This is a genomic window from Mycobacterium sp. NGS56 (assembly GCF_059812425.1).
In genome coordinates, this window is the sequence record NZ_JCALCQ010000008.1 from 1 (window position 1) to 187,211 (window position 187,211).

The 187,211-nt window shown below is 66.1% G+C and carries 173 protein-coding genes, 3 tRNA genes and 3 pseudogenes; 94 read left to right on the plus strand and 85 right to left on the minus strand.

Features of this window, described 5'->3' with window-relative positions:
• Positions 1–47 precede the first annotated feature (47 nt).
• A tRNA-Arg gene (locus AC5Y4F_RS18355) sits at positions 48–120 on the minus strand.
• A gap of 29 nt (positions 121–149) precedes the next feature.
• Positions 150–241 (minus strand) — tRNA-Ser (locus tag AC5Y4F_RS18360).
• Between the two features lie 82 nt (positions 242–323).
• Between AC5Y4F_RS18360 and hisC the strand changes: the two genes are divergently transcribed.
• Entirely contained in the window at positions 324–1,391 is a 1,068-nt protein-coding gene (gene hisC, locus AC5Y4F_RS18365; protein ID WP_499997792.1) for a histidinol-phosphate transaminase, read from the plus strand.
• A gap of 9 nt (positions 1,392–1,400) precedes the next feature.
• Positions 1,401–1,865 (plus strand): DUF4334 domain-containing protein, encoded by a 465-nt coding sequence (locus AC5Y4F_RS18370; RefSeq protein WP_499997793.1) that lies wholly within the window; start codon positions 1,401–1,403, stop codon positions 1,863–1,865.
• Between the two features lie 91 nt (positions 1,866–1,956).
• On the opposite strand, the gene AC5Y4F_RS18375 is transcribed toward AC5Y4F_RS18370, so the two are convergent.
• Positions 1,957–2,541, minus strand: coding sequence for a TIGR03086 family metal-binding protein (locus AC5Y4F_RS18375; protein ID WP_067940288.1), 585 nt, complete (start codon positions 2,539–2,541; stop codon positions 1,957–1,959).
• A gap of 23 nt (positions 2,542–2,564) precedes the next feature.
• Here AC5Y4F_RS18375 and AC5Y4F_RS18380 point away from each other — a divergent pair, with 23 nt between their 5' ends.
• Genes AC5Y4F_RS18380 through AC5Y4F_RS18395 form a run of 4 tightly spaced genes read left to right on the plus strand, consistent with a single transcriptional unit; the run spans position 2,565 to position 6,042 of the window.
• On the plus strand, positions 2,565–3,389 hold the full coding sequence (locus AC5Y4F_RS18380) for a crotonase/enoyl-CoA hydratase family protein (protein ID WP_067940291.1): 825 nt from the start codon (positions 2,565–2,567) through the stop codon (positions 3,387–3,389).
• A gap of 25 nt (positions 3,390–3,414) precedes the next feature.
• Positions 3,415–4,668, plus strand: a complete 1,254-nt coding sequence (gene lipE / locus AC5Y4F_RS18385) for a lipase LipE (protein WP_499997794.1) — start codon at positions 3,415–3,417, stop codon at positions 4,666–4,668.
• A 29-nt stretch (positions 4,669–4,697) separates the two neighbouring features.
• Positions 4,698–4,886 (plus strand): hypothetical protein, encoded by a 189-nt coding sequence (locus AC5Y4F_RS18390; protein ID WP_499997795.1) that lies wholly within the window; start codon positions 4,698–4,700, stop codon positions 4,884–4,886.
• Between the two features lie 37 nt (positions 4,887–4,923).
• Positions 4,924–6,042 (plus strand): Rv2629 family ribosome hibernation factor, encoded by a 1,119-nt coding sequence (locus AC5Y4F_RS18395; protein WP_499997796.1) that lies wholly within the window; start codon positions 4,924–4,926, stop codon positions 6,040–6,042.
• A 6-nt stretch (positions 6,043–6,048) separates the two neighbouring features.
• Here the strand turns inward: AC5Y4F_RS18395 and AC5Y4F_RS18400 are convergent.
• Positions 6,049–6,135 (minus strand) — tRNA-Ser (locus AC5Y4F_RS18400).
• A gap of 37 nt (positions 6,136–6,172) precedes the next feature.
• Between AC5Y4F_RS18400 and AC5Y4F_RS18405 the strand changes: the two genes are divergently transcribed.
• Entirely contained in the window at positions 6,173–7,144 is a 972-nt protein-coding gene (locus tag AC5Y4F_RS18405) for an NAD(P)H-quinone oxidoreductase (RefSeq protein WP_499997797.1), read from the plus strand.
• A 48-nt stretch (positions 7,145–7,192) separates the two neighbouring features.
• Here AC5Y4F_RS18405 and AC5Y4F_RS18410 read toward each other — a convergent pair whose 3' ends face one another.
• Positions 7,193–8,389, minus strand: a complete 1,197-nt coding sequence (locus AC5Y4F_RS18410) for a cysteine desulfurase-like protein (RefSeq protein ID WP_499997798.1) — start codon at positions 8,387–8,389, stop codon at positions 7,193–7,195.
• Positions 8,390–8,506: 117 nt separating this feature from the next.
• On the opposite strand from AC5Y4F_RS18410, the gene AC5Y4F_RS18415 reads away from it, so the two are divergent.
• The 12 genes from AC5Y4F_RS18415 (at position 8,507) to AC5Y4F_RS18470 (ending at position 23,201) form a co-directional block, all read left to right on the plus strand.
• A complete protein-coding gene (locus AC5Y4F_RS18415; RefSeq protein ID WP_499997799.1) occupies positions 8,507–10,480 on the plus strand; it encodes a DUF6541 family protein in 1,974 nt (657 codons plus the stop codon).
• 78 nt (positions 10,481–10,558) lie between these two features.
• Positions 10,559–11,011 carry a bacterial proteasome activator family protein gene (locus AC5Y4F_RS18420; RefSeq protein WP_231986485.1) on the plus strand — a complete coding sequence of 151 codons (453 nt, stop codon included), beginning with the start codon at positions 10,559–10,561 and terminating at the stop codon, positions 11,009–11,011.
• Positions 11,012–11,026: 15 nt separating this feature from the next.
• Positions 11,027–11,875 (plus strand): galactan export ABC transporter ATP-binding subunit Wzt/RfbE, encoded by an 849-nt coding sequence (gene wzt, locus AC5Y4F_RS18425; RefSeq protein WP_499997800.1) that lies wholly within the window; start codon positions 11,027–11,029, stop codon positions 11,873–11,875.
• Positions 11,868–12,842, plus strand: coding sequence for a galactofuranosyltransferase GlfT1 (glfT1, locus tag AC5Y4F_RS18430; protein ID WP_499997801.1), 975 nt, complete (start codon positions 11,868–11,870; stop codon positions 12,840–12,842). Before wzt ends, glfT1 begins: the two co-directional genes overlap by 8 nt.
• Complete coding sequence (gene wzm / locus AC5Y4F_RS18435) at positions 12,839–13,669, plus strand: galactan export ABC transporter permease subunit Wzm/RfbD (protein ID WP_499997802.1); 831 nt, start codon at positions 12,839–12,841, stop codon at positions 13,667–13,669. Before glfT1 ends, wzm begins: the two co-directional genes overlap by 4 nt.
• 70 nt (positions 13,670–13,739) lie before the next feature.
• Complete coding sequence (locus AC5Y4F_RS18440) at positions 13,740–14,627, plus strand: TauD/TfdA dioxygenase family protein (protein WP_499997803.1); 888 nt, start codon at positions 13,740–13,742, stop codon at positions 14,625–14,627.
• Between the two features lie 202 nt (positions 14,628–14,829).
• A complete protein-coding gene (locus tag AC5Y4F_RS18445) occupies positions 14,830–15,309 on the plus strand; it encodes a GreA/GreB family elongation factor (protein WP_067940491.1) in 480 nt (159 codons plus the stop codon).
• Between the two features lie 43 nt (positions 15,310–15,352).
• On the plus strand, positions 15,353–15,787 hold the full coding sequence (locus AC5Y4F_RS18450) for a GtrA family protein (protein WP_499997804.1): 435 nt from the start codon (positions 15,353–15,355) through the stop codon (positions 15,785–15,787).
• A 32-nt stretch (positions 15,788–15,819) separates the two neighbouring features.
• The gene (gene dprE1 / locus AC5Y4F_RS18455; protein ID WP_067940320.1) at positions 15,820–17,211 is read left to right on the plus strand and encodes a decaprenylphosphoryl-beta-D-ribose oxidase; all 1,392 of its coding nucleotides are present in this window, start codon (positions 15,820–15,822) and stop codon (positions 17,209–17,211) included.
• Positions 17,212–17,976, plus strand: a complete 765-nt coding sequence (gene dprE2, locus AC5Y4F_RS18460; protein ID WP_067940323.1) for a decaprenylphospho-beta-D-erythro-pentofuranosid-2-ulose 2-reductase — start codon at positions 17,212–17,214, stop codon at positions 17,974–17,976. It abuts the gene before it with no gap.
• A 2-nt stretch (positions 17,977–17,978) separates the two neighbouring features.
• The gene (locus AC5Y4F_RS18465) at positions 17,979–19,904 is read left to right on the plus strand and encodes a galactan 5-O-arabinofuranosyltransferase (RefSeq protein WP_499997805.1); all 1,926 of its coding nucleotides are present in this window, start codon (positions 17,979–17,981) and stop codon (positions 19,902–19,904) included.
• A gap of 6 nt (positions 19,905–19,910) precedes the next feature.
• Positions 19,911–23,201 (plus strand): arabinosyltransferase domain-containing protein, encoded by a 3,291-nt coding sequence (locus AC5Y4F_RS18470; protein ID WP_499997806.1) that lies wholly within the window; start codon positions 19,911–19,913, stop codon positions 23,199–23,201.
• A 33-nt stretch (positions 23,202–23,234) separates the two neighbouring features.
• Here AC5Y4F_RS18470 and AC5Y4F_RS18475 read toward each other — a convergent pair whose 3' ends face one another.
• On the minus strand, positions 23,235–23,561 hold the full coding sequence (locus tag AC5Y4F_RS18475) for a hypothetical protein (RefSeq protein WP_231986483.1): 327 nt from the start codon (positions 23,559–23,561) through the stop codon (positions 23,235–23,237).
• Positions 23,562–23,639: 78 nt separating this feature from the next.
• Here AC5Y4F_RS18475 and AC5Y4F_RS18480 point away from each other — a divergent pair, with 78 nt between their 5' ends.
• The 6 genes from AC5Y4F_RS18480 (at position 23,640) to AC5Y4F_RS18505 (ending at position 34,160) form a co-directional block, all read left to right on the plus strand.
• Positions 23,640–24,272: a maleylpyruvate isomerase family mycothiol-dependent enzyme gene (locus AC5Y4F_RS18480; protein ID WP_067940498.1), complete on the plus strand. Its 633-nt coding sequence runs from the start codon at positions 23,640–23,642 to the stop codon at positions 24,270–24,272.
• Positions 24,273–24,408: 136 nt separating this feature from the next.
• Positions 24,409–27,744: an arabinosyltransferase domain-containing protein gene (locus AC5Y4F_RS18485; protein ID WP_499997807.1), complete on the plus strand. Its 3,336-nt coding sequence runs from the start codon at positions 24,409–24,411 to the stop codon at positions 27,742–27,744.
• Positions 27,741–30,980 carry an arabinosyltransferase domain-containing protein gene (locus AC5Y4F_RS18490; RefSeq protein WP_499997808.1) on the plus strand — a complete coding sequence of 1,080 codons (3,240 nt, stop codon included), beginning with the start codon at positions 27,741–27,743 and terminating at the stop codon, positions 30,978–30,980. The genes AC5Y4F_RS18485 and AC5Y4F_RS18490 overlap by 4 nt, the downstream gene beginning before the upstream one ends.
• A 176-nt stretch (positions 30,981–31,156) precedes the next feature.
• On the plus strand, positions 31,157–31,672 hold the full coding sequence (locus AC5Y4F_RS18495; protein ID WP_067940501.1) for a hypothetical protein: 516 nt from the start codon (positions 31,157–31,159) through the stop codon (positions 31,670–31,672).
• A gap of 119 nt (positions 31,673–31,791) precedes the next feature.
• Entirely contained in the window at positions 31,792–32,238 is a 447-nt protein-coding gene (locus tag AC5Y4F_RS18500; protein WP_499997872.1) for an FHA domain-containing protein, read from the plus strand.
• Between the two features lie 146 nt (positions 32,239–32,384).
• Positions 32,385–34,160, plus strand: coding sequence for an acyl-CoA dehydrogenase family protein (locus AC5Y4F_RS18505; RefSeq protein WP_499997809.1), 1,776 nt, complete (start codon positions 32,385–32,387; stop codon positions 34,158–34,160).
• 106 nt (positions 34,161–34,266) lie between these two features.
• Here AC5Y4F_RS18505 and AC5Y4F_RS18510 read toward each other — a convergent pair whose 3' ends face one another.
• The 11 genes from AC5Y4F_RS18510 to glf form a co-directional block, all read right to left on the minus strand.
• On the minus strand, positions 34,267–35,841 hold the full coding sequence (locus AC5Y4F_RS18510) for an acyl-CoA carboxylase subunit beta (RefSeq protein ID WP_156750245.1): 1,575 nt from the start codon (positions 35,839–35,841) through the stop codon (positions 34,267–34,269).
• 11 nt (positions 35,842–35,852) lie between these two features.
• The gene (gene pks13 / locus AC5Y4F_RS18515) at positions 35,853–41,213 is read right to left on the minus strand and encodes a polyketide synthase Pks13 (RefSeq protein ID WP_499997810.1); all 5,361 of its coding nucleotides are present in this window, start codon (positions 41,211–41,213) and stop codon (positions 35,853–35,855) included.
• Positions 41,214–41,226: 13 nt separating this feature from the next.
• Complete coding sequence (gene fadD32 / locus AC5Y4F_RS18520; protein ID WP_499997811.1) at positions 41,227–43,125, minus strand: long-chain-fatty-acid--AMP ligase FadD32; 1,899 nt, start codon at positions 43,123–43,125, stop codon at positions 41,227–41,229.
• A 324-nt stretch (positions 43,126–43,449) separates the two neighbouring features.
• Positions 43,450–44,460, minus strand: coding sequence for a carboxylesterase Culp6 (gene culp6 / locus AC5Y4F_RS18525; RefSeq protein WP_499997812.1), 1,011 nt, complete (start codon positions 44,458–44,460; stop codon positions 43,450–43,452).
• Positions 44,461–44,681: 221 nt separating this feature from the next.
• Positions 44,682–45,584, minus strand: a complete 903-nt coding sequence (locus tag AC5Y4F_RS18530) for an esterase family protein (RefSeq protein ID WP_067940505.1) — start codon at positions 45,582–45,584, stop codon at positions 44,682–44,684.
• Positions 45,585–45,745: 161 nt separating this feature from the next.
• Positions 45,746–46,783 carry a diacylglycerol acyltransferase/mycolyltransferase Ag85A gene (gene ag85A, locus AC5Y4F_RS18535; protein WP_067940350.1) on the minus strand — a complete coding sequence of 346 codons (1,038 nt, stop codon included), beginning with the start codon at positions 46,781–46,783 and terminating at the stop codon, positions 45,746–45,748.
• Between the two features lie 390 nt (positions 46,784–47,173).
• Positions 47,174–49,147, minus strand: a complete 1,974-nt coding sequence (gene aftB / locus AC5Y4F_RS18540; protein WP_304528451.1) for a terminal beta-(1->2)-arabinofuranosyltransferase — start codon at positions 49,145–49,147, stop codon at positions 47,174–47,176.
• Positions 49,134–50,042, minus strand: coding sequence for a decaprenyl-phosphate phosphoribosyltransferase (locus AC5Y4F_RS18545; RefSeq protein WP_499997813.1), 909 nt, complete (start codon positions 50,040–50,042; stop codon positions 49,134–49,136). The genes aftB and AC5Y4F_RS18545 overlap by 14 nt, the downstream gene beginning before the upstream one ends.
• Positions 50,039–50,581, minus strand: coding sequence for a phosphatase PAP2 family protein (locus tag AC5Y4F_RS18550; protein ID WP_197520702.1), 543 nt, complete (start codon positions 50,579–50,581; stop codon positions 50,039–50,041). The genes AC5Y4F_RS18545 and AC5Y4F_RS18550 overlap by 4 nt, the downstream gene beginning before the upstream one ends.
• Positions 50,574–52,460, minus strand: a complete 1,887-nt coding sequence (locus tag AC5Y4F_RS18555) for a glycosyltransferase (RefSeq protein ID WP_067940362.1) — start codon at positions 52,458–52,460, stop codon at positions 50,574–50,576. The genes AC5Y4F_RS18550 and AC5Y4F_RS18555 overlap by 8 nt, the downstream gene beginning before the upstream one ends.
• 49 nt (positions 52,461–52,509) lie before the next feature.
• Positions 52,510–53,718, minus strand: coding sequence for a UDP-galactopyranose mutase (gene glf, locus AC5Y4F_RS18560; RefSeq protein ID WP_499997814.1), 1,209 nt, complete (start codon positions 53,716–53,718; stop codon positions 52,510–52,512).
• Between the two features lie 253 nt (positions 53,719–53,971).
• Here glf and AC5Y4F_RS18565 point away from each other — a divergent pair, with 253 nt between their 5' ends.
• On the plus strand, positions 53,972–55,042 hold the full coding sequence (locus tag AC5Y4F_RS18565) for a PirG (RefSeq protein WP_499997815.1): 1,071 nt from the start codon (positions 53,972–53,974) through the stop codon (positions 55,040–55,042).
• Positions 55,043–55,169: 127 nt separating this feature from the next.
• Entirely contained in the window at positions 55,170–56,810 is a 1,641-nt protein-coding gene (locus AC5Y4F_RS18570; RefSeq protein WP_499997816.1) for an N-acetylmuramoyl-L-alanine amidase, read from the plus strand.
• Positions 56,811–56,862: 52 nt separating this feature from the next.
• Here the strand turns inward: AC5Y4F_RS18570 and AC5Y4F_RS18575 are convergent, their stop codons facing one another.
• Genes AC5Y4F_RS18575 through AC5Y4F_RS18590 form a run of 4 tightly spaced genes read right to left on the minus strand, consistent with a single transcriptional unit; the run spans position 56,863 to position 60,042 of the window.
• Positions 56,863–57,678 carry an HAD family hydrolase gene (locus tag AC5Y4F_RS18575; protein ID WP_499997817.1) on the minus strand — a complete coding sequence of 272 codons (816 nt, stop codon included), beginning with the start codon at positions 57,676–57,678 and terminating at the stop codon, positions 56,863–56,865.
• A 34-nt stretch (positions 57,679–57,712) separates the two neighbouring features.
• Positions 57,713–58,498, minus strand: coding sequence for a lysophospholipid acyltransferase family protein (locus AC5Y4F_RS18580; RefSeq protein ID WP_499997818.1), 786 nt, complete (start codon positions 58,496–58,498; stop codon positions 57,713–57,715).
• A 14-nt stretch (positions 58,499–58,512) separates the two neighbouring features.
• The gene (locus AC5Y4F_RS18585) at positions 58,513–59,268 is read right to left on the minus strand and encodes a lysophospholipid acyltransferase family protein (RefSeq protein ID WP_067940378.1); all 756 of its coding nucleotides are present in this window, start codon (positions 59,266–59,268) and stop codon (positions 58,513–58,515) included.
• Positions 59,269–59,274: 6 nt separating this feature from the next.
• Entirely contained in the window at positions 59,275–60,042 is a 768-nt protein-coding gene (locus AC5Y4F_RS18590) for a lysophospholipid acyltransferase family protein (RefSeq protein ID WP_067940380.1), read from the minus strand.
• Positions 60,043–60,194: 152 nt separating this feature from the next.
• On the opposite strand from AC5Y4F_RS18590, the gene AC5Y4F_RS18595 reads away from it, so the two are divergent.
• Positions 60,195–61,745, plus strand: a complete 1,551-nt coding sequence (locus tag AC5Y4F_RS18595) for a Rieske 2Fe-2S domain-containing protein (protein ID WP_499997819.1) — start codon at positions 60,195–60,197, stop codon at positions 61,743–61,745.
• Positions 61,742–62,083, plus strand: a complete 342-nt coding sequence (locus tag AC5Y4F_RS18600) for a hypothetical protein (protein ID WP_067940386.1) — start codon at positions 61,742–61,744, stop codon at positions 62,081–62,083. The genes AC5Y4F_RS18595 and AC5Y4F_RS18600 overlap by 4 nt, the downstream gene beginning before the upstream one ends.
• An 8-nt stretch (positions 62,084–62,091) precedes the next feature.
• On the opposite strand, the gene AC5Y4F_RS18605 is transcribed toward AC5Y4F_RS18600, so the two are convergent.
• Complete coding sequence (locus AC5Y4F_RS18605; RefSeq protein ID WP_499997820.1) at positions 62,092–63,651, minus strand: phytoene desaturase family protein; 1,560 nt, start codon at positions 63,649–63,651, stop codon at positions 62,092–62,094.
• A gap of 48 nt (positions 63,652–63,699) precedes the next feature.
• Positions 63,700–64,347 carry a TetR/AcrR family transcriptional regulator gene (locus AC5Y4F_RS18610; protein ID WP_499997821.1) on the minus strand — a complete coding sequence of 216 codons (648 nt, stop codon included), beginning with the start codon at positions 64,345–64,347 and terminating at the stop codon, positions 63,700–63,702.
• 69 nt (positions 64,348–64,416) lie between these two features.
• On the opposite strand from AC5Y4F_RS18610, the gene AC5Y4F_RS18615 reads away from it, so the two are divergent.
• Positions 64,417–64,899 carry a DUF2834 domain-containing protein gene (locus tag AC5Y4F_RS18615; RefSeq protein ID WP_499997822.1) on the plus strand — a complete coding sequence of 161 codons (483 nt, stop codon included), beginning with the start codon at positions 64,417–64,419 and terminating at the stop codon, positions 64,897–64,899.
• Here AC5Y4F_RS18615 and purT read toward each other — a convergent pair.
• Together purT and serS are read right to left on the minus strand one after the other, a co-directional pair.
• The gene (gene purT / locus AC5Y4F_RS18620) at positions 64,880–66,079 is read right to left on the minus strand and encodes a formate-dependent phosphoribosylglycinamide formyltransferase (protein WP_499997823.1); all 1,200 of its coding nucleotides are present in this window, start codon (positions 66,077–66,079) and stop codon (positions 64,880–64,882) included. The genes AC5Y4F_RS18615 and purT overlap by 20 nt on opposite strands.
• On the minus strand, positions 66,076–67,338 hold the full coding sequence (serS, locus tag AC5Y4F_RS18625) for a serine--tRNA ligase (RefSeq protein WP_499997824.1): 1,263 nt from the start codon (positions 67,336–67,338) through the stop codon (positions 66,076–66,078). The genes purT and serS overlap by 4 nt, the downstream gene beginning before the upstream one ends.
• Before the next feature lie 111 nt (positions 67,339–67,449).
• On the opposite strand from serS, the gene AC5Y4F_RS18630 reads away from it, so the two are divergent.
• The 3 genes and pseudogenes from AC5Y4F_RS18630 to AC5Y4F_RS18640 all read left to right on the plus strand — a co-directional run bounded on the left by AC5Y4F_RS18630 (position 67,450) and on the right by AC5Y4F_RS18640 (position 69,453).
• Positions 67,450–68,832 carry a septum formation family protein gene (locus tag AC5Y4F_RS18630; RefSeq protein WP_499997825.1) on the plus strand — a complete coding sequence of 461 codons (1,383 nt, stop codon included), beginning with the start codon at positions 67,450–67,452 and terminating at the stop codon, positions 68,830–68,832.
• Between the two features lie 4 nt (positions 68,833–68,836).
• Positions 68,837–69,261: pseudogene (locus tag AC5Y4F_RS18635) on the plus strand (metallopeptidase family protein); the annotation flags it as partial.
• Positions 69,262–69,453: a hypothetical protein gene (locus AC5Y4F_RS18640; RefSeq protein WP_067104906.1), complete on the plus strand. Its 192-nt coding sequence runs from the start codon at positions 69,262–69,264 to the stop codon at positions 69,451–69,453. It abuts the pseudogene before it with no gap.
• 8 nt (positions 69,454–69,461) lie between these two features.
• Here AC5Y4F_RS18640 and AC5Y4F_RS18645 read toward each other — a convergent pair whose 3' ends face one another.
• Positions 69,462–70,148, minus strand: a complete 687-nt coding sequence (locus AC5Y4F_RS18645) for a histidine phosphatase family protein (RefSeq protein WP_499997826.1) — start codon at positions 70,146–70,148, stop codon at positions 69,462–69,464.
• The gene (pheA, locus tag AC5Y4F_RS18650) at positions 70,145–71,089 is read right to left on the minus strand and encodes a prephenate dehydratase (RefSeq protein WP_067940407.1); all 945 of its coding nucleotides are present in this window, start codon (positions 71,087–71,089) and stop codon (positions 70,145–70,147) included. Before pheA ends, AC5Y4F_RS18645 begins: the two co-directional genes overlap by 4 nt.
• 93 nt (positions 71,090–71,182) lie before the next feature.
• Between pheA and AC5Y4F_RS18655 the strand changes: the two genes are divergently transcribed.
• Together AC5Y4F_RS18655 and AC5Y4F_RS18660 are read left to right on the plus strand one after the other, a co-directional pair.
• The gene (locus AC5Y4F_RS18655) at positions 71,183–71,974 is read left to right on the plus strand and encodes a DUF2470 domain-containing protein (protein WP_499997827.1); all 792 of its coding nucleotides are present in this window, start codon (positions 71,183–71,185) and stop codon (positions 71,972–71,974) included.
• A gap of 53 nt (positions 71,975–72,027) precedes the next feature.
• Positions 72,028–73,239 carry an LCP family protein gene (locus tag AC5Y4F_RS18660; protein ID WP_499997828.1) on the plus strand — a complete coding sequence of 404 codons (1,212 nt, stop codon included), beginning with the start codon at positions 72,028–72,030 and terminating at the stop codon, positions 73,237–73,239.
• Between the two features lie 7 nt (positions 73,240–73,246).
• On the opposite strand, the gene AC5Y4F_RS18665 is transcribed toward AC5Y4F_RS18660, so the two are convergent.
• Both AC5Y4F_RS18665 and AC5Y4F_RS18670 read right to left on the minus strand, forming a co-directional pair.
• Positions 73,247–74,071: a glycerophosphodiester phosphodiesterase gene (locus AC5Y4F_RS18665; protein WP_067940417.1), complete on the minus strand. Its 825-nt coding sequence runs from the start codon at positions 74,069–74,071 to the stop codon at positions 73,247–73,249.
• A 4-nt stretch (positions 74,072–74,075) separates the two neighbouring features.
• The gene (locus tag AC5Y4F_RS18670; protein WP_499997829.1) at positions 74,076–75,122 is read right to left on the minus strand and encodes a DUF4328 domain-containing protein; all 1,047 of its coding nucleotides are present in this window, start codon (positions 75,120–75,122) and stop codon (positions 74,076–74,078) included.
• A gap of 462 nt (positions 75,123–75,584) precedes the next feature.
• On the opposite strand from AC5Y4F_RS18670, the gene AC5Y4F_RS18675 reads away from it, so the two are divergent.
• The 10 genes from AC5Y4F_RS18675 (at position 75,585) to rraA (ending at position 82,047) form a co-directional block, all read left to right on the plus strand.
• Positions 75,585–75,740 carry a hypothetical protein gene (locus AC5Y4F_RS18675; RefSeq protein ID WP_197520704.1) on the plus strand — a complete coding sequence of 52 codons (156 nt, stop codon included), beginning with the start codon at positions 75,585–75,587 and terminating at the stop codon, positions 75,738–75,740.
• 163 nt (positions 75,741–75,903) lie between these two features.
• Positions 75,904–76,527, plus strand: coding sequence for a superoxide dismutase (locus AC5Y4F_RS18680; RefSeq protein ID WP_067940423.1), 624 nt, complete (start codon positions 75,904–75,906; stop codon positions 76,525–76,527).
• Between the two features lie 200 nt (positions 76,528–76,727).
• Positions 76,728–77,261: a peptidase gene (locus AC5Y4F_RS18685; RefSeq protein WP_067940426.1), complete on the plus strand. Its 534-nt coding sequence runs from the start codon at positions 76,728–76,730 to the stop codon at positions 77,259–77,261.
• A 251-nt stretch (positions 77,262–77,512) separates the two neighbouring features.
• Positions 77,513–78,205: a TMEM165/GDT1 family protein gene (locus tag AC5Y4F_RS18690; protein WP_499997830.1), complete on the plus strand. Its 693-nt coding sequence runs from the start codon at positions 77,513–77,515 to the stop codon at positions 78,203–78,205.
• A 418-nt stretch (positions 78,206–78,623) separates the two neighbouring features.
• Complete coding sequence (locus tag AC5Y4F_RS18695; protein WP_067940431.1) at positions 78,624–79,022, plus strand: secretion protein EspR; 399 nt, start codon at positions 78,624–78,626, stop codon at positions 79,020–79,022.
• Between the two features lie 130 nt (positions 79,023–79,152).
• Positions 79,153–79,809 (plus strand): DUF6474 family protein, encoded by a 657-nt coding sequence (locus tag AC5Y4F_RS18700; protein ID WP_499997831.1) that lies wholly within the window; start codon positions 79,153–79,155, stop codon positions 79,807–79,809.
• A gap of 26 nt (positions 79,810–79,835) precedes the next feature.
• Positions 79,836–80,504: a YcnI family protein gene (locus tag AC5Y4F_RS18705; RefSeq protein ID WP_067940436.1), complete on the plus strand. Its 669-nt coding sequence runs from the start codon at positions 79,836–79,838 to the stop codon at positions 80,502–80,504.
• Entirely contained in the window at positions 80,501–80,998 is a 498-nt protein-coding gene (locus AC5Y4F_RS18710) for a copper resistance CopC family protein (protein WP_067940439.1), read from the plus strand. The genes AC5Y4F_RS18705 and AC5Y4F_RS18710 overlap by 4 nt, the downstream gene beginning before the upstream one ends.
• A gap of 108 nt (positions 80,999–81,106) precedes the next feature.
• On the plus strand, positions 81,107–81,547 hold the full coding sequence (locus tag AC5Y4F_RS18715) for an Rv3852 family protein (RefSeq protein ID WP_067940442.1): 441 nt from the start codon (positions 81,107–81,109) through the stop codon (positions 81,545–81,547).
• A gap of 14 nt (positions 81,548–81,561) precedes the next feature.
• Positions 81,562–82,047, plus strand: coding sequence for a ribonuclease E activity regulator RraA (rraA, locus tag AC5Y4F_RS18720; protein WP_067940444.1), 486 nt, complete (start codon positions 81,562–81,564; stop codon positions 82,045–82,047).
• A gap of 4 nt (positions 82,048–82,051) precedes the next feature.
• Here rraA and AC5Y4F_RS18725 read toward each other — a convergent pair whose 3' ends face one another.
• A complete protein-coding gene (locus AC5Y4F_RS18725; protein ID WP_499997832.1) occupies positions 82,052–83,521 on the minus strand; it encodes a flavin-containing monooxygenase in 1,470 nt (489 codons plus the stop codon).
• Positions 83,522–83,598: 77 nt separating this feature from the next.
• Between AC5Y4F_RS18725 and AC5Y4F_RS18730 the strand changes: the two genes are divergently transcribed.
• Entirely contained in the window at positions 83,599–84,237 is a 639-nt protein-coding gene (locus tag AC5Y4F_RS18730; protein WP_499997833.1) for a TetR/AcrR family transcriptional regulator, read from the plus strand.
• A 29-nt stretch (positions 84,238–84,266) separates the two neighbouring features.
• Positions 84,267–85,481, plus strand: coding sequence for a DNA polymerase IV (gene dinB / locus AC5Y4F_RS18735; RefSeq protein WP_499997834.1), 1,215 nt, complete (start codon positions 84,267–84,269; stop codon positions 85,479–85,481).
• On the opposite strand, the gene AC5Y4F_RS18740 is transcribed toward dinB, so the two are convergent.
• Positions 85,478–86,485 carry a PHP domain-containing protein gene (locus AC5Y4F_RS18740; RefSeq protein WP_499997835.1) on the minus strand — a complete coding sequence of 336 codons (1,008 nt, stop codon included), beginning with the start codon at positions 86,483–86,485 and terminating at the stop codon, positions 85,478–85,480. The two genes, dinB and AC5Y4F_RS18740, sit on opposite strands and share 4 nt — an antisense overlap.
• A gap of 76 nt (positions 86,486–86,561) precedes the next feature.
• Positions 86,562–86,993, minus strand: coding sequence for a hypothetical protein (locus AC5Y4F_RS18745; protein WP_499997836.1), 432 nt, complete (start codon positions 86,991–86,993; stop codon positions 86,562–86,564).
• Between the two features lie 51 nt (positions 86,994–87,044).
• On the opposite strand from AC5Y4F_RS18745, the gene AC5Y4F_RS18750 reads away from it, so the two are divergent.
• Complete coding sequence (locus AC5Y4F_RS18750; protein WP_499997837.1) at positions 87,045–87,896, plus strand: LLM class F420-dependent oxidoreductase; 852 nt, start codon at positions 87,045–87,047, stop codon at positions 87,894–87,896.
• Positions 87,897–88,291: 395 nt separating this feature from the next.
• Here the strand turns inward: AC5Y4F_RS18750 and AC5Y4F_RS18755 are convergent, their stop codons facing one another.
• The 3 genes from AC5Y4F_RS18755 to AC5Y4F_RS18765 all read right to left on the minus strand — a co-directional run bounded on the left by AC5Y4F_RS18755 (position 88,292) and on the right by AC5Y4F_RS18765 (position 94,810).
• Positions 88,292–89,758, minus strand: a complete 1,467-nt coding sequence (locus AC5Y4F_RS18755; protein ID WP_067940465.1) for a glutamate synthase subunit beta — start codon at positions 89,756–89,758, stop codon at positions 88,292–88,294.
• Positions 89,751–94,334, minus strand: coding sequence for a glutamate synthase large subunit (gene gltB, locus AC5Y4F_RS18760; RefSeq protein WP_067940468.1), 4,584 nt, complete (start codon positions 94,332–94,334; stop codon positions 89,751–89,753). Before gltB ends, AC5Y4F_RS18755 begins: the two co-directional genes overlap by 8 nt.
• 236 nt (positions 94,335–94,570) lie before the next feature.
• Positions 94,571–94,810, minus strand: a complete 240-nt coding sequence (locus AC5Y4F_RS18765; RefSeq protein ID WP_067940470.1) for a hypothetical protein — start codon at positions 94,808–94,810, stop codon at positions 94,571–94,573.
• A 165-nt stretch (positions 94,811–94,975) separates the two neighbouring features.
• On the opposite strand from AC5Y4F_RS18765, the gene AC5Y4F_RS18770 reads away from it, so the two are divergent.
• The gene (locus AC5Y4F_RS18770) at positions 94,976–96,196 is read left to right on the plus strand and encodes a MinD/ParA family ATP-binding protein (RefSeq protein WP_499997838.1); all 1,221 of its coding nucleotides are present in this window, start codon (positions 94,976–94,978) and stop codon (positions 96,194–96,196) included.
• Here AC5Y4F_RS18770 and sigI read toward each other — a convergent pair.
• Positions 96,193–97,050, minus strand: a complete 858-nt coding sequence (gene sigI, locus AC5Y4F_RS18775; RefSeq protein WP_499997839.1) for an RNA polymerase sigma factor SigI — start codon at positions 97,048–97,050, stop codon at positions 96,193–96,195. The genes AC5Y4F_RS18770 and sigI overlap by 4 nt on opposite strands.
• A 111-nt stretch (positions 97,051–97,161) precedes the next feature.
• Between sigI and AC5Y4F_RS18780 the strand changes: the two genes are divergently transcribed.
• Positions 97,162–98,013, plus strand: coding sequence for an NAD(P)H-binding protein (locus AC5Y4F_RS18780; RefSeq protein ID WP_499997840.1), 852 nt, complete (start codon positions 97,162–97,164; stop codon positions 98,011–98,013).
• Between the two features lies 1 nt (position 98,014).
• Positions 98,015–98,455, plus strand: a complete 441-nt coding sequence (locus tag AC5Y4F_RS18785) for a nitroreductase family deazaflavin-dependent oxidoreductase (RefSeq protein WP_067940479.1) — start codon at positions 98,015–98,017, stop codon at positions 98,453–98,455.
• A 3-nt stretch (positions 98,456–98,458) separates the two neighbouring features.
• Here AC5Y4F_RS18785 and eccA read toward each other — a convergent pair whose 3' ends face one another.
• From eccA to AC5Y4F_RS18840, 11 genes are all read right to left on the minus strand, one after another.
• Positions 98,459–100,318 (minus strand): type VII secretion AAA-ATPase EccA, encoded by a 1,860-nt coding sequence (eccA, locus tag AC5Y4F_RS18790; protein WP_156750246.1) that lies wholly within the window; start codon positions 100,316–100,318, stop codon positions 98,459–98,461.
• Between the two features lie 103 nt (positions 100,319–100,421).
• The gene (gene eccE, locus AC5Y4F_RS18795) at positions 100,422–102,032 is read right to left on the minus strand and encodes a type VII secretion protein EccE (protein WP_499997841.1); all 1,611 of its coding nucleotides are present in this window, start codon (positions 102,030–102,032) and stop codon (positions 100,422–100,424) included.
• Entirely contained in the window at positions 102,029–103,636 is a 1,608-nt protein-coding gene (mycP, locus tag AC5Y4F_RS18800; RefSeq protein ID WP_499997875.1) for a type VII secretion-associated serine protease mycosin, read from the minus strand. Before mycP ends, eccE begins: the two co-directional genes overlap by 4 nt.
• A 41-nt stretch (positions 103,637–103,677) precedes the next feature.
• Entirely contained in the window at positions 103,678–105,207 is a 1,530-nt protein-coding gene (gene eccD / locus AC5Y4F_RS18805) for a type VII secretion integral membrane protein EccD (RefSeq protein WP_499997842.1), read from the minus strand.
• Entirely contained in the window at positions 105,204–106,229 is a 1,026-nt protein-coding gene (locus AC5Y4F_RS18810; protein ID WP_156750131.1) for a MinD/ParA family ATP-binding protein, read from the minus strand. The genes eccD and AC5Y4F_RS18810 overlap by 4 nt, the downstream gene beginning before the upstream one ends.
• Before the next feature lie 160 nt (positions 106,230–106,389).
• Positions 106,390–107,220: an ESX secretion-associated protein EspG gene (locus tag AC5Y4F_RS18815; protein ID WP_067937167.1), complete on the minus strand. Its 831-nt coding sequence runs from the start codon at positions 107,218–107,220 to the stop codon at positions 106,390–106,392.
• Between the two features lie 115 nt (positions 107,221–107,335).
• A complete protein-coding gene (locus AC5Y4F_RS18820; protein WP_007771836.1) occupies positions 107,336–107,623 on the minus strand; it encodes a WXG100 family type VII secretion target in 288 nt (95 codons plus the stop codon).
• 51 nt (positions 107,624–107,674) lie between these two features.
• Positions 107,675–107,989 (minus strand): WXG100 family type VII secretion target, encoded by a 315-nt coding sequence (locus AC5Y4F_RS18825; RefSeq protein ID WP_067937169.1) that lies wholly within the window; start codon positions 107,987–107,989, stop codon positions 107,675–107,677.
• Between the two features lie 97 nt (positions 107,990–108,086).
• Positions 108,087–109,265: a PPE family protein gene (locus AC5Y4F_RS18830; protein ID WP_067937171.1), complete on the minus strand. Its 1,179-nt coding sequence runs from the start codon at positions 109,263–109,265 to the stop codon at positions 108,087–108,089.
• A 33-nt stretch (positions 109,266–109,298) separates the two neighbouring features.
• A complete protein-coding gene (locus AC5Y4F_RS18835) occupies positions 109,299–109,610 on the minus strand; it encodes a PE domain-containing protein (RefSeq protein ID WP_067937261.1) in 312 nt (103 codons plus the stop codon).
• Positions 109,611–110,090: 480 nt separating this feature from the next.
• On the minus strand, positions 110,091–111,419 hold the full coding sequence (locus tag AC5Y4F_RS18840; RefSeq protein ID WP_067937173.1) for a sensor histidine kinase: 1,329 nt from the start codon (positions 111,417–111,419) through the stop codon (positions 110,091–110,093).
• A gap of 218 nt (positions 111,420–111,637) precedes the next feature.
• Here AC5Y4F_RS18840 and AC5Y4F_RS18845 point away from each other — a divergent pair, with 218 nt between their 5' ends.
• The 3 genes from AC5Y4F_RS18845 (at position 111,638) to AC5Y4F_RS18855 (ending at position 114,855) form a co-directional block, all read left to right on the plus strand.
• On the plus strand, positions 111,638–112,240 hold the full coding sequence (locus tag AC5Y4F_RS18845; RefSeq protein ID WP_499997843.1) for a TetR/AcrR family transcriptional regulator: 603 nt from the start codon (positions 111,638–111,640) through the stop codon (positions 112,238–112,240).
• A 27-nt stretch (positions 112,241–112,267) separates the two neighbouring features.
• On the plus strand, positions 112,268–113,479 hold the full coding sequence (locus AC5Y4F_RS18850) for an acyl-CoA dehydrogenase family protein (RefSeq protein ID WP_067937177.1): 1,212 nt from the start codon (positions 112,268–112,270) through the stop codon (positions 113,477–113,479).
• 158 nt (positions 113,480–113,637) lie between these two features.
• Positions 113,638–114,855, plus strand: coding sequence for a GNAT family N-acetyltransferase (locus AC5Y4F_RS18855; RefSeq protein WP_499997844.1), 1,218 nt, complete (start codon positions 113,638–113,640; stop codon positions 114,853–114,855).
• Positions 114,856–114,877: 22 nt separating this feature from the next.
• On the opposite strand, the gene AC5Y4F_RS18860 is transcribed toward AC5Y4F_RS18855, so the two are convergent.
• Positions 114,878–115,861, minus strand: coding sequence for an alpha/beta fold hydrolase (locus tag AC5Y4F_RS18860; RefSeq protein ID WP_499997845.1), 984 nt, complete (start codon positions 115,859–115,861; stop codon positions 114,878–114,880).
• A 135-nt stretch (positions 115,862–115,996) separates the two neighbouring features.
• Between AC5Y4F_RS18860 and AC5Y4F_RS18865 the strand changes: the two genes are divergently transcribed.
• Positions 115,997–116,593 carry a DUF998 domain-containing protein gene (locus tag AC5Y4F_RS18865; RefSeq protein WP_499997846.1) on the plus strand — a complete coding sequence of 199 codons (597 nt, stop codon included), beginning with the start codon at positions 115,997–115,999 and terminating at the stop codon, positions 116,591–116,593.
• 195 nt (positions 116,594–116,788) lie between these two features.
• Here the strand turns inward: AC5Y4F_RS18865 and AC5Y4F_RS18870 are convergent, their stop codons facing one another.
• Entirely contained in the window at positions 116,789–117,070 is a 282-nt protein-coding gene (locus tag AC5Y4F_RS18870; protein WP_067937186.1) for a hypothetical protein, read from the minus strand.
• 224 nt (positions 117,071–117,294) lie between these two features.
• On the opposite strand from AC5Y4F_RS18870, the gene AC5Y4F_RS18875 reads away from it, so the two are divergent.
• Positions 117,295–118,521 (plus strand): MFS transporter, encoded by a 1,227-nt coding sequence (locus tag AC5Y4F_RS18875; RefSeq protein ID WP_067937188.1) that lies wholly within the window; start codon positions 117,295–117,297, stop codon positions 118,519–118,521.
• Positions 118,522–118,538: 17 nt separating this feature from the next.
• Here the strand turns inward: AC5Y4F_RS18875 and AC5Y4F_RS18880 are convergent, their stop codons facing one another.
• Together AC5Y4F_RS18880 and AC5Y4F_RS18885 are read right to left on the minus strand one after the other, a co-directional pair.
• A complete protein-coding gene (locus tag AC5Y4F_RS18880) occupies positions 118,539–119,576 on the minus strand; it encodes an LLM class F420-dependent oxidoreductase (protein WP_067937263.1) in 1,038 nt (345 codons plus the stop codon).
• Between the two features lie 11 nt (positions 119,577–119,587).
• Positions 119,588–120,010, minus strand: a complete 423-nt coding sequence (locus AC5Y4F_RS18885; protein ID WP_067937190.1) for a nuclear transport factor 2 family protein — start codon at positions 120,008–120,010, stop codon at positions 119,588–119,590.
• A 119-nt stretch (positions 120,011–120,129) separates the two neighbouring features.
• Between AC5Y4F_RS18885 and AC5Y4F_RS18890 the strand changes: the two genes are divergently transcribed.
• Both AC5Y4F_RS18890 and AC5Y4F_RS18895 read left to right on the plus strand, forming a co-directional pair.
• The gene (locus tag AC5Y4F_RS18890) at positions 120,130–120,735 is read left to right on the plus strand and encodes a PadR family transcriptional regulator (protein WP_499997847.1); all 606 of its coding nucleotides are present in this window, start codon (positions 120,130–120,132) and stop codon (positions 120,733–120,735) included.
• A 73-nt stretch (positions 120,736–120,808) separates the two neighbouring features.
• Positions 120,809–121,573, plus strand: coding sequence for a haloacid dehalogenase type II (locus AC5Y4F_RS18895; protein ID WP_499997848.1), 765 nt, complete (start codon positions 120,809–120,811; stop codon positions 121,571–121,573).
• Positions 121,574–121,589: 16 nt separating this feature from the next.
• Here AC5Y4F_RS18895 and AC5Y4F_RS18900 read toward each other — a convergent pair whose 3' ends face one another.
• Positions 121,590–122,309, minus strand: a complete 720-nt coding sequence (locus AC5Y4F_RS18900; protein WP_067937265.1) for an NUDIX hydrolase — start codon at positions 122,307–122,309, stop codon at positions 121,590–121,592.
• A 79-nt stretch (positions 122,310–122,388) separates the two neighbouring features.
• Between AC5Y4F_RS18900 and AC5Y4F_RS18905 the strand changes: the two genes are divergently transcribed.
• Positions 122,389–123,282: an SCO6745 family protein gene (locus AC5Y4F_RS18905; RefSeq protein ID WP_499997849.1), complete on the plus strand. Its 894-nt coding sequence runs from the start codon at positions 122,389–122,391 to the stop codon at positions 123,280–123,282.
• Entirely contained in the window at positions 123,279–123,545 is a 267-nt protein-coding gene (locus AC5Y4F_RS18910) for a YdeI/OmpD-associated family protein (RefSeq protein ID WP_067937198.1), read from the plus strand. The genes AC5Y4F_RS18905 and AC5Y4F_RS18910 overlap by 4 nt, the downstream gene beginning before the upstream one ends.
• 32 nt (positions 123,546–123,577) lie before the next feature.
• Here the strand turns inward: AC5Y4F_RS18910 and AC5Y4F_RS18915 are convergent, their stop codons facing one another.
• The 3 genes from AC5Y4F_RS18915 to AC5Y4F_RS18925 form a co-directional block, all read right to left on the minus strand.
• Positions 123,578–123,931: a VOC family protein gene (locus tag AC5Y4F_RS18915; RefSeq protein ID WP_067937200.1), complete on the minus strand. Its 354-nt coding sequence runs from the start codon at positions 123,929–123,931 to the stop codon at positions 123,578–123,580.
• 69 nt (positions 123,932–124,000) lie between these two features.
• Positions 124,001–124,531 carry a hypothetical protein gene (locus AC5Y4F_RS18920; RefSeq protein WP_499997850.1) on the minus strand — a complete coding sequence of 177 codons (531 nt, stop codon included), beginning with the start codon at positions 124,529–124,531 and terminating at the stop codon, positions 124,001–124,003.
• Positions 124,532–124,663: 132 nt separating this feature from the next.
• Entirely contained in the window at positions 124,664–125,548 is an 885-nt protein-coding gene (locus AC5Y4F_RS18925; protein ID WP_499997851.1) for a cyclopropane mycolic acid synthase family methyltransferase, read from the minus strand.
• 242 nt (positions 125,549–125,790) lie between these two features.
• Here AC5Y4F_RS18925 and AC5Y4F_RS18930 point away from each other — a divergent pair, with 242 nt between their 5' ends.
• Positions 125,791–126,366, plus strand: coding sequence for a hemerythrin domain-containing protein (locus AC5Y4F_RS18930; protein WP_067937205.1), 576 nt, complete (start codon positions 125,791–125,793; stop codon positions 126,364–126,366).
• Between the two features lie 241 nt (positions 126,367–126,607).
• Complete coding sequence (locus AC5Y4F_RS18935; RefSeq protein ID WP_067937207.1) at positions 126,608–127,939, plus strand: MFS transporter; 1,332 nt, start codon at positions 126,608–126,610, stop codon at positions 127,937–127,939.
• 357 nt (positions 127,940–128,296) lie between these two features.
• On the opposite strand, the gene AC5Y4F_RS18940 is transcribed toward AC5Y4F_RS18935, so the two are convergent.
• Both AC5Y4F_RS18940 and AC5Y4F_RS18945 read right to left on the minus strand, forming a co-directional pair.
• Positions 128,297–129,052: a class I SAM-dependent methyltransferase gene (locus tag AC5Y4F_RS18940; protein ID WP_499997852.1), complete on the minus strand. Its 756-nt coding sequence runs from the start codon at positions 129,050–129,052 to the stop codon at positions 128,297–128,299.
• 49 nt (positions 129,053–129,101) lie between these two features.
• Positions 129,102–130,154, minus strand: coding sequence for a methylenetetrahydrofolate reductase (locus AC5Y4F_RS18945; RefSeq protein WP_499997879.1), 1,053 nt, complete (start codon positions 130,152–130,154; stop codon positions 129,102–129,104).
• Positions 130,155–130,296: 142 nt separating this feature from the next.
• On the opposite strand from AC5Y4F_RS18945, the gene AC5Y4F_RS18950 reads away from it, so the two are divergent.
• Positions 130,297–131,655 (plus strand): WS/DGAT/MGAT family O-acyltransferase, encoded by a 1,359-nt coding sequence (locus tag AC5Y4F_RS18950; protein WP_499997853.1) that lies wholly within the window; start codon positions 130,297–130,299, stop codon positions 131,653–131,655.
• 204 nt (positions 131,656–131,859) lie between these two features.
• A complete protein-coding gene (locus tag AC5Y4F_RS18955; RefSeq protein ID WP_499997854.1) occupies positions 131,860–133,077 on the plus strand; it encodes a cytochrome P450 in 1,218 nt (405 codons plus the stop codon).
• On the opposite strand, the gene AC5Y4F_RS18960 is transcribed toward AC5Y4F_RS18955, so the two are convergent.
• Together AC5Y4F_RS18960 and AC5Y4F_RS18965 are read right to left on the minus strand one after the other, a co-directional pair.
• Positions 133,066–133,521: an ATP-binding protein gene (locus AC5Y4F_RS18960; RefSeq protein WP_067937213.1), complete on the minus strand. Its 456-nt coding sequence runs from the start codon at positions 133,519–133,521 to the stop codon at positions 133,066–133,068. The two genes, AC5Y4F_RS18955 and AC5Y4F_RS18960, sit on opposite strands and share 12 nt — an antisense overlap.
• 153 nt (positions 133,522–133,674) lie before the next feature.
• Positions 133,675–134,640 carry a 2-hydroxyacid dehydrogenase gene (locus AC5Y4F_RS18965; RefSeq protein WP_499997855.1) on the minus strand — a complete coding sequence of 322 codons (966 nt, stop codon included), beginning with the start codon at positions 134,638–134,640 and terminating at the stop codon, positions 133,675–133,677.
• A gap of 85 nt (positions 134,641–134,725) precedes the next feature.
• Here AC5Y4F_RS18965 and AC5Y4F_RS18970 point away from each other — a divergent pair.
• A pseudogene (locus tag AC5Y4F_RS18970) lies at positions 134,726–134,827 on the plus strand (LLM class F420-dependent oxidoreductase); the annotation flags it as partial.
• A gap of 23 nt (positions 134,828–134,850) precedes the next feature.
• Here AC5Y4F_RS18970 and AC5Y4F_RS18975 read toward each other — a convergent pair.
• A complete protein-coding gene (locus tag AC5Y4F_RS18975) occupies positions 134,851–136,401 on the minus strand; it encodes a SulP family inorganic anion transporter (RefSeq protein ID WP_067937215.1) in 1,551 nt (516 codons plus the stop codon).
• Between the two features lie 320 nt (positions 136,402–136,721).
• Complete coding sequence (locus AC5Y4F_RS18980) at positions 136,722–137,144, minus strand: nitroreductase family deazaflavin-dependent oxidoreductase (RefSeq protein WP_067937217.1); 423 nt, start codon at positions 137,142–137,144, stop codon at positions 136,722–136,724.
• 255 nt (positions 137,145–137,399) lie between these two features.
• Here AC5Y4F_RS18980 and AC5Y4F_RS18985 point away from each other — a divergent pair, with 255 nt between their 5' ends.
• Positions 137,400–138,089 (plus strand): class I SAM-dependent methyltransferase, encoded by a 690-nt coding sequence (locus AC5Y4F_RS18985; protein ID WP_067937219.1) that lies wholly within the window; start codon positions 137,400–137,402, stop codon positions 138,087–138,089.
• Positions 138,090–138,108: 19 nt separating this feature from the next.
• Here the strand turns inward: AC5Y4F_RS18985 and AC5Y4F_RS18990 are convergent, their stop codons facing one another.
• The gene (locus AC5Y4F_RS18990; protein ID WP_499997856.1) at positions 138,109–138,660 is read right to left on the minus strand and encodes a PPW family C-terminal domain-containing PPE protein; all 552 of its coding nucleotides are present in this window, start codon (positions 138,658–138,660) and stop codon (positions 138,109–138,111) included.
• Between the two features lie 80 nt (positions 138,661–138,740).
• Between AC5Y4F_RS18990 and AC5Y4F_RS18995 the strand changes: the two genes are divergently transcribed.
• Positions 138,741–138,908: a hypothetical protein gene (locus tag AC5Y4F_RS18995; RefSeq protein WP_197520623.1), complete on the plus strand. Its 168-nt coding sequence runs from the start codon at positions 138,741–138,743 to the stop codon at positions 138,906–138,908.
• Positions 138,909–138,944: 36 nt separating this feature from the next.
• Here AC5Y4F_RS18995 and AC5Y4F_RS19000 read toward each other — a convergent pair whose 3' ends face one another.
• Together AC5Y4F_RS19000 and AC5Y4F_RS19005 are read right to left on the minus strand one after the other, a co-directional pair.
• Complete coding sequence (locus tag AC5Y4F_RS19000; protein ID WP_067937224.1) at positions 138,945–139,331, minus strand: hypothetical protein; 387 nt, start codon at positions 139,329–139,331, stop codon at positions 138,945–138,947.
• 8 nt (positions 139,332–139,339) lie between these two features.
• Entirely contained in the window at positions 139,340–139,564 is a 225-nt protein-coding gene (locus AC5Y4F_RS19005) for a hypothetical protein (protein WP_067937271.1), read from the minus strand.
• A gap of 779 nt (positions 139,565–140,343) precedes the next feature.
• Between AC5Y4F_RS19005 and AC5Y4F_RS19010 the strand changes: the two genes are divergently transcribed.
• Both AC5Y4F_RS19010 and AC5Y4F_RS19015 read left to right on the plus strand, forming a co-directional pair.
• Entirely contained in the window at positions 140,344–141,297 is a 954-nt protein-coding gene (locus AC5Y4F_RS19010; protein WP_499997882.1) for an oxygenase MpaB family protein, read from the plus strand.
• A 33-nt stretch (positions 141,298–141,330) separates the two neighbouring features.
• Positions 141,331–141,507 carry a hypothetical protein gene (locus AC5Y4F_RS19015; RefSeq protein ID WP_499997857.1) on the plus strand — a complete coding sequence of 59 codons (177 nt, stop codon included), beginning with the start codon at positions 141,331–141,333 and terminating at the stop codon, positions 141,505–141,507.
• 72 nt (positions 141,508–141,579) lie between these two features.
• Here AC5Y4F_RS19015 and AC5Y4F_RS19020 read toward each other — a convergent pair whose 3' ends face one another.
• The gene (locus AC5Y4F_RS19020; protein ID WP_499997858.1) at positions 141,580–142,851 is read right to left on the minus strand and encodes a TetR/AcrR family transcriptional regulator; all 1,272 of its coding nucleotides are present in this window, start codon (positions 142,849–142,851) and stop codon (positions 141,580–141,582) included.
• 180 nt (positions 142,852–143,031) lie between these two features.
• Here AC5Y4F_RS19020 and AC5Y4F_RS19025 point away from each other — a divergent pair, with 180 nt between their 5' ends.
• The gene (locus tag AC5Y4F_RS19025) at positions 143,032–143,640 is read left to right on the plus strand and encodes a hypothetical protein (RefSeq protein ID WP_067937230.1); all 609 of its coding nucleotides are present in this window, start codon (positions 143,032–143,034) and stop codon (positions 143,638–143,640) included.
• Positions 143,641–143,805: 165 nt separating this feature from the next.
• Here the strand turns inward: AC5Y4F_RS19025 and AC5Y4F_RS19030 are convergent, their stop codons facing one another.
• Together AC5Y4F_RS19030 and AC5Y4F_RS19035 are read right to left on the minus strand one after the other, a co-directional pair.
• Positions 143,806–144,531 (minus strand): esterase, encoded by a 726-nt coding sequence (locus tag AC5Y4F_RS19030; protein ID WP_499997859.1) that lies wholly within the window; start codon positions 144,529–144,531, stop codon positions 143,806–143,808.
• 145 nt (positions 144,532–144,676) lie between these two features.
• Complete coding sequence (locus tag AC5Y4F_RS19035) at positions 144,677–145,030, minus strand: UBP-type zinc finger domain-containing protein (protein WP_067937232.1); 354 nt, start codon at positions 145,028–145,030, stop codon at positions 144,677–144,679.
• A 130-nt stretch (positions 145,031–145,160) separates the two neighbouring features.
• Here AC5Y4F_RS19035 and AC5Y4F_RS19040 point away from each other — a divergent pair, with 130 nt between their 5' ends.
• Positions 145,161–145,529 carry a nitroreductase/quinone reductase family protein gene (locus tag AC5Y4F_RS19040; protein WP_231986414.1) on the plus strand — a complete coding sequence of 123 codons (369 nt, stop codon included), beginning with the start codon at positions 145,161–145,163 and terminating at the stop codon, positions 145,527–145,529.
• A gap of 80 nt (positions 145,530–145,609) precedes the next feature.
• Complete coding sequence (locus AC5Y4F_RS19045; protein WP_197520625.1) at positions 145,610–146,506, plus strand: alpha/beta fold hydrolase; 897 nt, start codon at positions 145,610–145,612, stop codon at positions 146,504–146,506.
• 24 nt (positions 146,507–146,530) lie between these two features.
• Here AC5Y4F_RS19045 and AC5Y4F_RS19050 read toward each other — a convergent pair whose 3' ends face one another.
• The 4 genes from AC5Y4F_RS19050 to AC5Y4F_RS19065 all read right to left on the minus strand — a co-directional run bounded on the left by AC5Y4F_RS19050 (position 146,531) and on the right by AC5Y4F_RS19065 (position 150,330).
• On the minus strand, positions 146,531–147,208 hold the full coding sequence (locus AC5Y4F_RS19050; protein ID WP_067937238.1) for a Crp/Fnr family transcriptional regulator: 678 nt from the start codon (positions 147,206–147,208) through the stop codon (positions 146,531–146,533).
• A gap of 435 nt (positions 147,209–147,643) precedes the next feature.
• Positions 147,644–149,077, minus strand: coding sequence for an FAD-binding oxidoreductase (locus AC5Y4F_RS19055; RefSeq protein ID WP_499997860.1), 1,434 nt, complete (start codon positions 149,075–149,077; stop codon positions 147,644–147,646).
• Between the two features lie 173 nt (positions 149,078–149,250).
• Positions 149,251–149,991: an SDR family NAD(P)-dependent oxidoreductase gene (locus AC5Y4F_RS19060; RefSeq protein ID WP_067937242.1), complete on the minus strand. Its 741-nt coding sequence runs from the start codon at positions 149,989–149,991 to the stop codon at positions 149,251–149,253.
• A gap of 54 nt (positions 149,992–150,045) precedes the next feature.
• Positions 150,046–150,330 (minus strand): hypothetical protein, encoded by a 285-nt coding sequence (locus AC5Y4F_RS19065; protein ID WP_067937275.1) that lies wholly within the window; start codon positions 150,328–150,330, stop codon positions 150,046–150,048.
• A 181-nt stretch (positions 150,331–150,511) separates the two neighbouring features.
• Here AC5Y4F_RS19065 and AC5Y4F_RS19070 point away from each other — a divergent pair, with 181 nt between their 5' ends.
• Positions 150,512–150,883 carry a hypothetical protein gene (locus tag AC5Y4F_RS19070; RefSeq protein ID WP_067937245.1) on the plus strand — a complete coding sequence of 124 codons (372 nt, stop codon included), beginning with the start codon at positions 150,512–150,514 and terminating at the stop codon, positions 150,881–150,883.
• Positions 150,884–150,991: 108 nt separating this feature from the next.
• On the opposite strand, the gene AC5Y4F_RS19075 is transcribed toward AC5Y4F_RS19070, so the two are convergent.
• From AC5Y4F_RS19075 to AC5Y4F_RS19130, 12 genes are all read right to left on the minus strand, one after another.
• A complete protein-coding gene (locus tag AC5Y4F_RS19075) occupies positions 150,992–151,156 on the minus strand; it encodes a hypothetical protein (RefSeq protein ID WP_197520624.1) in 165 nt (54 codons plus the stop codon).
• Between the two features lie 258 nt (positions 151,157–151,414).
• Positions 151,415–151,720, minus strand: coding sequence for a hypothetical protein (locus AC5Y4F_RS19080; protein WP_067937247.1), 306 nt, complete (start codon positions 151,718–151,720; stop codon positions 151,415–151,417).
• A 12-nt stretch (positions 151,721–151,732) separates the two neighbouring features.
• Positions 151,733–152,155: an Hsp20/alpha crystallin family protein gene (locus AC5Y4F_RS19085; RefSeq protein WP_067937277.1), complete on the minus strand. Its 423-nt coding sequence runs from the start codon at positions 152,153–152,155 to the stop codon at positions 151,733–151,735.
• 305 nt (positions 152,156–152,460) lie between these two features.
• On the minus strand, positions 152,461–153,837 hold the full coding sequence (gene dnaB / locus AC5Y4F_RS19090; RefSeq protein ID WP_067937249.1) for a replicative DNA helicase: 1,377 nt from the start codon (positions 153,835–153,837) through the stop codon (positions 152,461–152,463).
• A 530-nt stretch (positions 153,838–154,367) separates the two neighbouring features.
• Positions 154,368–154,826 (minus strand): 50S ribosomal protein L9, encoded by a 459-nt coding sequence (rplI, locus tag AC5Y4F_RS19095; RefSeq protein WP_499997861.1) that lies wholly within the window; start codon positions 154,824–154,826, stop codon positions 154,368–154,370.
• A 30-nt stretch (positions 154,827–154,856) separates the two neighbouring features.
• Positions 154,857–155,111, minus strand: a complete 255-nt coding sequence (gene rpsR / locus AC5Y4F_RS19100; protein WP_003874730.1) for a 30S ribosomal protein S18 — start codon at positions 155,109–155,111, stop codon at positions 154,857–154,859.
• A 43-nt stretch (positions 155,112–155,154) separates the two neighbouring features.
• Positions 155,155–155,667 (minus strand): single-stranded DNA-binding protein, encoded by a 513-nt coding sequence (locus AC5Y4F_RS19105; RefSeq protein WP_067937254.1) that lies wholly within the window; start codon positions 155,665–155,667, stop codon positions 155,155–155,157.
• Between the two features lie 127 nt (positions 155,668–155,794).
• Positions 155,795–156,085: a 30S ribosomal protein S6 gene (rpsF, locus tag AC5Y4F_RS19110; RefSeq protein WP_007771721.1), complete on the minus strand. Its 291-nt coding sequence runs from the start codon at positions 156,083–156,085 to the stop codon at positions 155,795–155,797.
• 132 nt (positions 156,086–156,217) lie between these two features.
• Positions 156,218–156,859 (minus strand): DJ-1/PfpI family protein, encoded by a 642-nt coding sequence (locus AC5Y4F_RS19115; RefSeq protein WP_082947699.1) that lies wholly within the window; start codon positions 156,857–156,859, stop codon positions 156,218–156,220.
• A gap of 54 nt (positions 156,860–156,913) precedes the next feature.
• The gene (locus AC5Y4F_RS19120; protein ID WP_499997862.1) at positions 156,914–158,572 is read right to left on the minus strand and encodes a glycosyltransferase family 87 protein; all 1,659 of its coding nucleotides are present in this window, start codon (positions 158,570–158,572) and stop codon (positions 156,914–156,916) included.
• Positions 158,569–161,076: a transglycosylase domain-containing protein gene (locus AC5Y4F_RS19125; RefSeq protein ID WP_369829706.1), complete on the minus strand. Its 2,508-nt coding sequence runs from the start codon at positions 161,074–161,076 to the stop codon at positions 158,569–158,571. The genes AC5Y4F_RS19120 and AC5Y4F_RS19125 overlap by 4 nt, the downstream gene beginning before the upstream one ends.
• 181 nt (positions 161,077–161,257) lie before the next feature.
• Positions 161,258–161,692 carry a DUF5318 family protein gene (locus AC5Y4F_RS19130; RefSeq protein WP_067934865.1) on the minus strand — a complete coding sequence of 145 codons (435 nt, stop codon included), beginning with the start codon at positions 161,690–161,692 and terminating at the stop codon, positions 161,258–161,260.
• 121 nt (positions 161,693–161,813) lie between these two features.
• Here AC5Y4F_RS19130 and AC5Y4F_RS19135 point away from each other — a divergent pair, with 121 nt between their 5' ends.
• From AC5Y4F_RS19135 to AC5Y4F_RS19215, 17 genes are all read left to right on the plus strand, one after another.
• A complete protein-coding gene (locus tag AC5Y4F_RS19135; RefSeq protein WP_499997863.1) occupies positions 161,814–162,692 on the plus strand; it encodes a DUF1707 domain-containing protein in 879 nt (292 codons plus the stop codon).
• A 156-nt stretch (positions 162,693–162,848) separates the two neighbouring features.
• Positions 162,849–163,391 (plus strand): PadR family transcriptional regulator, encoded by a 543-nt coding sequence (locus tag AC5Y4F_RS19140; RefSeq protein ID WP_067934864.1) that lies wholly within the window; start codon positions 162,849–162,851, stop codon positions 163,389–163,391.
• Between the two features lie 56 nt (positions 163,392–163,447).
• Positions 163,448–164,545 carry an inositol-3-phosphate synthase gene (locus AC5Y4F_RS19145; protein ID WP_499997864.1) on the plus strand — a complete coding sequence of 366 codons (1,098 nt, stop codon included), beginning with the start codon at positions 163,448–163,450 and terminating at the stop codon, positions 164,543–164,545.
• Between the two features lie 475 nt (positions 164,546–165,020).
• The gene (locus tag AC5Y4F_RS19150; protein ID WP_082947628.1) at positions 165,021–165,500 is read left to right on the plus strand and encodes an acyltransferase; all 480 of its coding nucleotides are present in this window, start codon (positions 165,021–165,023) and stop codon (positions 165,498–165,500) included.
• Positions 165,497–167,083 carry a GMC oxidoreductase gene (locus AC5Y4F_RS19155; RefSeq protein ID WP_067934844.1) on the plus strand — a complete coding sequence of 529 codons (1,587 nt, stop codon included), beginning with the start codon at positions 165,497–165,499 and terminating at the stop codon, positions 167,081–167,083. Before AC5Y4F_RS19150 ends, AC5Y4F_RS19155 begins: the two co-directional genes overlap by 4 nt.
• Positions 167,084–167,123: 40 nt before the next feature.
• Positions 167,124–168,350 (plus strand): DegT/DnrJ/EryC1/StrS family aminotransferase, encoded by a 1,227-nt coding sequence (locus AC5Y4F_RS19160; RefSeq protein WP_499997865.1) that lies wholly within the window; start codon positions 167,124–167,126, stop codon positions 168,348–168,350.
• A 369-nt stretch (positions 168,351–168,719) separates the two neighbouring features.
• On the plus strand, positions 168,720–169,847 hold the full coding sequence (locus AC5Y4F_RS19165) for an LLM class flavin-dependent oxidoreductase (RefSeq protein WP_067934840.1): 1,128 nt from the start codon (positions 168,720–168,722) through the stop codon (positions 169,845–169,847).
• Positions 169,844–171,013 (plus strand): sulfotransferase family protein, encoded by a 1,170-nt coding sequence (locus tag AC5Y4F_RS19170; RefSeq protein ID WP_499997866.1) that lies wholly within the window; start codon positions 169,844–169,846, stop codon positions 171,011–171,013. The genes AC5Y4F_RS19165 and AC5Y4F_RS19170 overlap by 4 nt, the downstream gene beginning before the upstream one ends.
• A 1-nt stretch (position 171,014) precedes the next feature.
• Positions 171,015–171,818 carry a sugar phosphate isomerase/epimerase family protein gene (locus tag AC5Y4F_RS19175; RefSeq protein WP_499997884.1) on the plus strand — a complete coding sequence of 268 codons (804 nt, stop codon included), beginning with the start codon at positions 171,015–171,017 and terminating at the stop codon, positions 171,816–171,818.
• Between the two features lie 2 nt (positions 171,819–171,820).
• Positions 171,821–173,029 (plus strand): DUF1214 domain-containing protein, encoded by a 1,209-nt coding sequence (locus AC5Y4F_RS19180; RefSeq protein ID WP_499997867.1) that lies wholly within the window; start codon positions 171,821–171,823, stop codon positions 173,027–173,029.
• Positions 173,030–173,187: 158 nt separating this feature from the next.
• Positions 173,188–174,102, plus strand: coding sequence for an Rv0045c family esterase (locus AC5Y4F_RS19185; protein ID WP_067934862.1), 915 nt, complete (start codon positions 173,188–173,190; stop codon positions 174,100–174,102).
• Positions 174,103–174,117: 15 nt separating this feature from the next.
• Entirely contained in the window at positions 174,118–174,930 is an 813-nt protein-coding gene (locus tag AC5Y4F_RS19190) for an LLM class F420-dependent oxidoreductase (protein WP_499997868.1), read from the plus strand.
• Positions 174,931–175,040: 110 nt separating this feature from the next.
• On the plus strand, positions 175,041–175,781 hold the full coding sequence (locus AC5Y4F_RS19195; RefSeq protein ID WP_067934832.1) for a GntR family transcriptional regulator: 741 nt from the start codon (positions 175,041–175,043) through the stop codon (positions 175,779–175,781).
• 49 nt (positions 175,782–175,830) lie between these two features.
• Entirely contained in the window at positions 175,831–177,648 is a 1,818-nt protein-coding gene (locus tag AC5Y4F_RS19200) for an ABC transporter substrate-binding protein/permease (RefSeq protein ID WP_067934830.1), read from the plus strand.
• A gap of 8 nt (positions 177,649–177,656) precedes the next feature.
• Entirely contained in the window at positions 177,657–178,394 is a 738-nt protein-coding gene (locus AC5Y4F_RS19205) for an amino acid ABC transporter ATP-binding protein (protein ID WP_369829708.1), read from the plus strand.
• Positions 178,395–178,459: 65 nt separating this feature from the next.
• Positions 178,460–178,963 (plus strand): MarR family winged helix-turn-helix transcriptional regulator, encoded by a 504-nt coding sequence (locus AC5Y4F_RS19210; RefSeq protein WP_067934827.1) that lies wholly within the window; start codon positions 178,460–178,462, stop codon positions 178,961–178,963.
• A 58-nt stretch (positions 178,964–179,021) separates the two neighbouring features.
• A complete protein-coding gene (locus tag AC5Y4F_RS19215) occupies positions 179,022–179,693 on the plus strand; it encodes an SDR family oxidoreductase (RefSeq protein WP_067934826.1) in 672 nt (223 codons plus the stop codon).
• 6 nt (positions 179,694–179,699) lie between these two features.
• On the opposite strand, the gene leuS is transcribed toward AC5Y4F_RS19215, so the two are convergent.
• On the minus strand, positions 179,700–182,609 hold the full coding sequence (gene leuS, locus AC5Y4F_RS19220) for a leucine--tRNA ligase (protein WP_067934824.1): 2,910 nt from the start codon (positions 182,607–182,609) through the stop codon (positions 179,700–179,702).
• Positions 182,610–182,793: 184 nt separating this feature from the next.
• On the opposite strand from leuS, the gene AC5Y4F_RS19225 reads away from it, so the two are divergent.
• Entirely contained in the window at positions 182,794–183,894 is a 1,101-nt protein-coding gene (locus tag AC5Y4F_RS19225) for an LpqN/LpqT family lipoprotein (RefSeq protein WP_067934860.1), read from the plus strand.
• A gap of 68 nt (positions 183,895–183,962) precedes the next feature.
• The gene (locus AC5Y4F_RS19230; protein WP_067934822.1) at positions 183,963–184,304 is read left to right on the plus strand and encodes a hypothetical protein; all 342 of its coding nucleotides are present in this window, start codon (positions 183,963–183,965) and stop codon (positions 184,302–184,304) included.
• Positions 184,305–184,323: 19 nt separating this feature from the next.
• Here the strand turns inward: AC5Y4F_RS19230 and AC5Y4F_RS19235 are convergent, their stop codons facing one another.
• A complete protein-coding gene (locus tag AC5Y4F_RS19235) occupies positions 184,324–184,932 on the minus strand; it encodes a YqgE/AlgH family protein (RefSeq protein WP_156750054.1) in 609 nt (202 codons plus the stop codon).
• Between the two features lie 84 nt (positions 184,933–185,016).
• On the opposite strand from AC5Y4F_RS19235, the pseudogene AC5Y4F_RS19240 reads away from it, so the two are divergent.
• Positions 185,017–186,361 (plus strand): annotated as a pseudogene (locus AC5Y4F_RS19240) (MFS transporter).
• Between the two features lie 50 nt (positions 186,362–186,411).
• On the plus strand, positions 186,412–187,185 hold the full coding sequence (locus AC5Y4F_RS19245; RefSeq protein ID WP_499997869.1) for a TIGR03084 family metal-binding protein: 774 nt from the start codon (positions 186,412–186,414) through the stop codon (positions 187,183–187,185).
• Positions 187,186–187,211 lie beyond the last annotated feature (26 nt).

The window sequence follows — 187,211 nt, forward strand, 5'->3', positions numbered from 1 at the left end:
CATGACGCGACTCATCTGTCACCTATGACTCGACTCATCACACCGAGCGCGCCCGAAGGGATTCGAACCCCTAACCTTCTGATCCGTAGTCAGATGCTCTATCCGTTGAGCTACGGGCGCCTGCTATCTAGTTGTCGTTCCGTGTTCCGTGGCGGAGGCGAGAGGATTTGAACCTCCGGTCCCCTTTGAGGGGGACAACTCATTAGCAGTGAGCCCCATTCGGCCGCTCTGGCACGCCTCCCTTGGACTTTCTGAGGGTACCGGACCCCTTTCCGGTCAGGCGGAACCGGCCATACTGTACACGTTGGCCATAAGCTGTCGAAGTGACCGCCCGTCTGCGCACCGAACTGGTCGGACTGCCAGTCTATGTCCCCGGCAAGAACGTGCCCGGGTCGATCAAGCTGGCCAGCAACGAGACCGTCTACGGCCCGCTGCCCAGCGTGCGGGCGGCGATTGAGCGCGCGGTTGCCGTGGTCAACCGCTACCCGGACAGCGCGAGCGTCGACCTCAAGGCCGCGCTGGCCACGCACCTGGGTGCCGGTGTCGCTCCCGAGCACATCGCGGTCGGTAGCGGTTCGGTCACCTTGTGCCAGCAGCTCGTTCAGATCACCGCCGCCGCGGGCGACGAGGTGATGATCGGCTGGCGCAGCTTCGAGTGCTACCTGCCCATCATCCAGGTGTCCGGCGCGACCACCGTCAAGGTGCCGTTGACCGACCACACACACGACCTCGACGCGATGCTCGCCGCGATCACCGAGCGGACCCGGCTCATTTTCGTGTGCAACCCCAACAATCCGACGTCCACCGTCGTCGACCCGGACGCACTGACGCGATTCGTCGCGGCGGTGCCGGAGCGGGTCCTGATCGCCATCGACGAGGCCTACGTCGAATACATCCGCGACGGAATGCTGCCCAACAGCTTGGAGCTGGCGCAGACCCACGGCAATGTCGTTGTCCTGCGGACCTTTTCAAAAGCCTACGGGTTGGCAGGGCTACGCGTCGGATACGCGATCGGCCACCCGGACCTGATCACCGCGCTGGACAAAGTGGTCATGCCGTTCGCCGTGACAAACATCGGACAAGCGGCCGCCATCGCGTCGCTGGCGGCCTCCGACGAGCTGATGGCCCGCACCGACGCGCTGGTCGCCGAGCGCACCCGCGTCAGTGCCGCGCTGCGTGACGCCGGATTCAAACTGCCGCCGTCGCAGGCCAACTTCGTCTGGCTTCCGCTAGGCGATCGCACCATGGATTTCACCGAGCAGGCCGCCGATGCGCACCTTGTGGTGCGGCCATTCGCGGCGGAAGGCGTCCGTGTCACCATTGGGGCGCCGGACGAAAATGACGCCCTGCTGCATTTCGCCCGCGATTGGATAGCCCGCACAGAATCGTAAGGAGCCGCCGTGGACCTCGCACGCAAGAAGTTCACCGAGTTCAAACAGCGCAGCGGTGATATCCCCGATTCCGAGCTCGACGAATTCTGGGCCGAGCTTGCGCCCGCGACGATCGAGGAGATGCTCGGCGAGTGGAAGGGCGGCGAGTTCCAGACCGGTCACAAGATGAACGGCCAACTGGAAAAGGCAGGCTGGTACGGCAAGACCTTCAAGTCCGCGCGCGACGTGCAGCCACTAGTCTGCCTCGACGCCGACGGCAACAAGTTCTCCAACGTCGAGATGGGCAAGGGCGAGGCGAGTCTGTGGCTCGAGGATTTCCGCGGAGAGGTCACCGCCTCCATGGTCTACGACGGTCAGCCGGTGCACGATCACTTCAAGAAGATCGACGACGACGCCGTGATGGGCATCATGAACGGCAAGGGCGTCCGCGATAACGGCAAGTACTACTACTTCTACCTGGAGCGGGAGCAGTAGCTCCCAGGGCGTCGCGCGGTCGATCGTGCGCCTGGACGCACGCTCGGCTTCCGGTGTGCGGCTAACCGCACACTCGCCAACCAGCCTCGAACTACCCCGCCGGGTTGCGACCGGTGAACGCGACCAGTTGCTCGAGCGCACCGGCGTCCGGGGGGACGTCGACCGGGTCGTCAAATCCGGCTTGTCCGCGTAGCTCCGGCCTGATGATGTGACGCGCGAGCCCCAGCACGTATTCGGACAGCGGCTCGGGGGCGTCGATGTCGTGCCCCACCGCCACGGCGTAATCCCAAGCGTGGACCAGGAATTCGATCGACAGGATGCCGCACGCGCTGTTTGCGGGCATCTCGCCCTTGCCGAACGGCACTGACCCGTCCAGACCATGGCGGTGCCAGGCGTCCAGGGCCGGCCGAGCGGCGGCGACCACCTGTCGCTCCACCGAATCGCCTTCCTGACGCGCCGGAATCTGCGCGCCGACCATGCCGCCGAGGGCCGAGATCGAGTTCAGCAGGTGCCCGGTCAGATCCGACACGTCGAAGTCGGGGCACGGTGTCCGTCGTGACAGGTCGTCGGAGGCGATCGTGTGCAGCACCCGTTGCAGTACCCCTAAGGTGTCCTCGGCGCTGTGCAGCTCGTCGGTCGGCGGGGAATGCGGTCCGGGTCGCAAGTCAGGAGCCATATTCGCCACGCTACGGTCTCGATATGGCGCAAGCATACGAATCCGTCACCGTCGAGACGAAAGACCACGTCGCCCAGGTGACGCTGATCGGACCGGGCAAGGGCAACGCGATGGGGCCGGCCTTCTGGTCGGAGATGCCCGAGTTGTTCGCGGCGCTGGACGCCGACCCCGAGGTGCGGGCCATCGTGCTGACCGGCTCGGGCAAGAACTTCAGTTACGGCCTGGACGTGCCGGCGATGGGCGGTTCGTTCACCCCGCTGCTGTCCGGTGACGCGCTGGCCGGCCCGCGTGCGGTGTTCCACCGCGAGGTCAAGCGCATGCAGGGCGCGATCAGCGCGGTCGCCGACTGCCGGACCCCCACCATCGCCGCGGTGCATGGCTGGTGCATCGGCGGCGGCGTCGACCTGATCTCGGCGGTGGACATCCGCTACGCCAGCGCCGACGCCAAGTTCTCGGTGCGCGAGGTGAAGCTGGCCATCGTCGCCGACGTCGGCAGCCTGGCCCGCCTGCCGCTGATCCTTTCCGACGGACACCTGCGCGAGCTGGCGCTGACGGGCAGGGACATCGATGCGGCGCGCGCCGAGAAGATCGGTCTGGTCAACGACGTGTACGCCGACGCCGACGCCACTCTGGCCGCGGCACACGCCACCGCCGAGGAGATCGCCGCCAACCCGCCGCTGACCGTGCACGGCATCAAGGACGTTCTGGACCAGCAGCGCATCGCGGCGGTCTCGGAGAGCCTGCGCTACGTCGCGGCCTGGAACGCGGCCTTCCTGCCGTCGAAGGACCTGACCGAGGGCATCTCGGCGACGTTCGAGAAGCGCCCGCCGCAGTTCACCGGGGAATAACCGGACGCCACGTACCCTCGCTGGGGTGAACCAGCCGCGCACCGCGACTCCCGACGGCAGGATCCGCGTCCCGGCAGACCTGGACTCCGTGACGGCGATCGGCGCCGAAGACCACACCGACATCGACAGCGCCGCCGTCGACCGCATCTGGGCGGCCGCCCGGCACTGGTACCAGGGCGGCTTCCACCCCGCCATCCAACTGTGCATCCGCCGGCATGGCCGCGTCGTGCTCAACCGCGCGATCGGCCACGGCTGGGGCAACGGCCCGAGCGACCCGCCCGACGCCGAGAAGATCCCCGTCACTCCCGACACCCCGTTCTGCGTTTACTCGGCGGCCAAGGGGATGGCGGCGACCGTCATCCACATGCTGGTGGAGCGCGGCGTCTTCTCACTCGACGACCGGGTGTGCGACTACATCCCCACGTTCACCAGTCACGGCAAGCACCGCATCACCATCCGGCACGTCATGACGCACAGCGCGGGACTGCCCTTCCCCACCGGGCCCAAGCCGGACGTCAGGCGCGCGGACGACCACGAGTACGCGCAGCAGAAGCTCAGCGAGCTGCGACCCCTCTACCGGCCGGGTTTGGTGCACATCTACCACGCGCTCACCTGGGGCCCGCTCGTGCGTGAGATCGTCTACGCCGCCACCGGCAAGGAGATCCGCGAAATCCTGGCCTCCGAGATCCTCGACCCGCTCGGCTTCCGGTGGACGAACTTCGGCGTCGTCAAGGAGGACCTGCCCCTGGTCGCCCCGAGTCACGCGACGGGACGTCCGTTGCCGCCGGTGATAGCGCAGATCTTCCGCAAGGCGATCGGCGGAACCGTGCACGAGCAGATTCCGATCACCAACACCCCACTGTTCCTCACCACGATCATCCCGTCGTCCAACACGGTGTCGACCGCCAACGAGATGTCCCGGTTCGCCGAAATCTGGCGCCGCGGCGGTGAACTCGACGGCGTGCGGGTGATAAGTCCGGAGACCATGTACCGCGCCGTAACCGAATGCCGAAGGCTACGACCCGATTTCGCTGTCGGGTTGCAGCCGGCCCGCTGGGGAACCGGGTACATCCTCGGCACCAAGAGATGGGGACCGTTCGGGCGCAACGCGCCACACGCATTCGGCAACCTGGGCCTGGTCAACATCGCGATCTGGGCCGACCCCGCGCGCGGACTGTCGGCCGGCGTGGTGAGCAGCGGCAAACCCGGACGGGATCCCGAAGCCCGCCGGTACACGGCCATGCTGGACACCATCACCGCCGAAATCCCAACCGGTTGACGACGGCGGCGGTGGGAACACTGCCATGCATGGCTACCTATCGAGTGCTCGACCCCAAGGGCGACATCGTCGCGACCAAAGACATTGAAAGCGCCGGCGACGCGCACGCGTGGTTCGTCGACCAGAAGGCCGACAACAGCGAGCTCGGCTGGCGCATGGAAGTCCAGCACGACGGCGAGTGGCACTTCTTCGACGACAGCGAAGGCGATCGAAGCTAGGTGTTTGTCTCCCGGCTCGCGGGGCAACCAACACAGCATGGACTCGCAACGCTTCCGCAAGCTGCTGGATGCACCGGGGCCGTTCGCTTCGGTGTATTTCGACGACTCACACGACACCCACGACGCAGAGGCTCAACTCGAGCTGAAGTGGCGGGCGGTCAAGGAAGAGTTGGAACGCTCACGCGCCGAGGCGTCGGTGATCGCCCAGATCGAGGACGCCATCATGAACCTGCGTCCGCCGATCGGTCGCAGCGGACGCGCGGTGATCGCCGGCGCGGACGGTGTGGTGATCAACGAGCACTTGGCGCGCCCGGCCGCCACCGACATCGTCCGTGTCTCCGAATTGCCCTATCTGATACCGATTCTCGAGCAGAGCTTCGATCATCCGGACTATGTGCTCGTGATTGTCGACCACAGCGGTGCCGACATCACCACCCACATCGGTGGCACGCTGCGCAGCGAGACCGTCGACGGCGGTGGCCATCCCGTGCATAAATCCGCCGGCGCCGAGACCGCGGGTTACGGCGACCCGCAGTTGCGCACGGAAGAGGCCGCGCGCAAAAACGTGCGTGCCGTCGCTGACCGCGCCGCTGAGCTCGCCGACGACAAGGTGATCGAGGTGATCTTCGTGGTGGGTGAGGTGCGCTCGCGCTCCGATCTGCTCGCCGCGCTGCCGGAGCGACTGCAGGAGCGCACGGTGGCACTCGAGATCGGGGCACGCCACAGCGGCCATGACTTCGGTGAGATCGAACACGCCATCGAGGCCGAATTCGTCAAGCGCCGGCTGCGCACGATCGACGATGCGGCGCAGCGCTTTACCGCCGAGATCGGACGGCAGTCGGGGCTTGCGGCCGAAGGACTCGGCCCGGTCTGCTCGGCGCTGCGTCAGGGCGCGGTGGAGACTTTGATCATCGGCGACATCGGGGACGCGACCGTGGTCGCGGATGAGGGCTTGACGACGATCGCGCCTGACGAGAACGTGCTGTCCGAACAGGGCGCCGCTCCCGCCAAGACGCTTCGGGCCGACGAGGCGCTGCCGTTCTCGGCGATCTCCGTCGGCGCTGCCCTGGTGCGCACCGACGAGCGGATCTCCCCGGCCGACGGCGTGGGCGCGGTGCTGCGCTACGCGCCCACGCTGCATCAGAGTGTCGGCTGACCAGAGCGGTGGCGGAGGGATTTGAACCCCCGGACGGTGTTAGCCGTCTCTCGCTTTCAAGGCGAGTGCATTAGGCCGCTCTGCCACGCCACCGCTGATTAGGGTAGCCGGACTCGGTAGCGTGGCCACCATGCGCGCTATCGTCGCCGAATCCGCCGATCAGCTTTCCTGGCGGGAAGTACCCGATGTTTCCGCCGGCTCCGGCGAGGTACTGGTCAAGGTTGTGGCCGCCGGGGTGAACCGCGCGGATCTGTTGCAGGCCGCGGGGAAATACCCGCCGCCGCCGGGTGCCAGCGAGATCATCGGCATGGAGGTGTCCGGCGTCATCGCTGATGTCGGCTCCGATGTCACGAATTGGTCTGTCGGGCAAAAGGTTTGCGCGCTCCTTGCCGGTGGCGGCTACGCTGAATACGTTGCCGTTCCGGCGGGGCAGGTGATGCCGGTTCCCTCTGGCGTCGACCTCGTCGAGGCCGCCGGGCTGCCGGAGGTGGCCTGCACGGTGTGGTCGAATCTGGTGCTGACCGCGCATCTCGGCAAGGGGCAGCTGCTGCTGTTGCACGGCGGGGCGAGCGGCATCGGCAGCCATGCCGTCCAGATCGCCCGCGCGCTGGGCGTGCGCGTCGCCGTCACCGCCGGGTCGGCAAAGAAGCTGGAGTTCTGCCGCGAGCTCGGCGCCGAGATCACCATCAACTACCGCGAGGAGGACTTCGTCGCGCGCGTGCAGGAGGCCGGCGGCGCCGACGTGATCCTCGACATCATGGGCGCCTCGTACTTGGACCGCAACATCGACGCCCTGGCCACCGACGGGCAACTCGTCATCATCGGCATGCAAGGCGGGATCAAGGGCGAACTCAACATCGGCAAGCTGCTGGGCAAGCGGGCGCGAGTCATCGGCACCACGCTGCGAGCTCGCCCGGTGACCGGGCCCAACAGCAAGACGGAGATCGTGCAGGCGGTGATCGCGTCGGTGTGGCCGATGATCGCCGAGGGTCGCGTCCGCCCGATCATCGGCGCCCGTTTACCCATCCAGCAGGCCGGCGAGGCACATCAACAGCTGGCATCGAGCAAGGTGACCGGCAAGGTCGTCCTGACGGTGGACTGACCGGGGTCAGGCCGTCGCGTGAGAGTGCACGCCGATGACGGGGCCGGGCTAACCCAGGGACGCCAGCGCGCGCACCAACTGGTCGACTTCGGCCGTCGTCGAGTAGTGCGCCAGGCCGACCGTGACGGCGCCGCCAACGTCGTTGACGCCCAACACATCCAGCGCGCGCGAACTTTCGTTGGTGACGGCCAGAATCCCGTTGTCCGCCAACCGCTGGACAACTCGCTCGGCGGGCACACCGTTCAGCGCGAAACTGACCACCGGGATCCGCACCTCGGGACGACCGATCACCATCACCAATGGCAGCGAGCGCAACGACACCATCAGGTAGTCGTAGATCCGGTTCAGGTACGACGTGGCGGACTGCATCGATACCGCCAGGCGTTCGCGCCGACTACCGCGGGCGGACTCGTCGAGCGACGCCAAGTACTCGATGCTGGCCACCACCCCGGCGAGCAGACCGAATTGGTGCGCACCGATCTCGAGGCGGGCCGGACCCATGGCCTTGGGGTCCGGAGAGATGGAACTGAACGAGTTGAGCAACGCGGGCTCCCGGAACACGATCGCCCCGATCGGTGGACCGCCCCATGCCGCGGCGTTCACCGCCACCACGTCGGCGTCAGCTTCCTTGACATCGAGCAGCCGGTAGGGCGCGGCGGCGGAATGGTCTACCACCGCCAGACCACCGACGTCGTGCACCAGCTTGGTCATCGCCCGCAGGTCGGTGACCGTGCCCAGCGTCGCGGAGGCCGAGGCGACGGCGACCAGCCTGGTTGACTTCCCGATGAGGCCCTCCCACTGCCAGGTCGGCAGCTCACCGGTCTCGATGTCGATCTCGGCCCACTTGACCTTGGCGCCGTAGCGGTGCGCCGCGCGCAACCACGGGGCGATGTTGGCTTCGTCGTCCAGGCGGCTGACGATCACCTCGTAGCCCAGGCCGGCCCGCGACGACGATGCCTCGGCCAGTGCCGACAACAAGATCGCACGATCGGCGCCCAGCACGACACCCGCAGGGTCGACATTGAACAGATCGGCCACGGCCGCCCGCGCCGCCTCCAGAACGGCGGCACTGCGCTGCGCCGATGGGTGTGCCCCCACCGTGGTGGGTCCGGACCTGCGGAAAGCCGTCGACACCGTGGTCGCGACGGAATCGGGAATCAGCATGCCGCTCGGGGCGTCGAAGTGTACCCAGCCGTCACCCAGCGAAGGATGCAGTCCGCGCACCCGGGCGACGTCATATGCCATGTGGGCCACCTTAGGCTTCCGCTTTTTCGCGAAACTGTGACGGTAGCGGGTCCCACAGACGTTCCGGCCAGTTGGTGGCCTCCCGAGCCTGGGCACCCGGGCAGCCATACTAGTCGAGTGGGGCTCTGGTTCGGAACGCTCATTGCATTGTTCTTGCTGATAGCGCCCGGGGCGATAGTCGCACGTATCAGTCAGTTGTCATGGCCGATCGCTGTCGCGGTTGGCCCGGCGCTGACCTTCGGCGTAGTAGCGCTCGCCATTATTCCCTTTGGTGCCATCGGAATTCCGTGGAACGGCTGGACCGCGCTGGCGGCGCTGGTCGTGGTGTGCCTGCTGATGACAGTCCTGCAGCTGTTGCTGGCCCGCTTCCGCGACCACGACGCCGAAGCTCGCGGGGTCACCCGCTGGCCCGCCATCACGGTGGGGGCGGGTGTGGTGTTGGGATCGCTGCTCGTCATGTGGGCCGCCTATCGCGGCCTCGCCGCCCATTGGCAGACCATCCCGAGCACCTGGGACGCCGTCTGGCATGCCAACGAGGTGCGCTTCATCTTGGACACTGGACAGGCGTCGTCGACGCACATGGGCGAGCTGCGCAACGTCGAGACCCACAAGACGCTGTACTACCCTTCGGTGTTCCACGCCCTGGTCGCCGTGTTCTGCCAGCTGACCGGGGCAGCGCCCACCACCGGCTACACACTGACGTCGGTCGCCGCATCGGTCTGGCTGTTCCCCACCGGCGCGGCGATGCTGACCTGGCATCTGCTGCGGCGGCACACCACTCAGTGGCGTAGCGCCGGGGCGGCGGCCACCGCCGCGGCGCTGTCGGCGTCTTTCACGGCGGTCCCCTATGTCGAGTTCGGCGTCGCCGCGATGCCCAACCTCGCGGCCTATGGCGTCGCGATTCCGGCTTTCGTCTTGATCACCACCACGCTGCGACACCGCGACCGCATCCCGGCGGCCGTCCTGGCCTGGGTGGGCGTCATGTCCGTGCACATCACCGGTGGGGTGATCGTGTTGTTGTTCCTGGTGGCCTGGTGGCTCATGGATGCGGTGTGGCATCCGGTACGCGGCAGGCTGGCCGATTTACTCGCCCTCGCCTGCGTTGCGGTGGTCTCCGGACTGATCCTGTTGCCGCAGTTCATCAGCGTCCAGGGGCAGGAAGACATCATCGCCGGGCATTCCTTTCTCACCTACCTCAGCAAGAAACGGGGACTCTTCGACACCGTCTTCCAGCACTCCCGCCACCTCAACGATTTCCCGGTGCAGTACGGGCTGATCGTGGTGGCGGCCATCGGCGGGGTCATTTTCCTGGTCAAGAAGATCTGGTGGCCGCTCGCCTTGTGGCTGGTGCTGGTGGTGGTCGACGTCGACGCCGGGAACCCGCTGGGTGGGCCGATCGGTGCGGTGGCCGGAATGTTCGGCGAGTTCTTCTACAAAGATCCGCGCCGGATTTCGGCCGCCATCACCTTGCTGCTCGAGCCGATGGCCGGTGTCGCGGTGTTCGCGATCGTCGTGGGCATTGTGGCCGGCGCCAGGCGGGTGACCGGCCGTTTCAAACCACTCCCTGCCCCGGTTTGGGTCTCGGCCACCGCCGTGCTGCTGGTGGCGACCACCGTGCTCACCGGTCGCCACTACCTGTATCGGCACCTGGTGTTATTCGGCGACAAGTACGACTCGGTGATGATCGACCAGCGCGACCTGATGGCCATGGCCTACCTGGCCAAGCTGCCGGGCGCGCACGAGACGTTGATCGGCAACGCCAACACCGACGGCACCGCCTGGATGTACGCCGTCGCGGATCTACATCCGTTATGGACTCACTACGACTACCCGCAACAGATGGGGCCGGGGCCGAACCGATACATCTTCTGGACCTCGGCCCGCAAAGGCGAATCCGATCCACGGGTCCTCGAAGCGATTAAAGCGCTCAATATCCGGTACATCTACACCAGCACGCCGACTGTCCGGGGGTTCGCCGTACCCGAAGGACTAGTGTCACTGGATAAGTCGAAGTCGTGGGCGTTGATCTACGACAACGGCGGTGCGCGAATTTATGAATGGCGCGGAACCGGCACGACGCCACACCCATAGTCCACAAAGGATGGTGAAGGATTGAGTACCCGCAACGATGACGACGACGTCGAGATCATCGGAGGCGTCGACCCGCGAATGATGGCGATCACCGACGAGGACGCCGACGAGCGTTCCCTGACCGACCTGGTCGAGCAGCCGGCCAAGGTGATGCGAATCGGGACGATGATCAAGCAGCTGCTCGAGGAGGTGCGCGCCGCACCGCTGGACGAGGCCAGCCGTAACCGGCTGCGCGAGATCCACGCGACCAGCATCCGGGAACTGGAAGAGGGCTTGGCACCGGAGCTGCGTGAGGAGCTCGATCGCCTCACCCTGCCCTTCAACGAGGATGCCGCGCCGTCCGACGCCGAATTGCGCATCGCCCAAGCGCAGCTGGTCGGCTGGCTGGAAGGGCTGTTCCACGGCATCCAGACCGCGCTGTTCGCGCAACAGATGGCGGCTCGCGCGCAGCTGGAGAAGATGCGTCAGGGCGCGCTTCCCTCCGGCGTTGGTAAGCCGGGCGGCGCACCCGGGCACGGTCAGTACCTGTAAGCAGACGCAGCACCAATGGCGCCGGATCCTGGTCCTCACATCGAGACGCACAACGCGTGGGTGGAGTTTCCCATCTTCGACGCCAAGTCGCGCTCGTTGAAGAAGGCTTTCTTGGGCAAGGCCGGCGGCACGATCGGACGCAACAGCTCCAACGTGGTGGTGGTCGAAGCGTTGCGTGACATCACCATGTCCCTCGAATTGGGCGACCGGGTGGGCCTGGTGGGCCACAACGGCGCGGGCAAATCGACTCTGCTGCGCCTACTTTCGGGCATCTACGAACCCACTCGGGGTTGGGCCACGGTCACCGGCCGGGTCGCACCGGTCTTCGATCTGGGCGTCGGCATGGACCCCGAGATCTCCGGCTACGAGAACATCATCATTCGCGGCCTGTTCCTGGGGCAGACGCGAAAGCAGATGCTGGCCAAGGTCGACGAGATCGCCGAGTTCACCGAGCTGGGCGACTACCTGTCCATGCCGCTGCGCACCTATTCCACCGGCATGCGCGTCCGGCTGGCGATGGGCGTCGTCACCAGCATCGACCCCGAGATCCTGCTGCTCGATGAGGGCATCGGCGCGGTGGATGCCGACTTTTTGAAGAAGGCGCAGTCGCGGCTGCAGAGCCTGGTGGAGCGCTCCGGAATCCTGGTTTTCGCCAGCCACTCCAACGAATTCCTGGCCCGCCTGTGCAAGACGGCGATGTGGATCGACCATGGCGTCATCCGCATGGCCGGCGGCATCGAGGACGTGGTGCGCGCGTACGAAGGGGACGACGCGGCCCGGACCGTCCGCGAGGTGCTGGAGGAGACCCAACAGACGAACCGGCTCGAAACACCGCTTGCCCAAAGAGTATCCGGGGATGAGTGACACCGTCTTCGCGGTCGTCGTCACCCATCGGCGCCCTGACGAGCTGGCCAAATCGCTCGATGTGCTGAGCACGCAGACCCGGCTGCCCGATCACCTCATCGTGGTGGACAACGATTTCGCCGGCGACGGCCCGGGCTCCGGCCGGATCCGCGAACTGGTTGCCGGCCAACCGATCCCGACCACCTACCTGGCGTCACGCCGAAACCTGGGCGGCGCAGGGGGTTTCGCGCTGGGCATGCTGCACGCACTGGCACAGGGCGCCGATTGGGTGTGGCTGGCCGACGACGACGGGCGTCCGCAGGACTCGAGCGTTCTGGCCACCCTGCTGGCATGCGCCGAAAAGCACGGCCTCGCCGAGGTGTCTCCGATGGTATGCAACTCCGACGACCCGGAGCGGCTGGCGTTCCCGCTGCGGCGCGGCTTGGTATGGCGCAGGCGCGCAAGCGAATTGCGCACCGACGCGGGACAGGACCTGCTGCCCGGGATCGCCTCGTTGTTCAACGGCGCGCTGTTTCGGGCCGCCACCCTGGACGCGGTGGGCGTCCCGGACCTGCGGCTGTTCATCCGCGGCGACGAGGTGGAGATGCACCGCAGGCTGGTACGGTCCGGCCTGCCGTTCGGGACCTGCCTGGACACGATCTACTTGCATCCTTGCGGGTCGGATGAGTTTCGGCCCATTCTGGGTGGCCGCATGCACGCCCAGTATCCCGACAACCACACCAAGCGGTTCTACACCTACCGCAACCGCGGCTACCTGCTATCGCAGCCCGGCCTGCGCAAGCTGCTGATGCAGGAATGGCTGCGGTTCGGTTGGTTCTTCCTGGTGACCCGTCGCGACCCGCCCGGCCTGATGGAATGGATTCGGCTGCGGCGCTTGGGCAGTCGTGAACGGTTCGGCAGGCGCGAAGAGGCGGACCCGCCAAAGACACGCGCGAAGCGAAGCGACGGACAGGAGCGGCGCACATGACGTTCGTTGACGCGGCGGCACAGTCGCGCACCCTTACCCGCGCCCGAGGCGACCTCGTCGACGGCTTCCGCCGCCACGAACTCTGGCTGCACCTGGGTTGGCAGGACATCAAGCAGCGCTACCGTCGCTCGGTGCTGGGACCGTTCTGGATCACGATCGCGACCGGAACCACCGCCGTCGCGATGGGAGGGTTGTACTCCAAGCTTTTTCATCTCGAGCTGTCGCTGCATCTACCCTATGTGACGCTGGGGCTGATCATCTGGAACCTGATCAACGCCGCCATCCTGGAGGGCGCCGACGTCTTCGTCGCGAACGAGGGCCTGATCAAGCAACTGCCGACGCCGCTGAGCGTGCACGTCTACCGGCTGGTGTGGCGGCAGATGATCCTGTTCGCGCACAACATCGTCATCTACGTCGTCATCGCGATGATCTATCCCAAACCGTGGTCGTGGGCCGACCTTTCGGTGATCCCGGCGCTGGCACTGATCGTGCTCAACTGCATCTGGGTGTCGCTGTGTTTCGGCATCCTGGCGACCCGCTACCGCGACATCGGACCGTTGCTCTTTTCGGTGGTGCAATTGCTGTTCTTCATGACGCCGATCATCTGGAACGACGACACGCTGCGACAGCAAGGTGCGGGGCGCTGGTCGAAGATCGTCGAACTCAACCCGCTGCTGCACTATCTCGACATCGTGCGCGCGCCACTGCTGGGGTCGCACCAGGAGCTGCGGCACTGGGCCGTGGTGCTGGTGCTGACGGCGGTCGGCTGGCTGCTGGCCGCCTTCGCAATGCGCCAGTACCGCGCCCGGGTGCCTTACTGGGTCTAGGGACGTCCGTGCTTGCCGGGGGCTCGTTTTGGGTGGACAGTCGTGCTCAAACGTCGGATGGAGGGCGCCGATGGAAATCGTGCCGTTGGGCCCAGGCTTTGCCGCGGAATTGCGCGGGGTCACCATCGGAGACGTCGCGTCGTCCGACGCCACGTACATGACGGTGCGCGCGGCGTTCGAGGAGCACTCGGTTCTGGTCTTTCATGACCAGGACGTCACCGATGAGGCGCAGCTCGCCTTCTCGCGCCGCTTCGGGCCGCTCGAAGTCACCAAGGCGAAGTCGCAGGGCCAGGGCACCAACCTCGTGATCTTGGCGACCCTCGACGAGAAGGGCCACGTAGTGCCGGAAGATGACCGGCTCGCCCTGGAGAACAAGGCGAACCAGCTGTGGCACACCGACAGTTCGTTCAAGCGGGTGCCGGCGCTCGCTTCGGTGCTGTCGTCGCGCATCGTTCCATCGCGGGGCGGTGAGACCGAATACGTCTCCACCAGACTTGCGTTCGGGCGCCTCGATCCGGCATTGCAGCGGCGGCTGGAGGATTCGTTCGCCTGGCATGAATACGCCTTTTCGCGCGGCAAGATCGCGCCCGATCTGGTCGGCCCGGCGGAGCGCGCCGCACTTCCGCCGCAATGTTGGCGCCTGGTGTGGAAGAACCCCGTCAATGGTCGCAAGGCGTTGTACATGGCCTCGCACACCTACGCGATCGAGGGCATGGAGCGGGACGCGGCCCAAGAGTTGCTTGACGAGCTGACCCGAGCGGCAACCGCTCCCGGTGCAAGCTATCTGCACTCGTGGCGCGCCGGTGATGTGGTGATGTGGGACAACCGCGCGGTCATGCACCGCGGCCGGCCATGGCCGGCCACAGAGCCGCGCTACATGGTGCGAAGCACGATCGCCGCGACGACCGTGGACGGGCTCGACGCGATGCGTGCGCCGACACACCGCGCGGCGGACTGACGGCCGCGACGATGCGGAGCGTGCGGCGCGCTCGTTGACCTGGCGTGACCGAATCATCCGGCGGGCGATTCGTCCCAGCGAGGACCTGGGAGATACCGGTTCGGAAACGAGCGGAGGCGCTTGCCGAATATGGTGGCGGCTACCTCCTCGTGGTGCGACACTGATACGCCATCCGAGCAAACTGGGCGAAAGGTCCACCGACGTGAGCAAAAAGGCGCCAACGGCAGCGGACGCCGCGCGGAACAATCTCGAAGCGGAGCTGGACCGGCTACGGCAACGCCGTGAGCGCCTCGAGGCCGAGGTCAAGAACGACCGCGGCATGGTGGGCGACCACGGCGACGCGGCCGAGGCGATCCAGCGGGCGGAGGAACTGGTGGTGCTCACCGACCGGATCAGCGAATTGGACCGGCGCTTGCGGACCGGGCCCACGGACGCCGACGCGTCCGAAACGCTGCCCGGCGGCACCGAGGTGACCCTGCGATTCGCCGATGGTGAAGTCGTCACCATGCGGGTGATCTCCATCATCGAGGAGACCCCCGTCGGCCAAGAAGCCGAGACGCTGACCGCGCGCAGCCCCCTGGCCCAGGCCCTGGCCGGCCGGAAGCCCGGTGACAAGGTGACTTACTCGACGCCGCAGGGCGAGAACCAGGTCGAGCTGATCTCGGTCAAGCTGCCCCGCTGACGCTCGCCCGGGAGGCCCCAACGGCCCCGTTAGACTCCCCTCGATGGTTGCCCCGGTACCCGATGCCGCGCCTGAAGACGCGCGACTGGACTTGAGCCTGACGACGCAGGTCCTCCGATTCGTCGTCACCGGGGGCATGGCGGGAATCGTGGACTTCGGGCTGTACCTGCTGCTGTGGAAGGTGCTGGGCGTACAGGTCGACCTGTCCAAGGCCACCAGTTTCATCGTCGGCACCATCACGGCCTACCTGATCAACCGCCGCTGGACCTTCCAGGCGACCCCCGGCACCGCCCGGTTCGTCGCAGTCATGGTTCTCTACGCGATCACGTTCGCCCTCCAGGTCGGGCTCAATCACCTATGTCTGGCGTTACTGCACTACCGGGGCTGGGCGCCGCTCGTCGCATTCGTGATCGCGCAGGGCACTGCGACGGTGATCAACTTCGTGGTACAGCGAGCCGTAATCTTCCGCATCCGCTGAGCCGCCCGAGGCAAGCGGTACCCTCTTTGACGATGTCGAGCACCGATCCCCTGACCAAGCGCGCCCAGCTGATGGGCTTCGGGCGCACCGCACCGTCGGTGGCCCAGGTGCTCTCTACCCGCGATCCGGAGGTGATCGCGAAGGCGGTAGCCCGGGTGGCCGACTCGGGCGATCCCAAGAGCCGCGGCGTGATCGCCCGGGGGCTGGGCCGTTCCTACGGCGACAACGCGCAAAACGGCGGCGGCCTGGTCATCGACATGACCTGGCTGGACCGCATTCACTCGATCAACGCCGACACCCGGCTGGTCGACGTCGACGCCGGCGTCAGCCTGGACCAGTTGATGAAGGCGGCGCTGCCGTTCGGGCTCTGGGTTCCGGTGTTGCCCGGCACCCGCCAGGTCACCGTCGGCGGCGCGATCGCCTGCGACATCCACGGCAAGAACCACCACAGCGCGGGCAGCTTCGGCAACCACGTCAGGTCGATGGATCTCCTCATGGCCGACGGCACCGTGCGCACCATCACCCCCGACGGCGACGATGCCGAGCTGTTCTGGGCAACCGTCGGCGGCAATGGGCTGACCGGGATCGTGCTGCGCGCCAGCATCGCGATGACGCCCACGGAGACGGCCTACTTCATCGCCGACGGCGTTGCCACCAAGAACCTCGATGAAACGGTCGCCGTGCACCTCGACGGCAGCGAAGCCAACTACACATACTCCAGCGCCTGGTTCGACCTGATCAGCCCGCCGCCGAAGCTGGGCCGGGCCGCGGTCAGCCGCGGCAGTCTGGCCAAGCTCGATCAGCTGCCGAAGAAGCTGGCCAAAAACCCGCTGAAATTCGACGCGCCGCAGCTGTTGACGGTGCCGGACGTGTTCCCGGTCAGTGCGATGAACAAGCTGTCGTTCATGGCGATCGGCGAAGTGTATTACCGGCTGGGGGGGACCTACAGCGGCAAGATCCAGAATCTGTCGCAGTTCTATCACATGCTCGACTTGGTCAGCGGCTGGAATAATGCCTACGGCCCAAGGGGTTTCGCGCAACACCAGTTCCTCGTCCCGCCCGACGCGATGGACGAATTCAAGGCCATCATCCGCTGGATCCAGACCAGCGGTCACTACTCGGCGCTGAACGTCTTCAAGCTCTTCGGCCCGGGCAACCGCGCGCCGCTGAGTTTCCCGATGGCGGGCTGGAACGTTGCCATGGACTTCCCCAACAAGCCGGGGATCAACGAGTTCCTCAACGAACTCGACAGGCGGGTGCTTGAATTCGGTGGACGGGTATACACCGCCAAAGATTCTCGCGTGAGCGCCGAAACCTTCCACGCCATGTATCCACGCATCGACGAATGGATCGCGGTGCGCCGCAAGGCCGACCCCTTGCGGGTCTTCGCCTCCGACATGGCCCGACGTTTGGAGCTGCTTTAAATGGTTCTCGATGCCGTAGGGAATCCGCAGACCATCCTGCTGCTCGGCGGTACCTCCGAGATCGGCCTGGCAATCTGCGAGCGGTACCTGCAGAACTGCCACGCGCGGATTGTATTGGCCGCCATGCCCGGTGACCCCGGCCGCGATGCCGCGGTGGCGCAGATGCAGGCTGCCGGCGCGCGCTCGGTCGAGTTGATCGATTTCGAAGCCACCGATCACGACACCCACCCCAAGATGATCGAGGCGGCCTTCGCCGACGGTGACGTCGACGTCGCGATTGTCGCGTTCGGCATCCTAGGGGACGCCGAAGAGCTGTGGCAGAACCAGCACAAGGCGGTGCTGGCCGCTGAGATCAATTACACCGCAGCGGTTTCGGTGGGAGTTCTGCTGGGCGAGAAGATGCGCGCCCAGGGCTTCGGCCAGATCATCGCGATGAGCTCGGCCGCCGGCGAAAGGGTGCGGCGGTCCAACTTCGTTTACGGCTCCACCAAGGCCGGATTGGACGGATTCTACCTGGGACTGGGAGAAGCGTTGCGCGAGTATGGGGTTCGCGTCCTGGTCATCCGACCCGGTCAGGTTCGTACTCGGATGAGCGCGCATGTCAAGGAAGCGCCGCTGACCGTCGACAAAGAATACGTCGCCAACCTCGCGGTGACTGCGGCCGCCAAAGGTAAGGAATTGGTTTGGGCACCAGCAGCATTCCGCTATGTGATGATGGTGTTGCGACACATCCCGCGTCCCATCTTCCGCAAGCTTCCCATCTGATAATGCGTAACGCACTGGCCACCTTCGGCCAGATGGCTGGGGCGGTGCTGGTCGCGGTTGCGGTCGCGGTGGTATCGCTGATCGCCATCGCCGGGGTCCAATGGCCGGCGTTTCCGTCCTCTAATCAACTGCACGCACTCACCACCGTCGGGCAGGTCGGCTGCCTGGCCGGCCTGGTCGCCGTCGGCGTGGTGTGGCGGCGCTGCACCCGTGCCCGCACCCGGTTTGCGACCCGACTGGCCGGCCTGATCTTCGTGTCCGCGTTCACCGTCGTGACGCTGGGCATGCCGCTGGGGGCGACCAAGCTGTATCTGTTCGGCATCTCAGTCGATCAGCAGTTCCGCACCGAATACGTGACCCGCCTCGCGGATAGCCCCGCCCTGCGCGACATGACCTATCTCGGCCTCCCGCCGTATTACCCGCCGGGCTGGTTCTGGATCGGCGGCCGCGTCGCGGCGCTCGGCGGGACACCGGCGTGGGAAATCTTCAAGCCGTGGGCCATCACCTCGATCACGATCGCCGTGGCGATCGCGCTGGTGCTGTGGTGGCGCATGGTCCGGTTCGAATACGCGCTGATCGTCACGACCGCGACCGCGGCGGTGACGCTGGCCTACGGCTCGCCCGAGCCCTACTCGGCGATGATCACCGTGTTGTTGCCGCCGATGCTGGTGCTGACCTGGTCGGGTCTTCGCGCCGGCGACCGGCCCGACGCGCCCGGCCGTGCCGGCTGGGGCGCGGTGATCGCCGCCGGGCTATTTCTCGGCTGGACGGCCACCTGGTACACGCTGCTGTTCGGGTTCAGCGCGTTCACCGTCGGGTTGATGGCGTTGTGGCTGGCCGGCGCGCGCTGGCAGCGGAACCGCAAAAGCGGCGGCGGAGTCAAGGCCGCGCTCGATCCACTGCGGCGCGTGGCCGTCATCGCCGGCATCGCCGTCGCGATCGCGTGCACGACCTGGTTACCGTTCGTCGTGCGGGCCGTGCACAGCCCGATCAGCAACTCCGGCAGCGCCATGCACTACCTGCCGGCCGACGGCGCCGAGTTGACGTTCCCGATGCTGCAGTTCACGCTGCTGGGCGTCGTCTGCCTGATCGGCACCCTGTGGCTGGTGCTGCGGGCCCGTTCCTCGGTGCGGGCCGGCGCCCTGGCCATCGGCGTGCTGGCCATCTATCTATGGTCCCTGCTGTCGATGCTGACAACGCTGGCGCGCACCACCCTGTTGTCGTTTCGGCTGCAGCCGACATTGAGCGTGCTGCTGGTCGCCTCCGGCGCGTTCGGCTTCCTCGAACTCGCGCGGGCGCTCGCCGCCGCGGGCCGCGACCGCAGCTGGGGCCGGGCCGTCGCCCCCGTGGCCGGCGCCATCGGCCTGGCCGCCGCGATCGCGTTCAGCCAGGACATCCCCGACGTGCTGCGGCCCGACCTCACCATCGCCTACACCGACACCGACGGTAACGGGCAGCGCGGGGACCGCCGGCCGCCCAGCGCCGAAAAGTTCTACGCCACAATCGACCACGCGATCACGCAGGTGACCGGCAAGCCGCGCGATCAGACCGTCGTGATGACGGCCGACTACAGCTTCCTGTCCTTCTACCCCTACTGGGGTTTCCAGGGCCTGACCTCGCACTACGCCAACCCGCTCGCACAGTTCGACCTGCGCGCCGCGCAGATCAACAAGTGGTCCGGCCTCAGGACCGCCGACGATTTCATCCATGCCCTGGACACCTGCCCCTGGCCGCCGCCGACGGTTTTCGTGATGCGCCGCGGTGCGGGAGGCAACTACACGCTGCGACTGGCCGAGGACGTTTACCCCAACCAGCCCAACGTCCGGCGCTACACCGTCGATCTGCGCGGAGCCCTGTTCGACAACCCGCGTTTCGTCGTCCAAAGCATCGGCCCATTTGTGCTGGCCATCCGCAAGGCGGGGGCGTAACTGCAGATGAGCACCGACGCCTCGCCTCAAGCGGGAGCCACCACCGGCGAAGAACTAGCATCTAGCTCCGTGAGCGACAGGGAAGCGAATCACCGGATCGCCCGGTTGGTCGCTTCCGTCGCCGGGCTGCTCGGAGTGCTGCTGGCCATCGCCACCCCGCTGCTTCCGGTCGACCAGACCACCGCCCAACTGAATTGGCCGCAGAACGGCACCTTCGCCAGCGTCGACGCGCCGCTGATCGGTTACGTCGCCACCGACTTGACCGTCACCGTCCCGTGCGAGGCCGCCGCCGGACTGGCCGGCGGCGGCAACACCGGCAAGACGGTGTTGCTGTCGACGGTGCCCAAGCAGGCACCGAAGGCCGTCGACCGGGGACTGCTGATCGTGCGTGCCAACGACGACCTGGTGCTGGTGGTGCGCAACGTGCCGGTGGTGACCGCCCCGCTGAGCCAGGTGCTCAGTCCGGCCTGCCAGCGGTTGACCTTCACCGCGCATGCCGACCGGGTGACCGCCGAATTCGTCGGGCTCACCCAGGGACCCAACGCCGAGCATCCCGGCGCGCCGCTGCGCGGTGAGAAAAGCGGCTACGACTTTCGGCCCCAGATCGTCGGGGTCTTCACCGATCTGAGTGGACCGGCACCGTCCGGTCTGCACTTCTCGGCGACCATCGACACCCGCTACAGCAGCAGCCCCACCCTGCTGAAGATGGCCGCGATGATCCTCGGCCTGGTGCTCACGGCCGCTGCCCTGGTCGCCCTACACGTCCTTGACACCACCGACGGAACCCGGCACCGTCGCTTCCTGCCCGCCCGCTGGTGGTCGATCGGCGGGCTGGACGCCCTCGTCATCGCCGTGTTGGTGTGGTGGCATTTCGTCGGCGCCAACACCTCCGACGACGGCTACATCCTGACCATGGCCCGGGTGTCCGAGCACGCCGGCTACATGGCCAACTACTACCGGTGGTTCGGCACGCCCGAGGCACCGTTCGGCTGGTACTACGACCTGCTGGCGTTGTGGGCACACGTGAGCACCACCAGCGTCTGGATGCGGTTGCCTACCCTGGCGATGGCCCTGACGTGCTGGTGGGTGATCAGCCGTGAAGTCATGCCCCGGCTGGGCCACGCCGTCAAACAGAACCGGACCGCGGCGTGGACCGCGGCGGGCATGTTCCTGGCCGTCTGGCTGCCGCTGGACAACGGTCTGCGTCCGGAGCCCATCATCGCCCTGGGCATCCTGCTGACCTGGTGCTCGGTGGAACGCGCGGTGGCCACCAGCCGGCTGCTGCCGGTGGCGATCGCCTGCATCATCGGTGCGCTGACCCTGTTCTCCGGGCCGACGGGCATCGCCTCGATCGGCGCGCTGCTGGTCGCGATCGGGCCGCTGCGGACCATCCTGCACCGGCGATTCAAACGGTTCGGTGCGCTGCCGCTGATCGCTCCCCTGCTGGCCGCGGTCACCGTCACTGCCATCCTGATCTTCCGCGACCAAACGCTGACCGGTGAGATCCAGGCCAGCATGCTCAAGCGCGCCGTCGGACCGAGCCTCAGCTGGTTCGACGAACACATCCGTTACGAGCGGCTGTTCATGGCCAGCCCCGACGGATCGGTCGCCCGCCGATTCGCCGTGCTGGCGCTGATTCTCGCGCTCGGGATCACGGTCGCAATGTCGTTGCGTAAGGGCCGAATTCCGGGCACTGCCGTCGGGCCGAGCCGGCGCATCGTCGGGATCACCATCATCTCCTTTGTGGCGATGATGTTCACGCCCACCAAATGGACGCACCACTTCGGGGTTTTCGCCGGACTTGCCGGGCCGCTGGGCGCGCTGGCTGCGGTCGCGGTGACCTCCGTGGCGATGCGCTCCCGGCGCAACCGCACCGTGTACGCCGCCGTGGTGTTGTTCCTGGTGGCGTTGTCGTTCGCCAGTGTCAACGGCTGGTGGTACGTATCGAATTTCGGTGTGCCATGGTCGAATGCGTTCCCGGCCTGGCACTACGCCTTCGCCACCGCGCTGCTGGGCTTGACCGTAGTGGTGCTGCTGCTGGCGGCGTGGTTCCACTTCGTCGCCCCGGACTCGAGCCGGTTCCAAGGGCCGCCCAAGACCCGCCTGGGCGCGCGGGCGGCCGTAATTGTTCAGTCCCCCTTGGCAATTGCGACCTGGGTGCTGGTGGTGTTCGAGGTGGCATCGCTGACCCTGGCGATGACCGACCAATACCCGGCGTGGTCGGTTGGTCGCTCCAACCTGCAGGCTCTGACCGGGAAGTCGTGCGGGCTGGCCGACGACGTGCTGGTGGAGCAGGATCCCAACGCCGGGATGCTTACGCCGGTGAACGCGTCGGTGGCCGATGCGCTGGGCGCGGGCCTGTCGGAAGCCTTCACGCCCAACGGAATTCCCGCCGACGTGCGCGCCGACCCGGTGATGGAACGTCCCGGCGACCGCAGCTTCGTCAACGACGAGGAGAAGACCGGCAGCAACCAGGCCGGCACCGAGGGTGGCACCACCCCCGCGCCGGGGATCAACGGTTCGTCAGCCCAGCTGCCCTTCAACCTCGACCCGGCGCGCACACCGGTGCTGGGCAGCTGGCGCTCCGGCATCCAGGTGCCCGCGCACCTGCGGTCCAGCTGGTACCGGCTGCCCGCCCGCGACAAGGCGGGGCCGCTGCTGGTGGTGAGCGCCGCTGGGCGCTTCGACCCGCGCGAGGTCCAGGTGCAGTGGGCCACCGATGACCAGGCGGCCGGCGGACACGCCGGCGGTTCGCTCCAATTCGCGGACGTGGGCGCGTCGCCGGCCTGGCGCAATTTGCGGTTGGCGATGTCTGCGATTCCCAGTAGCGCCACCCAGGTTCGCCTGGTCGCCGACGACGAAGACCTGGCCCCGCAGCACTGGATCGCGCTGACCCCGCCGAGGATTCCGCAGCTGAGCACGTTGCAGCACGTGGTGGGCTCGACCGACCCGGTGTTTTTGGACTGGCTCGTCGGGCTGGCCTTCCCCTGCCAGCGACCATTCGGTCACCAGAACGGCCTCGACGAGACTCCGAGGTGGCGCATCCTGCCGGACCGATTCGGCGCCGAGGCGAACTCACCGGTGATGGACAACAATGGCGGCGGCCCGCTGGGCGTCACGGAGCTGCTGGTCAAGGCGACCACCATGGCCACCTATCTCAAGGACGACTGGTCTCGCGATTGGGGCTCGCTGCAACGGCTGACCCCGTATTACCCCGACGCCCAACCCGCCCACCTGTTGCTGGGGACGGCGACGCGCAGCGGCCTGTGGGGCCCGGCGCCGCTACGCAAGACCTAGCCGTCGCTTGACCGCGAAGCGCCGGCGGCTCAGTCAGCTTCCCGGCGGCTGCGGGCAGAAGAACAGGCCGCAATTTCCCGGCGGCTTACGGATCGGCGCGGGTGGATTGGGGCCGTCCCAAATGGTGTTCCAGCGGCCACCGACGTTTCCCTTCGGGCCGCCCACGAGTAGGTACCAGGTGTGGCAGGCTCCCATATCCCACTGAATGTCGGCCTGAGGCAGGGGCTGTCCCGGGCACCATTGATGCGGGCCCTCCGCCCAGGAGTCGGCGTGCGCGGTTCCGGTGGCCGTACCGAAACCCGCCACCGCCAGGCCGACCGACAACACCGCCCCGGCGATCATCGACTTCAGGCTGTTCATGGACGAAGTATGGCGCCGAGCGCTGCCGAATCTAGTGGAATCTTTCCGAAATTCTTGCAGCGGGCCACACTCGACTTCATGGCCCCTGACGACGCACCCCTGATGACCATGGCCCGCGACGAGCGGGCCGACCTCGCGGAATTTCTTGGCACCCTGACACCGCAAGACTGGGAGGCGCCCACCCTGTGCACCCGTTGGAACGTGAAAGACGTTGTCGCGCATGTGGTCAGCTACGAGGAGCTAGGTGTACCGGGGTTGCTGAAACGATTCGCCAAAGGCTGGATCGTGCGGGCGAATCAAGTGGGCGTAGACGAATTCGCTGCTGCGACCCCCCAACAACTGCTGGAATTCCTGCGTAGCCACCTCCAACCGCGGGGACTCACAGCAGGTTTCGGCGGGATGATCGCGCTCGTCGACGGCACCATCCATCACCAGGACATCCGGCGCGCACTTGGCCGGCCGCGCGACGTGCCAAAGGATCGGCTCGAGCGAATTCTTCCGCTGGTGCCCGGCAATCCCCGACTCGGCGCGGGACGCAGGATCCGGGGCCTGCACCTGCGCGCCACCGATGTCGAGTGGACGCACGGCGACGGGCCCGAGGTGACCGGCCCCGGCGAGGCGCTCCTGCTGGCCATGACCGGGCGTCCGGCCGCGCTGGCCGACCTAACCGGGCCGGGGGTTGGCACGCTGGCGGCCCGGGTCCGCGGATAGCGTTTCGGGGGCCGACGTCTTGTGTCCGCGGCCCCGCGTCCTCATCGGACAACGCTGACGGTCCGACTCGGTCCCGGGGCCCTGCGCGGCCCCGCGTCCTCATCGGACAAAGCCGCGTCGCTTACGATCGAGCCTCGTGCCCCACGACGGTAAAGAGCGATCGCAGCGGATCCCCAGATCGGTGGCCGCCATCGCGGGAATCGTGGGCCTGCTGCTGTGCCTGTCCGTCCCTCTGCTTCCGGTAAAACAGACCACCGCAACGATCCTTTGGCCCCAGGGCAGCACGGCCGGCCACGTCAGCCAGATCACCGCGCCCCTGGTATCGGGAGCGCCGCGCGCGCTGGACATCTCCATCCCCTGCCCGGACATCGCCACGCTGCCCGCCGGCGGCGGCTTGGTGGTCTCGACCCTGCCACCCGGCGGCATCGACGCCGGGAAGAACGGGCTCTTCGTGCGAGCCGGCACGGACGTGGTCGTCGTAGCATTCCGGGACACGGTGGCCGCGGTCGCACAACGCTCGGCGGTCGCCACCGGGGCCTGCAGCGTGCTGCACGTCTGGGCCGACGCCGGCGCGACGGGCGCCGATTTCGTCGGCATACCCGGCGCCTCCGGGGTGCTGCCCGCCGAAAAGAAACCCCAGGTTGGCGGCGTCTTCACCGACATGAAGGTGCGCGCGGGGCCGGGGCTGTCCGCCCGCATCGACATCGACACCCGATTCATCACCGCGCCCACCATCGTCAAGGAAATCGTGATGGTCCTGGGCGCGCTGGCGGTGCTGACGGCCATCGCCGCGCTCGCCGTGCTGGACCGCCGCAGCCGAGGCGGCAGCACCCTGCTCAACTGGCGCTCCCCCATCGCCTGGCTCTCCAGATACCGCCCCGGCACCCGCCTGGCCAACTGGCGGCGAGTGGGGATCGCGACCTGGATCGCCGACGCCGGCGTGATCGCCACCCTGCTGCTGTGGCACATCATCGGCGCCACCTCATCGGACGACGGCTACAACCTGACCATCGCGCGCGTCGCCCCGGGTGCCGGCTACATCGCCAACTACTACCGCTACTTCGGCACCACGGACGCACCCTTCGACTGGTACCTCGGGGTGCTGTCCAAGCTGGCCTCGGTGAGCACGGCCGGCGTCTGGATGCGCCTGCCCGCCACCGTGGCAGCAATCGGGTGCTGGCTGATCATCAGCCACTGGATGCTGCGCCGGCTCGGGCCTGGCCGTGGCGGCCTCGCGGCCAACCGGGTAGCGGTCTTCACCGCGGGCGCGGTGTTCGTGGCGGCGTGGCTGCCGTTCAACAACGGTCTGCGGCCCGAACCGCTGATCGCCCTCGGCGTGCTGGTCACCTGGATGCTGATGGAACGTGCGATAGCGCTGCGGCGGCTGGCGCCCGCTGCGGTGGCCATCATCGTGGCGCTGCTCAGCGCGACGCTCGCACCGCAGGGCCTGATCGCCGTCGCCGCGCTGCTGACCGGCGCGCGGGCCGTCGCCCAGACGATCCGGCGCCGCCGGGCGACCGACGGACTGCTGGCACCGCTGGCGGTGCTGGCGGCCTCGCTGTCGCTGATCCTCGTGGTGGTGTTCCGCAGCCAGACGTTGGCCACGGTCGGCGAGGCGGCCCGCATCAAATACAAGGTCGGCCCGACCATCGCCTGGTACCAGGATTGGCTGCGCTACTACTTCCTCACGGTGGAGTCCAACCCCGACGGATCGATGGCGCGGCGATTCGCCGTACTGGTGCTGCTGCTGTGCATGTTCGGGATGCTGGTCACCCTGCTGCGCCGGGGCCGGATCCCGGGCGTGGCCAGCGGCCCCGCGTGGCGATTGATCGGCACCACCGCATTCGGACTGCTGTTGTTGACGTTCACCCCGACCAAGTGGGCGGTCCAGTTCGGCGCGTTCGCCGGGCTGGCCGGGGCGTTGGGCGCTGTCACCGCGTTCGCCCTGGCCCGAATCGGCCTGCACAACCGCCGCAACCTGACCCTGTACGTCACGGCGCTGCTGTTCGTGCTGGCGGTGGCGACCTCGGGCATCAACGGCTGGTTCTACGTCGGCAACTACGGGGTGCCGTGGTACGACATCCAACCGGTCGTCGCAAGCCACCCGGTGACTTCGATGTTCCTGACGCTGTCGATCGCGACCGGCCTGCTGGCCGCCTGGCAGCACTTCCGGATGGACTACGCCGGGCACACCGAGGTCAAGGACAACCGGCGCAACCGGGTGCTCGCGTCGACCCCGCTGCTCGTGGTCGCGACCATCATGGTCGTCGGCGAAGTCGCCTCGCTGACCAAGGGCGCGGTGTTGCGCTACCCGCTCTACACCACCGCCAAGGCGAACCTCGCCGCAATCACTTCGGGGCTGTCCCCCGCCAGCTGCGCCATGGCCGACGACGTGCTGGCCGAGCCCGACCCCAATGCGGGCATGCTGCAGCCGGCGCCCGGGCAGACGTTCGGGCCGGACGGCCCGCTGGGCGGTGTCAACCCGGTCGGCTTCAAACCCGACGGCGTCGGCGACGACCTGCGGTCGTACCCGGTGGTCACCAAGCCGGGCGTGGTGAATTCCACCGGGTCACCCAACAAACCCAATGCCACCATGAGCGACTCTGCGGGGACGGCCGGCGGGAGAGGACCGGTCGGGGTAAACGGGTCGCATGCCGCGCTGCCGTTCGGACTCGACCCGGGCCGCACGCCGGTGATGGGCAGCTACGGCGAGAATTCGCTGGCCGCCAGCGCGACCTCGGCGTGGTACCAGCTGCCGCCGCGTAGCCCCGACCGGCCGATCGTGGTGGTGACGGCGGCCGGTGCCATCTGGTCGTACAAGGAGGATGGCACCTTCACCTATGGGCAGCAGCTGAAACTGCAGTGGGGCCACCGCGACTTGGCCCGTCCCGATAGCACCACCCAGCCGCTGGCAGAGGTGTATCCGATCGACATCGGGCCGGAGCCGGCGTGGCGCAACCTGCGGTTCCCGCTGACCTGGGCGCCGCCCGAGGCGAACGTGGCTCGCATCGTCGCGTACGACCCGAACCTGAGCTCGGATCAGTGGTTCGCGGTCACGCCGCCGCGGGTCCCGGAGCTGCAGACCCTGCAGCAGTTGATGGGGTCGCAGACCCCCGTGCTGATGGACATCGCCACCGCCGCGAACTTCCCGTGCCAGCGGCCGTTCTCCGAACACCTTGGCGTTGCGGAACTTCCGGCCTACCGCATCCTGCCCGATCACAAGCAGACGGCGGCGTCGTCGAACGGATGGCAGGCCAGTGAGGACGGGGGTCCGTTCCTGGTCACTCAGGCGATGCTTCGTACCTCGACGGTCGCGACGTACCTGCGTGGCGACTGGCATCGCGACTGGGGATCGGTGGAGCAGTACTTCCGGTTGGTGCCGGCCGATCAGGCGCCGGACGCCGCAATCGAACAGGGTGTGATGACAGTGCACGGCTGGAGCCGGCAGGGACCGATTCGGGCGCTGCCATGAGTGTCACGACCGTCGACAAGCGCGAGGACGAAGCGGCACCCCGTCAGGATGTGCGCGTGACTCGCTGGGTCGCAACGATCGCCGGGCTGCTCGGCTTCATCCTGTCGATCGCGACCCCGCTGCTGCCCGTCGTGCAGACCACCGCGCAGCTGAATTGGCCGCAGGGCGGCCAGTTGAACAGCGTTACGGCCCCGCTGATTTCGCTGACACCGGTCGACGTGCACGTGACCGTGCCGTGCTCGGTGGTGCGCGGCCTGCCACCGGAGGGCGGGGTCGTGCTCAGCACGGCGCCCAAGAAGGGCAAGGACGCCGCGCTCAACGCGTTGTTCGTGGTGGTCAACGGGAAGCGCGTCGACGTCACCGACCGCAACGTCGTGATCGCCAGCGCCGCCCGCGATCAGGTGGAGTCGGCACAGTGCCAGCGCATCGAGATCACCTCGACCAAGGCGGGCGCGTTCGCCACATTTGTCGGACTGACTGATGCGGCGGGCAAGCCGCTCGGCGGCGGCTTCCCCGACCCGAACCTGCGGCCGCAGATCGTCGGGGTGTTCACCGACCTCAGCGGGCCGGCACCGGCGGGTCTGCACCTCTCGGCGACGATCGACACCCGCTTCTCCACCACCCCAACGACTTTGAAGCTAGCAGCGATGGTGCTGGCCATCGTGTCCACCATTGTCGCGCTGATCGCCCTATGGCGGCTCGATCAGCTGGACGGCCACCGGATGCGCCGGCTCATTCCGGCGAACTGGCGCACGTTCACCCTGGCCGACGTCACGGTGATCTCCGGCTTCGTGCTGTGGCATGTGATCGGGGCGAACTCGTCGGACGACGGCTACATCCTGGGCATGGCCCGGGTCGCCGACCGTGCCGGCTACATGTCGAACTACTTCCGCTGGTTCGGTAGCCCCGAGGACCCCTTCGGCTGGTACTACAACCTGCTGGCGCTGATGACCCATGTCACCGACGCCAGCCTGTGGATGCGGTTGCCGGACTTGATCGCCGGGATCGTGTGCTGGCTGCTGCTCTCGCGCGAGGTGCTGCCCCGGCTGGGGCCCGCGGTGGCCGCCAGCAAGGCGGCGAACTGGGCGGCGGGCATGGTGCTGTTGACGGCCTGGATGCCGTTCGACAACGGCCTGCGCCCCGAGCCGATCATCGCCGTCGGGTCGCTGATCACCTACGTGCTGATCGAGCGCTCGATGCGCTACAGCCGGCTGACGCCGGCCGCGCTGGCCGTCATCACCGCGGCCTTCACCCTCGGCGTTCAGCCCACCGGGTTGATCGCGGTGGCCGCGCTGGTCGCCGGTGGCCGTCCGATCCTGCGGATTCTGGTGAAACGCCATCGCCTGGTCGGCACCTGGCCGCTGGTGGCGCCGATGCTGGCCGCCGGCACGGTCATCCTGACCGTGGTGTTCGCCGATCAGACGCTGTCAACGGTGTTGGAAGCCACCAGGATTCGCACCGCGATCGGCCCCAGCCAGGCGTGGTACACCGAGAACCTGCGCTACTACTACCTGATCCTGCCCACCGTCGACGGTTCGCTGTCGCGCCGCTTCGGCTTCCTGGTCACCGCGCTGTGCCTCTTCACCGCGGTCTTCATCATGTTGCGGCGCAAGCGAATTCCCGGCGTGGCGCGCGGGCCGGCCTGGCGGCTGATGGGCGTCATCTTCGGCACCATGTTCTTCCTGATGTTCACCCCCACCAAGTGGGTGCACCACTTCGGGCTGTTTGCCGCGGTGGGGGCGGCGATGGCCGCGCTGACGACCGTGCTGGTGTCGCACGAGAGCTTGCGCTGGTCGCGCAACCGCATGGCCTTCCTTGCGGCGCTGCTGTTCGTGCTGGCGCTGTGTTTCGCCACCACGAACGGCTGGTGGTACGTGTCGAGCTTCGGTGTCCCGTTCAACAACGTGATGCCGAGGATCCACGGAATCAGCATCAGCACTGTCTTTTTCGCGTTGTTCGTGATCGTCGCGCTGTACGCGGCGTACCTGCACTTCGCGCCCAGGGACCGCGGCGAAGGACGGCTGGCGCGGGCGCTGACCGCCGCGCCCATCCCCCTCGCGGCCGGCTTCATGGCGCTGGTGTTCGTCGCCTCGATGGTGGCCGGCATCGTGCGCCAGTACCCCACCTACTCCAATGCCTGGGACAATTTGCGGGAGTTCAGCGGCGGCTGCGGGCTGGCCGACGACGTGCTCGTCGAGCCGGACAGCAATGCCGGCTTCATGGTGCCTTTCAAAACAGGGGAGCCGGACAATTACGGCCCGCTGGGGCCGTTGGGTGGGGTCAGCCCAACGGGATTCACGCCCAACGGCGTGCCGGACCGCACCCTGGCCGAGTCGATCAAGGAGACGGAGGTGCCGCAGCCCGGCACCGACTACGACTGGGATGCGCCGACCAAACTGAAGGCCCCCGGCGCCAACGGCTCGACGGTCCCGCTGCCGTATGGCCTCGACCCCAGCCGGGTGCCGCTGGCCGGCAGCTACACCACCGGCGCGCAGCAGCAGAGCCGGCTCACCTCGGCGTGGTACCAGCTGCCGAAGCCCGACGACGGACACCCCCTGGTGGTGGTGACCGCCGCGGGCACTATCGCCGGCAACAGCATCCTGCACGGCCATACCAGCGGGCAGACGGTGGAGCTTGAATTCGGCAGGCCCGGTCCCGGCGGCGCGGTGCAGCCGGCCGGCCGACTGGTGCCCTACGACCTGTACGGCGAGCAGCCGAAGGTGTGGCGCAACCTGCGCTTCGCGCGTTCCCAGATGCCCGCCGACGCGGTCGCGGTGCGGGTGGTCGCCGAGGACCTGTCCCTGACGCCGGATGACTGGATCGCGCTGACCCCGCCGCGCGTGCCGGAGCTGCGTTCCCTGCAGGAGTACATCGGTTCGAAGCGGCCGGTGCTGATGGACTGGGCCGTCGGGCTGGCGTTCCCGTGCCAGCATCCGATGCTGCATTCCAACGGCGTCACCGAGATTCCGGAGTTCCGCATCACGCCGGACTACAACGCCAAGAAGCAGGACACCGACACCTGGCAGGACGGCGTCAACGGCGGCCTGCTGGGCATCACCGACCTGCTGCTGCGGGCCCACGTCATGTCGACGTACCTGTCCCATGACTGGGGCCGCGACTGGGGATCGCTGCGCAAATTCGACACCATCGCCGACGCGCACCCGGCGCAACTCGACCTGGGCACGGCGACCCGCACCGGATGGTGGTCGCCGGGACCGATCCGCATCAAGCCATAAAGCGCCGAATAAAACACGCCGTTGCAAAATCGCGGTGCGCCGTAATTATTCATCGGTCGAATAGTGCGACCGAATTAACGGCCGAGTAATTACTGGTCAAAGGTTTGATCTAGCCATTTTCCGGTCAATACTATTTCGCTGTGGTCCCTTTCACACGACGGAAAAGGATGGCCCGAATGCAAACGCTGACACGCTTGGGAACGTGCACGGCCGCAGCCGCGCTGCTGGTCGCCCCAGCTTCGAGTGTGGCCATCGGGGTGGCGGGCGCCGACGGCGGCGGCACGACCGTGGTTTTCGACAACTACTTGCGGCGTTGCGATTTCAGCAAGGTGGCCATCGCCCCCAAGGTGCCCAGCCCGATGCTCGGTACCGGTTCGGCCATCGTCCGCACCAGCGGGAACCGGGCCGTCGCCGAGGTGCATCTGGTGGACGGCCCCGAACCGGGCGCGCATTACGATGTCGGGCTCATCGAAGAACCCCGCCCGGCGTCGTCGACCTGTGGACCCGGAGACCCGGGAACCGCATTTACCGGCATGGATCTCGATGGCGCGGGAAACGGAACGGCCACCGTTGTCGACGCAATTCGACCGGGCACGACGGGCGTATGGGTGATGATCGAGCGCCCGAATGCGAACTCGCAGAACCCGGCGGAGTTCTATACGTCGGAGTTCCTGGTGCCGGTGCGGGCGTAGCCACCGCCGGCCACCCCCGTGCCACAATCGCCCCGGAGGAAACAGGGACTTCGGTCTCTATCTTGACACTCACGGCGATGCTGCGATGGCAAGATCGACGGGGGCTTGGAAAGGGTGCGGTGTCGGCGTCATACGAAAAGACCAGACAGCAACCGGTCGTGCCGGGTGAAGCCACCGACGGCATCGGTTCGGTGCTACCTGCCGACGTGCACGACGAAATCGACACCTCGTCGGCCGTCGCCGAAGCGGCCGCGACGCTGGCCCGCGGCTCGGCCATCCTCGTGGTGAAGCGCGGTCCCAATGTGGGAGCGAAGTTCGTGTTGAACCAGCCGGTCACGAACGCGGGGCGCCATCCCGCCAGCGACATCTTTCTCGACGACATCACGGTCAGCCGCAGGCACGCCGAGTTCCACGCCCAAAACGGGGAATTCCGCGTCGTCGACCTCGGTAGCCTCAACGGCACGTACCTCAACCGCGCCGCGGTCGAATCCGCGGTGCTGGCCAACGGCGATGTGCTCCAAATCGGCAATTTCCGGCTGATATTCCTCACCGCCGCGGGCGGCTGACACTCCGTGGCGGTGCTGTGCCGGCCGAAGCGCGCCCCCGGCAGACCATCGAATTCGATTCCGGCAAAACGGTTTTCGTCGCCACGCCGGCGGTGCCCGCTACGCGCTGCTGCCAGACGATCCGCTCGGCGCGTACCGTCTGACGGATGAGTGACTACGCCGTCGAGGCGGTGGACCGGCTGCCGTTTTCCACCGACGAGAAATCGCAGCGCTATGCGACCGAGAACTACCGCGGAGCCGTCGGGCTCAACTGGTACCTCACCGATCCCACGCTGCGGTTGACCATGGCCTACTACCTCGAGCCCGACGAATTGGAGCTGGCCGAACGCCACTTGACGCGCATCGGTGAACTGATGGGCGGCCCCGTGGCGCGCTGGGCTGAGGAGACGGATCGCAACCCGCCGCAGCTGCGGCGCTACGACCGGTGGGGCCACGACATCAGCGAGGTGGTGATGCCGGCATCCTTCACGCAGTCCAAACGGGCAGTCCTGGATGCCCAGCAGGCGCTGCGAACCGAGGCGCGTGAAGCGAAGGTGAGCTCGTCACTGCCGATGTTCGCGTCGAATTATCTGCTCAACCAAGCCGACATCGGCATGGGTTGCGCGTTGGGCACCGGCGGCGGGATGGTTCAGTCGTTGGTGGCCGCCTACGCGCCGCCCGATGTGGCCGAGCATGTGCTGGCCAAATTCGCCTCGGGCGAGTGGGCCGGCGAGACGGCGCAGTTGCTGACCGAACGCACCGGCGGCTCCGATTTGGGAGCGCTGGAGACCACCGCGACCCGGCAAGGGGACGCGTGGTTGTTGAACGGCTTCAAGTGGTTCGCATCCAACTGCGCCGGGCAGGCGTTCGTTGTCCTCGCGAAACCCGAAGGCGCACCGGACTCTTCGCGGGGCGTCGCCAACTTCCTGGTGCTGCGCACCCGCCGCGACGGCTCGCGTAACGGGGTCCGGGTCCGGCGGCTCAAGGACAAGCTCGGCACCCGCTCGGTGGCCTCGGGCGAGGTCGAATTCGTCGATGCCGAAGCGTTTTTGCTGTCCGGTGAGCCCTCCGACGCCACCGCGGGTCCATCGGACGGCAAGGGGTTGGGACGCATGATGGAGCTGACCAACGCCGCACGCCTGGGCATCGCGTTGTTCGCGCTCGGTAATGCGCGACGCGCCTTGGTCGAATCGCTGTGTTATGCCCGGCAACGCCGGGCGTTCGGCGGGGCCCTCATCGACAAGCCACTGATGCGACGCAAACTCGCCGAGATGATCGTCGACGTCGAGGCCGCGCAGGCGTTGGTGTTCGACGGCACCGGCGCCACCAACCATCGTCAGCCGCGCAGCATGCGGCAACGGATCGCCGTGCCGGTCACCAAGCTCAAGGTGTGCCGGCTGGGGATCACCGCGGCGTCGGATGCGATCGAAATCCACGGCGGCAACGGGTATATCGAGACCTGGCCGGTGGCGCGGCTGCTGCGCGATGCGCAGGTGAACACGATCTGGGAGGGCCCAGACAACATTCTGTGTCTGGATGTGCGACGCGGCATCGAGCAGGCCCGCGCGCACGAGACGCTGCTGGCTCGGCTGCGCGATGCGGTGTCGGTCGCCGACGACGGCGAAGCCACCCGGCTGGTCACCGGCCGGATCGAGGACCTCGACGCCGCGATCACCGCGTGGAGCAAACTCGACAGACAGGTGGCCGAGGCGCGGCTTTTTCCGCTGGCCCAATTCATGGGCGACGTCTATGCCGGTGCGTTGCTCATCGAGCAGGCAGCCTGGGAGCGTGCCACCCGCGGCGCTGAGCGCAAGGCGCTTGTCGCGCGGCTCTACGCGCAGCGCTATCTCGCGGATCGCGGGGCACTGCGCGGTATCGACGCCGACTCCGACGAGGCGCTGGAGCACTTCGACGAGCTGCTCGACGGCGCGCTGCGGGTATAGGTGCGACGGCCTCGGATCATGTGTGCCGGTTCGGAACGCGGTAGCGCATCCGCTAGCACGTTTGGCACTCACCTATTGACGGCCGACTCCAGCGCCGGCGACAGGATCAAATCGGGATGAGACCGTGCTTGCGTGCCGTGCGGAACCACAGCTGCTTCTCCCGCAGCAGCCTCATCGACTTGCGCAGCAACAGCCTGGTTTCGTGAGGGTCGATGACCGCGTCGATGAAGCCGCGCTCGGCCGCGGTCCACGGAATTGCCATGTTGAGGTTGTAGCCCTCGATAAAGTCCTTCTTGATCTGCTGCGCCTCGGGCGTGGTGGGGTCGGGGAATCGTTTCATCAGTAGCTGCGCCGCCCCCTCGGCGCCGATCACCGCGATGCGCGCGGTCGGCCAGGCGAAGTTGAAGTCGGCGGTCAGCTGCCGCGAGCCCATCACGGCGTAGGCGCCGCCGTAGGACTTGCGGACCGTGATCGTCACTTTCGGCACGTCGGCCTCGACGACCGAGTAAAGGAACCGGCCGCCGCGCTTGATGATGCCGTTCTTCTCCTGCTCGGCGCCCGGCAGGAAGCCCGGCGTGTCCACGACGAAGACCAGCGGGATGTTGAACGCGTCGCAGAACCGGATGAATCGCGCCGCCTTGTCGGAGGCCTCGTTGTCGATCGACCCCGACAGGTGCATGGGCTGGTTGGCGATCACGCCCACCGGGCGCCCGTCGACCCGGGCGTACCCGGTGATGATGGCCGGCCCGTGCTGCGCCGCGACCTCGAGGAAGTCTCCGTCGTCGAAGATCCGCAACAGGATCTCGTGCATGTCGTAGGCCATGTTGTCCGAGTCCGGAACGATCGTGTCGAGCTCCAGATCGGTCGGGGTCGTCTCGGGCTCCAGGCCCGGGTTGACGATCGGCGGCTCGCTGACCGCGCTCGACGGCAGAAACGACAGGAAGTCGCGCACGTACTGGAACGCCTCGGCCTCGGAATTCACCACCTGGTGGATGTTGCCGTAGCGGGCCTGGGCGTCCGAGCCGCCGAGCTCATCGAGGGTGACGTCCTCACCGGTGACCTCCCGGATCACGTCGGGGCCGGTGACGAAGAAATAGCCCTGGTCGCGCACCGAGACCAACAGGTCGTCCTGGATCGGCGAATAGACCGCTCCCCCAGCGCATTTGCCGAAGATGAGGGAGATCTGCGGCACCAGCCCGGACAGCGCCTCGTGCCGGCGACCCAGCTCGGCATACCACGCCAGCGAGGTGACCGCGTCCTGGATCCGGGCGCCACCGGAGTCCTGGATGCCGATGATCGGGCAGCCGACCATCGCGCACCACTCCATCAGGCGCGCGACCTTGCGGCCGAACATCTCGCCGACCGTCCCCTGGAACACGGTCTGGTCGTGGGAGAACACCCCGACCGGACGGCCGTCGATCATGGCATGGCCGGTGATGCAGCCGTCACCGTAGAGCGCATTCGGGTCGTTGGGCGTTTTGGCCAGCGCCCCGACTTCCAGGAAGGTGCCCGGATCGACCAGAGCGTGGACCCGCGCGCGGGCGCTCGGAATGCCCTTCTTGTCGCGCTTGGCGGCGGCCTTCTCGCCGCCGGGCTCCTTGGCCAACTCGAGGCGGGCTCGGAGCTCGGCCAGCTTTTCGGCGGTGGTGTGCTGGATGGGAGCTGCCCCCGAAGCCGGCACGGTCTCCGTCACTACTTGCCCACCTCACTCGTCTGACTGGTTTCGGCCTCCACCTTATTCAGCACGTCAGTGAGGTGAGCACCGACCTTGCCGATGATCGGTTCGTCGATGGCCTGGATGTGTTCGCCGCCGATCGGCACCACCTCGAGGTCGGCCACGTACTCCCCCCAGCCGCCGTCGGGCTTGCGGATCGCGTATCGCGGCTCGAACTGGATGACGTCATCGTGGTAGCGATCGGCCATGTACAGGGTCACGTGGCCGTCGTACGGCTCGATCTGAACGGTCTCGAGCGCGCGGTTGTCCAGGTAGGACGTCCGCTGATGCTCGACGATGCCGCCCGGGATCTGCACGCCGCTCTGCTGGACGATGTCCAGCACGAACTTGACCTGCCCCTCGTCGTCGAGCTCTTCGAGCTGCTCGTAGGGGATCGCGGGAATCTCGACGTTGAAGGTGCGCTCGGCGAACTTCGCGTACCGGTCCCAGCGCTTGCGGGTCTCCTCCTGCGTCTGCGGGATCTCCTCGCCGGCGCGCACGGTGTCGATCATCCCGACGAAGCGCACGTCGGCCCCGGCCCGCTTCAGACCGATCGCGCACGCATATGCCAGCGCGCCGCCGAGCGACCACCCGGCCAGGATGAACGGCTTGCCCTCGTTCATCTCCAGCAGCTTCGGCACGTACTGGGCGGCCCGTTCCTGGACGGTGCCCTCCACGCGCTCGAACCCATACACCGGCGTGTTCGCGGGCAAGCGCTTGAGCAGCGGCTCGTAGACCACGGTCGAGCCACCGGCCGGGTGGAACACGAACACGGGTACCTGCGACTCGTCCTGCGGAGCCCGCAGGGTTCGGACGAAGCCGTCGATCTGACCGGCCTCCAGGTATTGACGCACCTTTTCGGCCAGCGCCTCGATGGTCTCCGACGTCTGGACGTCCTCGGCGGTGATGGGGCCATCGGCGCGCTCCGAGAGCCGCTGCGCCATCTTGGCCGCGCTGTCCCCGTCGAGCTTGGGCAGCGGGTTGAAGATGCCGCCCGGCGACTTGCCCGTGACGATCGCCCAGGTGGCGAAGGTAACCCGCTCGGCGGCATCGCGTGGCGGCACATCGGAATTCAACGCTTTGGCCACCGCCTCCTGGCTGAGCGCTCCCGCCAGGTCCGGCTTTGCGCCGTTGGTCGCGGCGCCCTTCGGGCCGGACGGATCCGTCGGCGGCGGCGGGATCGTCGCGTCGTCCGCCGGTGGCGGTGCCGGCTGAGTCTCGGGCTCCGCCTGCGGGTCCGGTGCGCGCGCGGCGGCCGTGGTCGGCGTTGCGCCGCTGAGCAGCTGGGCCTGCTCCTTGGCGATCTCCTCGGGCGTAAGCGTCTTCTGGTGCTCGTGCAACTGCTCGACCTCGTCGCGGTGCTCGATCGCGTACTCGATCAGCTTCTCGACGGCGTAGAGATTGGCGTCGCGCACGGCCGTCAATTGGATTGGCGGCAAGTCGAAGTCGTATTCGACACGGTTCTTGATCCGCACCGCCATCAGTGAGTCCAGGCCGAGCTCGATCAGCGGCACCTCCCACGGCAGGTCCTCGGGCTCGTAACCCATGGCCGCCGAGACGATCATGCCCAGGCGCTCACCGATGGTCTCGCCGGAATCCGGCGTCCACCTGCCCACGTTGGACGGCAGGTAGCGGTTGGTCAGGCTGTCCGACAGCGTCTCGGCGTCGTCCTCCTGTTCGGCCGGCGGCTCGGATGCAGCACCTGCCGCGTCGACCGCGCCGCTCGAGGCCGGGGCGGCGATGGTCGCACCGGCGCCTACAGCGGTCGGCAACGCGGCCACGCTCTGACCGGCCCGCGACACCAGCGCGTCGTAGACCAGGGTGAAGGACTCGTCGATGCGGGCGTGCACCTGCACCGAGGCGCCACCGGGGTGCCGGGTCATCGTCGTCACCAGCCGGGCGCCCGCACCGGGCACCGCGCGCTGCTCGGACGCCACCAGCTGGGCTTCCGAAAGAACCTGTGTGGCAGCGGATTTCACCAACGCGGCCAGATCCGTCTCGCCGTTACGCGGTGCGTACTCCCAGACGTGGCGACCGTCTGGCAACGCCACGTGGGTGCCCGGCATGATCACCGAGCCGTCGCCGGAGAAGTGCACGTCCAGCCAGTGCTCTTTGCGCTTGAACCGGGTCGGCGGGATGTTCGCGTAGTCCTCCGGACCTTGCGCACGGGTGAACAAGGTGCGGATGTCGAGGTCGTGGCCGTGGACGTAGAGCTGGGCCATCGCCGAGATCATCGACTCGACGTCGTCCTGCTTGCGGGCCAGCGTCGGAATCAGTTGGGCGTCATGCAGACCCGCTGCGGCGGTGGTCAGGCCGATCTGCATCAGCGCCACCGGGTTGGGCGCGAGCTCAAGGAACGTGGTGTGGCCGCTGTCGACGGCGTTGCGCACGCCGTGGGTGAAGTAGACCGAATGCCGCATTCCCTTGACCCAGTACGCGACATCGTGGATCGGCTCGCCGCCGGGCTTGATGTAGGTGCCCTCGTGCACCGTCGAGAAGATCCCGACCGTCGGGCTCAGCGGATGAATTCCCTGCAGCTCGGCGGAGAACTCGCCGAGCAGCGGATCCATCTGCGACGTGTGGCCGGCACCCTTGGTCTGCAGCTTGCGGGCGAAGCGGCCCTCCGCCTCACAGCGGGCGACGATCGCGTCGATCTGCTCGGGCGGACCGCCGATCACGGTCTGACTGGGTGCGGCGTAGACGCACACCTCGAGGCCGGGGAAGTCGCCGAACACGGTCTTCAACTCGTCGGCGGAGTACTCGACGAGCGCCATCAACCGGATGTATTCGCCGAACAGCATCGCCTCGCCTTCGCCCATCAGGTGCGAGCGCGACGCGATCACGCGGGCCGCGTCCGCCAGCGACAGGCCGCCGGCGAAGTAAGCCGCCGCGGGCTCACCGAGCGACTGGCCGATCACCGCAGCGGGTTTGGCGCCGTGGTGCTTGAGCAACTCGCCCAGGGCGATCTGGATCGCGAAGATGACGACGTTGCTGGTTTCGATGCCGTAGTCGACCGAGTCGTCGAGGATCAACTCGAGCACCGAGTAGCCACGCTCGTCCTGGATCAGCGCGTCGACCTTCTCGATCCACTCGGCGAAGACCTCGTTGCGCAGGTACAGGTTCTTGCCCATCTTGCGGTGCTGCGCACCGAAACCGGCCATCGCCCATACCGGACCGCTGGTGACCGGCCCGTCGACGCTGAACACGTTGGGCCGCTGCTTGCCCTCGGCGATCGCGCGCAGGCCTTTGATGGCCTCTTCATGGTCGTGGGCCAGCACCACCGCGCGCGAACGGCCGTGGTTGCGCCGCGAGAGTGCCCGGCCAATGGATTCCAGCGACGACGCCTGCCCCTCCGGGCTTTCCATCCAGTCCGCGAGCTCGGCGGCCGCAACCTTCTTGCGCGAGGTCAAAAACGCCGACACCGCAAGCGGGATCAGTGGCTTGGTGGGCTCCGACTCCTCCTGTGCCGCAAGCTCTTCCAACGCGATCGCTTTGAGGCGCAGCGCCTCGTCGGTGACGCCGGGAAGCTCGTAGGCTTCCTCCTCCACCTCGGAGGGGTCAGGAATAATGTTGCCGAAGTCGTCGAACCGCAGCGAGTGGCTTTCCAGCGCGGGCACCTCGGCCGCGTCGGCGGTCGGGGCCGCCGCGACGGGCTGCGGCTCGGCTTCGCGCTCGACGACGTCGCGGGGCAGCACTTCGCGCACCACCAGGTGGGCGTTGGCCCCGCCGAAGCCGAAGCTGGACACCCCGGCCAGCGCGTAGCCACCGTAACGCGGCCAATCGCTAGCGCTGTCAACGACTTTCAGGCGCATGCCGTCGAAGTCGATGTAGGGGCTCGGGCCGGCGAAGTTGATGGACGGCGGCAGCTTGTCGTGCTGCAACGCCAGCACCACCTTGGCCAGGCTCGCCGCGCCGGCCGCCGACTCCAGGTGTCCCACATTGGTTTTCACCGCACCCAGCAACGCTGGACGGTCAGCCGGGCGGCCCCGCCCGACAATGCGACCCAGCGCCTCCGCCTCGATCGGGTCACCCAGGACGGTGCCGGTGCCATGCGCCTCGATGTAGTCGACAGTGCGCGGATCGATCCCCGCGTCCTTGTAGGCCCGGCGCAACACCTCGGCCTGGGCATCCTGATTGGGGGCGATCAGCCCGTTGGACCGGCCGTCGTGGTTGACCGCGCTGCCGGCGATGACGGCCAGGATCTGATCGCCGTCGCGGCGGGCATCGTCGACCCGCTTGAGCACGAACATGCCGCCACCCTCGGAACGGGTGTAGCCATCGGCGTCAGAGGAGAAGGACTTGATCCGGCCGTCGGGGGCCAGCACCGCGCCGATCTCGTCGAAGCCGAGCGTCACCAACGGCGTGAGCAGCGCGTTGACGCCACCTGCGATCGCCACGTCGCACTCGCCGTTGCGCAGCGCCTGCACCGCCTGATGCGTCGCCACCAGCGAACTCGAGCAGGCGGTGTCCAGCGCCACCGACGGCCCGCGGAAGTCGTAGAAGTAGGACACCCGGTTGGCGATGATCGAGCTGGCCGTACCGGTGATCGCGTAGGGGTGCGCAACCGTCGGGTCGGACACGGCCAGGAATTGGTAGTCGTTGTTGGAGAAGCCGACGTACACGCCGACGGCCTCGCCGCGCAGGCTCGACGCCGGGATCCGGGCGTGCTCGAGCGCCTCCCAGGTGAGCTCCAGCGCCATCCGCTGCTGCGGGTCGATGTTGTCGGCCTCGGTCTTGGCGACCGCGAAGAACTCGGAGTCGAAGCCCTTGATGTCCTTCAGGTAGCCGCCCCGGGTGCGGGCGGTGCCGACGCGCTGGGCGATGCGCGGCTCCTCGAGGAATTCCGACCACCGGCCCTCGGGCAGATCGGTGATGGCGTCGCGGCCCTCCATCAGTGCCGCCCAGGTCTCGTCCGGCGAGTTCATGTCGCCGGGCAGCCGGGTCGACAGGCCCACGATGGCGATGTCGACCCGCTCGGCCGGGCCGGTGCGCGTCCAGTCGGCGCCGTCGAGTTCGTCGTCGGCGACCTCGGGTTCGCCTTCGATGATGCGGGTGGCCAGCGATTCGATCGTGGGGTGCTGGAACGCAACCGCGACAGACAGGGTCACGCCGGTCAGGTCCTCGATGTCGGCGGCCATCGCCACGGCGTCGCGCGACGCCAAGCCCAACTCGACCATCGGCACCGACTCATCGATGTCGTCGGGTGATTTCCCGACGGCCCGGCCCACCCAGTTGCGCAGCCATTCGCGCATCTCGGGGACGGTCATATCGACTTTTTTGGCGGGCACCTCCCCGCCTGGGGTCGGGGTTTCGTTTTCGGGATGCTCAGTGTCAGCCATGGTCCTAAGGGATTCAGTCAGTGGAGCTGGCGAATGCCGTCGGGGAACCGACGCCGCTTCGCAGACTGCCGTCGAGGTAGGCCGCGCGGCAGGCGCGGTGCCCGATCTTGCCGCTGGAGGTGCGCGGGATCGTTCCCGACTGCACCAGCAGCAGGTCACGGACGGTGACGCCGTGACGCACGGCGATCGCGGCCCGGATGTCGTCGGCGATGGGCTGGTAATCCAGCTTGTGCGAGCCCGCGGCGCGCTCGGCGACGATCACCAGCTGCTCGGAGCTGTCGTCGGGGTCGTACTTGATGCCGGTGTGCGGGTTGTCGAACACTTCCTTCGGCAGCTGGTTGGCCGGCACGGAGAAGGCGGCCACGTAGCCGGTACGCAGCGCCTTGCTGGCTTCCTGCGCCGAGTACTCGAGGTCCTGCGGGTAGTGGTTGCGGCCGTCGATGATGACCAGGTCCTTGATGCGTCCCGCGATGTAGAGGTGACCCTTGTGGTACGTGCCGTAGTCACCGGTCCTGACCCAGGTGCCGTCGTCGGGGGCGCCCTCGGCGTGCGACTGGCTGATCCGCGACTTGAGGATGTTGCGGAAGATGTCGTTGGTCTCTTCTTCCCTGCCCCAGTAGCCGGTGCCCAGGTTGTTCCCGTGCAGCCAGATCTCGCCGATCTGACCGTCCGGCAGCTCGCTCGCGGTCTCCGGGTCGACGATCACGGCCCACTCGTCGACGCCGATGATGCCGGCGGAAACCTGGGGAACGGCCTTCGGCGAATCGGCCGCCACCTCGACGAAGCGCTGCTTGTTCAGCTCGTCGCGATCGACGTGGATGACCGTGGGCGCCTCGTCCATCGGCGTGGTGGAGACGAACAGCGTCGCCTCGGCCAGGCCGTAGGACGGCTTGATCGCAGTCTCCCGCAGACCGTAGGGCGCAAACGCCTCGTAGAACTTGCGCATGGACGCCGGGGACACCGGCTCGCTGCCGTTGAGGATCGCCTTGACGTTGCTCAGGTCCAGCGGCGGCTCGCCCTCCTTGGGAACCCCGCGGACCGCCGCATGCTCGAACGCGAAGTTCGGCGCAACGGTGAAGACCTCGCTGTCGGGATCGTCCTCGGGCTTGCGCGCCATTTCCCGAATCCACCGGCCCGGCCTACGCACGAAGGCGGCCGGCGTCATGAACGTGAAGTTGTGACCCAGCACCGGCGAGAGCAGCGCCGTGATCAGACCCATGTCGTGGAAGAACGGCAGCCAGCTCAGCCCGCGGTCGCCCTCCTTGCCTTCCAGGCCATTGAGCACCTGCAGCACGTTGGTGGGCAGGTTGAGGTGGGTGATCTGCACGCCGGTCGGGGTCCGGGTGGAGCCCGACGTGTACTGCAGGTAGGCGATGGTGTTCTCATCGGCCTCCGGCGGCTCCCAGGTCGATGCGACCTCGTTGGGGACCGCGTCGACGGCGATGACGCGGGGCCGCTCCTTGGCCGAACGGGCGCGGATGAACTTGCGGACGCCCTCGGCGGCATCGGTGGTGGTCAGGATCGTCGAGGGGGAGCAGTCGTCGAGGACCGCGTGCAGGCGGCCCACGTGACCGGGCTCGGCGGGGTCGAACAACGGCACCGCGATCCGGCCGGCGTACAACGCACCGAAGAATGCGATCAGGTAGTCGAGGTTCTGCGGGCACAGCACGGCGATACGGTCACCCGGCTGGGTGACCTGCTGCAGGCGGGCACCCACGGCCCGGTTGCGGGCGCTGAAGTCGCGCCACACGATGTCGCGGTACTCGCCGTCACGTTCGGTGGAGAAGTCGACGAACCGGTAAGCGAGCTTGTCGCCGCGAACCCTCGCCCACTTTTCAACGTGCTTGACCAGGTTCGTGTTGTCCGGGAACTTGATCTTTCCATTCACGATGAACGGGTTGTGGTACGCCATGCCGCTCTCCTGTCACACCTGTTTCGGTCGGCCCGGCCGACACTTTGTTCCTAGGTCGGCTCCGCCGACGGCTTCGTTCTGCGGTCGGCCATGCCGACGGTTTCATGTCTCAACGCACCCGCCAGACCTCGCACGGCACCCCTCGGGGAACGCCGGTGATGTGCCAGCCCAAGCCAGCATCCACCCGATCGGGTGCGCGACAAAGGTCCGATAGCTCTTAAATTCCTCTTAATGTTACGGGGCCGCCTACAGCAGACCAAATCACAAGGTACCGCTGATCGCCATCGGCAACCGCTACGTGACGCTTGTGTCCCGCCGCCCCGATCATCCGTGTTTTGGTTGTGGCGCATTTGCAATCAGACCGTGAGCCCAGTTGAGCGTCCAGTCGGTCGCCGGTGCCCCGTCGATGCTCCAGCACTGCGTCGTCGCGTACAGCGCGTGGACCGGCTGACCGGCCCCGCCGGCCAAGGTGTTCAGCGTGGTCGGCAGGTTCGCGATGCTGAAGGCCTCCTCCGGAGCGGCGCAGATCAGGTCGCCCGGTGCGCAGATCTCGTTGGTCTTGCCGTTGAGGTCGCCGAAACCGCCCGGCCGCTCACCGGTCATGGTCAGTCCCATTCCGGACAGGATGGGCACCTCGTGCAACGTGATCTCGGCGCCTTGCCCCGGCGGGTTGGGCCCGATGTCGTTGCCGACCCCGATCTGGCGACGACCATCAGCGATCAACGTCACACCCAACACCAGGTCGTCGTCCACGGGTCCGCGCCCGTTGCCGATGTCGCTGGCGATGTCGCCGGCGATCACCGCGCCCTGCGAAAAACCCACCAACACGTAACTGGTCAGCGGGCACTTGGCGTTCATGTCCGTCATCGCCTGCACCGTCGCGCGGGTGCCTTCGGCCCGGCTGGCGTTGTAGGACATCTGCGTGTCGCCACTCAGCGGGTTGTGGAACTGCGCGGTGTACGGAGTGGTGTACGCCTGCATCCGAGACGACGGGAACTGCTGGGTGAGGCTCGCGATCGCCTTGTGCAGCAGCGCATTGGGAAATTGCACGGGGTTGGCGGGATCGTCCTGTACGGCGGACTCCCACGTGCCGGGGACGTTGACCAGCAGCACGTCGGGGCAGGAAGCGTCCTGAGACGCGGGTCGCGGCTTGTGCGGGTGCGTGCTTGTCGACGGCGGGGGCAGCACCCCGGGCGGGACCGCGCTGGGCTCCGATCCGTGCCCGCGCAGCAAGGTCACCGCGGCCAAGATGCCTAACAGGACGACGGCGGCGACCGACAGTGCGGCGATCCAGGCGAGGGTGCGTTGCCGCTTACGCCGCGCGTTTGTAGCCATGTTCTCCTGCCAGCAGAGTCAGTGGATCGCAGCTACGCGGCCCTCCCGACCCCTGCTGCACCCTTTACACGGTACCGGCTCGGCTGCGTGATCCGGCCGGGCAGCGATGGCTGGATCAGTCGCGCAGCGACCCGCAGCGCCCGGCTTCGCCGCGCTTGCGATCGCCTTAACCCAACGGCGCCGACCCGCAGCGCCCGGCTTCGCCGCGCTTGCGATCGCCGCTAGCGAATTGCGCCGACGATTTCACCCGACATCGCCCCGAGCTGCCCCGACCATGAACCCCAGCCGTTGTCGCCGCCCGCGGGAAAGTCGAAGTGGCCGTTGTGACCGCCGTTGCTGCGGTACTGCTGGTAAAACTCGCGCGAACTGCCCATCGCCGCGCCGGCCTGGCCGATCATCGCGGCATCGTCGCCGCCCATGTTCGTCGGGCTGTAGACCCAGACGCGGGTGTTGTTCTGCGCCAGCAGCGAGGCGTGCACGTAGGGGTCGTGCCACTTCCACCGGCCCAGCTGCGGGGCTCCCCACATGCCGTTGCCGTCGACGCCGCCGAACTGCTGCAGGCCGGCCAGGATCGCGCCGTTGTAGTTTGTGCTCGACGGGTAGAGGAATCCGGACAGCGACCCGGCGAAGCCGAAGCGATCGGGGTGGAAGGTGGCAAGAGCCATCGCACCATAGCCACCCTGCGAGGCACCGACGGCGGCGTGGCCGCCGGGCGCCAGGCCCTTGTTGGCCGCCAGCCAATCGGGCAGCTCGCTGGACAGGAACGTGTCCCACTGCTTGCTGCCGTCCTGCTCCCAGTTGGTGTACATGCTCCACGCGCCGCCGGCCGGGGCCACCACCGAGATGCCCTTGCCGCCGAGGGTGTTCATCGCGTTGCCGGCGGTGACCCAGTTGCTCACGTCCGGGGCCGCGTTGAAGGCGTCCAGCAGGTAGACCGCGTGCGGGCCACCGGCCATGAAGGCCACCGGGATGTCGCGGCCCATCGCCGCCGACGGAACCATCAGGCTTTCGTAGCCTGCCGCTCTGGCCTTGCCGGCCGTCGCGGCGGTCTGCAGCGCGAAGGCCAACCCGACCGCCAGCACGGCTACGCAGAACACCCGCAAAAGCGCCGACATACCCCGCACGACCGTCATGTCCACCCTCCATCGTGTAGTCGCTGAAAGCACATTAGCCAGCGCCGTAGTTCCCCCGCGCGCCGGGTAGTGAAACAAGTCACACGCCCACACACAACAAGCGGCGGAAACCCCTGAGGGTTCCCGCCGCTCGTCGTTACTGCTCTGCGTGTTTAGGTGCCCTGGCCATTACCGGCGTTGGCGGCCGTGGCCGGACCCGCACCCGGGGTGGCGCCCAGAGTCGACTGCAGGTCGGGCAGCATGGCGTGCACCTGCGCGCCCCAGTAGGGCCAGTCGTGGGTGCCGTTGGCGTCGAAGTTCCACACCGCGTTGTGGCCACCGGCGGCGTTGTAGGCGTCCTGGAACTTCAGGTTGCTGGTCCGCACGAAGCCCTCGAGGAACTTCGCCGGCAGGTTGTCGCCGCCCAGGTCCGACGGCTTGCCGTTACCGCAGTACACCCAGATGCGGGTGTTGTTGGCGACCAGCTTGCCGACCTGAAGCGATGGGTCGTTGCGGGCCCACGCCGGGTCCTCCTTCGGACCCCACATGTCGGCGGTCTTGTAGCCACCGGCGTCACCCATGGCCAGGCCGATCAGCGACGGGCCCATCCCCTGCGACGGGTCCAGCAGCGCCGACAGCGAGCCGGCGTAAATGAACTGCTGCGGGTGGTAGGCGGCCAGGATCAGCGCCGACGAGCCAGCCATCGACAGACCGACCACAGCGCTGCCGGTCGGCTTCACCTGCTTCTGCGACGACAGGTACTGCGGCAGCTCGCTGGTTAGGAAGGTCTCCCACTTGTAGGTGGTGCAGCCGGCCTTGCCACAGGCGGGCTTGTACCAGTCGGAGTAGAAGCTGGACTGGCCACCGACCGGCAGGGCAACCGAAATGCCGGACTGGAGGTACCACTCGAACACCGGGGTGTTGATGTCCCAACCGTTGAAGTCGTCCTGCGCGCGCATACCGTCGAGCAGGTACAGCGCGGGTGAGTTGGCGCCACCGCTTTGGAACTGAACCTTGATGTCGCGGCCCATTGCGGCGGACGGAACCTGCAGGTACTCCACCGGCAGACCCGGGCGAGAGAAGGCCCCGGCGGTCGCCGAGCCTCCGACGGCGCCAATCAGGCCCGAGAGCAGCGCCGCACCCGCGGCCGCCACGACGAGCCGGCGCGGCATACCCGCCACGGCGCCGCGCAATCTGTCGACAAGCGTCATCCTTGCTTCCTCATCCTTCTTGCGGCCTTTCGGCGCATTTCACCGATCGGTCACTGTCTTGATTGGTCGAACTGCCTGCACAAACCCGAATGCACGGCTTCTTATCAGACCGTCGCGGTCCGCATCGTCGCCGCGCCAAGCGCAGGAGTGCTCGTGTAGTCAACCACACGTTGCGCCGTTCGGTCGCATCGAGGCACGGGGACGGGCCGTCGAGCGGCCCTCGTACCCAGCGGTTTTCAACCGCAACATGTGTCTAAAAAGCAATGATTCACATGTGCTTGACGGCCGTCGCCAGCTGGTGAGAGGCCAAATGTGATGTTGCTACCATTTTTTCGCGGGTGGCGCGCTGTGATTTGTTCGACGTATGCCGAAATTTCTTCTGCGCGACGCTTACTCGCGAGGTGGGGGCGGCACCTCTTCGGGTACCGGCAGCCCACACCGGGCCAGTTCGTAGCGCGGCACCCGGTCGATCCGGTACTTGGTGAACCGGTAGGAATTCACCAGGTTGGACAAGAACCGGTGCGGGGTCATCGGGGCGCGCACCGAGCTGAGCACCGCCTTCGTATCCGGGCATTGCAACGCCGAGACGGCCTGCGCGACCCACTGCGCGTCCAGGTAGCCCGGAATCCCCGGCGGCAACTTCACCCAGGGGCCGTCGGCGATCACCCAGTCGGGAAAGAGGTTCTTGTCGTGCCCGATGCGGCCGTGCTTGAGCCGTTCCGTGTGTTGCGCAAGCGGATTCGCCAAACCGATCTGATCGATCACCCTGACATCGAGCCCGACATTCATGCCAACCATGCCGAGGTTGGTGAAAAACACGGCATGCTGGGGTTTTTGCGGGGACTTGTCGCCCGGCGGTGGCTGGGCCATCGGCACCAGGTCCCACTGGATGTAATTGCCCGACGGAAGTAGTAGCGCCCCTTCGGGGGTGTTGTTGAGGGCGGTGAGGATCGCCGCCATGCGCGGATAGCCCAGATAGTCCGCGGCGGTCAGCGGATGTGCGCGACCAGTGGCCTGGGCATAGAAGCGGCGTTCGTCAACGATCCCGGAGTAGGTGACGTGGGTGGCATCGTCGCCCATCCCCGGTGAGTTCGCCGCCCAGAGCGCCCATCCGGCCAGTCCCAGCCACAACGCGCCCGCGGCGCCGGCCACCCAGTTGCCGGTCTCCCGCGAATAGTCCTGGCCGTCGGGGATGGCGATCGGGATGACCGCGACCGGAGCCAGCAGACAGAACAACGGAGCCAGCAGCACGCGTGCATGCATGAAGTCGCCGCCTTGCCGGATCCAGTACAGGGCCTGCAACAGACCGCTCACCACTACCCACGCCACCACCGCGGGCGGACTGTGCACGGCCCGGGCCAGCCGCCCGTAGTTGGGCGCCAGCGCCGGGCGCAAAAACGACGGCCGCCGACGGGCGGCGAACAGCAGCACCCCCAGCAGCACGAGGAGCACCACGGGTATCCACACCGCGTAGGGCGCATCGAAGTTGGAGAGGTAGATCATGCCCTGTGACCACTTGTCCCCGGCCGCGTCCTTGGCCAGGGCGGTACCGGGTACCAGCAGGCCGTAATAACCCATGCGAAAGACCTCGTAGGCGACCGGCACGAAACCCCCGGCCACCACGATCAGCACCCGGCGCTGCCAGGTCCGGGCGGCGATCAGCATCATGATCAGGGCCAGGCCGCCCATCAGCGCCAGCTCGGGCCGGACCAGCACACTGAACCCGGCGACGAAAGCCAGCAGGCCGGCGAACACTTTGTTGTCCGGGCGGTTGCGCACCGGCTGCGCCCAGCAGACCATCATCCACCACACCAGCCCGAGATAGGCCAGCGCCAAACCGCTCTCCAGGCCGGACGTGGCGAAGTCGCGCGCCGGGGGCAGAGCGATATACACCAGCGCGCCGGCGGGCAACATGACGGCCTTGCGGCCCCGCAGGCTCGGCGCGTACAGCCTTGCGGCGCCCAGCATCGCCCACGCCACACCCGCGACCGAAAGCACCAGCGCGAGCGCGAGCGCCACGTACTCCATGCGCAGTGGGCCGCCCACCCAGCTACCGACGTACATCAGGTAGGTCCAGGCGGTCGAGGTGTTGGCTTCGACCCGCTCGCCCTGGTTGAACACCGGTCCGTTGCCCGCGAGCAGATTGCGCACCGTGCGCAGCACGATGAGGCCGTCGTCGGCGATCCAGCGGCGCTGCCAACTCCCCCAGCCGAACAGCAGGGCGACCAACGCCACGCTGATCCACAGGCTGACCCGCACCATGGTGGTGTACGGAAACACCGGCCAGCCGGGCCGCCTGATCACCGGCCGGCTGCGCATCATCCGCGCTTTGAGAGCCTGCAGTTCGGGGCTAACCGAAGGCAACGGCGGCTCCGACTGTCGCGATCCACGCCAAAAACAGCAGCTGCAGCACCCGGTCGCGCAGCGCGATGTCTTCGGGTTCGCCGGCCAGCCCGCCGTCGACGTCGACCGCGTAGCGCAGGATGGCGATGGTGAACGGGACCATGGACACCGCGAACCAAGATCCTGAGTGGCGGTCACGCTCGAACGCCCACAGGCCGTAGCAGATCACCACCGCGGTGGCCGACAGCGTCCAGACGAATCGCAGGTAGGTGCTGGTGTAGCTCTCCAGCGACTTGCGAATTGCCGCGCCGGTGCGCTCGGCGAGTTGCAACTCCGCGTAGCGCTTGCCCGCCACCATGAACAGCGAAGCGAACGCTGCCGACAACAGAAACCACTGCGACAGCGGGATATCGGTGGCCACGCCGCCGGCGATCGCCCGCAGCAGATACGCCGACGACACTATGCAAATGTCAAGCACGGCTTGATGTTTGAGGCCGAAACAGTACGCCAGCTGCATCACGAGGTAGACGGCCATCACCAGTGTCAGGTTCGGCGTCACGATCCAAGCGATGCCCAGCGAAGCCACACCCAGCAGAACCGCCAGGAAGTAGGCCAGCCACTCGGGGACGATGCCGGCTGCGATCGGGCGAAACCGTTTGGTCGGGTGCTCGCGGTCGGCCTCGACGTCGCGCACATCGTTGACCAGATACACCGACGAGGCCCCCAGGCTGAACACCACGAACGCCAACCCCACCTGCGTGAGCATCTGTGGGTAGTCATACCGAATACCGCTGCCCAGCCCGGCCAACGGAGCGGCCAGCACCAATACGTTCTTCACCCATTGCCGGGGTCGTATCGCCTTGATCACCCCGGTGACCAGGTTGCCCGACGGTCGGGTCACGACGTCCTCACTCATTCGGCTTCACCTCTTGCGACCTCTCGTGCGCGGCGCGCGATCGCCGCAACGACGGCACCGAGGGCGATGCCGAAGGCCACGTCGCTGGGGTAGTGCACACCCAGCAGCATCCGCGACAACGCCATCGGCGGCACCAAGACAGCAGGCAGTGGTAGACCGGCGGTGCGGCCCAGCAGAATCGCCGCAGCGGTGGTCGACGTGGCATGTGCGGAGGGAAAACTCAGTTGGCTCGGCGTGCCGACGTTCACCACGACTGCGGGATGGGACGGCCGCTTACGACGCACGATCCGCTTGACGATGACGGCGGTGGTGTGTGCGGCGAACGCCCCTGCCCCGGCCACCAGCCAGTCCCACCGCCGCTTCGGGGACAGCACCGCCCCGAGGACGGCGACGGCCACCCACCCGATGCTGTGCTCACCGAAGTGGGACAGCGCACGCGCCACGGGGAGCGCCCCGGGACGATCGCTCAATGCGGCCTGGACGGCGACCAGCGCGGCCACCTCGCCGCGCGGTGCCTCTGCGGCAGCGGCCTCATGCATGTTCTGCGGCTGGCAGCAACGCCGTCTCCCACTTCTGCTTGCTGGACAACACGGGCAGCGCGTCGCGGTACACCCGCCGCATCTCGTCGAACCGGCTGAGCAGCTGACGCTGACGGCGCAGCGATGCGAACAACAGCGAGAACATCTTTCGCCGGTCCCGCTGGCGGTAGACCACTCCGCAGCCGTCGGCCGTGGTGACCGTCACGCCGTCGACCGTGCACAGCCGGAACCAGCGCGCATCCTGGGTCGGCACGTTGAACTCGGGCCGCGTGTGGGATTGCGTGTCAGCCTTGGTGATGTTGTGCAGGATTCCACGTGCCAGCCGGTAGCTGATGGACACCGGATTCACCGGCGGCTTCATCGCCTTGGTTTTGTGCTGGGGCGCCGCGAGTTCGCTTGCCGCCGGCAGCACGACGGCGTCCGGGTAATCCTTGCGCAGGCGATGCACCTCGGGCAGTGCGGATTCCAGTATCGAGAAGATGTGTTCAGGCCCGGCGAGGAAGTCGTCGATGGCCCTGTTCTGAATTGCGACCGTCGAATACTCAAGGCAGGCAAGGTGTTTGAGTGTCGCCTTGAGGTGGCTGCGGACCAGGCCGGTGATGTCGCGGTCCCAGTGCAAGGCGGCCACCACCAGCCGGTTGCGCAGATGGAAGTAGGCCTGCCAGTCAATGGCGTCGTCCTTGTCGCTCCAGGCCATGTGCCAGATCGCGGCGCCGGGCAGCGTGACGGTCGGATAGCCGTGCTCACCGGCACGCAGACCGTACTCGGCGTCGTCCCACTTGATGAACAGCGGCAGCGGCTGGCCCAGCTCCTCGGCGACCTGCCGCGGGATCATGCACGTCCACCAGCCGTTGAAGTCGACGTCGATGCGCCGGTGCAGCAGTGCGCTGCGAGAGTTCTTGCTGTTCAACGGGAATTCGGCGAAGTTGTGGTCGTACTCGGCGTGCGGAGCGGCGGTCCACATGAAGTTCGACTCGTCGACGACCTCGCCCATGATGTGCAGATGCGACGGCTCCTGCAGGTTGAGCATCTGCCCGCCGATCAGCATCGGCGTCTTGGCGAAGCGGTGCAACGCCAGCACCCGCAGGATCGAGTCGGGTTCGATGCGGATGTCATCGTCCATGAACAGGATCTGTTGGCAGTCCGTGTTTTTCAGCGCCTCATACATCACGCGGCTGTAGCCGCCGGACCCGCCGAGGTTGGGCTGGTCGTGAATGGTCAGCCGGCTGCCCAGACCGGCGGCCGCGGCCGGGAAGTCCGGGTGATCGCGCACCTTGCGGGCGCCCTGGTCGGGAACGATGACCGCACCGATTACCGCGTCCACCAACGGATCCGCCGTGAGATCGGCCAGCGCGTTGACGCAGTCCGCGGGGCGGTTGAACGTGGGGATGCCGACGGCGATGTTGGCCGTGCCCGGAGCGGGCTCGGTGGCATACCAGCCGCCGCTGATCAGGTTGACCGCGGTGTCGGTGGTGATGTCGAACCAGATCCAGCCGCCGTCCTCGAAAGGCTTGAGCGCCACCTCGATCTCGACGATGGCCGGCTGCTCGTCGGTGCCCACGAATTGGCGGCCTTCCACGGAGATTCGCACCCCGGTGGCCTTGGTCCGGTACACGTCGACGCGTCCGGTTCCGGTCAGCTCGACGCGCAGCACCACCGACTGACAGATGGACCAGCGCCGCCAGTAGCTGGCCGGAAACGCGTTGAAATAGGTGGCGAACGACACCTCGGACTCTTTGCCGATCTCCAGCGAGGTACGGCTGGTGGCGTGGGCGCGCCGGGCGTTGGTCGTCGACTCCTCGAGATACAGCTTGCGCACGTCGAGCGGCTCACCGGGACGCGGCAGGATGATCCGGGACAGCAGGCTCACGGCACTCATTGGGCGCCACTCCTTCTCATCGCATTGCTTCGCATCGTCATGGCGCGCATCAGCGCGCGCCTTCCTCTTTGTTCTGGGCTTCCGTCAGGGATGCGCCGTCCCGCAGGTGCGGCGCGAGGACGTTGTCGTACATGTTCAAGGCGCTGGCGATGGCCATGTGCATATCCAGGTATTGGTAGGTGCCCAGCCGGCCGCCGAACAGTACCTTCGACGACGCGGTCTCGGCCTTCGCCCTGGCCCGGTAGGCGGCCAACAGGGCGCGGTCGGCCTCGGTGTTGATCGGATAGTAGGGCTCGTCGTCGTCTTCGGCGAAGCGCGAATACTCCCGCATGATCACGGTTTTGTCGGCGGGATAGTCGCGCTCGGTGTGGAAGTGCCGGAACTCGTGGATGCGCGTGTATGGCACGTCCAGGTCGTTGTAGTTCATCACCGGCGTCCCCTGAAAATCACCGGTAGGCAACACTTCCACCTCGAAGTCCAGGGTGCGCCAACCGAGGCGGCCCTCGGCGTAGCCGAAGTAGCGGTCCAGCGGGCCCGTGTAGACGACCGGTGCGTCGGGGCTCTCCGCGCGCAGCTGGTCGCGCACGTCGAACCAATCGGTGTCCAGCCTGACCTCGATGCGGTCGTCGGCGGCCATGTTGCGCAGCCAGGCCGCGTAACCGTCGACGGGCAGGCCCTCGTAGGTGTCGCTGAAGTAGCGGTTGTCGAAGGTGTAGCGCACCGGCAGCCGGGTGATGTTCGCGGCGGGCAGCTCCTTGGGGTCGGTCTGCCACTGCTTGGCGGTGTAGCCCTTGACGAACGCCTCGTAGAGGGGCCGGCCGATCAGCGAGATCGCCTTCTCTTCCAGGTTTTGCGCGTCGGCGGTGTCGATCTCGGCGGCCTGTTCGGCGATGAGCTTGCGGGCTTCGTCCGGGGTGAAGTACTTGCCGAAGAACTGCGACACCAGGCCCAGCCCCATCGGGAACTGGTAGGCCTGCCCGTTGTGCATCGCGAAGACGCGGTGACGGTAGTCGGTGAAGTCGGTGAACTGCCGCACGTAGTCCCACACCCTTTTGTTGGAGGTGTGGAACAAGTGGGCGCCGTACTTGTGCACCTCGATGCCGGTCTGGGGTTCGGCTTCCGAGTAGGCGTTGCCACCGATGTGTGGTCGGCGGTCCACGACGAGGACGCGCTTGCCGAGCTGGGTAGCCACGCGCTCGGCAATGGTCAGTCCGAAGAATCCAGAGCCGACGACGAAAAGATCGAAACGAGCTGTCATCGGTTGCTTAGGGTATCCGACCGCGTGGCCCTAACCCATTTGGCGAGGCCATGCGGCGGCGTTGGCTCCGTGACGACGGCCGTTGGGGCGCCCGGAATCCGCGATCACAGTCGGGGTCGCAATTGCCTCACGATTCAATATCACCACTCTAGTAACAGGTTCACCACTCGTACCATCGACTCTGTGTGATTCCGCCAGATAGGAGCGGTGGGACGCGCCGACACAACACACAGTCAGATTTGAGGAGACTTCCGTGCCGAACCGACGCCGACGCAAGCTCTCAACAGCCATGAGCGCGGTTGCCGCCCTGGCAGTGGCGAGTCCTTGCGCATACTTCCTTGTCTATGAATCGACCGCCGACAACAAGGCGCCCGAGCATCACGAGTTCAAGCAAGCCGCGGTGATGAGCGATCTGCCGGGTGAGCTGATGGGCGCACTGTCGCAGGGCTTGTCGCAATTCGGGATCAACCTGCCCCCGGTGCCCGCCTTGAGCGGGGGCGCCACCAGCACACCAGGTCTGGCCAGCCCCGGCCTGGGCACTCCAGGCCTCGGAAGCCCCAGTCTGGGGACCACGGGCCTGACCAATCCGGCCATGACCAGCCCCGGATTGACCAGCCCCGGATTGACGAGTCCCGGCTTGGCCAGCCCCGGTTTGACCAACCCCGGTGTGGCGCCCGTGACGCCCGGGCTCACCGCGCCCGGGGCGTTGCCGACCACCCCTGGTGCCGGCGTCGCGACCCCTGGCGCCGGGCTCAACCCTGCGCTTTCCAACCCCGGGCTGACCAGTCCGGCTGGGGTGACACCGGGCCTGGGTGGCCCGACGCTGTCGCCGAGCGAGGTGCCGATCGACTCTGGGGCCGGGTTGGACCCGGGCGTCGGTGGCACGTACCCGATCCTGGGCGACCCGTCCACCTTCGGTAACGCTTCGCCGATCGGCGGCGGCGGTACCGGCCTGGGCAGTGGCTCGGGCACTGGCGGCGGTGCCAGCGGCGGATTGGTCAACGACGTGATGCAGGCCGCCAACCAATTGGGCGCCGGCCAGGCGATCGACCTGCTCAAGGGCTTGGTCATGCCGGCCATCACCCAGGGCATGCATGGCGGCGCTGGCGCCGCGAGTGCCCTGCCTGGCGCCGCGGGTGCCCTGCCGGGTGCCGCGAGTGCCCTGCCGGGTGCGGCCGGTGCCCTGCCGGGTGCCGCGAGTGCCCTGCCGGGTGCCGCGGGTGCCCTGCCGGGTGCCGCTGCGGGCGCCTTGCCCGCCGCCGCGGGTGCGGCCGGTGCACTGCCGGCGGCCGCCGGCGCGGTACCGGCACTGCCCCCGGTCTAGTCCCTTTCAACTCTCCACAAGACGGCACCGCAGATCTTCTGCGGTGCCGTCGATTTTGTGGACATTGCGCAGCGCCCCGTTCGTGTCGTCTCATGGATAACATTAGAAACACACGTAACATCAGCTGGTGCCTCGCAGTCGTGCGCCGACGATGTTGCTCACCGCCATGGCGGCGACCGTCGTCCTCGTCTCGTGGGTGGCGGACACGACACGCGACCGTGGCACCGCCAGCCCGTCGCCGTCGCGCGGCACCCAACTCGTCGAGCAGCCGCTGATCGGGCTCGGCGCGGGCGTCACCGTTCGTGAAATCGGTCAGGCCACCCCGTTCTCCTTGGTCGCCCTGACCGGCGACCTGGCCGGCACGTCGACCCGCGTGCGCGCGAAGCGCCCCGACGGGTCGTGGGGGCGCTGGTATCAGACCGAGTACGAAACCGCGGCACCCGACCCGGATCAGCACAGCGGGGCGACAGAGGGACCCCGCGGAACCGATCCGGTGTTCGTCGGCACCACCACCACCGTCCAGATCGCGGTCACCCGTCCGCTCGGCGCGACAGTGACCCAGGCGCTCCCGCCGGTGGCGCCAAGCGCGAAGACCGACCTGGGCTACAAACCGGCATCCAGGGAGCAGCCCTTCGGGCAGAACATCTCGGCAGTGCTCATCTCCCCACCGCAGGCGCCGGTCGAAAAGCATTGGACACCACCGGCCGGAGTCTTGATGCCCGGCCAGGCTCCCCCCATCATCAGCCGAGCCGACTGGGGCGCCGACGAGTCGCTGCGATGCGGTACCCCGCAGTACGACAACGGGATTCGCGCCGCAGTGGTCCACCACACCGCGGGCAGCAATGACTATTCGCCGCTTGAATCAGCCGGGATCGTCAAAGCCATTTACACCTACCACAGCAAGACGCTGGGCTGGTGTGACATCGCCTACAACGCGCTGGTCGACAAGTACGGCCAGGTGTTCGAGGGCAGCGCGGGCGGCCTCACCAAGGCGGTCGAGGCCTTCCACACCGGCGGATTCAACCGCAACACCTGGGGTGTGGCAATGATCGGCAACTTCGACGACGCGCCCCCTAGCCCGATCCAGCTCAGAAACATAGGCCGGCTGCTCGGCTGGCGGCTGGGCCTGGACGGCGTCGACCCCAAGGGCACGGTGCAACTGGAGTCAGCCGGCAGCCACTACACGACTTTTCCAACCGGCTCCATCGCGACGCTGCCGACCATCTTCACCCACCGCGACGTCGGGAACACCGATTGCCCAGGCAATGGCGCCTATGCGCTGATGGACGAAATACGTGATATCGCTTCGCATGTCAACGATCCGCCCGAAGAATTGCTCCAGGCATTGCGGGGCGGTGCGATCTATGACCACTGGCAAGCGATCGGCGGAATGAACAGCGTGCTGGGAGCACCGACCTCGCCGGAAGACGACGCGGAAGGCGATGCCCGCTTCGTCACCTTTGCTCGCGGTGCGATGTACTGGTCGCCGGTGACGGGCGCCCAGCCGGTCACCGGCGCCATCTACGAAGCATGGGCCTCACAGAGTTACGAACGTGGCCCGCTCGGATTGCCGACCAGCGCGGAAATCCAACAGCCGCTGCAGATTACGCAGAACTTCCAGCACGGCACGCTGAACTATGAACGGCTGACCGGAAACGTCACCGAGGTGGTGGACGGAATCACGGCTCCGCTGACGACCGAATCGCCAAGCGGCCCAACGGTGCCGGCCGAGCACTTCTCGCCGCCGTCGCATCCGACGCCCACCTGACCGATGGCGACAATCTCCTCGCGTCGCGGCGCGGTGCGCGTCTTTCGCGCCGCTAGAGCCACCAGCGTTCCAGCACCCGGCCCACCCCGTCGTCGTTGTTGGCGGTGGTGATCTCGTCGGCGGCCGCCTGCACGTCGGGATGGGCGTTGCCCATCGCCACGCCATGTCCGGCCCACCGCAGCATCGGCAGGTCGTTCGGCATGTCGCCGAACGCCACCACCTCCTCGAGTGCGATCCTGCGCGGTCGTGCGATCTCGTCGACGCCGGTCGCCTTGCTGGTCCCGGGCGGCACGACCTCGATCAGGCCGTTGTTGGTGGAGTAGGTGATGTCGGCCTCGAACCCGACGTGCTTGGCCAGTTCGGCCGCCATGTCGGAGCTGCGGGCTCCGGCACGGCGAATGAGCAGCTTGATCGCCGGGGCGCTGAGCAGATCCCGGATCGACACCTCGGTGTTGTCCGGGTTCAGCCAGGCATGCTCGTAACCCGGCGAGCTGACGAACTGCGGCGTCGCCGTGTCATGGGCGCTTTCACCGATACGCTCGACGGCCAACCCGGCACCGGGGATGACACTGGTGGCCAGCTCGGCCAACTCGGCCAAGGTGTCGACGGGAAGGGTGCGGGTGGATATCACCCGATCCGTCGCGGCGTCGTAGATGACGGCGCCGTTGGCGCACACCGAGATCGGCGCGAAACCCAGCGCGTCGACGACGGGACGTATCCAGCGCGGCGGGCGGCCGGTCGCCACCACGAACTGCGCACCGCCGGCTACCGCGGCGCGGACGGCGTCGCGGGTGCGCGGCGAGATCTTCTCGTCGTCGTCGAACAGGGTGCCGTCGACGTCGCAGGCGATGAGCGCCGGCAGCGTCATCGAAACCGCCCGCGTTGGCAGCTGACCGGACCCCTCAATGTTTCCCGCTCTGGGTCTGCCCCGGTCGCGTCACACCGTCGGTTCCGTATTTCTGCATCCGCTCCCGCAACTCCGACAACCGGATGGCCCGGGAATCCTCTTGGGTGGGCGCGCTGCCGCCCAGCCGACGCGGCACCCAGAATTCGTCTTTCGGGTGCGGATATTCCTCCTGCACCCGATACAGCAGGTCATTCATCGCCGAGCGCAACAGCGCGTTGAGTTGCTCAGGCGTGCCCCGTGGTGCCAATGGCTGACCGGCCGCCACGGTGATCGGAACCTTGTTGCGAAACACCTTCTTGGGATGGTCCTTCGGCCAAATCCGATGAGCACCCCACACCACGATCGGAACGATCGGCACCTGGGCGTCCAGCGCCATGCGCGCCGCCCCGGTCTTGAACTCCCGCAGTTCGAAACTGCGACTGATGGTGGCCTCGGGATGCATCCCGATCAACTCCCCGGCGCGCATGCGTTGCACCGCCACATCAAGGGCGTCGTGTCCCGACCTCCGATCCACCGGGATCAGCCGGGCGTGGTTGATGACGTAGTTGACGGCCTTCACGTCGGCCATTTCCGCCTTGATCATGAAGTAGGCGCGCCGGTGACGTTCCCGGACGGCCATCAGCGTCGGCAGCCAGTCCAGGTAGCTGGTGTGGTTCTGGGCGAGCAAGGCGCCGCCGCGCGCGGGGATGTTCTGCAGGCCGTGATACGTGAACTTGGTGCCCTGCATCGCGACCATCGGCGGGACGATCCATTCCGCCAGCCGGTAGAACCCCTCGGGCATGTCTTCTCCTTCGCCTACTGCGGCGGATGCCCGGCCCGTTTGGCCGACCGAGCCGCCGCCTCGGTGGCCTCTATCCGAGCGGCCTCGGCCGGGGTCGGCGCTGCGCCGCCCAGTCGGCGCGGCATCCAATACGCTCCGGGTTCGCCCGGATAGTGCTCTTGCGCCCGGTGCAACAAGGTGGTCATCGCGTCGCGCAGGGCAGCGTCGGTCTGCGCGATGTTTTCGTGCGCGCGTAACGGCGCGCCCACCTGCACAGTAATGGGTATCTTCGCGCGGCCCACATTCCGTGGGTGATCCTTGGTCCAGATTCGCTGCGCGCCCCAGACGACCACGGGCACGATCGGGACGTCCGCTTCGACCGCCATCCGCGCGGCGCCGGACTTGAACTCCTTGAGTTCGAAGCTGCGGCTGATCGTGGCCTCCGGATAGACCCCCACCAGCTCACCTTCGCGTAATCGCTGCACCGCCACCGCGTACGCACCCGCTCCGGCGCCACGGTCCACCGGGATGGTGCGGGTGTGCCTGATCAGGAAATTGACCGGTTTGACCTGCTGCATCTCGGCTTTGATCATGAACCTCAGGCGGCGCCCCCTGCGGTGCACGGCGAGCGCGGCGGGCAGGAAGTCGACGTAGCTGGTGTGGTTGATCGCCACCACGGCGCCGCCCCGCTCCGGGATCTGCTCCACGCCGCTGTAGGTGATCTTGGTGCCGGTGGCCTTCACCACGAATTGAGCCAGGAGCTCCAAAGCGCGGAAGGTCGGCTCCACCATCGATTGCTACTCCGCGGCCCCTGCGGACCGGGCCCGCCGAGCCGCCCGGGCGGCCGCTTCCTCGGCCTCCAGCTGGGCCGCTTCCGCCAGGGACGGCGCGCCTCCGCCCAACCGGTGTGGCACCCAGAACTCGCCGGCCGGGTGCGGCCCGTACAGTTCCTGCGCGCGCTCCAGCAGATGCTGCATGCGGGAATGCAGCAACCCTTTGAGTTCCTCGATGCCCAACGTCGGCTCGATCGGCTCGCCGACCAACACCACGATCGGAACCTTCGGGCGCCACAGCTTCTTCGGGTGATCCTTGGTCCAGATCCGCTGGGCACCCCAGACGATGTGCGGAACGATGGGCACCCCGGCCTCGACGGCCATCCGGGCGGCCCCCGACTTGAATTCCTTGATCTCGAAACTGCGGCTGATCGTGGCTTCGGGGTAGACGCCCACCAGCTCGCCGTCCTTGAGGTTCCGGACCGCGGCCTCGAAGGAGGCCGCGCCATCTTGCCGATTCACCGAGATGTGCCGCAGGCTGCGCATGATGGGCCCGGTGATCTTGTGGTCGAACACCTCCTGCTTGGCCATGAACCGCACCTTGCGGCCCAGGCCCTGCTTGTAGGCCGGCAATCCCGCGAAGGTGAAGTCCAGGTAGCCGGTGTGGTTGATCGCGATCACCGCGCCCCCGCTTTTCGGCAGGTTCTCGGCACCCGCGATCGTGATTTTCAGACCCTGGAGGCGCCACACCAGGCGGGCAAGCTGAATGACAGTCCCGTAAACCGGTTCCACAGCACTTGAGCCTAATGCTCCCTGCCGTGCCCCGTCACCGGACGGCGGCGACCGGCCGAGGGTGCCGGCTCGCGCTAAGCTCGGGGGCTGAAAAAGCCGTCATCCCCGGCCGAGGCCGTCACCGGCCTTCTACCGGCCCCAGGAAGGTATCAGTGCACGTCACCAGCGTCGGCCACGCCGGATTTCTGATCCAGACCCAAGCGGGCAGCATCCTTTGCGACCCCTGGGTCAATCCCGCGTACTTCGCGTCCTGGTTCCCGTTTCCGGACAACAGCACCCTGGACTGGGACGACCTGGGTGACTGCGACTACCTATATGTGTCACACCTGCACAGGGACCACTTCGACGCGAAGAACCTGGCCGAACACGTCAACAAGGACGCGGTGGTGTTGCTGCCGGACTTCCCGGTGCCTGATCTGCGAAATGAGTTGGAGAAGCTCGGTTTTCACCGGTTCTTCGAGACCAGCGACTCGGTCAAGCACCGGCTCAGCGGTCCTGAGGGCGAGCTCGACGTCATGATCATCGCCCTGCGGGCACCGGCCGACGGCCCGATCGGTGACTCGGCGCTGCTGGTTTCCGACGGCGCGACAACGGTTTTCAACATGAATGACGCGCGGCCGGTGGACCTGGATGTGCTGAAGTCCCAGTTCGGGCACATCGATGTGCACCTGCTGCAGTACTCCGGGGCCATCTGGTACCCGATGGTCTACGACATGCCGGCCCGTGCCAAGGAGTCGTTCGGCGTCCAGAAGCGGCAACGGCAGATGGACCGCGCCCGCCAGTACCTGGCCCAGGTCGGGGCGACGTGGGTGGTCCCGTCCGCGGGACCGCCGTGCTTTCTGGATCCAGAGCTGCGCGGCCTCAACGACGACCACGGCGATCCGGCCAACATCTTCCCCGATCAGATGGTGTTTTTGGAGCAGATGCGCAGGCACGGCCACGACGGCGGGCTGCTGATGATCCCGGGATCGACCGCCGATTTCACCGGCTCCACCCTGCACTCGCTGACCCATCCGCTGCCCACCGACCAGGTCGAGGCCATCTTCACCACCGGCAAGGCCGACTACATCGCCGAGTACGCCGAGCGGATGGCGCCGGTCATCGCCGCCGAGCGGGCGAGCTGGGCGCCCGCGAGCGGGGAGCCGCTGCTGGAACCGCTGCGCGCCCTCTTCGAGCCGATCATGTCGCAAAGCGACGAGATCTGCGACGGCATCGGCTACCCCGTCGAGTTGGTACTCGGACCGGAGACCGTAATCCTGGACTTCCCGAAAAGAGCCGTGCGGGAGCGGATTCCGGACGAGAAGGTCCGTTACGGGTTCGCGATAGCACCGGAGCTGGTCCGCACTGTGCTGCGCGACGGCGAGCCGGACTGGGTCAACACCATCTTTTTGTCGACCCGTTTCCGGGCCTGGCGAGTCGGCGGCTACAACGAGTACCTCTACACGTTCTTCAAGTGCCTGACCGACGAACGGATCGCGTACGCCGACGGCTGGTTCGCCGAGACTCACGACGACTCGGCCTCGGTAACGCTGGACGGCTGGGAGATTCAGCGCCGCTGCCCACACCTCAAGGCCGACCTGTCGAAGTTCGGCGTGGTCGACGGAAACACGTTGACCTGCAACCTGCATGGGTGGCAGTGGCGGCTGGACGACGGGCGCTGCCTGACCGCAAAAGGCCACCAACTGCGGAGTTCGCGGGCGTGAACGACTCTTGCGGCACCTACGACGATGGCCTGGTCCAGCTGGACCGCGCGGCGATCACGTTGCGCCGCTATCATTTTCCTTCGGGCACATCAAAGGTGATCGCGCTCGAGGAGATTCGCGGATACAAAGCCGAAAACCTGGGGCTCTTCACCCAGCGGTTCCGGATATGGGGCAGCTCGGATTTTCGTCGCTGGCTGCCGCTGGACATCGGCAGGCCGTTGAAATCGAAGCTGATCACGCTGGACGTGCCGGGCACACGGCCCTCGCCCGCGTTCACTCCGGCGCGTCCCGACGAGTTCACCGCCCTGTTGGATGATCTGCTGGGACGGCGCCGGTAGGACGTCTGTCAGCTCCGGTCGGCGAGCGCTTGTTGCGCCGCGTTGTAGCCCGGGATGAAGGTGATGCCCGGGCCGCCGTGGCAGCCCGCGCTGCCCAGATAGAGCCCTTCGATCGGGATCGGCTGGCCGAGGAACCCCCGCGGGCCGGGCCGGTTGGGACCGATTTGGTTGGCATTCAACAGGCCGTGGCAGTAGTCGCCACCGGGGGCGCCGAACATCACGCCCATGTGCCTGGGCGTGAAGGTGGTGTGCCGGATGATGCTTCGTTCGAAATTCGGGGCGAGGCGGGTGATCTTTTCGATGACCCGCTGGCCCATTTCGACTTTGGCCTGCCCGTAGTCCACGTCGCCCTCGATCGGGAAGAACAGCGCGAACGCCGACGCGGCATGCTTACCCTCCGGCGCGAGGCCGGGGTCGTTCTGCGATGGGATCTGCAATACGACGGTCGGGTCGGCCGGGACGATCCCGCGCCGCGCGTCCTCCCATTGCTGCTGGACTTCCTCGGGTGTGCAGAACAGGCCGATCGAGGCCTGCATGGCCGGCTCGTTGAGAGCCTCGTAGGGCGCGGCGAAGGTAGGAGCCTCCTCGAGGGCGAAGTGCATCTGCAGGTAACTGCCGCGGTGGTCAATGCGCGCATAGCGTTCCCGGATGTCGGCGGGCAGCGCGGCGGGATCGACCATCTCGTTCAGCGTGACATCCGGTGCGATGCCGGAGATCACGATCGGGGCGTTCAACACGTCTCCCGCCTCGGTGCGCACCCCGGTCACCCGTCCGTCGGCGACCAGAATCTCGGTCACCTTGGTACGCAACCGAAGTTCGCCACCGTGGCCGGCCAGCACGTCGCACAGGTGTGAGGTGAGCGCGCCGATACCGCCCCGAAGCTTCTTCATCTGCATGGTGTTGCCGTCGGGAACACCGAGGCCGAAGGCGAGGGCGGCCGCGCTACCCGGCGTGGAGGGACCCCGGTAGAGCGTGTTCACGGCCAGCACGGTCATCGAGCCACGCAGTGCCCCATGCTTCTCGTGATCCGGCAGATATCGGTCCAACACGTCGGTCACCGATCCGAACAGCATGTCGTCGATGGCGGAGCGCTCGAATTCGTTTGTGGCACAGGCATACATCTCATCGATGCTCTTCGGTGGCGTTCCGGCTTCGAATCTGCCCAGCGCCCGGGTGGGCCCTTGGCTCCAGGCCATCAGCCCCGCCATACCGTTGACCGCGTCCGCCCCGTGTACCTCGTTGAGATGGGTGAACAGCTTGAGTGGATCGCTGTACTGCACCAGCGGATCGTCGCCGACACCACGCACCGCCACCGACATCACTTCCAGGTCGATCGTGGGTATGGTGTCCAGGCCCAGCTCGTCGACCACCACCTGAGACGTCGGAAATTGCACCGAGCCGGCGATCTCGAACTGGTACCCGTCGAAAAGTTCCACGGTCGATGCCATGCCGCCCGCGTACAGCTTGGAATCCAGACACACCGTCCGCAGTCCGGCCTTTTGCAGCAGCACGGCCGCGGTCAGTCCGTTATGGCCGGCACCGATAACTATCGCGTCGTAATCAGTCATGTCCTGCCCTCCGGAATGGAGGCTCGCACGACGGCAAAGTTTTGTCAATTATGACGAAACTTGTCCAGCGGCGGCCGTGACCCACGAGTCGGTGATCCCGGCGCGCAGCGATTCCAGCGCCGCATGGCACAGCCTCGCGAGTTCGCCCAGCGACCGCTCGTCACTGACCATCCAGACCTCCATGGCGCCGAACACCGCCGCCGCAATGCATCTGGCGGTCACCGCGGCACGCACGCGTTGGTCCACCGTCGGATCCGCGCTGCCATTGGCCCTGCGACTGCGCCGTTGCAACTGCGCTCCGATGGCGTCGGCGAAGTCGGCCTGGACGTCACGGATGTGCCGGACTATGCGGCCGGGGTCGAGCTCGTCTTGCCGCAATGCCGCGATTTTGGTGACGGCGTCGACGTCGTACGGGAACGAGAAGATGGCCGCCTGCACCGAATCGATGATGGGTTCCTCGGCCGGCCGGTCATCCAAAGCGGAGCGAAACCAATGCAGGCCGGTGTAATCGGCGAACAACAGATCGTGCTTGGAGCCGAAGTGGCGGTAGAACGTCCGCAGTGACACCCCGGCATCGGCGGCGATCTGCTCGGCCGACGTGTCTTCCACGCCCTGGGCCAGGAATCGCACCAGGGCGGCCTGCCGCAACGCCTCGCGAGTGCGCTCGCTGCGCGCAGTCTGAGCCGGCCTGACCATGGGAAGAAGGTACCAAGAAATCTTTTGACATTATTGACAAAACTTTCAACTGGGAGCGACACTTCGCCCATGGCCTCGATCATCATTCACTTTTTGCTAGGGCTCGCCTGCATCGCCGGGATCATCGCGTCGAACCCGAAGATCTACGCCAGACCTCAAGGTGGGCAGTGGCTTTCGCCATTGGAATGCGTGTATTACGTCGCCGGGATAGCCTCGATCGCGTTGGGATATTGGTTCAACATCCACTTCGTGATGGCGGCGCACGGGCAGGGCAACCTGATCTCCGGGCCGGCCAGCTATCCAGAATTCATCAAGGGGCAGTTCGCCAGCCCGGCGTGTGGCTCGGGCAATCAGGACTACATGATCGCGAATGTCATTCTGATGCCGGTTTTCACCATCGTCGACGGTCTCTGGCGCGGCATCCGGCGCCCGTGGCTCTTCTTCCTGTCCAGTTTCTTCACCAGCTTCGCGTTTCCGTTCGCCTTCTACTTCGCGACCATGGAACGCCAGCGCCGGCACGAGCGCGCCGCGGTCACGCCGGTCGCGGCCTGACCCGGCCCGCCGCTTCGACCGCGTTGCGCCGCGCGCTGTCCACGTCATCGGCGTGAGCCAGTGCGACACCCATGCGCCGTTTGACGAAGCTTTCCGGCTTTCCGAACAGGCGCAGGTCGGTGCGCGGCACCCGAAGCGCCTCGTCCACGCCGTCGAAGACCACGCCCTTGGCATCGACACCGCCGTAGATCACCGCGCTGGCGCCCGGCGTCTTGCACGTCGTGTCGACCGCAAGGCCCAGAATTGCGCGGGCATGTAACTCGAATTCGTTCTGCCACTGGGTGATCATCGTGACCATACCGGTATCGTGGGGCCGCGGGCTGACCTCGTTGAACCACACGCGGTCGCCCTTGACGAACAACTCGACCCCGAAAATCCCTTGCCCGCCGAGCCTTTCGGTGATTGCGCGGGCGATCGACTGCGCGTTCTTCAGCGCGGCGGCCGGCATCGGATGCGGTTGCCAGCTCTCCACGTAGTCGCCGCTGACCTGCTTGTGGCCGATCGGCGCGCAGAATTGAGTGCCCACCTGACCGTCGTCGCCGAGCGCCCGGACCGTCAATAGTGTTATCTCGTAATCGAAGTCGACGAATCCCTCGACGATGACGCGGCCGTGGCTGACTCGGCCGCCGGCCATCGCATGGTCCCATGCCGCCGCGACGTCATCGGGTCCGTCGAGCTTGCTCTGGCCCTTGCCGGAGCTGCTCATCACCGGTTTGACGACGCACGGGTAACCGATGTCCTCGGCGGCCGCCCGCAGTTCGGCCGGCGAATCGCAGAACCGGTACGGGCTGGTCGGCAGGCCGAGGGTCTCGGCCGCCAAGCGCCGGATTCCCGCACGGTCCATGGTCAGGCGCGCCGCGAGCGCGGTGGGGATCACCCGTACGACGCCGGTCGCTTCCAGTTCCTCGAGTACTCCGGTGGCGATGGCCTCGATCTCCGGAACGACCACGTCAGGCCTCTCCGCCTCGATCAGGGCCTTGAGCTGGTCGGGATCCGACATCGTGATGGTCCGCGCATGGTGGGCGACCTGCTGGCCGGGCGCGTTGTCGTAGGAATCGACCGCGATCGTCTCCACACCGAGGCGCTGCAGCGCGATCACCACCTCGCGGCCGAGTTCGCCGGAGCCGAGCAGCATGACCCTGGTCGCGTCCCGCGACAGTGGCGTTCCGATGGTGGTCATCGAGCGACGGGCTCCAGCACCTCGGCGCCGACGAACGGCACCAGCGCCTCGGGCACCCGCACGCTGCCGTCGGGCCGCTGGTGGTTCTCCAGGATCGCCACCAGCCAGCGCGTGGTGCCCAGCGTGCCGTTGAGCGTGGCCGCGGTCTGCGGTTTGCCCGCGGCGTCCCGATACCGGGTGGCCAGCCGGCGGGCCTGGAAGGTGGTGCAGTTGGACGTCGACGTCAGCTCGCGGTAGGCGCCCTGGCTGGGAACCCAAGCCTCACAATCGAATTTGCGGGCGGCCGACGAGCCGAGATCGCCCGCGGCGACGTCGATCACCCGATACGGCACCTCGATTCGGGCCAGCATTTCACGCTGCCAGCTCAGCAGGCGCTGGTGTTCGGCCTCGGCGTCGGCGGGTGTGCAGTAGACGAAGCCCTCGACCTTGTCGAACTGATGCACCCGGATGATGCCGCGGGTGTCCTTGCCGTAACTGCCGGCCTCACGGCGAAAGCACGACGACCATCCCGCATACCGCAGCGGGCCGCCGGACAGATCAAGGATTTCGCCGGAGTGGTAGCCGGCCAGCGGCACCTCCGAGGTGCCCACCAGGTAGAGGTCGTCGGCCTCGACCCGGTAGACCTCGTCGGCATGCGCGCCGAGAAACCCGGTGCCGGCCATCACCTCCGGGCGCACCAGTACCGGGGGAATCATCGGAATGAAACCGTTCTCGACGGCCAGCCGCAACGCGAGCTGCAGCAGGCCCAGCTGAAGCAGCGCGCCTTTGCCGGTCAGGAAGTAGAACCGCGACCCAGACACCTTGGCTCCGCGCTGCATGTCGATGAGCCCGAGCGATTCACCGAGCTCCAGGTGGTCCTTCGGGTCGTCGATCGCGGTGGGCTCGCCGACTGCGTCGAGGACGGCGTAGTCGTCCTCCCCGCCGGCGGGCACCCCGTCGATGATGACGTTGGAGATCGCCATGTGCGCCGCGGTGAACGCCGACTCCGCGTCGGCCTGGGCGGTTTCGGCTGCCTTTACCTGCTCGGCCAGCTCCTTCGCGCGCGCGAGCTTGGCGGGGCGCTCCTCGGGAGACGCGGCGCCCACGCTCTTGCTCGCCGACTTCTGCTCGGCCCGCAGGTCGTCGGCGGATGAGATCGCGGCCCGGCGGGCGGCGTCGGCCGACAACAGGGCGTCTACCAGCGACGGATCCTCCCCGCGGCTGAGTTGGGAGCGGCGCACGGCGTCGGGGTCTTCCCGGAGCAGCTTCAGGTCGATCACGGCCCTGAGACTACTTTCACCGCCGTCGGCCGCCTGCCAGAGCATCGCACGTAACGGTCGCAGGACTCACATCAGTAACTTTTGTCACGGGTCTCAGATGCTGCTGTCAGAATGGACCGGATGTCGCAAGCGCCCGAAAAAGAACTTTCCGAAGGCCGGGGGGCCGAGTTGTCCGCCGCCCCGATCGATGAGTCGTCCGATCAGCAGCCGTCCACCTCCCGGTGGCCGCGCAGCCTGCAGGCCCGGGCGACTCGACGCGCGCTACTGCTGACCGCGCTCGGCGGCCTGTTGATCGCAGGGCTGGTCACCGCGATTCCGATGGGGGGCCCCGGCTCGGGACGGTTCCTCGACAGCAGCCCCGTGCGCAGCACCGGCACCAAGAGCGAAGCCGCCTTCAACCGCGCGGCCGCCGGGGAGTGCCTGATGTGGCCGGACATCACACCGGAATCGGCGAAGATCGTCAACTGCGGCGACGACCACAAATTCGAGGTCGCCGAATCCATCGACCTGAGGACGTTCCCTGGCGCCGAGTACGGGCCCAGCGCCGCCCCGCCGACGCCGGCACGCATTCAGCAGATCACCCAGGAGCAGTGTGAGGCGGCCGTCCGCAATTACCTCGGCCCCAAGTTCGATCCGAACAGCAAGTTCACCGTCAGCCTGCTCTGGCCGGGCGACCGAGCCTGGCGCCAGTCCGGCGATCGCCGCATGTTGTGTGGCCTGCAACTGCCCGGGATGAGCAATCAGCAGCAAGTCTTCAAGGGCAAGGTCGCCGACGTCGACCAGTCCAAGGTGTGGCGGGCCGGCACGTGCCTGGGCATCGATTCGGCGACCAACCAGCCGACCGACGCGCCGGTTGACTGCGCGGCGCCGCACGCGATGGAAGTCACCGGCACGGTCAACCTGGGCGAGAAGTTCCCCGGTGGCCTGCCCACCGAGCCCGACCAGGACGCTTTCATCAAAGATTCGTGCACCAAGATGACGGACGCGTATCTGGCGCCGGTCAAGCTGCGCACCACCACCCTGACACTGATCTACCCGACGGTGCCGCTGGCCAGCTGGACGGCGGGCAGCCGCGAAGTGGCCTGCAGCATCGGCGCCACGCTGGGCAACGGCGGCTGGGCCACCCTGCTGAACAGCGCCAAGGGTCAGCTGCTGATCAACGGCCAACCACCGCTGCCGCCACCCGACATCCCCGAAGAGCGCCTCACCATGCCGCCGATTCCCCTTCAGGGCCCGGCGCAGCCGCCGTCCACGCAGTCGGGCCTCGGTCCCGGCCCGGCCCCGGAGATCCCGCCGAATAATCAGCACCTGCCCGGACAACAGCCCGTTCAGCAACCCCAGCAGGCCCCGGCCCAGCAGGCCCCGCCGCCCGCGGATAACGGTGGCCCGCCGGCCAATCCGGCACCCGAGGCGCCCGCGCCGGCCCCGCCGCCCGCGCCACCGCCGAATCCCGCACCGGAGGCGCCACCCGCCGAGCCACCGCCGGGGGGCTAGCCGAGTGTCCGTGCGGATGAATCCGCAGCGCTTCGACGAATTGGTCTCCGACGCCCTCGACCTGATCCCGCCCGAGCTGGCGGCCGCCATGGACAACGTCGTCGTACTCGTCGAAGACCGCCACCCCGAAGACACCGAACTGCTCGGGCTGTACGAGGGGGTGGCGCTGACCGAACGAGACTCCGACTACTTCGGCTCGTTGCCGGACGCCATCACCATCTACCGCGAGGCGCTGCTGGACGTGTGTGAATCCGAAGACGAGGTCGTTCAGGAGGTGGCAATCACGGTGATCCACGAGATCGCGCACCACTTCGGCATCGACGACGACCGGTTGCACGAGCTGGGCTGGGCCTGAGTACCTCGAACGCCCGCCGGATTTCCGGGCGCGGCATCCCGGATTCGTCCCCGCCGGATGCTATGAACTCACCTATGAGCATTGACTGCCGCGACTGCCGGGCAGGCTTAGATCACTGTCACGGCACCATCATTCGCCACGCGCTGCACCGGTCGGAATGCACGGAGCCGGACTGCTTCAGTCCGGAGCTGTTGCCGCACGCCTTCGTCATCGACTGCGACGCCGTCGGCTGCGCATGCACCGAAGTAGTTGCGCTGGCCGTCTGACCGAGAAGTCAGCCCATCGGGTCGGTGCTTGAGCGCACCGCGTCCGTGACGGGGGTCGCTTCTTCCTTCGGGTAGAACGGTGGCGTCAAGCTTCCCCAGCGCACGCAACTCCACCGCCCGTCGGTGATCGGGGTCAATGCCACCGATTCGGCGTTGTCCAGGTGGTTGTCCAGCGCGAACTCGGCAGCTACGCCGGCTAACACCGCGGCGGCCAGCCGGATCGCGGCGCCGTGGCTGACGAGGATGATGTCGCCGTGGAAGTCGCGGTTGTCGAGATAGCGCAGGCGCAGATCGGTGAGCACCGGCACGTAACGGTCCAGCACGTCGTTGCCGGTTTCGCCACCGGGCAGCGCGAGGCCGAGCTCGCCGTGGTGCCAACGCTCGTAGACCGCGTTGAACTCGGCGACCGCGTCGTCGTCGTTGCGGTTTTCCAGCCGCCCGACTTGGACCTCGTGGACGCCGGCCATTTCGGTGGCGGGCATGTCGAGCTGGCCGCCGATCACGGCGGCCGTCTGCAACGCCCGGGTGGCCGCGGAGTGTGCGAGCATCGCCGGCCGCGGCGAACGGCGGGCAAACGCGCGGGCCTGGTCGCGGCCCAGCGGGGTCAGCTCCGCACCGGGCGGGCGGGTGTCGAGGCGGCGGTCGACGTTTCCGAAGGACTGGCCGTGTCGCAACAGGATCAACCGGCCGCTCACCGCCGCGCCCCCCGCCCGTCCGGTCTTCCGTCTCGAAGCTGCGTCAGCCAGCGCGTGGCCTCGTCGGCCGACGGCGGCAGCCCTCCGGCTGGTGAGCCGGTGGGCCAGGACCCCAGGTATCGCACATCGGCACAACGTCGGTGCAGTGCTTTGAGTGCCTCGGCGACCGCATCGTCGTCGATATGGCCCACACAATCAACAAAAAATCGGTAGGTGCCGAGTCCGGTTCTGGTGGGCCGGGATTCGATGCGGGTCAGGTCGATGCCACGGACGCCGAATTCAGCGAGCGCGCCCAGCAACGCACCGGGTGCGTTGTCGATTTGGAGCACCACCGAGGTGCGGTCGGCTCCGGTGCGCGCCGGTGGTGGGGCCGGACGCCCGACCAGAAGGAAGCGGGTGCGGGCGTTGGGTTCGTCGACGACTCCCTCGGCCAGGGTGGCCAGCCCCCAACGGTCGGCGGCCAGCGGCGAGGTCACCGCGGCGTCGACGTGTCCCTCGGCCACTTGTTGGGCGGCGTCAGCGTTGGAGTACGCGGGCCGCAGCTTGGCATCGGCCAGATTGGCGGCCAACCACTGTCGCACCTGGGCCGCCGCCACACTGAAGGCCGCCAGCGTCCGCACGTCCGCGGCGCTACGGCCGGGCTTGACAACGATGCTGAACGCGACGGTCAGCGTGGTTTCGGCGAAAACCTGCAGGGGTGAGCCGATGGCCAGGCTGTCCAACGTTGGCGTCACGGAACCGTCGATCGAGTTCTCGATCGGAACGCAGGCATAGTCAGCCGCGCCGTCGCGCACGGCATCCAGTGCCGCGGAGTTGCTTTCGACGGGCGCGGGTTGAACTGCGGCCGAGTCCTGTTCGGGGACCAGGCCGGCGGCGGTGATCTGCCGCAGCGCCGCCTCGGTGAACGTCCCCTCGGGACCGAGGTATGCGATGCGGGCCACGTCCCAACCCTAGCGGCGTACAGGACAGAAAACCCTTGCGACGCCACTCCCAGGTAAGTTAACTTAGGCTTACCTAATCGAAGGACGAGAATTGTGTTACCGCTGAGCTGCCCCGCCCCGACCACCGCCGAACGGATCCGCAGCGCCTGTGTCCGCGCCGGCAGCGCGCTGCTGGCCATCGACCATGACGACCCGGTCGCCACCCCGGTACATCACCTGATGGACGACGGATCCGTCGCGCTGGTAGTACCCGCAGAACAGGAACGCGGGCTCACACGCCCCGCCTCGGGCTCCCAAGCGCTGCTGGAGCTGACCGACTACGCGCCGCTCCCGTTGCGCGAACCGGTCCGCTCGCTGGTCTGGGTGCGAGGCCACCTGCAGGAGGTGCACCCGACCGAGATCCTCGACACGCTCGACCTGATCGCCGCGGAGTGTCCGAATCCGGCCTTGCTGGGCGTCGACACGCCGCGATGCGCCCCCGCCGACAGCGAAGAGCTGCGGTACACATTGTTGCGCCTCGAGATCGCCTCGGTGGTCGTCACCGATGCCACCGGCGCGGAACCGGTCAGCGTGGCCGCCCTGCTGGCTGCCCGGCCGGACCCGTTCTGTGCCCTCGAGTCGAACCTGCTGTGGCACCTGGACACGGCCCACCGCGACGTCCTGGCCCGACTGGTGTCCAGGCTCCCGGCGCCGCTGCGGCGCGGCCACGTGCGACCCCTGGGCCTGGACCGTTACGGCGTCCGCTTCCGGGTCGAGGGCGACGACCGCGACCACGACGTCCGGCTGCCGTTCCACAAGCCGGTCGAGGACATGACCGGTCTGAGCCAGGCCATCCGGGTGCTGATGGGCTGCCCGTTCATCAACGGCCTTCGCGCGCGCGGCTAGCCGAAGTCGCGGCGTGCCAGCACCGGCGAGCCCGGGGCACGTACGTTAACCAGGTGAACGGCGAACGATCACCGCAGCGCCGGCGTCCTGAGGGCTCGAGCCCGCCCCTGCGCCCGCGCGCCGGGCAACCGGGCAACGAACCGCCGCAGGTAATCCGCCGCCAGAGCGCGCCTTCCCCGTCACCGACCGCGGAGACCCAGCCGCTGCGGCGACAAACGACACCTCCCCCGAGCGCCGTCGCTTCGTCGCCGTCCCAGGTACCGCCGCGACGACCGCAAGCGCCGAGCACCCGCAAGCGAGGCAGACTCCGCTGGGTCCGCACGGTGGTATCGGTCCTGCTGGTGACCGTTCTGCTGGTCGGCGTCGGCATCATCGGCGGTGCGGTTTGGTTCGACTACAAGCTGCACCGCGAGGAGGTGCTCACCGATTACCCCGGCCGCCCCACAGCCGGCCGGGGCACCAACTGGCTCATCGTCGGATCGGACAGCCGCCAGGGACTCACCGCCGCGCAGCAACAGGACTTGACCACCGGTGGCGACATCGGTAACGGCCGTACCGACACGATCCTGCTGGTACACGTGCCTGGTGTCGGATCCGACGCGACGCCGACGATGGTGTCGATACCGCGCGACTCCTACGTGGCCATCCCGGGTCATGGCAAGGACAAGATCAACGCCGCGTTCGCGATGGGTGGCGCGCAACTGCTGGTGCAGACGGTGGAGCGGGCCGCCGGCCTGCGCCTCGCTCATTACGCCGAGATCGGATTCGGCGGATTCGCCGCGCTGGTGGACGCCCTGGGCGGTGTGACCGTCTGCCCGAAGGCGCCGTTCAAAGACCCGTTGGCCGGCATCGATCTGCCGGCCGGCTGCCAGACCCTGACCGGCCGCAGCGCGCTCGGGTATGTCAGGTCACGCGATACGCCGCGAGCCGACCTGGACCGGATGGTCAAGCAACGGCAGTTCGTGACGGCGCTGCTGCGTCGGGCCGCCAGTCCCGCGGTATGGCTCAATCCATGGCGCTGGTACTCGGTGCCGCGCGCGGCCGCCGACGCGCTGACCGTCGACCGGGATGACCACGTCTGGGACCTGGCCCGGCTCGGCTGGGCACTGCACGGGACGACCACCACCATGACCGTCCCGATCGGCGAATTCACCAGCGGCGACGCCGGCTCGGCCGTGGTGTGGAATCACGAGGAGGCCGCCAAGTTGTTTCAGTCGTTGGCGTCCGACGCGCCGGTGCCGCCCGCGTCGGGCGAGCAGCAATAGCGGTCGGCTAACGGCTGCCCTCGCCCGCACGGTTGCCCTGCAACCACGCCTTGGTGCGACCCGGGTGGTGCGTGGCGAGCCAGGCCACCCCTACGTCGCGGCAGAAGTCGATGTCTTCGTAGTCGTCGACATTCCAGCAGTAGACCGCCCTGCCCTGGGCGATGGCGCGGTCGGCGAGCTGCGGATATTCCTTGAGTGTCGTCAGCGAAGGCCCGACGGCGGTGGCGCCGATGGCGGTGGGCGCACCGCTGGTCAGGTAGCGCGCGGTCTTACCGAGTAACACCGTGGGCAGCAGCGGCGCAGCTCGCCGGATCCGCCAGACCGCGGCGGCCGAGAATGACATCACCACCGCGCGGGACCGGTCCGCCGAGGCGGGCGCTGCGATGCCGAAGCGATGCAGCGCCGCGAGCAGCTTGGTTTCCACCAACGAGCCGTACCGGACCGGGTGTTTGGTTTCGATGAACAGCTTCACCGGCCGACGCCAGTCCAGCACCAGTGAAACCAGCGCGTCCAGCGTCAGCAAACTGGTGTCACCGTGCGTGCCGTCTTCTCGCCAGCTGTCGTGCCACGCCCCATACTCGAGCTCACGCAGCTCGGCAAGCGTCATGGTGCTGACCAGGCCCGCCCCGGTCGAGGTCCTGTCCAGCCGGCGGTCGTGTACACACACCAGATGGCCGTCGCGGGTCAATCGCACGTCGCATTCGACGCCGTCGGCGCCTTCTTTGAGCGCGAGGTCATAGGCGGCCAGTGTGTGTTCGGGCCGAGCGGCCGAGGCGCCCCGGTGGGCGACGACAAAGGGGTGCCCGGCGAGCACCTCGTCGGCCCACGTCATACCCCTATGCTGCCGGTTCCTGCCCCTTCAACTCAACTGGGTCGGCCGACGCCGGTGCGGCGGGCTGGTCATCGCCAACCGCGATCCAGCGACGCGCGGGCCGTGCGACCGGCTTGCGCTGGAATCCCTCGAAGACGCGCGTGGCTGCGGCCAGCGTGGCGGCCGCGAACAGGTAGGCGAAGACCGTCAGCACGGTGTTGTTGGCGATGCCCTGGGCGTCGGTGGCGAAGCTGGTCGCGATCGCCGCGATGGACACCGCGTAGCTGCACACCCATGCGCCCCACCATTGAAGGATGGTGCGTCGCAGGCGGGTGTAGTGCTCTTCAAGTATGGCCAGCTCGATCACGTACACCGGGGCCCACAGCAGGTTGGCCAACGGCACAATGCAGCCCGCCCACAGCGCCCGGGTCGAGCGCTGCTCAGGCAGGCCGTGATGGGCCAACACCGCGGCGCGGCGCGCGATCATCCAGCGGATCAGCAGCACACCGGAGGCGATCACCGCCGCGCCCGCGCCCACGCTGGCAAGCACACCGAGCCAGTCGGCTCCGATGGCCACCCATGAATTCAGCAGGGTGTTGCGGTTGATCACCAGCAGCACATACCGCACCACGTAGACCAGGGCGGCGATGCTGAGCACCAGCACACTGACGAAGGTCATGGTGCGGACGAGCTGCGCCAGCGGCCCCGCCTGCGCAGGTGCTGCGACAGCTGCGGGCGTCTGCTCGGCGCGGTCGGCCAAACCCCAGCGCGGTATGACGGTGTAGCGCGGCGTGGGCCCAAGCGGACGGCGGCCGCGTCGGGTCGGCGGCGCTGCGCCGGGCCGCACCGCTATCCAGCGGTAGCCGGGCGGCAACCGCGGCGGCGTGCGCGGCCACCTCGGGGTCGCCGACGGGCGAGTCTGCGTCGGTGCGCCGGGTGCGCTCCATCGCGGGTCTGCAGGGGGTCCATCGGGCGTGGGCGCCATCAGGGCCCCGCGGCAGCGGGGACACCATTCGCGTTGCCGGTCGCGCACGTTCCAGCGCGTGCCGCATTGGGAGCACACCTGGATCACCGGACCAGACTAACGCCGGCCCGACGCGGGCCGAGGGACACCGGCGACCGGATGCGTGGGAACGGTGATCGACTACCGTTCGGCGGGCTCGGCAACCGACCGCGCCGCGGACGGCTATCCACAGTTTCCACAGGTTTGTCCACACCCGTTCAGCGGGCGCGAAAAGCATCGCTACAGCCTCCGGGGGCAGACCGTGGTGTCTCTGTGGATAACGCTCGGCGGGTTATAAGCACGCCAAGGCGGGCCCAAACCGGGCGTCGAGCGAAACCGCTTGCCTTGCTAAGCATTGGTACGGTCGTCCCAGCCCTCGATCTACTTCCCCCGAATGCCCTGCGGTTATCGCCAACCCACAGTTCAGCGCATTATTTCGCATGCTCGCCCGGAGGCGCTATGATCGCGTTCGCGAAAGGTGTTTGTGACTCACCTCACTGACGCGAGGTGACCGTGGTGGAAAGGCGAGTGATGGCCACGCATTCGTTCGGTCCGGGTTCAGCGGGCCCGTCGAAGTCGTATTGCGGCTCGCCGGCGTGGAATCACAGCTATAGCGTCGCCGCACTGCGCGCGGGATTGATCGCTCTGCTGTTGCTCGCGGTGCTCGCGATCATCGTCTTGTCTTGATTCGTCTTGTCTTGAATCGTCGCTGAGCGGGTATCCGCGTTCCGGCTCACAAGGGTCGTTCTTGCGGAGCGCGCGGTCATGGAGCAGGGTTGATCTCGGCTGGCCTCCGTGAGGCGGCACCGCGCGACTGAGCGTCAAGACGACAACCGAAGAAAGGAATGCCGTGGCTGAATACACCCTGCCCGACTTGGACTGGGACTATGCAGCGTTGGAACCGCACATCTCGGGGCAGATCAACGAGATCCACCACACCAAGCACCACGCCACGTACGTCAAAGGCGTCAACGACGCTCTGTCCAAGCTCGAAGAGGCACGCGCCAACGAGGACCACGCTGCGATCTTCCTGAACGAAAAGAACCTCGCCTTCCACTTGGGTGGTCACGTCAACCACTCGATCTGGTGGAAGAACCTGTCGCCGGACGGCGGCGACAAGCCGACCGGTGACCTGGCCGCCGCAATCGACGACGCGTTCGGATCCTTCGACCGATTCCGCGCGCAGTTCAGCGCCGCCGCAAACGGACTGCAGGGGTCGGGTTGGGCGGTCTTGGGCTACGACACCCTCGGCGGCCGGCTGCTGACCTTCCAGCTGTACGACCAGCAGGCCAACGTTCCGCTCGGCATCATCCCGCTGCTGCAGGTCGACATGTGGGAGCACGCCTTCTACCTGCAGTACAAGAACGTCAAGGCGGATTACGTGAAGGCGTTCTGGAACGTCGTCAACTGGGCGGACGTGCAGAAGCGGTACGCGGCCGCGACCTCGAAAACCCAGGGTCTGATTTTCGGCTGACTTTCATTTCGATCGGCGGGGGCGTCGCGCGGTTTGCGCGGCGCCCCAGTCGTTTGTTCGACCCTCATCCGACCGCGCGAAGGCGTGCGCCCGCGCCGCTGACCGTGTCGTGTTGCACCGCGCCTAAACCGCAGGCATGCTTAATTATTCGGACTTACCAGTGTGGTTATTCCAAGCGGAAGCGTCGCGCGGAGGTCGAAATGGAGACTGGGTCGGACGGGCCTATCGGGGTTTCCCCGTTCCATTCTCGTGGTGCCCTGAAGGGGTTCGTGATCTCCGGGCGGTGGCCCGATTCGACCAAAGAATGGGCCCAGCTGCTCATGGTCGCGGTCAGGATCGCGTCGTTGCCCGGATTGCTCTCCACCACAACGGTCTTCGGCGCTCGCGAAGAATTGCCGGACGAGCCCGAGCCAGGCACGGTCGGCCTGGTGCTCGCCGAAGGCACGGTCTTCGGTGAATCCGCGATCCAGCCAGGCTATTTCGCAGACCATCAACCTCCGGCCCTCCTGATGTTGCACCCGCCCTCAGAGACCACGCCGTCACTGCCCGAATGCACCGGGGCGGCCTCGGGATGCGTATTGCTGCCTGGCTTGCCATATCTGGGACTCGAGCATCGGGCGGCGTGGGTGGAAGCGGAGGCCGACGGCACCATCACCTCGATGGTGAGTCGGGTCGGTGTCGACCCGATCAACCATCCCGATACGGCGATATTGGCGATGCTGCTCGCCGCGTAACCAAATGCCCGACGACAGTTCGGTGGTCGAACGCCAGAAATACGGCCGACCGAACTCCGCTGCGCCGGTGGCGGACGCCGAATGGGCCCACTAGCCTGGGACCGTTAGCGAAGGGGAGTAGCCCCCAATCGTCGGGTCGACATACTGGCGCACAGCCCGGCCGGCGAACCGGGTCTTCCGGTGGGCGAGACCTTCGACCGGAGTTCGACGACTTCCACGGTCGTCGACGACGTGTCGAAAGGTCGTCCGAGATGCTCGCCGCCACGCTGTTGACCCTGGGAGTGGTCTTCATCGCCGAACTCGGCGACAGGTCCCAGCTCATCACCATCACCTACGCCCTGCGCTACCGCTGGTGGGTGGTGCTGACCGGGGTGGCCGTCGCAGCGTTCTCAGTGCACGGGGTTTCGGTGGCGCTCGGCAATTTCTTGGGCGCTGCCCTGCCGGCGCGCCCGCTGGCCTTCGTATCGGCCCTCGCGTTCCTCGCGTTCGCGGTATGGGCCTGGCGTGAGGGCGCCGCGACCGACGAGGCGGCGTCGCAGCCGCGCGAACCGCGATTCGCCTTCCTGACGGTGGTGTCGTCGTTCGCGCTCGCGGAGATGACTGACAAAACCACCCTGGCGACGGTGACATTGGCCAGCGATCACGACTGGATCGGGGTGTGGATCGGCTCGACGGCGGGAATGGTGCTCGCCGATGGCTTGGCGATCGCCGCGGGACGGCTGCTGCATCGGCGCCTTCCGGAAAAACTGCTGCACGTCGCGGCCAGCCTGCTGTTCCTCGCTTTCGGGTTGTGGATGCTGTTCGACAGTGCCTTGGGCTGGCGTTGGGGGGCCGTCGCCGCGACCGTCGCGGTGGCGGTCTGCGCGGCCGTATTCGCGGTCGCGCAGGCGCTGCGGCGCCGCGAACCGTCGCGGAGATCGGCGGGGACGACTCGAACCGGTTAAGTTAACGACGCCTCGGCCACCGGCCTCGGGCTGAGGTGGCCGGGCGGCGCGTCAGTCAACGAGGCGGATTTCGTTCTCGGCAGCAAAGGGCGCGCTGAATCGTCCCAGCTTGCCGATCCGTTGCGGTGCGGTCGCTCAGCACGGCGTCGCACGCTATTTCCCCCGTCAGCAGGCCATCCGTCCGCCACTAAGCGGCGAATGCCGAATTCTGCGGATAACCTGTGAGTTTCAGTGTTTTAGTGGACACCCCAGCGAATCAGTTAGACGCTCGTCAAGTGAGAAGTTGGTAGGCGTCAGCTATGCCGGTCGGCGTACCCTCGGGGTTTGCACCTGGTTACGGTCACCAAGCCTCGCTACCATGATCAGCAAATACACCTAGGTAATAGTTCACTTCTACAGCCCAGTGGAGGTCATATCAATGAGCACGACATTCGCTGCTCGCCTGAACCGCCTGTTCGACACGGTGTATCCGCCCGGACGCGGGCCGCACACCTCCGCGGAAGTGATCGCGGCGCTCAAGGCCGAGGGCATCACGATGTCGGCTCCCTACCTCTCTCAGTTGCGTTCCGGCAATCGCACCAACCCGTCGACGGCGACCATGGCCGCTTTGGCCAACTTCTTCCGGATCAAGTCGGCCTACTTCACCGACGACGAGTACTACGAGAAACTCGACAGGGAATTGTCGTGGCTGGCCACGACGCGCGACGACAATGTGCGCCGCATCGCGGTGCGCACGGCCGAGCTTTCCCCCGAGGCGCAGCATGAGGTCATGGAGCGAGTCAACGAGTTGCGACGCGCCGAGCACTTAGACGCCTGACGCCCACGCCCGCCACCGGCTGTAGGGCCCGCCCTGGAGGGCTGCCGCCCGCCCATTCCGATTAGGGTTGGCAAAGCGGATCGCGCAACCGCGAGAGCTAATCCACGAGATGACCGGGAGGCGGCCGGGAATGGCCTTGTTCCGCAAGCGAAAAAGTCGCGCGACGCGTCGCGCTGAAGCCCGGGCGATCAAGGCCCGCGCGAAGCTCGAGGCCAAGCTGGCCGCAAAACACGAGGTTCGGCGCGCCAAGGCCGCTCAACGGGCGGAGGGCAAGGCGCTGCGCGCGCAGATCAAGGCGCAGCGAGACAGCGACCGCAACGCATTGAAAGTCGCTGAGGCCCAACTCAAAGCCGCGCGGGAGGGCAAGATCTTCTCACCGACACGAATCCGCCGGGTGCTGACCGTGTCTCGGCTGCTCGCACCGATCCTCACCCCCCTCATCTACCGTGGGGCCGTCGCGGTCCGCGCGCTGATCGACCAGCGCCGCGCAGATCAGCTCGGCATTCCGTTTGCTCAGATCGGCCAATTCTCCGGTCACGGCGCCCAACTGTCCGCCCGCATCGCCGGCGCGGAGAAATCGCTGCGAATGGTGCAGGACAAGAAGCCCAAGGATGCCGAGACCAAGCAGTTCGTGTCCGCGATAGCCGAGCGGCTGACCGATCTGTCCGCGGCGATCACCGCCGCCGAAAACATGCCTGCCGCACGGCGTCGCGCGGCCCACGCCGCCATCTCGTCGCAGCTCGACGGGATCGAGGCGGACCTGATGGCCCGCCTCGGACTGAACTGAACCCGCCCGAAACCCAGCACTTCGCCATGTCAGTTCGCAGCAGGTGGATCGCGCGTAGCCTGATCGCTGTCTCCGCGGCCGTCGCCCTGTATTTCGGGGCTGCGGCCCAAACTCCCGCCGCCTGGGCGCATGTGCACGCCAGTAGTGACAACGCGGTGCGGGGCGCCATGGCGGTCGTCACCTTCCAGGTGCCAAACGAATCGAACACCGGGGCGCTCACCACGGCGTTGACCATCACGCTCTCCGACGTCGCATCGGCACGCACCGAAAGCCTGCCCGGCTGGACGGCCAAGCTCGACCGGGACGTCGCGTCCGGCACCGTGCGCTCGGTGACGTGGACCGCCGCGCCCAACGGGGGGATCGGACCGGATCAATTCGGGCTGTTCCGGTTGTCGGTGAAACTGCCCGACACCGATACCGTCAGCTTCCCGGCCGCGCAGACCTACGCCGACGGGACCGTCGTGAACTGGGATCAGCAGCCGCTGCCCGACGGGAGCGAGCCGGAGCACCCGGCGCCCATGCTCACCCTCGCCACCGCCCAGCCGGGACCGCACCAACACCACGGGTCGCCCAGCCCCGCGCCTGCCGCAGCGCGGTCGACCGCGGCCGATAACACCGCCCGACTGCTTGCGGGCGCGGCTCTGGTGCTCGCGGCTGCGGGCGTCGCGATCGCACTGATCCGCCGCCGGGCATGAGGCGCCTGGCGGTTGGCGCGTGCGCCGGCGTCGCGTTTGTGATCGCCACACTGATGGCGCCGGCCGCGTCGGCACACGCCACCCGCATATCCACCGATCCCGCGGCCGATGCGGTGCTGGCGGCCGGTCCGCAGCGGGTGAGCGCCACGTTCAACGAGCAGCTGCAAACCACCTTCGCCGCGATGACGGTGGTGGGACCCGACGGCAACGTGTGGTCGGCCGGAGAGCCCGCCGTGCGGGGTGCGGTCGTCGGCATCGCGCTGCGTGCACTCGGACCGGCCGGGACGTACACGGTGAACTACCGCGTGACGTCCGCCGATGGCCACGTGGTGTCCGGGTCTTGGTCGTTCAGGCTCACCGTGCCCGGCACGGGCACGCCTGGTCCCCCCGCGGCGGGCCCGGACGGCGGCGCGCTCCCGGTCTGGCCGTTCGTGGCCATCGCGGTCGCACTCGTCGCCGGCGGTGCGTGGTGGGCGACGCGTGGCCGGCGGTGACGCCGGTGGCCGGTGACCGGCGGCCGAGGCGCCGCGAGGCGTCCTGGCATGATGGGACCTTGAACCCGGTGGGGGAACGACGACGAAGGAAGCTCGAGGAGCGGCCGCATGGCAGACCCGCAGGACCCGACCAACAGCGCACCCGACGGCGCCGGCACTCCGCCGGAGAAGAAACCACCCGCTAAGGCGGCGAAAAAGACCGCCAAGGCGCCCGCCAAAAAAGCACCGGCGAAAAAGGCGCCCGCCAAGAAGGCACCGGCGAAGAAGGCGCCCGCCAAGAAGGCACCGGCGAAGAACGCCGAGCCCGCGCCGCCGAAACCTCCCGAGCAGCCGGTCGATGTCCAGCGGCGCGCCGAAAGCAATGGTGACGTAACCGCGGCCGCCAAAGATGCTGCCGCACAGGCGAAGTCCACGGTGGAGGCCGCGAACAACCCCGTCTCTCCCGCGGCCGCGGGTCCGACGGCGGGCCAATCTCCGGTGCCGCTGATCGTTGCCCTGGCCGTGAGCCTGCTGGCCATCTTGCTCATCCGCCAGCTGCGTCGCCGCTGATTTACCGTGTCAAAGTGACGGTGTCTTTCCGGCCGACGGCCGACCTGGTAGACAGCATCGGTCCCGACGTACGCAGCTGCGACGTGCAATTCCGCCAGTTGGGCGGCCGGACCGAATTCGCCGGACCGATCAGCACCGTGCGATGTTTTCAGGACAACGCGCTGCTGAAGTCGGTCCTCTCGGAGCCGGGCGGCGGCGGCGTCTTGGTCATCGACGGCGACGGCTCCCTGCATACCGCGCTGGTCGGCGATGTGATCGCCGAGCTGGCCCGCTCAAATGGCTGGGCCGGGCTCATCGTCAACGGCGCGGTGCGCGACTCTGCCACGTTGCGCGGCATGGATATCGGTATCAAGGCGTTGGGCACCAATCCCCGCAAGAGCACCAAAACCGGCGCCGGCGAGCGCGATGTCGAGATCACCCTGGGCGGGGTGACGTTCGTGCCGGGCGAGATCGCCTACAGCGACGACGACGGCATAATCGTCGTCGCCCTAGAACAGTAATCCGCTAAACCGCCACCGGCACACGCTTTTTCGCGAACTTCAAGCCTTCGTCGTCGACCTTGCCACGCCGGATGGTGCGCATGTCGATGAAGTAGTTCTGCTTGAGCCGCCACGGTGCCCGCGACCCCGACTTGGGCAACAGGTCCATCGAACGCCGGAAGTAGCCGGGAGTGAAGTCCATGAACGGCAGCTCGTCAACGTCATTGCCCGGGTGCTGAGGCTCCACGAAGTCAAAGCCTTTGGCGTCCATGTAGTTCAGCAATCGGCAGACGAATTCGGAGACCAGGTCAGCCTTCAGCGTCCAGGACGCGTTCGTGTATCCGAAGGTGATGGCGAAGTTCGGCACACCGGAAAACATCAGGCCCTTGTAGGTCATCAGTGAGGTCAGATCGATGTCCGCACCGTTGCGGGTCGGCTTCACCCCGCCCAGCAACTGCATGTTCAACCCCGTTGCGGTGATGATGATGTCGGCCGCCAGCTCTTCACCCGAGGTGAGCCTGATACCGGTCTTGGTGAACCGCTCGATGGTGTCGGTGACGACGTCGGCCTTACCGTGGCGGATGGTCCGGAAGAAGTCGCCGTCGGGCGCCAGGCACAGCCGCTCATCCCAGACGTTGTAGCGCGGGCCGAAGTGCTTTTCGACGTCGTAGCCCTCCGGTAGGCGCCGCTGCGCCATGGTCATCAACGTCTTGCGCATATAGCCCGGCGCCTTGCGGGACAGCTGATACTGAAAGGTACTGAACGCGATAGCTTTCCACCGGTTGGCCATATGCGCGAGGCGGTCGGGCAGCAGTCGGTTCGCCTTGACTGCGAAGGGATCAACACCGGGCAGCGAGCCGATGTAGGTCGGCGAGCGCTGCAGCATCGTGACGTGCCCGGCGCCCGAGTTGACCAGGGCGGGAATCAGGGTGATCGCGGTGGCTCCGGAACCGATGACGACGATGCGCTTGCCCGCATAGTCGAGGTCCTCCGGCCAGTGTTGCGGATGGACAATGGTGCCCCCGAAGTCGTCCGCGCCGGGGAAGGTGGGCGAATATCCCCCGTCATAGTTGTAGTAGCCGGTGCAGGCGAACAAGAACGAGCACGTGATCTCGCTCTGGCCGCCATCGCTCTCGACGGTCAGGGTCCAGAGGTTGTCGGCATCGGACCAGTCGGCGGCCACCACCCGGTGGCGGTAGCGGATGTGCGGCTCGATCCGGTTCTCGACCGCGGCTTCTTTGATATAGGACTTGATCGACGCTCCGTCGGCGATGGACTTCGCCGATCGCCAGGGCTTGAACCGGAAGCCCAGGGTGAACATGTCGGAGTCCGACCGGATCCCCGGGTATTTGAACAGGTCCCACGTTCCGCCGAGGTCGGCGCGGCGTTCGAGAATGGCGTAGCTCTTTGTCGGGCAGCGTTCCTGCAGGTGCCAGGCCGCGCTCACGCCGGAGATGCCGGCGCCCACGATGAGGACGTCAAGGTGCTCAGTCATGAATCCAACGCTATCAACAGCGTGTTGAACTAGTCAACACCCTGTTGAAATTCTCGACACGGTGTAAAGTAGCGCCCGTGACTACTGTCGGTTCCGCGCGCACCCACCGAGGCAGGCGTTCGGCGCGCCCGTCCGGCGACGACCGTGAACTGGCCATTCTGTCCACCGCCGAGCGACTGCTGAAAGAGCGCCCCCTCGCCAACATCTCGGTCGACGACCTGGCCAAGGGGGCCGGACTGTCGCGCCCGACGTTCTACTTTTACTTTCCGTCGAAAGACGCGGTGTTGTTCACCTTGTTCGAGCGCGTGATCATGGAAGCCGACTCCGCGCTGGAGACCATGGTCGCCAATCCGCCCGCCGATCTGAAAGCGTTGTGGCGCATAGGGATCAATGTCTTCGTCGAGACGTTCGGTGCACATCGGGCGGTGTCGCTGGCCGCCGACGCCGCGCGCACCAACAAGGACGTCGGCGAGCTGTGGTCTCGCTTCATGCAGAAGTGGGTTGATCACACCACCACCGTGATCGAAGCCGAACGCGCTCGCGGTGCGGCGCCGGTGACGCTGCCGGCCCAGAATCTCTCCGCGGCGCTGAACCTGCTCAACGAGAAGGTCATGCTCAGCTCGTTCGCCGACGGGCGACCGTCGGTGCCCGACGAGCAACTGCTCGACACGCTGGTGCACATCTGGGTCAGCAGCGTCTACGGCAAAGCCTGCTGACCACGGGTGTCGGGGCCGTATGCGAACATATGTTCGTGCGGTGCGATGCTTCCATCCTGCACGCGGACCTCGACTCGTTCTACGCGTCCGTCGAACAACGCGACGACCCCACTTTGCGCGGCCGCCCGGTGATCGTCGGCGGCGGTGTGGTGCTGGCCGCGAGCTACGAGGCCAAGGCATATGGCGTGCGTACGGCCATGGGCGGCTCGCAGGCGCGAAGGCTGTGTCCACACGCCGTCGTGGTGCCCCCGCGGATGAGTGCCTATTCGCGCGCCAGCGACGCCGTCTTCGAGGTGTTTCGCGATTGCTCTCCGATCGTCGAGGCGCTATCGGTGGACGAAGCCTTCCTCGATGTCGGCGGACTGCGCCGGGTAAGCGGCAAGCCGGTCGCGATCGCCGAGCGGTTGCGGGCGGACGTGCGCGACCACGTCGGTCTGCCCATCACCGTCGGCGTCGCCCGCACGAAATTCCTCGCCAAGGTCGCCAGCCAGGAAGCCAAGCCCGACGGACTGCTGCTGGTGCCGCCCGATCAGGAGCTGACGTTCCTGCGGCCGCTGCCGGTGCGCCGGCTCTGGGGTGTGGGCGCGGTGACCGCCGAGAAGCTGCGCGCGCACGGCATCGTGACCGTCAGCGACGTCGCCGAGCTCAGCGAGTCCGCGCTGGGCTCGATGGTGGGTGGTGCGATGGGTCGCCAGCTGTACGCGTTGTCCCGCAATATCGACCGCCGCCGGGTGACCACCGGCGTGCGTCGCCGGTCCGTCGGCGCTCAGCGGGCGCTAGGACGCGCCGGAAATACCATGTCGCACAAGGAAATCGACGCCGTAGTGGTGAATCTTATCGACCGCATCACCGGCCGCATGCGGGCGGCGGCGCGTACCGGTCGCACGGTGGTGCTGCGGCTGCGCTTCGACGACTTCACCCGGGCGACCCGCTCGCATACGTTGCCGTGGGCCACCTCCTCCACGGCGCCAATTTTGGCCGCCGCACGCCGACTGGTCGCGGACGCTGCGCCGCTCATCGCGCAGCGCGGACTGACGTTGGTCGGGTTCGCGGTGTCGGGCATCGACCGCAGCGGGTCCCAGCAGTTGACGCTGCCGTTCGGCGAGCCCAAGCACCGCGTGCCCGGCGACGACATCGATGCGGCCATCGACCGGGTGCGCCGGCGCTACGGCAAGTCAGCGCTCACTCCCGCGGTGCTGCTTGGCCGCGATCCGGGCTTCGAGATGCCGCACCTGCCCGACTAATTCGTCCCGGTCCACTCCAGCAGCTTGTCCGCCGGCCAGGTGTTCACGATCCGCTCGACGGGAACACCCGCATCCAGCGCCCGCTGGGCGCCATAACCCAGGAAATCCAGCTGGCCGGGCGCGTGGGCGTCGGTGTCGATGGCGAACACGCAACCGATCTCCAGCGCCAGGTTCAGCAGCCGAGACGGCGGATCGCGGCGCTCGGGCCGGGAGTTGATCTCCACCGCCGTGCCGTGATCGCGGCATGCGGTGAACACCGCCTCGGCGTCGAACTTGGACTCCGGCCGGATGCCACGATTCCCGGATACCAGCCGGCCGGTGCAGTGACCGAGCACATCGGCGTGCGGGTTGGTCACCGCGCGCAGCATGCGCCGGGTCATCGCGGCGGCATCCATCGACAGCTTGGAATGCACGCTGGCCACCACTACGTCGAGGCGGTCGAGCAGCTCGGGTTCCTGGTCGAGGCTGCCGTCGTCGAGGATGTCCACCTCGATCCCGGTCAGGATGCGCATCGGTGCGAACTGCTCCTGCAGGCCCTCGATGACGTCGAGTTGCTTGCGTAACCGCTCCGGCGACAGGCCATTAGCGATGGTCAGCCGCGGTGAGTGGTCGGTCAACGCACAATATTCGTGGCCCAGCGCCGCGGCGGACGCCATCATCTCCTCGATCGGCGCCGAGCCGTCCGACCAGTTGGAGTGCAGATGCAGATCACCCCGCAGCGCGGACCGGATCTCGCCGCCACCGAGATCTTCGGCCGTGGAACGCAGTTCGACCAGCAGGTCGGGCTCGCGGCCAGACCACGCCTGGTCGATGACTTTGGCGGTCTTGGGGCCGATACCCGGCAGGGTCTGCCAGCTGTTGGCCTGCCCGTGACGCTCCCGGGTCGCGTCGTCGAGGGCCTCGATGATGTCAGCCGCGTTGCGATAGGCCATCACGCGTCTGGGATCGTGGCGGCTGCGGTCCTTGAAGTAGGCGATCTGCCGTAACGCCGCTACCGGATCCATGACTCCAGTGTGCCCACGCGGTGACTGCGAGCGCGGCGGAGCCGGGCGCCGCAGGTCGCCGCTAGACCACCGCGCATCAGATGAGCTGGCCGACGACGAATCCGGCGAGCAGCACACTGAACCCGCCGATCTCGCCGACGATCAGCAACGCCATCGCCACCGCGATGCTGCGGTCGGCGTTTTCGAACTGGTTGACGGTGTCACGCCGCGCTCCGTGGTAGATGTAGGCCAGGATCGCCGCCACGAAGAAGAAGACGACCACGCCCGTGGCGGTGAGGTTCACCCAAACCGGCCAGGCGCTCAGCTGAACGAAGGCAGCGAGCAGCAGCGTCGCGAACGAATACAGCAGCGCGGCGCGGTGCGCGATGTCGACGTAGGGGTGCGCGAGGTGGGTCTGCGACGTCATCATCTCGCGGTATTTCCATACGCCCAAAACCAGTGCAAGCAAGAAGATCAGGCCCGCCGCCAGCAGGGTGATCCTGGTGTCTATTCCGAGGGAGCCAGTCATCGCGCGGTTGAGTTTAGTTGCCCTTCATAAACACCGGCTAACGTCGTTGTCATGCGATTCGCTTTCAAGACTTCTCCGCAGAACACCACCTGGGCGCAGATGCTCTCCGTCTGGCAAGCGGCCGATGACATCGAGGTCTACGAGTCCGGCTGGACTTTCGACCACTTCTACCCGATCTTCTCCGACAGCGCCGGGCCCTGCCTGGAGGGATGGACGACGCTGACCGCGCTCGCGCAGGCTACCAAGCGGCTGCGGGTGGGGACCCTGGTGACCGGGATCCACTACCGCCACCCCGCGGTGCTGGCCAACATGGCGGCGGCGCTGGACATCATTTCGAACGGACGGCTCGAGCTGGGGATCGGCGCCGGCTGGAACGAAGAGGAGTCCGGCGCCTACGGCATCGAACTGGGCAGTATCAAGGAACGCTTCGACCGCTTCGAGGAGGCGTGCGAGGTGCTGACCAGCCTGCTCAGCCAGCAGACCACCGACTTCGACGGCAAGTTCTACCAGCTCAAGGGTGCTCGCAACGAGCCCAAGGGTCCGCAGCGGCCGCACCCGCCGATCTGCATCGGCGGCAGTGGGGAGAAGCGCACGCTGCGGATCACCGCTCGCTACGCCCAGCACTGGAATTTCGTGGGCGGTCCGCCCGACGTGTTCGCCCACAAGCGTGACGTTCTGGCCTCGCACTGTGCGGACATCGGCCGCGATCCCAAGGAGATCACGCTCTCGGCACACCTGCGCCTGGAGCCGGACCTGAACTACGGGAAAGTCATCGAGGACGCGGCCGGGCTGGCCGCCGAAGGGTTGGATCTGGGCATCGTCTACCTTCCCCCGCCACACGACCCGGCCGTGCTGGAACCGCTCGCCGAGGCGATCCGGGACTCGGGTTTATCCACGCGGTGATGCCGTTTTCCCGGCGCATTTTCGAACCGTCCGGCGAAAATTTTGCCAAGCACCCCAGAGCAAACCCGCCGCGTGCCAGTTGGGGCGCCCGGGCAGGCGATCACGCGCCGAAAAGCAGCCAGTCCTGTGCGGTCACCAGCCGCTCATGCTTGGCTGGAAATTCGCGACTTTTCACCGGGTGACGCAACCATGACCAGGCGATTCGCCCCATCCGTGTTCGAGGTAATGGGTGGATATGCACAAGAATCTCTCCTGCGATCAGTCCGTTCAACCGGGAAACCGGTGTGACCCCCATGTGAGCGGGCTCACAACGGGCCATTAGACACCTGACGTCTGGCAAACAGTGGGAGACTCGCCGGACGAAGTCGACGGTGTTTCTGGAGTGACTGATGTTACTACTGAAGCGGCACCGCGGTGGGCTTGATCGGGGCCGGCAGCGCGGTAGCCCCCATCAGGAACCGGTCCGCTGCGGCCGCCGCGGCCCTGCCCTCAGCTATCGCCCAGACGATCAGCGACTGGCCACGACCCATGTCACCGGCAACGAAGACGCCCGGAACCGACGTGTCGAAATCGGCCCCGCGGGCGACGTTGCCGCGCTCGGTGAGTTTCACCTCGAGGTCGGTGAGCAAGCCCTCGGTCTCGGGGCCGACAAATCCCATCGCCAGCAACACCAGGTCGGCCTCGAGTTCGAACTCGGACCCCTCCACCTTGACGAATTTGCCGTCTTGCATGGTCACCTCGTGCGCCTTGAGCGCCGTCACGTGACCGTCTTCGCCGGCGAATTCCTCGGTGTTGACCGAGAACACCCGTTCGCCGCCCTCTTCGTGCGCCGAGGACACCCGGTACATCAGCGGGTAGGTCGGCCACGGGGTGGACGGCGCGCGTGTCTCCGGCGGGCGCGGCATGATCTCGAACTGGTGGATGACGGCCGCGCCCTGCCGGTGCGCGGTGCCCAGGCAGTCGGCGCCGGTGTCCCCGCCACCGATGATGACGACCTTCTTGTCTTTGGCGGTGATCGGCGGCTCCCCGTCGGGGCCCAGCACGTCGTCGCCTTCCTGCACGCGGTTACCCCACGGCAAATATTCCATCGCCTGGTGGATGCCCTGCAGTTCGCGGCCGGGGATCGGCAGATCGCGCGCTGCCGTGGCACCGCCGGCCAGCACCACGGCGTCGAACTCGGCACGCAGTTGCTCGGCGGTGATGTCGACACCGACATTGACCCCGACGCGGAATTCGGTTCCCTCGGCCCGCATTTGGTCCAGCCGGCGGTCCAGGACGCGCTTTTCCATCTTGAATTCCGGGATGCCGTAGCGCAGCAGTCCACCGATGCGATCGGCCCGCTCGAACACGGTGACCGTATGGCCGGCGCGGGTCAGCTGCTGGGCGGCGGCCAAACCCGCCGGACCGGAACCGACCACGGCGACCTTCTTCCCGGTCTTCGTGTCCGGCGGTAACGGCCGCACCCAGCCCTCGTCGAAGGCCTTGTCGATGATCTCCAGCTCGATCTGCTTGATCGTCACCGGATCCTGGTTGATGCCGAGCACGCAGGCAGGTTCGCAGGGAGCCGGGCACAGCCGCCCGGTGAAATCCGGAAAGTTGTTGGTGGCGTGTAACCGTTCGATGGCATCGCGCCACCGGTCCCTGCGCACCAGGTCGTTCCATTCCGGAATCAGGTTGCCTAGCGGGCAACCGTTGTGGCAGAACGGAATACCGCAGTCCATGCAGCGGGTCGCCTGTTCGCGCAGGGTCTCGTTGTCGAATTCTTCGTAGACCTCGTGCCAGTCGCGCAACCGCAGCGGGACAGGCCGGCGCTTCGGCAGTTCCCGATGCGGGTATTTCAGGAAGCCGCTCGGATCAGCCATGCGCGGCCGCCATGATCGCCTTGTCGACATCCACCCCGTCGCGTTCCGCTTCGGCGATGGCCTGCAGTACCCGCTTGTAGTCCCGCGGCATCACCTTGGTGAAGTGTCGCCGGTGTTGCGGCCAATCACCCAGAATGCGCTGGCCGATAGCGGAATCGGTGGCATCAACGTGTGCCTGGATCATGCCGTGCAACCACTCGTAGTCATCTTCGTCCAAGCTCTCGAGCTCGACCATCTCCGCGTTGAGATTGCCTGGGAATTCGCCCTGCGGATCGTAAATGTAGGCCGCGCCGCCGGACATCCCGGCCGCGAAGTTGCGGCCGGTGCGACCGAGGACGACCACCTTGCCGCCGGTCATGTATTCGCAACCGTGGTCGCCGACACCCTCGACGACGGCGTGCGCCCCGGAGTTACGGACGGCGAACCGCTCGCCGACGACGCCGCGCAGGTACACCTCGCCGCTGGTCGCGCCGAACAGGATCACGTTGCCGCCGATGATGTTGTCCTCGGCGACGTAGTCCGAAGGCGCGTCATCCGAGGGCCGAACGACGATCCTCCCACCGGACAGGCCCTTGCCCACATAGTCGTTGGCGTCGCCGTAGACGCGCAGGGTGATGCCCCGCGGCACAAACGCACCGAAGCTGTTGCCCGCCGAGCCATCGAAGGTGATGTCGATGGTTCCGTCCGGCAACCCTTGTCCGCCATAGGCTTTGGTAACCTCATGGCCAAGCATGGTGCCCACCGTGCGGTTGACGTTGCTGATCGTCGTGGAGAACCGGACCGGCGTTCCGGAGTCCAGCGCCTCGCGGCTCATCACGATCAACTGCTGGTCGAGCGCCTTATCCAGACCGTGGTCTTGGCGCGAGCTGCAGTAGAGGTCCTGGTTCATGAACGCCGATTCCGGCTCGTGCAGCACCGGAGTCAGATCCAGCCGGTGTGCCTTCCAGTGGGCCCGCGCCAGCGTCATGTCCAAGGAGTTCACCTGGCCGACCGCCTCGTTGAGCGTGCGGAATCCCAATTGCGCCATGTATTCGCGCACCTCTTCGGCGATGAACATGAAGAAGTTCTCGACGAATTCGGGCTTGCCGGTGAAGCGTTCGCGCAGCACCGGGTTTTGGGTGGCCACGCCGACGGGGCAGGTGTCCAGGTGGCAAACCCGCATCATGATGCAGCCGGAGACCACCAGCGGCGCGGTGGCGAAGCCGAATTCCTCGGCGCCGAGCAGCGCGGCGATCATCACGTCGCGGCCCGTCTTGAGCTGGCCGTCGACCTGAACCACGATCCGGTCGCGTAACCCGTTCAGCAGCAACGTCTGCTGCGTCTCGGCCAGTCCCAGCTCCCACGGAGCCCCCGCGTGCTTCATAGAGGTCAGCGGCGTCGCGCCGGTGCCGCCGTCGTGCCCGGAGATCAGCACCACGTCGGCATGGGCTTTGGACACACCCGCGGCGACCGTGCCGACACCGTTTTCGGAGACGAGCTTGACGTGCACCCGCGCGGACGGGTTGGCGTTCTTCAGGTCGTGGATCAGCTGCGCCAGGTCCTCGATGGAATAGATGTCGTGGTGCGGTGGCGGCGAAATCAGCCCCACGCCCGGGGTGGAGTGCCGTACTTCGGCAACCCACGGGTACACCTTGTGCCCCGGAAGCTGGCCGCCCTCACCGGGTTTCGCACCTTGGGCCATCTTGATCTGGATGTCGGTGCAGTTTGTCAGGTAGTGCGACGTGACGCCGAAGCGCCCGGAGGCGACCTGCTTGATCGAGCTGCGCCGCCAATCGCCATTGGGATCGCGGTCGAACCGCTTGACGTCTTCGCCGCCTTCACCGCTGTTGGACCGGCCGCCCAACCGGTTCATCGCGATGGCCAGCGTCTCATGCGCCTCGGCGGAGATCGAGCCGTAGCTCATCGCCCCGGTCGAGAAGCGCTTGACGATCTCACTGGCGGGCTCGACCTCCTCCACGGGAATCGGGGGATTGACCCCGGCCCGGAACTTGAGCAGGCCGCGCAGCGATGCCATCCGCTCGCTCTGGTCGTCGACCAGCCGGGTGTAGTCCTTGAACACCTTGTACTGGCCGGTGCGCGTCGCGTGCTGCAGCTTGAAGACGGTCTCCGGGTTGAACAGGTGGTATTCGCCTTCGCGGCGCCACTGGTATTCCCCACCCACCTCGAGCTCGCGGTGGGCCCGCTCGTCCGGGCGGTCCAGGTAGGCCAGCGCGTGCCGGGCGGCGACGTCGGCGGCGATGTCGTCCAGGGTGACGCCGCCGATCGGACAACTCAAGCCGGTGAAGTACTCGCTTAGCACGTCCTCGGAAATGCCGACCGCCTGGAACAACTGAGCACCGGTGTAGGACGCCACCGTCGAAATGCCCATCTTGGACATGACTTTCAGCACGCCCTTGCCGGCGGCCTTGATGTAGTTGCTCAGCGCCGTCTTGCGGTCGATTCCTTCGATCACGCCGCGATCGAGCATGTCCTCGATGGACTCGAACGCCATGTACGGGTTGATCGCCGCGGCACCGAAGCCGACCAGCGCGGCCATGTGGTGGACCTCTCGGGCGTCACCGGTTTCCACCACCAGACCGACGTGAGTGCGGGTCCGGTCGCGCACCAGGTGGTGGTGCACCCCCGCCACCGCGAGCAGCGACGGGATGGGCGCCATCCGTTCGTCGGATTCGCGGTCGGACAGGATGATCACTCGCGCGCCGTCAGCGATCGCCGCGGACGCCTGCGCGCGCACCTCCTCGAGCGCGGTCGCCAGCCCGGCGCCGCCCTCTGCGACGGGATACAGACACCGAATCACCTTGGAGCGCATGCCATGCGGGCGACCATTGACCTCGTCATCGGGGTTGAGGTTGATCAGCTTCGCCAGTTCCCGGTTGCGCAGAATCGGCTGTGACAGCGCGATCTGATGACACGAGCGCTCGGTCGGCGTGAGCAGGTCGCGCTCGCCGCCGGTGGTGCCTTGCAGACTGGTCACCACCTCCTCGCGGATCGCATCCAGCGGCGGGTTGGTCACCTGTGCGAAGAGCTGGTGGAAGTAGTCGTAGAGCATCCGGGGCCGCTGCGAGAGCACTGCCACCGGGGTGTCGGTGCCCATCGACCCGATCGGCTCGGCGCCGCTGCGGACCATCGGCGCGACCAAGAGGTTGAGTTCTTCGTAGGTGTAGCCGAATATCTGCTGGCGCTTGACGAGGCGGTCATGGGGCATCCGCTTGTAGTTGCCCTGCGGCAGGTCATCGAGCGGGACCAGGTTCCTGTCCAGCCACTCCTGGTACGGGTGCTCGGCGGACAGCTCCGCTTTGATCTCCTCGTCGGAGACGATGCGGCCCTGCGCGGTGTCCACCAGGAACATGCGCCCGGGCTGCAACCGCATCCGGCGGACCACCTTGGCCGGATCCAGGTCCAGCACACCGGCCTCGGACGCCATGACGACCAAGCCGTCTTCGGTGACCCAGATTCGCGAGGGGCGCAAACCATTACGGTCCAGCACGGCGCCGATGACGGTTCCGTCGGTGAACGTGATCGATGCGGGGCCGTCCCACGGCTCCATCAACGAGGCGTGGTACTGGTAGAACGCCCGTCGCGCGGGGTCCATCGACTCGTTGCGCTCCCAGGCCTCGGGGATCATCATCAACACCGCGTGGGCCAGGCTGCGTCCGCCTAAATGGAGAAGTTCGAGCACCTCATCGAAACGCGCGGTGTCGGACGCCCCCGGCGTACAGATCGGGTACAACTTCTCGACGTCGGCTTCGGCTCCGAAAATGTCGGTCTTGATCAGCGCCTCGCGGGCCCGCATCCAGTTCTCGTTACCGGTGACGGTGTTGATCTCACCGTTGTGCGCGACGCGGCGGAATGGATGTGCCAGCGGCCACGACGGGAAGGTGTTGGTGGAGAACCGGGAGTGCACGATACCCAGCGCGCTGGTCAACCGATCGTCTTGCAGGTCAAGATAAAAAGCCTTGAGCTGGGGCGTGGTCAGCATGCCCTTGTAGACGAGAGTCTGACCGGAAAGGCTTGGGAAATAGACGGTTTCGCGGCCGGGACCGTCTTGTCCGGGCCCCTTGGTGCCAAGTTCGTGTTCGGCGCGCTTACGCACTATGTAGGCGCGGCGCTCCAGCGTCATGCCGGATGCGCCTGCCATGAATACCTGCCGGAAGGTGGGCATCGCGTCGCGGGACAACGCGCCCAGTGACGAGTCGTCGATCGGCACGTTGCGCCAGCCCAGCACCGTCAGGCCCTCGGCTTCGGCGATCTTCTCCACCGCGGCACACGCCGTCGCGGCGTCCTTGGACGACTGCGGCAGGAACGCGATGCCGGTGGCGTAGCTGCCCTCCGCGGGCAACTCGAAGTCGACGACCCCGCGCAGAAAGGCGTCCGGGACCTGAAGCATGATGCCGGCGCCGTCACCACTGCGAGGTTCGGCGCCCTGGGCACCCCGGTGCTCGAGGTTCAGCAGCGCGGTGATTGCCTTCTCCACGATGTCGCGGCTACGACGGCCGTGCATATCGACGACCATGGCAACCCCGCACGAGTCGTGCTCGAACGCGGGGTTGTATAACCCGACGCGCTTGGGCGTCATATGCACCTGACCCTTCACCTGAACGTTCTGCGCGGCCGTTAGCAGCGGCCCCGACGAGGTCGCACCCCAAGGTTGCGGGCTAGAACCCCTTCGGTCTTGTCTCGATGGGCTGTACCCCAGGTGGAGGTGATCCTGCTAGGGAGGTCCGTGCAGCTTTGAACGGTGGCCTGGAACCGGTCTCGACAAGTCGTAAAACGATATGACAATACCCGCCTGACATGCCAACTTCCTAAAGTCTAGCCGCCAGCCGGCAGCGCCGTAAATTTCGCTGCTGGGGTGGGACTCCAATTATGCCCGCCGCCCGCCGGGGCGACGAATTCTTCCCACAGCTGCGCGTATTCCAGGCCGTCCTGGTCGGGGCAGGCTAGTCCGGTGAGTTTGCTGACGGCCACGTCGGGATGATTGACGATGTCGCCAAGCGCCGGTGTGCGCGTGCTCAGCGCCCCGCCCGGCGTGTCTCGGCAGTCCGAAGCCACGCGAGGCGGAGTTTGCACGTTCGCGCACCGAACACGGCAGGAGATACTGGACGGGATTGATCACACCCCGGCGTCACGGGTTGGACGGTGGCGCTTATCACGTAATACGTTCGTCGCCACCGGTCCATCGGCGCGACAATCGACCACCTGGCACGCGAGGAGCCCATGAACGAGCGCGACGAATTCCTGCGGGACCGTCTGCAGCCCGAACGGCCGAGCACCCCCGCACCACACCCGTCCGGGCCCTTCCCGCAGCAGCCCCACCCCGCACCCCAAGAGTCCCGGTCCGCCACTCCTCCGGTCGCCCAGCGGCCCGCTCCCCCGCGTCCGCCATCGGCTTCTTCTCCGGCGCCGCCGCACGGCTGGTCGCCACCTACTCAGCCGGCTCCGCCATCGTTCCGGCCGCCGACCCATCCCCCACCGCAGCAGCCGCTCCGCACGGCTTTCCAGCCGAATTTCAAGCGGGGCGGCGGGGAGTTGCCCGACCGCGGTTGGCGGCGTGCCCTGCGGCTGGCCGCCTTCGGCCTGATCACCCTCGGACCGTCGCCCGCCCAGCAGCAGGAGGCGGAGTTCGAAGCCGCCATCCGGACCCGCCTCCATGGCAACTACAAGGTCGGTGTGCTGGGCAAGGGCGGCGTGGGAAAGACATCGGTGGCCGCAAGCGTGGCATCACTGTTCGCCACACTCCGCCGGCACGATGACGTCGTGGCCATCGACGCCGACACCGCCTTCGGCCGGCTGAGCAGCCGGATCGATCCGGCGTCTACGGGCTCGTTCTGGGAGCTCACCGCCGACAAGAACCTCCGGTCCTTCCATGATGTGGCGGCGCGGCTGGGCCGTAATCCCGCGGGTCTGCACGTGCTCGGCGGCGAACCGGCGTCGGGCCCGCGCCGGGTGCTCGATCCAGCGATCTACCGGGAAGCCGCGCTGCGGCTGGACCGCCATTTCACAATCTCGGTCATCGACTGTGGTTCGACGATGGACTCGCCGCTCACCCAGGAAGTCCTGCGCGACCTCGATGCTCTGATCGTGGTGTCTTCGCCCTGGGCCGACGGCGCATCCGCCGCGGCGCGGACCATGGAGTGGCTGGCCGATCACGGCTTCACCACGCTGCTGCAGCACAGCATCGTGGTACTCAACGATTCCGACGGGCATGCCGACAAACGCACCCGGGCCCTGCTCGCCCGCGAGTTCGCCGATCACGGCCGCCCGGTCATCGAAGTGCCGTTCGACCCGCATCTGCGGCCCGGCGGCGTGATCGACGTCGGCCACGAGATGGCGCCGGCCACGCGCCGCAAGTTCCTCGAGGTCACCGCGGCCATCGCCGGCTACTTCGCGGCCCGTCCCGACGGCGCGAAAGAGCGTCCAGCTCAGAAGCAGGACTAAGCCCGCGCCGATGGGTCGGCGATCGCCTCGATCTTGCACACCCGGGATTCGCGGATGGTCAGCACGATGACGGCGAACAGGCGCCGTTCGCTGAAGGCCAGCAGCACCGGTCCCCCGGCGGGGCCGCTGACCAGGGTCACGTCCGGCCACAGGTAGCGCAACAGGTTGGTCGCCACGGCATCTGGCCCGTGGTTGATCTGTGGTGGGGGTGCCGGGTCCGCGAGGATCGTGCCCACGCCCCATACCGTCGGATCCAGGACCGCGGCCAACGCTTGGAGATCACCGTTGGCGCATGCGGTGATGAACTTTTCGGTGACCATCCGGTGCTCTGCCGGCGTGACGTCGGTCAGGTTCGGTTGCGCGGCATGAAATTTCGACCGTGCGCGCCGTGCCAGCTGACGGCAGGTACCGACCGGGCGGCCCACCGTTTGCGAGATCGAGTCGAAGGGGACGCCGAATACGTCGTGCAGCACGAAGGCGACTCGTTCACCGGGACTGAGCCTGCGCAATACTTCGAGCAGCGCGACGCGGATCTCGTCATCGAGGGTGACCCGGTCGGCCGGGTCGAAGCGCCGCGGTGCCGGTTGCTCGTCGACGTCGCCGGGGCGCTCGTACCGGGCCCGGGCCGAGCGCACCTGGTCGAGACAGAGGCGGCTCGCCACCACGGTCAGCCAGCCGCGCGCGTCTTCGATCTCGTTGACGTCGGCCCGCGAAAGCCGCAGAAAGGCCTCCTGCGCAATGTCTTCGGCCTCGCCGATATCACCCAGCATCTGGTAGGCGAGGTTGACCAGATACGGGCGGTGGCGACGCCAGGCCTCGCTGACCTGATCGCTGGCGGACGGCGACTGGTTCATGACTCTTCGACGATTTGTTGAGGCAAAAAGTTACGCCGTTCGCGATGTAACTTTCCCACCTTTTGCCCCGTCGTTTCAGCAGTGCGAGAAGTTCACGGAAGGAACCCACTCATGACTATCGTCGTCACCGGTGCGACCGGCAACGTCGGCCGTCCACTCGTCGCCGAACTGCTCGCCGCGGGAGCCCGAGTTCGGGCGGTCACCCGACAGCCGGCGCCGGCCGGCCTTCCCCCGAACGTGGCGGTGTTCGGTTCGGCCACCGCCGCGCTTTCGGGTGCCTCCGCGGTGTTTCTGAACTCGCGTGCGCTGGGCGGGGAGTTGGAAGAAGTGGTGGAGCACTGCGGACGGGCCGGAGTCACCAAGCTGGTCGCGTTGTCGGCGATCAATGCCGACGATGATGTCAGTCGGCAGCCGTCCCGGTTTCGCGGTGACCGCAACAGGGAGGTCGAACGTCTGGCGGTCGATTCCGGCCTGTCCTGGGTGAGCCTGCGGCCCACGGTGTTCGCGACGAATTTCGCCGGCATGTGGTCGGCGCAGATCCGCGCCGGCGACGTGGTCGCCGGGCCGTACGCCGCCGCATCGACCGCGCCGATCGTCGAGACCGACATCGCCGGCGTAGCGGCGCACGCGTTGCTCACCGATGAACTTGTCGGACAGCGGATCCCGTTGACCGGTCCCCGTGCGTTCACCAACGCGGAACTGGTCGAGGTAATCGGCGCTGTTCTGGGCCGGACGCTGCAGTATCGCGAAATCCCCGCTGAGGCGGTGCGGCAACGGTTTATCGGGTTGGGGTTCGGAGCCGGATTCGCCGACGCCTACATCGCGATGCTCGGCGCGACGCTCGACGAGCCCGCGCTGGTCACACCCGATGTCGAGAAGATCCTCGGCCGTCCGGCAGTTCCGTTCGCGCACTGGGTTTTCGAACACCGCGGAATGTTCGACAACGAGAAAGTCGGAATCTGAGATGACCGATCCGCGTCCTCCGCGCTACCTCAAGCCGATGAACAAGTTCATGATGGCGGTGCAACGGCTCGGGATTCCGACCGGGCCCGCAATGGTTCTCACCGTGCCCGGCCGCAAGTCGGGTCAGCCGCGCAGCACTCCGATGACCCCTTTCCATTTCCAGGGTGGCCTGTACGTGGTGGCCGGGTATCCCGGCGCAGACTGGGCGGCGAATGCCCGGGCCGCTGGCATTGGCACGCTCAGCCGGGGCCGGCGTTCACGTTCGGTCCGGATCGTCGAACTGTCCCCCGGCGAGGCCCGGCCGGTGCTGCGGGCCTTCCCCACCGAAGTCCCGGTGGGTGTGGCGTTTGCGAAACGGTCGGGGATGGTGCGCGACGGAACGGCCGACGAATTCGAAGCGCTGGCGGGCCGGCTCGCCGTTTTCCGCTTCGAGCCGGCGTAGCCGTCACCAGACGATGGCCGCCATGTCGCGGTTGTCCGAACACACGCTGCGCACCGCGGCCTGCAGGTCGGCCGCGGTAATGATTTGCAGGTCCTCCACGGTCACCGGTTGACCCGCGCGCTTCTGTGCGACCACTCGGGTGTCACGAAAGCCCTCGGCGCGTTCGACGACGTTGCGGGCGAACCTGCCGTTCTGCATGGCATCGATGCCGTGGCGCCCGCCCGGGGTGGTGTAGTTGCGGATGGTCGTGGCCGCGTCCAAGAACGATTCGCGTGCACCCGAGTCGAGCAAGCTGGCGCGCGGCGTGGCGTAGCGATGTGCGATCTCGACGATCTCCGCCGGCGAGTAGGACTCGAAGCGGAGCTTGCGGTTGAACCTGCCGGCCAATCCCGGGTTCACGGTAAGGAACGCATCCACTTGGTCTTCGTAGCCGGCACCGATGAAACAGAAGTCGAATCGGTGAACCTCCAACGCAACCAGGAGTTGGTTCACGGCCTCCATGCCGATCATGTCGGGTGTGCCGTCCTGATGGCGCTCGATCAGGGAATAGAACTCATCCATGAAAATAATTCGACCAAGCGACTTTTCGATCAGTTCATTGGTCTTGGGCCCGGATTCGCCGATGAAGTGGCCGCAGAAATCCGATCGGCGCACCTCACGGATCTCGGGGTGCCGCACGATTCCCATGCCGGCATAGATCTTGCCCAAGGCTTCCGCGGTGGTTGTTTTGCCGGTACCGGGCGGGCCGACCAGCAGCATGTGATTGGTCTGGCCCTCCACCGGCAGGCCGTGCTCGAGCCGCATTGTTCGCACTTCGAGTTGATCTTCCAGCGCAGCGACCGCTTCCTTCACCGCCGCCAGTCCCACCTGGTTGGCCAGCAGCTCGCGGCCCTCGGCCAACAGCTCGGCGCGTCGATCGTTGGCGGCGTCGTCATCGAGTTCGTCGCGGCTCTTGGCCGACGACGCGTCCCATCTGTCGGTGCGGCGGTCGATGGTTTGCTCGTCGGTCACGACCAGGTGCAGGTTCGGGTCGGCCAGCGCTTCTTTGGCCGCCTCGGTCAACACGCCGTTGATGGTGGCCTTGGAAAGCCAGATCTGGGCCTTGTCCTCCTCGCGCAGCTGCCGGTGCACCATCCCCCGCACGTAGGCCAGATCGGCGACGAGCAGCGGAATGTCGGCCGGGCCGATCGAGGCCGTCAACACATCGGAGTCGAAGCGTGACGACGACTGGGTGTGGCCGATCACGTCCACCCGGTCGAGCCAGTCCAGCGCGACCCGGCCCTGCCCGAGGTGGGCGGCAGCGTGGGCTGCCAGCGCGCAAATCGACGCCGTGACAGCCGACATCACGATGGCGTGGGCGGGCAGCTCCTCGGCGGCGGTCAGCAGCACGTCCGGCCAGCGTTGCGCGCGGTACATCAAAAACGTTCGGGCCAATTGGTGCCACTGGTAGTTGGTCCACGAGTCCAGCAGGTCTGGGTTGGCCAGCAGCTTGTCGGCCTCGGCGTATTCCCCGGCGATCGTCAACGCGGACGCCAACGCCAGCCCGACCTGTGATGCGTCGGTGACGGTGATGCCGATGTAGGGGCCCAGCTGGATCTCCGCGGCCAGTGTCTGCCCGATGCGGGTGGTCTCGCGGTGTAACCATTCGCTCGTGACGTAGAGCTGGCGCAACGACGCCAGGTCGTTGTCACCGCACGCGATGCGCCCCAGCCACGCATCGGCCATCGACTTGTCGGCGTCGGTGGCGGCAACGAACTCGGGTAGCGCCGCCGCGCGGCCCTGCTGACTCTTGATCGCCATGGCACGGTCGAAATGTCTTCGGGCCGTTTGTAAATCACCCACCGCATCCCCCATTCCGGATATGGTCTCCGAGGTTGCAGGCAGCCGTCCACAGCCCTTTCGGGTTAGCACCGCAACCGGTCCGTGCGCCTATCACACTGTGCCTCGAACTCGCCCAACCGACCTGCTATGTGCCGACCGACATGCTTACCGGCTCGAGGCTGACGTAGCGGTTCTCGGCGCGGAACATGTCCATCTCGACAAGCCAATCCTGTCCTGCTGCACTGACATTCACCGCCGCCTGGCCGATCTGCTCGATGATCACCTCAAACCCGTGCCGTTGCGCTTCGGAGAGCGTGACGCCCGCGGGTGCGACGGTGATCACGGTCGCCGGTCGCGGAGTGGGTGAGATCGCAGCCTCGACACCTCCGCCTTCGGCCGCGCCGAAACCGCTACCCCGTTTCGCCGCGTATTCCACCACGCTCACCGTGGTCCGTGGTGCGGGACGTGAGCTGCTGACGACGCTGATCTCCGGCATGCGCACGCTAACCCAGCGCGACATGTCACGGGTGTGCACGCAGACCCGTTCGCCGGCGCCGGCGGTGCGGATCACGAGTCGCTTGGCGACCGGGTCGTCCGCTGCAACGAACACACGCGACAGTTCACCGGCGTCGGTAACCGGCATAAGCAGCCGATCACCGTTGCTCAGTTTGCCGATCAGGACGCCCGACGGTCCGATCTCGGTGACCAGTTGTGCGGGCAACGGGCTGCGCCGAATGCCCCGCAGGTGGGGAAGGGGACCGCACATGTTCGTGGCCGCGGCAGCTGCCTGCTCGCCGTTGAGCCGGCGCAGAATCACGCTGGGCGGCGTCGGTGCGGGCGTCGGTGTGCGCACGGTGATCGTCGCGGTGCATTGGCCGTCGGAAAACACCGTGACGTTCTGGATGACCTCGTCGGCGCGCAACGTCCACGCCTGCGAGAGGTTGCGTGACGTGATCGCCTCGGCCGGGTATGCGTAGGTGGTCATCCAACCCGCTTCTCCGCGTATGGCTTTCCATCTCTGCACGTTTCCCGACACCGCGTCTCGTCCGAGCCGCCGATCGAGCTCGACAAGGTCTGTGGCGGTGGCCACCTTCGCCCGCAATCCTTGGCAGCGCAACCGCCCCGCGATGCGTTGTGCGGCTGAAATGGCCGCCGCGCCAACGGTCGTGCGCCAGAAGAGGGCCTGGGCGTTGTCGATCACCGCCAGCCGCATGATCAGCCATGTCTCGCGGCGGCCCGCGTAGGGGGGCGTCCCTATCTCCGAGTCGTACACTCGGGGGAAGTCTCCGGTGGTGCCGTGCCGAGAACCGATGGTGACGACGCTGATCGAATCGAGCTCCAGGCCCAACGCCTGGCGCAGCATCGGCACCAATTCGACGATGTCGAGCACGTTTTCGGTCTCGACCGTCACCGAGCCGGTCACCATGGTCGCTCGGTGACCCCTGCCGAGAAGCTGCACCGCGGCCACGGCGACACCGTCTTGCACGCGGACCCCGCCACCGGATCGGTTGTTGGCCACGGTGATCGGTGCAGTCCAGTCGATCGGGCGCCGGCCACGCCGCCACAAGACGGCCCACGACCACGCCGGCTGACCCCACCACCGCACAAAGACCAGCGCGATCCCCACCGCCACGGCGGCAGCCGAGCCGATGTACCCGGCCACAAGCCAACCGGCGAATGCGAGAACGAACACCACCCACACGCCGAACACCCGCCGGTTGCTGCCGCGGCTGAAGCCGGTCAGGTCGGGCCTCATCGAGCCCTCCGCAGTCGCGCCGCGATCGCGAACACCAATACACCGGCAGCCACGACCCCCAGGAATCCGATGGCGATGTTGCGTGCCCGGTGGTCGGGCGGCGGGGGCGGCTGGGCCGGGGTGATGACCCGGCTTTGGGCTCCGGGGGGCATCCGCTCGCCCGGCGGGATGTTGAAGGTCAACGCGGCCACCGGGTCCACCAAGCCGTACCCGACCTTATTGTCAACGCCTGCAGGCGGATTGTGCGCCGATTGCACGATCCGGTTTATCACCTGATGCGCGCTGAGGTCGGGGAATTTCGCCCGTACCAACGCCGCGACGCCGCTGACGTAGGCCGCCGAGAAACTGGTTCCCCAGAACGGCATGTTCTTCTCGCCCGGCCGCGACGGCGGGTAGGCATTGACCGGGCCGCCGCCTTGGGGCGAGAGGCCCATGATGTGGGTTCCGGGCGCGGCCACACCGACCCAGGGACCCGACATGCTCTTGTCGAGCGGGGCACCGCTGGCGTCAACCGCGCCCACCGATAGGACGTAATCGGAAAACCACGACGGCGCCGAGATGATCTTGACCTGATGCCAGTCCCGGGGATCCGATGGGTCAAGTGGGTCGTACATCGGATTGTTGTTACACCCGGCTTCCCCATCGTTGCCTGCGGCCGCGACGATCACCGCATCCTTCGTGGTCGACGCGTACCACAGCGCCGCACCCAACGCTCGCTGATCGGCCGGGGAGGCGGCGGGCAGGCAGGCGGTGACCGAAACGTTGATCACCTTGGCCCCCATGTTCGCGGCGTGAACCACCGCGCGCGCAACCGAATTCAGCGTTCCGGCCTTCACCTTCTCGTCGGAGTACGGGTCTGCCGGCGGCGGATTGACCGGTTCGAAGGCGCGTGACGATTGCCGGATCGAGATGATGGTCGCGTGCGGCGCCACCCCCACCACCCCGTCGGGTGCTCCCGGGGGAAGGGGCGGTACCGCGGGTTCGTCCTCGGTTTGTGGATCGGCGGGGCCGTTCGACGCGGCGGTGGCGCCGCCGCCCTCCGGCGGCGGGGGCGGCGGCGGTGGTGGCGGCGGCGGAAGGACCTGGGTGATCGTCACCGGCGGCGGCGGGGGCGGGGGCGCCACCGGGGGTGGTACCTCGACCGGTGGGGGCGGTGCGCCGGCGGCCGGCGGCGGACCGGCCGGCGGAGGAAATGCCGGCGTGGCGGGCATCGGCCGTGGCATCGGCAGAATCCCTTGTGGTGCAGCGCCGATGATCGAGCTGACGATCGTGCCGTGGGCGTCACAGTCCGACAGGCCGTCCTCGCCCATGATGTAATCGCCACCGGGTACCACCGGTAGCCGCGGGTTCGGCGACACTCCCGTGTCGATCACCGCCACGGGCACACCGTTACCGGTGCTGTATTGCCACGCCCTGCTGATGTTCAGCATGTTGATACCCGGGGCCATTTGCGCCACATCGGGGTTTCTCACGGTGATCGGGGTCGAGCAGCTGTTGGCGCGGCGCATCGGCTGGTCCGGCCTTGGCGGCCCATCCGGCGGAACCATCCCCGGATCCACCGAGGGTGGCGTAATGGCAAATGCGGCAGGGATATTGGCTGACATCGCGACCAGGGCGAAGGCGGCGGTCACCGCCGCGGCCCTTTTCAGTGGCGAATCCACGTGAAAAGCCCTCCCAAGGCCGCCGCGGCTGGTAGCAAGACGATGAACGCGAGCACCTCCACCCATTCCACCGTCAACCGGATGAATGGCCGAAACCTCATGGTCGGTACCAAAAGTGCTGCGGCCAAACCCGGTGCGGCGAACATCGTCACGGCCACCACCGGCCACATCAGCCCCGTCAGGGCGTCTTTCGGGGCGGCGACGGCGTATTTGACCACGCCCGCGCACACCGCGGCCGACGCCCCACACACGAGCGCGATCGCCTGATATTTGGCGGCGAATCCGCGCCCCTGGGTGAGGAAGATGCCCACGACGAGCCCGGCGACCACCAGCGCCAACCACGCCCACTGGCGGCCCGGTGTCAACACGCCCCATACCGCGGCGGGCAGCACTATCGACACCCCGACGCAAAGGCCCACCTGGACCGCATTGACCAGCCGTGCCGACGCGGCGATCGCGGCGCCGCGCGCCGTGATGTCGGTCAGTTCGTTGTCCTCGTCCTCGGATTCGTCCTCACTGACCGGAGCCACGGTATCGACGGGCATTCCCTCCCGCCGCGCGAACAGGTCCCGGCCGGTGATCGATCCGAAGTGCGGCGGTCTGACCCGCGCCACCCACAACGCGATCAGTGGGGCCATCCGGACCAGGACGAGCAGTCCGACCAGCACGCAGACCGCCAGCACCTGAGCCGAAGCCGGCCGGAACATGCGGACGGCGGCGACGACGGCCAGGATCCCGCACACGGTCACCACCGCGGTGACCACCGCTGTCTGCCAACGGTTTCGCGCGGTCACCCCGATGGCGATGGCGCCCAGGATCACCACGACGGCACCAATCAGTCCATGGGCGGCGCTCAGCATGCCCGGGGGCGCGCACGCGCCGGCGGTAGCCAACGACAACACCGCCAGCCATGCGAATCCACTGAACAGGTCCCGCCGGCCCCGCCAACCGCTTCGTACGACCAACGTGGCCATTAGCAGCAAGGCGCCCACGGCGCCCGCCACCGCAGCCGGCATCGGTCCGTCGGTGAAAGTCCGTGCCCGAAGCGCCAGGGCCACGGCCACACCGACGGCCATCGCGATCACGGCGACCGCGGTGTGCGCGGCGGTCAACGGGGTTACCGGCGCGAACATCCGATCCCCGCCGTCGCGACCCAGCCATTTACCCATGGCCGCCAACCCCGTTGACAGCGACTCGTATTGCGGTTCAAAGGATTCACCGTCGACGCGGGGCACCAGAACCAGGGTGTCGCCGTCCTGGACGCCCAGCTCGTCGAGGCTCTTATTGATGTCGAGCCGAACCCCGTTGATCTTGTGCAGTTCATAGCTGCCCGCGGGCAGTGCGATACCGTCGAAGCCTTTGCGCTTCAGGTCGGCATCGAACAGCTCCACCATTCCCTCGAAGAATCCCTCCATCGGGATCGCGGCCGGGAAAACCTGCGAACACAGATGCTTCTCGTAAGAAATATTGACCGCACAACGCGCCGGGAAGGCGACCTTATGCGGCGCTGTCACGGCATCGACCGCTCGGCGTCAGGAATATATTTGTCCGCCAGCCCCGCGGTGATTTCAAAGAGGCGCAGTCGCGACTTCTTTTTCAATTCGTGAACCGTATCGATGATGCCGCCTTTGGCGAGGTGGGGATCAAACGGCAGCACCTCGACGGTCGCCCCAACTTTGGTGAACCGCTCGGTCAAGTAGGCCAACGCGTCCTTATCGGTGATCTGGTCCGTGTGGTTCACAATCACGGTGCTGCGCGATACCAACTCGTGGTAACCCTGCGAACGCAGGTAGTCCACCGCGCGCAGCACCGGGCGTGACCGGTCCGCGGTGATACCGGAGACGAAAACGAGGGTGTCGGTGTTTTCCAATACCGGCTTCATCACCTCGTGTTCGAGGTCTGGAGAAGTGTCGACGATCATCACCGTGTGGGTGCGCCGCAGGCGCGACAGCACCCCGGAGAACATCGCAGGCACCAACGGCCTGGGTTGGTCGGAAGTCCGGTTGCCGGCCAGGACGTCAAGGCCGATGACGTTCTGTCCCAGATGTTCTCGAATATCCGCGTAACCCTGGACATCGGTGTCGTTGATGATTGCGGTGTAATCCCCGGGCGGGGACTCGTCGATGCGGTCGGCCAGTGTCCCGAAACCCGGGACGGCGTCGATCGCAATCACGTTCTGCGGCCGGCATTCCCGGAAGACACCCCCGAGGCAGGCGACAAGCGTCGTGACGCCCACCCCGCCCTTGCCGGAGACGACCGTAATGACGTATTGCCGTCGAATATGCCGCCGGATGCGATTTTGCAAATCCCGGTAGTGCCGCTCACGAGGAGATTCACCGGGATTTATTTTATGAAAGGATATGGAGTAGATGAATTTCCGCCAGCCGGACCCCGGTGGAATTTTTCGCGGCGCGGCCAGATCGGTAATACGCATAGTGTCGGATACCGAATCAGGGAAGTTGCTGGCCCTTGACGGTTCCCCCCGCCTGAGCGCGCCTTCGTCCGACATATTCGGGTCATTCCAGGGGCTCGTCACGACGCGATGCTAACACGGTCTTCGATACCGCGTTTACCCCGTTCAAATCCTTCCAAGTACGACAGACATTGCTATTCCAAGACTTTGGTTATCTAAGTGACTTTCGTCAGTTTGCTTGCGCTGCGCCCTTACGGTTGGCCGCCGATAGCAAAGCGCTGGATCACACGACTCGCCGATACGAGTGCCACTCCTCGCCGGCCGGCAATCGGCGGATGAGCCGTTGAATAGCGCCGCCGATGTCCGTGCGCGAGCCGGGCGAGAGTATCTGGTATTGGCGCTGCCCCGAGGTGACGCTTTCGATGCAGATCCGTCCCGCCGGGGTGTCGACGATGGATACCGTCGACTCGCCGACGGCTATTCGCGCCAGTTCGTCCGGCCCGACACCGGCCTGGAGCCCAACGATGTTCGCGTGCGCGGACCGTGCGGGGTCGGCGGCCGTCAGGACCAGCTGCAGCTGATCGGCGTCGAGGCGCTGTTCTAGCAGGAACGATCGCAGGCTGGCGGTGTCGCGGACTGAGTTCAGTAACTGCTCGGTATCCAATGTGACCGGCTTCAGCGGCGCCGCCTCGGCCACGCCGCACAGCCTCTCGATCTGTCCGACAAGCAGATCGCTGGCCGACGCTTCGTTGCCGGCCGTGCCGGCGGGATACAAGCGCACCACGTCACCGTGGCGCTCCAGCACCACCCACCACGTCGCGAAGCGGCAAATCGACGCACGCGTCGGCTCGCGACCCGGAACACCGATCATCACCAGCAGCGCGAGGTCTCGCCGCAACAGCACCGTCAGCCACTCACGAATCATCGGGTCGACGTGGCCAGCCTCATCGAGCGCCCCGGCGGCCACCAATTCGGCCGCCGCGGGGTGGTCCCTTGCGCGCTCCGGGGTGTCCAAACGCGGCAGCATCGGCCGCAGCCCCAATTCAGGACAGGTTTGCTCCACCCCGGTGACCGCTTGTAACACCCATAAGCCGTCGACCGTCGTGGTCAGCATGTGGCCTCGCCCTCGATGAGTGAGTCCGCCGACCGGTGGATGTCAGACGAAGGGTGGGGCACACACGCTCGGCGCATCTGCCCCACCTTCGCTCGTCCTCGTGTGGTCGAGCGGCTCAGAATAGACCGGCGATGTGCTGGTCGGTGCTCAGCGCGTTGTCCAGGACGTGGGATGTCGTCACCCCGTGCTGGCGGATGGTGTCGATGAGTCCCTGCAGCCCGGACAGCATCTGCGCCTGAGCCTCGAAGAAGCCCGATGCGCCGTGGCCGGCGAAAAATTCCTGCAGGGCATGCGTGCGGTTAGAGGTGTCGTCGAAAATCGACTGCAGCTGGCCCGCGCGGGAGGCGACGTCGGTGGCGAAGTCCGCGACGGCTCCCGGGTTATAGGTGATCGGGTCGGACATAGAGAATTTCCTTTCAGAAAACCATTAATGAAATTGCGAATGAGTAAGTGGTCAGGAGCCGTGGCCGCCGAATAGCGCGCTGAAAGCATGCGAAGAATCGGCCTCGTGGCCTTCCATCAAGGCCGCCGCCTTCGTCAGGCCCTCGGCCAGCCGCGTGCCGCCGGTCAAGACTTTGTTCAAGTCGTTTTGAATTTCGATGGCCGTCGCGTGCGACGCGGTCACCGCCGCACCGGACCAGGTGGACGGGTTCATCACGTTTTCCTGATTCGCAACGTATCCCTGGCCGATCCCGATCGCGTGCTCCATATTCGCGTGAATGGCGTTGGAAGCATCGCGAAGCATTTGCGGTGTTACTTTGATTGTCACGGAATTCTCCTTCTCCGGTAGGCCGCCCCCCGTGAGGGCATGACGCGAAGTGTATGGCGGCTAATTGGACCTGTCGATTCACCTTTCACCAGTCGGTTCACACTCGAGCGTCGACGACTCGTACGGTCGCCGGTTGGTCCGCCTTGTCGCGCGGGCCGCGGTCGCCGCCCGCCGCGTGCCCCACCGGCATGCCGCCCACCGGCGCCCCACCCGTCGTAGTGGTCTGCGGTCGCATGGCCTCGGCGCCTAATGCGCCGGCCGGCCGCAGCCCTACCGGCCGACCACTGGTGGCGGGCTCGAAGGCGCTGACCGGACGGGTGAAGGTGGTCGCGGGGACTCCCGCGCCACCCAGGGATGCGCCGCCACCGGCCCCGGCTTCCGCCGCGGAAAGTCCGGTGGCCGAGACCGCCGACACCGCCGGCGTCGCTCCTCCCATGCCCATGGCACCAGGATTGGCGAACATGCCCATCAGCGGCTGAATCATCTGCATCGGAGCCTGCATCGCTTGCATCGGAGCCTGCATCACCTGCGGGACCGCTCCCATTAGTTGCTGCGCCGGCTGCATCAACGTGCTGGCCTGATTCATGAAGTCCTGCCCACCCGAGGCTGCCTGGCCGGCACCCTGCGTCCCGGTCTGTGCGCCCTGCATGGCGGCGCGCATGCCGTCTCCCGCCCCTTGCTCCGCTGCCGATTCGCCAATTGCCGCTGCCGCTTGCGCGGGCGCGGCCGGTGACGCACCCATGGTTGCGATGGGCGGAGGGATGGTGAGACTTTGCGACAAGGCCGTCAGAATCGTTCCGTAGCTGGCCCCCACTGCGGAGTTGTTTGGCCACATCGACCCGAAGTATTCAAGCTCCAGCGACGTGATGCGTGGGGTTAGTGCGCCGAGAACCAGTGGATTGATGCCGTAATCGGTGGCGGTCTCGGTGCGGTTCTCGATGCATTCGGGAGCGGGACGCATAGAGCCGTACGCCATTTGATACGCCGAGACCGCGGTCGACACCACTGCCGGTTTGACGTCGACCCAGCCGGCCAGCCCATGCAGTGACGCGTTCAGCGCAGTTGCGTTCGCCGCGGAGGCCAACGAACCCGAGCCCGTCCAACTCGCCGACGTCGCGACGGTGTTGATCGTTGACGCGATGCTGGAGCCGTGATGGGTGGCAGCCAAGGCGGTCCAGGCGGCCTGGTTCGCCAGGTGAGTGATGACGCCGGCCCCCGCCTTGAGCAGCATGTCGTTTTCCTCAGGCGTACGCGCAGCCCATCCCGGATCGGCCATGCGTACTTTCCCCCTCTTTTACGTCGCCGGGCCTTAAGCCCCGATTGCCATCGTCAAGCTGCGCATGAGCTCCGTGACGACGTACGTGCTCGAGGCGATGCTTTGCGCGCCTGCGAACAAGCCGCGCTGGGCGGCGTGCTCAGACACTACGCCCAGGTAGCTGCCGCCGCAGGCGTTGAGTGCCGCTGCGAACATGGCCGAGTCGGGGTCGCCGCCCATCGGCAGCACTCCCAGCAGGACAGGCGCGGCAGCCGAAGCCGCTGCCTCGGTCTCGGCGCTGATCGCCGACTCGGCGCCCGCCGACGCCAGCACCGCCTCTGACTGCACCGACGTGACAGGACCCATCATTTCCCTCCGAACGCTCAACCCAGCCGTGCTGGGGGCTTAGTGTAATGGGATTTCGTTGATCTTGTATTCACTCCGTTTTGGCCGGGCTCAGGGCGCGGAAATTTTGTTTCCCGACTCCGGTCTCCAGCGTGAAAGCATTGGATTAACAAGAGAAGTCGTGTAGACCTCAGAGGCAACTCAAGACTCGGTAGTCACAAATACACCTCCGTCGCCCTTGCGCGATCGCGTTATACGCGTTTAGTGAGTCGTTGCGTGACGGCGTTTGGTCGCGCGTTTGCTACCGAAAGTCGATGGTAATTGGCGAAATGGCCGAAGCGATGACCGGGTCGCCGATTCGGCGACGTGATCATCGCGGTCATGCACTCGGCATCAGCGCCGCTCATTAATGCCCGGCTAGAAGAACGGGTCAGTGCCGGGCTTGTTTTCGCACGCCCACGAGAAACTCGCCTTTGGCGACGGAAGAGAACTAGCCCACTGCTACGCCGGACCACGCCCATCGCCGGCCAGCCGCAACAGCAACCGGGTGCCACCCAGCGGACTGCTCCGCAATGCCGCTGTGCCGCCATGCAATTCGGCCTGTTGGGCGACCAGCGCCAAGCCCAGCCCGGAGCCCGACCGTGAGGCCGTCGAGCCCCGGGCGAACCGTTCGAAGACGGTGGCGCGTTCGGATTCCGGGACCCCGGTGCCGTCGTCGTCGATCGTGATCTCTACACCCTCACCTGAACTGCCAACGGCCAGCAGGATTTTGCGGGCATTGCCGTGTTTGACGGCATTGGCGATCGCGTTGTCGATCACCAGCCGCAGCCCCGTGGGCAATCCGATCATCAGCACGGTCGGCGAGGGCACCAGCGACACGTCCACATCGGGATAGATGCGCAGCGCGTCATGCGCGGCACGGTCCAAGAGTTCGGTGATGTCGAACGGGACGAAATCGTCGACGGTCGTCAGCTCACCCTGGGCCAGCCGTTCGAGCGCGGTCAGCGTCGCCTCGATGCGGCTCTGGGTGCGAATGACGTCGCCGATGACCTCGTGGCGCTGCTCGAGCGGCAGATCCAGGGTGGACAGCACCTCCAGGTTGGTGCGCATCGCGGTCAACGGGGTGCGCAGCTCGTGGGAGGCGACCGCCGCAAAGTCGCGGGCCGACTCGAGCGCGGCCCTGGTGCGCTGCTGCTCCTTGCCTATGCGGGCCAGCATTCCCTCCACCGCTTCTGCGATCTCCACGGCCTCGCGCACGCCGCGAACCTGGACCTCGTCGGGGCTCGACTGGGCGTTGATGGCCCGGGCCTGCTGGGCCAGCAGCAGGAACGGATTGACCATGATCAACGAGATCACCCAGCCCACGACGACGGTGCCGCCGATCACGCTTGCACAGATCAGCAGCACCCGCAGGTGCAGTTCATTGATCCGATGCTGAGCTTCGGCCAACGGAGCGGCCAGCGCGATCGAGGCGGGCCCCGCGGTGAAGGTGCGGACGCGGTACTGCACGCCGTTGATGGTGGTGTTGGCGTAGCCATCGGGAAGCCGGGGCAACACGATGCTGGTGGGCACCGACACGGTCACCCCGCCGATGCGGGCCGTGCGCACCAGGTTGCCATCCGGAGCGGGGCGGTCCGGATTGGTGTGCTCCGCGTTGTTGAGCAGGCTGCTGATGTCGCCCAGGCTGCTGACCGAATCGAGACGCCGATCGAGCTGGCTGTACTGATCGTTGGTCACACCCACCCATACCCAGGTGCCCAGCAGTACAACGAGGGTCATCACCGATATGGCGGCGACGATGACGATGGTGCGCAGCGACAGCACCCGCATGGGCAGCTGTACGCGCGGTAGGACGCGGATGTCAGGCTCCTTCAGTGGGTGCTGATCCTATGTCAACCAACCTGAGTACAACCCTCACAGCAGTACCGGTCCGGCAGGCGCAGTGGCGTTTCGCAAGAATCTAACGCTAACGGCATCGCCGTCTCCTCCCTCACGTGCCAAAACCGACCGATTTTGCCCCAGCGTTGGTGAGTGAGTACTCTCTCACCATGCTCGTCTCAGGACGTGACCGGTTGCTCTCGACCGCTCTGCGGCTCTTTGCCGAGAAGGGCTACGCGGCGACGTCGGTGGCCGACATTCAGCGCGAATCGGGCCTGGCGCCCGGCTCGGGCGCGCTCTACAAGCACTTCGGCTCCAAGCGCGAGCTTCTCGAAGCGGCGGTTGCGCACCGGATCGACAGCATCGTGGCCGCGAGAGAGGAATACGACGCCGGGCAACCGGGCAGCGTTGAGCGGGCCGTGCGCACCGCCGGCCAGTTGATCTGGAACAACCTCAAACAGAGCGAGGATCTGCTCAAGGTCATGCTGCGTGAACCCGACGAGCTCGGTGATCTCGACGAAAAGACGTGGCAGGTGATCACCGACAACGCCTATCAACGCTTCGCGGACGAGCTGGCGGGATTGAATCGGTCCGGCCGCACCAGCATCCCCGATCCCGAAGCGGCCGCGGCCGTCGCGATCGGGTCGCTGTCGTATGCCGCGACGCTGCAAGCGCTGACCGGTCGCCTGCCCGGCAACACCGATGAAGGACGGTACTTCCAGGCGTGGGTCAACCAAACCGTCAGCGTCCTCAACCAATACAGAAACCGCTAACCGGCAATCTATTTCAGGAGCACAGCTGTGACATTTTCACTGCAACTCAGCGACGACGTGATCGAGGTGCGCGATTGGGTGCACAAGTTCGCCGCCGACATCATCCGTCCGGCCGCGGCCGAATGGGACGAGCGCGAGGAAACCCCGTGGCCGGTGATCCAAGAGGCCGCAAAGGTCGGCCTGTATTCCCCAGACTTCTTCGCGCAGCAGGCTGCCGAGCCCACCGGGCTGGGGATGCTGACCGCGTTCGAGGAGATGTTCTGGGGTGACGCCGGCATCGCGCTGTCCATCATGGGCACCGGCCTGGCCGCAGCGGCGTTGGCGGGCAACGGGACTCCCGACCAACTGGGGCGCTGGCTACCCGAGATGTTCGGTACGTCCGACGAGCCCAAGCTCGGTGCCTTCTGCTCGTCCGAGCCCGACGCGGGTTCTGACGTAGGCGGCATCCGCACTCGGGCGCGCTTCGACGAGGCGACCAATGAGTGGGTGCTCAACGGCACCAAGACCTGGGCCACCAACGGCGGCATCGCCAACGTGCACATCGTGGTCGCCTCAGTCCATCCTGAACTCGGCACCCGCGGCCAAGCCAGCTTCGTCATCGGGCCGGACACCAAAGGTCTGGCGCAGGGTCAGAAGTTCAAGAAGCACGGCATCCGTGCGTCGCACACCGCAGAGGTGGTGCTCGACAACGTCCGCCTGCCCGAGGACGCCATCCTCGGCGGCCGGGAGAAGTTCGAGGCGCGGATCGCCCGAGTCAAGTCCGGTGCCTCCTCGGGCGGTCAGGCGGCCATGAAGACCTTCGAGCGTACTCGGCCCACGGTCGGGGCGATGGCCGTCGGCGTGGCGCGGGCCGCCTACGAGTACGCTCTCGACTATGCCTGCCAGCGTGAGCAATTCGGCCGCAAGATCGGCGAATTCCAGGCGGTGGCGTTCAAGCTGGCGGACATGAAGAGCCGCATCGATGCGGCCCGCCTGCTGGTGTGGCGGGCCGGCTGGATGGCGCGCAACAACCAGAACTTCGACTCGGCGGAGGGCTCGATGGCCAAGCTGGTCGCGAGCGAGGCCGCGGTCTATGTCACAGACGAGGCCATCCAGATCTTGGGCGGCAACGGCTATACCCGCGACTACCCCGTGGAGCGCATGCACCGCGACGCAAAGATTTTCACGATCTTCGAGGGCACCAGCGAGATTCAGCGGTTGGTGATTTCGCGGGCGGTGACCGGCCTGCCCATCCGTTAGTACGCGCAATTCGACTGCGTCCGAGAGCTTCTGCGACGACTCGGAGTCGTCGTCGGTGGCTGCAGCGTGGCGTCGTGCCGGGCGATCGCGGTCGATCTTCGCCCCGTTGATCACACCGATCTAGTGACCCCAAGCGCCGGGCACGACATGATGGGCGGATGACCACCGAGATCCGGGCCCTGGACACCGACGACGATCTCGTCGGCGCAGCTCAATTGTTTCGCACCGCGATGGTGGGTCTGCCGCCCATGCAGAAGCTGCCGCCCGGCCAGATCACGAAGCTGTTCGAGCCCGGACGCACCCTCGGCGCGTTCATCGATGGACAACTTGTCGGCACCGCGGATGCCGTGACGAGCACCTTGACACTTCCCGGCGGAGCGACCGTCGGCCACGCCGCCGTGACCCACATCGCAGTGTTGCCATCGTTCACCCGACGTGGCTTCGCCACCGAATTGATCCAGCACCAGCTTCACGACATCGCGGAGCGTGGTGAGGTCGTCGCGTCGCTGCGCGCGTCGGAGGCCACCATCTATGGCCGGTACGGCTACGGGGTAGCGAGTTGCGCCCAAACCGTGGAGGTTACGAGCGCGCGGGCAACGTTTCGCCCGCAGGTCGGCCTGGGTGGTCCGGTGCGGTTGCTGGGCGCCGCCGAAGTATGGGAGATTTTGCCCCGGGTTTATGACGCCAATCGTCCGCCGCGTCCCGGAACGATCGACCGCCCCGGGGTGTGGTGGGAGAGCGCACGGCGCCGCGCCGAATCATATTCGGGGGCTTGGTATGTCGCTGTACACGGCCACCCGGGGGCCGAGTCGGGTTTCGCCCGCTACCACCCGATCGGCACCGAGGATTGGTTTGTCAGCGACCAGCGCACCATCGTGGTCGAGGATTTCTTCGCGCCGAGCGCGGACGCATATTTCGGATTGCTGCGTTTCCTGCTCGACCTGGATCTTGTTCACCGCGTGACGTTTTGGATGCGACCCATCGACGACCCGCTACCCTGGCTGTTCGTCGATCGCCGCGCGGCGAAGGTCACCGCGGTGTACGACGAAACGTGGCTGCGTGTCATCGACGCGGAACGTGCCCTGGCGGCGCGATCCTACCGCGGCGGCGGAGTGGTGACGATCGCGGTGAACGACCCACTGCTGCCACGGAATTCAACGAGCTTTACGATCACCGGGGCCGGCGCCGAACCGACAACCCACCGCGCCGACGTCCGTGTCGGGATCGAGGGTCTTGGCGCGGCGCTGCTGGGCGGCACGAGCTGGCGCAGTCTTGCCGCAGCCGGACTGGCCCGGGCTGACGATCCAGCGGTGCTGGCTGCGGCCGATGAACTGTTCGCGGTCCCCGAAGCACCACATGCCGGAACGTTCTTTTAACCGAAGCACGGTGCCCGGCGGATCAGCGGTTCGATTCCGACCTTTGCATCGCCAGACGCACACCCGCCGCGACCAAGTCGGGCTGGTGGACCTGAATGAAGTGGTCGCTGCCGGTCGCGATCATGTGCGGTGTCTGCGGCCGCAGCGCAATCAGATCCGCAGAGGCCTCTCGCCACGCCTGCTCGAGTCGCTCGCCCTGCTCGGGCGAGACGCTGCCAGGGATCGCAAACGGTTCGGTCCTGGTCAGCACGACGGTGGGGATGGGCGGAAAAGCGGGGGCCGCGCCAACCTGGGCGACGCTCGTGTCGATGTCGATTTTCTCAAACGACGGCGAATTCGCGAACTGGGGCAACGGCTGGTCCAACGCGAGGCGATAGGCCGGCCAGTCCGGTCCCATCAGGCCCGGTATCTCGACCGGAAAGGCATCGACGAACGCCAGTGCCCGCACCTGGTCGGGATAAGTCTGGGCATACAGCCGGATGAACAGTCCGCCCAGCGAGTGCCCGACCAATACGTACGGACCCGGCAGATGGGCGGCGGCGAGCAGCGCATGCAGATCCTGCACCACGTCTTGCGCGCTCCGCGGCATCTCGACCGGCGAACTGCGGTCGGTAATGCTGGGTGGATCGGGATAGCGCAAAGTGCCGGGCCGGTCGTACGCGCATACGCGGTGATCCGCCGCGAGAGACGGCAGTACGGCCGGGCCCGTTGCAGGCGCAGCGGCGTCGGACTGGCTCCACGGATCCGACGAGTTGTGATATCCCGACTCTAAAATGACTGTGGGACTGCCCCTTCCGTGGCACTCCAGATACAGGTGCCGGCCGTTGCCGATGTCGATCGGGCCGGCGAACTCGCCGCCCGCCGCCGGTGCGCCAGCATTGTGCGTCGGTCCGCCGCAGCCCACGAGCGCGACGAACAGTGCGGCACTCAACAGGCATCGGCGGGCACCCGCAGCGGCGCGCGACGGATACATCACGACTTCTAAGATCTCCCGCACTGCACGCATCGCGTTATTGTGCGGGTAAGCGGGCCCCACGTGAAAGCGTGGCGGCAAAGACGGGCACCGAGTGGTCCCTCGTCCGGCCCCGCCAGGGAGGAGCGGCCCGAGTTGGCCAGCACACGTGGAGCAGCCCTCTGGGTCGTGGCGGCCGTTGGTTACCTTGTCCTCGAGGCCGTCGCCGCCGCGGGCTTCGAGCCCACCTATAGCTATGCACGCGACTACATCAGCGATCTCGGCCTACCCAGCGGCAGGCCGGTTCGCGGACGGACGGTTTACCCAGCGCGGGCCTACTTGATGCATGCGGCGTTCTACCTGCAGGGCAGTCTGTTCCTGCTCGGAGCATCTCTGATCGTGGGTGTGCCCGACAACCGAAGGGCGCGGGTGTTTTTGGGTACCGTCGCCGCGAATGCGGTAGGCAACGCCGTGATCGGGACGGTGCACAGCGGCGCGGTGCACATCGAGGGCGCTGTGCTCGCGATCGTCGGCGGCAACGCCGCCATCGTGACCGGACCCAATGCCATCGGCGCACTCGCCGATCGGCGTTGGTATCGCTTGGCTTCCAAAGCGCTCGCGACGCTCGGCTTTTCTTCTCTTGCGATGCTGATGATGAATTCGGCGACGGCAAAAACGGCCCTGCTGCCTGACGGCGCATGGGAACGCGGAAGTGTGTACTCGATCACCACCTGGCAATTGCTCACCGCCGCTTGCCTGCTGACGCGAACTACTCGCGTCGCCTAGGACATTGCCGCAGGGGCTGAAGGCTCCAGGTGGTCGTGCCCGAATACCGCGTCCAATCCGCGTGAGCTCGGGCCGACTGCCGATCCGCGCACGGTCGCGCCGTCGCGGCCACGTCAACCCCGGTCGTCACGAATTTCCGCTGAACAGTTCGTGATTGCGTGTAGCCGGCTGCCGATCGGAAACCGCCGGCAGTCGTCAGCCGTGCGGTGCCTCGGAGATCTTGGTGTCGGGCTTGCCGAGCGTCTGGCAATACGTCATCGCCGAGAGCCGCGTTGCGGAGATCTCCACATTGCTCGGATCGGTTCCGTTCTTGTCTTTGAGCATCTTGCTGACTTCGTCGTTCTGCTTCTTCTCGTCCTGAGTGGTGAAATCTTTGCACTTCGTGTCGCCGCCGGTGTTGATGACCTGTGAGGCCGAACACGCGCTGGACAGCAAGACGGAGATCGCGATCGTGGCTGCCGCAATGTACTTCATCATTTGCCTTCCTGGGTGCGAGTAGTGGTATCAGTACACCAAATCGCCTGATTTCAAACCCCGCAGGGGACTCCGGACCGGTGATCGCCGCGTTTGCAGGCGGGCGCCGAACCGGCGACGTGGCGGCGCGATCGCCGCCAGCGGGAATAACTGCCCAGGTGACATCGCGTTCTATCATCGTCGGTCGGCCGGGTACGCACCGTGGATTTGGAGAGGGGAGGGCGTTTGTGACCTCGTCGAATGTGCGCACCGGCCACGATGGCAGGCTCCGGTCGAGGTGGGAGCCGGCGGGGACCAGGGCGCTGTTTGTCAGCGTGTTGACGCTGCTGCTGACCACGGGCTGGGTGGCCAATCACTTCGTCGGGTTGATGCCGGTCATCAGTGACAGTGAGCACCTCAGCACGGCCACCCTCGACGGGATCTTCGGCATTTATGCGGTCGGGCTGCTGCCCGGGTTGCTCGTCGGCGGACGCGCGTCCGACGCGCTCGGGCGCCGGTCTGTGGCCTTGACGGGGTCGGGGGCCGCACTGCTGGGGACGGCGGTGATGCTATTGTCCCAGCACACAAGTTCTCTGCTGCTGGGTCGGCTGACCGTCGGGATCGGTGTGGGCCTTGCCATCAGCTCGTGCACTGCGTGGGCATCGGATCTGAGAGGGCCCGCGGGTGCCGCGACCGCCGGAGCGGTACTGACGGCCGGCTTCGCCCTCGGTCCATTCGCCGGGGGGTTCATCGTATGGTCCGGCCGGTCCGGCATCCGGCTCTCCTTCGGTGTCGCCGCCGCCATCGTCGTGCTGGCTACGTTCGCCGTCGTCGGCGCGGCCCGACGCGCCGAAGTGACCGGGCCGGTTACGGCCCACGACACGGGGCAAGCGGCAGCGGCCGCACCGGCGGCGCGCGGAATCAGCCGGGCCTTGAGCTGGGCCATGCCACTCGCACCATGGGTATACGCCTCGGCGACATTGGGATTCGTCACCATCCCCACCCGGCTACACACCGCGCTCGCGGCTCCGATGGCGGCAGGCACGGCCACCCTGATCGTCAACGGTGTCAGCGGCGTCGTCCAGGTACTGGCCCGCGTGCTCCGGTGGGGGCCCCGGGCCGGCACCGCGGGAGCGGTGCTGGCCGCGCTCGGCTACGCGCTGGCCGCGATCGCGCCGCCCGCCCTGAGCCCGGCGCTGGGGTTACCGGTCTTGTTCGTCCTCGGCTGCGCCTCGGGCCTGTGCCTGCGGGAAGGACTGATCGACCTGGAGGCCGCCGCCCCGCCGCACCTGCGCGGCGCGCTGACCGGAGTGTTCTACGTCGTCACGTACGTCGGATTCGCGCTTCCGCTGGTCCTGGACACCGTCGGCTCCGCGGCCTCGGCGGTGATTCTTGCCGTGATGGCGGTGCTCGCCTCGACAGTGGCGGTCACCAGAGCGGTGCGGTTACGACGAGATAGTCACCGGCAAGACTGATCTGGTCTTGCCCCGGATCAAACGAGTTCGCGCAGCGTTTCGATCAGCTTGATCCGCTCACCCGTCGTGGAGGCGATAGGCGCCACATTGAGGGTGGTTACCCCTGCCTCGCGGAACGCCGCCAATCGTTCCTTGACGAACTCACGGGTGCCGATCAGGTTGACGTCTCGCACCAGATCGTCGGGCACGACCTGGGCGGCGCCGTCTTTGTCACCGGCAAGGTAGAGCTCTTGAATCCGGTCGGCCTGGGGGCCGTAGCCGTATCTGGTGGCCAGGGTGTGGTAGAAGTTCTTGCCCTTGGCGCCCATTCCGCCGATGTAGAGCGCCAGGTGCGGCTTGACGAATTCCCTTAGTGCCTCGACATTTTCGCCAATGGCCAGAACGGGGCCGGCATAGATGTCGAGCTCACCCAAGTCGGGGTCACGCTTGGCCCGGCCAGCAGCCAGCGCATCCCCCCACACGTCGCGCGCCTTCTCAGGCAGATAGAAGATCGGCTGCCAGCCCTCGGCAATCTCGGCCGCCAGTTCGACATTCTTGGGCCCCAGCGCGGCAATCAGTATCGGAATGCGCTCGCGGACAGGTTTATTGATCAGCTTGAGTGGCTTGCCGAGCCCGGTGCCCTGGCCGGCGGGCAGCGGGATCGTGTAGTGCTTGCCCTCATGCTGCACGGTCTCACGGCGCCACACCTGGCGGCAGATGTCGATGACCTCACGTGTCCGCCCGATCGGGGCATCGTAGGGAACACCGTGGAAGCCCTCGATAACCTGCGGGCCGGAGGCGCCCAGGCCGAGGGTGAACCGACCGTCGGAGACGTAGTCCAGGCCGGCCGCGGTCATCGCGGTCAGGGTGGGGGTACGGGTGTAGAGCTGCAGGATGCCCGAGGCCAACCCGACGCGTTCGGTGCTCGCCGCCAGGTAGCCCAGCGCGCTCACCGCGTCGAACGAATACGCCTCGGGGACAAAGACAATGTCCAATCCGGCGCGTTCCAGGTCGGCCACTTCGGCGGCAACGTCCTTGAAGCCGCCGGCATAGTTGATGCCCAGTCCAATCCGCATGGTCATTACTTTTACGCGGTACCGGATTGATTGGCCAATTCGAGCGCCTCCCGTTGGATGCGATCGAACTGGGCACCCATCGCCTCGGACAGCGCCGTCGCGCCCGAAAGCGGCCGCACCATCACCATGAAGTCGTCGATGAGGCCGTCGTCGTCGAAGTGCAGGAAGTCGCAACCGGTGATCTTCATGCCCGGGGCCCCCGCTATCCCGGTCTCGAACACGAAGGCGTGATTCCGACCGCCGGGGTCGTGGATCTCGCGGACGTAGCGGAAGTCTTCGAAGATCCGCAACACACCGCGCAGGATCGCGGCGGTGATCGGTTTGCCGACATAGGGCTTGAAGGCCACCGGGCTGGTGAAGACCACGCCGTCGGCCAACATCGCTTGGATGCCCTTCTCGTCGCGGTCTTCGACGGCTTTGCGGAACGGGTGCATCGCGACCTCACATGGTCAACTAGTTGAGTAGGTGGATCTGACGCTAGGGCGCCGGCAGGTAAATGTCCAGATGCGATTAATCACTTTATTGAATAATCGTGTTGTTGTAGCATCGATCGATGTCGCTGCGTGACGCGGTGTTGGCCGCCCTCCTCGAGGGTGAATCATCCGGGTACGACCTGGCCAAAGATTTCGACGCCTCGGTCGCCAACTTCTGGCCGGCCACCCCCCAGCAGCTGTATCGCGAACTCGACCGGCTGGCTGAGCAAGGCCTCATCCAGGCCCGAATCGTGCAGCAAGAACGCCGGCCCAACAAGCGCATGTTCTCGCTGACCGAGGCGGGCCGTGACGCGATCCGGCAGTTCACCACCATGGCGCCGAAGCCGTCGGTCATCCGCGATGAATTGCTGGTCAAGGTCCAGGCCTCCGACGCCGGAGACCTCGAGGCGGTCCGCGGATTCATTCGGGAACGACGGGATTGGGCGGTCGCCAAAGCACAACGCTACGAACGGCTGCGGGCGCGAATGCTGGACGGCCGCAGCGAAGAGGATTATCTCGCCCAGGTCGACCGAGTTGGCCCCTACCTGACACTCACGCGCGGAATCTCGTTCGAAGAGGAGAACATTCGATGGGCTGAGCGCGCGCTGAGCATCGTCGAACGTCGCCTGTCCGACGGCGTTGCGCGTACCGCACGATCACGGCGCCGCGCTGCTGCCCGCCGATGAGTCCGGGGAACGGGTCAGCGTTCGCGGAGGGCGCGCATGGGCCGATCGAAGGCCGGCGACGTTAGCCTGAGGAATGACCGAATATCGTTCGCCCTCGACCGGCCGGGTTGTACGTGCCGTTTTGTTCGATACCTTTGGAACGGTCGTCGACTGGCGTTCCGGGATCGCCGCCTCAGTACGCGATTTCGCGCAGCGCCACCACCTCAGCGTCGACTCCGGGGCTTTCGCGCTGGAATGGCGCGGACGGTACCTGCCATCGATGTCCGAGGTCCTTTCGGGCCGTCGCGAGTTCGTGTCGCTGGACATTTTGCATGAAGAAAACCTCCTCGCATCGTTTGAGAAGTTCGGTATCGCCGCCGAAGTGCTGCCGAGCGAGGAGGTGGAGGCACTCGCCCGGTCGTGGCGCTGGTTGCCACCGTGGCCGGATAGTGTCGACGGCATCGCGGCCATGAAGCGACACGTCATCGTCGGGCCGCTGTCCAACGGCAACACCGGACTGCTGGTCGATATGGCGAAGTACGCCGGTCTGCCATGGGATGTGGTGCTCGGGTCCGATGTCGGCAAAACCTACAAGCCCGATCCGCGTGCTTACCAGACGCCCGCGCATCTGCTCGGTCTGGAACCCGGTGAGGTGATGCTGGTGGCGGCGCACCCCACCGACCTCGAGGCGGCTCAGAACAGCGGCCTGGCCACCGGTTTCGTCGCGCGACCGCAGGAATACGGCCCCGGCCGGGAACCATACCTCGAAGCCACGGGCGTCGACCTCTCGGGCGCATCGCTGGTCGAATTGGCCACGTTGATGTTCGGTGCACCGGGTCGGAGTCGAGGAGATCGCTGAGCCGGCGCCGACTGGTTTACTTCCACGCGAAAACCGGCTGTTCCAACCCGTCGACCGGGTCGGCTCGCCCTTCCAGACACAGCCAGCGCAGCTGCAGCAGCACGGCGCCGGTCGGTGCGTGAATGAGGTCATTTCCCAACGGGATCTGCACGACCGGTCGCGGGCTCTCCGCAATTGTGATGAACCGGGGCGAGTCATCACGCTGGAGCTGGTGGAGCCCCACCCGGTAAACGGCCACCACCTCGTCGGGCGCGGGGCGAGGCTCCAGCCGTCCTCCTCCCCACACGACTACCGGTGTGATCACGTACCCGGACCGGGTGGGGTAGTCGTCGAGCAAACCCAGCACGGTCGAATCGGACAGCTCGACGCCGACCTCCTCACGCAGTTCTCGCAGCGCGGCGTCGACCGCCGTCTCGCCGGGATCGAGCCGACCACCCGGTAGTGCCCATTGGGCCGCATGTGAACTGAGACGAGACGCCCTGCGGCACAGCAAAAACGCGGCCCCGCCGGAGACATCGACCATGCGGCCGTCCAAATGGGTGGCGGGCATCGGACGTCCGCCATTCCACTCGTCTACCGACACTGGATCGACCCGATCCTCCCCCACCTCCGAATCGACCAGTACCACCGCGACGGCCGCGTGCCGCTTTGTCGGATCGGTCAGCACGCGACGATCGTGGCCGTCCAGATGGTTCCGTATCCGCACACGCAAAGCCTGGTCATAGGGGATGGTCACCACCCGAGCCTAAACTGAGGAGCTTTTCTACCGCAGGTCCGTGCTTGGTGGTGGGCTGCGCCAGTGGTTAACTGCGAACATGCGACGACAACCGCTGCTGGCCCGACGTTTTTTCGATCGCTACGAACCGGTGCACGCAGTCACGTACTTCGCACCGGAGGCACGGGCCGCGCTGGACGCACTGGGCTACCGGGGTTTCTGGATGGGCTATTTCGCGGCTCGCTCGGCACCGCTCGGCGCCCTACCCCGCGAGGTGGTCACCGCGGTGTTCTACAACTTCGCGCCCGAACGGGTCGCTAAGGCACTGCCCGCGGCATGGGAGATCGCGGGTCCAGAGGCCGCACTGCGTGCTCGGCAAGAGTCGGCGGTGGCCGCGCTACGCCGCTACGGCCTGGGCTTAAATGAAAATGTCCGCGTTGCAGCCGAACTGGCGAGCAGGGCGGCCCGGCACGCGCCCCTCGATGCGCGCCCGCTGTTCGCGGCCAATGTGGCGCTGCCCTGGCCGGACGATCCATTGTCCGCCCTGTGGCACGCCACCACGCTGCTGCGCGAACAGCGCGGCGACGCCCACGTGGCGGTGCTGGCCGCGGCCGGCGTCTCAGGCCGAGAATCCAACGTCCTACACGCCGCGGCGGGCAACGTCCCTCGCGACTACATCGCACGCACCCGTGACTACGACGAGACGTCCTGGCGTCAACACGAACAAGCGCTCGCCGAGCGGGGGTTACTCAGCAGCGATGGAACACTGACCGCGGCCGGACGGCAATTGAAGGATCACATCGAATCGACGACCGACACGCTGGCGCTGTCCGCACTCGACGCCCTCAACGATGACGAGGTGGAGACGCTGTTTCAGGCACTCACCCCGATCACCCGCACGGTGGTCGCGGGAGGCGACGTTCCGGCGCGCACGCCGATGACATTACGCCGCGACGAATTACATGATGACAGCGCGCATCTGGTGGGCCGATGAGCGGCCAGCGCGTGCCGGGCGGTGTCGTGCACAAGTTGCCGGCGGATCTGCGCGAGTCGCTGATCGGCAATGCCACCGCACTAGCCGCGTGGAAGGACATCACTCCGCTGGCGCGAAACGAGTTCATCTGTTGGGTCGAGGACGCCAAGCAACAGGTGACCCGAGAGCGCCGCATCCGCCGGACCCAGGAGGAGTTGGAAGAGGGCAAGCGCCGGCCGTGCTGCTGGCCGGGTTGCAAACACCGCGAGCGCACCGGAAAGTAAACGCGCACCGGAACTCTCGGGGAGGTGGGCCGCTATCGGTCCAACGGCTTATAGAACACCAAGCCGTTGCCCTTGTTGTCATAGACCACGGCGCGCCGTTCATGGGCGTCGTCGTAAGGGCCCTTCACGATGCCGCCGCCGCTGGCCTCGACAGCCTCCGCCGCGGCATCGACGTCGGTGGTCTTGATCCCGACCACGACCTGGCCCGGGATGGGATGGTCGATCGCGGTCGCCAACGCCAACGTGATCGGGCCCGCGTCCATGGCCGCGAAGTGCGCACCGTCGCGGAACTTCAGTGACATGCCCAAGGTCTCGCTGTAGAACCTGATCGACTCGTCCAGGTCGTCGGTCGACAAGATGATCATCTTCGCTTCGTGCTCACTCATGGCGCCTCCCGTGTCCCACTCGCTCCCAGATCAGGCCGGGTTACAAGTTTCTGCGAGGAAACGCGAATTCTAGGAGTCGAAGCTCAGGTGACGCCAAGATGGAATCGCTTGGCCGTCAGAATAATCCATTGGCAAAGCCTCGCCATGTCCTGCACCGCAGTAGGCGACCGCGGTAGCCAGCGCCGTTGCACCCTCGATCGTCCCAACCACAACGACGTTGTCATTGACCGCGAAATGCGGTGCGGTGGTGATGGGTTGGCGCGCACCATGAGGGACGACGGTGGTTTCCTGGGTGAATCGATAGGTCTGGATACGCCCGTCGGCGCTGCGCATGGTCACCGAGTTCGCCGACACGGCCACCACAGTCCCTTCCTGGCTCACCGGTTGCGAGGTCGCCGGCGGCTCCAGATCGGCGGCTACAGCGCGCTTCTCGGGCTGGCCTAGGTTGAGCATCAGCGCCGTCACGCAGGCGGCACACAAGAGTGACGCGGAGACGATGTCGCACACCGCGCCGGCGCCGGTCAGCCCGCGCCGACGACCCCGATGGGTGGAAGTCGGCCTGCGCTCCGGTGCATCCGGCATGCGGTGTTTGGCGCTCACGGTCTAATCCTTCCAGCGGCGTCACACCGAAGAACACCGGCGCCCACCGAATCAGGTTGTTGCCGTCCAATTACCCGCCGAATCGGACCGGTAAACCGCACTCCGGCCAAGCGGGCCGGTGGGAGATGCGCGTCAGCCCTTGGTCAGGGTGAACTGTGCGACGTCGGTATAGCCCTCACGGAACAGGTCGGCGCAGCCCGTCAGGTACTTCATGTACCGGTCGTACACCTCTTCGGACTGGATCGCGACGGCCTGGTCTCGGCGCGCCTCGAGCGCGGCCGACCAAGTGTCAAGGGTGCGGGCGTAGTGCAGGCGCAGCGGCTGGATCAGCTTGACACCGAAGCCCGCGCGCTCGGCGTGCTCCACGACGCCCTTGGCCTGTGGCAGGTCCCCGCCCGGGAAGATCTCGTCCATGATGAACTTCATGAAGCGCAGCTTGGTCATGGTGATGGGCAGCCCGCGCTCGGCGAACTCTTCGTCGCTGGGCTTGATGATGGTGTGCAGCATCATGACGCCGTCGGCCGGTAGCGCCTCATAGGTCTTTTTGAAGAAGTCGTCGTACCGGTCGCGTCCGAAGTGCTCGAAGGCGCCGATCGACACGATCCGGTCGACTTTCTCATCGAACTGCTCCCAGCCCTGCAGCAGCACGCGCTTGGACCGCTGCGACGGATGGCTGTCAAGACGCCGCTGCACGTGTGCCTGCTGATTGCGGCTGAGCGTGAGGCCCACGACGTTGACATCGTAATTTTCGAGACCGCGGACGATGGTGGTGCCCCACCCGCACCCGATGTCGAGCAACGTCATGCCAGGTTGCAGTCCAAGCTTGCCCAGCGAAAGGTCAACCTTGGCGTACTGCGCCTCCTCCAACGTCATGTCGTCGCGCTCGAAATAGGCGCAGCTATAGGTCCGCGTCGGGTCTAGGAAGAGCGCGAAGAACTCATCGGAGAGGTCATAGTGCGCTTGTACGTCCTCGAAATGCGGTTCCAAGCTGACGGCATCGCCGGATTTTTCGGACAAGGCACAACCTCTGACTGATCTTATTGGCGTACGGGTGCGATCGAAGCTGACCGCTGACTGACGCCCCAGTGTATCCGCCCGGATGCCTGCGCCCTGCCGCCGAGTTCCAGTTCAGGGCCATAGCGCCGATGACCGCGGCGCCGACGGCACACGCGGTTGACGAATCCCGCGCCGAGTTGTTACCTCAGCTGGTGAGCGGGGTAAGCCCGGCTGACCGACATTCAGAGAGGCGGGACACTGCGATGGACGACATCACTATGTTGATCCTCGCCGACCACGAGTGGTTTCGGGAACAGTTCGCGCGACTGGACGATCTGCAGGCCCAGCGCCCCGATGACCGGCCCGCGCTCAAACGAGTGTGGCGTGCGCTCGCCGACAAACTGGACGTGCACGCCTATATCGAAGAAAAGATCTTCTACCCCCAACTGCTGAAACGTGGGGGTGACGACGCCGAAGGCGAGACGCTCGACGCGATCGGCGATCACAATGACATCCGCGACGGTGTGCGCGACGCCGACGCCGCCCCACTCGGCAGCGAGCAGTGGTGGGCGGCCGTAGGCCGCACCCGGGTGGCCAACGACGATCACATGGGCGAGGAGGAACGAGAAGGCCTGTCGGACTTTCGCCGCAATGCGCCCATCGGGCTTCGGGAAGCGCTCGGCCGTCAATACAGCGAGTTCATGGCCGAGCACCCCACCACCAAGGGGTTGTCGATCACGGATCGTGACCCGCAGCGCTACGTCGAACAGTTCGACGAGCCGACACAGGGAAAGCCGGCCGATTTCTCGCTGCGCATCGGGAGCCTCAAAGGCCAATGAGCGGCGCCCGCGAACGAGCCGGCGTGACGCGGATAACCGATTTCGGCCTGCACGGCGGCGGGATTCCGACGTCGGTGACTCCGGCGACGCTCGCCTAACTGGCATCTCCCGTCGATGCGCGTGATTACCCCCACCCCGCTGGTTCGTCCGCGAAATGTTTCGGGTAAGCCATCACTCGATGGTTATTCGACGCCGCCGGAGGAAGTGGGCACGTAAAGACATCAGGGTCGCCGATCCGGCGATGCGCCAAACCATAATGGGCACCGCGATCGGCAACTTCATGGAATGGTACGACTTCGGGGTCTACGGCTACATCGCCACCACGATCGCCCAGGTGTTTTATCCCGGAAAGAACGTCAGCGGCGTTCACCTCATCGCGACCTTCGGCACGCTGGCGGCGGCATTCGTCGTGCGCCCGCTCGGCGGATTCATCTTCGGCCCGCTGGGCGATCGGATCGGTCGCCACCGAGTCCTGGTGGTCACCATCCTCATGATGACGGTGAGCACCACCATGACCGGCCTGCTGCCCACCTACAGCGCCATCGGCATCTGGGCGCCGATCCTGCTCGTCGTCGCACGAATTTTCCAGGGCCTATCGACCGGTGGCGAGTACGTCGGCGCGATGACCTATCTCGTCGAGCAGGCCCCCGACCACAAACGCGGCATGATGGTCGGGTTCTTGCCCATGGGCAACCTGGTCGGATTCGTCCTGGCCGGGTTGCTGGTGACGGGTTTGCAGACCTGGCTGCCGGATGACGCCATGCTGACCTACGGCTGGCGGATTCCGCTGTTGCTGGGGCTGCCCTTCGGTCTGGTCGCCTTGTACCTGCGGCTTCGGCTCAAGGAGTCCTCCGCCTACCAGAGCGCGCACGACGCTGCGTCCGCATCGGGTGGCCAAGGTCGGCAGCAAATTCTGCGCACGGTCGCGACCCAATGGCGCCCGATGCTGATCTGCGCGGCGCTGGTGCTGACCTCCCAGGTCGCCGACTTCATGCTCACCGGATATCTGCCGACGTACCTCAGGCTCTTCGTCCGCGTCGGGCGCACCGCAGGACTGGTCATGATCGTGTCGACCTTGGCGATACTGATGGTCACCGTGGTGCTCGTCGCCGGCTTGTCCGACCGCATCGGCGTCAAACCCATCATGTGGACGGGCTGCGGGCTGCTGATCGTGGCGTCCGTCCCGGCGTTCCTGCTCATCCGCTTCGGGGGCATATACCCGGTGATCTTCATCGGGGTGCTGACGATCGGCCTGATGGAATTGTGCTTTGACAGCACCGGGCCGGCCATGCTGCCGGCTCTGTTTCCGACCAACGTGCGCTATGGGGCGCTGGCGATTTCGTACAACATCTCGATATCGCTCGTCGGCGGTATCACACCCTTGATCGCCCAAGCGCTGGTATCGGGTACCGGCAACGTGATGGTGCCTGCCTACATGCTGATATTCGGCGGCGTAGTGGGCGCCATCACGCTGCTATTCACCCCGGAAGTAGCGCGAAAGCCGTTGCCCGGCTCCGGGCCTGCCGTCGAAACCGAGCGGGAGGCCCGCGCGCTCGCCGAGGAAATTAGCTAACGGCCGTTCTCGACGAAAACGTTTCTTTGGAGCTGACGGGCTGATCCCGTGAAGATGCGGACCGCTTTCCAGCAGCGCCTGGACGCGCTGACCGACCGCCGAGATCGTCCGCACCCGTCACCCCTATTCGGCCGTTCCCGACGACGTACGGCACCGGACTCACGAAGTCGCCGCCGCCGTGGAGGCCACCCTGTTGGGCCGCTCCTACGACACTTCGCCGCCCATGCGATCGAGATCGCGCGACGGGTCATCTTCTTGGCCACCGGTGCCAGCCGCCCTCGGAGTCGGTGACAACCGCCCGGGTACCGCACACTCCGCCGAGGACATGCCCGACACGACGTGTTGCCGCCGCATCATTCAGGCGTGACGTAGCACCAGCAACTCACCGGTCAAGGTTCCATCGCCCAACAGCCGTCCGATCCTGGAACTTTGACGTTCGGCGAGCTGCCAGGCTTCCGTGTGGCCGTGCCGCTCACCGAGAACACTCTCTACGGTATCGACGCGCTCGTTCCACGTGTCGTCGATCGGCGGCAGGGCCGCCGTGCCTAACCACTGCTCGACGTGAAGTGAGGCGCCGGTCAATAGCTCACGCAATTCGCTAGGCGTCGGAAAGTGATTGCCTTCCAAAATGTTTGACGGTATTTCCCGGTGCGCGACGAAAACCAGCAGCCCAATGCGCCCACCCGGCCGCACGACGCGGCCCAACTCTGTGAGCAGCGCCAATTGATCCCGCGTCGTACACAACACGCCCAGCGACCAGGCCGCGTCGAAACTGCCATCCCGCACCGGCAGGGCCGATCCGAGAGCGCACACCACCGGAAAACCGAAAAGCTTCTGCGCCGCGCGACAGGCGCCCGTTTCGGGTTCGACGAGCACGGGCCGCGCCGCGCCGGATCGGGCGGCGTAGGCGGCGGGGCCTCCGACGCCCGCGCCGGAATCCAACAGGGCGGCCCCGGGCGCCAACTCCATCCGCTCGATGAGCCAGTCGAGTGCGGCCGGACTCCCGCTTCCCCGGCACCCGGCAGGAAGGTGATAGTCCGGCCCGAGTTCCGCCGCGACCTGCGCGGTCCATTCGGCTACGGTGTCGAACTCGGCCTCCATTGCGTCCGTCATAGGCGCCGCTCCTCCTCATCGCTACGCTCTGCATCGTCGGCGACGCGCGTCATAGGCGCCGCTCCTCCTCATCGCTACGCTCTGCATCGTCGGCGACGCGCGTCATAGGCGCCTCCGCCCGGATCCGACGACCGACCTCGGCCTTGATCTCCGCGCCAACGCGAGGGCCCGAAGCGGATGCCAGCCCCGAAACGTTGACACCCTCGACGCCCTCGATCGCCAACAACGCTCGAGCCTCGCTCACCGCCGCCGCGATACCGGCGGCCACCGGATCCGCTGCACTCAAAACCCGTTGTGTCACAACGGGGTCGATCTCAAGTCCGGGCAAGTTCTCCAGGACCGCCGCCGAGATGCTGTCGGTGAACACCGCCACCGAGGTGATCACCGGGATTGTCAAGCCGGCCGATCGCGCGGCCGTCATGAAACCGGCGACCATGTCGGGAAAAGGCACATGGTTCAGGATCGCCAGGCTCGCTCCGGCTCGCTGCTTCTCGACCAAGCGAGCCGGTCGGCGGTGCACAGGTGGGGCGGTGGGCGTCTCGGGTACCGCCGCGGCCATGCCGACCGACGCGGCCAGCGACACCAGTCGGGGCCCGTCGAGGTCGAAGGTCTGCGTGACTTCTGGACGCACGTCGTAGCCGCGTCCGTCGCCCGTCACGCACAACACCGTGTCGACATTGATGCTGCGCAATCCCCTCAGTTCCTGCTCGAGGACCACCCGGTTGCGGTCCCGGCACGACAACGTGATCCACGGCGTCACGCCTGCATCGAGCAGCAGCGAGGCCATGAGCGTAGGCGGAAAGTCGGGCTTGTTCTGATGTTCGCCGACGAGGACGGCGTCGCACCCGGGCGCCAGGATGGCCGCGGTGGCCGCAATGTCGTCAGGATCGAACGGGGTGGCACTGAAGTCGGTGAGCACCCGCGGAGCACGCGCGGGACGGGTGGTGGGGCGATCGCCCGACCACGGTACGACGTCGTCGAACACACAAGGACTCGGGCGCATCTCGCATTGTCCGTCCGGGCGCACACCGCCGCACGGTCCGAACTCCATCCGCTTGGGACAACCCGAATCCGCCGGCATTATCACCCCCTGGAGCGTCAGTACCCAAACGAATGCCCGTGCAAGCGCTCTGACGGCCGCGAGTGAACAGACCGGCCATTCGGGATTAGCAATCGCCCCATGTGGCTAATACGAAGGGGGCATGCGCTGGACGAGCGGCACAGCGGAGGGAATGGGAACGACTATGGAACCGATATTACCGACGGACGCGTTGTTCCTCATCGGTGAGTCACGCGAGCATCCGATGCACGTGGGCTCGCTGCAGCTCTTCGAACCCCCGGAGGATGCCGGTCCCCATTTCGTGCGCGATGCGTATCAGGCGATGCTCGAGCGCACGGACCTACAGCCGACGTTCCGCAAGCACCCCGCCTTCTTCGGCGGCATCACGAATGTCGCGTGGTCCTTCGACAAGGACGTCGAACTCGATTACCACTTGCGCCGATCGGCTCTGCCCGAACCCGGACGGGTCCGAGACTTGCTCGAGTTGGCTTCCCGGCTGCACGGCGGGCTGCTCGACCGGCACCGTCCGATGTGGGAGGCACACCTCGTCGAGGGATTGCAGGACGGGCGGTACGCGGTCTACACGAAGTATCACCACTCCCTGATGGATGGCGTCTCGGCGTTACGCCTGATGCAGCGCGCCTTCACGTCCGACCCAAATGACGACGAGGTGCGCGTTCCGTGGAACCTCGGCCCGCGCAAGCGCAGCGGACGCCGGCACCAGCCATCCCTCTTTGACCGGTTCGGCCGCACCGCGGGGTCGGCGCTCGCCTTGGCGCCGTCCACGCTCAAGCTCGCACGTGCGGCGCTGCTCGAACAACAACTGACCCTGCCGTTTCGGGCGCCACGCTCCATGTTCAACGTGCGAATCGGCGGCGCCCGCCGGGTTGCGGCCCAGTCCTACTCGCTGGAGCGCATCAAGGCGATCAAGTCGGCAACCGGTGCGACCATCAACGACATCGTGCTCGCGATGTCCGCCGGAGCCCTGCGCGCCTATCTCATCGACCAGAACGCCCTGCCGGACACACCCCTGACCGCCATGGTGCCCGTCAATCTGCGCAAGGACGACGACGACCGCGGCGGGAACAACGTCGGAACCTTCCTATGCAATCTCGCGACCGACCTCGACGACCCGGCGAAGCGGCTCGAGACGATCAGCGCATCCATCCGCCAAACCAAAGAGGTGTTCTGGGAGCTTCCACCGGTTCAGCAGTTGGCGCTGTCAGCGCTCAACATCGGGGGGCTGTTTTTCGGTCTGATCCCCGGCTACCTGTCCGCGGCCGCACCGCCGTTCAACATCGTCATTTCGAACGTATCGACCGGTAACCGCGACCAATTATATTGGCGCGGAGCGCGATTGGACGGAAATTATCCGCTGTCGATCCCGCTCGACGGCCAGGCGGTCAACATCACCGTAACCAACAATGCAGACAACCTGGACTTCGGCCTCGTTGGTTGTCGCCGCAGCGTCCCGCACCTACAGCGGATGCTCGGTCACCTCGAGGCGGCTCTGAAGGACTTGGAACTCATCGCAGGCATCTGACGATCAGGCATCTGAGATGCGTTGCGTCGCTTGCCGTACCGCGTGCGCGTGTGAGGCCCGCCGACACGCCACCTCGCGGGCCTGAGCGGCCATCGCTTACCCGGCCTCAACGCTGTCTGTCACCAACCGGTTGAAGCTTGTGGGAAATACCACAGCTCATACTGTAAGGTTCACGGTAGTGAGCGCATGCTGGGAGGGTGAGCCGTGCCAAGCACTGTTGATACGCGCAGCCAGCTGCGGCCCGACATTGATCTGACGGACGGCGCCTTCTACGCGGGCGACTCGAGGCCGGTCTATCAGTGGATGCGCGAGAACGAACCGGTCTTTCGGGACCGCAACGGATTGGCGGCCGCGGCGACCTATCAGGCGGTCATCGACGCCGAACGTGCGCCCGAGCTGTTCTCCAACGCCGGCGGGATCCGGCCGGACCAGGACGCGCCGCCGATGATGATCGCGATGGATGACCCCGCGCACCTGCTGCGGCGCAAGCTCGTCAACGCGGGCTTTACCCGCAAGCGCGTCAAGGACCGGGCGCACTCGATCGGCACGCTGTGCGATGCGCTGATCGACAACGTCTGCGAGCGAGGGGAGTGCGACTTCGTTTGGGACCTCGCCGCTCCGCTTCCCATGGCGGTGATCGGCGACATGCTCGGGGTGCTCCCGGAGGAACGTCAAATGTTCCTTCGCTGGTCTGACGACATGGTGACCCTGCTCAGCAGCACGACCGCGCAGGAGGACTTCCAGGTCTCGGTGGACGCCTTCGCCGCATACACCGAGTACATGACGGGCATGATCGCCGCGCGCAAGGCGGATCCGACCGATGACCTGGTCAGCGTGCTGGTGCACGCGGAGGTCGACGGCGAGAAGCTGGCCGAGCACGAGATCGTCACCGAAGTTTTGTTGCTCCTGATCGGCGGCGATGAGACCACCCGGCACACGCTGTCCGGCGGAACCGCGCAGCTTCTGCGGCACCCACAGCAGCACCGGCAGCTGGTTAACGACCTGACGCTGCTACCCAACGCAATCGAGGAAATGCTGCGATGGACCGCCCCGGTCAAGAACATGGCCCGCACCATGACCGCCGAACTGGACTTTCACGGTGCGCAGCTCAAGCGGGGCGAGAAGATAATCCTGCTGTTCGAATCGGCGAACTTCGACGAGGCGGTCTTCGGCGATCCGGACAGCTTCCGCATCGACCGCTACCCCAACAATCACCTGGCGTTCGGTTTCGGAACCCACTTCTGTCTGGGCAACCAGCTGGCGCGCTTGGAGTTGTCGACGATGCTGGATCGGTTGCTGAGGCGCCTGCCCGATATGCAGCTGGCCTCCGAGGAACCGCTGCCGCTGCGTCCGGCCAACTTCGTCAGCGGTCTGGAAAGGATGCCGGTCAAGTTCACGCCATCGGCGCGGTCAGGCGTCTGATCCGGGCTGGGCCGGGCTCCAATCTTGTTGGCGAGCGCCAGCCTCCACGTCGGTCGCGTAATCCAGGTAGACGCTGGTGCCATTGGGACGGGCATGGATGGTGCAGTGATTGGCGACGCCGTGCATCAGCATGATGCCGCGCGACGCGTAAGGGTCGCTGGAGTGCCTGGATGACGGCTTCCGCCAGCTCCCGCGATCACTGACACAGACCCGAATCGACTCGGCTTCGGGATCGAAGCTGGCCTGAAGTCTCATGGCACCGACCTGGCTATGCGAGCGATAGGCGTGCTCAACACAGTTTGCCAGCGCCTCGTTGACGCCCAGAACCACGTCCTCACGGATTTCGTCCGGTGCGCGCACCTCTTGCTGCAACCACCGTTGCAGCACACGACGCCACTCCGCTGCCGTATCGGGGCGAGCTGTGCCGGCAAGCGTCAGCCGCATTGGCATGGCAATCTCCGGCGGTAGTGGACTCATGAAGGTCGCATACCCAGATGCGCTCGGAGCAATAACCTTCTGCCAGTATCGCTTCGGCCACAGACCGATACCCGTACAGAATCACCAGGTCATGGCCGCGGACCGCGTCGTTAGCAAGTTCTAATGGCGCGGCGGTAAGACAGGTGTGACCAATTCGCCGCTGTCGAGGTAGCTGTCGAGGTTGCGGATGGCCAGCAGTGCCATGGCCCGCCGGGTCCGCGCGGTGGCGCTGCCGACATGCGGGAGAAGCACCACATTGTCCAACTCGAGCAATTCCGCGGGCACCTGCGGCTCTTCGGCGAAGACGTCCAGCCCCGCACCGGCCAGTTGCCCGGCGACCAGCAACTCCACCAGCGCGTCCTCGTCGACGACGCTGCCCCGCGCGATGTTGATCAGGTAACCCTCGGGGCCCAAGGCTCGCAGCACAGCGCGGTCGACCAGCTTGCGGGTGTGGCGATCACCCGTCGTGGCGATGACCAGCACGTCTACCGATTCGGCGAGTTCCACGGGGGACTCGGCAAAGCGGAATGGCGATCCCTCGACGCGGCGGCGGTTGTGATAGGCGATGGCGCAGTCGAATCCGAGGAGCCTGGTCGCGATAGCCGAACCGATCCGGCCCATGCCCAGAATTCCGACCTGCAGCCCGCTGACATCTCTGGCATAGGGAAATGGGCCTTCACGGGCCCACCGGCTGGCGCGCACGTACCGATCGGCGGCACCGAAACGGCGCAGCGTCATCAAGATCAGACCCACTGCCGTGTCGGCGACTGTGTCCGACAACACATCGGGAGTGTTGCTCACGCCGATGCCGCGCCGCCTCGCCGCACCCAAATCGATCAGATCCACCCCGGCGCCGTTGTTGACGATCACCTCCAGATTGGGCAGTGCCGCAATAGTGGCGGCATCGACACCGGGTGATCCCGACGTCACCAGCACCCGCACCTCGGCGCCATGCTCGGAAAGGAACTGCGTTCGCGCTGTTCCGTCGGGGAGCTTCGGAATCGCGTAGCGCGCGGCCAACTCGTGTTCGAATGTCGGCTCCATCTCGCCGACCCGTAGCACCCCACTGACCTTCTTTACCGTCACGACTACATCATGCTTCACACCGATTACCGATTCGCTCAGCCCGCAATGGAAAATCCCGCTGACGACCGTGGTCGATCAGGGCGGAGCCGGCGCCAGCCACCTGTCGGTGAACACCATGAAGGCCGGCTTCGCGAGTGTCGATGAACACCTCGCCGCCTTGCAGGAGGTTGCCACCGACTTGACCTAGCGGCGCCGACACGATAGTCGGTCTTATTTGCCCCCGGACGCGGACAACTCCTCGACCAGGCTCAGGTGCACGTTGCGGCGGTTGGTTTTCGGCGACTTCCTCTTGGGGCCAACCGATTCCATAAGGCCACTGGTGGCCAGGGTGTCAGAGTCGCTCGTGTCGACCGTGTCACGAACGTGGACCTGACCGCCGGTAGCGCAGTGCCGTCGTTGCCAGTCGCTGATCGCCTGGTGTGCTGCATGATCGAGATAATTCGTGAGCAGGTGGATGGTGACCGAAGTACGTTCGGGGACGGAGGCCAAGACGCCGGTCAGCCGTGGCAGCGCCAGGAAGGTGCACGCACCTTCGACAACGACGTGCCATCCGTCACCAACGGGTTTGGCATCGATCCTGGCTCGCACCACCCGCCATCCGGTCATGGCGACGGCCAGGGCTAGTCCGATCATGACGCCATGCAGCAGATTAAGGAAGACGACACTGAGAACGGTCACCAGGTAAACAACGAGATCGCCATTCCGCAAAGCGGTTTCGACATGTGCGGGCTTCAGCAGTTCGATGCCGATCACGATGAGAAGGCCGGCGAGGGCCGCCGTGGGGATCTTTTCGACGAGTCCCGCAAACGGTACGGCGAACAGCAATATCCAAATGCCATGCAGGATCGTCGAGGCGCGGGTTTTTGCGCCGGCACTCACGTTGGCCGCGCTGCGCACAATTACGCCCGCGATGGGAAGCCCACCGACGGCGCCTGACGCGATATTCGCCGCGCCCTGGCCAATCAGCTCGCGATTGAAGTCTGTTCGTGGCCCGGTGTGCATCCGGTCGATCGATACCGCCGTCAGTAGGCTCTGCACGCTCGTGATCAGGGTGACGGTGATGACTGCGACGGCGACTGCTCCCCAGTTCCCGTGCGGCAGCGATGGCAGGCGCAGCGCCTCGAGGACAGAGCCGTCCAGGACTATTCGGGATACGTTGAACGGGAAGATTATCGAGATAGCGGTGACCACGACGATCGCAACCAACGGTCCGGGAATCTTGGAAACCCGGGCCGGAACCCAGCGCCAGGCAACGAGAATAGCGATCACCAATAGGCCCAGGACGAGTCCCGGCCGGTGAGCACCGAGAATCTGTGCGGGCAGACCGATGACGTTGCTCCAAGCCGAGCTCTTCGAGGCACCACCGAGCAATACGTGCACTTGCTGCAGGGCGATTGTAATCCCGATGCCGGCCAGCATGGCGTGCACCACCACCGGCGAGATCGCCAGAGCTGCCCGGGCAATCCGGCTGAGCCCCAACATGACTTGCAGGACACCGGCGATCACTGTGATGAAACACGTTATTGCCCAACCAAACTGGGCCACCAGATCGGCGACAATGACGGTAAGTCCTGCGGCCGGTCCGCTCACCTGCAGCGGTGAACCGCCGATCCATCCACCGACCACGCCCCCAACGATCGCCGCGATCAAACCGGCGAGAACCGGTGCATCCGAGGCAATCGCGATGCCCAGCGACAACGGAAGCGCCACCAGGAAGACCACCAACGAGGCCGGCAGGTCATACGGGAGCGTCTCGCGCATCCGGCCGATGCGGGACGGGACTGCGTCCTCCGCACCCTGGCCAACTGGCTGTTCGACGTGTTGCACCGGCCCCCCCTGAATTGGTCTTTAGCGGCGAGCTTTAGATATCCACCCGGTCACGGCAGGTAAAAATTGTGTAAAGCCGTGCAGCACAGGCGGTTAGAAATACCACGAACGTCATTGTTCGGCGGACATGCCTGGCCTATGCGTTCGAAGGTATGCGGGGCGCGTACCAGGGTCAACCTGACGGGCCGAGCGCATATTGAATGCAAATCTTTGTGATGTCCATCGCAGGCGACGGTGCATGAGATGGAAAGTGGTTACTCCAGAACGAAAACCGGAATCGCGCGCGTGGTCTTCGTCTTGTATTCCGCGTAAGGCGGAAAGGCTGCAACGGCCCGCTCCCACCAATCGTCCCGCTCGGCACCGTCGAGCTCGCGGGCGGTCAGTGTGACAACCTTGTCGCCATCTTGCAGCGTCACCATCGGATTCGCCTTGAGGTTGAAGTACCAGACCGGATGTTCCGGAGCGCCACCGTGCGACGCGACTACGGCGTAGCGGCCATCCTTCTCAACCCGCATCAACGGTACGTAGCGCTGTTTGCCGGACTTCGCCCCGGTGATCGTGAGCAGCACAATCGGCCGGTCGAACACCTCGACTCCGTCGGTCGTTCCTTGACTCAAGATCTGTTCGGTCTGGTCGCGCACCCAACCCCTGGGGCTCAGTTCGATTTCGTCAGCCATACCTACAGCGAACACCCGCGCACCGCTGCTGCATTCCCCGGGTCTCGCCTACACCGGCCGACACCGCTCGAGCCAATGACCGCTGCGAGCAGGAGCACCGCTGCAGGTTTTCGCACAGGTCGCGATCGGGTAGCCCGCGCGGTCGCGGGTTGTCAGCGCTCGCCTTGCAGGACCCAGCCTTCATGCGCAGCGCTGGCGGCCGCCCAGCATATCAGCCTTATTGACATATATCAGTGCAGTTGATATAAACGCATCATGACGCAACCAACTCAAGAGATGTTCGAAGCCGCCTACCGGGGTGAGGCCCCCGAGATGGGCGAGGGCAATCGACCGCCGTGGAGCATCGGTGAGCCGCAGCCAGAGATCGCGGCCCTCATCGACGAAGGCAAGTTCCATGGCGATGTGCTCGATGCGGGTTGCGGCGAGGCGGCGGTGTCGCTTTACCTCGCCGAGCGCGGTTTCACCACGGTGGGTCTCGACCAGTCGCCCACCGCCATCGCGCTGGCAACCGAGAAAGCCGCTCGACGAGGCCTGACCAGCGCCACCTTTGACGTCGCGGATATCAGCGCCTTCACCGGCTACGACGGCCGTTTCGGAACCGTCGTCGACAGCACCCTTTTCCACTCGATGCCCGTTGAATTGCGCGAGGGATATCAGCAGTCGATCGTGCGGGCAGCCGCTCCAGAAGCCTCGTACTTCGTGCTCGTCTTCGACCGCGCGGCGATGCCACCCGATGGCCCCATCAATGCGGTCACGGAAGATGAGCTGCGCGATGTGGTCTCGAAATACTGGGTGATTGACGAGATCCGGCCAGCCCGCATCCACGCCAACGTGCCCGAGGGCTTCCTGGCGGGCTTTGAGGCCTTCGCCGGCGCCGACATCCGCGACGAGGACAACGGTCGCAAGTCCGTGGGCGCCTGGCTACTGTCCGCGCACCTCGGCTGACGGCGCCGAAGCGCGCGGCCTACGACCCCTCCCAGCTCTCCGGCACCATTGGCATGCAGGTGCGGTCACCGGATTCCTTGCCGATCAGCGTGATCAGGCCTGCCACGCGCGCAACAGGCTTGGGTAACGTACCGGTGAAGCCCTGTATCGAGGCCCTGGAGTCCGAGGGCCGATATCGATCCGGCAATGCCGATGCAAGCGCGGCATCCTCGTCGGCCTCGATGAATTCGTAGCGGTAACCGGGGTCGACGATCGACCGCGGACGCTTACGTGAGCGTCCCTGCGCATGCTCCGCAGACGTCAGGCTCGCCGCCGATGCGGCGGTCTGCCCGGTGGGTACCGCGCTTCTGGCCCCTGTCTGCGCTTTCGATTCCATGTTGAGGCCGACGCCGCCAACCATGTAGCCGAAGCCCTCGGCCCCGGTCACCAGGGCCGGGGATGGGGGCGGGAACGCCGGGCCGTATTGCTGCTCGAGTCGCCAGACGATGGAAGCAGAGGGTGGCGGACGGTGCCGCGCGCGCTGGTCAAGCGGTATTGATTTCCGCGGCGCCGTGAGCAGCGCAATCGACATCGCGGGACCGGACCGCGTTTCGCCGCCCCTTATTCGGGAGATCCTGGAACAGGCAGTGCAGGCGTTCAGAGGAGATCTCGGTGGATCAACAGGTCAACTTCGACCCGCCCGCGGCACCTGAGGATGCACGCGAGGCGACCGAAGAACAGCGCAAGTTGCAGGAGCAACTCGAACACCAGGACGAGGACCCGGCCGGGCCGGGATTGCACCAGTCTCGGCACGACTTACCGGACGAGAGCACGCGGTAAGCGATTCCCTTTGCTGTTAGACGGTGGAAATTGCTCTCAATACGGTTTTCCGTCTTGCCGAGATGCCACTTGCCCACGTCGTGGTGGTTGCGCCCCACGCCCTGATGGCGTCGATCGCCGGTGGTCGTGGGCGACTGCCACCGCCGCCTGCCACGTGAGCGTCATGCCGCCCAGGACCGCCATCGGAATCGCCCACAACCGTCGGACCATCAACGCGCTATTGCATTGGTCGACGTATTTGTTGCTCGCCGTGCCGACCGCGCTTGAGGCTTGGATGAGTTCGGCCACAAAGCCGTTGCCGCACTTGACTTGCCAACCAAACTGATCAAAGGCGTCGATGAACACCGGGAAGCACAGTGCCAAGAGCCCGCCGGCGAGGAGTAATACGGCGGCGGAGACGATCAGCGGCCCACGGTTGGCCATGCGAGCCCCTAAGTCATGCACACGTTGGCGAAAAGCAGCACCGGCCACGACACGATCGAGCCGAGGAACGACACCACCAGATCGGCGCCGTGCACGTCGTGCAGGTGCTGGGTATGGGTGCTCGACCAGATCACGCCGACGATCACGTACGGCGTCCCCAGCAATATCGCCAGCCCCAGCAGTTCAGCGATGGTCAATTGATACTCCAGGAGGGTGCGAATCCTGCTGAGCATGGGCATGCCTTTCGCGCGGGCTGCCGAGTTTGAAGGCGGCTCACCAAGCAATCAGGACCCACCGCGTCTCGGCGTGCGGACTAGACGCCATATATGTTAATGATCGCTCGGATCATTCGGTAGTGCCGCGGCCCGATCAACCGCGTCACGAATTGCCTTTTATACCCCATAACATGGGGTCATATAAGCGGTTCGACATATATTACCAGCAGCCTTTGGAACGGTGTTGAGCGAAAAAGTGCAGCAGCGTTCGACGCAGTTGCACGCGCACTATTCAGCATCGGGTTCTTGTGGGTGGTGCCGCTGTCGTCTACTCGGTCTCGATTCGTCTTTCGGTGTCACGCGTGTCCGTTCGCCGGTCCCGGGTCGCTGCGCACTCATGAGCCGGCGACGGACGCAGGTAATTGAGTGCCAGGACGGTAATTTCATCGCGGCTGATCGACGGAATCGAGGAGCGCCCCAGACCTCCTGAGCGGCGTCAAGGATGCGCTCGACCGTCGCGCGCGATCGATCTAGTCGTGGGATCCGGCGCCGCTCCGGTGAGGACGAGTCCCCCATCAAAACGCGAATTGAATGTGAGTTATTACTCGTGTCACCATCAGATCATGGTGGCACAGATGGCCCGCGCCTTACAGCGCGCATCAGCTGCTACCGCCGCCGGCGTGAAATCCCCTGGGCAGGAACGGCCGTGATAGATGAATCATTAGAGCGGCCAAATATGCAGTGGGTGCGACATCGACTCCGGCACAGTAATCGACGTCGAGAGGAAAGTGGGCGCCATGACCGACGAATTAGCGCGGCCCACTGACGACCGCCTCGACCTAGGACCCGATTCACTGCTGTGGCGATGGGCCGGCGATATGCGCATAGCTTTCGAAGGTGGGACCGCAGGACTGCTACAGACCATGCATCCCGCCATCGGTCAGGGCCTGATCGACCACTCTGATTTCTTCAACGACCCCGTCGACCGCGTCTTCCGTTCCCTGCCCGGAATCCTGGGCACCGTCTACAACGGTCCGCAAGCTGGCGCGACGGGAATACAAGTTCGCGATTTTCATCGCGAGATAAAGGGGGCACTCTCGGACGGCCAGCGCTACCACGCATTGAATCCAGAAACGTTCTGGTGGGCGCACGCAACATTTCAGCGCATGGTCGATCGCATTGCTGAATATTGGCAACGCCGACCACTTAGTGCACGCGACAGTGAACGCCTCTACGCCGAAGGATGCGAGTGGTATCGCCGCTACGGGGTCGCCGAGAGCGTGCTGCCGCCTGATCGCGCTGCGTTCGAGCGCGAAGTTGATCGCTACTGTCGAGAAGTGCTGCGCCCCAACCCGGCATCGGATTACCTCATCGACTACATCAAGCGTTCAGCCATTCCCGATATGAGTGCCTCCCCCGACTACCCGGCTCATCCCCGACTGCGTCCTATAGCTGACATCCTGCTGCCGACATTGCCTGTGCGGGCTGCCTTGGCGCCGCCGATGCGCCTCGTTATCTTCGGCGGGCTGCCACCAGTCGTGCGCCGGCAATTCGCTATCAGGTGGACCAATCGGCATGAGCGTTCCTACCGCATGATCCGGACCACCATCGCACGGGCGTGGCCGTTGATGCCGGCACAACTGGCCTGGCACCCGACCGCACGCAAAGGATGGCTCGCCGCAACCGGTTCCGTACCTAACCCCTCCACCGTCAATGCGAATCCTTCTAACCGAAGTCACGTCGCGAAATGAAAAACTGCACTTCGCCGCCGTTGCAGGACGCGGGTGGCCAAGGCACATATCAACATCGGATTCCGCCGACTGCTCGATCGCACGCCCGGCGCCGCTAGACGAGAAAGTGACACCGCGTTGTGGGGCCGGATGCTGAAGATGAACCGGCCGCTAGCGACGGCCAGCCTCGGCGGCGGATGCCCTGTTCCGGCTGCCAAGCAGCGCAGCTGATGAGTTCCGGCGTGCCGTATCGCACGAGAACACTTGAACAGCAGATACTTTCGTGGGCCCCACCGCGAACCTCTATTGAGGGCGGCGTCGGCGCCCCCCGCCGCGCGCCGCATGGCGGGATGCTGCGGCCGGTCGTCCCAGCACCGTCACCTCCATCAGGCGCCGTACCGTGAGGCCGGCCGTCGCACCCGAGTCAGGGTAAACGAGGTGCCCGACATCCACCGCAAGCGCGAACGCGGCGTGGACGGCGTAGCGGGCCCGGCCCAGGGTGAGTTCCGGGCCGGCCGCAACTGCGAGGCTGGCCCAGGACTCGACAGTGGAGCGTTGAATGTTGTAGAGCAGCACCGCGTCCGTGTCGGGCAAATTGTGCCGTTCGGTGTAGTACACGCAGGCCAGTTCGGGATTGGCGAACGACCGGGTGACGTAGGCCTCGATGAGTTGCGCAAGGGCTTGCTCCGGGTCTGCGTTGGTGGCCAAAATGCTGGAGAGATCAGCAGAAAGTTGGTCCGCGGCGCGCCGGTAGTAGACCGCCAAAATCGCGGCCTTACTCGGGAAGTACTGGTAGATGCTGGCAACCGGTATACCCACGGCCGCCGCGATGTCTTCCATCCCGGTTTCGCGAAAGCCGCGCTCGTTGAACAGGCGCATCGATTCGTGGAGAAGAAGTTCATAACTTCCAGCGGCGCTGGTCAGCGTCACCGGACGCGGCTGGTCGGGTTCGCGGCCACGTTGGCCTGGCAGCTCGGCGTGCAACACGGAGGTTGCGATGTCGGTCAGCGCCGCGCGGATCTCGGCGTTACCCAACCGGGACCGATGATCGGTGATACTGCCAATGACGCTCAGCGTCGCAGCCGACAGAACCCAGCGTTGCCGCGACGTGAGTTTCGGTCGAAGCCTCATGAGCGGACGCTGTAGCCGCCGGTTGATCAGTTTGATTTGGTCAGCCAGAGCGCGCTGATCGTCGCCACGTAGGTAGCGGCCCTCCCAGCGATATAGCCCACCGGCTGTCCTGTTGACGATCGTGCTGTCGATCAGCGCGCTGGTCAGTGCGCTTAACGTCTTCTCGGGATCGGCATCGTCCGGCAAATCGTCGGCGAACGCCGTGGCGTCGACCAGTCGCTGGCCCAGGGCCAAGATGACGTCGCGGAACAGGTCGTATTTGCCCTGCGAGTGGCGGTACAACGCGGCCGCGGAGATGCCGACGCGGGCAGCGATGTTCTCCATGCTGACCGCGTGATAGCCCAACTCGCTGAATGCATCGGTCGCGGCGCGTGCGATCTGGATTTTGCGGTCCTTCGGGCGCCGCTTTACCTGATCTGCGGACGAGCTGCCAGCCGACGGCATACAGATCACCGTAGCCGCAGCGGCGGCCGCCCGGGCGATCGGTAGACGACCGGAATTGCCGAGCCGGGCGCCGCGAGACGGTCCCCTACCAATGCCCGGATACCGGTTGGTATTTCGACGATCAGATTGATGATTCGGTATTCGGTGGCCGCGCGATATCGTATTGGTTCGGGAGGGCGGATGGATCTGACCGAGTTGCGCCGGACCGGGTGCGCCCTAGCGTGCGCCGGCCCGGCATTGGTCGCCGCAATGATGTTCTCCGGACGGGCCTCCGCCGATCCGAGTCAGCCCCCTCCGCCGTTGCCAGTGTTCACGCCGGCGCCCAGCGATTGGTCGCCGAAGTTCGACATCTGGCCGTACAACATATTCGCGCCACGGGTGACGCCGGAGATGATCAGCGGCATGTCGGACTCCTGCCAATGGTTCAAGTCGCAGTTCGACCCGCTGATGGGCCAGATCAATGACTTCAACCGGTACCTCGGCGATCAGCATGACGACTACTCGGTCGGCAATGTGCAGGGGAACGCGCACACTGTGGTCGCCAATATCGACCAGTCGACGGCTTTCCTGGCACCGCGAGTGAAGCCGCTGATCATCACCAACCAGCCCGATAACCTCGGGCCGTATTCGCCGGTGGATGGCGGCGAATCGATGACACACTTGGCATTTCAACTGTCACGCATCAGCGACAGCATCAAGAGAATGGATCCGTCGGGAGTCACACACGCCAACATCGTCTCGGCCACCGGCTGGGCCAACGCGCTTCGCGACTCCGGCGCATGCAACTGACCAGCTATCGCCCAACGCTAGAAACTGTCGCCTACCCGGAACCTGGTCGGCGAGTCGCTTCCCGTTGCCGCGGAGAATCGGCAAAGGGGTCGGCGGCCGGCCGACAAGATCGCGCGCCCTCAAACCCCTTGCGCGGTAGCGTCTTCCAGGGCAGATACCGGTCGGCTACGCGATGTCGGGGCTGATCATCGGCGCGATCGCGCTGCGCGGCACCGATACTTGCGTAGCCTCCATCGCCGGCTGCAGCGCGTTTTGGTCGAAGAAGAACACGATCGCGTCATTGGTGATCGCGAAGCTTTGGTAGCTCGCCGGCTGTATGCCGGTAGCCGGCGGAATCGACACCGTCGCTCGATACCGGTCGGCCAAGGTCTTCTGCACGATCGGCAAGATGGCCTGCAGCGGCTGAGTTCCTGGTTGGAACAACGCATCGAAGGTGATCGGCTGCTGATTGGCCAGGTTGTAGTTGAAGGATTTGTACCAGACCAAGGGGTGAGCGGTGCCGAGGTTCCGGTAGATCTCGGTGACCACGGACTGGGTGCCCCGTGCCTGGCGACCGGAGCTGTATCGGGTGCCCGTAATGTTGAGCGCGCTCGGCGATTTCAACGTGTGCAGTGGTCCGCGCGCGTTGTGAAAATCGTCATCGGCCTTGGTCAAATAGCCGATCATCGTCTGCTCGTCGGGATAGTTGGCCGGAAACACCATGCTGACGTCCGACAGGGGTTCAGAGGCGTTGAAATGGCACATTTGATTCGCATCGACGCTCGCCGGATTGCACAATTGCGCGTCCGCGCCGGCCATGGCGGGGCCGGTGAATGCGGTCGCCGACGCAACGATTGCCGCCGTCGCGATTACCCGCCGTGATCCGATACGGTGCCCACTGTTGAAATTCACCACGCCTCCGTTGAATATTCCGCAGGGTGCATCGTCACAGACGCGAGGCCGCGGATGAGCGGATGGTGGACGAGCCTATTGGCCACGCCTTTCGCGTGCAGGACTGCAACGCTATCGGGCTTCACACACCGGCCGGTTAACCTCTTCAGCCTTGTCGATGCCGGAGCAGCTCGAACCAGTTATGTGGCACCCGCCCGCGGGGCCCGGGGACCGACTGGTCTTCGGGGCGGCACTCGGGCGGAGCGAGCTGAGGGCCTTCGCAGTAGTCGTTTGCCTCGTAGTTCCAGAACCAGTCCTCGCCGGGCTCGAACGACCGGATTATCGGATGACCGGTCTGTTGCCAGTGCTTGGTCGCATGACGAGAGAACGAGTCGTCGCAGCAGCCGATGTGCCCGCAGGCGGCGCAACGCCGCAAGTGCACCCACCAACCACCGGCCTCATCGCACTCGACGCAGCCCATACCGCTGGGCGGCACCGACGGGTCGACAGGAGCAGTCATCAGCGCCCTCTCCTCGTGGATGGCAAACGCTGGATTATCTGCGCGGGATGCTACCTCCGTGTCCAACGGCCGGCATCGCGTTGAGTGCCCGCGTCGACAGTCCGGCGGTATTTGCTGCGATACTTTGCACGTGGGTCCCAACAAACTCGGCCACCTCCTTGTGCGCGGCGCGCCTGTTTTCAATGCGCCGGTAGCCGCGCTGGCCAACTCCCGTCGGTTTGGCCGCCTGATCAAACGCAACATCACGATGCTGACCTATCAGGGTCGGCGCTCTGGACGCACGTACAGCATCCCGGTGGCCTATCGGCGTGCCGGTGGCGACATCGTCATCAGCGTCGGTATGCCCGAGGCGAAGACGTGGTGGCGCAACTTCCTCGACACCGGCGGGCCCCTGACGCTACGACTAGACGAGACCGAACGCGCTGGACACGCCGTCGCCGAGCAGGACGAAAAGGGGGCTGTCACCGTCACGGTGCGGCTCGCCGAACCGAATTCCTGAGTACCGCTACCGCAGCGCCACTGGCTCCAGCCGAGCGAAAGCTGGACCAAGATAAAGCGTTTGAACCACGGAGGTCGAAACTGTTTTCCCGTTCGCGCCGGCCGCCGGTCACACCGTCGTGGTTCAGCACGGCACTCGATCAAAAGCCAGAGCACCGCGACGTCGACGTCGACGGTTCGCGCATACACCTGCGGGTCTGGGGCGCTGCTGACCAAGCCCCCGTGGTGCTCGTCCACGGCGGCGGAGCGCATTCGGGTTGGTGGGATCACATCGCGCCGTTCCTGTCGCGCACCCATCGAGTGATTGCGCCGGATCTGTCCGGACATGGTGACAGCGAAGCGCGTGGCGGTTATGACCTGCGAACCTGGGCAAGCGAAGTGATGGCGGCCGCGGCAGCCGCCGGGCCCGCGGGACGGCCGACGATCGTCGGCCACAGCATGGGCGGTTGGGTGGTTTCCACGGCCGCGATGCACTACAGCCCACAGATCAACAGCATGCTGGTGATCGACTCGCCGTTGTGGGAGCGTGCACCCGAGGAAGCGCGACTGCGCAGGCGCCAACACACCCGGTATCAGACCAGGGAGGAAATCCTGGCCCGCTTTACGGCCGTGCCCTCGCAGGAGTTGATCCTGCCCTACGTCCGACAACACATAGCGAGCGAGTCGGTACGCAAAACCGACGAAGGATGGATCTGGAAGTTCGACCCGGCCGTCTTCGATGGTGAATTTCTCGAGCCGACGCCCGCCGACGAAGATTCGTTGGAGACGATGCTGTCTGCGATACGTTGCCGCGTTGGGTATTTGCGCTGCCAAGCCGGGTTGGTGCCGCCCGAGATGGCCGAACGGATCCGTTCCCTGCTTCAGCTGCGTGGCCCCTTCGTGGAGTTGGCCCTCGCCGGCCACCATCCCATGCTGGACCAACCGCTCCCGCTGGTCGCGACCCTACGGACGCTTTTGGAATTCTGGTCGATCACCTAAGGCATGAAAGGGTTTACCGAGACGTCAAGCCCGTGCGCGGCGGGCCAGTTTCGCGGGCTGGTCGACGATGAGTGCCTTGCCGTGCTGACGAATCCAGCCGCGTTGGGCGAAGTCGGATAGTGCCTTGTTGACCGTTTCACGCGAGGACCCCACGAGTTGAGCCAGTTCCTTCTGCGTGAGGTGGTGTTCGACCAGCACCGATCCTCCGTTGCTGGTGCCGAATCGCATTGCCAGGTCAAGGATTTGCTTTGCTACCCGGGCAGGCACATCGGTGAAGATCAGGTCGCACAGGGTGTTGTTGGTATGGCGGAGCCGGCGCGCCAACACGCGCAGCAGCTGCTCTGCGATTTCGGGTCGTTCGACGATCCACGTCCGTAACGCCTGACGGTCCATCCTGACGGCCTCCACTTCGGTCAGGGTGATTACCGTCGATGTTCTCGGGCCGGGATCGAACAGCGCCAGCTCACCGAACACGTCCCCCGGGCCCAGCACGGCGAAGACCGTTTCGCGGCCGTCCGCAGTTTGATGGCGTACCTTCACCGCGCCCGACAAGATGACGTACAGATCGTTACCCAGCTCGCCTTCGACGAAGACGGTGCGTCGGCGCGGAAACGCTACGTGTTGCAGGTGGCGAGCCAGCGCATCGACCGCATCGGGAGCGATCCCCTGGAAGATGCCGGCTCGCGCCAATACCTCGTTCACGCCGCCCCTTTCAACGCGTGTCGCACGGCGTTACGCGCGCTAAACGCTGCTCCGGTGTGGGGGCGTCTTGGCTCGCGGTTTTAGAATTTACACCCGGAAAAAGTTTCGTAACGCAGCAGGTCGCCGGGCGGGTTCACCGCACAGGGACAGCCGACGGTGCGCTAGGCAGCTGGCGAGGCCGCGGTCGATGCGATGGTCACCTCGGAGTACAGGTTTCCGCACGTATCGCAATTCACCTGATACTCGAGCGTGTCCCCAGCACCCTCGAGAAACCGGTATTGCGCCCACGCCATACACCGTGGGCACCGCGCAGGACCGTGCTCGATGGCCATTCGCCACCCCCTAAACTCGCCGCAGACTCAGTGGAAATACCCCGTGCCAAGCCGGCGCAACCATCGGATATCGGCTGGCCGCGGCGACCGCGCCGGGTGGCGTTCAGTAATTGAGCCCCGAATACATGACCCGGCCGGGATCGTACTTCTGCCGTACCGCGCTTAACCGGGAGATATTGGGGCCGAAGTACCGTGACGGCGACTGATTGGCTTCAATGTAATTCACGTAGCCGCCTACCGAATACTGCTGCACCGCTTGATGTGCCGTGTTCAGCCAGTTGGTTGCTGCCGCGGGATCGCCCGTCTCGACATACCACTGCACCAGCGCCGACTGCCGGCGCCATGGGAAGGCGGTCGCGTCCGTCGCCACTGTGGCGAGGGCGCCGTCCAGAGCGTGCATGATGGCCAGCATCCGGCCGGCTCCCCGAGGAAAGGCATTGACCGCCGAGGCGATCCCCTGTGCGACGCCCGCGTTGACAGTGGCGAAGACGTCGGATCCACCGACATACCCGAGCGGCGACGGGTTGAGGTTCCCGACGGCCAGATAATTCACCAGATCCAGGTAATTGAAAGTGTGGTTCTCGATACCCGATGGCTGCAATCCCACAGCTTGGGTGATTGCGGCCGCGGCGCTGTTACCCGATCCGGCCGGGCAGGTCGCCAGGATCCGGCAATGCATCCCCGTCGCGTCCACGGTGGCATCCGCCAACGCCCAGCTGTTGCGGTCGGCGGTATGCAGCCAGTTCTGCCAACCGACGAGAACCTGCGCGAACGACTGTGGCGGGAAGTTGAGGTTGACGACGTCGACGTCCTTGGTCGGGAAGGTGGCGAAGGTCAGCGAGGTCGTCACGCCGAAGTTGCCGCCGCCGCCACCACGCAGTGCCCAGAACAGGTCCGGGTTGCTGGCCGCGGACGCGGTCACCACCTGGCCGTTGGGCAGCACCACCGACGCCGAGGTCAGCTGGTCGCTGAGCAGACCGGCATGGCGCGATTGGGCCCCCATGCCACCGCCCAGCGCGTGCCCCGCGGCGCCGACCGACGGGCAGGTACCGGTTGGGACGCCGCGGCCGACCGCGGCCAATGTCCGGTGCATGGTGTACAGGCTCGTAGCCGGCGTCACCGTCACCTGGCCCGTGGCCGCATCATAATTCGCGTCCCCGGGCAGTTGGCGCAGGTCGAGCACCATCGCACCGTTGGCGGTCGACGCCCCGATATACGAGTGCCCGCCACTGCGCGGGGCGACCTTGAGGTTGTGGGCGGCCGCGAAAGCCATCGCCTTCTGCACGTCGGCCGCCGATGTCGGGATGACGACCGCAGCCGGGGTCAGCCCGTTGTAGTTAGTATTGAAAACTTGTTTCGCCCCGGGGAATTGGGGATTATCCGGAAGCAGCACCTTCCCGCCGAGGGTGGCGGATAGACCCTCCCATCCGGTTGGTCTCGGATCAGCGGCGACCCGGGGTGCGCCAAGGACAGCGCCGGTGGCCAACGCTCCGACGGCGCCCCGCAGAAACGCCTGCCGCGAGATTTCACGCGCCATCGTCGCACTCCCGCGGTTGCGTCATAGCCCGAATTGTCAACCACGAGAAGCGTGATGCCACACGACGTGTCGGTGGGTCATCTAAACGTGCCCGAACCGTTACCGCAGTCAGGTACGCCCGCCCGGTGTCCGGTCAGGTCATCCGCCCGCCCCCTCGAACTGTGGGCCGGTTGCTATCCGGCGCCCTTACCGTTGTCGACCCGATAGACGGCACCATGGACCGCGGCAGCGGCGTCGCTGGCGAGGAAGGCGATCACGTTGGCGACCTCGAGGGGTTGCATCATGCCGCGCGGCGAAGCCGTGCGCATGATCAGGTCGTAATTGGGGTCTTCCGGCGCGCTGAACTGCTCGATCTGTGGCGTGAGCATGCCGCCGGGGCATATCGCGTTGACACGCAACCGATCCGGGGTGTACTCCACGGCCAACGCACGGGTGAGCCCGATCAGGCCGTGCTTGGCGGCGCAGTAGCCAGCCGAGTACGCCTGGCCCTCGACTCCGGCGATGGAACTCACATTGACGATGTTGCCGCCGCGGTTCAGCAGATGAGGCAGCGCCGCTCTGCAGAGGTAGAACGGCCCGTTGAGGTTGACCGCAAGGTCTTGTTCCCAGTCCTCGTCGGTCATCGACTCCGTGCGGCGCATCTGGTGTCGCCCGGCGACGTTGACCAGGATGTCGAGCCCACCGAAATCACGAACGCACTGCTCGACCGCATCTCGGCAGGCCTGCACCGAACCGACGTCCAGCGACGCGAATCCGCCGCCATCGATGCCGGTGAACACGTCGGCCAAGCGACCCGCATCACGCCCGATACCGAAAACCGTTGCGCCCTGGCGAAAAAACAGCTTGACCGTTTCAGCGCCCAGACCGGACGACGCACCCGTCACCAACGCCACTTTGCCCTGCAGTGCGGCCATGCCAACCCGTCCTTCTCCGTGACCGTCGATCCGGCAGACACTACTTGGTTCCGTCTAGTAGGACCGCAACCGCACCACGCCGCTGCGTCGAACGCGAAGCGGTGCAATGGCTCTCGACCCGCATCTGGCGGCCAGGTCGGAAAGGACACGCTCGGGATGGAACCGCTGCTGGATCCGGCGCGCCGTGATCATCGCGAGCAGGCTGCACACCTGCCTGCCCAGCGCGACCCGGCTCGTTCGCTTCTTCCAGCTTGGCGGCGCAGAAGCGGCACGCCGTCCGAAGTAGTAGCCGACGCATGTCGCTGTCGCCAGCCCGGCGATGGCGGCGATTATCGTCACGTGTAGAGCGTCCTTCGTCGCCGTCACGGGGAGGTCACGCGAGGGCTACACCTCGGCCAACAAACCGCTGGACCGGCGCACGGTCAGCGGCGAAAGACCAGCCACCTCATCGCGCTTTCGGCGCTTACCGTTGTTGATCAGTCGGCGAACAACGCTGAATCCAGCCCCTACGATCTGGGTTGTGGATGAGATGCCTCGCTACACGGGCCCGATAGACCCCTGCAACCGCAACATCTTTGGGGCATGTCTGTCGTTGGTCGGTTTGGCGACGATGGTGCTGGCGACCCTGCTGTTGCTGATTGCCTTGAGCAACCCTGCGTTGGCATTCAGACTGGAGGCCGGCTTCTTCCCTCCCTTGTCCGAATCGGCGGTGCAATCCGCACGCACCGAAGTCGTCGTCGCTGCCGTGTTGACTGTCCTGTCGAGCGCCTCGGCGGTGGCGGCGGTGATCTTTCGCTCGACCATCACGTGGCGGCTGATCGGCGGCGTCACCCTGCTGGCTTTGATTCTGGTAGGCCCGCTGCTGTGGGTCTGCTACGACATGGCCTTTTGATACCGGCCGTCACGCAGCGGCGAACGCCCCGCCGCGCATACCTTGACGGCGGGAGCGTCGCCGCCGCGGAACGGCATACTTCCTCAGTCGATGTCGAAGCACCCGCCGTCACCAGACACGGCGGTCACCACCAGCATGGGGATATTCGTCATCGGGCAGCGGAACCGGCTGTTGCTGCTCGGCCCAGTCGGCGGGATCGGCCTCGAGCGGGTGAAAGTTGCGCAGCGCGCCCGAGTGACCGCGTGCAGCGCCGAGGATGGCTTGATTGATCACGGGTACCCCTTCCTTGCCTACTGGCGAATAGCACCAACTAGCAACATCTTCGCGTTGATCACACCGTCATCGGTGGATGTGAGGGCGGGCCGTCCGCGCCGGAAACGAGTTGCCTGGTTGCGGCAGTGGCGTGCCTCGTCGGGATTCACGCAGCGCCCACGGTATTGCCCGGCCGACGGACTGGCCCGGTCATCCTCGTTGTGATGCCATCACCTGCCTTCCTTAGTTGTTGTCTCACCTTTTTTCGCAAATGCGCGCTCACGGAGGGCTGCGCTGCACGGCGCGCACGTCGGGCGCGGGCGCAGTCCAGGGCCGCCCAGATATCACCCGGAACCTCCCAGATGTTCGAGGCCCGGCAAGGGCACAACCGGCCACTGGGGGCGACGGTGGGGGGCAAAGCAGGCTCGCCGCCGCATCGCACAGGATGGCGTCGACCTCTGCGATCAGCACGGACAATGCCGAGCCCTCGTCAACCAGCGCCGCGGCCTGGACCATCGAGCCGTCGGGGACCGCGCCTGCCCCGGTGCCGTTGTGCGTCATCACCAACAAGCGTTCTGTCAGCATCGGAGCGGCCGATCATGCGCTGATGGCGGCGTTCTGCCTATCCCCGCGCTTGACTTCGATCTTGCGCGGTTTGGCCTCCTCAGAGACCGGAATGTGCAATCGCAAGACCCCCGCGTCATAGCGCGCATTGATACGGTCGGTGTCGAGATTGTCTCCGAGCACCAACTGCCGGCTGAACACCCCGCGCGGCCTTTCGGTCGCCAGCATTTCCCGGCTTGGATCGAGGTCGGGGCGTTCCGCTCGTACCGTCACCACGTTGCGCTCGATATCGAGGTCCAGCGACTGTTCGTCGACTCCCGGCAGATCGAATTCGACGATGAACTGCTCGCCGTCGCGCCAGGCATCCATCGGCATCACCGCCGGACGCGCCGCAGTACCGAAAACCTGCTGAGTGAAGCGATCGAGGTCACGAAACGGATCGCTACGCACCAACATGGTCGTCACCTCCAACACTCCCATCTATTTGTCACTGAGCATCGATTATCTATGCCTTGCGGCATATATTTTTATATAGCTCGGCCGGTCGGTCTTGGCAAGCGTGCGTCCAAAATTCCACCGCCACAAAGTGATCAACCGGCTGCGCGCTTATTTAGCGGACCGCGGCGGTGGAGCATCACCCATGCCGGCAACGACGGAACGTGCTAGGGAGCCGCTCTACCGGGGACCCCTACGGGCGCGCCGAGACCGGCAAAAACCCGCGCTCGGGAGCTCGCGGGCGCGCGATGGCAGTTGGACCTAGGTCACCGCGCCATGTTGGTGAACCGCGACAGGTGCAGTTGGTGCGCGACCGTCACCGTCTTGGTGGGGCCGTTGCGGTGTTTGGCGAGAATGAAATCCGCCTCTCCTCCGCGTGGATCGTCGCGGTCGAACGCGTCCGGCCGGTTCAACAGGATCACCATGTCCGCATCCTGCTCGAGCGATCCCGACTCACGAAGGTCCGACAACATTGGCTTCTTGTCGGTGCGCTGCTCGGGACCGCGGTTCAGCTGGCTGATCGCGACGACGGGCACCTCCAGCTCCTTGGCCAAAAGCTTGAGCTGGCGCGAGAACTCAGACACCTCGAGCTGGCGCGACTCAACCTTCTTTCCCGACGACATCAGCTGCAGATAATCGACCACCACCAGGCGCAGGTCGGATTTCTGCCGCAGCCGCCGCGCCTTGGCGCGGATCTCCATCATGGTCAGGTTGGGCGAGTCATCGATATACAGTGGCGCCTCGCTGATCTCGCTCATGCGCCGCGCCAGCCGCGTCCAGTCTTCGTCGCTCATGCGGCCGGAACGCATGTCGGAAAGTTTGATCTTCGCTTCCGCCGACAGCAGCCGCATGACGATCTCGGACTTGCTCATCTCCAGCGAGAAGATGACGCTGGCCATGCGGTGCTTGATCGAGCACGACCGCAAAAAATCCAGTCCTAGTGTCGATTTGCCCACTCCAGGCCTGGCCGCCACGATGATCATCTGCCCGGCATGCAGACCGTTGGTCACCTCGTCGAGTTCGGTGAAACCGGTCGGAACGCCCCGCGCGACACCACCATTGGAGGCGATGGCGTCGATCTCGTCCATCGTCGGCTGCAGCAGATCCTCAAGCGGAACGAAATCCTCTGACGTCCGGCGGTCGGCCACCTCGTAGATCTCGGCTTGCGCACGGTCGACCACCTCGGCCACGTCGGCGCCCTCGGCTCCCGCGTAACCGTATTGCACGACGCGGGTGCCGGCCTCCACGAGGCGGCGCAGGAGCGCCTTTTCGGCCACGATGGTCGCGTAATAGCTCGCGTTGGCCGCGGTCGGCACGGTAGAGATCAGCGTGTGCAGATACGGTGCCCCACCAATGCGACGGAGCAGGTTGCGGCGGTCCAGTTCCGCGGCAACCGTCACCGCATCGGCCGGCTCGCCGCGCCCGTAGAGGTCCAGGATCGCGTCGTAGACATTTTGGTGGGCGGGGCGGTAGAAGTCGCCGGGCCGCAGCCGTTCAAGCACATCCGCGATGGCGTCCTTGCTGAGCAGCATGCCCCCCAGCACCGCCTGCTCAGCCGCCAGGTCCTGCGGAGGCTGCCGCCCGAAGTCCTCGCTTGGCGGCGAGGAATCCATGCCCGACGCCAAGTCATCGACGACCGCCACGGATTCCCTCCTCCCCTGATTCACGCATCCGAACATACATTCGATCGCCGACATCGAGCGTAAGTCAAGGTGCTGACAAACCGCGCCGCATGGCGCCCGACTCGCGGCGCCGGGACGACGTTAAACGTTGCTGGCTAGCAGGCAAAGGGGGTGCTGTTTATGGAGCTGTGCATTGTGTGTGCATATCCGTCGACACCTGTGTTGACCGGGGTGTGGAGAACCTGTGGATTAATGCAAAGGGCAAGGACATCACTGCAGATACCGGCCATACAACGCCATGAAATTCGTGTGGACAAGAATCTCTACGGCGTGTCGGGCCAGGTTACTGCCCCGGGCGTGTTGGCTTTCCACCGTGTTTTCCCAGCGTTACGGGCCGGTAAATCGCCCGGGCGCCACACACCCCGGAAACAGTTCGCCAGGAAGCGCGCCCGCGACCCTCAGCACCGGAGTGCCACCGCATGCCCGCTGCACAACGAAGCCCGGCGGCGGCCGATCATGGCCACCACCGGGAACGGGCAAATGCCGGGTGCTTAGCTCTGCGCGACGACCTCGAGCGCGACCTCGACGTCGACCTCGGGGTGCAGGTGCACCGCCACTGGGTGAATCCCGACGGCTTTGATGTGCGACTTGGGCAGCCGCACGATCCGCTTGTCCAGGCTGGGCCCACCGGCCTTCTTGATCGCCGCGACGACATCGCCGGTGGTAACCGAGCCGAACAGCTTCCCTGAATCGGCTGCGGTCTTGACCGGCAGCGAGACTGGGCCGAGCGCCTCGATCGCCGTCTTGAGTTCGTTGGCGTGCCCGAGGTCGCGCACGGCCTTGGTCTCACGGGCCCGGCGGATATCGTCGGCCTGCCTCTGCGCACCGCGGGAGGCCACGATCGCCAAACCGCGCGGGAGCAGGAAATTGCGGCCGTAACCGTCCTTGACCTCGACAGTCTCGCCGACGGTACCAAGATGGTCGACGTCGGCCGTCAGAATCAGCTTCATCGTTTCGTACTTTCGGTAGGACTGGAGCGACTATCGCGCCGAAGAGGTAAAGGGCAGCAACGCCACCTCGCGGGCATTCTTCACCGCGATGGCGATGTCACGCTGGTGCTGCACACAGTTGCCGGTGACGCGACGCGCACGGATTTTGCCGCGCTCGCTGATGTACGTACGCAGCAATGCGGTGTCTTTGTAGTCGATCGCTTGATCCTTCTTGGCGCAGAAGACACATTTGCGCGCCTTGACCGGCTTTTCCGGAGCCGGCCGCCGCTTGTTGGACTTGGCCATGTCTGTCTTTCTTTCCGTTCTCTATTACTGAAGTTTTCTCAGATCAGAAGGGTGGTTCGTCGTCCCCGCCGCCGAACGAGCCCGATGCGGGCGCGCTGCCCCACGGGTCGTCCGCGGGCGCACTGCTCGCCGGTGCCGGCTGCTGGCGGGATCCACCGCCACCGCCGAAGCCGCCGCCGCCACCGCCGCTACGGCTGGCCTTGTTGACCTTGGCGGTGGCGTACCGCAGCGAGGGGCCGATCTCGTCAACCTCTACCTCGACCACGGTGCGCTTCTCACCTTCACGAGTCTCAAAAGAGCGCTGCTTGAGCCGGCCCGTGACGATCACCCGGGCACCGCGCGTGAGGCTTTCCGCGACATTCTCGGCGGCTTCTCGCCAGATGTTGCACCGCAGAAACAGCGCTTCACCGTCTTTCCATTCCCCGCTCTGGCGGTCATAGATTCGCGGTGTCGACGCCACTGTGAAGTTCGCGACGGCGGCACCCGACGGGGTGAACCGCAGTTCGGGGTCGGCGGTCAGGTTTCCGACAACGGTGATCGTGGTGTCACCAGCCACAGTTTCCTCCTCGTTCCACCCTGTTCCTCGCCGCTCCGGTGGTGGACGTCATGAGCGTGCTTTTCGCTGAGCTCTCCACAGCCTAGGCAGGTGCGCCGACGAGAAGCACGCGACGCAGCCAAGGCTGTTAGTGCTTGTCGGTCCGCATCACCTTGGTGCGCAGTACCGACTCGTTGAGGCTCAGCTGGCGGTCGAGCTCGGATACCGTCGCCGGCTCGGCTTTGAGGTCGACGACCACATAAATGCCTTCGGCGTGCTTGGCGATCTCGTAGGCCAGACGGCGCCGGCCCCAGATGTCGACTTTGTCGACGGAGCCACCATCCTTGCGAACGACGTTCAGGAACGTCTCCAAGGATGGGGCAACGGTGCGCTCGTCGAGCGTGGGGTCAAGAATGACCATGATTTCGTATGGACGCATGGAAACCTCACCACCTCCTCTGGACTGTGCGGCCACGGACGTTCCGTGGCAGGAGGGTCGCCTGCGTCGGCAACCGCATCAGGCTACCGGATACCGGGCTGACCAGAAAAATCCGGTCGGTTGGGCAATTCACTACCGCCGGGCGGCCAAGTATTCCTCGGCCCTCGCCAGCGTTGCGGGAGTGGCCTTGGCAAGCACTCCCGAATCGAATGGTGGCTGCGGGTCGTATTCGATGAGCAGCTGGGCCGCCTGTGCGGCCTCGCGATCGACGAGCAGTTCCACCAAACGCAGCGCCATGTCGATGCCGCTGGATACACCGGCGGCGGTGATGATCCGCTGCGGCAGGTGTTCGACGACTCGTTCCGGCACGTATCGGGCGCCCAGGCCATTGAGTGTGTCGGCGGCCCGCCAGTGGGTGGTGGCGGTGAGCCCGTCGAGCAGTCCGGCCGCTGCCAGCAGCAGGGCACCGGTGCACACCGAGGTGGTGAACCTGGTGTTGGGATGTACCGCCTGCAGCCACGCCCGGATGGCCTCGTCATGAACGAGCGGGCGGGTCCCGATCCCGCCGGGGAACACCACCACATCGGGAGCGTTCACCTCGTCGAAGGTGGCGTCACAGCTGATACCGAGCAGTCCGTTCTCGGTCCGCACCTCACCCCGCTGTTTCCCGACGAACACGACATCGATCGACGGGATGCGTTGCAGCACCTCATACGGACCCACCGCGTCGAGCGCGGTGAATCGCGGAAAGATCGGGATGACGACCTGCGTCACGGCGCCACGATCCCGCCGATTCCGGTTACGCGGCAACATTGTCATCGTCCCGGATCATGGCCTGGCGCCGCTCGCCACCGCTGCTTGCTCGTCGGCGTCGTCGGGTGCCGGCGCGGTCGAGCGGCGCGACCCGACCGGCCGCAGCCAGTCCGGCAACCAGGCAGGCGGGGCATCAGGTGCGCGATCGAACGGTCCGCCCGCCGGATCGTCCACCCGCGCGCCCCAGCGCACCAAATCCTCACCGGGCTGATATATCTGGCGAATCACCAACGCGCACAAAGCGATCACCGCTAGGTCCCGCAGCAGCACGGTCGTGGTGAAGAACTGTTCGGGCAGCGAGCGGTTGGGGTTGCCGTACAGGAAATACATCCGCGGCACCCATACCGAGGCGTCGACGGTCATCCATGCCAGCAGTATCCGCCGATGCGGCAGCGCGAGCACGGCCAGCGGCACCAACCACAGCGAAAACTGCGGGCTCCACACCTTGTTGGTCAGCAGAAAAGCCGCGACCACCAAGAACACCAGCTGGGTTACCCGCGGGCGCTGTGGCGCGGTCAGCGCGACGAATGCGATTGCGGCGCAACACGCCACAAACAGCACCGCGACGACGGTGTTGAGCACCGTCGGCGGCTGCCAGAACCCGAGCTTGGGGTCGAATCCCCGCCAACCGGTGAACGACTTGATGACGTTGTACAGCGAGTCCATATCGTCGCCGCGGCGCGTGTTCAGCCGGAAGAACTCCGACCAGCCACGCGGGAAAAACACCAGCACGGGCAGGTTCACCAACAACCAGGTCGCCCCGGCGGCCAACGCGGTACGAACCCATCCGCGCAGCTGCCCGGTTCGGATTCCCAGCAGCAGCATCGGGCCCAGAAACAGCAACGGATACAGCTTCGCCGCGGCACCCAAGCCAATCAGCACACCGGCCAGCACAGGTCTTCGTCGCGCCCACGCCAATAGTCCGGCCATCGCGAAAGCCGTTGCCAGCGCGTCGAAGTTGGTGAATATCTGAAAAATCAGGATCGGCGAGCCCGCCACCAATGCGGCGTCCCAGATTCGCCGCCCGGCCAGGCCCGCACTCGCCCAGACGGTGGCCAGCCAGGCCAGCGCCAGCCCGAACGCCGCAACATTGAAGAACACCACGACCTCGGCGACCACCGGAAGCGGGGCGACCTTGCTCAGCGCGGTGTACGTCTTGGCCAGCGCCATCGACACGTACTGATAGATACCTGTCAGCACCGGATATTCCATGTAGCGCACCGCGGGCTGGCCGTCGTAACGGATCTGCTGGGCGCCCGTCGAGTCGGTCTCGACCCAGCTCGACTTGTAGGGAAACTTGCCTTGGCTCAACAATTCTGCGCTGTAGAGCGGCACGGTATCGGAGTAGCACAACTCGTAGTAAGCGCGTTGGTTGTTCCAATTGGCCACCCGCTGATCGCCCGTGCCGGTGCCGGTGCTCTGCAGACAGGCCGCCTTCGTTGACCAGCCCAGCGCCAGGAAAACCAGCGCGATCAAAAACATCACCCGCAGCGGGGTCATCAGCCGGGAGCGGCCGATCAGCGCGTGCCGGCCCACCGGTCCCCCGACGACGTCGGCGAGTGCGGCGCCAAGGAAGTCGTTGCGGCTCGGGCAATCTCGGTTGTCGGCGCTGCGCAGATCCGCGGCCAGCCGCTGCGGTGAAGTGGCCGCGCCGTGCTCCGCGGCGTCGGTCACGGTGGCGGTGGCGGCGCTTGGGGTCCGCCCGGCGGGACGCCGATGCCCGGCTGGCCGAAACCGCCCGGCGGGACACCACCACCAGGCGGGCCGAAACCGCCTGGCGGGCCACCAGGCGGGCCGCCCGATTCCGGACCACCAGGTGGGCCGCCCGGCGCCGGCGGCGCCGCGGTGATCGTCGTGGGCGGACCGACCGGAATGGTGATGCCCGGCGCCACTTCGATGGTGGGCTGGATGACGGTCTCCGACGGCGGCGGGGGCGGCGGAGGCGCAACCGGCACACCCGCGTAACCGCCGATCTCCGTCGGCTTGGGGAACGATTCGTTGGACGTGCCCTTGAGCGCGCCGTCCATCGTGGACTTCCAGATATCCGATGGTAGACCCGACCCGTAAACCGGTCCGCCCGAAGCGGTTACCAATGGGCTATCGCCTTTGGCCGTGCCGACCCACACCGCCGTCGACAGCGACGGCGTGTAGCCCACCATCCAGGCATCCTTGTTCGAGGTGGTGTCACCGAGCTGGGTGGTACCGGTCTTGGCCGCCGACGGCCTGCCACCCGCCAGCGCGTGGCCGCGGGAATAGGCGGCGATCGGCACCATCGCCGCGGTGGTGTTGTCGGCAACGGCCTTGGGGATGCGCTGCTCGTTCTTGTTGTCGGAGTTGGCGGCGTCAAAAAGGACCTGGCCGTCGGAGTTGACGACCTTTTGCACGAAGTGCGGTTGGTGATACACGCCGGAAGCCGCCAGCGTGGCGTACGCCGAGGCCATATCGAACACCCGGGTTTGATACTGGCCCAGCACAATTCCGTTGTTCGGCGGGCCGCCCTTGCCATCCTCGGAGAGGGTGTGCTCCACACCGGGGAAGCTGGTCGCGACGCCGGCCTGGTGGGCTGCGTCCGCGACGGCCTGCGGTCCCCCCTTGAGCTTGAGCATCAGGCGGTAGTAGGAGGTGTTCAGCGATTGCTTGAGTGCCTCGGCAATGTTGCAGGTACCGCAGCTCTCACCGTCGACATTGGTGATTTTGATGCCATCGACCGTCAGCGGTGAGCTGTCCACCTGGTAGCCCAGGCCGATCCCCTGCTCGAGCGCGGCGATCAGACAGAACACCTTGAACGACGACCCGGTCTGCAGCCCCGCCTGGGCGAAGTCGAACCCGTTGGCGTCGGTGCCGCCGAAGTACGCACGTACCGCGCCGTCATGTGGATCGATCGAGACTGCGGCCGAACGCATATCGGGGTCTTGGCCGTCGAGATACTTCGACACCGCTTTCTCCGCCGCCTGCTGGGCCTTCGGGTCGATGGTGGTGGTGACCTGCAGGCCCTGGGTGTTCAGGGTGCGCTCGTCGATGTTGAACAGCTCCATCAACTCTCTGGTCACCTGACGCTCGATCAACCCGTTGGGCCCGGTCGTCTGGTTCTGTGCGCGCGCCTGATCCGGTGGCACGGTCGGCGGGAACTGTTGAGCGGAACGGTCAGTCGGAGACAACGCCTTGGTCTCCACCATGCCGTCGAGCACCCACGCCCAGCGCGCCCGAGCGCCCTGCGGATCGATCGCCGGGTCCAGTGAGGACGGCCGCCGGATGAGCGCCGCCAGCAGGGCGCCTTCGGAAACCGTGAGCTGCTCGACGGGTTTGTTGAAGTAGGCCTTGGCGGCGGCTGAAATCCCGTAGGCGCCCCGCCCGAAGTAAATGATGTTCAGATAGGCCTGCAGCACATCGTCTTTCGACCACTCCCCCGACATCTTGGTCGCGATCACCAATTCCTTGGCCTTACGCATCAAGCCGCTGACTCCGTGCTGCGCCGAACCCACCAGCGCGTTCTTCACGTACTGCTGCGTGATCGTCGAGCCACCCTGCAGGTCACCGCTGCCGAAGAGGTTGTTGTTCACCGCACGCACGAAACCGCTGAAATCGAACCCGGGGTTGGAGTAGAAATTGCGATCTTCGGCGGCGATCACCGCTTGGCGTACATGCACGGGAACCTGGTTGATGTTGACGTCGACCCGATTGCCTTCCGGCGGGATGATCTTGGCGATCTCCGAGCCATCACTGGCCAGGATGGTCGAAACCTGGTTGGTGCGAAGGTCGCCCGGCTTCGGAATGTCAACGATGAAGTACGCCATCGCGAACGTGACGATGGGCAGCAACACCAGCACGGCCGCGGAGAGGTACAGCCCGCGCCGGACCCACAACCAGTTGATCTGCTCGGTCCAGGTCCAGTCGCGCCACGGTGGGGCGGGTCGCCCGCCGGGACCGCCGGGTCCTCCCGGGCGTCCGGGGCGCCGCGGCGGAGGGGGTGGTCCCGCAGGCGGCCCACCGCCGAGGCTGGCCCGCTCTTGCCGCCCGGACGTCGGGCCCCGGCTGTCGAGTGCGGCCTTGACCTCGTCGAGCGCGTCTCGCCGTAAGGGCGTGGAAGGGGGGCCGGCCAGCGCGGCTTTGACTTCCTCGATGGGATCGGAGCGCCGGGGCGCCCGGTCGCCTTCTACCGGCGGCAGGATCGTCGTCATCCGATCATCGGGCGGGGCCTGACGGCGGCGTTTGATCGCCGGCGGCGCCTCGCGGCGTTCTGGCTCCCGCGGACCCGCGCCCGGCCGGTCGGGGCCCGGACGGTCATCAGAACTCTTATCGCCTACATGCTCAGTCGCTGGCCCACGCTGGTCACCGGTCGGCTGGTCGTGGCGCCCTTCGTTATTCAATGGCCGTGCGGGCGTTGTTGCGCGCCGTCCGCGTGCGTCCGGTGCCCCGGGGCGGAGGTGCCGTGCGAGCCGCACCGAGCACATATGACTTGACGAGATGATTCCAGCTGCAGGTCCTGCACACCTCCACCACGTGGACGGCGAACTCCTCGAAGCGGCTTGCCAGCATCACCAATTCCTCGGCCGTGCGCGCCGAGCCCGACACCGCACCGAGGTGTTCGCCGAACACCCATGACACCAGGGTCAACTGCTCCTTGCGGCAGATCGGACACATGACCTGGCTCGGTTTCCCGTGAAACTTGGCGGCGCGCAGCAGATACGGGTTCGCGTCACAAACCTCGGACACACCCGTGCGGCCCGAGTACACCTCGGCCAGCAGTGAGCGCCGCCGGAGCGCGTAGTCCACCACTTGTCGCTGCAATCGCACGCCCACCAGAGTACGTCGCCATCTCGAGCAGGGATACGCAACCGAACCGTGGCGCCCGGCGCGCAGTAGTCGACGGTGGTTTCTGCGCCAAACCGGGGACTGGACTTCTACGATCGTCTCCGTGGCGAAATGGCTCGGGACAACGCTGGCCGCCGGCGCGACGACGACTACCCGCGCCAAGGACACCGACCGTCAAGACACGTGCACGGTCCTCGACGACGCTCTGGCCGACGGCGAGCTCTCCGCCGAAGAGCACCGGGAGCGGGTCAGCGCGGCCACCAAGGCAGTGACGCTGGGCGACTTGTACGCCCTGGTGAACGATCTGCAGACCAATGCAGGGCGGCAACCGCCCGCCCTCGACTCGCAGCCGAAGGTACCGCGCGTCGGCGGCTGGCGAGTGCTGGCAGCCGCCTTCGTCGTGTCGGTGTTGCTGGGCATGGGCATCGGGTGGGGGCTCTACGGCAACACCCGCTCGCCGCTGGACTTCACCACCGATCCGGGAGCCAAGCCGGACGGAGTCGCCCCCGTGGTGCTCACGCCGCCCACACAGCTGCACTCGGTCGGCGGGCTCACCGGGCTCTTCGAGCAGATGCGCAAGCGTGTGGGGGACACGATCGGCTACCGGTTGGTGATCTACCCGACCTATGCGGCTCTAGACCGCCCGGATCCCTCCGACGACCGCCGGATACTGGCGTATACCTATCGCGGTGGCTGGGGCGATCCGACTAGTTCGGCCAAGAGTTCGGCCGACGGGCCCGTCCCGGTCGACCTGAGCAAATTCGATGTGACCAAGACCGTGGCGATCATGCGCGGCGCCCCCGAGACGCTGCACATGAAGCCGTCTGACGTCAAGAGCAGCTACCTGATCGTCGAGCCGGCAACCGACCCGACCACACCGGGCGCGCTTTTGCTGTCTTTGTATGTGTCCAGCGACTACGGAGGCGGATACGTCACCTTCTCGGGTGACGGCACCGTCAAGCAGACGAATCTGCCCACGTAAAGACCGAACCCACGGCGCATTTCACACCCACGCGCTGCGACGAACTCCACACCAACAGTTGGTGGTGTTGTGGCTAATATATCGAGACGATACGATTGCGCGAGGCGTCGAACCGTCGTAACCAGCCACGCAAATCCTTTCAGGGAGGTGATTCGATTGCTGGAGCTCGCCATCCTGGGTCTGCTGATCGAGTCGCCGATGCACGGCTACGAGTTGCGCAAGCGGCTGACCGGTCTACTCGGCGCGTTCCGGGCGTTTTCGTACGGATCGCTCTACCCGGCCTTGCGGCGCATGCAGGCCGAGGGCTTGATTGCCGAGAATGCCGCCCCGGCCGGGACGCCGGTCCGGCGGGCCCGCCGCGTCTACCAGCTGACCGACGAGGGCCGCCGACGCTTCGGGGAACTGGTGTCCGACACCGGTCCCCACAACTACACCGACGACGGCTTCGGGGTACACCTGGCGTTCTTCAACCGGACTCCGGCAGAGGCGCGGATGCGCATTCTGGAAGGCCGCCGCCGTCAGGTCGAGGAAAGGCGGGAAGGTCTGCGCGAAGCGGTTGCGCGGGCCAGTAGCTCGTTCGACCGCTACACCCGCCAGCTTCATCAATTGGGGCTCGAGTCCAGTGAGCGCGAAGTCAAGTGGCTCAACGAGCTCATCGCTGCGGAGCGGGCTATGCCCGGCCTCTCCGAGCAAACGTAAATCCCTGCACGAACCCAGCATCCCAGTCAGTGGCTAGAGGTTAGGAGAACGCCCATATGAGTGAGCAGAACGCGCCGCAGGCGTCGACGGAGGTACGAGTCGCCATTGTCGGCGTCGGTAACTGCGCGTCTTCGCTGGTTCAGGGCGTGCAGTACTACTACGACGCCGACGCGAACAGCACCGTGCCCGGCTTGATGCACGTGAAGTTCGGCCAGTATCACGTCCGCGACGTGAAGTTCGTCGCCGCGTTCGATGTGGACGCCAAGAAGGTTGGCTTCGACCTGTCCGAGGCGATCTTCGCTTCGGAGAACAACACCATCAAGATCGCCGACGTGCCGCCCACCAACGTAACGGTGCAATGCGGGCCGACGCTGGACGGCATCGGTAAGTACTACGCCGACACCATCGAGGTGTCCGACGTCGAGCCCGTCGACGTGGTCGAGGCGCTGCGCGAGGCCAACGTCGACGTGCTGGTGTCGTACCTGCCGGTGGGCTCCGAAGAGGCCGACAAGTTCTACGCCCAGTGCGCCATCGACGCCGGCGTGGCGTTCGTCAACGCGCTGCCGGTCTTCATCGCCTCGGACCCGGTGTGGGCCAAGAAGTTCGCCGACGCCGGCGTGCCGATCGTCGGTGACGACATCAAGAGCCAGGTCGGCGCGACCATCACCCACCGTGTGATGGCCAAGCTGTTCGAAGACCGCGGCGTGCAGCTGGACCGCACCATGCAGCTCAACGTCGGCGGCAACATGGACTTCCTCAACATGCTCGAGCGCGAGCGCCTCGAGTCCAAGAAGATCTCCAAGACGCAGGCCGTCACCTCGAACCTGCAGCGCGAGTTCAAAACCAAGGACGTGCACATCGGCCCGTCCGACCACGTCAGCTGGCTCGACGACCGCAAGTGGGCCTACGTGCGGCTCGAGGGCCGCGCCTTCGGTGATGTGCCGCTGAACCTGGAGTACAAGCTCGAGGTCTGGGATTCGCCGAACTCCGCAGGCGTCATCATCGACGCGGTGCGCGCCGCCAAGATCGCCAAGGACCGCGGCATCGGCGGTCCGGTGATCCCGGCGTCGGCCTACCTGATGAAGAGCCCGCCGCAGCAGCTGCCCGACGACATCGCGCGCAGCCAGCTCGAAGAGTTCATCATCTCGGGCTGAGACGTTCGAGATTGCGGCAACCCCGTTTCCGGAAGTCTTTCGGACGGGGCCGGTACTCCGTCGGTCATCGTCGTGTGCGCGGCGCTGCCGATCGGACCGTGGGCGGCACGTAACATCGTCGTCGTGTACCAAGCCGGCCAGATCTCCAGAAGTACGTTCGCGGAATCGCTCTGGTACGGCAAGGGGGTGGTGTCGGGGCCGCCCGGCTCCGTCGCTCACTGCGGATCTGGGTCGTCACTACCGGGACCAACATTTGCGCGTTCCGGCCGTCCGGGATTCTGCGCGCCGCGTGGGAGGGCCGCTTGGAGATGGCGTGGTTCGCGCTATCGTTCGTTTACACGGTTGCGGGCGTCCTCTTTCGGCTCAATGTCGCCGAGCCGCGCAACAACCAATCCGTCTATGCCTGTTTTTCGGTGATGGCGGCGTTCATGTTGCGTCATCTCTACGCCACCTCGAGGCGCCGGAGGCTGCGGGCATGAGTCCATCGCTTGCTCTCAAATTGCTCTTTAGACGCTTCTTCTGTTTAAAGCTGGCCAACCTATGCCCATTTACCTCTGGGCGAATCGTCCTTTATCGGCTCATGGGCATTCGAATCGGCTCGGACGTGTACATGGGTTTCAATGTCGAGCTCGAGACGAACTTCCCGGAACTCGTGAGCATCGGCAATCACGTCACGATCTCCCATCGCTGCATCATCACCGCCCACATGGACAGCCCTTCGGACACACCCGTGAAAGATTTCCTTCCAATGGGCGCGAAGCCGGTCATCATCGAAGACGGGGCATGGATCTGCATCGGCGCGACCATCCTGCCCGGGGTTACGGTCGGCGAAAACGCGGTGGTCGCGGCGGGAGCGGTAGTGTCTCGAGACGTCCCGGCCAATACCGTGGTCGCGGGCATTCCCGCGCGGCATGTCAAGCGCCTCGACGCTGCTTTTCCGGAGGCCGGACTATGACGGCGGTCGGCATCGTCGGTTCCGGGCACACTGCTATTGCCGTCGCGAAAGTGCTTGTGCGGCGCGGTGTTCGCCCCATCATCCTCGACGTAGGAGAAACGCTCGACGCCGATCGACAGGCCGTCGTGACGCGGATGGGCGCGCAGCAGAAGACGGAGTGGAGCGCCGAGGATCTGGCCGTGGTCACGCACAATCCCACCGTTTCGCAGAAGAAAGTGCTGCGACTTGCGTTCGGGTCGGACTACCCCTACGCGGGCACGAGGGCGAACGCGCCGCTCGACGTGGTCGAGGATGGCCCGAGCCCCTCCATGGCACGCGGCGGCTACAGCACGATTTGGGGTGCCGCGATGCTGCCCGCCGCACCGTGCGATCTGCAGGCGTGGCCCTTTGACGCGCGCGATCTCGATCCGTACTACGAGCTTGTCCTGCGGGACTTGCCGTTCTCCGCGACGAACGATGCGCTGGCCCGCGTGTTTCCTCTCTACCGAGACGACGCTCAGCCGCTCGCCCCGTCGCCGCTCGTCCAATCCTTTCTGCGGACGCTGGAACGCTCGCAGTTCTTTCGAAGCCGCAACGACGTGGCCTACGGGCAAGCGCGCATTGCGGTCCGCGCCATAGACGGTCCGGACGGTCCCGGGTGCGTCTACTGTGGGCGCTGCCTTTCGGGGTGTGTCTACGGATCGATTTACTCCGCCGAGCAAGACCTCCGGAAGATGATTCGAGCCGGCGAAGTCGACTACCGATCTGGCCGAACGGTGATCGAATTTTCGGAGCGCGGCAACGAGGTAGAAGTCCTCTGCGAGACCAGCGCAGGCCCCGAACAGGTCGTGGTTGATCGTCTGTTCGTTGCGGCCGGCGCGCTCAACTCGACGCGCCTCGTGCTCGAGTCGAAACGACTCTATGACCGTCCGGCGGTAATGAAGACGACGCAGGGCTTCGTTGTCCCGATGGTCAACGTTCGAGGCGCGCCATACGAGTGGCCAAACGCCAACACCCTCTCGGGAGCCTTCTTCGAGTTCAAACATCCCTCGATTTCGGACCATTGGATCCATACGCAGATCAGTCCAGCCAACGAGCTCATCCTGGCGAAGTTGGGTTACCAAGCGAATGACAGGCTCTTCGACAACGTCCGCAAACTCGCGCTCCGACGACTCCTTATCGCGCAGTGTAATTTTCACTCGGATCTAGCCGGTTCCTATCTGGTGCGCCTGAACCCCGGAGGCGCCAACAAACGCAGCGTCCTTTCGGTAAGAATTCAGCCTTCAACGCAATTTGCACATGTAATGAAAAAGGGTTCGCGACGACTCACCCGGCTCCTGTCCATGGTCGGCGTCGTACCCGTCACCCCGTTGATGTACGGCGACCCGCTGCATCCGATCGGCTGGCACTTCGGCGGTACGCTGCCCATGACTAAGGCTCCCAGCGACGAGATGCACACGGACTTGCTGGGACGCCCAAAGGGGTGGCGGCAAATCCACGTCGTCGACAGCAGCGTCTTTTCTTCCGTACCCGCAACGACGGTTGCCTTACTCGCGATGGCAAACGCGTCTCGAATCGCCCAAACCGCTCCGCTCGAAAACTGAGGAATCCGTGGCTATCCCGCGCACTATCATCTACCATCCCGTGAGGTTTGATGTCCGGAACTACATCGCTTCGTTCCGGGATCTGAACCGCATCTCGAAGGCGCAAGCGAACGAAAAGGTCGCGGAGTTCGAACGCGCCTTTGCGCGCTACATGGGCGTAAGCAGCGCGCACGCGTTTCCGTATGCACGAACAGCGCTCTACTTCGCGTTAAAAGCGCAGAACTTCGAACCGGGTTCGGAGATCATCATGCCGCCCATCACGATCAAGCCGATGATGGATATCGTCATCAGCCTCGGCCTAAAACCCGTATTCGCCGATATCGAGCTGGACACGCTGTGCTTCGACCTCGACGAACTGAAGAAGGCAATCACTCCCAAAACCCGCGCGGTCCTGCTCACCTATCTGTTCGGAATCGCTCCCAACGTGGACCGACTCATGGCCCTGTGCCGAGAGCACGCTTTGTTCGTAGTAGAGGATTTCTCGCACGCGCTGAACGCCTCGTGGAACGGCAAGAAGCTCGGCACGTTCGGAAACGTTGGCATCTACTCGTGTTCGAGGACCAAGACCTTGGACGCCTACGGCGGCGGACTCGCGGTCACGAACGACCCAGCACTCGCGAAGCATCTCCAAGAGGCGAAGGATTCGCTGAAGCCGACACCCCCTGCGCGCCTTCGCGCGAAAATTATAGAAACCCTCATCACGAACGTCGCTACGCGCCGTCCGGTCTTCACAGCCGCCGTGGCGCCGATGCTTTCGCTGGTCGGAAGGATCAATCCGGAGAAGCAAAAAGCGCTCACGGGCGCGCGCCAAAACCTGAAACCCGACACCGTGCTTCCAGAGGACTACTTCGAGCAATTTACTTGGGCGCAGGCCGAAGCCGGGTTGGCGATGCTGGCGAAGGTCGAGAAGGAAGACGAAAGACGAATCTCGAATGTTGCGGAGATCCGCCAGCCTCTAGTGGCATTCGGCGAACCCTGCGCGCGAACTGACCAGCCCGCGCGGAGCGTGTACTGGCAGTTCGTGGTGTTCGCCCCGGACCCGGAGCGTTTCCGAAAAGCACTCGCGAGCCGCGGAATCGACACGGGTACAACGAACCTCTCGATCGTCAGCGGCCTGGGAATCTATCCGGAATTCGAAGAGAAGTGTCCCAACGCCGAGCGCGTAAAGAACAACGCCATGTACATTCCCGTTTACCCGCGGCTCGGCGAGAGGTCTGTCAAGCACGTCATCGACGCGATTTCCTACGCGCTCGAGCAGTCGGGGTGATTCGAAACCTCTAGAGCGGGCGATCTGACCTCGCCGAAGCGCACACTGTCGCTCGCGCTTCTACAACGAGATCAGTGACCTACCGACGATTCAATCGCACCCTGCACCGAGTAGGGCCTCTGACTTCGACACCCAACGAGGTTGCGCCCGTGCCCGCTGGCTCGAGCTCTACAAACCCTCGGCGCTGCCACGGTGCACTCAACGGACCCCCGCCCCTCAGCCGACTGCCACCAACCTCATAACCGACCACAACCAGCGCCTTTGCGGATCACCCAATGATCGGTGCGCGGTACCGGTGCGGCCGGTGCGGCGGGCGCAATCGTCAAACCATCGACACACTGCTGTGCAGGTGCTTAGCATCATGTCTCGATGACCGTTCAGCCCGCAGCGTTTCTGCGTACCACGCTCCCCCTTGACTTGTCCGGACTCGCCGGACTCGACAGCGGTCGCTACCACTCCATCTGGCTGCCCGACCACATGGTCAGCTTCTGGCCGGACTCGATCTGGACACCCGAATTCACCGACCTGGCCACCGCTTCCCCCTCACCGCACCGCCACTTGGACGGCCTCGCCGTAGCGGCCGCGGCCGCCGTGCTCACCGAAAGGGTTCCTCTGGTCAGCGCCGTGGTCGATACCGTGCGCCGCCATCCCGCCATGCTCGCGCAGACCGCGTTGACCATCGATCACCTCGCCAAGGGTCGTTTCATCCTCGGACTGGGCAGCGGCGAGAGCGAGAACACGCTGCCTTACGGCTTCGACTTCTCGCGTTCGGTCAGCCGCTTCGAGGAAGCGCTGACGGTGATCCAGTTGCTGTGGCGCGGCGACGGCCCGGTCGACTTCGACGGCCGGTTCTTTTCGCTGCGCCATGCCCGGTTGGACACCGAACCCTACGACGGCCGGCCTCCGCCGATCTGGATCGGCGCCAGCGGTCCACGAATGCTCGACATCGCGGGTCGGTACGCCGACGGGTGGTGGCCGGCGGGCGCCTGGACTCCCGAGCACTACGCCCAGATGCTCTCGGCGGTGCGGTCGTCCGCCGAACGCGCCGGCCGCGATCCGATGGCGATCGTCCCCTGCTTCATCCAGGTGTGCCTGATCGGTGCGGACGACACCGCCCTCGCCGAGATCCTGCAGGCTCCCCTGGTCAAGGCCTTTCTATTGCAGGTCTCTGCAAAGACGCTGCGCGGCTTTGGGTTTGACCACCCGATGGGTGAGAATTGGGGTGGTTTCCAGGACATCGACCCGGCGGTACTCACTCGGGAACGGATCGTCCAGTTTCTGGAGAACGTGCGCCCCGAGATGGTTCTGGCCGTCGTACCCCACGGCACGCCGAAAGAGGTCGCCAAGATCGTCAAGACGTACGTAGACGCGGGCCTGCGTGTGCCCAAGATCCTCGACTACGGCGCCATGGCCGGACTCAACTTCGCACAGGCTTCGTCAGCGAACGTCCGCGCGGCTGAGGACGAGCTGGTACGACTCTGCGGAGACCGTTCGTGACAACGGGTTTGGACGCCGCAGAGATGCTCGCCGCCGCCGAGGCGGAAACCGGACTGCGCGACTACGGTGATCCCACCTTGCCAGAACGCTTCGCTATCGCCGTCGGGCATCTGAACGATCTGGGCATGGATGCGGACGGGCGCTTCGAAGCCACGCAGGTATGTCGTTGGCTGCTGACGTCGCGCCTCGAACTCATCGAGGACCGCAACCGCTACCCGATAGGCGCTGAAGTCATCGAGTCGCCGATGTTCGTCACCGGCGAACCCCGTTCGGGGACAACGCTTATGCACGCCCTGATGTCGGTCGACCCGCGATCCAGAGCGCTGCGATTCTGGGAGGTGATGTACCCATCCCCCCCGCCGGGGCTGGCCACGCCCAACGACCAGCGCCGCACGCGCGCCGATGCCGACTGGCGGGAGATCAACGCCAAGATGCCGAAATGGTTGCACAGCCACCCCTACAACGACATGCTGGGCGACGGCCTTCCCGAGGACGAACGCACCTGGGCGTTCGACTTCCGGGTGCTGACCCCCACCGCGTGGTGGCGGGTGCCGATGCAATCACTGGTCGGCGGTCTGCCAACCGATCCGGCCGCGCAATATCGGCTGCACAAGGCCATGCTGCAGCAGCTGCAATATCAGCGGCCGCGAAAGTACTGGGTGCTGAAGGGTTTTCATGGCTTTCGGCTCAAAGAAATGTTCGACGCCTATCCCGACGCCACGCTGGTGTGGCTGCACCGCGATCCTGTCCAGGTCGCGGCCTCACGCACGATGATGATGGCTGACATTGCCGAAGGTATGGTCGGTCCCGTTGACCTCCACGCCCACGCAAAGCTGCATCTGGAACTGACGCGCGCCAGCATTGCCAATACGATGAGCAATCCCATGGTGAACGATCCGCGCATTCTGCACGTCCGTTACACCGATTTCGTCGCCGATCAAGTCGGTACGGTGCAGCGCTACTACGCATTCGCCGGCCGCGAGGTGACGCCCGCCGCCGAATCGGCCATGCGCGACTACCTGGCCAACAATCGCGGCGACCGGTACGGCAAGTTCCGTTACTCCACCCAGCTGCTGGTCGACATCGGCGAAGACCTCGACGCCCTGCACGCCGAATTCCGGGCGTTTCGTGAACGATTCGGCGTCGAGATCGAAGCCCGTGATTGACGTGACGACGCCGCACAAACGTCTGTCCGTCCACGATGTCACCTTCTTCGGCGCTTCCTTGGCCGAGGTGGAACAGCATTGGGCGGCCCTCGGCGTGTCGCGGTTGAGCGTTCTGGACAGCGAGCTGCTCGATCCTGGATTCCCGAAGTTATTGCAGCGCAATACCTATACTGTGGAGGCGGCGTGCCACATCTTCGGCGGTCGCCGGCTGGACACCAGCGCGCAGGCAGCACGGGACGCGCTGCTGGAAGTGATCGACGCCGCGGCCGCGGTGGGTGCGCGCGTGGTCTATCTGCTCAGCGGCGGGCGGGGCGCGCTGACCTGGCCGCAGGCCGCCGACCGCTTCACCGCCATGATCGCCCCCTGTGTCGAGCGCGCCAAGCAGGCAGGTGTGTCGTTGGCGATCGAGAACGCCTCGAGCCTGTACGCCGATATTCATCTCGCCCACACCCTGCGCGATACCGTTGCGTTGGCCGAGATGAGCGGGCTCGGCATCTGCATCGATGTGTTCCACTGCTGGGCAGAGGGCGATGTCGAAGCGATGGTGCAGCAGGCGCTGCCACGAACCGAGCTCATTCAGCTCAGCGATTACGTGCTGGGCGACCGAGCGCTTCCGGGTCGCGCGGTGCCTGGGGACGGCGCGATCCCCCTCGAAGCCTTCATTGGCCAGGTTCTGGCCGGTGGCTACACACACGGATTCGACCTGGAATTGATCGGGCCCCGCATCGAATCGGAGGGCCGCTTGCAATCCGCGCGTCGCGCCTGCGGCGTTGTCGGCGCAATACTGGACAGATTGGGTGCCTGACAATGACTTTCGGCGACGGCCTCGACGACGAGGCGCTGCGCTCGGCATGGGCAGAATTCTGTGCCCAACTCCAACGCGCGGGCGAACAAGTCTTCAAAGACGCCAACCCGGGCGCCGCACTGCAGCGCGCCGACGCATACCGATTTCTGACCCAGAATCTCGGTCAGGCCTTCGATCTGGCGCTGGAAACCCGCGACACCGGCTATCCGGCGCTGCACACCTTCTGCGGCCCCACCCGCAAGCTCGGCGGTGACTGTGCCGACTTCACCTACCAACAAGCATGGATCGACGGACACTCGACCTACCGGATCACCGGCACTCGGGGCACCGCGCGCTTCTTCAACGTCACCGTGCAGGGACGACGTCCGCCCGGCCCGGGCGTCTTGCATGAACCCTTCGGTGACACACCGCAGGCCAACCTGCTGGGCCATCAACTCGACATCGGTGGGGACGGACGCTTCGAGCTCTACATCGGCGGGGCCGAGCGGTCGACCAACTGGCTGCCCACCACGCCGGAATCACGAAAACTGTTCATCCGCCAAGGGTTTGACCGTTGGGACGAATCGCCGGCGCAGATGTGCATCGAACGCGTCGACATGGCCTCCCCCAAGCCATTGCCCAGCCCTTCCGACATGGTCGACGCGATGCGCTGGGCCGGTGATTTCGTCACCGGTCTGATGTCCGATTGGCCCGAGTACCCCTTCATCCACGGCGGCGTGGACGCCGAACACCCGAACACCTTCCCGCGCGTCGGCGCCACCGACGCCGACAACAAGCGCGGCCGGACCGCTGCCAACATGTATTGGGAACTGGCGGCCGACGAGGCACTGATCATCGAATTCGACGCCCATGACGGACTGTGGATGTTCACCAACATGGGCGTCTTCTTCAACAGCATGGACTACCTGTATCGCCCGGTGAGCTACACACCGAGCCGCACCCAAATCGACCACGACGGCCGCATCCGGTTGGTCATGGCTCACCGCGATCCCGGCGTGCACAACTGGCTGGACACCCAGGGCTTCGAACGCGGCAATCTGACCTACCGGCACCTGCTCGAGGGCGAACCCGCCGTGCTGGACACCCGAGTGGTCAAGCACGATGAACTGCTCGGCGTCCTGCCCGAAGAAACCGCCATGGCGAGTGCGCCGGAGCGCGTCGCCGCGATGTGGGAACGCTTCCATGGCATCCGCCGCCGTTACGTCCTCTAGGCCGATGGTGGCGACCCGCTGCGCCCGGCCTACACCGCGCTTGCGATCACCACAAGCCGATGGTGGCGACCCGCTGCGCCCGGCCTACACCGCGCTTGCGATCACCACAAGCCGATGGTGGCGACCCGCTCGAACCGACGGCGCTAGTGTCAAAGATCGTGACCGAGATCTCCGAAGACGAACTGGCCGGGCTGTCCGAATTCTCGCTGCTGTCCGAAAACGCCGAGCAGGCCGGATTCTCCGGCCCCCTGCCCGAAGCCGAGCGCGTCGCGTCCGGCACGGGCGAAAGCAAAATCAGCGCCTTGCGGTGGGGCAGCGCTCCCCCGCGGATCGTGTTCGTGCATGGCGGCGGCCAGAACGCGCACACCTGGGACACCATCATCGTCGGCATCGGTGAACCCGCGCTTGCGGTCGATTTGCCCGGCCACGGCCACTCCGCCTGGCGCGAGGACGGCGACTATTCGCCGCAGCACAACGCCGACGCGTTACTGCCGATCCTGCGCGAACACGCCGCGTCGGCCGACCTCGTCGTCGGCATGTCGCTGGGCGGATTGACCGCGATCCGGCTGGGCGCGGTCGCGCCCGAGCTGGTCAAAGAGCTGGTGCTGGTCGACGTCACTCCGTCGGCACTACAACGGCATTCGGAGATGACCAAGGAGCAGCAGGGCACCGTAGCGCTGATGCACGGGGAACGCGAGTTCCCCAGCTTCCAGGCCATGCTCGACTTGACGGTCGCGGCGGCGCCGCACCGCGAGGTGAAGGCACTGCGCCGCGGGGTGTTCCACAACTCGCGCAAGCTGGACAACGGCAAGTGGACGTGGCGCTATGACGCCATCCGCACCTTCCCGGATTTCGCCAGTCTGTGGGACGACGTCGACGCCTTGTCCGCACCGGTGACGCTGGTGCGCGGCGGCTCATCGGCCTTCGTCAGCGACGAGGACGCGGCCGAGCTCGGCCGTCGCGCAAAGCATTTCCGTTCTGCGCACGTGGTAGAGAATTCGGGCCATTCCGTGCAAAGCGACCAGCCCCGCGCGCTGATCGACCTACTGCGAGGGGTGCTCGACGCACGCTGAGCCTACGGTGGGGAGATGACTTCTGACCGTCCCGTGCGTATCGGTGTCCAGCTGCAGCCGCAACACGCGCCGCAGTACAGCCAGATTCGAGATGCCGTGCGCCGCTGCGAGGACATCGGCGTAGACATCGCCTTCAACTGGGATCATTTCTTCCCGCTCTACGGCGACCCCGACGGTCCGCATTTCGAATGCTGGACGATGCTCGGGGCCTGGGCCGAGCAAACATCACGCATCCAGATCGGCGCGCTGGTGACGTGCAACTCCTACCGCAATCCGGAGCTGCTGGCCGATATGGCCCGCACCGTCGACCATATTTCCGACGGCCGGCTCATCCTGGGCATCGGTTCGGGGTGGAAACAAAAGGACTATGACGAGTACGGCTACGAATTCGGCACCGTCGGCAGCCGCCTGGACGACCTGGCGACCGCACTGCCTCGAATTCAAGCGCGGCTGGCCAAACTGAACCCGCCTCCCACCCGTGAGCTGCCGATCCTGATCGGCGGTAAGGGCCCCCGAAAGACGCTGCGACTGGTCGCCGAATACGGCGACATCTGGCACGGCTTCACCACCGTCGAAACCTATCCGGCCGCGTCGGCCGTGCTTGAAGAACACTGCGCCGCCGTGGGCCGCGACCCGTCCACCATCGAGAGATCTGCCGGCGTCGAGGACAACAGCGGTGTTCGCCGCGGCGAGCGCCTTGACGGGTTGATTGCCAACGCCGAAGGCCTCACCGCGCTAGGCGTGACCCTGCTGACCGTCGGCGTGAACGGTCCGGACTACGACCTGACCGCCGCCGAAGCGCTGTGCGAGTGGCGCGATCACCGTTAGACCGGCGGCTGCAATCGAACATGGGGCAAACACCTAAACGCACGCGCCAATTCGTGAGAAACTCTCACCGCTAGATGGCCGAACCGGTGTGAAAGAGACTCAACAAAAAGATGCCGAAGAAATACGGGGTCAAAGAAAAGGACCTGGTTGTTTCGCACATCCTCCACCTTTTGTTGACCGGTAAGCTGCGCACTGGGGACCGCGTCGACCGCAATGAAATTGCGATCTGCTTAGGAGTGAGCCGAGTCCCTATTCAAGAAGCACTGGTCCAGCTCGAACACGACGGCATCGTGTCCACGCGTTATCACCGCGGCGCGTTTGTCGAACGGTTCGATGAAGCCACCGTGCTCGAGCACCACGAGCTCGACGGGCTGCTCAATGCGATTGCGTCCGCCCGCGCGGCGACCAGCCCAACGCCGCGGATCCTGGGGCACCTCGATCGGCTGATGCGCTCGCTGCGCGGCGCCAAGGATGCGCGCGCCTTCACCGACATCGCCGCCGAATACCGGCGCACGGTCAACGACGAATACGCCGGTCCGCGGCTGCATGCCACGATCCGCGCCTCGCAGAACCTCATCCCCCGCCTGTTCTGGACGACGTATCAAAGCGGACGTGACGAGATGCTGCCGTTCTACGAAGACGAGACTGCGGCGATACAGCGGCGCGACCCCGACGCCGCGCGGGCAGCGTGCGTCAACCGTTCCTATCTGATGGCCCAGAGAATGCTGGCCGAACTGTTCCGGCGGCGGGTCTTCACCCCCACCGACGACTTCAGTCGGGTCGGTCCCGGCGCGCTGCCGGTCATCCCCGGCGCGAACACCATCCGCGCCGAACCATCGCTGTCGCTTTGAACCGACTCTGATCGGGCCGCGTTGCCGCTGTGTCGTTACCGTGACACTGATGAGTTCGCGCGTAGGCCGGTATGCCAAGCGTCGCGGACGGGCCTTTGGCCTGGCCGCGACCGTCCTCATGGTATGCGGCGTCGCATTGGGTGTCCCGGTCGCGCCGGCCGCCGCCGACTGGAACCAATGCGCGCCGGCCGGTGTGGAGGCCGCCCGGAGCCTGCCCAAAGACCTGACCAAAAACACGACCGCCGGCGAGGACGACCGCGACACAACGGCATCGGTCGAGCCGGTCAGCGCGGTCGACGTCGGTGCCTTGGATCTCGGGACGCCGGCTGTGCTGACGGTCGGCACGTTATCGGATGCCCCGCCCAACGTCTGCATCAATCCGACTGGCGAATTCAGCGGCTTCGACAACGAACTGCTGCGCGCCATCGCCGACAAACTAGGTCTGCCGGTCCGGTTCGTCAGTACCGACTTTTCCGCGCTGCTGGCCCAGGTCGCGTCCCGGCGCTTCGACGTCGGCTCGGCAGCGGTTAAGGCCACCGAAGCCCGTCGGCGCACCGTCTCGTTCACCAACGGCTATGACTTCGGGTTCTATTCGCTGGTCGTTCCGCCCGGTTCGGCGATCCACAAGTTCAGCGACCTCGCGGCCGCCCAGCGCATCGCCGTCGTGCAAGGCACCGTCGAGGAGTCGTACGTCGTCGATGTACTGCATATGCAACCCGTGAAGTATCCGAGCTTTGCCACCTTGTACGCCAGCCTCAAATCCCGCCAGATCGATGCGTGGGTGGCGCCGGGAAGCCTCGCGGCGACCGTCATTCGCCCGGGTGATCCCGCGGTGGTCACCGCGAACACTTACAGCCCAGGCAATTTCGTGGCTTTTGCGGTGGCCCAGAACAACAAGCCGTTGATCGACGCGCTCAATTCCGGGCTGGACGCCGTCATCGCCGACGGCACCTGGGCACGCCTGTACACCCAATGGGTGCCGCGGTCGTTGCCGCCCGGCTGGAAGCCCGGCTCCAAAGCCGCCCCCATCCCCAAACTGCCGGACTTCGCCGCGATCGCGCAACAACACCGCTCCCCCACAGGCCCTCCCGCCCCGAAATCACCACTGGCGCAATTGGGGGATTCGTTCTTCGACTGGGATATGTACCGGCGGGCCATTCCGATTCTATTCACCACGGGATTGCCCAATACCTTGATTCTGACCACCAGCGCCCTCGCGATCGGTCTGGCGTTGGGGATGGTGTTGGCGATGGCGGGAATCTCGCACCGGGGCTGGCTGCGTTGGCCGGCCCGGGTATACACCGACATTTTCCGAGGCTTGCCCGAAGTGGTGATCATCTTGCTGATCGGAATGGGCATCGGCCCGTTGGTCAGCGCGTTGACCAACAAGAATCCTTACCCCCTCGGCATCGCAGCACTGGGATTGATGGCAGCCGCCTACGTCGGCGAGATTCTGCGCTCCGGAATTCAAAGCGTCGACCCCGGGCAACTGGAAGCGTCTCGGGCGCTGGGCTTCAGCTATTCCACCGCGATGCGGCTGGTGGTGGTACCGCAGGGAGTCCGTCGCGTGCTCCCCGCCCTGGTCAATCAGGCCATCGGGTTGTTGAAGGCATCGGCGCTGGTGTACTTCCTCGGCCTGATCGCCGATCAGCGGGAGCTGTTTCAAGTCGGACGAGACCTCAACGCGCAGACCGGCAGCCTTTCGCCATTGGTGGCCGCCGGTCTTTTCTATCTGCTATTGACCATTCCGCTAACGCATTTGGTGAACTACATCGACACCCGCCTTCGCCGCGGCCGCAGTGCCGCGGCCCCAGAGGACGACGACGCCGACCTACTTGCGACGACATTCGGCCAGGAAATCACGTGACCTCCAGCATTCATGCCCGAGTGTCAGTCTCGCTGGCGGCCAAGAACCTTCACCAGACGCTGGGCGCAAGCAAGGTGCTGCGCGGCGTCGATATCGAGGCACCCGCGGGCAGCACCGTAGCGATCATCGGGCCGTCCGGCTCGGGAAAGTCAACACTGCTGCGTACCATGAACCGCCTGTATGAGCCCGACAGCGGCGACATTCTGCTGGATGGCAGATCGGTGCTGCACGATGATCCCGACGAGCTGCGCCAACGCATAGGCATGGTGTTCCAGCATTTCAATCTCTTCCCGCACCGCAGCGTTTTGGACAACGTGGCGATGGCCCCGCGAAAGCTGCGGCGTCTGCCGGCTGACAAGGCTCGCGACCTGGCGCTGGCACAGCTGGACCGAGTTGGCCTGAAGCACAAGGCCGGTGCCCGCCCCAGCACGCTGTCCGGCGGACAACAACAGCGGGTGGCGATCGCCCGTGCGCTGGCGATGGCGCCGCAGGTGATGTTTTTCGATGAGGCGACCTCGGCGTTGGATCCCGAAATGGTCAAGGGAATACTCCAACTCATTGCGGACCTCGGCGAGGATGGCATGACAATGATTGTGGTAACCCACGAAATGGGTTTCGCGCGGTCGGCATCCGATGTCGTTGCTTTTATGGATCACGGCAGGGTCGTGGAGTCGGGCCCTCCGGAGCAAATATTCGATGCCGCAGAGACCGAACGGCTGCAGCGGTTTTTGTCCCAAGTCCTTTGACCTGAACTATCTGGTGCGCGATAGCTCCCTTGTAAGCACCTCATATCGGGATAGACTCCCGATTTATGGCAGACAGCGAATCGCCTCCGGCCGAGGTAGCCGAGCTCGCCGAGGGTTTGCACCGAGCGCTGTCCAAACTGTTTGCCATTCTCCGCCGCGGCGACCCCAGCGGGGCGGCGGCCGGAGAGCTGACCCTGGCGCAATTGTCGATCCTGGTCACGCTGCTCGACCAGGGCCCGATCCGGATGACCGATCTCGCCGCACACGAACGGGTGCGAACTCCCACCACGACCGTGGCGATCCGCCGGCTGGAGAAGGTGGGGTTGGTCAAACGTTCCCGTGACCCGTCCGATCTGCGTGCGGTACTCGTGGACATCACCCCGCGGGGGCGAGCTGTCCACGGTGAATCGCTGGCTAATCGGCGCGCTTCGCTGGCCGCGATGCTGAGCCAGCTCCCGGCGTCCGACCTGGACACCCTGATGCAGGCGTTGGCGCCACTCGAACGGCTGGCCTCCGGTGACCCGACGTCGGGACCGGCCGGCGTGCCACCCGCACGCAAGGAAGCCTGAAAGGCTTTCGCCGTCACCGGTTTTCGGTTACCTCTGTGCCGTGGGTAGACTGCAGGGCATGCCCAATGCACTCATCACCGGCGCCGGCGGTGGTATCGGCTCGGCCATCGCCACTGCGCTGGCACCCACGCATACCCTGCTGTTGGCGGGCCGCCCGTCCGATCGGCTCGATGCGGTGTCGGAGCGACTAGGGGCCACCACGTTTCCGCTGGATCTCACCGACTCCGGCGATATCGAAGCCGCCTGCGAAATCGTGGACGAACTCGACGTACTGGTGCACAATGCGGGGGTGGCCATACCCGGCAGTGTTGCCGACTCGAACGTCGACGAATGGCGCGCCACCTTTGCCGTCAATGTCTTTGGCGCGGTGGAACTTACGCTGGCGCTGTTGCCGGCGCTGCGAAGGGCCCGCGGACAGGTGGTGTTCATCAACTCCGGCGCCGGCCGCACCGCTTCGCGGAGTATGGCCTCCTATTCGTCCAGTAAGTTCGCGCTGCGCGCCTTCGCGGATTCGCTGCGCAGCGGCGAACCGGAGTTGAGGGTGACGACCGTTTATCCGGGACGGACCGACAGCGACATGCAGCGAGAACTCGTCCGGTTCGAGGGCGGCACGTATGACCCCGCCAACTTTTTGAAGCCCGAGACGGTGGCGACTGCGGTGGCCAATGCGGTTGCCACCCCGCCGGACGGCCACATGCACGAGGTGGTGCTGCGGCCCGCCGAGCGCTAGGCGTCGCTACACGACCAGGTTGACCAGTCGGCCCGGGACCACGATCACTTTGCGCGGGTTGGCACCCGCCAAAAATGCCTGGACCTTCTCATCGGCGAGCGCGGCGGCCTTCAGCGTGTCCTGGTCGGCGTCGGCGGCCACCACCACTCGCCCGCGCACCTTGCCATTCACCTGCACGGGGTACTCGACGGTGTCGTCGACCAGATAGGCGGGATCGGCGACTGGGAAGGGACCGTGCGCCAGCGGGGTCTGATGGCCCAGGCGCAGCCACAATTCCTCGGCCATATGCGGGGCCAGCGGAGCCAACATCAACACCAGCGGCTCGACGGCCGCACGCGGCACCGCGTCGCGGTGCTCCTTGGTGAGATGGTTGGTGTACTCGATCAGCTTCGCAGCAGCGGTGTTATTGCGAAGTGCCGCATAGTCTTCCGCAACCCCGGCGATCGTCCGATTCAGTGCTCGCAGCGTATCGGTCGCCATGTCCTGTGCCAGTCCGTCGACCACCCGGGTGTCACCGGTCTGCTCGTCGATCACCAAACGCCACACGCGCTGCAGGAAGCGGTGGGCTCCTACGACATCCTTGGTCGCCCAGGGTCGGGAGGCCTCCAGCGGGCCCATCGACATTTCATAGACCCGCAGCGTGTCGGCGCCGTAGTCGTCGCAGATCTCGTCGGGCGAGATCGAATTTTTCAGGCTCTTACCGATTTTCCCGAATTCCTGGAAGACTTCGATCTCTCCCCCGGGCCCCGGATAAATGAAACGGCCATCCCGCTCGACCACTTCTTCCGCCGGGACGTACGAGCCGCGCGCGTCGGTGTAGGCGAAGGCCTGGATATAACCCTGGTTGACCAGCCGGCGATAGGGTTCGCGGGAGCTCACGTGGCCCAGGTCGTAGAGGACCTTGTGCCAGAACCTGCAATACAGCAGGTGCAGCACCGCGTGTTCGGCGCCGCCGACGTAAAGGTCGACGCCACCGGGATCGTCCGCGCCGTGCTCGGCCGGCCGCGGGCCCATCCAGTAGGCCTCGTTTTCCTTGTCGCAGAACCGTTCCGAGTTGTGCGGGTCGGTGTAGCGCAGTTCGTACCAAGAGCTGGCGGCCCACTGAGGCATCACGTTGGTGTCGCGGGTGTAGGGCTTGAGGCCGTCGCCGAGGTCCAATTCGACGTGCACCCACTCCGTCGCCTTGGCCAGCGGCGGCGAGGGCTCGCTGTCGGCGTCGTCGGGGTCGAACAGCACGGGCGCGTAGTCCGGCATGTCGGGCAACTCCACCGGCAGTGCGGCTTCGCTGAGGGCGTGCGCACGCCCGTCGGCGTCATAGACGATGGGAAACGGTTCGCCCCAATAGCGCTGACGGGCGAAAAGCCAATCCCGCAGCTTGTATTCGATGCGCGCGCGGCCGCGACCCTCGGCCTCCAGGCGCGCGGTGACCTTGTCCTTGGCCGCGGCCACATCCAATCCGTCGAGGTACCCGGAGTTGACCAGCACCCCGTCACCGGCATACGCGGACTCCGAAATGTCACCGCCGGCAATGACTTCCACAATCGGAAGCCCGAACTCGTGGGCGAAGTCCCAGTCGCGCTGATCGTGGCCGGGGACCGCCATGATCGCCCCGGTGCCGTATCCGGCCAGCACGTAGTCGGCAATGAAGATCGGCACCGGTTTACCGTTGGTCGGATTTGTGGCGTAACTGCCCAAGAAGACACCGGTCTTCGCCTTGCTCTCCTGGCGTTCGAGGTCGGATTTCGATCCGATCGCCCGCCGGTACGCGGTGACGGCCTCGCGCGGTGTGGCGGCACCGTACGTCCAGCGTGCGTCGGTGCCGTCCGGCCAGGCGGCCGCCACCAACTCATCGACCAGGTCGTGCTCGGGCGCCAGCACCAGGTATGTGGCGCCGAACAGCGTGTCGGGCCGGGTGGTGAACACCTCGATATCGAGCGTCTCGCCGTCGGTGCCGGTCGCCGCGAACAGCGCTGCAGCGCCTGTGGACCGGCCGATCCAGTTGCGCTGCATGGTCTTGACCGGTTCAGGCCAGTCCAGCAGGTCGAGGTCGTCAAGCAGCCGGTCGGAGTATGCGGTGATGCGCATCATCCACTGCCGCAATCGTTTCCGGAACACCGGGAAATTGCCGCGGTCGCTGCGCCCGTCGGCGGTCACCTCTTCGTTGGCCAGCACGGTGCCCAGACCGGGACACCAGTTCACCATCGAGTCGGCCCGGTAGACCAGTCGGTGGCCGTCGATGACGTCGGCGCGCTCCCCCGCCGACAACCCGGCCCAGTCCCGCCCGTCCTCCAGGCGACGTGCGCCGGAATCGAATTCGGCGACCAATTCGGTGATCGGGCGGGCCTTGTTGGCGGCGGTGTCGAACCAGGCGTTGTAGATCTGCAGGAAGATCCACTGGGTCCACTTGTAGAACTCGACATCGGTCGTCGAGAAGCTGCGTCGGCTGTCGTGGCCGAGGCCCAGGCGTCCCAGCTGGCGCCGGAAATTGATGACGTTGGCCTCGGTCCGGATGCGCGGATGGGTGCCGGTCTGCACCGCGTACTGCTCGGCCGGCAGCCCGAAGGCGTCAAACCCTAATGCGTGCAGCACATTGCGGCCGGTCATCCGGAAGTAGCGTGCGTATACGTCCGTTGCGATGTAGCCCAGTGGGTGACCGACGTGCAGCCCCTCCCCCGACGGGTAGGGAAACATGTCCTGCACGAACAACTTGTCGTCCGGGACCGGCGCTCCGTCTGAGGGAGCCAACGAACCGACCGGGTTTGGCACGTTGAACGTCCCCAGCTTCGCCCAGTTCTCCTGCCACGCGCCCTCGATACGGCCCGCCAGCGCCGCGGTGTAGCGATGCGGCGGCGCGTCAGAGTCGGGCGCGGCGGCGCCAGAGCTGCTCGCCGGCGAGGCGATCGGGGAGTCGGTCACCTGAACAGGGTATAAGGGCCGACACGAGGGGTCTGCCGGCCACAGGTTGGTCTCGGTTCCGTTGCGCGCCGATCAGAGGTTCATCCCAGGTGTGTTTCGGCCCTGTGCACGCCTTTGACCTCTAGTTACAGTCAGCCACTATCGACGGCTTCTGGTAGAAGAGCCTTTGGAAGGACCGACGCAGATGATTGAGATCGTCCCCGTCCGCCGGGCACTGCTCGGCGGACTGGTCGCAGGCCTGATGGGCCTGGCGGTTGTTGCGGGCGGCACGGCATCGGCAGACCCGTTGCCTCCGGTACCGGCGCCCGTCCCCACGGTTCCCGCGCAGGCACCGCCGAACCTCGGACCCGAGCTGGTGCCGCCGAGCAGATATCTCGCGGCTCCGCCGGCCGGCAACCAGACCGCCCCGCAGGCGACCGCCACAGCCCCCGGAACCACGGCACCGGCTACTGCCGGCCCAGCGGTTCCGGTTCCGGCGTCCTCTGGAACGATCCACGAATTCCTGCAGTCGAAGGGCGTGAAGCTCGAGGCGCAAAAGCCGCAGGGCTTCACTGCTCTCGACATCACCTTGCCGATGCCCCCGCGCTGGACCCAGGTACCCGATCCCAACGTGCCCGATGCGTTCGCGGTCATCGCCGACCGGCATGGCAGCAGTATCTACTCATCGAATGCGCAAGTCGTGGTCTACAAACTGGTCGGCGCCTTCGATCCGAAAGAGGCCATCACCCACGGCTACATCGACAGCCAGAAGCTGTTTGCCTGGCAGCCCACCAACGCCTCGATGGCCGATTTCAACGGCTTCCCGTCGTCGATCATTGAGGGCACCTACCGCGACGGCGACTTGACGCTCAACACCTCGCGGCGCCATGTCATCGCCACGTCGGGACACGACAAGTACCTCGTGTCGCTGGCGGTGACCACCGATCGCGCGGTGAGCGTCGCCGACGCACCGGCCACCGACGCCATCATCAACGGATTCCGCGTGAGCGTCCCCGGCGCGGCTGCCCCGGCACCGGCCCAGGTTCCCGCCACCTCTCCGGTTGGGCTGCCCAATCAGGCTCCCGCCGCCGCACCGGGCGCACCGGTACCGGCCGTGGCTCCAGTCGCGCCTGCCGCCCCGGCACCCGGCACGGCTCCACTGGTGCCGCTCGCCCAGACGTCACCCCCGGCGCCCGTCGGGCTCCCCGCGCAGCCGCCGATGACAAATCCGCAGCGCACACCCAGCCTGCTGGCCATGGTGCCGGGACTGCCCCCGCTACCGAATTTCTCGTTCCTCCAGCACTAGCGGACGGCGGCACCGGCACCCGCCGAGCCGGGTGTGCGGGCCGGCGACCCGGCTCGTATTGTGAGCCCATGCTGATTGCGGGCGTGCTGTGCATGTGTGCTGCGGTGGCCTCGGCGGGGTTCGGCACCTGGACGCTCGCGCATAACCGGAGTTTCGGCGCCACCGCATTGGCGCTTCGCGCGATGGCGCCGACACAGTTGGCCGCCGCCGTGATGCTGGCAGCCGGTGGCGCGGTGGCCGTGGCCGCGGCTCCAGACACCGCGCTGGTCGTGCTCGTCGTCTGTGTGGTAGGGGCGCTGGGTACGTTGGCCGCGGGCTCGTGGCAGAGTGCGCGTTTCGTGCTGCGCCAGGAAGCGGCGGCACCCACCTGCGTCGGCAGCTGCGCCGGCTGCATACAGTCGTGCCACTGATTGAATTGGGGGAGTGGCCCTAGTTTCGGCTGATGTCGATGGGGTGGGTGGCCAGCAGCGAAAGCGGCAGCGGCTGACGCCGCAAAACCTGGCCCCACAGGTCGGACCTCGGTCCCACCAGCACGTCGGATGGTAAGGCGGACAACACGATCCAATCGTCGCGTTCGATCTCGCCCTCCAGCTGACCGATAGTCCAGCCTGAGTACCCCGCGAAGATCCGGACCCCTTCGACCAGAGGCGCGATGCCGTCGGGGTCGGCGTCCAGATCGACCATGACCACCCGGCCGTCCACGTGCCGCAGGCCCGGCGCGTCCTGGGGATCGGCGCCCACCCGCAGCGTGGCCAGGCACAGCGCCGCGTCACGCTTCACCGGTCCGCCGATGAACATGGTCTTCGGCTTGGCCGACAACTTGGTCCACTGGGGCAACACGTTGTACACCGCGGTGTCGCTGGCGCGGTTCAGGACGACGCCCAGCGTGCCGCCGTCGTTGTGCTCGACGATGTAGATCACGCTGCGGCGAAACGTGGGCTCGAGAAGGTCGGTATTGGCGAGCAGCAAAGTGCCCGCGCGCACCCGTTGCGCGGCGGGTGCGACGTAGTCCTCTGGATCCTCCGGCGGCGGCACCACACCATCATCGCATCCGGCGCATCGTGGCCCGGGGCAATCCGAACCGTGGGCCCTGGAGATTTGTACTGTTGTTGGACGGCTCTGATCGCGCGAGCCTTATCAGCCCCAATCGTGGAAGTCGGTTTCGGTGATCCCAACTCGGATGCAGTCCAGCGCACCCGTCGAAGTCTGGCGGTCGGTGCGCGTTTTGCCAGACTTCTGGCGGCTGCTGCAGGTGCGCATCGCGAGCCAATTCGGTGACGGTTTGTTCCAGGCGGCGCTTGCCGGGGCTTTGCTGTTCAGCCCCGATCGGGCCGCCGACCCTCTTTCCATAGCGCGCGCCTTCACGGTTCTGTTCTTGCCGTACTCGCTTTTGGGCCCGTTCGCCGGCGCCCTGATGGACCGTTGGGATCGGCGGCTGGTGCTCGTCGGCGCCAACGTGGGCCGGCTGGTCCTCTTCGCCGCGATCGGCACCATCCTGGCGGTCCGGGCCGGCGATGTGCCGCTACTGCTGGGCGCCCTGTTGGCCAACGGTTTGGCGCGGTTCGTCGGGTCCGGGCTGTCGGCGTCGCTGCCGCATGTGGTGCCGCGCGAGCAGGTGGTGACGATGAACTCGGTCGCCACGGCATCCGGGGCCATCGCGGCGTTCTTCGGCGCAAATTTCATGCTGGTGCCACGATTCATCTTGGGCGCCAGCGACAAGGGCGCCTCGGCAATCGTGTTCATCACAACGATCCCCGTGTCCATCGCGTTGCTGTTGTCCTGGCGCTTCGGTTCGCGGGTGCTGGGCCCCGACGACACCCGGCGTGCGATCCACGGACCCGTCGTCTACGCGGTGATCACCGGCTGGCTGCACGGAGCACGCACGGTGGCGCAGCGGCCCACGGTCGCCGCCACCCTGTCCGGCTTGGCCGCGCACCGCATGGTCGTCGGCATCAACTCGCTGTTGGTCTTGTTGCTGGTCCATCACATGCCCAACCTCAAGGGTGGGGGGTTCGGCACCGCCCTCCTGTTCTTCGGCGCCGCGGGCCTCGGCGCCTTTTTGGCCAACGTTCTCACCCCGCCCGCGGTCCGCCGCTGGGGGCGGTACGCGACGGCGAACGGCGCGTTGGCGACGTCGGCGATCATCGAGGTCGCCGGCGCCGAACTGCTCGTCCCGGTCATGGTCGCGTGCGGCTTCCTGCTCGGGATCACCGGGCAGGTGGTCAAGCTCTGCGCCGACACCGCAATTCAGATGGATGTCGATGACGCACTTCGCGGGCACGTGTTCGCCGTACAGGACGCGCTGTTCTGGGTCGCGTTCATCGTCTCGATCACGGTGGCCGGCATCTTGATTCCCGACGACGGGCACGCGCCCACCTTCGCGCTGTTCGGATCCGTGCTTTACCTGATGGGCCTGGTCGTGCACAGCATCATCGGTCGCGGCGGCGACGCAACGAGCGATCGTTAAGGTACAGACGTGAGTTGTGCGATGGCCGCAGCCGACAGCCGGGAGTGCCGATGACCGGTCCCGCGCCCATGGTCGACAATCTGCGCGCCGAGAGCGACACCCTCGACGCACTGGTCTCACCGTTGTCACCGGACCGCTGGGCCGACCCGACGCCCGCGCCCGGCTGGACCATCGCCCACCAGATCGGCCACCTGCTGTGGACCGATCGGGTCGCTCTGATCGCCATTACCGACGAGGCCGGGTTCGCCGAGGTGTTGGAACGCGCGGCCGCTGACCCGGCGGGTTTCGTGGACAAAGGCGCCGAGGAGGTGGCGGCGCTGGCGCCGGCCGATCTACTGGCCGACTGGCGGCTCACCCGGGGACGATTACACGATGCACTGCTCACGGTGCAGTCCGGTCGCAAACTCCCATGGTTCGGCCCGCCGATGAGCGCGGCCTCGATGGCCACCGCGCGCCTGATGGAGACGTGGGCGCACGGCGTCGATGTCGCCGACGCTCTGGGCGTCACGCGACCCGCGACCGAACGGCTGCGGTCGATCGCTCACCTCGGGGTACGGACCCGCGATTTCGCCTTCGCCATCAACAATTTGGTGCCGCCGGCAGAGCCCTTCTTCGTCGAACTGCGTGGTCCCGGCGGCGACACGTGGACCTGGGGGCCGCCCGATGCCGAGCAGCGGGTCAGTGGGTCCGCGCAGGATTTCTGTTTCCTTGTCACCCAACGGCGACCGCTGAGCGCCCTCGACATCACCGCCCATGGCGCCGACGCCCAGCGCTGGTTGCAGATCGCTCAAGCCTTCGCCGGGCCTCCCGGCGCCGGTCGATGAGCACGCGAAGCGCGCGAAGAGAGCCG

Bases quoted from the DNA above. Each gene is read 5' to 3' on its own strand.
- AC5Y4F_RS19150 (WP_082947628.1), top strand. From the start codon at position 165,021: ATGAGTCCATCGCTTGCTCTCAAATTGCTCTTTAGACGCTTCTTCTGT.
- fadD32 (WP_499997811.1), bottom strand. From the start codon at position 43,125: ATGGCGTACCACAACCCGTTCATCGTGAATGGAAAGATCAAGTTCCCG.
- rpsF (WP_007771721.1), bottom strand. From the start codon at position 156,085: ATGCGTCCATACGAAATCATGGTCATTCTTGACCCCACGCTCGACGAG.
- AC5Y4F_RS18890 (WP_499997847.1), top strand. From the start codon at position 120,130: ATGTCGCTGCGTGACGCGGTGTTGGCCGCCCTCCTCGAGGGTGAATCA.
- AC5Y4F_RS18665 (WP_067940417.1), bottom strand. From the start codon at position 74,071: ATGACGTGGGCCGACGAGGTGCTCGCCGGGCACCCCTTTGTCGTCGCC.
- AC5Y4F_RS18705 (WP_067940436.1), top strand. From the start codon at position 79,836: ATGTCAGTTCGCAGCAGGTGGATCGCGCGTAGCCTGATCGCTGTCTCC.
- AC5Y4F_RS18505 (WP_499997809.1), top strand. From the start codon at position 32,385: ATGAGTGACTACGCCGTCGAGGCGGTGGACCGGCTGCCGTTTTCCACC.
- AC5Y4F_RS18580 (WP_499997818.1), bottom strand. From the start codon at position 58,498: ATGCCCGAGGGGTTCTACCGGCTGGCGGAATGGATCGTCCCGCCGATG.
- AC5Y4F_RS18930 (WP_067937205.1), top strand. From the start codon at position 125,791: ATGGACGACATCACTATGTTGATCCTCGCCGACCACGAGTGGTTTCGG.
- AC5Y4F_RS18950 (WP_499997853.1), top strand. From the start codon at position 130,297: ATGGAACCGATATTACCGACGGACGCGTTGTTCCTCATCGGTGAGTCA.
- AC5Y4F_RS19180 (WP_499997867.1), top strand. From the start codon at position 171,821: ATGACTTTCGGCGACGGCCTCGACGACGAGGCGCTGCGCTCGGCATGG.
- dprE2 (WP_067940323.1), top strand. From the start codon at position 17,212: ATGGTTCTCGATGCCGTAGGGAATCCGCAGACCATCCTGCTGCTCGGC.
- AC5Y4F_RS18640 (WP_067104906.1), top strand. From the start codon at position 69,262: ATGAGCATTGACTGCCGCGACTGCCGGGCAGGCTTAGATCACTGTCAC.
- AC5Y4F_RS19230 (WP_067934822.1), top strand. From the start codon at position 183,963: ATGCTGATTGCGGGCGTGCTGTGCATGTGTGCTGCGGTGGCCTCGGCG.
- AC5Y4F_RS18855 (WP_499997844.1), top strand. From the start codon at position 113,638: ATGACCACCGAGATCCGGGCCCTGGACACCGACGACGATCTCGTCGGC.
- AC5Y4F_RS18550 (WP_197520702.1), bottom strand. From the start codon at position 50,581: ATGCATGAGGCCGCTGCCGCAGAGGCACCGCGCGGCGAGGTGGCCGCG.
- AC5Y4F_RS18780 (WP_499997840.1), top strand. From the start codon at position 97,162: ATGACTATCGTCGTCACCGGTGCGACCGGCAACGTCGGCCGTCCACTC.
- wzm (WP_499997802.1), top strand. From the start codon at position 12,839: ATGACGTTCGTTGACGCGGCGGCACAGTCGCGCACCCTTACCCGCGCC.
- AC5Y4F_RS18605 (WP_499997820.1), bottom strand. From the start codon at position 63,651: ATGACTGATTACGACGCGATAGTTATCGGTGCCGGCCATAACGGACTG.
- AC5Y4F_RS18440 (WP_499997803.1), top strand. From the start codon at position 13,740: ATGGAAATCGTGCCGTTGGGCCCAGGCTTTGCCGCGGAATTGCGCGGG.
- AC5Y4F_RS18785 (WP_067940479.1), top strand. From the start codon at position 98,015: ATGACCGATCCGCGTCCTCCGCGCTACCTCAAGCCGATGAACAAGTTC.
- rpsR (WP_003874730.1), bottom strand. From the start codon at position 155,111: ATGGCCAAGTCCAACAAGCGGCGGCCGGCTCCGGAAAAGCCGGTCAAG.
- AC5Y4F_RS18935 (WP_067937207.1), top strand. From the start codon at position 126,608: ATGCGCCAAACCATAATGGGCACCGCGATCGGCAACTTCATGGAATGG.
- AC5Y4F_RS19210 (WP_067934827.1), top strand. From the start codon at position 178,460: ATGGCAGACAGCGAATCGCCTCCGGCCGAGGTAGCCGAGCTCGCCGAG.
- AC5Y4F_RS18820 (WP_007771836.1), bottom strand. From the start codon at position 107,623: ATGTCCGACCCGATCACCTATAACCCGGGAGCCGTCGCGGACTTCGCC.
- AC5Y4F_RS19085 (WP_067937277.1), bottom strand. From the start codon at position 152,155: ATGTTGGTGCGTAGCGATCCGTTTCGTGACCTCGATCGCTTCACTCAG.
- AC5Y4F_RS18980 (WP_067937217.1), bottom strand. From the start codon at position 137,144: ATGGCTGACGAAATCGAACTGAGCCCCAGGGGTTGGGTGCGCGACCAG.
- AC5Y4F_RS18755 (WP_067940465.1), bottom strand. From the start codon at position 89,758: ATGGCTGATCCGAGCGGCTTCCTGAAATACCCGCATCGGGAACTGCCG.
- AC5Y4F_RS19060 (WP_067937242.1), bottom strand. From the start codon at position 149,991: ATGGCCGCACTGCAGGGCAAAGTGGCGTTGGTGACGGGTGCGTCGTCC.
- AC5Y4F_RS18845 (WP_499997843.1), top strand. From the start codon at position 111,638: ATGCTCGTCTCAGGACGTGACCGGTTGCTCTCGACCGCTCTGCGGCTC.
- dinB (WP_499997834.1), top strand. From the start codon at position 84,267: ATGTTCGTGCGGTGCGATGCTTCCATCCTGCACGCGGACCTCGACTCG.
- AC5Y4F_RS18675 (WP_197520704.1), top strand. From the start codon at position 75,585: ATGGCCACGCATTCGTTCGGTCCGGGTTCAGCGGGCCCGTCGAAGTCG.
- AC5Y4F_RS18770 (WP_499997838.1), top strand. From the start codon at position 94,976: ATGAACGAGCGCGACGAATTCCTGCGGGACCGTCTGCAGCCCGAACGG.
- AC5Y4F_RS19055 (WP_499997860.1), bottom strand. From the start codon at position 149,077: ATGGCGCGTGAAATCTCGCGGCAGGCGTTTCTGCGGGGCGCCGTCGGA.
- AC5Y4F_RS18990 (WP_499997856.1), bottom strand. From the start codon at position 138,660: ATGTCGATTGCGCTGCTCACGGCGCCGCGGAAATCAATACCGCTTGAC.
- AC5Y4F_RS19020 (WP_499997858.1), bottom strand. From the start codon at position 142,851: ATGCCGTCGGCTGGCAGCTCGTCCGCAGATCAGGTAAAGCGGCGCCCG.
- AC5Y4F_RS18490 (WP_499997808.1), top strand. From the start codon at position 27,741: ATGAGTGTCACGACCGTCGACAAGCGCGAGGACGAAGCGGCACCCCGT.
- AC5Y4F_RS19190 (WP_499997868.1), top strand. From the start codon at position 174,118: ATGACTTCTGACCGTCCCGTGCGTATCGGTGTCCAGCTGCAGCCGCAA.
- AC5Y4F_RS18575 (WP_499997817.1), bottom strand. From the start codon at position 57,678: ATGACGCTGCCGGCGCTCATCGCCTGCGACGTCGACGGCACCCTGTTC.
- AC5Y4F_RS18745 (WP_499997836.1), bottom strand. From the start codon at position 86,993: ATGACTGGCTCCCTCGGAATAGACACCAGGATCACCCTGCTGGCGGCG.
- AC5Y4F_RS18700 (WP_499997831.1), top strand. From the start codon at position 79,153: ATGGCCTTGTTCCGCAAGCGAAAAAGTCGCGCGACGCGTCGCGCTGAA.
- wzt (WP_499997800.1), top strand. From the start codon at position 11,027: ATGGCGCCGGATCCTGGTCCTCACATCGAGACGCACAACGCGTGGGTG.
- AC5Y4F_RS19145 (WP_499997864.1), top strand. From the start codon at position 163,448: ATGAGTGAGCAGAACGCGCCGCAGGCGTCGACGGAGGTACGAGTCGCC.
- AC5Y4F_RS19035 (WP_067937232.1), bottom strand. From the start codon at position 145,030: ATGACTGCTCCTGTCGACCCGTCGGTGCCGCCCAGCGGTATGGGCTGC.
- gltB (WP_067940468.1), bottom strand. From the start codon at position 94,334: ATGACGCCCAAGCGCGTCGGGTTATACAACCCCGCGTTCGAGCACGAC.
- AC5Y4F_RS19025 (WP_067937230.1), top strand. From the start codon at position 143,032: ATGGATCTGACCGAGTTGCGCCGGACCGGGTGCGCCCTAGCGTGCGCC.
- AC5Y4F_RS18715 (WP_067940442.1), top strand. From the start codon at position 81,107: ATGGCAGACCCGCAGGACCCGACCAACAGCGCACCCGACGGCGCCGGC.
- AC5Y4F_RS18695 (WP_067940431.1), top strand. From the start codon at position 78,624: ATGAGCACGACATTCGCTGCTCGCCTGAACCGCCTGTTCGACACGGTG.
- AC5Y4F_RS18710 (WP_067940439.1), top strand. From the start codon at position 80,501: ATGAGGCGCCTGGCGGTTGGCGCGTGCGCCGGCGTCGCGTTTGTGATC.
- AC5Y4F_RS18915 (WP_067937200.1), bottom strand. From the start codon at position 123,931: ATGAGTGAGCACGAAGCGAAGATGATCATCTTGTCGACCGACGACCTG.
- AC5Y4F_RS18450 (WP_499997804.1), top strand. From the start codon at position 15,353: ATGGTTGCCCCGGTACCCGATGCCGCGCCTGAAGACGCGCGACTGGAC.
- AC5Y4F_RS18545 (WP_499997813.1), bottom strand. From the start codon at position 50,042: ATGAGTGAGGACGTCGTGACCCGACCGTCGGGCAACCTGGTCACCGGG.
- AC5Y4F_RS18725 (WP_499997832.1), bottom strand. From the start codon at position 83,521: ATGACTGAGCACCTTGACGTCCTCATCGTGGGCGCCGGCATCTCCGGC.
- AC5Y4F_RS18975 (WP_067937215.1), bottom strand. From the start codon at position 136,401: ATGCGCGAGACGCTCCCGTATGACCTGCCGGCCTCGTTGGTGGTCTTC.
- AC5Y4F_RS18555 (WP_067940362.1), bottom strand. From the start codon at position 52,460: ATGAGTGCCGTGAGCCTGCTGTCCCGGATCATCCTGCCGCGTCCCGGT.
- dprE1 (WP_067940320.1), top strand. From the start codon at position 15,820: ATGTCGAGCACCGATCCCCTGACCAAGCGCGCCCAGCTGATGGGCTTC.
- AC5Y4F_RS18870 (WP_067937186.1), bottom strand. From the start codon at position 117,070: ATGATGAAGTACATTGCGGCAGCCACGATCGCGATCTCCGTCTTGCTG.
- AC5Y4F_RS18395 (WP_499997796.1), top strand. From the start codon at position 4,924: ATGGACTCGCAACGCTTCCGCAAGCTGCTGGATGCACCGGGGCCGTTC.
- mycP (WP_499997875.1), bottom strand. From the start codon at position 103,636: ATGTCAGCCAATATCCCTGCCGCATTTGCCATTACGCCACCCTCGGTG.
- AC5Y4F_RS18390 (WP_499997795.1), top strand. From the start codon at position 4,698: ATGGCTACCTATCGAGTGCTCGACCCCAAGGGCGACATCGTCGCGACC.
- culp6 (WP_499997812.1), bottom strand. From the start codon at position 44,460: ATGGCTACAAACGCGCGGCGTAAGCGGCAACGCACCCTCGCCTGGATC.
- AC5Y4F_RS18690 (WP_499997830.1), top strand. From the start codon at position 77,513: ATGCTCGCCGCCACGCTGTTGACCCTGGGAGTGGTCTTCATCGCCGAA.
- AC5Y4F_RS19010 (WP_499997882.1), top strand. From the start codon at position 140,344: ATGACCGACGAATTAGCGCGGCCCACTGACGACCGCCTCGACCTAGGA.
- AC5Y4F_RS18880 (WP_067937263.1), bottom strand. From the start codon at position 119,576: ATGCGGATTGGACTGGGCATCAACTATGCCGGCGGCTTCAAGGACGTT.
- AC5Y4F_RS18960 (WP_067937213.1), bottom strand. From the start codon at position 133,521: ATGCGGCTGACGCTTGCCGGCACAGCTCGCCCCGATACGGCAGCGGAG.
- AC5Y4F_RS18380 (WP_067940291.1), top strand. From the start codon at position 2,565: ATGGCGCAAGCATACGAATCCGTCACCGTCGAGACGAAAGACCACGTC.
- AC5Y4F_RS19165 (WP_067934840.1), top strand. From the start codon at position 168,720: ATGACCGTTCAGCCCGCAGCGTTTCTGCGTACCACGCTCCCCCTTGAC.
- rplI (WP_499997861.1), bottom strand. From the start codon at position 154,826: ATGAAGCTGATTCTGACGGCCGACGTCGACCATCTTGGTACCGTCGGC.
- sigI (WP_499997839.1), bottom strand. From the start codon at position 97,050: ATGAACCAGTCGCCGTCCGCCAGCGATCAGGTCAGCGAGGCCTGGCGT.
- AC5Y4F_RS18610 (WP_499997821.1), bottom strand. From the start codon at position 64,347: ATGGTCAGGCCGGCTCAGACTGCGCGCAGCGAGCGCACTCGCGAGGCG.
- AC5Y4F_RS18470 (WP_499997806.1), top strand. From the start codon at position 19,911: ATGAGCACCGACGCCTCGCCTCAAGCGGGAGCCACCACCGGCGAAGAA.
- AC5Y4F_RS18885 (WP_067937190.1), bottom strand. From the start codon at position 120,010: ATGCACCCGTTCCGCAAAGCCGTCGAAGACCGCGACGAGAAGGGCATC.
- AC5Y4F_RS18465 (WP_499997805.1), top strand. From the start codon at position 17,979: ATGCGTAACGCACTGGCCACCTTCGGCCAGATGGCTGGGGCGGTGCTG.
- AC5Y4F_RS18895 (WP_499997848.1), top strand. From the start codon at position 120,809: ATGACCGAATATCGTTCGCCCTCGACCGGCCGGGTTGTACGTGCCGTT.
- glf (WP_499997814.1), bottom strand. From the start codon at position 53,718: ATGACAGCTCGTTTCGATCTTTTCGTCGTCGGCTCTGGATTCTTCGGA.
- AC5Y4F_RS18495 (WP_067940501.1), top strand. From the start codon at position 31,157: ATGCAAACGCTGACACGCTTGGGAACGTGCACGGCCGCAGCCGCGCTG.
- AC5Y4F_RS19005 (WP_067937271.1), bottom strand. From the start codon at position 139,564: ATGCTCAGCAGGATTCGCACCCTCCTGGAGTATCAATTGACCATCGCT.
- AC5Y4F_RS18835 (WP_067937261.1), bottom strand. From the start codon at position 109,610: ATGGGTCCTGTCACGTCGGTGCAGTCAGAGGCGGTGCTGGCGTCGGCG.
- AC5Y4F_RS19195 (WP_067934832.1), top strand. From the start codon at position 175,041: ATGCCGAAGAAATACGGGGTCAAAGAAAAGGACCTGGTTGTTTCGCAC.
- AC5Y4F_RS19245 (WP_499997869.1), top strand. From the start codon at position 186,412: ATGACCGGTCCCGCGCCCATGGTCGACAATCTGCGCGCCGAGAGCGAC.
- AC5Y4F_RS18630 (WP_499997825.1), top strand. From the start codon at position 67,450: ATGGACCGGATGTCGCAAGCGCCCGAAAAAGAACTTTCCGAAGGCCGG.
- AC5Y4F_RS18375 (WP_067940288.1), bottom strand. From the start codon at position 2,541: ATGGCTCCTGACTTGCGACCCGGACCGCATTCCCCGCCGACCGACGAG.
- AC5Y4F_RS18420 (WP_231986485.1), top strand. From the start codon at position 10,559: ATGATGGCGATCACCGACGAGGACGCCGACGAGCGTTCCCTGACCGAC.
- AC5Y4F_RS18750 (WP_499997837.1), top strand. From the start codon at position 87,045: ATGCGATTCGCTTTCAAGACTTCTCCGCAGAACACCACCTGGGCGCAG.
- eccE (WP_499997841.1), bottom strand. From the start codon at position 102,032: ATGAGGCCCGACCTGACCGGCTTCAGCCGCGGCAGCAACCGGCGGGTG.
- AC5Y4F_RS19200 (WP_067934830.1), top strand. From the start codon at position 175,831: ATGAGTTCGCGCGTAGGCCGGTATGCCAAGCGTCGCGGACGGGCCTTT.
- AC5Y4F_RS18910 (WP_067937198.1), top strand. From the start codon at position 123,279: ATGAGCGGCCAGCGCGTGCCGGGCGGTGTCGTGCACAAGTTGCCGGCG.
- AC5Y4F_RS18475 (WP_231986483.1), bottom strand. From the start codon at position 23,561: ATGAACAGCCTGAAGTCGATGATCGCCGGGGCGGTGTTGTCGGTCGGC.
- AC5Y4F_RS18615 (WP_499997822.1), top strand. From the start codon at position 64,417: ATGGCCTCGATCATCATTCACTTTTTGCTAGGGCTCGCCTGCATCGCC.
- AC5Y4F_RS18830 (WP_067937171.1), bottom strand. From the start codon at position 109,265: ATGGCCGATCCGGGATGGGCTGCGCGTACGCCTGAGGAAAACGACATG.
- AC5Y4F_RS19215 (WP_067934826.1), top strand. From the start codon at position 179,022: ATGCCCAATGCACTCATCACCGGCGCCGGCGGTGGTATCGGCTCGGCC.
- AC5Y4F_RS19125 (WP_369829706.1), bottom strand. From the start codon at position 161,076: ATGACGACGATCCTGCCGCCGGTAGAAGGCGACCGGGCGCCCCGGCGC.
- glfT1 (WP_499997801.1), top strand. From the start codon at position 11,868: ATGAGTGACACCGTCTTCGCGGTCGTCGTCACCCATCGGCGCCCTGAC.
- AC5Y4F_RS18685 (WP_067940426.1), top strand. From the start codon at position 76,728: ATGGAGACTGGGTCGGACGGGCCTATCGGGGTTTCCCCGTTCCATTCT.
- AC5Y4F_RS18840 (WP_067937173.1), bottom strand. From the start codon at position 111,419: ATGCGGGTGCTGTCGCTGCGCACCATCGTCATCGTCGCCGCCATATCG.
- AC5Y4F_RS18905 (WP_499997849.1), top strand. From the start codon at position 122,389: ATGCGACGACAACCGCTGCTGGCCCGACGTTTTTTCGATCGCTACGAA.
- purT (WP_499997823.1), bottom strand. From the start codon at position 66,079: ATGACCACCATCGGAACGCCACTGTCGCGGGACGCGACCAGGGTCATG.
- AC5Y4F_RS19225 (WP_067934860.1), top strand. From the start codon at position 182,794: ATGATTGAGATCGTCCCCGTCCGCCGGGCACTGCTCGGCGGACTGGTC.
- AC5Y4F_RS19000 (WP_067937224.1), bottom strand. From the start codon at position 139,331: ATGGCCAACCGTGGGCCGCTGATCGTCTCCGCCGCCGTATTACTCCTC.
- AC5Y4F_RS18940 (WP_499997852.1), bottom strand. From the start codon at position 129,052: ATGACGGACGCAATGGAGGCCGAGTTCGACACCGTAGCCGAATGGACC.
- AC5Y4F_RS19155 (WP_067934844.1), top strand. From the start codon at position 165,497: ATGACGGCGGTCGGCATCGTCGGTTCCGGGCACACTGCTATTGCCGTC.
- AC5Y4F_RS18815 (WP_067937167.1), bottom strand. From the start codon at position 107,220: ATGCTGACCACGACGGTCGACGGCTTATGGGTGTTACAAGCGGTCACC.
- pks13 (WP_499997810.1), bottom strand. From the start codon at position 41,213: ATGGCTGACACTGAGCATCCCGAAAACGAAACCCCGACCCCAGGCGGG.
- AC5Y4F_RS18480 (WP_067940498.1), top strand. From the start codon at position 23,640: ATGGCCCCTGACGACGCACCCCTGATGACCATGGCCCGCGACGAGCGG.
- AC5Y4F_RS18740 (WP_499997835.1), bottom strand. From the start codon at position 86,485: ATGGATCCGGTAGCGGCGTTACGGCAGATCGCCTACTTCAAGGACCGC.
- AC5Y4F_RS18405 (WP_499997797.1), top strand. From the start codon at position 6,173: ATGCGCGCTATCGTCGCCGAATCCGCCGATCAGCTTTCCTGGCGGGAA.
- AC5Y4F_RS18860 (WP_499997845.1), bottom strand. From the start codon at position 115,861: ATGCGTGCAGTGCGGGAGATCTTAGAAGTCGTGATGTATCCGTCGCGC.
- AC5Y4F_RS19080 (WP_067937247.1), bottom strand. From the start codon at position 151,720: ATGCTGACAGAACGCTTGTTGGTGATGACGCACAACGGCACCGGGGCA.
- AC5Y4F_RS18585 (WP_067940378.1), bottom strand. From the start codon at position 59,268: ATGGTGGAGCCGACCTTCCGCGCTTTGGAGCTCCTGGCTCAATTCGTG.
- ag85A (WP_067940350.1), bottom strand. From the start codon at position 46,783: ATGACGCTTGTCGACAGATTGCGCGGCGCCGTGGCGGGTATGCCGCGC.
- AC5Y4F_RS18985 (WP_067937219.1), top strand. From the start codon at position 137,400: ATGACGCAACCAACTCAAGAGATGTTCGAAGCCGCCTACCGGGGTGAG.
- AC5Y4F_RS18410 (WP_499997798.1), bottom strand. From the start codon at position 8,389: ATGGCATATGACGTCGCCCGGGTGCGCGGACTGCATCCTTCGCTGGGT.